Here is a 230686-nt window from a genome sequence, read left to right as displayed (position 1 = left end):
CCGCCGCCTTCTTATCAGCCTTTTTAGATGCATTAACCGTTATCGCGGTAATCATTGCCGTTGCCGTTGGTTTTTATAACATTTATCACAAGGTTGCCTCTGGCATGTCTTTTGGTGAAAGCAATGACCAGCCACAAGATAACAACCAAACCTTAGATGAACATGAAAATGAATTAGAAGCCTTTCGGGGTTATTTACGTAATTTATTAATGCATGCTGGTGTTGGTACCGCCTTAGGTGGTGTTTGCACTATGGTGGGGGAACCGCAAAACCTGATTATTGCAGCGCAAGCTAATTGGAACTTTGCTGAGTTTGCTATTCGCATGTCACCTGTGACAGTGCCTGTATTTTTCGCGGGTTTATTGACTTGCTTGGCCGTTGAAAAATTCAAAATCTTCGGTTATGGCGCCCAGTTGCCCGAAGCGGTACATAAAATTTTGTGTGAATACGCCGACCATGAAGATGCTCACCGCACTAATAGCGACAACATGAAACTGATAGTGCAAGCCATAGTGGGTGTATGGCTAGTGGTAGGTTTAGCCATGCATTTAGCCTCTGTAGGCTTAATTGGCTTAACTGTCATTATCTTGTGTACTGCGTTCAATGGCGTCACCGATGAGCATGCCTTAGGTAAAGCCTTCGAAGAAGCGCTGCCTTTCACCTCATTATTGGCCGTATTCTTTGCAGTTGTGGCCGTGATCATTGACCAGCAATTGTTTGCGCCTGTTATTCAGTGGGCTCTGAGCTTTGAAGGTAACATACAATTAGTGGTGTTCTTCATTGCTAATGCCGTGTTATCTATGGTGTCTGACAACGTGTTTGTGGGTACTGTTTATATTAACGAAGTGAAAGCTGCTTTACTAAATGGTCAAATTACCCGTGAACAATTCGACTTATTAGCGGTTGCTATTAACACTGGGACTAACTTACCTTCGGTAGCTACACCGAACGGACAAGCAGCCTTCTTGTTCTTATTAACCTCAGCCTTGGCGCCACTCATCCGCTTATCTTACGGACGCATGGTGTGGATGGCGTTGCCTTATACCATCATCTTGTCTGTCGTCGGCTTAGTGACCATTGAGACAGGTTTCTTAGTGGAGATGACTCAGTACTTTTATGACAATAACTTCTTAATCCAACATAGTGTGCAAGAAGTGATTAATAGCGGCGCTGCCTCACATTAAGTTGACCGCCCTAATAACTATCGAGTAAAGTCAAACGCCCTGATCTCAGGGCGTTTTTTATTGATAGGAGTTGTTGTGATCACCGAATACCAGCTAACCCAATTTAGCCATTCTCGTCGTTCATGGGCCATCCTTGGCCTAACGGCCCTCGCCCTTGAAATCACCGCCTTATTTTTTCAATATGGTCTTGGACTCGCGCCTTGCGTCATGTGTGTCTATATTCGCCTCGCCGTATTTGGCATAGGTGTAGCGGCGTTAATTAATATTATTTATCCAGTGCGCACAGTGAGAATAGCAGGCGGCCTACTTTGGCTGGTGAGTGCTGGCTGGGGATTACAAATTGCGACCGAGTTAGTCGCGATTCAATCAGACCCATCCCCTTTTGCCACTTGTGATTTTTTACCTAACTTCCCAAGTTTCATGCCGCTGCATGACTGGTTCCCAGCCGTTCTTATGCCAACGGGCATGTGCACAGATTCAGTGTGGAGCATGTTAGGGTTAAGCATGGCGCAGTGGATGCAAGTGTGTTTCAGTCTCTATTTAATCGCCTGGGTCATTATGGCCAAGCCGTTATACAGGGCAAATATTACTAGCCATCACTCAGACTGATGTAAAAATCCTACTGATATAAAAAGGCAAAGGCATATGATAAAAGTATTGATAGCCCTGCTATTTATCACTGGCTCTTATGTTTATAGTGCAAGAGCTTATAGTGCGGATATAGAGGTTGTGGTTGAGGCTGATGTTGGCCTTAACCAACAGCAATTAGTTGATAGCAGTCGAGAGCGCATTATCCCGATTAATATTACTAAACCTTTGCATCACTCGCAGCAGAGCGCATCACAATGCAGTGCACTCAAGCCCTGCCCTGTGGTGTTTATCAGTGCTGGTTACGGCGTATCTCATCTTAAATATACCTTTATTCGCCAGCTATTTAATCAGCAAGGCTATTTAGTGGTTGAAATAGCCCATGAATTAGCCAGCGACCCTATGCTCGCTACCCAAGGTAACTTTTTTGTCACCCGTCAGGAAAATTGGCAACGCGGCGCGCAAACCTTAACTTTTGTGCGAGATACGTTGAAAAAGCGCCTGCCTGAGTTTGATTTTGACCATTTGACGTTAGTAGGACATTCCAATGGCGGCGATATATCTGCATGGCTTGCCAACCAACCAAATGACTATATCAGTCGGTTGATCACCTTAGATCATCGCAGAATGCCATTGCCAACGACTACAGCCATTAACATATTATCGATTAGAGCCAGTGATTTTGCGGCGGATGAGGGTGTATTGCCCACAAAAACAAATAGTCAGTCCCAAGCTATATGTGTTGTTACCTTAATCGATGCAAAACACAATGACATGACAGATGATGGACCGCCATGGCTAACCCATAAAATTGGTGAATTAATTGAGCAGTTTATCGGCGCGCAGGCAGTCACTCAGCAAGAGCTACAAACCTGTCTCCATAAAAAAGCCCAGCGCATAGGCTAGGCATTTTTATGGCACTTGGCATTGGGCTAACTCGTTACGTGTTTATCTGTGTCGCGATAAATACAACGGCGGCGCTAGTCCAAAATGAGTAGTTATTCAACGTCTTGCAATGGCCAAAGCACTATATGATCTTCAATATCTATGACTTTGCTTTCACAAACCACTTTACCAGACACTGACATACCCGCATTAATCATGGCGGTTTTAGAACCAGTTAATAATGGATGCCAGCTTGGCAAATCACGTTCTTGATAAATACGGCGATACGCACAAGAATCCGGTAACCAAGTCAACTCAGCAATATTGTCAGGGGTAATGCGAGTACATTCAGGCACTTCTTGAAAGCGATCGGCATACTTTTGACAGCCGCCAGATGCGGTATTAAGAAGCTTACAAGCCGCATTGGTATAATAGAGTTGCTCAGTCTCATCATCGATAAGTTTGTTCAAACAACATTTACCACAGCCATCGCACAGAGACTCCCACTCTTCATGGGTAAACTCAGCTAGCTTTTTTTGCTTCCAAAACGACATACATGACCACTTGATACTTGATAAAAGTCGGCTAGTTTACACTATTTTAGTTGAGGAAACTTGATCCGCTCTGATAAATAGGTCACTGAAATACTGTCATAGTGATTATCAAGCCATGCATTGATGGCTCGATAGTTGTCATACACCAGATAAATGCGCCCTTTTATACCATCAGGCGCTATTACATTAGCGCGTATGCTATCGACGTTTGGTAAGTCAGTACCATCAAAACGGCGCACGCCTTGTTGTTGCCAGTAACTAAAGGCTTGTGGTGCTTGCGCTTGGCTTAAATCAAAATCCACGGGCAATTGCACTTGGCGTCCCCAAGTGGCTTCTTGCTGCCAACCCTGCTGCTTGAGTATATTGGCTATGGTCGCGAATATATCGGCATGATTTTGCAAATATCAACTTTGCCATCGTCATCGCCATCAACACCATAGGATAAGTATTGCGATGCCGTTAAAGCGACTTGTCCAAGGCGCGCGTCTCTATTGCCCACAAAATCTTGCGGGCTTAGCCCTGATTGCGCTAATGCCACCACAGCATCGATAAAGCTTGCTTGCTGCGCCTCATCGCTCTGGCTTTGACTGGCTAATATAGTTAACACCGGAAACTGCCCCGCTTGCTCACCATAATTAGACTTAATGCCCCAGAGCGCTAAGATAAACCTTGGCTGTACCCCAAAACGCTCGCCGATTTTATCTAGCAGCCCTTGGTGCTCTTGCAATAAGGCTAAGCCCCGTTCAACCTTGTGATTAGGCACTTGAGTTGCAAGATAAGTATCAAGATTAACAGTGGTTTGCTGCGCAGGCGCTACCGAGTAGCGGAAGTAAGGCTTAATCCCCACCATGATCTTATCTAACGCGCGGCTATCTAATGAATGGCGAGGATCAGCTAATACCGCCGATGTTAACTGCGCAAGATGCGATGGAAATTTTTGTTCAGCAGGCTGATTTGCCTGTGAATTAGCAGAAACTCCAGATGTGATGCCAATTAATAACACTGCTGCACGCACATATAGTTTCATTAAACATCCTTGTCATCAACATGAGTATCATCACACTATTTTAGTCGAGATAGTCACTATTATTATTCACTCGCTGGCGCTAGACCTTGCTTGTATTCTTTAAGTAAATCAACTGGTGGCGGCGGTAACTGTAAATAATATCCTTTGGTAGTTAACTGCTCTCTAACCTTATGAATATCAGCCATCCCCAAATGATCGCGTTTATCAAGTGACATGACCATGACTAATTTAGCAGTTCCAAACATTGTCATTAATTCAGCGGGAACATCGCTGAAATCATCCCTTTTTTTTACAAAGAGATAGCTATCGGCCTTACGGCTGCTTTTATATACGGTACAGAGCATATTTTCATTAAATTCCAGTTTAACAAACCTTGTCAGGCTAAGGCCCACACTATAACATGACATCATAATGATAAAGCTATAATGCAAGGCTAGAAATTTAGCCTAGCTAATGTTTTTTGGGAGCAATCGATCTTGATGCCGACACCTAGCCTGGAATTAAAAGGCTCGACTTTCACTTTTTCGGTGCTCTATATAAACAGCAGTGACTTGAATCAATTAGCCGATGAATTAACGGCTAAAGTGGCTCAAGCTCCGCAGTTTTTTGCGCAAGCGCCCATCATAGTTAATTTAAGTCACCCATTGGCTCATGCCCTCGACTTAAGCAGTTTATTTAATATTATTCGGGCGCATGATTTTATTATCGTTGGTATAAGTGCAGCTTCTAATAACCATAATCTAGAAGCTAAACATTTAGGTGTGGCGGTAGTTAAAGCTGGTAAAGATGCATTTTGCCCACCGCCACCGCCAAGAACCACCAAAATAGTCAGACAGAATGTTCGTTCTGGCCAACAAATTTATGCCAAAGACGGCGATTTAATTGTCTTTGGCGCTGTCGGTAATGGGGCTGAAGTCATTGCCGATGGTAATATCCATATTTATGGCAGCTTGCGAGGCAAGGCAATGGCAGGCGCCAATGGCGATCGTCATGCCATTATTCTCGCCCATGATCTACAAGCTGAATTAGTTTCTATTGCTGGGCAATATTGGTTATCAGAAAACCTGCAGCAGTACAGCGATATTAAAAGCGGTTGTATTCGTCTTGATGGCGAATCACTGATAGTTGAATCAATACCTGTGTAGGACGCAGGCAAATAAAGGATAAATACATGGCACAAATTATTGTTGTCACATCCGGCAAAGGTGGAGTGGGCAAAACCACTTCCAGCGCAGCGATTGGCACAGGACTAGCTCTCGCTGGGCATAAAACCGTTGTTATTGATTTTGATATCGGTTTACGAAATCTTGATCTGATCATGGGATGTGAACGTCGAGTTGTTTACGACTTTGTTAACGTTATCAATGGCGAATCTAATCTTAATCAAGCACTGATTAAAGATAAGCGTTGTGACAAGTTGTTTATTTTACCGGCATCGCAAACTCGTGATAAAGAAGCCTTAACGAAAGAAGGCGTCGGTAAGGTATTAGATGCATTATCGCAAGATTTTGATTACATCATCTGTGATTCTCCTGCAGGCATTGAAAATGGCGCCATGATGGCACTGTATTATGCCGATATCGCCATTGTCACTACTAACCCAGAAGTGAGTTCAGTACGCGATTCTGATCGCATCTTAGGCATGCTGCAAAGTAAATCACGCCGCGCTGAGCAAAACTTAGAGCCGATTAAAGAATACCTGTTATTAACCCGCTATTCGCCAAGCCGCGTGGCGTTAGGTGAAATGCTCAGTGTGTCAGATGTTGAAGAAATTCTGGCCATCGAGTTACTGGGAGTAATTCCGGAGTCGCAAGCGGTTTTAAAAGCCTCAAACTCAGGCGTGCCTGTCATCATGGATGATCAAAGTGATGCTGGTATGGCTTATGCAGACACTATTAACCGCCTCCTTGGGCAAGAAATTCCGCTTAGGTTTATCACTGAAGCCAAGAAAAGCTTCTTGAAACGTATATTTGGTAGCTAACTATGTCATTACTCGATTACTTCAAAAGCAGTAAAAAGGCCAATACCGCGGTAACCGCCAAGGAGAGACTGCAAATTATCGTGGCCCACCAACGCTCTGAGCGCGGTATGCCGGATTATTTCCCACAAATGAAGCAAGAGATTATCGATGTGATCCGTAAATACATCACTATCTCTGACGAGCAAGTCAGTTTTCAGTTAGATCAAAATGACGATAACCTCTCAGTATTAGAGTTAAACGTCACCTTGCCCGATAAAAATTAATAAAAAGGCGCCTAATGCGCCTTTATTTATGCCTGTTTACTGCAAACTTAGCAGCCAAGTATCAAGCGCTTAGCGAATAAACTGTACTTTCACTTGTTGCAAGCTCTCAGCGCATAATTGCGCGCGCCAGCCTTGCAGCAATAAAGGCTCAGCCAATTGCTTATGATGCCAAATCCAGGCTAAATATTCATGAATATGACGCTTTGAGGCCAGTAACTCCTCTGGCACTTGATGCGCCTCGCACACTTGCAGCAACTCAGTCTTAATGGCTTTAAATGCAGGTTTATAGCCAGATTGCAGTGCAAGAATATCAATCGGCTCAGGGCAATCGCTAAAATCGACCTTATTGATGATATTGACTAACCCTTGACCTAAGACACGCTTTTCATGGTCAGTAAGCTCAGACATTCTTAATAAGCTTTCCAGCGTTTTCGGCTGACGTTTAGCCAAGGCTAAGAGCACATGATCTTTCACCACAAAGCCTAAGGCTAAATCACGCTCAATGGCGCGATGTAAACGCCAAGCGGCTAAGTCACGCAATACCGCCAACTCTTCACTACTCAGCTGAAAGGCATTCTTTACTTTAAGATAGGCTAATTGCGGATCCGTTGGCGTTAATCGCCCTTGGGTTAAGCGCTGGCCTTCTTCAAATAACCAGTCAAGTCGCTGTTTACTATTCAATTCAGCCAATAATTGCGGATACAGCTGATATAAGTAATACACATCATTGGCGGCATATTGTAATTGTGCTTGGCTGAGGGGACGCTTTAACCAATCGGTACGCGACTCACCTTTATCAAGCTCAACCCCTAAGCAAGATTGCACTAACTTAGCGTAACCAAGCCCATGGCCCATACCGTTTAACGCGGCGGCTAATTGGCTATCAAATAATGGCGCCGGTTGGCACTGGCCATAATGGGCAAACACTTCTAGATCTTCACTGCATGAATGCACTAATTTCACTATGTTAGTGTCTTGCAATAACGCCCAGAAGCCCGATAAATCCGGCACGGCAATTGGGTCAATTAACGCTAACGTCTTACCATCATAGGCCTGAATGAGACCTAGCTTGGCATAATAGGTTCGGGTGCGAACAAATTCAGTGTCTAGTACCAGTAATGGGGCATGACGATATTGTGCCACTAAAGCATCGATACTGACTTGGTCACTGATATACAAATAATCTAACAAAACACACTCCTGTTAGCGGAAAAGAAAAAACCGGCTATTGCCGGTTTTGCCAATCTAGTGAGCCTTAGGCTGCACTTCATCACGAAGCTGTCGCCGTAAGATCTTACCCACATTGGTCTTAGGCAATTCATCCCTAAATTCTACCAGCTTAGGGATCTTATATCCCGTTAAAAGATGGCGACAATGCTTGATGATTTCATCATCGGTCAGCGATTTATCTTTAGCGACCACAAATATTTTCACTAATTCACCGCTGACATCATGAGGAACGCCAACTGCGGCGACTTCCAGCACTTTAGGATGCATGGCGATCACGTCTTCCACTTCATTGGGGAAAACGTTGAAACCAGACACTAAAATCATGTCCTTTTTGCGATCGACGATAAAGAAGAAACCTTTTTCATCCATGTAACCTATGTCGCCTGTGGCTAAATAACCATCGCTGCCTATGACTTCAGCCGTTTCTTCTGGGCGCTGCCAGTAACCTTGCATCACTTGCGGGCCTTTCACATACAATTCGCCGCGCTCGCCTTGTGGCAATGCTTGCCCTTCTTCACTGCGAATTTGAATATCAGTAGAAGGCGCAGGAAAACCAATGGAGCCGTTATAACCATCAAGATTATAAGGACAGCAAGTCACTAATGGTGAGGCTTCAGTTAAGCCATAACCTTCAAGTAAACGGGTTTTAGTAATGTTTTGCCATTTATCAGCGACAACGCGCTGCACAGCCATACCGCCACCTATGGATAATTTCAGTTTACTAAAATCTAATTCAGCAAACTTAGGATTATTCACTAAGGCATTAAACAAGGTATTGACCCCAGTTAAGGCAGTAAATGGGTGCGACTCAAGATCGTCAATAAAGGCTGGGATATCACGCGGATTGGTGATCAGCACATTGTTCGCGCCTTTCTTTAAAAACAGCATGGCATTTACGGTAAATGCGAAAATATGATAAAGCGGCAAGGCAGTAACCACTGTCTCTTCGCCATCTTTTAATGCTGGCGAATAGGCCCCATCGGCTTGCAACACGTTAGCCACCACGTTGCCATGGGTCAGCATAGCGCCTTTAGAGACACCGGTAGTGCCACCAGTATATTGCAGCAAGGCGAGATCGGTAAGGCCAAGTACAGGCTTAACATACTGCATCCGGCGACCTTTGGTGAGCGCTTGGCGCATTGAAATCGCGTGCGGCAGCGAATACTTAGGTACTAATTTCTTAATGTATTTGACGACAAAATTCACTAAGGTGCGTTTAGGTGGGCTTAATAAATCCCCAAGACCAGTAATGATGACGCTCTTTACTGGAGTTTCATCAACCACTTCTTCAAGAGTGCGGGCAAAGTTAGAAACCACCACTATGGCCTTAGCGCCAGAATCGATTAACTGATGCTTAAGCTCACGTGGCGTGTACAGTGGATTAACGTTGACAACCACTAGACCGGCGCGCAGCACACCAAACAAGGCTATCGGATATTGCAGCAAGTTGGGCATCATAATCGCTACGCGATCGCCCTTTTCAAGCTTTAGCTCATTTTGTAAATAGGCGGCAAAGGCGCGACTGCGCTCTTCTAACTTACGGTAGGTTAAATTGGCGCCCATATTCACATAGGCACTTTGATCGGCATAAGTGTGAACTGATTTTTCAAACATATCGACCAGAGAGCTATACACTTCAGGGTTAATATTCGCAGGCACATCGGCCGGTAAATGATGAATCCAAGGTTGGTTCACTAAATGTATCTCCTAATCAATCGTCGGTGAGAGGCGTTACTAGGCGCCTTGAGATCCACCGAATGCTATTTGTTATTATGTCGACGGTAAAATCATACAGTCGTTTTAATGTTGATCATCATCACACAAATTTAACAAGCTGCCTAGCCCTCAAACATTAGTGAGGGCGATCAAAATGTTGGCGGATGAAATCACTAATTTTTTGCGCCACAAGTTCAGCAGCAGACATATGAAAATGATGACAGCCTGGCAAACAAGATGACTCCAACAGCGGAAACCAGCGCTTAGCCGCGGCTAATTGCGCATTCAGTTGGTGATACCCTTGCTCGGCTTGCACCAAAAGCATAGGTAACTCAGTGTTGGCTAAAATCTGCTCGCGTTGCTCTATCGTCATGCGCCATGGGGAATCCCGCTTTAAGCGTGGATCGGTGCGCCAATAAAATTTTCCTGCGCATTCTACCGCATTTCTTGCCACCAACAGATGACTCCATTTACTGGACAGACCAGTAAGTTTGCTGCGCGCGGCCGCCATTGACTCAATACTTTGATAACCTATGGATTTAGTGACGCTTTGATGGGCAGATAAGCTCTGTTGTAAGCGCGCCTTGGCATGCTGACTAGATTCTGCCATCGGCAGCAAACCTTCAAGTAAAATGGCGGCATCTAAAGCGCTGGTTTGCGCCGCGCCATAGGTGCTAGCTATCATAGCGCCAAGAGAATGCCCCATGACCACAATATGGGTAAATTGATGGCGGCAATGCTCAATAACCTTAGCAAGATCATAAAGATAATCAAAAAAGTGCAAGGGATAGCCCAGGCTTCTATGCTGCGATAATCCATGCCCAGGCCAATCGATGGCAAGGATTGGATAGTCATCTAAATACTGAGCTAACGGATAAAAGCTATGAGCATTATCTAACCAGCCATGTAAGGCAATGAGCAGCACCTCGCCCTTCATATTGGTTTGAGCGCACTCTTGCCCAAGTGCGGTAACACTCAATTCTGGGCCAGATTTACCGCGCCAATAACAGCCGGCAAGTGTGATATGTGGCAGAGTTAAACTTACTTCATCTGGATGCAGGCGAGCAGATGCTCGCCAGATAGGTATCGACATAGTTATTTTTTAACGAATTTTAAGGTCATGCGGTCGCTTTCACCTATGGCAAGGTACTTATCTTTATCTTGCTCACCCAAGGCTAAGCGCGGCGGTAAGGTCCACACCCCTTTAGGATAATCTTTAGTATCTTTAGGGTTGGCGTTAATTTCACTGGCGGCCACTAACACTAAACCATGTTTTGCTGCTAAGGCGATAACCTCATCTTGCAGCATATAGCCAGTGTCAATTGACATGCCAGGGTTAGCTCTGTGCTCAACCACCCCAAAAATCCCCTGCGGTTTAAGCACTTTGGCCACAGCGGCGAATACGGCATCTAACTGCTGATCCATTTGCCAATTATGTAAATTTCTAAAAGTCAGCACTCTATCAGCACTATTATCGCTAAGCCATTGCTCAACCTTTTTACCCGCTTGCTGATAAAACTCCTCACTTTTGTTATTGGCTGTACCTTGAGTATTAAAGTTCGCCGCAATATATTGACCCTTTTGCGCTAATAGTGGCCCTAATATTTCGGCGTACCATACACTCGCCCCTGGCCAGAGCTCTATCACTGTCATCTCAGGTGAAATCTCAAAGAAACTTAAGGTCTGCGCAGGATGACGCGCGCCATCACGGGCAGCGTTAGCCTCTTGTCTAAAGTCACTACTCACAGCCACATTAATGGCATCATTGGCACTCGCGGGGAGCAAGGTTAACGCCAAGGTGGCGGCAATTAAGGTCTTAAGCAATTTCATGAGCACGTCCTGTGTAGAAAAGATGAATTAACCGCCACTAAACTAACAAGCCCGCACGAATTTGCAAACATTTTGCAAAGTCAAAGCGCGGTATTTGTTCGCCATATTTAGTGCAAAGCATGTATGTAGCTAACTACAAATGGACTTGCTGATGGGCGCTCATGAACAAGGCAATGCCTTGCAAGCGTTGCGAGAGGGGTTAGGGTTAGGTTTAGGCTGAGCCTTTCCCCCTAAATGCCCCAACTCGCCGCCAACACCAATAGACAGCGGCGATACTCACGCTAAGCCACAGACACACCCACACTATGGCTGGCACCCAAGTAAGACTTGCTAACAGTTGACCATCCCCTTGGCCATCGTATTGCAACAATACTAGCGGGCTTAAAATGGCGTTTAGCATCACCACTAACGCGATAATGCGCAGTAACATTAATAACCACGCCGCATTGGCAAAACGACTCGGTAAAATAAACAGTCCAGCTAAGAGCACTAAAATAAGCCAAGTGAGACTATCACGCGCCCATAATACTGCGCTGCCAATCACTAATAGCGACATTAAGCTATAACACCAACGAATGCCTTTAGGCCATAAAGTCAATTGATACAGTAGCAAGCCCCATAACGAGGCGCCAAGATAACCGCTGAGTCCAATGAATATCGGGGCGCCGCCGTGGCTAAAACAAAAGCCCGCGCCATTAACAAATAATTGAATATGACTCACCTGCCCGCCGGTTAGCACTGTCATTAAGGCGTGTGACAATTCATGAAAATAACTTTCTAACCAGTTAAATGGCACGCCGATAATAGGTAATCTGGCCAGCAATAATGCAACGCCTAATTCCACTAAAAAGCGGCCGCGTGACACTACAGCGTATTTAGGCACCACACTAATAGCCATTGAGGTCAAGTCCGAGTAAAGAGTTTGCTGATTCTAAGTGTGAACTAAACAGTGACAAAACAGTTGTACGGGCATCAAATACTAAGTCGCCATAGGATATTAAGCCTAAGGTGAACAAAGTGGATATAGGAAATATTAGGGATATAGGAGGTATAGGAAAATGGATATAATGAGCTAAAGCTGTGGCGGTAAATGAGCTAACGCGCCGCGCCTGACCTATGTAAAATAAGGATTGAAGCGATAACATGATAATCCTCCTTAACGCGCCACTAACTTAACAGCACTAACTTAGCGCCACTCTTATCGCCACTAACTATGCCTCACTAACTATGCCTCACTAACTATGCCTCACTAACTATGCCTCACTAACTATACGTCACTGGCAAGTATGGCTGGCTATGACTGAAATTAATTATTCGCGCCCAGGCAACTTTTTCCACGCCACAGTATCGCGTAAATACACAGGCGCTAAATCATCGACGCTGGTTGCCAACCCTTGCTCGCAAGCCTTAAGGGCTAGTGGAAACATATATTGAGCTTCAGGAAATAACACCCCAGTTTCTGCCGGTACGCCAAAACGCTCGCTTAATTGTGGATAGGCGCTAAAACCTGTACCGCACACTTGGGTATCTTCAATAGCCGCAGTTAAAGTCACCATCTCTGGCGCGCTCACTTGCTCAGTGCCCACTAATACGGCAACACCATTTTCAGCCACGAATTCAGCCCAATACACTTCATTCATTCTGGCATCAATAGCCACCAGCGCATGAGTGCCACCATTTTGTTCAATGGCTTGCTGCGCCATGGTCTGCAAGGTAGAAATACCTACTACAGGTAAGTCTGCCCCTAAAGCTAAGCCTTGGGTCATGCTGGTACAAATACGAATACCGGTAAAACTGCCAGGGCCGCGACCATAGGCAATCACGTCAACGTCCGCCAATCGAATGCCAGCTTCAACCAATAATTCATCCACCATAGGTAATAACCGCTGGCTATGTTCTCTTGGAGCATCAGCAAAACGTGCTATACGCTGACCGTTAATCAGTAATGCCGCCGAGCATCCTTCGGTACAAGTATCTAGCGCAAGAATAGTTTTTGGTGGTAAAGCAGAAAAAAGTCTAGTCATGTATCTCAACATCCGTCTTGGGCATCATCACCCGGTATGCTGCAATCATATCATCAAACGATGAGGCGCGGCAGCGCTTGCAGCCTTTTGCTAGGTTAAGCATTTGCGAAAACCTGTATTTAACGAGTTAACAATAATAAAAGCGGCAAATTTTGCCGCTTTTATTATTAGTGATTAAGCCAAGTAAATTGATGTTATTGGCGACGCACTATGATCTGCGCTTCTAGGGTAACGTCACGCTTAAGCTGGCGCTCGATCACGTCTTTAATGGCGTCAATATCGCTACTGGTTAATGTCTCAGGCGAGACCAGTTGCAGTGACAATTCCACCGGATTGCCCGCGCGCGCTTTAATATGGCGCAGCGTCACATCACCAATACTTTCCCCTTCTAAGCTAGTAACTATGCGCGCTTCTTCAGATAAACGCATAAAACTGAACACCAATGGAATACTGACCACAGCCACGGCAATCAAGGCGACGCCCAAGCCTTTCTTGGCGCGAGTAAAAGGCGCAAACCCTAAGGCGAGGAAGGTAATGGCCGCCGCAAACACAATACCCGCTAAGTTGGTTAAAAATAACAGCAACGCGCCCCAAGCAACATGCAGGTCAAGCCAACCAAGACCAATACCAGTAACCGCCAGTGGCGGTACTAAGGCCACAGCAATGGCAACCCCAGCTAAGCTTTTGGCGGCATCTATGCGCGCGTGCGCATAAGCCCCAGCTATACCTGATATTACTGCCACCCCCAAATCTAATAAATTCGGACTTAAACGGGCGGCAATTTCAGGGGTAATCACTTCCATCGGCATAATAAAACAGGCAAAGCTCGAAAAGCCCAGCGCCATCACTAAGCCTGTGCCTAAGGTTTTTAAGCTCCCGGTTAAAAGGTTGGTATCTTGGCGAGTGAGCGCCATGGCCAATGAAATAATCGGCGCCATCAAGGGCGCTAAAATCATAGCGCCAATAATCACAGGGGCAGAGCTCGCATACAAACCTATGGTGGCAAGTAAGGTTGAAAGCACCATTAAGGTTAAAAACGCTGGGGACGCCGTCGCATTTTCCCGAAGCAGTTGATACAAGTCCTTAAATTCTTCGGTGGCAGCGTGCGCGATTAATGGCAGATGTTTCGCAGCCATCGCCATGATTGCTTCACCAGCGGGCAAGCGGTCGATTTTACGTTGCTCTTTACTGCTAATTGCGCTGTCAGATACGGGCAGTGAATCGCCAACTAACAAGTTAAGGCTGCGCGAATCGGTTTCTAATACCAATTGCTCAGCTTCTTGATTACGGCCATCAATATCAAAGCTCATTACTTTGCCATTGGTGATTGTGATGGCTTTGGTTTTCACTAACCCCAGAAACTCAGGTTGTTTCATCACCCGATTAAATGGCGCTGTGATAAAAAAGCTAATCATTTCCATCACGCTTCTTGGGGCTAAAATCATGGCGTGACACATGCCATCATTAATATGGGTGTCGGGCAAAATATTACGCGACAACATAGATCCGATGGCGTGTTCAACCACAACCACCCCAATGGCTGCTGTGGTAAAACTGCTGTCATTGGCCGTGGTAAAGGTAAAGCGCTGCGGCAATAAGTTATTGACATGAATAATGTTATCCCACGCCTTAGTTAAACGCTCTTGCCAGTGGCTACTTTGCCCCCCTGGGCGTAAGTTAAAGCCGCGCCCGAGAAGCACAGAACTTAACACCACTTGACCGTTACAGCGCAGCACATCGACTTTTTTAGCTTTAGCGGCTTTTGCCCCATTGACGGCTTTTTCAAGATTGTTTTGCAAACAAAAACCGCGCCGAGCATGACTGGCGTTAGGGTGCGGTAAAATGGCTAAATGCCAGCCACCAGCCACGGCCGCCTCAATAATACTCGGTGCCAATTGATCATCAACATAGGCATACACGCGGCTCTCAGGAGGAAACTCTGCAGGCTCTTCGATAACCCATGCTTTGGGTAAAATATCTATGTCAAAGCAAGGTAATACTTTATGAGTAACATCTTGTTTGTCATCGGCATTAAACAATAAAAAACTGTCGGACATAGGTATATTCGTCATTAAGTAACTAACTAATAAGTCATTATGAATGAGTTGTGGCCATTGAGGCAACAATGGTACTAAGAGGTTGGCTAATAGTTTAAGTCTGTTGTTGGTATGTAGTTGGCGCTTAGCTGGCCTATTGTCATCAAGACTTATAAAAACAAACACCGCCTACAGGGCGGTGTTTGTGATTACGAGTCGCGCAAACTTAAAGTTACTCTTTAGTAAACTTATCGGTGGCGGCTTGCCATGGGTTCATTCCACCATTGCTATTGCTTGTGCTAGATGATGGCGTAGCCGGCTTTGCTGGGCGCGGCTTATCAGAACGGGTTCGCTCAGGACGAGCGCTTTCAGCCTGAGTGCTTGCCCATGGGTTACTGCGCCGCTCATTGCTGTTTGCATAAGGCGTGCTTGAAGCCGCAGCTACCGGTTTACCTTGGCGACCAGTGGTCTTAGTAATTCTTTTAGAGCGAGTACCGTTAGATTCAGACAGCACTGGGCGTTCTTGATTGGCACTAGGTTTGCGCGGCGCCTGATTTTTCGGCTCAAAATTCAGCACCGAGACAGGCACTACTTTACGCGGCGCAAAACCTTCTATTTCACGGCGCTCAATTAACTGCTCTAACCGGCGCTCAATACTGCACAGGTTCTTAAAATCATCCATAGAGACAAATGAAATCGCCTCACCGCTTAAGCCAGCGCGGCCGGTGCGGCCAATACGGTGAATATAATCATCGGCTTGATGCGGTAAGTCATAGTTAACAACTCGCGATAATTCGGCGATATCAATACCACGGGCGGCAATACCCGTCGCCACCAAAAATGGCACTTTACCAGCGCTAAAGTCGGCTAATACTTGCTCGCGAGAGGCTTGACTGCGGCCGCTATGAAAGGCTTCAGCATAAATGCCACGCTTTTCTAACTGGCTCACTAACTTGGCCGCGCCTTGCTTAGTTTCAATAAAGATTAACGCTTGTTGCCAATCGTTTTGTTTGATCATGTGGCTTAGTAAGGCTGACTTTTTATCTTTATCAACCGTGATCAACCACTGCTCAATGGTGTCTTTACTGGCTTGTTTACGAGTAATAGCAATCTCTTTGGGATGCGCCACTACGGTTTTAACTAATTGACGCACTTGCTTAGATAAGGTCGCAGAAAACAGCAGGTTTTGTCGGTTTTGCGGCAATCTATCTAAAATCTGATTGATGTCATCAATAAAGCCCATATCCAGCATTCTATCGGCTTCATCTAATACTAAGACTTCTAGCTCATCAAAATGCACAGCGCGTTGGGTATACATGTCCAGTAAGCGCCCAGGGGTAGCCACCAGAATATCAACGCCGTTAATCAGCGCTTTCTTTTGCGGCAGTGAATCTACGCCGCCATACATGGCTAAATTGGTGAGTGACAAATAGCGGCTGTATTGGTTGATGTTATTGGCTATCTGCAATGCTAATTCACGGGTCGGGGTTAATACCAAGGCGCGGATACGCTTAGGTCTAATCGCCGGTAAATCTTTAAACATTTGGAGTAATGGCAGAATAAACGCCGCCGTTTTACCTGTGCCAGTTTGGGCTGCCGCGATTAAATGTTCACCGGCTAACACCTCTGGAATGGCTCGAGCTTGAATTTCAGTCGGTTGACTATATTCAAGTTCGCTCAGGGCGCGAGTAATTTCTGGGCTTAATCCAAGTTGTGTAAATGACATGGTTATCTCTGAAAAGAAAGAAGAAAATTAAGTCAGTCATGCCGACCTATGTCGACCTAATGACAAAATGCTTAAAGATTATATCAGCATAGCGCCATGGCTTCCTCTGTTGATTTTCTTGTTATTGAAAAAGCGCGGATAAATTTAGATTCATTTTATTTAATAGCACTTGGTTTAACAGTTATTGCTACTATTGGATAGACGCAGTATCCACGATAAATGATGAGCCTCTTCATGACGTTACCTAACTTAGAACCTCTAATTTTACGCTATCCCGCCTGGTTTCATGCCTATAGGGTAACCTTTACCACAGCACTTGCCATGCTCATCATAACGTTTACCCAAGTGCCTCACGGCGTATGGGCATTAATTACCATTATCATGGTGATGGGCTCAGTCGCTTACTTAGGTGAAGTGTTAAGTAAAGCCAAACAGCGGATTATTGGTACCTTGTCCGGCGCTGCCTTAGGTTTATCTTTGTATTTATTGCCGGCCGACGCCATGGTGCTACATATCAGTCTGTTTTTATTGATGTTAGCCATTAGCATTTACTTTACCCGCGGTAAATACAGTTATGCCATGTTGCTATGTGCGTTAACTATTACCTTAGTGGCCACCGCAGGACCTGGAAATCTAGATGTTGCCTGGCAACGTACTATCAATGTGATTTGGGGCGCGTTGCTTGCCATGCTTGCCAGTCGCGTGCTGTTTCCTATACGGGCATTGCATCATTTTCATGTACTCAATGCCGAAATCCTGCAAAGCGCTGCCAAGGCTTATCAAGCGCACTTAGCGCATACCCAGTTACGTCAAACTCAGCTAGAACAAATCACAAATCAACAAACTAGCGCGGCAGCAAGCGTGTTGTTAGCTGAGCTTAAAACCCTACTAACCAAGCAAATCAGCATATTGCCCCACGCCATTAAAGAAAGTGGCGTAAAAAACGAGCATTTCGCCAAGATCACCGAAGCTCATAAACGTATGCTCCATAGCCTGCAAACCTTAACTGAAACTCAATGGCAGCAATTAGCGCCGGCATGCGCGGCGCAGTTACAACTTAATCAGTTGATGTTTACCTTAGCGAGCCAACTGCCGCACTCAATGCCAGCAGAAGCTCAAGCAGCAATGCCGCTTTCAAGTAGCAGCCCACAACAAGCTATGACTCTCGAGCTTATCCAGCAGGCTGATATTGAATTGCTGCATTGCAATAATGCTATGCATTTAGGGCAAGACATTGATATTAATTTGGCGGGATATTGGTGGCTTAATCAGGAACTCGCGCGGCGCTTTTATAAGTTGGCGACAGAACTCGCCTTAATGTATCAGCATCCTGTGGCGAGCTAACATAGCAATGTCAGTATTTAAGTAAGGCTCTTAATGGCAACTTGGCTGCACTCAGCATGGCTAATGGTGATTAGCTCACTTTGATTAGTGAGGTGTGATTAGTTCAGTGCTATTCGCCAAGCGCTAAACAAAAAAATGGCGACACAAGGTCGCCTAAAAAATGGTTTAACTTAACACCAATAATACCATATCAATCCATGATGCGGCTTGCAGGGAGGTGGATGAACACCTTCAGAGGACGCCATTATCATCTCCATACCAGCATGTAACAAGTGCGCGAGATCACACCAAGATGGCCACTGAGATCTAAAAAAAACGTTTCGCCACCATTAGAACTAACTGCCACGACAATTAACTATTTCAACACAAACAACTACTAGCAAGTCGTATTAAAGCGATAAATATTTCTAAAAAAATCTAAAAATAAATATCACACAACTTTTTGCATCTCAAACGCCGCCAAAGACTCGCTGCTATTAACTATCAGGTTAGATTGCTGCAAGAAAGTTAGATCTTCTGCAAAAAATCTAAGGCTTGCTGTAAATCACGAGTGCGCCGCATGGGCGGCAGCGCGGCAAGTAAGGCTCCGCCATAAGGGCGATTGACTATGCGATGGTCACATAAGATCAACGCCCCCTGATCGCGACTGTCGCGAATCAGGCGCCCCACCCCTTGCTTTAGTTTCATCGCCGCCAAAGGCACGGCCAAGTGAGTAAAGGGATCTTGCCCTTGCAACTGTAATTGCAAGGACTTCATGGCGAGCAAAGGATCATCTGGCGGCGTAAAAGGTAATTTATCAATAATCACGCAGCTTAGTTGCCGCCCTTTAACATCCACCCCTTCCCAAAAACTAAAACTCCCTAGCAATACCGCATTGCCCAACTGCCTAAATTTATCCAGCAAAGCCGATTTACGGCCCTGCCATTGAATTAATACCGGTTGACTCACAAGACTTGGCAAGCGCGCCGCCACCTGATTTAACATGGCATGCGAGGTAAAGAGCACAAAAGTGCGGCCATCGGCAGCACTAATAGCTTGCTGACAAATACTGATTAACTGCGCCGCTGATTGTTGATGGCGGACATCATAAAGCTGCCTTGGCACGCACAATAAGGCTTGGCGCTCATAATCAAATGGACTATCGAGTACCACTTGCTCAACTTGATTGGCATATTTGCCAGTAAAACCTAAGGTGGATGCAAACGTTTGGAGCGAGCCATGCATCTGCAAAGTGGCCGATGTCATGATAAGGCGGCAATCCGCCCCATATTGCTCAGTCAAGAGTTGCTGAAATTGATGGCCTAATTGCCACGGGATTTGGTGCAAGCTGATTTTGGCGGCGTTATTAGATGTTGCCAATCCAGCGGCATAAGCCGCCCCAGACAAACCATCGACCACATACGCCGAGGTGGAATCATCAGTTTCAATAAAGGTGTTAAGATCAAGACACAATTCATCAAGGCCAATGACATAAGCGTCAAGCTCGGGGAAATTCACTAACAGCGCGGTTAATAATTCAGTGAGTTGGACTAATTGCTGCTGCAATTGCCCCATCTGCGTACAAATGGCGCGACTCGCTAAATAATGGCGCCAGTTAACACTATTGCCGTTAGCATAATGCTCAATCAGTAATTGTTGCCACGCCGCTAAACTTAAGGCCGCGGCGTGCACGCAAGTGGTTAAAGCGCGGGTATCACTTAACTGCGTTTGACCTAGATACGCCAATTGGTTTAATAGCTGCTGGCACTTAACCATGGAAAACGTGCGCGCAAAGTGGCGCGCCAATAAATCGGGTAACTGATGGGCTTCATCCAGCACTATGGCATCAACATGTGGCAGCCAAGGTTCAACGTCAGAGTGCACTTGTTTATGTTCAGCGAGTAGCAAATGATGATTGACGACCACAAGCTTGGCCTCACACGCCTTAGCGCGGGCTTTGCGGGTAAAACAGGCTTGATAGTAATCGCAGCGCTGGCCTTGGCAGCCATCAGCGCGGCTGCGCACTAGGTCCCGCGCTTTACTGTGCTCAGAAACCCACTGCAAACTATCTAAATCACCGTCAAGACTGCTTGCTTGCCATTGATGAATTCGCAGTAAATCATCAAGCACTTGCGCGTCAAGTGAGCTAGATGCTTGTAATTGCTCCATTAATTGCCACTGGCACAAATAATTGCCGCGACCTTTTAATAGCGCTACATCCAGCGGCAACCCAAGCATTTGGGTTAAGGCAGGTAAATCTTTAGCGACCAGTTGCTCTTGTAGATTCTTAGTGCCAGTACTAATAATCACCCGCTGGCCACTGAGTAAAATCGGCGCTAAATAACTGTAGGTTTTACCCACACCTGTGCCTGCTTCTATCAGTAAATGCTTACCTTTAGATAAACATTTCGCCACAGCTTGCGCCATGATTTGCTGCTGCGGCCGGCACTCATAATTGCGAATATGCTGGCTAAGCGGGCCGCCATTCACAAACACCTTGGCAGTATGTTCAACAAGAGATTGGCGCAAATGGACACCTTAACGATAGTGGCACAAACGCCAAGTCTAGAGATTGGCAAGCATTATGCCTGTTATCGACCAGCATTCAAGTCAGCATCTTGATGAATAAAACTCACGCATTAAAAAAGATGCTTGCTAAAGTGTTGGATTGTCGCTAGTTTAAAAATCAAGCAATTGTTTCATCCTAACTACCGAGCGAGATAAACCTATGCTGCTGACATTAGTAAACACTCTCCATCATCACCATAAGCGGTAGCCTTCGGACGCTCACTGCCGAAGGACTCTATCCTTCTGGCGGCCAGCTCTCAGCTCATACCCCTGGAAGGAATTTCAGGGGTTTTTTGTTTTAAGTCCCTGATCAACCCTAACTAAAGTACAGGTACGATCATGAACAAAGAAACGCGATTACGAATAGCCATTCAAAAATCTGGCCGTTTAGCCAAAGATTCCCAAGCCTTGCTCAAGTCATGTGGGGTTAAATTTACCATCAATGAACAGCGCCTGATTGCCCACGCCGATAACATGCCCATAGATATTCTGCGAGTAAGAGATGATGACATCCCGGGACTTATCATGGATGGCGTGGTGGATTTAGGCATCATAGGTGAAAACGTTTTAGAAGAAGAGCAATTAGACCGGCAGTTAATAGGCAAACCCGCAGAATACCAAAAACTTAAACAACTAGATTTTGGCCGTTGCCGTTTAGCTCTAGCATTGCCTAAAGAGTTCCCCTATCAAGGAATTGAATCACTACAAGGTTTACGATTAGCCACCTCTTATCCCAATTTATTGCGCCGCTTTATGAAAGAGCAAGGCGTGAGTTACAAAGATTGTTTACTCAAAGGCTCAGTTGAAGTTGCCCCGCGCGCAGGCCTTGCCGATGCCATTTGCGATCTGGTATCAACTGGGGCGACGTTAGAAGCCAATGGCTTAGTCGAGCAGGAGGTGATTTATCGCTCCATGGCTTGCCTTATTCAGTCCAGCATTAACACTCAAGATAGTCTTGAGCAAGCCAGCAAACAAAACTTAATCAACACCTTACTATCACGCATTCATGGCGTTATCCGCGCCCGCGAAAGTAAATACATAATGCTGCACGCCCCTAAGGCCAGTATCAGTGACATAGTTGCCCTACTGCCAGGCGCAGAAAATCCCACCATATTGCCGCTCAATGATGATGGCAGCAAAGTCGCGATTCATGTGGTCAGCAGTGAAGATTTATTTTGGGACACTATGGAGCAACTCTCCGCCTTAGGCGCGAGTTCCATCTTAGTGCTACCCATTGAAAAGATGCTGGGGTAAATGATGATGCAGTCAATAAAACCACCAAGCATGAACCAAGCAATGACAATAGTGGAATGGTGCCGCCTTGATAAGGCGCAGCAACACGCCAGTTTGCAACGCGCCGAGCAGATTGGCAGCGATGAAGTTACGCGCAGCGTTAGCGAGATTTTGCAATTAGTGGCAAACGATGGCGACGCCGCCCTTCGCCAATTAACCCTTAAGTTTGATAACACAGACGCGCCGCTGAAGTTACCAGCAAATGCTTGGCAAGAGGCTGGTAACAACCTAAGCCTTGAGCTCAAAGCCGCCATAGATTATGCCATAGCCAACATAGTTAAGTTTCATTCAGCGCAGCAATTGGAACCCATTGCGCTAGCAACTCGCCCTGGGGTTAATTGTGAACTGAGAACCGAGGCCATTGAAAGCGTGGGCTTATATGTGCCAGGCGGCACAGCGCCATTAATCAGCACTGTTATGATGCTAGCCATTCCCGCGGCCATTGCCGGATGTCGCCGCCGCGTACTGGTAAGCCCAGCGCCCATTAGCGAAGCTATTATTTATGCCGCCTGTCAATGCGATATTACTGAGATTTATCAAGTAGGGGGCGCCCAGGCCATAGCGGCTCTCGCCTTTGGCACAGAAACCATAGTCCCAGTTGATAAGATATTTGGCCCGGGCAATAGCTATGTGACAGAAGCTAAACAGCGAGTCGCCCAATCAAAACGTGTGGCCATTAGTATTGATATGCCAGCGGGACCATCGGAAGTGTTAGTGATTGCTGATGGCGCGGCCAACCCTACCTTTATTGCAGCAGATTTACTGAGCCAAGCCGAGCATGGCAGTGACTCACAAGTCTTGTTAGTGAGTGATAGCCGCGAGTTACTTGAGCAAGTGCAGTGCGCCATCAAGGGGCAATTACCGCGGTTATCACGCTGCGATATAGCAAGCGCTGCCTTAAGCAATAGTCGCATGATTTTATGCGCAGACATGAATGAAGCCGTGACTATATCGAATCGCTATGGGCCTGAACATTTAATCATTCAAACTCAAGATAATGAGGCTGTGCTTACTAAGGTACGCGGCGCCGGCTCCATTTTTGTGGGGGCTTATACTCCGGAATCTGTGGGCGATTATGCCAGTGGCACTAACCATGTATTACCCACCTATGGCTATAGCCGCAGCGTTTCAAGCTTATCGCTTGCAGATTTTAGTCGCCGCTTTACCGTACAAAGGGTTAGCAGCGCGGGGCTTAAAAGCTTAGGCCCCCACGTAATTGCCCTTGCAAATGCTGAATTACTCGATGGCCATGCTAACGCAATCAAAGTCCGTCTTAAGGAGCTGACTAATGATGAGTAATGCCCAAGTGTTAGCGCAGCAATTATGCCGCCCAGAATTATTAGACTTTCAAGTGTACGAAAGCGCGCGCCGCTTAGGCGGCGCCGGGGAAATTTGGCTCAATGCCAACGAATCGCCGTTTAATAATAGTGACATAGTCGGCATCAATCGCTACCCCGAGTGCCAGCCACCGGCCTTGATTGCGGCCTATGCCAGCTATGCCAAGCTTGCGCCCGAACAAGTATTAACCTGCCGCGGCGCCGATGAAGCCATAGAGTTATTAATTCGCACGTTTTGCATTAGTGGGCAAGACAGTATTGGCATCTTTAGTCCGACCTATGGCATGTATGCTATTAGCGCCGCTAGCCATAATGTCGCGGTAGTAGATACCTCGCTTAATGAGGATTGGTCATTGCCAGTGACAGCGGCCAGCACTATGCAAGACTGCAAATTAGTGTTTATTTGTCACCCCAACAATCCTACGGGTAATCTGCACAGCCGCGCCACCATTGAGTCACTAGTAAAAGCGCTGCCCACCAGCCTAGTGGTCATTGATGAGGCTTATATCGAATTTAGTGCCAGCGAGTCTGTCATAGATTTACTGGAGCAGTATCCCAATCTGGTAATTTTGCGCACCTTGTCCAAAGCCTTTGCCTTAGCTGGGGCGCGCTGCGGTTTTTGTTTAGCCGATCCTGCGATATTAACCATGATGATGCGCATCATAGCGCCCTATCCTGTGCCACTGCCGGTGGCCTTATTAGCGCAAGCGGCGTTAACGCCTGACGGCCTAATGCAAATGCGCACTCAAGTGCAAAGCCTCAATCAACAAAGACAAAGATTAGCCACCGCGTTAACCGAGTGCCTTGCTGTCAGCGCTGTGCATCCTGGCCAAGGTAATTTTGTGCTCGCAACCCTGTCGTCACTTTCATTAGTCACAGCAATATTGCAGCAATACGGCATAGTAGCGCGCCAGTATAAGCATCCGCGCCTAACCCAAACCATACGTTTTAGTGTGAGCCATAGTGCTGATATTGAACGCGTCATCAAGGCATTAGATGCCATCAATGCCAACCTCGCCAATGCTAATGACAACCAAAACAAGAACAAGGTGAACTCATGAACCAAGCACGCGCCCTACTCTTTATCGACCGTGATGGCACCCTTATCGAAGAGCCAGTTACCGACAAGCAAGTCGATAGCGCCTCTAAATTAGCCTTTGAAAAAGATGCCATCACTGCCTTGTTGCAATTGCAAGCCGCAGGCTTTGGTCTTGTGATGGTATCTAACCAAGATGGTTTAGGCAGCCACTCCTTCCCCCAAGCGGATTTTGACTTACCCCATAATTTAATGATGCAAGTGTTCGAGTCTCAAGGGGTTAAGTTTCAACAAGTACTGATTTGTCCGCACTTGGATAGCGACAATTGCAGTTGCCGCAAACCTAAACTTGGGTTGGTCAGAGACTATTTAACCCAAGGCAAAGTTGATTTTACCCGCTCGGCCGTGATTGGCGATCGCGTGACTGATATGCAATTAGCCCAAGCCATGGGAGTGCGCGGCATTCAATACCAGCGGGAAACATGCAGCTGGCGACAAATAGTTAACGAATTATTGAATCAATCAAGACAAGCTTGCGTGCGCCGCACTACGTCTGAAACCGATATTCTAGTGGAGCTAGATTTAGATAACCCTGGCACCAAAGTCATTAGCACAGGCATAGGTTTTTTTGATCACATGCTCGATCAAATCGCAACCCACGCCAACATCAGCCTAACCGTCACAGTCAAAGGTGACTTACACATAGATGATCACCACAGCATAGAAGATACCGCGCTCGCATTAGGCGATGCCATCCGCCAAGCCTTAGGCAATAAACTCGGCATTGGCCGCTTTGGCTTTAGCTTACCTATGGATGAAGCGCGCGGTGAATGCTTATTAGACTTATCGGGCAGGCCTTACAGTCGCTGTGATGCCAGCTTTAAGGGGGAGCACGTCGGCGGACTGGCAACTGAGATGATCCCGCACTTTTTCCGCTCATTTGCCGATGGCCTGCGCGCCAACGTGCATGTAAGCGCCGAGGCGGACAATGATCATCACAGAGTCGAAGCCATGTTTAAAGCCTTAGGGCGCGCCTTACGTCAAGCCATTAAGGTTGATGGTAAGCAATTGCCATCAAGCAAAGGATGCTTATGACCATGAGTACAGATACTGACAGCAATCGCTGCGCCACTCACATAATTGCTAACACAGGCATAATTGCTAGCACTGACATGATAGATAGCTCTGAAATAATAGATACTACTGTCATTATCGATACTGGCTGCGCTAATTTAAACTCAGTGAAATTTGCCTGCGAGCGCGTACTTGCTGCAGAATTTACTAAAGAGTTTACCCCAGCATTTGCGACAGGGGCTACCAAGCAATCACGCCAGTTAATTGTAAGTTGCGATATCAACACAATTCGCGCCGCCACCAGAGTCATATTGCCAGGGGTTGGGTCAGCCACAGCCGCCATGCGCCAATTACAGGCCAAGGATTTGTGTCAACTCATCACTGAGCTTAAGCAACCCCTCTTAGGCATTTGTCTTGGCATGCAGTTATTAACTGAGTTTTCCAGTGAAGGCGACGTTGCCTGTTTAGGCATAATCCCCACCAAGATTAATCCGCTACAGGCCGATAACTTACCTGTACCTCACATGGGCTGGAATCAATTAAGCGTAAGCTCGCATCCGCTGTTTCGAGGAGTAGCCAGCGGCAGTTTTGTGTATTTTGTTCATAGCTTTGCCGCGCCGCAATCAAACTTCACCTTAGCCACTTGTCATTATGGCCAAGAGTTTAGCGCAGCCATTGGTCGCGATAATTTTATGGGCGTGCAATTTCACCCCGAAAAAAGCGCCTTGGTTGGCGAGCAAATCCTACGCAACTTTATGGAGATGAACTGATGATAATTCCTGCCATCGATTTAATTAATGGGCAAGTAGTGCGTCTCTTTCAAGGGGATTATCAGCAAGCCACGGCGTTTACTATCGACCCCTTAAGTCAACTCTTGTCTTATCAAGCCCAAGGCGCTAAGTGGTTACATCTGGTGGATTTAGATGGTGCCAAACATCCTGACAATCGTCAAAGCACGCTCCTTGCCTCACTTGTCAGTCAACTCAATTGCCAAGTACAAGTGGGCGGCGGCGTGCGCTGTGAGCAAGACTTACATACCTTACTAGAATGCGGTAGCGCTCGGGTGGTGATTGGCTCATTAGCCGTGCAGCAACCCAAACTTGTGTGTCAGTGGCTCGATACTTATGGCAGCCATGCCATTTGCCTTGCCTTAGATATCAATATTATTGATGGCAAAAAATCCTTAGCCGTAGCAGGTTGGCAGCAAGATGCGGGTATCGCCCTTGAATCCTTAATGGCTGAGTTTTTAAGCCACGGATTAAGCCATGCACTGGTCACAGATATTAGTCGCGATGGCACTATGACGGGCCCAAATGTTAGCTTGTATCAAGAATTAGCTGAGCATTATCCCAGCGTTCACTGGCAAGGCTCAGGCGGAGTTGCCGGCCTTGATGATATTGAGGCGATGCGTAACAGCGGCGCTGCCGGCATTATTGTCGGTAAAGCCTTGTTAGAAGAGCGCTTTAGTGTAAAGGAGGCAATCGCATGTTGGCCAAACGCATAGTTCCGTGTCTCGACGTTCGAGACGGTAAAGTCGTGAAAGGCGTGCAATTTCGCGATCATTTAGTTGTCGGCGACATAGTGCCCTTAGCGGCGCGCTACGCCGATGAAGGCGCGGATGAACTGGTGTTTTACGATATAACCGCCAGTACTCGCGGCGCCTTAGTTGACACCTCTTGGGTTGAGCGCATTGCTGAGCGCATCAATATTCCCTTTAGTGTGGCGGGCGGCATTAGCACCTTATGCCAAGCACGCACTATGCTCGCCCATGGCGCCGATAAAATTTCCATTAACTCCCCCGCATTAGCAGACCCAAGCCTAATATCCCGCTTATGTGATGAATTTGGGCGCCAATGCATAGTGATTGGCATTGACTCTTTTTATGACGATAACAGCGGCAGTTACCATGTAAAACAATTTACTGGTGATAGCAGCACAGTGAAGCAAACCGATTGGTTTACCCAAGACTGGGTGGAACAAGTGCAAGCTCTTGGCTGCGGCGAAATTGTCTTAAATGTGATGAATCAAGACGGCGTACGCCAAGGCTATGATATTAAGCAGTTAGCTCATATACGTTCTGTGTGTGACGTGCCCTTAATCGCCTCGGGTGGCGCAGGCTCCATGGCCCATTTTGCAGAAGTATTTATACAAGCTAAGGTCGATGCCGCGCTGGCCGCTAGCGTATTTCATCAGCAAATCATTAATATTCAGGCATTAAAGCGCTACTTAAGTGAGCAAGATATTGCCGTGAGGCTGAGCTAGCTCAAGAGTGTGGCTCAAGATTATGAATGTCATCAAAGGATCGGCCAAATTAGGACAATGTTATGAATTCAAGCTCATTAGAAACACAACTAAGCACAGTGCTCTATGCCGATAAGCTGTTAGAACAGCTGGATTTTGCCAAAGGCGATGGCCTACTACCTGCCATAGTGCAAGATGTGATCACAGGCGAAGTATTAATGCAGGCTTATGTCAATCGCGAAGCCTTAGCCTTAACCATAGACAACGCTAAGGTGACTTTTTATAGCCGCTCACGTCAGCAATTGTGGTGCAAAGGCGAAACGTCGAGCAATTTCTTACAAGCTATTAGTATCAGCGCCGATTGCGATAATGACAGCTTACTGATTATGGCCAAACCTATGGGGCCAACCTGCCACACAGGGGCCACAACTTGCTGGCATTCACACTGGAACAAGCCCTTTATCAATCAATTATCTGAGCTTATTCAAGGCCGTCACCAGCAATTTAATGATGATAAGCAGCAAGGTCTTAATGAGCCAGACAAGATAGCGGCCGCTAGCTACACAGCATCATTATTTGCCAGTGGCACTAAGCGCATGGCGCAAAAAGTCGGTGAAGAAGGCTTGGAAACCGCACTGGCGGCAGCAACTCATGATAAAGAAGAGCTTATCAATGAAGCCGCCGACCTGATGTTTCACTTAATGGTGCTGCTCGAAGATCAAAACTTATCCATTTATGATGTGCAGCAGCGCTTATATGACAGGCATCAAAGATAGTTATTAGCAGTAAATTTGCTGACCAAGGATGGCATGGCTCACAAATTTGGTATACTAGCGCACTTTTTATTTGTACCGACAATTTGAGTGCGCGAGCCATGAGCCAAGCTGAAATTTATACCCCTGAACCTAAGCCTACCCTTTCCAACCATTTGGAGCTGTTAGCGCCGGCCAAAAATGCCGATTTTGGCATTGAAGCCATTCGCCATGGGGCTGATGCTGTGTATATTGGTGGCCCAGCCTTTGGTGCCCGCGCCACTGCCGGTAATAGCGTGGCCGATATTGCCCGTCTATGTGAATTTGCCCACCGCTATAATGCCCAAGTCTTTGTGGCCTTAAATACCATTATCATGGATAACGAGTTAGCGGGTGTTGAAAAGCTAATTTGGGAACTCTATGAAGCCGGCGCTGATGCCTTGATTGTTCAAGACATGGGTATTTTACAGCTGAACTTACCGCCGCTCGCCTTACATGCCAGTACCCAGATGGATAACCGTAGCCCAGAAAAAGTGGCCTTTTTAGAGCAGGTAGGCTTTTCGCAAGTGGTATTAGCCCGCGAACTAGGGTTAAGTCAAATTCGCGATGTGGCAGCCATCAGCAATATGCGCTTAGAGTTTTTTATTCATGGTGCATTATGTGTGGCTTACAGCGGCTTATGTAATTTAAGTCACGCCTTTAGTAACCGCAGTGCTAACCGCGGTGAATGCTCGCAAATGTGCCGTTTGCCAGCTAATTTGAAAAACCGTCAAGGCGATGTGTTTGCTGAGAACGAGCACTTATTGTCATTAAAAGATAATAACCAAACCGCTAACCTTGAAGCCTTAATCGATGCAGGTATTCGCTCGTTTAAAATTGAAGGCCGCCTTAAAGATTTAAGCTATGTGAAAAACGTCACCGCCCATTATCGTCAAGCACTTGATGCCATTATCGCCAAAAGGCCTGAACTGCAAGCGGCCTCTCATGGCCGAGTCGAGCATAGCTTTACGCCAGATCCGGAAAAGACCTTTAACCGCGGCGGCACGGATTATTTTGTGCATGAACGCAGCCAAGGCGTCAGTGACTTCCGCTCTCCTAAGTACATAGGTCAAGATGTCGGTAAAGTGATTGGCTTAGGTAAAGACTTTATCAAAGTGCAATCAAGCCATGAGTTTAATAACGGCGATGGCTTATGCTATTTCCCGGCTAACTATGCCAAGGCCAAGCAATCTGACGATAAGTTGCAAGGCTTACGAGTTAACCGTGCCGATGGCCATACTTTGTATGTCATGCAAGTGCCACACGATTTAAAAGTCGGCATGACTTTATATCGCAACCATAACCAAGCCTTTGAAATGCTGCTGTCTAAAGAATCAGCCAAACGCATTATCGGAGTCGACATGGTATTGGCAGATACAGATGCAGGCATAAGCTTAACCATTACCGATAGTTATGGTTTTAGAGGTTATAGCGAATTAGTAACGGACAAAACGCCGGCGCGGGATAACACAGCGTTAGATAAGATTCGCAGTCAACTGGCAAAATTAGGCGCTACCGATTTTGAAGCCCAGCAAATCACTTTAGCCGTATCGCAGCCTTGGTTTTTACCAGCGTCCCAGTTAAATGGCCTGCGCCGAGATGCCATCAGCGCCTTAGAGCAAGCGCGAGTGACAGGTTATCAAAGACCTTTGCCTTGGACCCATAATCAAGATGCCGTCTACCCGACTAAGCATTTGAGTTACTTAGGCAACGTGGCTAACCAAGCCGCTAAAGATTTTTATCAGCGCCATGGCGTGATTGAAATTCAAGATACTTATGAGAAAAATGGTGTAACCGAAGAAGTGCCATTAATGATCACTAAGCATTGCTTACGCTTTAACTTCAATTTGTGCCCGAAAGAAGTGCCTGGCATCAAAGCTGAACCTTTGATTTTAGAAATTGGCAAAGACGTATTGAAACTGGTATTTGATTGCCCTAAATGTGAAATGATGGTGGTGGGCGCTAACCGCCAAGTGAAAAGCCCAGACGCCATTCGCTAATTAACACTCAGATAAATTAGTGCTCTGGCACATTAGCACTGACAAAAAAAGCATCGCTCAAGCGATGCTTTTTTATCTAGCCTTTAGGGTTAAGCCCTAAAACTGAGTTTGCCAACACTCGGCTTAATTAGCCGTTTTTTCGCACTCGAGCAGCAAGCCTTGGAAATGGCTCGCTAAGTCAGTGTCTGCCAGTTTCGCGCTCGCCTCTTGCATTTGCTGCAACTGCGCCATGGCTTGATCAAGGCCAAACTTGGACACTAAATCTTTCACATACTTGGCCACGTCCGCGCCTTGCTCCCACAGACCAGATAAAGACTCAAGACTCACATCGCCATCGAGTGTCTTTTCTAAATTATTAAGTAAAGTGGTAATAGCGGCAGGATCGGCCAAAGCCCCTTCGACACTGGCAAGGGCGCCCACAGGTGATTTAGTTAGCGCGTCAGCCACACAAGCGCTAACACTACCCGCGGCCGATGTTTTAGCAACGACATCTAAGCCTTGGGTGCGAATCGACTCTAACGCTTGCTGAATATCTTTATGTTGCATCAGCCACGCTTGCTCAAGCTGCGCCTTATCAGATTCACCCACGAAGCCGCAGCCCATTAATACCGATGAAACACAGACGCCAACTAACCAACTCGATTTTTTCATAACCATACTCAGAAAGATAAATTGAAGGCAGTGTAAGGCTAAAATCTAAATTTAAAATGAATATTTACCTTACAAAAATGTAATGTTACGGCAAGCTCAACGACAACTGCAGCCGTTATTATGGGGTATAAAAATGCCATGCCTTATTACAAGATAAAATAATGATGACTAAAACCCCTATGGCTATCAGCCTATTGCTGCTAAGCCTTGTCAGTCTGAGCGCAGCGGCTACAACTCGCCATTTTAATTACCATGACTTAAACTCGGCCAAAGTAAGCTTAACCCAAGCCATTATCATCGCCGAAAAGGCCACCGAGGCCATCGCCATCGATGCTGAATTTGATAAGTATTTCACCGGCAGTCGCTATGAAGTCACGTTATTAACGACCAAAGGCGAGCAGATTGATCGCTTCGTTGACCCAAACACAGGCAAAATCAGTGACCCGATATTTATTGACCATGGTATAGATAGTGAAGACATACTAATGAGTGTCGCCATTTTACAAGGCAGATTCACCCCATTAATTGATGTGATAGCTAAGGTTGAACAACACTATGGCGCGACTGTTTATAACATCGAATTTGAGCAAACGCCGACGGCACTCATCCTTGAAATCGATATGCTAAATGCTGACGATCACAAGCTCAGGCTTGAGTTATAACTCATGCTTTGGTTTTAGCGTTAGCCTCATATTACTCGCCGCTCAATACTAAAACTAAGCCTAGCAATCGCGCAGCTAAGAGGTTCTTATGAAAGCCACCCTGTTATTTACCTTAAAATCGTTAATGAGCCTAAGCATTATTTTGGCCATGTTCGTGACCGGCATAATGACTTTAGGCGCCAGTATGCTTGCAGGTCTAATGATGAGCCTGATTGAATGGCTCGCTGGCGGTCAAACCAATGATACAGACCAGCAAACGACTCCCCATTCCCCCGTGCTATGATAAGCACCTTAATTTAAGCAAGATATTGTTATGCATATAATATTGGTTGAAGATGACCCAAGCATTTGTCAATTTGTTGAGCAAGGGTTACAACAAGCTGGCCATCAAGTAGAAGTACTAGATAATGGCAGACACGCCTTAGCGATGATCTTAAGTCAGTCTTTTGATGTCGCTATTGTCGATAGAATGCTGCCAGGCCTTGACGGCTTATCACTAGTAAAATCCCTGCGCGCAGCCCAAGTTAACTTGCCAGTGTTATTTCTAACGGCACTGGGCGGCGTCGATGATAGAGTGGAAGGATTAGAAGCTGGCGCCGATGATTACTTAACAAAGCCTTTCGCTTTTTCGGAGCTATTAGCGCGCATATCAGCATTAACACGACGCTCTGGCACGCCACAAATGCGCTCAAACCTGTTGCAATACGGCGATCTTAATATGGATCTCACCGAGCATAGCGTCACCCGCCAAGGCCAAGCGCTGGACTTGCAACCCAAAGAATATCGCATTTTAGAGTTATTTATGCGCCATCCTGGCAAGGTGATCACTCGCACTATGCTGTTAGAGCATGTGTGGGATATTCATTTTGATCCTCAAACCAGTGTGGTGGAAACCCACATTAGTCGTCTGCGCAACAAACTTGAAAAACCCTTTAATGACAGCATTTTATTAACAGTAAGAGGCGCTGGTTATAAGTTGTATTTTAATCCCAAAATGCAAGAGGCTAAACCCAGTACTAATCAGGGTTCTAATCAAGGTTTAGCGCAATGAAGCCCGGATTATCGCGCTGGTTTAAAAGTCGCTTTGGCCACTACGCGCCGTTGTGGCTGCGCAGTAGCGCTATACAACAAGGGCTGATATTTATCTGCATATTCATCGCCAGCATGTTGCTAATGACAGTGCTGAGCTACTATTTCGTCGATTACAAATTAGACGACATGGAAGATGACATTACCCGCCAAAGCATACAAATGCTGGCTAGCGGTCAGCAAACCTACTTAGATGGCGATGAAATTATCGACAGTGATGATATGCTAACTGTCCTTGCCACTGGCTTTGGGATCATAGGATTTATTATTACCTTGTGTATGGTTGCGATAATCATAGTGATCAGTCGGCGCAGTCAACTACGCATCAAAACTATTGAACATGTGTTACTAACCGCCGCCGAAGGGGATTTAAGTGCCCGCACTGGGGTTAAATATCAAAGTGATGATTTGGCACGCATTAGCGCCACAGTCGATATGATGTTGTCAAGATTACAAGCCACAGTGGATGCCATGACAGATATTTCTGCCAACATAGCTCATGAACTTAAAACGCCGATTAGTCGCTTACAGTATCAATTACAAACCATTGAGCAGTTAATGCCTGAGGGCCATGGCGAACATTCACTGCCAGCGCTGCATAAAGCCATCGATGAATCGCAGCGCATCAGCGCCACTTTTGATGCGTTACTACGCATATCGCAAATTGAGTCTGGTGCGCGCCGCAGCCGTTTTAGTCCAGTATCAGTGTCCGCAATTTTAGAGACGTTAACTGATATTTATCAAGATGTTGCTGATGACGATAACATTAAGTTTCATTACCATGCGTCCAGCGATGCTTGCCAAGTATTAGGCGATAAAGAATTACTATTGCAACTCTTTGCCAACTTAGTTGAAAACGCCATTCGCTACTGTCCATCCGGCAGTGAGATTGTCATTCACTGCGCCGCGAAAACCAGCGCGCGCAGTGCCAATGGTCATCATGACAGGCATAATCAACACAGCAATGACTGCATAGTGGTGAGTGTCGCAGACAATGGCCCTGGCATTGAAGAATCCCAACGCAGCCGGGTGTTTGAGCGATTGTATCGCCTCGATAAGAGCCGCACTGATTCTGGCTTAGGGCTAGGCTTATCGTTAGTCAAAGCCATTACTCAATTGCATTCTGGTCATATTAAGCTGCAAGATAATCATCCTGGGCTCAAGGTTGAACTCCAGCTACCAGCCTTAATGAAGAGTACAAGCATAAAATCCTAGCCACTGATGTAACCTAGCTAATGTTATCTTTGGGCCAAATAATCTGCGTGAGTTCACAGTTTTACGCCTGTAAACTCACAATGATTGACAATGCTGCAACCAATCCATAGGGTGATGGCTCATTTCAAAAAAGGTAAATCCTTCATGCTTCTGAGCTTTTCTTATTATTACTATCTGTTGCCACAGTGGCGTAGATAGCGAATAACACGCTTGCCATTGTGGCCAACCTCCCTGGTTCGGCAGCGGCAGTGTAAGATAAACTCAACCTTCCGGATCATTTTTTTACTTTATGAATTCGGATACACAATGAAAACCTCCACCCAATTCGGCAGTATTTTAATTATCGCGGGCACCACTATTGGTGCGGGCATGCTTGCCTTACCTCTTGCGGCCGCAGGCCTTGGCTTTAGCTTAGCCATCAGCTTAATGATCTTTTTTTGGCTGCTCATGAGCTATACCGCCTTACTGATGATTGAAGTTCATCAAGATGCCCCAAAACAAGTCAGCTTACATGGCTTAGCACATCACTATTTAGGTAAAAAAGGTCAATGGGTAGCGACCTTTGCCATGCTGTTTTTATTCTACGCCTTATGCTCAGCTTACATAGCTGGCGGCTCAGAGCAGTTAAGTCAGCGGGTATCTAGCTTATTTGAGACTGACATAGCATCACCTTGGGTAGCATTAGTGTTTACCGCCTTAGTGGCAGGCTTAGTGACTGTCGGCACTCGCACTGTTGATTGGGTTAATCGCTGCTTGTTTGCGGTAAAAATGCTGGCATTAGTGTTAATGTTTTTTATCTTACTACCAAAGGTTGATGTCAGTCATTTAGCTGCAGCGCCAGTATCACAAGGATTATTAATTAGCGCCTTACCTATTATTTTCACCTCGTTTGGTTTTCATGGTTCTATTCCATCTGTGGTGCGTTACTTAGGTAAAGATACCTCAGCGCTAAAGCGCGTTATTTTAATTGGTTCTGCCATTCCGCTAATCATTTATTGTTTATGGTTACTGGCAAGCCAAGGTACCTTAAGTCAAGCAAGCTTACTGGCAAACCCAGGCTTAAGCGCTATGCTGCTGCAATTATCAACCTTAGTGTCACACCCGTTTATGAGTAACGCTGTGAATTTATTTGCAGAGCTCGCATTGGCCACCTCCTTCCTAGGGGTCAGTTTAGGTCTGTTTGATTTTGTGCAAGACATGCTTAAAAGCCGTCGCATTACCGCAAGTGTAGTGACCTTTGTGCCACCATTAGTCTTTGCGATTTTTTACCCGCAAGGCTTTATCTTAGCCTTAGGCTACGCCGCCGTTGCACTGGTAATTTTAGCTATCTACTTGCCTGTGGCTATGGTGCTAGTTAAACGCAAACAAGCAAGTCCACATGGTCAATACCAAGTGCAAGGTGGCAAGCTATGCTTAGCCTTGGCTATTTTAGCGGGAAGCCTCATCATAGTGGCTCAGTTCTGGCCAGCGTAATAAGACACAGTTCTTAATAATAAACCGCTAGAAATGACAAAGGGCACTTGCTAACAAATGCCCTTTTTTGTGTCTGTCACATAATTAGCTTATGGATAAATACTGTCTTGCCCTTCTGGGCGAGTTTTTAAAATCTTCAAAAACCACATGTATTGTTCTGGAAACGCTGAAATTACAGCTTCCACGGCATGATTTAAGGCGAGCGCTTCTTGCTCTTTACCCGCCATCGACTCTTCACTAATGGCAGGCATCACAGTTAATTTAAATTGATGAGCCTTATCATCATAACCAATCTTAATTGGTAACACTTTGGCATTGCCAGCACTGGCTAAACGCCCAACGACGGGTAAGGTAGCCTTAGTGGTTGCAAAAAATGGAGCAAAAACACTGTTTTTAGGGCCTAAATCTTCATCGGGTAAATAAAAGAAGCTATTGCCCTGCTTTAACTCACTTAATAAGGCGCGAATACCCGCCTCTCGCATATAGACGTTGCCGCCTAAACGACTGCGAGTGCGATTATTAAACCAGTTGAATAATGGATTGCGGTGGGCTTTAGCCATAGTCACCAAGGCTGGTAAATCCATGTTTAAGCGCAGACCCGCATAATCTATACCCCACACATGTGGCATGATAAAGATAATACTTTTGCCTTCTGCGCGCGCGGCCTGTACATGCGCAAAGCCTTCAAGAGCAACGCGGCGGCGAATATGATTTTTAGAGCGAACCAGCAATTCAGCCTGCCCCATTAAAATCATTACAAAATGGCGCACGTTTTCGCGTACTAATTCATCTACTTGCTCAGAGGTTTTATCCGGAAAACAGCAATGAATGTTGGCTTTGGCTATCGCTATGGGTTTACCGGCAAACCGATAGACACCGCGAGCAATGAAGCTGGCTAATGTATCGCGCACACAGGCTGGAATGTAAGCCAATACGCCCATTACAAAGATAGCAAGCCAAGTCGGCCACAATTTAGGATGCAATAAGGCCCAGTCAAACCGGCGGTCAAAATACTTACTCGTGGAATTTTCTGAAGTCATGGGATGAAGAGTGTCAGACAAAATGTCATACGAAAAGGAGCGTTCAATACTAAACAAAGGACAAAAAAAAAGCCACTGAAACAGTGGCTTTTCTAGATTATTTAGATTTCTGAATATCAGAAAGTTCTACACGGCTTTTTAATTTTTGGCCTGGACGGAAAGTCACCACTCTGCGAGCAGAAATTGGGATATCTTCACCAGTTTTCGGGTTCCGTCCCGGTCTTTCATTCTTTTCCCTGAGGTCAAAGTTGCCAAAGCCGGATAACTTGACCTGTTCACCATTTTCGAGAGCACCACGGATTTCCTCGAAAAACGACTCAACCATCTCTTTCGCCACTCTCTTATTCATGCCAAGAGTTTCGAAAAGATGTTCTGCCATTTCGGCTTTGGTAAGTGCCATACTTTAATCCCTCAACGATGCGTTGAACTCGGTCTTGAGCGCAGAAACAACAGAATCTACCATTTCGGCGATCTCTTTCTCTTCAAGTGTACGAGCGTTGTCTTGTAAGATAAGTGCGATAGCTAAGCTCTTTTTGCCTGGCTCAACACCCTTACCTCGGTATACGTCAAACAAGTTTATTCCAACCAACTGATTTTCGCCAACTTTTCTTATCATTTTTACTACATCGCCGGCGCAGACAGCTTCATCAACTACGAGAGCTATATCACGACGGTTAGCAGGAAACTTAGATACAGCCTGAGCTAGCGGCAAATTAGCATGTAATAAGGCGTCTAACTGCACCTCAAACACTAAGGTCTTACCATTCAGGCCAAAAGCCTTTTCATGGCTAGGATGCACGGCACCTATTACGCCGATCACTTGATCATTCCTCAGAATTTCAGCACATTGCCCTGGGTGCAGTGCGCTGTGTGACGCTTTTTTAAACGTAAATTCTGAATCAGCGGCTGTCAAGCCGATAATGGCTTCTAAGTCACCTTTAATGTCGAAGAAATCAACTGCTTTGGTAGCCATGTCCCAATGTTCATCGGCCAAAGTACCAGTGATGACAGCGCCTAACATGGCTTGCTGGCGAACACCGGATTCGGCAGTTTCATCAGGAACAAAGCGTAAACCCGTTTCAAACAAGCGCACACGTGATTGCTGGCGAGCTTGGTTATAACCGACTGCGCCTAATAATCCAGTGAACATTGACAGGCGCATGGCTGACATTTCCACTGATATTGGATTTGGCAGTGTCATGGCAGCTTCATTCGGGTGCAGAATATTCTGCTGCTTTGGATCAACGAAGCTATAAGTAATGGCTTCTTGATAACCGCGCGCCGTTAATACACCACGAACTTTACGTAAGCTAATATCGGCTTCATTGTGATCTGTCATGCGCAGCGCAGCAACAGGGGCAATGTTCGGGATATTGTTGTAACCGTAGATACGTGCAACTTCTTCGATTAAATCTTCTTCAATTGCCATATCAAAACGATAAGTCGCAGTCGTCACCGACCAATCGCTGCCCTGCTGATTCACAGTAAAGCCCAGCATGGTTAAGATAGTGGTAACATCGGCATCAGCAATCACATGACCTAACACCTTGTCTAACTTGCTGCGACGCAACAATAAGGTAACTGGCTTAGGTAAGAATTGTTCATTAACGACTTCAACCACGGGACCGGCTTCACCGCCACAAATATCAAGGATTAAGCGGCTTGCTCTGTCCATGGCCTTGTGTTGCAGTTCAGGGTCAACACCACGTTCAAAGCGATGTGAAGAATCCGTATGTAAGCCTAAACGACGCGATTTACCCATGATGGCTAGAGGCGCGAAGAAAGCGCATTCCAGCACGATATCCGTCGTCGTGTCGCTCACACCAGTGTCTTGACCGCCAAACACACCGGCAAGTGCCACTGGCTTTTGGCTATCACAAATCACTAAGGTATCGTTAGGAACCGTGATTTCACTGCCATCTAATAAGGTCAGGCGCTCTTCACCATTGCCAAGACGAACATTAATGTCACCGTCAAGCTTAGCGAAATCAAAAGCGTGCATTGGCTGGCCGAACTCAACCAGAACAAAGTTAGTGATATCAACGATAGGATCTATGCTGCGAATACCGCTGCGACGCAGTTTTTCCTGCATCCATAATGGCGTGACCGCTTTTACATTGATGTTGTTGATAACGCGAGCTAAGTAACGCGGACACGCTTGTGGCTCAGCCACATTGACGTTAACAGCAACATCTGTGCTGGCAACTACGCTATCCCACTTAGGTTCAATCGCTTCAATACGATTTAATACGGCAACTTCACGGGCTAAACCTGCCATGCCTAAGCAATCGGCGCGGTTAGCAGTTAAATCCACTTCGATAATCGCATCGTTTAAGTGCAGATAATCACGCACATCAGTGCCAAGTGGCGCATCTTGTGGCAATTCGATAATACCATCGCTTTCGATGTTAATACCTAACTCACCAAAAGAGCACAGCATGCCGTGTGACGGTTGGCCACGCAGTTTGGCTTTCTTAATTTTGAAATCGCCAGGTAATACTGCGCCAACCATAGCCACAACTACGCGAAGGCCAAGACGACAGTTAGCGGCGCCACAGACTATGTCTAATAATTCATCGCCGCCGACATTAACTTTGGTAACGCGTAATTTATCAGCATCAGGATGCTGAGCGCATTCAACCACTTCACCTATGACTACACCGCTAAAATCTGCAGCTACTGGGTCGATACCATCAACCTCAAGACCAGCCATAGTAATTTGATGGGATAATTCGTCACGACTAATCGCAGGATTCACCCATTCACGAAGCCAAGATTCGCTAAATTTCATTGAGTATTGCTCCGCTTATTTAAACTGTTTCAGGAAACGCAGGTCATTTTCAAAGAAGGCACGTAAATCGTTTACGCCATAACGCAACATGGCTAAACGCTCAACGCCCATACCAAATGCAAACCCAGAATATTTTTCAGGGTCAATGCCTACACTTCGTAAAACATTAGGGTGCACCATGCCGCAACCTAATACTTCTAACCAACCATTCTGACCTTTAACATCCACTTCTGCCGAAGGCTCAGTGAATGGGAAGTAAGATGGACGGAAACGTACTTCTAAATCTTGCTCGAAGAAGTTACGCAGAAAATCGTGAAGAATGCCTTTCAGTTCAGCAAAGTTCACATGTTCATCAACCAACAAGCCTTCAACTTGGTGGAACATTGGGGTGTGAGTCATATCGTAATCGTTACGATAAACGCGGCCAGGAGAAATGATACGCAGTGGTGGCTGCTCATTTTCCATGGTGCGAATTTGCACGCCCGATGTTTGCGTACGCAACATCAACTTAGGATTAAAGTAGAAAGTGTCGTGATCAGCGCGCGCTGGGTGATGCTCTGAAATATTCAAGGCGTCGAAGTTATGAAAATCATCTTCGATTTCTGGGCCTTGCTTAACGCTAAAGCCTAACTCACCGAAAAAGCTTTCAATGCGTTCAATCGTACGAGTCACTGGGTGTAATCCACCATTGACTAAGGTACGACCTGGCAAGGTAACATCGATGAGTTCAGCGGCTAATTTAGTTTCTAACTCAGCCGATTTTAAACTCTCTAACTTTTGGCTTAATGCCTGCTGGACTTGCTGCTTCGCCAAGTTGACTTTTTGACCGAACAGAGGCTTCTCTTCTGCGCTCAAGGTGCCCATGAGCTTCATCATGTCGGTAATTTTGCCTTTCTTACCTAGATAATCGACGCGAATTTCATCCAATGCCTTAAGGTCATTGGTGGCGTCGATCGTGGCGATAGCCTGTTCTACGATCTCGGTTAACTGCTGCATCTTCTCTTCCACTGCGTTGTTATCAGTTGCACTGTCCAAAGACGAGTACACACGGTTAAAGTGCTATCCATTATCTGCGAGCAGCTAGACATGCTCATAGCGTGTCGCCATCATGGTAAACGCAACACAATAACAGATAAAAAGAGACAAAGTTTACGACACGAGCGCCTATTTGACTAGGGTATATCAGGTCTTAAGCGTGAAAAACTCCCTTAAAAGAAGCTATTTAACTTAAGTTAACCACAATCGATAATGACTAAGCCGTGCTCGCCTTAAAAATTGACCTTAACTCACTCAAGAGACTTGAATCGTTAGAACAAAATCCTTACAAGCGCTACATTAGTGCCACAGGGATTGGCGGCCAATAACCGCCTATGGTGCAGACTAAAAACTCACAAAAATCACTAACACAAGAGGATGACTTGCTAATTGACTACAAATTATGATTCGATATGGCAAAGGAAGGAATCCCATGACCATGCCCCATCAATCTTTTAAACGTTTTTGGCAACAAAATATCGCGGTAAAACTCACGGCCATTCAAGCCTTGGTAGCCCTTTTTATTATTGCAACCACACTATGGGTGCTGCTTGGCATTGCCCAAAATAATCAGAACAACCAACTGGAACGCCAAAACCTGCAACTTGGGCACCTAGTCGTCAGTGAACTCAATTCTGTCACCTTTCAAATTTCAGCCTTAGTGCAAATGATGGCGACCACGGCTGAAATTTATCAACAGCAGCCGCAAACCTTAGCGATTTCTGTTCCCGCGTTGCTATCGATGGAAAGTCAGCAAACCTTAATCGTGGGCGGCGGTATTTGGCCTGCACAACGCAGTGAAAATAATAACAGTTTGTTTTTTGCGCGTAACAGCGCCAATAAACTCCTAATAAATAATGATTATAATCAGAAAAATGCTAAAGATTATCGCCAAGAGCCTTGGTATTTAGCCGCCAGTTTGCTGCCAAGAGGCAAGGTCTATTGGTCACAGTCTTACCTTGACCCTCATACCTTAGAGCCTATGGTGACCGCGAGCGCACCTATTTGGTCACATCATCAGTTACTTGGAGTCGCCAGCGTTGATTTAAGTTTACAAGGACTGTCTAAATACCTTAATCAGCAGCTTAAGCATCAATCTGGCTATGTGTTAATCACTGATAATTTTCAACATATACTCGCAAAACCGTTGGGATTAACTGAATTAGCTAAGCAAGCCACCAATCTGACTGAGCTCAGTCAGGCCTTGCCACAATATCAGTCATTATTAAATCGCATTAACCACGTGCATACTCGTTTAATGGCCGCCACTATCCCGCGCAATGATCAAGCATTATTCGACAAAACCTTTAAGCATTTTCCTGCTGAACAAAGGCAAATACTAAGTCATCGCTTGGCGTGGCATTTAAACGCAACGGCGCCAAGCTCTCTGCCTTTAGTGCAATTTGAGCAAGATGACCCTTTATTTAATGATAAGAGCAGTGTCAGCATTCTGTTGATGCCTAATACCTATTGGCAAGTCATCACCTTTACCCCAAATTTGCTACTTGCCGGCAGTGCGCGGCATATTGTTGATCAAGTAGGTATTTATTTAATCCTCATTCAGATTATTGCGCTGATCTCTCTGTTTGTGGCGCTCAATAAAGTCTTAGTGGTGCCACTACGATTACTGGTTAATGCGTTAACCAATAACCGCCATGAGCAATTAGAAATAAGCGGTAATCGCCCCGATGAATTAGGCACCTTGGCGCGCGCTTTAGTCGGTCAAACTCAGCAGCTGGATAAAGCCATTGCCAGTCTTGAGGCGAGCCAAGCGGCATTAGAAGAGGAATTGGCCGTCCACCAGCAACTGCAAGCCCATTATATGCGCGGCTGCACCTATCATAATGCCCTGATGGCATCAAATGAATTACTGTATTCAGTGAAAGACTTAAGCGGTAAACATATTGCTTTGAATGCGGGGATATGCCAGTTACTAGAGCAAGAATCGCAAGCATTCGTGGGATTAACCAACCAAGCAATATTCCCAGAAAAAATCGCGCAGATTGAAGATAGACAAGATTTACGGGCCAGAGACAGCCTAGCTATGGTGCGCTACCACTTGCAACTCACCATCTTAGGAGAAATCATTCATTTTCAAATGTGTAAAATCCCAGTATTGGATGACCAAGGTGAAATGACAGCCATCATCACCTTGGCAGTTAAGCTCAGTTAACGCTGCCGCTATTGAGTAAATAACTTAGGCACTGAGCCTCACTTATGGCGCTCAACATCGACCACATAATGCCCAGAGAGCCAATTGCGACCGATAAGGAGCTTTTGGCTCATCTTAGTTCGGTCTCTTAGGTTCACTCGTACTTTGTACTCAAGCCCTGGCTCCCCTAGGCTCAAGTCCACCATGTAGCGCACTTCTGTGCCTTGGGAGTTACGAATTAACGAGGTATCCACGATTTTGGTGGTCACTACAGCCTCTTGCCCCGCTTCATTACAGGTGGTGAAGCGAATTTCCTTGTCTATGTTATTTCGCATATCCTTAGTATCTTCTGCCGCTATGTGAATATTGGTCGCATGCAAAGACGTTTCTACCGCGCCAGTATCAATGCGCGCCTGATACACGAGATCTGACTCCAGTACTGAGATGTTTGCTTTAGCGCCAATGACGGGCTTCTCATCCACATCGACTAAATAGTGACCCTTAACCCAATTGCGACCAATCAAGAGCTTATAATCCATATGGCTGCGATCCCTAAGATTGACATTGACAGTGCGGATGTCACGACCAAAGCCGACAGGCAATGCCACCATGTAGCGGCTTTCTGTTCCTTGGGCATTTTTGACCGTGGCTATATCGACAATTTTAGCGGTTAACTCAACGGACTGGCCGTGATTATCCGCCGTAGTAAAACGAATAAGCTTACCTATGTCTTGCTGTTTATTGTCAGCAGCGCCGCCAACAACGTTAAGATTAACGGCATGGAGTGATGAATTCGACGCGCCAGTATCAATGCGCGCAGTAAAAGGCAACGACGAATCGCCGATGTGAAACACTTCTGATGGTCCAAGGACAGGTTTGGAATAAGCAAAAACTTGGGTAGAAAATAAAACAATAATGAGTACAAACAAACGTCTCATGATGATCCTCTCGCTAATTAGGCTACTTGGGTAAACCACCCTCTAGCCTGTTCAGATTGACTCAAGGCGAACACTTTAAAAGGACAACTGCTAATAGTCCATAAACTAATAATCCCAGCATTCATTTCTTTGGTATCCGCTAGGATTACAATTTTGGAAAAATCATCAAGATGCAGCAAGCTAAAGCAAGTCTCACTCCATAAGGCTTTAAGGCTAAAACCCGTAAAATCATGACCAAACTCAAGCCATAAACGTACGCTTGCATGATCTTGCAATAAGCGCTCAATGGCTGGGATCATAGTCTCACTCATATCCACATGAGTGAGCTGCTGATTGACTTGATAAGCAATAACATCATGATCAAACCCTGAAATTGTCGTTAGCATATGCTCTGCACCTCTTAACCTGCCTGTGAATATTTACTGACTATGTCATTAATTGTTATATCAAAGATGTTTTTCATTAAGCCAGTTAATTCATTAATAAACGTCAATTGTTCTGAGGTCACAGGTCGCTGACTCACAGCGCCTAACACTTCTTCTAAGTCAAACATCACAGCATCAACTTCTTTAATAATTTGATTACGATCGGCGGCACGCAGCTGCGGGTTTTGGCCACACACTTGAATGATTTGTACGGCTAATTGATCTTCGAAAATAGCCATCACGGTCGGAGTATCTACCGTTGCATTAGCGCTAGACTGGCTAAACAAAGCTAAGTTGTCAGAGAGATAATTAATGAGCGATGAATAAGCTTCAGTTTCTGTCACCATAGTAAACTCCTTTTACTTCAATACCCTTTCCGATACCCCGTGGGTGGTGTAATAGCAAAGCAGTCAAATGACTGGCTATAGATAACTATAGATTAACGATGAAAAAATTCTAGATGAGAAGCAAAAGCTTGCCGCCATTAACTATGATGGCGGCGCAATATTGATAAATAGATAAAATGACAAGGTGGGTTTAATTCGCATAAAATACGAGCAAGTAACGGTATTAACCTCGCTAAACCGCTTTAATTTAGCCATAGCTAACAGCAAAATATTAATGCCAAGCTTAAGGCGCTAAACGATCAATCTGCCACGGCTCTGTTACCGCGCTTCGTTGGTAAAGAAAGCGATCGTGCAGTCGATTCGCCCCGCCCTGCCAAAATTCAATGGAAGCGGCTTTAACTCTATACCCGCCCCAAAAACTCGGTAATGGCACTTCACCATTAGCAAACTTTTGCTTCATTTCTAGAAATTTAGCTTCAAGGATCCCGCGCGCACTAATGGGCGAAGATTGCTTAGAAACCCAAGCCGCAATTTGGCTGTCTTTTGGACGATTGACAAAATAACTCAGCACATCGCTAGTTGATAATGGCTCGGCAATGCCTGTGACTGCGACTTGACGCTCTAGCATGTGCCAGGGGAACAGTAAACTAATGTGGCTATTGTCAGCCAATTGCGCGGCTTTGCGGCTACCTAAATTAGTAAAAAAGATAAAGCCTTGCTCATCAAAGCGCTTTAATAACACTATACGCTGCCATGGCTGACCATTGGCATCCACAGTTGCCACCACCATAGCGGTTGGGTCGGACAAATTAGCCTCAGCGGCTTGTGTCATCCACAACTCAAATAACGCCATAGGATCATTAGGGAGATCTTTGCGCCTTAATCCAGCCTTGAGGTATTCACGCCTTACATGGGTTAAATCAGTCATTACGCCGTCCATGAAATATAAAAACACGCAGTCATCATAAAAAAAAACCTGTGTATTAGACACAGGTTTTTTTATTGAACTTAAATCAGCTTAAATGCGCTTATTTGATTAAGCCTTTACCGTCAGCCCAAACGTGCAACATTTCCAGACCTAAGGTCGCGCCAGCTAAGGCTGTGATTTCAGCACTGTCGTAAGCAGGAGCAACTTCCACTACGTCCATACCCACGATATTCATGCCGCGTAAACCACGAATGATTTTGAGCGCTTTGTCTGACGTCATGCCGCCAATCACTGGAGTACCAGTGCCTGGTGCATAACAAGGGTCGAGACAATCGATATCAAAAGTAACGTACAGTGGCATATCACCAACACGCTCGCGAATTTGACGAACTATCTCATCACTGCTGAGTTCATTGGCAGTTGCAGCGTCGATAACCTGATAACCATGACCTTCTGGGTTATATTCAGTACGAATACCTACTTGCACAGAATGCGCAGGGTCAACTAAGCCTTCTTTAGGTGCATGGAAGAACATAGTGCCGTGATCATACTTACTGCCTTGGCTGTAAGTATCGGTATGCGCATCAAAATGCAGTAATGCCATAGTGCCATAGACTTTATGATGAGCGCGCAGCAGAGGTAAAGTCACAAAGTGATCGCCACCAAAGCTTAATAAGCTCTTGCCTGATTCCAGCACTTTTGTTGCGAATGCTTCAACACGAGCAGTAAAGTCTTCAGCATCGCCGCAGTTGTAAACTAAATCACCAGCATCAACAATTTTTACGAAATCCGCTAAACGGAAGTCCCAAGGCCAACGCTTTTCTTCCCAAGCTAAGTTGGTTGATGCATTTCTGATGGCGCGAGGACCCATACGTCCGCCACTGCGACCAGTCGTTGCCATATCAAATGGCAAACCAATCACGACAACGTCAGCATCGCTTTCTAAAGGTCTAAAATCTAACGGTTGACGTAAGTAACCAAATGCATTGGAAAACAATGAATAATCTGGTTTTTCTGCAATAGTGGTCATAACACACTCCAAGGGGATGGCTTTGCCATCAAATCAAAGATATTCAGGGCTAGCGGCTTGAGTTTTTAGCATTGCAAATTGGCTAAAGTCAAGAGTATAGCTCTGTTCCAAAGGCAGTGAGCAGCTTCCTACCTTGTTATAGGCGGGAAAGTTGTGACTATGCATTTCACTATTAAGACCGAACCATTGCCAATATTGCGGCTTAAATAAGCGAATAAGGGCGCTTAATATGGCAGCATGGTATTCGGAATTATCGAGATTACTCTCGAAACTAACATATGACATCTGTGTCTGAGGCGAGATATGCAAGCTGACATAATGCTGCTGCCTCACTCCATTTAGCGAATAGCCATATGGAGAAAACACATGATCATCATATACAAAATCGGGTAGACATAAGGTCATGGCTAACACGTGTCGACTGTCACTGACCGCTACGCCTTGCCCTGCCACACTTTGCTGGCGAAAAGCTAGCGCTAGATCAGCGTCAATATGATACATACTTAGGCCAAAAAAGGCCTCATTAATCTTTGTTATGCTGGGGTTTACATAGCGGTAAACTGCCATAGTGAGCGGTGCTTGGCCAAGTTGCCACTGCTGCCCACCTAAGGTGGCAATCAGCCTGTCACTATCATCACTAAATTGACTAAGTTGTAGCTGCGTTTGATATTCATGCTTACGCACAAAGGTCACAGCAGCGATTGATTTAACATCCACAGAATCAATCAGCCATAGCAGCGCGTTACATAATGGGGTGCTACCACAGGTCAGCATCACAATTTTATGAGGCCAAATAAATAGGCTCGACTCACTGAGCACATAGCTATGACATAGGCCTTCGCCATCACTATGCACTTGCCGTGAAACTATATTGACGCCCACGCACTCACATAAACGCTCAGCAAGCGTATCTGCAATAGCGCTAAAATCTTGGCTTGCTAATAGTCCAGAGCTTGGTGGGAGTAAGGAGAGTTCAAATTTTTTTTCGACTGGCTCAAAAAACATAAACACTCCTTAACGCCAACACTAGGTAACGCTATAAGGCTATAAGGCTATCGCATGCAATCCTGACTTTATGCCTAAAGTCAGGACCCAAAGACTAGCTATTATAAGTCCTCAAGGTAGGTATAACCTTCTAGACCCGCCTGCAACTCTTCTAAAATCAGCGCGCGTTCATCTTCAGCAATATGTTGATGCACCAGTTCTTCATAGGTGCGCATAAACTCAACCGCATCTAAGTTCACATACCTAAGTACGTCAGCGACTGTGTCACCCGCCAGAACCGATTCAATATTGGCTTTACCGCCATCTTCAACCCACACGACTGCTGAGTTAGTGTCACCAAAGAGATTATGCATATCGCCTAAAATCTCTTGATAAGCGCCCACCATAAAGAAGCCTAATAAGTATGGGCTATCTGCCTTCCACTTAGGCACAGGTAAGGTAGATTCGATACCTTGACCATCGACATACTGATCAACAATACCATCTGAGTCACAAGTAATATCGAGCATCACAGCGCGGCGCTCAGGATATTTATCGAGTCCTGACAATGGCAGCACAGGGAAAACTTGATCTATGCCCCAAGCATCCGGTAATGATTGGAATAATGAGAAATTAACAAAAAACTTATCCGCTAATCTTTCATTTAATTCATCAATAATTGGCCGATGGAAACGGTTTTTAGTGCTCAGTAATTGCTGCAACTCATAACTTACGCGTAAGTTCATTTGCTCAGCCCAAGCTCGCTCGGCCAGTGATAGTTGCCCCATGGCAAATAACGACTGAGCTTCAGCTAAGTCATGTTGGCTGTCATGATGAATTTCAATCAAGGCACGCGAATCGGCGCGAGCGCTGATTTCATTCCATGATTGCCACATGTTGTGCAATAGCTGCGGCGCTTCATCGCTTGGCGCTATTACTCGCTCAGGCGTGTAGGCTTCAGTGCCAATCACATCTGAGATTAATACCGCATGATGAGCCGTTAAATGGCGACCAGATTCAGAAATGATCCGCGGCATTGGCTGATCATATTCGGTACACATATCAAATAACACATTGACTATGTTGTTAGCGTATTCGGCTAAGCCATAGTTCATTGAGTTATTAGACTGGCTACGAGTACCATCATAGTCCACAGCTAAACCACCGCCGACATCGAAACAATCAATCTCAGCACCTAACTTACGCAGCTCGCAGTAAAAACGTGCCGCTTCACTCACCCCTTGGCGAATATCACGAATGTTAGACATCTGCGATCCCAAGTGGAAATGCAGCAATTGCAAACAATCGAGCATATTGGCTTGCTTGAGCTCGTCAATCACTGACAAAATTTGCGCCGCTGATAAACCAAATTTTGATTTTTCACCGCCACTGGCCTGCCACTTGCCCTTGCCTTGGAATGCCAAACGCGCACGTAAACCTAAGCGCGGTGTCACGCCCAATTTGGCAGCTTCAGCCATCACCATGGTCAGTTCTGACATTTTCTCCAGAACGATATAAACCTTATGGCCTAATTTCTCGCCAATCAAAGCTAAACGGATGTATTCACTATCTTTATAACCGTTACAAACAATGACTGAGCTCGCTTTTTGCGCCATAGCTAATACTGCCATTAGCTCAGGCTTACTACCCGCCTCTAAGCCTAATTGCGGTACCGCATTGGTTTTCTGGCTGGCCAGAATTTCTTCAACAACCGTTTGCTGCTGGTTAACTTTAATCGGATAAACCAGCAAATAATCATTTTGATAACTGTACTTGGCGATGGCTTGGTTAAAAGCCTGACACAAGCTATGCACTCTGTGGTGCAATATTTGTGGAAAACGCACTAGTACGGGTAACGACACCCCAGCTTTAACCATATCGCGAGCAAGCTTGTTCAAACCAATACTGTTAAGGGGTTGGGCCGGATCTGGAGAAACGGTCACTTCACCGTCATCATCAATCCCATAAAAACCTTGGCTCCAATATGCAACGTTATACCCAGCACGAGCATCTTCAATCGACCATTCTTTCATTCAATGTGCCTGTCTTCTCTCATAATGAGAGTGGATGGAGGTAATATCACCTCATGTTTAACAAAGCCTACAGCAGCCTTGGCTGTAGCGCGCAACAACAATACACAGATGCCCGCAGGCAATTTACAGCTTAAATTAGCATCTTTGTTTATCAACTCGGTGAACCCGAGCCATTAACTGGTTTGTTGTGTGATCTCTGAGCGACAAACTCACGTAAATAATACCGCGCTAACGCTTAACGATTGGCTCAGTTAGCCAATGATATGAAGGGATAAAGCGGATTACCTAGGTTCACTAAACGGCGCAATTAAACATGCGTACTATTGATAATGCAAGTAAAAATAACAATAAATGTGCATTTTTTGTAACTCAGCTGGCATGATTAATACCTGAAGAAATCCGCTGAGTTTACAATTGCTTTATCTACAGGCCAGTTATTGGCTGCTAAGGCTAATTGATCTTCGCTTGCCACTACGAATTACACTATAATCTGCCGATATTTCGTTAACTGAATTTGAGGTTTCATGATTCAACTCGGTAAGACCAGCACGCTGGAAGTCGTTAAACAAGTCTCATTTGGCTATTACCTCAATGCATTAGAATTAGGTCAGGTATTATTACCAAACAAATTGGCACCCAAGAGTTGTCAAATTGGTGATCAAGTTGAGGTATTTCTTCACTTAGATTCTGAAGACCAGATCTTAGCCACCACCCGCATGCCTAAGGCACAAGTTGGCCAGTTTGCTAGTCTCAAAGTCGTATCGACTAGTCGTTTTGGTGCTTTTTTGGATTGGGGATTAGATAAAGATTTATTGCTTCCCTTTGCCGAGCAAGAAAAGCCATTAGAAGTCGGTAACTACGTCTTAGTTTATATTCATATTAACCATGCTGACGATCGTATTGTGGCTTCTGCCAAACTCAATAAGTTTGTCGACAAAACCCCTGCCTTTTATAAGGAAGGCGAGCAAGTGGATTTGTTAATTGCAGGCCGCACTGACCTAGGTTACAAAGCCATCATCAATGGCGCTCATTGGGGCGTATTGTACAAAGATGAAGTATTCCAAATCCTAAAGCCTGGTTATAAGACCAAAGGCTACATCAAGCGCATGCGCTCTGATGACAAAATTGATTTGCAACTGACTCGAGGCACTAAAGTTGAATTAGATAGCCAAAGCCTGTCAATCATGATCAAACTGCAGCAAGCCGGTGGTTTCTTACCTTTGACTGACAAGACAGATGCTGAAGTGATTTATCAGACGTTAGCCATGAGTAAAAAAGCCTTCAAAAAATGTATTGGCGGCCTGTACAAGCAACAACAAATTGATATCCAAACCACGGGTATTCGCTTAATCGAAGACTAAGCTCTACGCTCAGTTTTCGCGCCCAAGCTAGGCGCTGTGTGTAAAACCAGCATACAGTGTCTAGCTTGGTCTATTTTTCATAGGCAATAGTCATTCCCTTTGTTATAACAAAGAGACATCGTCTGTGGAGTGTTGCAATGGAACTAACTACCTTAGAAGCACGAGTAATAGGTTGTTTACTCGAAAAAGAAATCACTACCCCCGAACTTTACCCACTATCTCTTAATAGCTTAACTCAAGCCTGTAATCAGAAAACCAGTCGTGAACCCATCATGGCGTTAACTGAGGCACAAGTACAAGATGTGCTCGATGATTTAGCCAAAAAACGCCTTGTTAGCAGCGCCTCAGGCTTTGGTAGTCGCGTTAATAAATACCAACATAGATTTTGTAATACTGAATTTAGTGATTTGCAGTTTTCCAAGGCCCAAGTCGCCATTGTCTGTGTACTCTTGCTGCGCGGCCCACAAACGCCTGGCGAGCTAAGAACTCGCTGCCAACGTCTGTTTGAATTTAATGATACCCAAGCCGTTGAACAAGAATTACAAGCCTTGGCCGATTTTACTCAGCCAATTGTGCTTATGCTGCCCCGCCAAGCTGGTAAACGCGAATCTCGCTTTAGCTGCCTCTTAACCGAATCCGCTGAAGCCAACATCAGCAGTGACGACACTCAAGAATATGAGCCTAGCGCTGATAGGATTACCGCACTAGAACTGCAAGTGCAGCAATTATCAGAGCGCTTATCTCAACTTGAAAAGCTATTTGAATAAACTGGAAACACTATGACCCCCAAGGACCAAGTATCACTAATAGTGAGCAAAGAAGTCACTCGAGCCCTAATGACTCGCCGCGGATTATTAGGTTTAAGCATTTTTGTCGGCATTTGGCTATTGCTGTTCATCTATCCGATTAATCAAGCCAGTCAAATCGTCAGTATGCCGATAGTTATCGACTTACTCAGAAGCTATGGTTTGCATCAGCAAATAAATGCCTTATTAAGCTGGTCAAGCCCGGAACAAATGCTCTACTGGGGCCTGGGACTCTATTTATTTCCGCTGTACACCCTACTTCTGTGTGCTGATATGTTTGCGAGCGATAAGCATAGCGGCACTCTTAAGTTTATCTGTCTACGCACAGGAAGATTTCGACTATTTTACGGCCGCTTTATCGGCCAAATGTTGATTCAACTCGCGTTAGTACTTGCCGCCGCAGTGCTCGCCTATATCATGGCTATCATTGCTGATAAACAAGCGAGTGTTAGTGCCTTAGCGTCAAGCACAGTATTTATTACAGTAAGCTTACTCCCCTACACCGCCTTACTGGCATTATTGTCCTTATATGCCAAGAGTGCGCGCCATGCCAGCATGCTAGCTGCCGCGGTATTATTAGTGACTAGCGTATTGAGTTTAATCATCAATGCCAGCATTCCTGAGCTTAACTTTCTCAATCTGATTATGATTGGCTCGCAAACCACTGACATGTTACTCGCAACCGGCGCTTCGGCTTTTGCCTATATCCCCTTACCTATTGCCCAAACGATAGTACTACTGGTGATTGGTCACTTTTATCTAAAACGGATGTCTCTATGACCATAATTCAGATTACTGAGCTCGCTAAGAGTTACCAACAACCAGTACTGCGCGGCATTAATATTAAGATTAATAAAGGCGAGCCAATTGCCTTAGTGGGCGCCAATGGCGCGGGCAAAACCACCTTATTTAGCTGCATTGCCGGTTTCATTCCTTTTGATTCAGGTGTGATCTCTGTATTAGGGGAGCAACCAGGCTCCCCCAACTTAGTGAACCGCATTGGCGTGTTGCCCCAAGATGCTAGATTAAACCCAGATGAAACCATTGAAGCTCAATTAAGTTTTTTTGCACAACTGCAAGGGCTGAGCAAAGCCCAAGCATTAGCCGAAAGTCAAAGAGTGTTAGGGTTAGTTGATTTACAAGCCCATGGCGCGGCAAAACCAGTACAACTCAGCCACGGCATGGCCAAGCGCGTGGCGATTGCTCAAGCATTAATAGGTGCGCCCGAGCTAGTGTTACTGGATGAGCCAACAGCAGGGTTAGATCCACTCAATGCCCGTGAATTAAGACAACTGATTAAATCATTAAGTAGTCATACTACTTTTATCATTAGTTCTCACAATTTAGATGAGCTTGAAAGCTTATGCCGCGAGGTGTATTACCTCGAAAATGGGCAGATCAGTCGTCATTTAGATTTACACGACCAACAGCAATCTTGTTTAAGCCTTGAATTACTGCGTGAAACCCCTCTGGCTAAACAAGCGTTAGAGCAATTGGAAACCGTCACTCAGGTGTCTAGCACTCAAGATCGGGTATTTATCATAAATTATCACGACAATTCGGGCATGGCATTAGAGCAAGCGATTTTCAGGCTGCTAGCGCAGCAAGACTGGCCATACAAACTATTGATGCAAGGTAAAACTCTAGAAGAATCACTCTTCGGTTAGAGCAATTAAACTACATAAAAGCATACATCTATGTGATGTTTGTATGAGCACAGACATCACATTTACACTCACCCTGCCCGATTCCATCATGTCACTGAGCTGAACACAAGCACCTCTATATAGCCAATTGCAGCGAACCATAAAGAGTTTGATAAAAAAATAGAGTAATCACACCGAAATACCATCGACTAATGCTAAAAATGCAGCAACAAGTCAGCCTAGGTGCATTAAGATAAAACATGAGAAATATTAAATATTAAATGTTAAATTTGCGGTTTGCGGTTTGCGGTTTGCGGTTTGCGGTTTGCGGTTTGCGGTTTGCGGTTTGCGGTTTGCGGTTTGCGGTTTGCGGTTTGCGGTTTGCGGTTTAAAGCTTAACTAAGAACCTTGTTTAAACCTAAATTTCTGACATAAAAAAGCCATGGTAATTACCACGGCTTTTAATTGACTCTCGATAAGAGCCTTAAGCGGAATTAACCAATGATGGTTACGTTCTCAGCTTGAGGACCTTTCTGGCCTTGAGTTACAGTGAACTGCACTTTCTGACCTTCGTCTAAAGTTTTGAAACCATCTGAGTTGATAGCACGGAAGTGAACGAACACATCTGGGCCAGACTCTTGCTCGATGAATCCGAAACCTTTGTCAGAGTTGAACCACTTAACTACACCAGTTACTTGAGACATAATAGTCATCCTGTACATAAATAATAAAAAGCCTAACGGCGGTAGAGCTGAAAATGCCAGTTTTACTTATGTGAACAGGACAAGTTTGGTCGCATTGTATACATAAATATAAGCCTAACGTTCTAGCTTGAATGACTATAACCCATTACAAACAGAAGTCAATAAAATAAGTGGTTTTAGGCAGGTGAAATTATTGCAATTGATCAACATTATCCAAAAACCACCACTAACTGGCTAAATTATAGCTTACACTTCAAGTGGTTACTCTTTGTTTGTCACAACAATAAAATTACAATTTAGCCTGTCAATTCAGGTTAATCGCGCTGATATAACACTAATTGGAAATCCAATTCGCAGCAGAATCCTGATTGCTGTAACGTCGCTTTTTGCTCATCAGAGAGCTTCCAAGCGTACGGGGTCATTTGTAAAAAGTGTTTAATCATTAGCGGATCTTGTAACCTCAATTCAGAGCAAACTCGCTCCTGCATCACAAGGCTAAATCCTTCCAATTCAGGCACTGTATCTTGATGTAATCTCGGAGTCTCATAAATCATCTTTTTGATGGCAAAATGATGAGTTTCACCGGGCGATACAGTTAATAACAAGCCCCCCGACTTTAACACCCGTTGCAACTCTGATAGTTCTGATGGCGCATAAATCCGTAGCATAGCATCCATAGAGTCCGTGCCATAAGGCATGTAATAACTACTAGCGACCGCAAAACTAAGCTCAGAGTAGCGTTTAGCAGCGTAGCGTAATGCGCTGCGCGAAATATCTAAGCCATCAATGTTAATGTTAAAGCCTGACTTTTGTAGGCACTTAGCGAGACGACCAGTGTAGTAACCCTCACCGCAGCCAATATCCAGCAAGTTCTTGGCATCGGCAGGTAAATGCTCAATCAGCACCTGGTTTACCCTATCGCTTAAACATTGATAAAAACCAGCATTGAGAAACTCACGTCGGGCAAACATCATTTCCTTGTTATCACCAGGGTCTTTAGATTTTTTCTTATTAACAGGTAATAAATTGACGTAGCCTTCTTTGGCGACATCAAAACTATGGCCGCTGGCGCATAGCCATGAATTAGCGACGCCCTGCTGACTTGGCAGAGTTAATTCTTGCTTACATATGGGACAACGATAACTCATTACACACCTTATCCAACGGGAAATAATCTTAACGCGAGTGAGACTAATTACAGTCGCTGTTATCCGCATTAGTGCAGACTTAACGCTAATAACAGCTAAATTGGGTTTAAGTGTACTGTCATGATGATTGTTTTGCATCTTTGCCAAGCTAAGCGAGCGATTTTTGACTGTTTTGAGTGTTTTTAAACCGACAATGAGGGCGAATTTAGTGATGCTATGCCTCAGAGGCCTTGATGGTGGTAAGATAAGCCTCATAACTTTCTACAGGTATCACTCTCATGGCATCTATGCCCCAGCCCACATTTTTTTGGCACGATTATGAAACGTTTGGCGCTGTGCCGGCTAAAGATAGACCAGCGCAATTTGCTGGAATACGCACTGACCATGAGTTTAATATCATAGGCGAGCCAGTCACCTTTTATTGCACACTTGCCACCGACTATTTACCACAACCAGAAGCGATTCTTATCACAGGTATTACGCCGCAATTAGCCAATTTAAAGGGCATGCCTGAAACTGAATTTATGGGGCGAATTCAAGCTGAATTTAGTCAAGCCAATACCTGTGTGGTTGGTTATAATTCGCTGCGCTTTGATGATGAAGTGACCCGCTATGGTTTCTATCGCAATTTTATTGATCCTTATGCCAGAGAATGGCAACAAGGTAATTCACGCTGGGACATTATAGATTTAGTAAGAGCCTGTTATGCATTACGTCCAGAAGGGATTAACTTTCCATTAAAAGCCGATGGCAGCCCAAGCTTTAAATTAGAAGACTTAAGCGCCGCCAATGGCTTAAACCATGAAAAAGCTCATGATGCCCTTTCAGATGTCTATGCCACTATCGGTTTAGCAAAATTAATCAAACAATTACAACCTAAGTTATTTGATTATTATTTTTCAATGCGTCGTAAGCAGCAAGTGGCCACTATGGTTGATGTCCTTAATATGCAGCCTTTAGTGCATATCAGTAGCAAAATTCCAGCCAGTCAAGGCTGCCTGACATTAATTGCGCCTGTGGCTTACCACCCTGATAATAAAAATTCGGTGATTTGTGTCAATCTCGCTATGGATATTGCGCCTTTACTTGAGTTAGATGTCGAGCAACTGCGTGAGCGTTTATATACCCCCAGAGCCGACCTTGCTGATGACGAATTACCTGTGGGCTTAAAACAAATTCATTTAAATAAAAGTCCATTTATCGCCCCAGCCAAAACCCTGACCGATGATAATGCTGCGCGGTTGGGTTTTGATAAAGAATTTGCGCGTGCTCAATATAAGCAATTACGCCAACATAGCGAGCTTAGAGAAAAACTAGCCGCGGTATTTGACACCACCTATGAAAAACAAATCTCTGATCCAGATCTAATGCTCTATAGCGGCGGGTTCTTTAGCCATGCCGATAAAGCTAAGATGGAAATCATTCGCCATACCGCGCCGGATCAATTAGCGGGTTTATCACTCCAGTTTGACGATCCTAGATTACCTGAGATGCTATTTAGATATCGCGCGCGTAATTATCCCACCACGCTCACATATGATGAGAGCTTAAAATGGCGCGAGTTTTGTCAACAACGAATGTCTGATCCTGACTATGTGCTTAGAATAGAAAATCTGCTGGAAGAGACACAATCTAATCCAGACAAGCAGAAATTATTAGAAGCGCTGGTAAAATATTTGCAGTCCTTATAAGGAATATTACTCATGCCAACACCGTTCGTATCAGTATTAAATGCCATGCCAACGCAGTTAGCTGACGCATTAGCGCCCTTTTTAACCGAACGATTTGATGGTGCCTTGTCAGGTGCTCAATTGTCACATATCGCTGATAAAAGTCAGTTGTCATTGCAGCAAGTCTATTTAGCGCTGTTGCCTATTGCAGCTAAGTTAGCCAACCCGCCCATCAGTCACTTTCATGTGGGTGCGCTAGTCATTGGCGGTAGTGGCAATTTATATATGGGCGCGAACTTAGAGCTGCCTAATCAAGCGCTTAATCATTCAGTGCATGCCGAGCAAAGTGCCATTAGTCACGCCTGGATTAAGGGCGAGACTGAAATTAAGGATATTATTGTTAATGCCAGTCCTTGCGGTCATTGCCGTCAATTTATCAATGAGCTGCACTTAGGAAAAAACATTAACATTCACTTGCCTGAGCAAGACACGGCGCCGCTTAGTTATTACTTGCCTTATGCCTTTGGTCCAAGTGATTTAGGGGTGACAACGCCGCTATTACACAAACATAGTGTGGCCTTAACTTATGCGAGCGATGATAAGTTAGTACAAACAGCATTAGAGCAAGCAAGTATAAGTTACGCGCCCTATTCAGCTTGTCATGCCGCCGTGGTATTAGAGATGAAAAGTGGCGAATATGTGATTGGACGTTACGCCGAAAACGCGGCATTCAATCCAAGTTTACTGCCGATGCAAATGGCGTTATCACACATCAATCTGCGCCGCTTAGATTATCAAGATATTCAGCGAGCGGTATTGGTTGAATCAAGTGCAGGGCAAATATCATTAGCCGACATGAGTCAAAGCAGCTTAGCCTCAGTATCTAACGTTAAACTTGAGTGCCTTATAGCCAGTGCATAGACGCTAACGTCTTAAGCCTATTAGCAGCACCTTTTAACTAACGTGCCAGTCATACAATTGACTGGCATGTTTGTTTTAGCACGAATGATTACGAGTTAAACGATAAAAACGTATCTAAAAATGATCTAGTTCTTTTCTAATCTGGCCAACAGGCTTGAGGTATCCCAGCGATTACCGCCCATCGCTTGCACGTCGGCATAAAACTGATCCACTAAAGCCGTTAACGCAAGGGTTGAGCCATTGCGTCTAGATTCATCTAAAGCAATCCCTAAATCTTTACGCATCCAGTCAATGGCAAATCCAAAATCAAACTCGCCTTGCCACATCGTTTGATAACGGTTTTCCATTTGCCAACTTTGTGCCGCGCCATGTCGAATAACATCAACAACGGCTTCACCATCGAGACCCGCTTTGCGAGCAAAGTGTAAACCTTCAGCCAAGCCTTGAACCACGCCAGCGATACAGATTTGGTTAACCATTTTAGTGAGTTGTCCCGCGCCAACCTCCCCCATACGGCGACTGCAACGCGCATAAGCACTGATAACAGCGGTAACTTTATCGATAGTTTCCGCATTGCCGCCCATCATGACAGTCAGCGTACCATTGACGGCGCCAGCTTGGCCGCCTGAGACTGGAGCGTCAATAAAATCCACTTGTCGACACTTAAGAATTCGAGAGAGCTCGCGGGCAACATCCGCCGATGTGGTGGTATGATCAACTAAAATAGTTCCAGGACTCACACCTTCGGTAATACCTTGCTCACCTAACACCACTTGGCGTAAGTCATCATCATTACCCACGCAGATAAAAACAATGTCACATCCTGCTGCCGCTTCTGCAGCGGTGGCGCGCCACTTGCCGTCATATTCTGCAGCCCAAGCTCGAGCCTTAGCTTGAGTGCGGTTATAAACCTGTACTTGATGGCCCGCTTTGGCTAAATGTCCCGCCATGGGATAGCCCATAACGCCCAATCCAATAAAGGCAACGTTCGCCATAACCTCAGTCTCCTGTTTGTTTTTTGCAAGTTTAACAAACAGCGAACAATTGAACAGCATAAAAAAGGCCGTTGCCGGCCTTTAATTACAGATGGAGGTGAGCTTCCATTTCAGCGCCTATTTTTTTGCGCATTTCCATGAGACGGATAGCTGAGCTATGTAGCTCAATATCGGCAGGGGTTGCAGGGACCCATTCAGGCACAGCGGTTGGCTGACCGTCATCATCCACGGCCACCATAATGACAATACAATGAGTGGTTAATACAAATTCACGGGTTTTAGGATCGCACGCCTGCACATCTATGCCGATATGCATAGAAGTCCGGCCGGTATAAATCACTTTGGCCGTGACTTCGACCAAGCTACCCACTTTAACTGGTTTAACAAAGCGAATGCCGCCAGCATATACAGTAATGCAATATTGACCACTCCAGCCTGCTGCACAAGCATAGGCAGCTAAGTCAATCCATTTCATGACAGCGCCACCGTGAACTTTGCCACCAAAGTTCACATCTGTGGGCTCAGCCAAAAATCTTAAGGTAATCGCACGTTGTCGTTCCATAGCTTACTCAAATCATTACTTTTACTTAATTGTAAGCCAAATTGCTGAGATTACCCATAAAGTATTGAAATCAAATTAGATAATCACCTGAGTTAACTAAGATGACTTAGGGCTCATTACAATGAAGAAAGTACTAAGTACTATCATGGGTAAAGCTAATCTAAACAACCAAATTTGAGCTTGTTGTGATATGAGTTTTTTAAGCGGACTGAACGAATACACGGCAAGGCCAATAGCAAAGACAGCGAGTAACTCCATTCCGGCAAAAAAGCCTTCGCCATCGGATGAGTAAATACCACTAACCAGCAAGGCAAACCACATCACTGTATAGCTAATCACGGCTAAAGTCAGGGTTACTGAGCCTAACGACAGTTGTGGGAATCGCTGCGCAGTTTCACCACGGGCAAAGTCGGTTAGATTGGCGGTTAACGCCCCAAGAGATAGCGCGCAAGGGATCACGATTAGATTTATCATTGACTGGAATTCCGCGTAAAAACAGTATTATTGTCTTAAAGCGGCCGAGTTGACAGCCAATGAGCAAGAGTTAATCTGTGGTTTAGCTCTGGTTTAGCAAAGGCATAAAAAAAGCGCCCGTAGGCGCTTTCTTCGCTAAAACAGGTTATACCTTTTTCAGCAGCAATGAACCATTAGTGCCACCAAAGCCAAATGAATTACATAAAGCGTAATCAAATGAAGCTTGACGGGCATGATGAGCTACGAAGTCTAAATCACAACCTTCATCAGGGTTATCTAAGTTAATGGTCGGTGGTACGGCTTGATCTTTTAAGGCTAATACTGAAAAGATGGTTTCAACTGCGCCAGCAGCACCTAGCAGGTGGCCAGTCATTGACTTAGTTGAGCTCACCATCACTTTATAAGCATGATCGCCAAACACAGATTTAACCGCAGCAGCCTCAGCCTTATCGCCCGCAGGCGTTGAGGTACCATGAGCATTGATATAGCCCACTTGCTCAATACTGATACCACTGTCTTTAATCGCATTAACCATAGCTAATGCTGCGCCGCGACCATCACTTGGTGGTGATGTCATATGGAAAGCATCGCCACTCATGCCAAAACCAACTAACTCAGCATAAATCGTGGCACCACGTGCTTTAGCACGCTCATACTCTTCCAATACCATAACGCCAGCGCCATCACCGATAACAAAACCATCACGGTCTTTATCCCAAGGGCGACTTGCTTGCTCTGGTGACTCATTGCGAGTTGATAACGCTTTCGCTGCGCCGAAACCACCTACGCCTAATGGGCTAGTGACATCTTCAGCACCACCGGCCAGCATCACATCAGCATCACCATAAGCAATAGTACGCGCCGCAAAACCAATATTATGCACACCTGTGGTACAAGCTGTAGTAACCGCGAAATTCGGGCCTTGCATGCCGTACATAATAGACAGGTGACCGGCAACCATATTAATAATGGTGCTCGGAATAAAAAATGGAGAAATCTTACGCGGGCCACCGTTAACAAGTGCGCTGTGGTTCTGTTCAATCAACCACATACCACCCATGCCGGCACCAATGGCCGTACCTACGCGCTGCGGATTTTCGCTATTCATGTTTAAGCCAGAATCTTTAATGGCTTGAACACCCGCGGCAATCCCGTACTGAATGAATAAATCCATTTTGCGAGCATCTTTCTTTGAAAGGTACTGTTCACAATCAAAATCTTTCACTGAACCACTAAAACGAGTCGTAAACTCGCTAGCATCAAATTTGGTTATCGGGGCAATACCACTCTTACCATCCAGCAATGCTTTCCAAGTGCTGTCAACAGTATTGCCGACAGGGGTCACCAGACCCAGGCCAGTTACCACTACACGACGTTTTGACACGCTAATTACCTTTATCTTGTTGGTGTGACAAGGTCACCGCCAGCTTAAACAAACTCAATAAATCTATTCTATCAGCCGCTATCAAACTTGATACCGCTGAAACAAAAACAGGCGGCAATTGCCGCCTGTTTTCAGGAATTCAGTATTACTGATTCTTTGAAACGTAATCGATCGCTGACTGAACAGTAGTGATCTTTTCAGCTTCTTCATCAGGGATCTCAGTATCGAACTCTTCTTCCAGAGCCATAACCAACTCAACAGTGTCCAGAGAATCGGCACCTAAGTCGTCTACGAAAGATGCCGCTGGTTTAACGTCTTCTTCTTTAACGCCCAGTTGCTCAATGATGATTTTCTTTACACGTTCTTCGATGTTGCTCATTAGTTTTCTTTCCTATTCAAATTACGCACTTGCGTAAGATTGCGAGTAGTTTATTAGATCTGAGAAACAATGCAAGTCTAGTTTTTGTGGTCTAACCACGTAATAAGGCTCAAATTGTAGATAAATAGCTACTCAAATTGCGACAAAATCTCAGTTTTTCAACGTTACACCATATACATGCCGCCATTGACATGCAAGGTTTCACCTGTGATGTAAGCCGCAGAATCAGAAGCTAAAAACACGACTGCATTGGCGATTTCTTGTGCCTGACCCAATCGTGCCATCGGCACTTGCGACATAATTGCCTGTTGTTGTTCAAGCGTCAACTCATCGGTCATATCTGTTTGGATAAAACCAGGGGCAATTGCATTGACTGTGATATTACGAGAAGCGACTTCTCGTGCTAACGACTTAGTAAATCCAATTAATCCCGCCTTAGCGGCAGCATAGTTGACTTGCCCTGCATTGCCCATGGTACCAACCACAGAGCCAATGTTAATGATGCGGCCATGACGTTTTTTCATCATAGGGCGCATAAGCGGCTTAGATAAACGGAATAATGAAGTCAAGTTGGTGTCTATGATGTCTTCCCATTCATCTTCTTTCATTCGCATGAAAAGGTTATCACGAGTGATACCGGCATTGTTCACTAAAATATCAACATCGCCAAAATGCGCTTTAATATCAGCATACACTTGCTCAACAGAAGCGCTGTCGGTGACATTAAGCACTAAACCTAAGCCTTGCTCACCTAAATAGTCGCTAATGGCAGCCGCGCCCTTTTCACTGGTCGCAGTACCGACCACTTGGGCTCCGGCAGCCAATAAAGTTTGTGCAATCGCTTTACCAATGCCACGGCTAGCGCCTGTGACTAATGCTACTTTACCGCTTAAATCCAATGCAATACTCATGCAACATTCCTTATAAAATCAACTCATTGACTGAAGCTATGTCGTTAATGTCTGCAGCTTTTAAGCTGCGATCGATTCGCTTAGCTAGACCGGTTAATACCTTGCCAGGTCCACACTCAAATAACTGTTCAACGCCTTGAGATGCCATTAATTCAACGGTTTCAGTCCAGCGCACTGGGCAATACAATTGACGCACTAAGGCATCTTTAATAGCAGCGCTATCTTGCTCAATGGCAACATCAACGTTGTTAATTACCGCAAGGGTAGGCGCAGAAAATTGAATATCTTCCAAAGTCATAGCGAGTTGCTCAGCCGCGCCTTTCATTAAAGCGCAGTGAGATGGCACGCTGACAGGCAAAGCCACGGTCATTTTGGCGCCAGCAGCTTTACAAGCAACAGCAGCGCGATCAACGGCAGCCTTTTCACCCGCGATAACAACTTGGCCAGGGCTATTGTAGTTAACTGGGCTAACCACTTCGCCGTCAGCAGCCTCATTACAGGCATTAGCTATGCTGTCATTATCTAAACCGATAATGGCATACATGGCGCCAGTACCCGCTGGTACGGCTTGCTGCATAAATTGGCCGCGCAGTTCCACTAACTTAACCGCATCAGTAAATGCCATTACGCCAGCACACACTAAAGCAGAATATTCACCTAATGAATGACCTGCTAACAGGCTAGGCATAGGTTTGCCACTGGCCACATACACGCGCCAAATAGCAACACTGGCAGTTAATAATGCCGGCTGGGTTTTATCTGTTTGGTTTAATGCTTCTGCCGGTCCGTCTTGGACTAATTGCCATAAATCGTAACCTAAGACAGAGCTAGCTTCAGCAAATGTTTGTTCAACAATAGGGTGCTGACTTGCTAGTTCAGCTAACATGCCAACGCTTTGTGAGCCTTGACCTGGGAAAACGAAAGCAAAATTTTCCATTATTATTTTTCCTAATTGATGATAAGTTGCATAAGAGATGCAAGTTAGAAACGAACGAGCGCACTGCCCCAAGCAAATCCGGCACCAAAGGCTTCAAGTAGCAGTAATTGACCACGTTGAATGCGACCATCGCGCACCGCTTCATCCAGTGCAATCGGCACAGATGCCGCCGAAGTATTACCATGCTTACCTAAGGTCACTACAACCTTATCCATGCTCATACTTAGCTTTTTAGCTGTGGCCGAAATAATGCGAAAGTTAGCTTGATGTGGTACTAACCAATCAATCTCGCTTTTATCAATATTGTTAATACGTAAAGTCTCGGTCACTACATGCGATAATTGGGTAACAGCAACCTTAAATACATCATTACCTTTCATAGTAATGAAGTTATTAACGTCATCAGTATCTAAGCCGCGAGATGGCATTGGGCACTTAAGTAAGTCGCCATAACGGCCATCAGCATAGATATGGGTATTGATGATGCCAGGCTCAGTGCTCGCGCCCACCACTGCAGCGCCAGCGCCATCACCAAATAAAATCACAGTGCTGCGATCTTCTGGCTGACAAAAACGTGATAACACGTCGGCGCCTATCACTAATACTTTTTTAGCCGCGCCAGTTTTAACAAACTGATCAGCAATAGATAAGGCGTACACGAAACCAGAGCAAGCGGCGGCAATGTCAAATGCAGGAATAGTACGCACGCCAAGTAAGGCTTGCACTTCACAAGCCGCAGCAGGGAAAGCATTATCAGCACTGGTGGTACCAACAATGATCATATCCAGTTCGCTAGCAGCAATGCCGGCCATTTCTAAGGCTTTTAAGCCGGCTTCATAGCCCATAGTGGCAACTGATTCATCAGCGGCGGCAATACGACGCTCGGAAATACCTGTGCGGTCAACAATCCATTGATCGTTGGTATCAACCATCTTTTCCAGATCCTGATTACTACGGACCTGCGCCGGGAGATAGCTACCGGTACCAAGAATTTTTGTATACATAAGGAGAAATCAGCTGTTTATGTCTAAAAGGATCGACTCTAAACGATCGTGGATCATTTCAGGGAGTCGACGTTGAGCCTCGGTCATTGCAAGATTAATTGCATGCAAAAAGGCCGCTTGATCGGCATTACCATGACTTTTGACTACAATACCGCGCAATCCTAACAGACTGGCGCCGTTATAGTGGTCGGGGTTCATCTGATTTAGCACCTTTTGGATGCGAGGCGCTATCAGTTTGGCCAAAAATCGAACGACAATCCCTTCTGTCAGTCCTTTCCTAAGTTGGTGCACTAAAAGTTTGGCAATTCCTTCTGATGTTTTGAGGGCAATATTCCCCACAAAACCATCACAGACAATGACATCAACACATCCCGTATAAATATCATCGCCTTCAATAAATCCGCTGTAATTGATTTGAGGCGTAAATTGCAGCAATTGTGCTGCTTGCTGCACTTGATCATTGCCTTTGATTTCTTCAATTCCGACATTGAGCAAAGCCACATTTGGCCGAGTTTGTTTTTCAACTAACTCATACAGCACTGAGCCCATCACAGCAAATTGAAATAGGGTTTCTGAGTCGCAACTAATATTGGCGCCTAAATCTAATAAATAGACCGGCTTGCCGCTGGCCGACGGTAAACTCGTCACTAATGCCGGCCTATCTATGCCTGGTAGCATTTTTAATAAGACTTTGGCCATCGCCATTAATGCGCCAGTATTGCCCGCGCTTAAACACGCATCTGCATGGCCGTTTTTAACTTGCTCTAACGCCAGTCGCATGGAAGATTGTTTATTTTTGCGAAGTGCATGTGCGGGTCTTTCATTCATAGTCACAACATCTGAGGTATGAATGATCTTGATACGTGCGCGAGTATGCGCAGTGCAAGAGTAAAGCAAAGGGGATATTTGTAGCTCGTCACCGACTAACACTAAAGATAAGTGAGGGTGAGATGCCAGCGCCTGCAAGGCTGCAGGCACTGTGACTGGGGGGCCATAATCGCCCCCCATCACATCTAACGCAAGCGTCAGATTTTTCATCAGCTAAGCAACAATTACTTGTTGATTACCTTTTTACCACGGTAAAAACCATCAGCAGTTACGTTGTGACGTAAGTGCAGTTCACCGCTGGTAGCGTCTACAGACAACTGAGCTGTGCTCAGAGCGTCATGTGAACGGCGCATACCGCGCTTTGAACGAGATTTTTTATTCTGTTGTACAGCCATTGGCCCTGTCTCCTAGATTACTTGCTCTTCAGTTTTTCTAACACTGCAAACGGATTTGGACGCTCCTGTTGAGCGGATTCAATCTCGCCTACAACGATATCCTTGCTACCCAAACTACAATCAGCTTGTTCATGTAGTGGGATAATTGGGATAGCGATTATCAATTCATCTTCGATCAATTGATGCAGACGTACTTCGCCAATTTCATTGCACTCAATAGGGTCATACGCATCCGGGAGCTCATCGATTTCTGCTTCAGTCCGACAAGGACTAAAACAAAAGTCGACCGTAACCTCAGTGGTCATTAGTGTCATGCAGCGTTGACATTGCAGAGTGAGCTCCGTCACAGCCTTCCCTTTCAGGTAGACTATCCCCTGTAAATCTAAACCACATTCCAAAGACACTTTCACTTCGGAACAGTCGCCGGCACATAATTCACTCAATCGCTTCAGTTGCGAGCCAGGAATGTAGCCATGATAACTCAGACCACTGGTGGCTGCTCGTGTTGGATCAATTGAAACCGGTATCTTTACTGTTTGCATAAGGCGCGCATATTATAGTTTGGCGGTGCTGGAGTCAAAAGAAATTTATCAATATGAGAGACATGCTCCCATCAAGACATACCAACACCCACCAAGAAATTGACGGACGCGAAATTCTACCCAAGGGTTGGGCTTGGCACAAGCACTGAACTCATAAAAAGCCCATGAATATCGTAATGGTTACACTCTATGCTCAAAAGTATATCAGCTATTGCACTGTCAACACCTTAAATGGACAATGTTGTCACTTTATCAGTCACTGACTTCTTGTATGACCCAACCTTTAATTCTGGCATCCACTTCAACATATCGACGCCAATGCCTCGAAAAACTCGCCATCGACTTTGATTGTCGCGTGCCTAGTACCGATGAAACACCAAATGCGGGTGAGTCAGCACAGCAATTAGTGCAACGCTTAGCTATCGAAAAAGCCAAGGCCTGCATTAATGTAGATAAAGCAGAATTTATCATAGGCTCAGATCAGGTTGCAGTGATCAATGGCACCATCATAGGTAAACCTATGACAGTCGAAAATGCCAAAGCCCAATTAGCCTTAGCCAGCGGGCAAGCGATCACTTTTTATACCGGCTTAGCTTTGCTCGATAGCGCTAATAATTCTTATCAAGTGATTTGCGAACCTTTTACCGTTAAATTTCGCCACTTAACGCCGACGCAAATTGCTAATTACATCCATAAAGAGCAGCCTTTATATTGTGCTGGCAGTTTTAAGTGTGAAGGCTTAGGTATTAGCTTGTTTGAATCTATGACGGGCCGAGATCCGAATAGCTTGATTGGATTACCGCTAGTTGCCTTATGTGAGATGCTTGCCAATGTAGGCATAGATGTATTAGGTGATCATCTATTGAAGTAACAGATGTAGATAATGATTGCTAACTAAAGTAATTAGTCATAGCCGACAGTTTCTAACCGCCTCGTACCAGGTCCTTGAATAGGTTATAACGCTATGATGCTATAACTTGGATAATTAAATGCCGCAGCATGGCTGCTGCGGTTACCATCAAACTAACAGTGCCACTTCCAAGCTAGGATAACCTTAGTTAACAATAAACCTTGTTGGCGACTGACTTTTTTGATAGCTAGAAAGGATGCTTACTGACGAAAGTGTGCGGTGAGGGCCTCTATACTATCGACAATAGCCATAGGCTGCTCAAGGGCTAACAAGCATTTATCTTGCGCGCCATAACTCACACCTATGGTCGCAACCTCAGCACTTTTCCCCATTTGCATATCTAGCCGTGAATCGCCAATCATGATAGTTCTTTTGGCATCTATGTTTAATTGCTGCATTATCTCATGCAGCATTTGCGGGTGTGGCTTACTACTGCATTCATCACTGGTGCGACTCGCCTTAAAATAATGACCGAGTCCAGTTTGTTGCAATGCCGTATCAAGTCCAACTTTAGATTTACCCGTTGCTACCGCCAAGGTAAAACCTTGCTCCGTTAATTGCTGCAACAGCGATTCCACCCCAACAAATAAAGGCGTCGGCACAGCATCGACTTCAATGAACTGCTGCCTAAAAATGTCGATTAACAATTGCGATGATAACGGCACTTGCGGAAATAAAGTGGCTAAAGATTCAGCTAACGACAAGCCAATGATCGCGCGGGTTTCAGCTTCTGATGGCGCAGGTAATTGCAGGTGGCAAGCAAGTTTATCTACGCAAGCAATGATCTTACCGATTGAGTCCATCAGAGTGCCATCCCAATCGAACACGATAAGATCAAATTGCTGACGCATAGACTGCCTACTTCCTTTTAAGCTTAGACAACACAGTTTCGAGTAAGGGATCAAGCGGCGCATTCACTACTTGAATTTCTTCAGTCGCTGGATGAATAAATTGTAATTGTGCAGCATGCAAGAATAAGCGATTCAGGCCATGCACACGCATAGAATCATCAAACTTTTGCTCACTGTATTTATCATCACAAGCAATCGGGTGCCCAGTAAACTGGCAATGGACACGAATTTGATGTGTTCGGCCAGTAATAGGGCTGGCTTGCACTAAGGTCGCACCATCATAACGCTGCATAATTTTGAAGCGAGTTTCTGATACTTTACCTTCAGGATTCACTCGAACAATGCGCTCTCCTGATTTTAAGGTCAGCTTGAGTAACGGCGCTTTCACCGCTTTATCAGTGGCTTGCCAATCACCGCGCACTAGTGCCAAGTAATCTTTTTGCATTTTCTTAGTGCGCAGTTGATCATGCATATGCTTAAGCGCACTGCGTTTTTTAGCCACCAAGAGTACGCCTGAAGTGTCTTTATCAAGACGGTGAACGAGTTCTAAAAACTTTTGTTCTGGGTATAAGGCGCGTAATGCTTCAATCACACCATAATCAACGCCACTGCCACCATGAACAGCAATACCTGCAGGCTTGTTAAGCACTAAGATATGAGTATCTTCAAATAGAATACGTTCTGCCAGTTGAGCCACGCGCGTCAGTTTTGGCGAGGGTGCATTTAATGTGCTAGATTCAGAAACCCGCACAGGTGGAATGCGCACGCAATCCCCAATCTGTAGCTTGTATTCGGGCTTAATACGCTTTTTATTAACCCTGACCTCACCTTTACGGATGATCCGATAAATCATGCTTTTAGGTACGCCTTTTAAACGGGTCACCAAAAAGTTATCAATTCTTTGGTCAAGGTTATCTTCATTAATGTCAACCAGCTCAACCTGGTGCTGTACTGTACTATTCGTCATATCTTGTCACTTAATCAAAACGACCCGCATTGTACAACAAGCCGTAAGATATTGCGGCTTTTCGTTGCTGATTTTTTTGATTGTTGCTATATTCTTAAAGTTATTGGCTTTCGTGGCATTTCTTACACGTCAAATCACCAATATCAGGGCAGATAAGCAAGCTAAAATGGCACTTTACTTAGTCGCAAATGAATGATTTGCAAGCCGTAGTTTGAGTAGAAATTCGATAATACGCTTTTTTACGGCTAAACAAGTTAAGAGTTCAATGACATCATTGATGCCAATTAGCGCTTGCTGCAACCGAATTCGACTATACGATAACCAGTCACCAGACTACGCTCTCGAACTCGGCATTAACGGATGAAACAAACATTTATGGAGTTGGTGTATACCGGTTCCTTGTTTTTGAATTACTAAAAAATAAGCCATAAATAGGTGTGACACGCAGCGATGCGTCGAACAGTGATGCACACCCCAACGCCAATTAGCAAGCCGTGAGGCTGAGTCAGAGTAATAGGCCCGTAATGCACCGAACGCGCTGTTTGGTGACGCGAAACAAGAAGAATCACGTCATCATGAAACGTATGTTAATCAATGCAACTCAATCAGAGGAGTTGCGCGTAGCCCTAGTAGATGGGCAACAACTGTATGATCTGGATATTGAAAGCCCAGGCCATGAACAAAAAAAATCCAACATCTATAAGGGTAAAATTACCCGCGTAGAACCCTCACTGGAAGCGGCCTTCGTAGATTACGGAGCAGAACGCCATGGTTTCCTGCCGTTAAAAGAAATTGGCAGAGAATACTTTCCTAAAGGTTACACTTTCCAAGGTCGTCCGAACATTCGAGAAGTTGTTCAGGAAGGTCAAGAAGTTATCGTTCAAATTGATAAAGAAGAACGTGGTAACAAAGGTGCGGCGTTAACGACTTTCATAAGTCTAGCCGGCTCTTATTTAGTACTTATGCCTAACAACCCTCGCGCCGGTGGTATTTCACGTCGGATTGAAGGTGATGAGCGTACTGAACTTAAAGCCGCGATTGCTGATTTAGACGTGCCAAACGGCATGGGCTTAATCGTGCGTACCGCTGGTGTTGGTAAAGATGCTGCTGAATTAAAGTGGGATCTTAATGTACTGCAACACCACTGGGCAGCCATTAGTGAAGCAGCACTGAGCCGCCCTGCCCCATTCTTAATTCATCAAGAAAGTAACGTCATAGTCCGTGCTATTCGTGACTATTTACGTCGCGATGTCGGTGAAATCCTCATCGATCATTCTGCGGTATTTGAAGATGCTAAGATGCACATTGGTTTAGTGCGTCCCGATTTTGTTGAAAAGGTGAAACTTTACAAGTCTGAAGTGCCACTATTTACCCATTATCAAATCGAATCACAAATCGAGTCAGCATTCCAACGCGAAGTACGTCTGCCATCTGGCGGCTCTATCGTTATTGACCCGACTGAAGCATTAACGTCTATCGATATCAACTCTGCCCGTTCAACTAAAGGCGGTGATATTGAAGAAACGGCTCTGAATACCAACCTTGAAGCGGCTGACGAAATTGCTCGTCAATTACGTTTACGCGATTTAGGTGGGTTGGTTGTTATCGACTTTATCGATATGACTCCAGTTCGCCATCAACGTGATGTTGAAAATCGCCTGCGCGACGCCGTTGCTCATGACCGTGCTCGCGTGCAATTAGGTCGTATTTCTCGCTTTGGTTTAATGGAAATGAGCCGTCAACGCTTACGTCCATCACTTGAAGAATCAGCGGCGCATCTATGCCCACGCTGCCATGGTCAAGGCACTATTCGCGGCACTGAATCATTAGCGTTATCTATTTTACGTTTAATGGAAGAAGAAGCTATCAAGGATAACACTTCGCAAATCGAAGCAATTGTTCCTGTTGAAGTGGCAGCTTTCTTATTAAATGAAAAGCGCAAAGCGATTCGGATCACTGAAGAGCGTCATGGCGTTGAAGTGTATGTCATCCCAGATGCACATATGACCACACCTGACTATCGCGTTGTTCGTCACCGTCAAGATGATGAAAGCCAAGAAGTGAGCTACAAGCGCACCGAAAAGCCAGAGTCTGTCTTATATGAGCCAAGAAAACTTGAGCGTGCCGCAGCATCTCAGCCGGCATTAAAAGGTTTCTCGGCACCGACTCAGCCTATCGCGCCTGTAAAAGATAAAGTAGTTGCGGTTGAAGCTAAAAAAGTAGAACAGCCTGGGTTAATATCAAGACTGTTAAAAGCCTTAGGCTCACTATTTAGCAGTGATGCCGCGCCAGCTGCAGAACCTGTCGCTAAAACCGATGCACGTCCGCAAAATCGTGATAACCGCCGTCGTCGTAATGACACTCGCCGTAATAATACAGCGGGTAGCAGCGACACAGCAGCCGAAGATGCTAAAGACAACCGTCGCAACAAACGCACTGATACTGCTACTTCCACTGATGCGCCAACGCGTAACCGTGATAACAAGCGTGTTAAGCCCGAAGTGGCCAAAACCACTGAAGTTAAAATCGAAGTTAAAGCAAAAGAGCCAGTGACTGCGGTTGAAGCACCAAAGCAAGAAGCTGCGCGTGAACGTCGTCAACGTCGCAATATGCGCCGCAAAGTGCGTGTTGGTGATGAAGTCCAAGATGCGGTTGAAGTGCAAACTCTGGCGACCGAAGTTGAAGCGCCTAAGGCGACCAAGCCAACTAAGCCTCGCCGTCAAAAGCCACAGGAAAAAGTAGCGGCTGAAGACAAGCAAGAACCTAAGCAAAATGAAGCGACTGAACACTTAGCACCAGTAAACGCTGCTGAAACCATGCCTGTGGCTGACGATGTTATCGCTAACGTCAATACTGCTATCCTCGTTGCTGATAGTCATGAAGCCATTGTGGTTGACACTGCTGCTGATAGTGACAATGTTACTGATGTGACTGATGACAAAGCAAAAGAAGGCCAACGTCGTAATCGTCGTAGCCCACGTCATCTGCGCGCCGCTGGTCAACGTCGTCGTCGTGATGAGCAAGATGCTGGTTTTGATGACACTCACGAAAAAGCCGTGTTCTTAACGGTTGAAGAGCAAAATCAAGCGGCTGCCAATGCTCAACAAGCAATTGCGGCTAAAGCAGAAACGCCAGCGCCACAGCCAGTAGTTGTTGAATTGGTTGCTGAAGTGATTGAAGTTGCACCAGTAACAACGCCTGCAATAGAGACTGTGGTAAACGTTATTACTGAAGTTGTTGCTACTCAAACAGCCGTTGAAGTCACTGAACTAGCCGTTGTTAAGTCTGCGCCAGTAGCTACTAGCTCAAGAGTGTCATCATCAAGCAGCCAAGCTCAAGCGACCTCACCTGCCAAAGCGGTTGCTGAAGCGGCTACGCCAACTGTGGTTGAAGCTGTTGAAAAAGCAATTGAGACTGTTGTTGAAACAGTCGTTGCTGAAGTTAACGCGGTTGAACCAGTAGTCGCTAAGACTGCAGCTGTTGTTGCCGTTGAAGCGAGTGCACCTACTCAAACACAACCAGCGAAAACTCAGGCTACAGTAGCATCTACAGTTATTGCAGAAGCGCCAATGGCAAAACCTGCGGCAATTACGCCAACTAAACTGGATAAAGCGATTGTAGACTCTACGCCAGAAGTAGTGGTAAGCGCGCCAGTGGCAGCGACTCATAAACCTAAGGCTGCAAGTCGCTTTGGTACTATGGTAATGTCGACCACGACTAAACCACTGGTTGAAGTACGAGCACAAGTTGACGCCCCAAAAGGCCGTGAGTATCCAAGCCATCAAGTAGAAGATGAGGCTAAGTCTCCTCGTCAAGCCAATAGCGCAACATCAGAAATGGCTCGCCCATAATTAACGTCTGATACCGCATAAAAAAAGCCTTGCATTGCATAATGCCGTTCACTTAGTGTGAACGGCATTTTTTTTAGGCTTAATGGGATACTTGTTTTTACTCATTTTTAGTAAGCGTCCGGGCAAGTACATCTTCACCTTATATTGTTGAACCTCTATCTTAACGACTGACCATTTCATCAGGAGTTAATATAGCTAAACGTTCCCATGAAGACTGGGCTGTTTTGATACAACAACAACCCGCTAGCGGCTTAACGATTACCGCTTTTTGCCGTCAGTATAAGCTTAGTCTTAGCGGATTTTACGCCCGTAAAGCCGATATGACTAAAACAAGCAGTCCAAAGGTTACGCCGTTTGTTCAGGCCACCGTGACCTCGCCGACAGCGATGACGACCCAAGCTCAACCTGGCCCTCCTCAACAAAGTATCTGCTTACAACATCAAACAGGTTTATGGACTTTTCCCTGTTCATTACCCGCAACTTATTTGCTTGATATCATCAAAGGCCTGCAAGCATGTTGATGTTTCGTGAGCTTCCTCGCGTGTACCTGCATCGAGCACCAGTGGATTTTTGTCAATCAATAAATGGCTTAGCCGTTATCGTTGAGCAACAATTGTCGCTATCAGCCACCGATGGCAGCGTGTTTGTGTTTTGTAATAAAGCCCGTGACAAACTCAAGATTTTGTATTGGGATAACACCGGTTTTGCACTTTGGTACAAGCGCCTCGAACAGGCTAAATTCAAGTGGCCAACTCAAAGCGAAGATGAGTGTATGAGCTTATCTGAGCAGCAGTTTCATTGGCTACTTTCAGGATTTGACGTATTAGGCCATCAACATATTAAGGGCTTGAGTTACAGTTGATCGCCATTACGTATGCTGTTTCCCATAATTAGATCACTGTTTCACCCTTATCTAAGGAGCGTTTTGGTATAATCACACCATGAAATTAAGCCCTGAAAACCTACCCAACGACGTTGATTTACTTAAGCAATTATTGCTTGAGACGTTGGCGGCTAAAGAGGCGGAAATCGCGGCGCTCAAACAATCGGTGCAACGTTTGCTGGAGCAGTTTAGGTTAGCCCAGCAAAAGCGTTTTGGTGCCAGCAGTGAAAGCCATGATTATCAAGGTGAGTTGTTTAACGAAGCTGAAGTCACGGTTGATGAGCCCGTTGAATTAACGGCAGATGCTGATGTGTCAGTACCGCCTAAACAACGGGCCAAGCGTAAATTATTGCCTAAAGACCTGCCGCGAGAAATTATTATCCATGACATCAGCGATGAAGATAAGCAGTGTGATTGCTGTGGACATCAGCTGGCGTTAATGGGCCAAGATAGCAGCGAGAAGCTTCAGTTTATTCCGGCACAAATCAGTGTGATTGAACACGTTATATTAAAATACAGCTGCAAGCATTGCGAAACGCAAGGCACTCAGGCCAATATTAAACAAGCGCCGGTGCCCGCCAGTCCTATTCCTAAAAGCTTTGCCACTCCAAGCCTATTAAGCCAACTTATCACCAGTAAGTATCAGTACGCATTACCGCTGTACCGGCAAGAAACCTTGTTCAAGCAACATGGTATCGCCTTAAGTCGGCAAACCATGGCAGATTGGATGATGAAATCGGCCGCGCTGTTTAAACCCTTATATGATTTACTGCACCAGCATTTGTTAACACAAGAAGTCATCCATGCGGACGAAACCACGCTCAACGTGATTAACGATGAGCGGGTGAAATCCTATATGTGGGTGTATTGCTCCGGTGCGGATGGACCAAGCACTGAGCCTAGATATCAAGGTTTACGCAGCATTGTACTGTACGACTATCAAGACGGTAGCCGTGCGAGCTCGTGCGTGAGTCATTTTCTGGCCACCGAGCAAACGGTGTTTAATGGTTATTTACCGGTCGATGGTTACGCAGCTTACCAGCAGGTAAGTCATAAACTTGTGGGCTGTTCGGCTTAGTCTCCTGAGTCGCTCTACCTCCTGCATCCATGCAGTCGTGGGCACACGCGCGGCGTAAGTTCAAAGAAGCGATAGTGGCACAAGGAAAAAACAAAACAGGCAAAGTCAGTAAAGCAGATATGGCACTGAGCATGATAGCCAAGCTGTACCGGATTGAAACGCAAATACAATCACTGAGTTTACAGGAACGGCTGTATTTTAGGCGCACGCACTCAGCTGCCCAACTGGCGTTATTTAAGCAATGGCTGGATAAATCAGCGCAGCAAGTGTCAAAGCAAAGCCCTCTGGGCAAAGCCATCCATTACAGCCTCAATCAATGGTCAAAGCTGAGTCTTTATACAGAAGACAGCCGACTGAATATCGACAACAACCGTGCCGAACGCGCAGTAAAACCGTTTGTGATAGGGCGTAAAAATTGGCTATTTAACCACAACCATCGTGGTGCAGAGGCGAGTGCTATTTTATACAGCATCATAGAAACGGCCAAGGCAAATGGGCTAACGCCATTCGATTACATTGAACACTGTTTAGAGCAATTATCTCACCCTCACTGCGACCTCAATAGCCTCTTACCTTGGCAGGTTGATCTAGGCAAGGTGTAGATCACCGGACGTTTACTTTTCAACTTCCGCTGCTAACTGCCTATATTTTTTAACAAATTTAAAACCATTTTGGATTTGAAAATAAAGTGCCACATAAGCGTTTATGCCGTTGCTAGGAAGAAACTTTACTTCGCCCTCGTGATTCTTAATCATCTCTACGTCATAGTCAGATCCTTTTTGATCTCCAAGCCGTGTATTAGGCTGGTTTAATATGTGATCACTAAAGTCTAAGCTCTTTGATGTAGATATAAATCCAAGACACAAACTTTCAAGCTCGGGCCATTGCTGTGCATAACCATGCTTCACGAGGTCCTCTAGCGAAGATATCAGTTCCTTTAGGCTCTTAAAATAATACTCAATGGCTGGCGTAAAGTGGTGGTCTGACATGCGAAAAGTCGTCTTAAAAAGATCCTGCATGTCATTAAAAGAGAAGTTTTCATTCACAACTTCACTTTTCCTATTACTAATTGGCGTCGTTATTGGGATTGTGTACGAGATATAGCGGTTTATTTTGGCATCCACAAGTTGATTAAAAGCTGAAAATCGGGACTTCGCATGCTTTTCTTCTATTTCCAGCTGCTTTTTATTCTCAAACTCTTGAACTTCCTGGCCGTGTTGATGTGATAGAGAATTCAAAAAAAGACCGATAAGTGTTATTCCTAAAATAGATTCCGATGCTGTTAAAATCTGACTTACAGCACCTACCGGGGTTATGTCACCATACCCTAATGTGGTGATGGTAATAACACTAAAGTAAAGACTGCTAATAAAACCTGACTCATGGTCATTTAGTTTCAAACTTGCATCAGGTATAAGCCAAAAAATAACAGCATATAGTGGGATAAGCCCAAGATAACTAATCCCATATACAGATGGCTTTTGACTAGTTATTTTTTAAAAAAACACACCCATTGAAAATCGCACCTTAGTTTTTAGAGGCAGGTATGGCTAACAGCTTATTGATTAGCAGCAGGATAACCCTCCTGTTTTCTTGTAAGTTCCTTCGTCAGAATATCACTTGTAAGTGTTTGTTGTAAATACATTATTTAACAAAAAATATAGGTTAAATATGACAATTCAGCAGATAAAAAAGATGCATAGGTGTTTACGAGGGGTTCTGTCGCAAAGTTGACGAAATGAACTAAAGTGTAGATGATCTTCGAATATCAATTTGGAGTATCCACTGCATGACAATCAACTTCACTGGCCGACATTACCCATCTGATATCATCAGGCAGGCGCTTCGTTATTACTTGGCTTATAAACTCAGTTACCGTGAAATTGAGGAGATATTCACTGAGCGTAATATCCATTTTGACCACTCAACGCTAAACCATTGGGTGATTAAATACTCACCGCAACTCGATGCCATATTCAGGAATAAAAAACGTCGAGTCTCTGGCTCTTGGCGAATGGACGAAACCTACATCAAAGTTAAAGGTCGCTGGGTCTACTATTATCGAGCCGTCGATAAACACGGCGCCATTATTGATTGCTATCTAAGTGAAACCCGTGATGAGCCAGCGGCTCGGGCTTTTTTCAATAAGGCCATCAACCAACATGGCTTGCCTGAAAAGGTCGTCATAGATAAAAGTGGTGCCAATGCTGCGGCATTGGATACTGTCAATATCCGCCTTTGGCTGTCTGGGCATATGCTGTTTATGATTGAGGTGTTGGCCGTTAAATATCTGAATAATATTGTCGAACAAAGTCGTCGAAAAGTGAAAGGTAAAATGCATCAATGTTTGGGATGGAAGTCCTGGGAAGGTGCAGAGTCAACACTTGCAGGCGTTGAGATTTGCTCGATGATTAAGCAAGGGCAAATGAACACCACCGAAAGGATGACACCATGGGACAATTTTATTCTTTGGCGGCCTAATTGTATCTGAGAGATCTTGCGCCCTCAAATCATAGCTGCAAGATCTCAGTTTGCGACAGAACCTCAATTAATAAGCCGTCCAACCGCCATCAGTTGGGAATAAGCCCCCTGTTAAATTGGAGGCCTCATCGGACAGCAAGAAGCAAATCACCGCTGCCTGCTCCCATACCGTAGATTGACGCTTATTACTATCAGCGTAGGCAAGTAAGCTTAAGGTTTTAGTGCGTCCCATATTCGGCACAGTGGAAACTGTATTTTCCGCCGCGGCGGCTTTAACATATTTAAACGCCATATCCGTCATCGCCGTCTCGGTCGCCGCCATGTTGACCGAATTGACCCGAATACCATAGGCCGCATAGTCAATTGCGGCGCTGCGTGTCAGGCCGTTACAGGCATGCTTACTAGCAACATAAGCTGAGTTGCCAGCAAGGCCTGTTAAACCCGCAATCGAACAAATATTGACAATCGCGCCACCTTTACCTTGTTTCAGCATAGGGTTGAGTTGGGCACGCATCGACTTAAAGACCCCTGTGGCATTCACGGCCATTAAGGTATCAAAATATTCATCCCCCGCATCGGCCACGGGTGTTGGCAATAAGGGCTTTTGCTTTGGATAATCAAGCTCAGTATCCGGTGACATCGCCGCCATTATCCCTGCAGAATTCAAGGCGCCATTGATCTGGCCAAATTTTTCAAGGGTCAGATCTACCGCTTTTTGCAGATCCTCATTACTGCGCACATCCCCTTTAAAAAATTCCGCTTTACCGCCTTCCTTACGGATCTGGGCGACGGTCTCTTTACCTTCTTTGTCTAGCACGTCAAAAATCATCACGCTCGCCCCTTCTCGCGCTAACCTTATCGCCGATGCTGCGCCAATACCGCGGGCACCACCCGTGATAAAGTAGGTACGATCTTGATGGCGCCCCGCAGTAAAAAAGGCCGGATCTAAAGCTTTAATATCCACTTGTTTATATTCGGTTGCCATACTGGTCGTTGGCAATAAGGCCGCCAACACACTGCTGAGTAATAACGCACCTTTCCATGTTGTTGATTTATTCATTATGGTGACTCCGGTTAGTTGATTAAAAACGAGCGATCATGAGGGTACTGGCACTTAACCAATGTTGATAATCATCGTTTAGCGCTTGGCGTATCGCCTCACCAGGAATGGTATAAGCGGCTGAAAAAACGAAGATAAGATTAGCGCTAACGACATAGCGCGCGGTCAAATTGAGCTCTTTGCCTAAATCCTTTGAAGCAAATTGCGAAAGCGCCTGCGCGCCGCCCAAATTGTTTAAGTCATCGGCTTTAAAAAGCCAAAATTGGGGGGTCAATTCCACTTGTGGGGAAACTAATATTCGTCCCATAAAGCGATGGGCAATGACGTTGGAGGTCTGCACCACCTTGTATTGATTCAAACCTTGTACCCATTCATCCCCACCACCACCGGCAAATAAGGGATCCCAACGCTCAAAGGTCGAGGTCGCAGGATCGTCACCGCTAAATTGAGAATAGCGATAGCTGAGGGTCGGTGAAAAGCGCCAATTAACAAAGCGATAGCCCATTTCGATATAAGCTGCCCGGGCATCCATATCAAAGTCATCATGGGTCTGTTTGGCTAATTCCGCCTGCGCATAAATGCTCGACTGGCCTAATTGGCCATCGTAAGCGAGGCGTAAATCGGCGACTCGCAGCCCCTCGCGGGAAAACACGTCATCGCTGGTGTAATATGAAAATCGCGATTCTGGCACGGTTAAATACATGGCGCCAAAGCGCCAACCGCCACTAAAGTTACCCTCATAGTTGGCGCCGTGAATAACGGTCGCGGAATCAATTTCCTCTAATTCATCGGGATCGAGACGAAACAATTCCAGTTTATGGTTATCGTAGACAAATTGTCCCAAAAACAGCTGTTCTGCGGCATAGCGAGGATTGGTTTGCAGTGCAGCGCGCTCACCGCCGTTGGCAGAGCCTAAACGTAAAATCATGCCATTATCGACCTGAAAGGCCTTGCGTCCAGCTAACAGGTTCATCTGGCGAACCCCACTGTCACTGGTGGTATTGTTGGTCATCAGTCCAAGGTAGGCATCTTCAACCGCCAGATGAGTACGGGTTTGGTCGGTAAATAATTCTGGGCCCCAAGAGCCAGATCCAATAGCGCTGACTCCAGCAAACCCACTGATATGTTGAGAAAATGCACTTAAGGCGTACACACCGGCCTCGATACTGGATTCAAGCCAAGGATCAGGGCCTGACTCACCGCCGGAGGGCGCGGTGGCCAAGGGATTGCCCGCAGTTAACACCTCGGGACGGCCGAAAAAAGCCCTATCGTTGGCATAAATCAGATTTTTATTTTCCAGTTTTGCCAGCAATACCTGCTCATCATTGGCAAACAGAGTGGGGAAATCGCTAATACCCCCGCCAGCGAATACCCCCATCGCCTCCTGTTGCAAGGGTTTTGCTTGGTCGGTCAACGCCACATTCAGCACTAAGGTAACTTGACCATCACTGCTTAATTGAGGCAGATACTCGGCATCCTTGACAAATCGTAGGCGTTTTACCTTATTTAACATGATATTGCTGCGAGTTGGCTCAAAACTCGCCCCTGGATAAGCCCCAAAGGCCTTGAGCACGGCGCTGCGATAGGTCTCATTTTCTTGCTGCTCGCCATCAAATAACACTTTTACCGCCACAATGCGCCGCCCACCGAGATCGGCATAACCATCAGCATTCACACTTAAGGGGGTTAACCAGGACAACAGCAATAATGGTGCTATATAACAAAACCTCAGGTGTCGATTCATCACTTTCCATTTCCTTATCATTCGTTTTTATCGCTAACAACGGCTACTTTTAGGCTGATGAGCCACAACGTGCTGGATTTGACTGAACTCAGCCATTAAGACTGAAAACATTAACCTTGTAAGTCATGAAAAAGGCAGGCTATCAAAGTCATCGATACTGAGTATAGTGGCAGTTTACGCACTCGCGAGGGCATTCAAATGTTATGTCAGTCCATTCATTTTAAACATCATTTTTTTGACATGAACATGACGATGTCACTGGTTCTGTCGCAAACTGAGATCTTGCAGCTATGATTTGAGGGCGCAAGATCTCTCAGATACAATTAGGCCGCCAAAGAATAAAATTGTTCCCATGGTGTCATCCTTTCGGTGGTGTTCATTTGCCCTTGCTTAATCATCGGGTTCTGTCGCAAAGTAACATCCTGTTTTGGTCACATGCTCGAACTGTTCGATCCCGAAGATTACGATGAAACACTTCAAAAATGGTCAATGGATGACTTGCCGATTAAGGCAGTCTATCCGCCAAAGCTCAAACCCAAAGAAGACGCTAAACAACGCTTAGACGTCATTTTTGCACTCATTAAACAGGCAGATGAAATCGTCCACGCAGGGGACGCTGACGAAGAAGGTCAGCTTTTAGTTGACGAGATTTTGCTGTACGCCAAAAACACAAAGCCCGTTAAACGGGTATTGATTGCCGACCTGAACTTAAAACCTGTCCAAAAAGCCTTGGCAAACCTAAAACCCAATAGCGAATTTGAGCACCTAGGGCGCAGTGCGCTAGCGCGTTCTATTGGCGATCAACTGTTTGGCTACAACCTGACAAGGGGCTTTACCCTGCAAGGCCGCAAACAGGGCTTTCGGTGTTTTTCAAGGTAGTTGTCGCTTGAGCTATTAAGCTGCCTCTTTTTTCCTCTCCGGATTTAGATCCACATCGCCAACATGATTCCAGTTCCTAACCTCTTTGGACCAGCGATTTGGATTCAGTGTTCTTGCCTTTGCATACAACTCTGAACGATTAGCCAGTATTGCCTGATCCTCACCTTTATGTCGCTGCGCTGGGGTGACAAATTTTATCCTGCTGTGACGATGCTCAGTGTTGTACCATTGAACAAAGTCTCTGACCCAGGCCCTGGCATCGTCCAGTGTTTTAAAGCCTTCACTCGGCCATCGACGACTGTATTTGACTGTGCGAAACAGGGATTCTGAGTAAGGATTATCATTGCTGACACCTGGTCGGCTACGTGAGCCAACAACTCCCATTTCCATCATCTTTGCTTGCATGGTCAGACTCTTCATTGGGCTGCCATTGTCAGAGTGCAAAACAAGCTTTTCATTGACGCATTTCTCAGACCATAAGGTGCGTTCCAGAAGGTTGGCTGCATGCTCACCCGACTCGCTGTCATGCACTTCCCATCCCACCACTTTGCGGCTAAATATATCCATTATCATATACAGATAGAAAAACTGACCAATGACTGTTGAGGGGCAATACGAAATATCCCAAGTCCACACTTCACAAGGCCCTGTAGCGGTAAACCCATTTGGTTTTGCTATGCTCCCTTTAGGTTTAGCCTTGCCCCTGTGTTTCAGCTGATTATGGGCTTTGAGGATACGATAAAAGCTCGATTCCGAACCCAGATACACGGCTTCATCAGCCAATATCGGTACGATTTGGCTGGGTGACAGGCTGGCAAATCGCTCCTGGTTACTGATGTCTAATATGGCTTGTTGTTCCACTTCTGTTAACTTGTTAGCAGGCACGGGTCTGGCCGCCTCTGGCCGTTTATCTGCACTGACACAACCCGTTTCCAACCATCGTTGTAATGTGCGTAGGGATAATCCGATTTCCGCACAGGCTTTATGCTTTCTCGCACCTGCGCTGACAGCATCATCAACCAAAGATACATAGTATTGCCTATCTGAGAGCGTGGTTAATTGTCCTCGTCTTCCCCCCAGTAGGCATTTAACTTTTTTCTAAGCACCAGAAGAGCTGCGGTTTCGGCCAAGGCTGCATCTTTCCGTTTTAACTCTCTCTCCAACTCTTTAATGCGTTTTTTGTCGGCTTTACGCTCTTGTGCCTGCTGCTTGCGCTTCTGTGCCTCGGTCTGATTACCTGAAATACAGCTCAGTTTCCATTGCTGGATTTGCTCAGGAAACAGTCCTTTCTTGCGACAATACTCACTTAACTCAACTGCCGACATTGCGGCCGTTTCTATCACCGCAGAAAACTTCCGCTCCGCGGACCAATCATCTGGTTCATTACTTTTTGTCAAACTGAAATCGGTCTCTGCATACTTTTCCCGCCAACCATACAGAGTAGAAAGACTGATACCTTCTCTCTGTGAAAACTGACGCAATGATAAACCGCTTTCCATCAACTTACTAACGACTGCTTTTTTGTGCGCTTCAGGATAATGTCTCACTCAAACCTAACTTCCGCCTCCTGTCCAATAGTATTAAAAACTGAGGCGACAACTATCCTGACACAGGGGGAGATCGTCAAGCGATCTGTCTTAACTGATCGGCATTAATGCATTGCATGGCTTTTTTATTTTTATCACCTTGAGTCACTAAGCCGCAATCAGCCTCACTTAACTAGCTAGCTAGCCACTGCCACTGAGTACTCAATAGGATTAGGCTTACTCGCTTGGGCATGTATTTTTATCTAGTCTCAGCCCCACTTTCAATCAACCAAATCTACTAGCCCCATTCCTTAAAGGCGATTTTAAATGCTTAGAGGTTAACTGCTGAAACTCGCTAAAATAGCGCAATAGTTAACTAGTGCGCTTTGGCGATATTGGATACTAAGAGAGAAATCCTATTTTAATCGCTCACTAAATTGCTGTAATACTTTGGTTAATTTTGGCCGAATGACAAACTTGCAATAACCTTGCTGACCATTTTGTTCAAAGTAATTTTGATGATAGGTCTCAGCACCAAAAAAGTGAGTAAAGGGCGACACTTCAGTCACTATCTCTAGCTTGTCGCGCTGCTTAATTTCAGCAATCTTAACTTCAGCATCATTTTTTTGGTCATCATTATGGAAAAATATCACTGAGCGATATTGCGGGCCAATATCATTACCTTGCCGATTTAAGGTGGTGGGATCGTGCGCCACAAAAAACACTTCAAGTAACTCACTAAAACTGATGACATTGGGGTTAAATTCTATCTGCACCACTTCTGCATGCTGAGTCTTACCTGTGCACACTTGGCGATAATCTGCGTCACTATCCTCGCCACCACTGTAGCCAGAGGCGACTGTTTCCACGCCCTTAATCGCTAAGAAAATGGCTTCAGTACACCAAAAGCAGCCGCCCCCCAAGGTCGTTAACTCAATAGGTTCACTCATGTTCAACCTGCCCTTTAAACAGTAATGATGCAGAATTTACGCAGTGACGAACATTACGCTCAGTTAAATATTCACCGTTAAATACATGGCCAAGATGCCCATCACACTGACTGCACACGATTTCGACTCGGCGACCATCTTTATCACCGTGGCGCGTCACGGCACCTTGAATTTCATCATCAAAAGCAGGCCAACCGCAATGAGCTTGAAATTTATGTTGAGACAAATAAAGCGGTTGTTCGCAGCGACGACACACATAAACACCTGGGGCATTATGCTTGTCATATTGCCCTGAATATGGCGCTTCCGTGCCTTTTTGTTCGATCACAAAACGTTCAAACTCAGTTAATTCAGCCATGATAATTTCTCCAATTTCATAGTGTTAAACTATAAGTGTGCAATTTTTACACCTTGCATCATCCAGGGCCTGCGTTTACACTGAGGCCGACATGGAGAGCAGTATGTTAATAAATATCGATTTTCGCGCAAAGGATTGTGCCAAGTACTTTTGCCAAAGCTTACAACAACATGGAATAGTGCTATTACAGCAAACACCCATTGATTTTGAATTAGTGACTCGCCTTAATCTGCACTGGCAACATTACTTTAGTGATCCTGCTAAATACCACTATTTATTTCATCCCCAAGATCAACTTGGCTTTTACCCGTTAGAAATTTCTGAAACCGCCAAAGATCACTGTGTCAAAGACATCAAAGAATTTTTTCATTATAGGCCTGAAGCAAAAATACCAGCGTCTTTACAATCAATGACTCAAGCCTACTTTGAGCAAGCGCGCACCCTCAGCTCACAATTAATGACCATGCTAGTAGATGATGCCACCCAACACTTACACCATCCGTTATCAGCGCTAAGTTTAACTACGCCGCATAAGCAACATTTACTGCGTATAGTCCATTATCCGCCGCTTGATGATTCCGCCGAGTTTGGCGCTTATCCATGCGCCCCGCATCATGATATTAACTTACTGACAATTACACCATTAACCGCCAGTAATGCCTTAGAATATCGTATCAATCACGCTTGGCACGCAATTCCTTATGCACCCAATACTATGCTAGTGATAGTGGGCGAAATGCTGACAGAAATCAGCCAAGGCCTGTATCCCTCATTATGTCACCGTGTTGAGCAAACAGGTAACTCTCGGACCCCAAAAGCTAATTTAGAGATCCCATTTTTTTATCATGCAGCGCCAAACCAAGTGTTATCACTGCGAGCCACCGCATCTGAGATGCTAAATGCGCGATTAATCGACCTAGGCGTACTCACCAAACAGATTGATTGAGCAATTTGATCAATAACAAGGTAAAATGCTGCGATTATTTTTTGACTCAGGATATTTAGCTCTTATGGCGATCCAATGGTTCCCAGGACATATGCATAAGGCGCGCAAAGAAATTGCCGAAGCCATGCCCACCGTAGATTTAGTCATTGAAGTTCTTGATGCTAGAATTCCCTACAGCAGTGAAAACCCGTTAGTGAAACAACTAAGGGGCGATAGACCTTGTATTAAATTGCTTAATAAGAGCGATTTGGCCGACCCTGTGGTTACTGAGCAATGGATAGCCCACTTAGAGCAAGAGCAAGGCGTTAAGGCCATGGCGGTCACAACGTTACAACCGGCGCTCATCAAACGCATTATTCCAGAATTATGCCGCAAGTTAGTACCACATAGAGCCGATACTGAAAAAGACATTCGCACTATGATCATGGGGATCCCTAACGTAGGAAAATCCACCATCATCAATACCTTGGCTGGTCGTGTGATAGCCAAAACCGGTAACGAACCGGCGGTGACTAAGTCACAGCAAAGAATTAATCTGCGTAACGGTATTGTTCTTAACGATACCCCAGGTATTTTGTGGCCAAAAGTGGATAATGTGGCCTCTAGCTATCGCTTGGCGGTGACGGGTGCCATCAAAGATACCGCGATGGAATATGAAGATGTCGCTATGTTTGCGGTAGGCTTTATGCGTGATGCTTATCCACAAGAATTGCAGCAAAGATACAAGTTAACCACCATTGATTTAGAAGAGCTACCTTTGCTTGAAGCCATTGGCATTAGCCGCGGCGCTCGCAGACCCGGTGGCTATATTGATTTGCATAAGGTTTCTGAATTATTACTGCACGAATATCGCAGCGGTAAAATTGGGTTGTTAACCTTAGAAACCCCAACGATGGCAATTGCAGAACAACTTGAAGTTGAGCGCATGTTGGCCGAGAAAGAAGCGCTGCGCCAAGAGCAACTCGAAGCTGAAAAGCGTCGCCGCTCAGGTGTTAGACACAACGACTAGCATGACTTAACTACATAGTTAAGGTTCAAGCACTAAGCGTTGACTATGTCGCCGCTATTACGGTTATTAATTTTATAACCATAATAGCGGCGTTAAAACCATAGTTAAGGGTTGCTGCGTATTCGCACAAAACTGGCAAATCTTGGTTTTCCCTTAGCCGTTAATCCTTGATATCGATAAGTAACCACAGCGCCAATCACAGGTGGATGATTTCTTTCTTGTAAGCTAAACCCTGTACCTATGGCAAACTCTACGCCATTAGCGGTTCTCACTTTTAACGCCCCCATCTTGCCAATCAAGGCTTTTTTTCCGGCCACATAACCAATCACAGTCGCTTCAGCGTCCATATAAGGTTTAACTTTTATGAGTGCTTGCTTATCGCCGGGTAAATACTTAGCGCTCGCAAGGTGCAGCATTAGCCCTTCCCCGCCAGCGGCTATCACCTTGTCAAGTTGGTGCGCTAACTCAAGTTGTGATGTTAATGAGTATTGATCAATCACTTCAAGCGTGGGATTTATCCCAGTCAGATGCGTCAAAGCCCATTGATATCGCTCATTAAAAGGCAAATCTAGATGCGGTACATCAAACACCATATATTTAAGTGGCTGTGGTTTCAGTATCGACTTTTGACCTTGATGAGCCTGAAAACTGGCAAGCATTGTCTGCACTTGCTCAAATTTACCGCGCCCGGCCCAAAGCTCGCCATCTAAACTCGTACTCGGAAAGTTGGCTGTAAATTCTGGTGGTAAATGAATAACATGGCCTTGCTTTGACCACATAGTATTGCCATCCCAATAGCCCCTAACACCATCAAGTTTCTCACTCACTAGATATAAAGCAACATCGACCCCATGATAATCATTACCTGCAAGTTGCAACTTCTCCATAGGCGCTGAATTTAGGTTACTCGCCCATAAAAAATTCATCAAAAAAATAATGGTGCGCATCATTAGCCCCTCAGTATGTTTAATTAAGTATTGTATAAACTCACTTAACCCTAAAAAAACAAACTGATATAATGCAAACCTCAATAGAATCCAATGCCTTAGAGTGATCAATGAAACCGGCTAACAATAATGGAATAAAACGCGTGATCCGAGCTACCGGATTTTCGATGCAAGGATTAACAGCAGCGTGGAAGCATGAAGCGGCATTTAGACAAGAAGCCATATTGGCGGCGATTTTACTGCCAATAGCTATCTTATTGCCCGTGGCTTTGATCATAAAATTGGTGTTAATTAGTACGGTATTTATTGTACTTATCACCGAATTACTCAATTCAGCGATAGAAGCTGTAGTCGATAGGATCAGTGATGAAATTCATCCGCTCAGTGGTAGAGCAAAAGATATTGCCTCTGCCGCCGTATTTATGAGTCTAGCCTTATGCGGCATCACTTGGGCGTTAGTCCTCATTGATATTGTTATTAATTAGTAATATTAAAAGCGAACAGCACTGGCAATTCAGCTGTTAGCCATAGTGGCTTAAGCAGCTGATTTTCGATTTTTTATTGATTATCGCAATTTGCTGCACTCTTGCAGCAATTCAATGGTGGCAGTAATTTCTGCAATATTTGCCGATTGCGGCCAATAGGTAGCGTAGATATTTCTGGTTAAGTAACTCGCATTCGTCACTAAAAATAGCTGCTCATCAGCCAGTAACGATTGAATAAAATCAAGCGGTAAAAATGCCAGCCCCACTTGTGTTAACAAATAATTTAATGCCATATCGGCCGAGCTAGTATGCAACATAGGGACGGGCAGATGGTGATAATGCTGCGCATGCCAACTGTTAAAGGCCGTGCCCCAATCTACCTTAACATATGCAAGCTCATTCACTTGCTCCAAGCTTACCTGTCTTGAACTCACTAACACTAACTCTAACTGTCCTACCGCCACTTGCACTAAGTCATCGAGTTTGGGCGGATCTAAACTAATGCTGACATCCAAAGACTTATCAAGCAAACGCCTAGCAACTGTGGCATCTGGCTTTTCGTCCGTTCTTAATGCCACCCCATCAAGCCCTTGATAAAGGCGATGGATTCTTTTCTTAAGGTAAATGTCCCAAATGTTGGGTCCCGTACCTATGGCCAGCTGAATACTTTGTTGCAGACTCAAAGACACATCTTGTTTCGCTTGCTCCCAAGCGGTCAACACAGCTTCAGCATGGACTAGCATGCGTTCGCCAGCATGAGTGGGATGGATATTATTGCGTTGGCGTTCAAACAAGGCCACCCCTAAAATCCCTTCAAGCTGCTTGACCCTAAAACTCACGGCACTTCGAGTGAGGTAAAGATTATCCGCCGCTTTCCCAAAATGACGCGTTCTGGAAACTTCCAAAAAGGTCTTGAGCAAATCTGTATCCATAAAAATTCTTTACCAAAAGTGCGAAAATATTTTGATTTCAGTCACAATAATACTCGCCAAGACTCAGCTTGAAAATCGTTTATCAGTAAAAAATTACGCGGCATATGTAGAAAAACAGCATCAAGACAACGCGTTAGCCCCAAAATATCATTGCCACTATCTAAGCGAGTGCAAAGTTCACGTCACTAAACTTTTGCAGCATTCACTCTTAAACACTTTTGTAGGTAATCATTAACCAATCATTCCCATAACAACTGTGATTTTATTCACAAGTGCGTTCAAATTATCGCCACCACAAGCAATGCGATAACTAATTACGTAAGTGACAAGTTTATATGAGCGCATTTGGATGAAGTAAGGTAAAATTGCACAGGGAACACCCTTTTACGCCAAAATGTAACCTCAGTTTTAGAGGGCACATGGCAAAACACTCAGAGGCGTAAAGCTTCTGAGTTCCAGTATGACCTAGTAGCTCCCTAATTTATAGCGGGCGTAAGGATTAACAATGAAAATGAAGGTTTGCGAATAATGCGTGGGTGGATTTTATACAAAGAAACTGCAACGCTGCTGAAACCTGAATTATATGAGATCAACCGTCTACTCGAGGCGGCAAAAGCAGATAACATTCAGTTAGAAGTTTTTGCTCCAGAAGAATTCGATCTGACGGTCACCAGGGAAGACAACAAGAGTATTTTGTTGAACGGACAACCAGTTGAGTTGCCCGATTTCATTATTCCCCGGATGGGATCAGGTACAACATATTTTGCATTAGCAATCATTCGTCACTTAGAGCGTTTAGGCGTGTATTGCCTTAACTCTTCTACTGCGATTGAAACGGTGAAAGATAAATTATTCTCTCAGCAGTTATTGGCTGAGAAAAATTTGCCGACACCAAAAACTATGTTAGTTAAATTCCCAGTCGATATTGACTTGGTAGACCGTCACTTAGGTTTTCCTGTTGTGATTAAAACTTTGTCTGGTTCACAAGGCAGCGGTGTGTTTTTATCGCACAAAGCCCGTGAATTCGATGATTTAATGCAGTTAATTGAAGCGACTAACAAGAACGCCAATATTATTTTGCAAGAATTCATCGCTAACAGTCATGGTCGTGATCTGCGAGTATTTACTATCGGTGGTCGTGTTGTTGGTTGTTATGAACGCCGTGGCCAAGAAGATAGCTTTAAAGCTAACGTCAGTGCCGGTGGTTCTGCGAGTCCTTTTGCAGTCACTCCAGAAATCGAATGGTTAGCGACCCAAACTGCCAATATTTTAGATTTGGACGTAGCAGGTATTGATTTGTTGTTTGACAACGGTCATTACAAAATTTGTGAAGCGAACTCATCACCAGGATTTGAAGGCTTAGAGTCTTGCTTGGATATTGATATTGCTTCACATATTATGCATTTTATTCGTATTCGCTTAGGTATGTTTAACAAGAACGAACCTAGCAGCCCAACGAACATTGAGCCGCCGTTGAAATTGAAAAATAAACGCTCAAAATCATCAGAGTAATTTCTGATATAACATGGCTCGACTCATTCGAGCCATGTTATTACTCCCTGTCTAAGCCCTTGATTCGCGAGATCCACACGTCCCTTCGCATCCACAGTAAATATCCAAACCCAGTTATCAAAAGCAAGTTTTCTAAAGTCAATTTCCTCAAGCAAGTCCCCTAAAACCAGTTCTCCAAGATCAGTTATCCAAAGTCACTTACCTACAACGCACATATTTTCACCGCGACTTTTTATGCCAATGTTAAGCATTTGAGCCCATGGGCTAAGCGAGTCACTATTTCAATAGCCACTTGCCTTGACACTTTGGTTTTGTGCCAATAATGCCACTTTGCATATAAATGCTTACAACAAGATGCTTAGTCGCTGATTAGCCCTAGAATTTCATCCATTGCCAACTAGACTTAGGCTTAACTCTTTTGAACGCAGGGATAGCGTATGTCAGATCCGTTATTGCAAACCGCCGCCAATCATCTTCGAAAAGCCTTACCTTTGATGATGAAACATCAAATTCCAACGACGCCAACCAATTACGCCCTGTGGTATGCCTATGTGGCTGAGCAGCAACCAGCCCTAAATTCTGAACTTGATAGAGTCATTGCCGATTTTCGTACCTGCCCGACAGTGACTGGTGAGCTCCTCTATCGCCAATATGTTGCAGATCCTATTGAGCTCGACGTGCGCAGCATGCGCCAAAGCTTAGAGGCTATGACATTAGAGTTATCAGCATCCTTACAAGATACCAATAATGATGCGGTCAAATTTCAGAAGCAGATAGACAACCAATTCAATAAATTAAATCTGATTGAACAAGAAGGTATGTCACTTGAACAAGTGCTCGCCTTAGTCAAATCCCTAGTTACCGAATCTGATAATATTCGCCGCAATACCGGCTTTTTCACCCAACAACTTAGCAAAGCGCAAACTGAGATTAGTGAGCTACGGGCTAAGCTTGCCCAAAGTGAAAAAGACATGCTGCATGATGCGCTAACCGGTTGCTTAAATCGCCGCGCTTTTGATGCTGATACTAAAGCCATTATTTCCCAAGCTCCGGAAGGCCTGTGCGTCATAATGGTAGATATTGATCATTTTAAAAAATTTAATGATAACTTTGGCCACCAACTGGGCGATGCGGTACTTAAAGCCGTAGGAAAACGCTTGCAAGAGCAATGTCGTGATGGCGCTAATATCTATCGTTTCGGTGGTGAAGAATTTGTGATCTTAGTGCCGCAATCAAGCTTAGCGCTAACCCGCCATTTAGCTGAAAGTATGCGCCGCGCAGTTGAAAAATTAGTGCTTAAAGATAGACGCAAAGGCGCTAAGGTGGATTCAATCACGGCATCTTTTGGTGTTAGCCAATGGCAAGCATCCCAAGCCATAGAAACTGTAATTGAAGAGGCTGACCGTCAGTTATACCAAGCTAAAAATTTAGGCCGTAATCGCGTCATGCCTATCACTTAAGGTCGGCCTTCGCCCTAGCCTTAAGTGATATTAAAAAACCATGAGTCTCGCCTGAGTTAATGCTAGAGTGCTAACAAACCATTAACCGTTGATGCCAATGAAAAAAGATTCAAAAATTGTGAGTGCTGGTCGCGATAAGCATTTCACCCAAGGCATAGTCAATCCCCCGATTTACCGCGCATCAACGGTAGTGTTCGATAGTCTTGAACATATGCACCAAGCCAGCTTAAAAAAAGCTGATGGTGCACTGTTTTATGGCAGGCGTGGCACCCCGACCCAATTTGCATTACAACAAGCGATAGCTGAACTCGAAGGGGGGGCCGGCTGCGCCCTTTTCCCTTCTGGTACAGCGGCCATTGCTGGCGCGCTGTTATCATTTCTAAAAGCGGGCGATCATTTACTTATGGTCGATAGCGTGTATGAACCAACGCGCGACTTATGTGATCAACTTCTTTCTAGCTATGGGATCAGCACCAGTTATTATGATCCTATGATAGGTGATGAGTTAGCGAGCCTAATACAAACCAATACTAAGGCGGTGTTTTTTGAATCCCCGGGCTCAATCACAATGGAAGTACAAGATATTCCAAAACTTTGCCAAATAGCCCATCAGTTTAATTGCATTACCTTACTGGATAATACTTGGGCATCCCCTATCAATTGCCGCCCATTTACTATGGGAATCGATATCTCGATTCAGTCCATTACTAAATATGTCGCCGGTCATTCCGATATGATGATGGGGAGTGCCACCGCTAACCCTAAATATTGGCGGCAACTGCAACACCATAGTTATCTATTAGGCCAATGTGTGTCAGCCGATGACAGTTATCTTGCCTTGCGCGGCCTGCGCACGTTAAGCGTGCGCCTGCAGCAGCAAGCCAATAATGCGTTAAAAGTCGCTAACTGGTTGGCTTTGCGCCCAGAAGTGGATCATCTAAGGCATCCAAGCTTTAGTGAGTGCCCAGGGCATGATTTCTATGTGCGTGATTTTAGCGGCGGTAATGGCTTGTTTTCTGTGGTACTTAAACCTGCGCCGAGTGTTGCCATTAAAGCTCTGGTGGATGATATGCAGTTTTTCAAACTTGGGTTCTCATGGGGAGGCTTTGAAAGCTTGCTGCTGTGGATCCAAGGCATTGATAAAATACGAACCGCCACTTACTGGGACTCAAGCTTCCCTTTACTAAGGCTGCATATCGGACTTGAAGATGCCGATGATTTAATTGCCGACTTAGCACTCGGTTTTGATCGGTTTTATCAAGCCATAAGTTCAGCCAAGTGATTGGGCCATTACCAATTACTTTGGCATGTTATTGAGTCTTAGCACTGCTCGCCTCGCATACCCAGCCCCTTAAGCCAACCTAGATCACAAAAGTCACTGGCCTTGCGTGAGCTAGTTGGCAAATAGCCACATTAACTAGGTTTACGCCTAACTAATACCCCGCCTCATATTCAATTACGCTAAAATAGCACTTCATTTTTGAACATTGGAGCCGCTATGATTTGGCTTGAACTTGCCATCGTTTTATTGTCAATTTTTATTGGAGCAAGAATTGGTGGCGTAGCCATAGGTTTTGCTGGCGGAATTGGCGTACTGGCACTTGCTTGTCTTGGCGTACAACCTGGGCATATCCCTTGGGATGTCATCTTAATTATTATGGCGGTGATATCTGCCATTGCAGCTATGCAAGTGGCTGGAGGTATGGATTATTTAGTCAATCGCGCTGAGCGCTTACTTAGACGCCATCCTAAACATATCACTATCTTAGCGCCGTTAGTCACCTACTTTATGACGTTATTGGCTGGCACTGGCCATACCGCGTTTTCTACTTTACCTGTGATAGCGCAAGTGGCTAAAGAGCAAGGCGTAAGGCCATCACGTCCATTATCCATTGCCGTAATTGCCTCGCAGATTGCCATTACCGCCTCCCCAGTGTCTGCGGCTATGGTGTACTTCTCTAGTCTGCTTGAGCCTAAGGGCGTTGATTATATTACCTTAGTCTTCATCTGTTTTTGCTCGACATTAACCGCAGTGTTTCTCACCTCACTAGTGGCACAATTTTTAGGCTGTGAGTTAAAGGACGATCCTGTCTATCAAGAGCGCTTAGCCCGTGGTGAAGTGGCGCAGCGTCAACAGCAAAATGCCCCCGAGCAACCCTTCGCACTACGCTCATTACTGATATTTTGTGGCGCTATTGGCCTCATCATGTTTTATGCCACAGCGTTATCACCTGTGGTGGGTTTAATTACCGAACCGGTACTTAGCCGCGATCATGCCATCATAGCCATTATGCTATCGGCGGCGCTCCTCATTACTTGGGGCTGCAACATCGATGCGGATAAAATCAGTAGTGCCGCCACCTTTAAATCAGGCATGTGCGCCTGTATTTGTGTCATGGGTGTGGCCTGGTTAGGTGCAACCTTTGTTGAAGCCAATATTGAACATATTCAAAGCTCAGCAAGCCTACTATTAAATCAATATCCTTGGATGCTGGCCATTGCCTTATTCTTTGCCGCTATGTTGCTGTACTCACAAGCCGCCACCACTAAGGCATTAATGCCTGCGGCATTAGCCTTAGGCGTAAGCCCAGTGGCGGCGATTGCTTCATTTGCGGCGGTATCAGCCTTATTTGTGCTGCCTACTTACCCAACTTTGCTGGCTGCAGTGGAAATGGATGACACAGGTTCTACCCGTATAGGTAAAGCAGTATTTAATCATCCCTTTATGATCCCAGGCCTACTAACTACCGGCCTAGCCGTAGGATTTGGTTTTATATTGGGGCATTTAGTTCTCTAAAGATCGCCTAACTTGCTGATAGCAAATAATTGCAAAAAAAAACCACAAGCCTTGGCTTGTGGTTTTTTTTGCTGTTAACGCTCATGTTGCCTTTAGCTCAGTGATAAACACTGCTTTACTCGCCGCGGCTCATTAGATTCATTCGGATCAGAGCCACGCTCTTAAGTCGCTAGTTAGCTAGAGTATTAAGCCGCTAATCAATAAGCGATTAAAAACATTGCTGGGCATAACGAGTTAAGCCGGCAGTCACAGAACCAAAATGATCCCCCACCACGATTTCGCAATCCGGGAAACACTCACTAATACGCTCAAAAATCACTGGGCTGCGCGCAGTACCACCGGTCACATAAATCACTTCTGGCTGAGTATCTGCTTTGGTGATGGCTTCCAGCATTAAGTGCTGAATTTTATCTAAGGTGTCAGCGGTAGCGTTACTAAAGTCTTGAGATGTTACGCGAGTAGCCATATTTTTAGCTAAGTAATCAAGGGCAACACTTTGCTCTGATGATTCCGATAAGCCAATTTTGGTTTGCTCAGCGCTACGCACCAGTTGATATCCCAACTGATATTTTTGCACTTTGAGTAATAAATCAAGGGATGCTACATCCAGTGCATCCTTCTTTAAATCTTCAATCATCTTGCGGCAACTGAGCGACATAAAGTCTCGCTGCGCGCTCACATCGTTAACTGCGACCGCATTCCAAAACAAGTGTCTTGGCAGCGGCTTGCCGGTGGATAATTGACCATCACGGCCCAGCAGTGGCGTAAATGAATGCATAGCTAAAGCGATATCGACATCATTGCCACCAATACGCTGACCAGTGTGGGCTAAAAAGTCGGCCTCGCGTTCGCGCTCATGGCGGCGCTGTGGTCCCATGTTTACCAACGAGCAATCTGTGGTACCACCGCCGATATCGACCACCAGCACAGTTTTATCGCTGTTTAAGTCCGCTTCAAAATCCATTCCGGCAGCAATAGGTTCAAACAAAAAGGCAACACTATTAAAACCGGCGCGAATGGCGGCGCGCTCAAGAATGCCTTGGGCTTGCAAATTACTGTCTTCACCGCCCCGCCCTTGAAAGTTAACTGGGCGTCCAATCACAGCATCTATGTCAGTACTAGGGCTTTGACCGGTTTGTTGATAGATGCACTGCAAAATATTGCGCATCATCAAGGTCACTATGTCTTCAAACAACGCGATTTGATCGACACGTAAACCGCTCGCGCCTAAAAAGGATTTAGGCGAACGCACATAAAAACCATCTTCTGGGCAATATAAATAATGACTGATAGCCTCTTGGCCAAAAAAGACTAAGGTCTCATCGGCGCGTAAATCTAAATCAATCAAGGCTCGGCGCGCTCGCGATAATTCAGCACTGCGCGATGCGGCATACTCAGCTTGCGCACTAACCGGTAACCCTTGATACACTGCTAAAGCAATTAGGTCTTTATCCCAGGCATACAAGGTTGAGGTTAAATAGGCACTGCCTGCCGCCAAATCGATAAGGTTAACCTCATCGTTTACCATTACCCCGACAGCACAATTGGCACTGCCATAATCAAATCCGACCTTCATGACTTGCTCCGCTTCTTGGGGTGAGATAAAAAAGGCAAGAGACTAGCACAAGCCTATTAACCATCACAAGCGTAAGCGAAAAAGTCTGTCATAAACTGCTCGTGGCAATATAAAACTGACATTTAACTACTTGAGAATTATCTAATTTTTTTCAGGTCAATTTTTAATGATAATCACGCAATAGCAGGTTACTCTTAGCTCTCAGTTATCGCCTAACAACGTCAAATGGAAAGTGTGTGAATTCTCCCAAGGTAAATACTCAGTTAATTTTATTCCTCGCGGCGATTATCGCGATTAGTCCGTTAACCATTGACATGTACTTACCGGCAATGCCTGCCATCGCAGACAATCTATCCACCTCCATTGGACTAGTGCAGCTCAGTATGAGCTTATATTTAGCCGGATATGCGGCAGGCATGCTATTACTTGGGCCATTAGCCGATAAATGGGGGCGAATCCACATTTTGCGCCTTGGGCTGAGCGGCTTTTTAATCACTAGCTTATTACTGAGTATCAGTAACGATATCAGTCATTTTTTAGTGCTCCGATTTGTGCAAGCATTTTTCGGCGCGGCCGCGACAGTGGTGGTTCCAGGTTATATACGTCAGCTGTTCGGGGCTAATATGGCTAAAGGCATGTCGTATGTCAGCTTAATCATGATGATAGCGCCATTAATTGCGCCATCCATAGGTGCAGGTTTACTCAATATTTCAACCTGGCCTGCCATTTTTATCCTGCTATCTGTCTATACCGCCATATTGTTAGGCTTAACCTGGAAAATGGACTTGCCGGCCATGCCAGCTAGCAGTAAAGAACCTATTAGTTATTTAGGCCGCTATCGACGGGTATTTTCAACCCCTAAGGTGTTGCCGCTCATTGCCAACTCTATGCTGTCATCCTTTGCGTTTTTCACTTATTTAACGGCAGCGCCTTTGATTTACATGGCCATCCTTGGGATCAGTGCCGAGAAGTTTGCCTTATTATTTGCGCTTAATGTCGGCTCCTTAATGCTTGCTAACCTTATCAATACTCGCATTGTCGGTAAACTGGGGTCATTAACCATAGTTAAGTGGGCAGCAGGCAGCGCATTGATCATTGCTTTGCTATTAGTCGTCGCCAGCGTGCAAACATCTATCCTGGCTATCTTGTGCTTAGTGCCAGCAATCATGATATGTATTGGCTTAATGTCGGTAAATAGCGATGCTTTGCTGTTGATACGATTTCAGGAAGATAGTGGTACGGCAACGGCCGTGATGGGAACCTTGAAATTTGGCGTGGGCGCATTAGCCGGCCCACTACTCGCTATCGCTCCGCATTCACTGTGGTTATTTCCTGTGATGCTGAGCGTTATATTAGTCACCATAGTTATTAACTTAAGGCTTAATCAAACTAAGCAAATAACTATGCGCAAATAGCGATACTCAAATAGCGCAGCTTTAATATCAGTAATTTAATGTCAGTGCTTACATAAGCTAGCTTAAATAACGGCGCCTAAACAACCAGACTTAAATAACCAGACTTAGATAAAGTCTAGTTCAATATCGGTACAGGTCTTCTGACAACGAATCCCATAAATAGGCGCATCGCTAGTTGGATTCTTGTCCATGTGATTGCTGATATTTGTGCCCTTAGCCTTCATTTTACTATTGGCTTTGTGAGTGGTTTTAGCCGGCGCTAATAATTTCAACGGTTGCTGGCAATGCTGACACAATACTGTCTTACCTGAAAACACCGCCTTAATTAAGCGTTGTTGCTCAGCAAAACTTGCCGCGTGGCTTCGATTCTTGGCTGTAAAATCCATGGGTGGATACTCTTTGTCACTATTCTGTTTGCATTATACCTAGGCTTAGTCAGAGTCCAAAGCCCAAATAAGGCTTAAATATGCATGTCACAGATACACGCTGTGCAAATAAGCTTCACCCTGTTAATAAAATGATACTAAGCAAGCGCCACAACAAAAGAGTTACATTTAACCACCAATATAAACATGCTTTTCAACAGTCCCCTGATATTAACTACTGGCAACCAATCGCTGAATTTTGGCAACCATAAGCAGCCATATAAGCAACGACAAAATCACATCGTTGCCGTCATAGAAAATAACAAATAAGTAACCAGGTGATTATTACCATCATTTAAAACAGGTAGTTACGCATTTTAAATGTAAACAGTTATCTATCAACAATAATCAAGTTGATCATTAATTTGGGGATTTTTTATTCACGCCGGCCCAAAACACAGTAAGGCAATGATTTACAACTGATTTTAATCGCAACATCCATTCAAACTACCATCAACAGCATTAACCACCAATAACAATCAAATAATTAGACATATGCCCTAATTTTTATAGTTTTTACCAATAACGATGGTGTAATACTAAATAGAAAATTACTGCTGCTGATTTCATTAAGGAAAATAGAAATTGTTAAGTGAATGATAATAACCAGCCATTTGCTTTACAAAGGATAGCAATCGCAGAATATGTAATTCTAATAATCAATAGTCTTGAACTAATAAACGATATTTAAGAAGTCGGTTATCGACTTTCGGAGAACACTAATGGATTCAACGCAAAACACGACTGCTAAAGTCATGAGTCCTGCTCAAGCCAGTCAATGGCAAAAGTCTGACACTATGTGGATGTTAGGTTTATACGGCACGGCAGTAGGCGCAGGCGTATTATTTTTACCTATTAATGCTGGTGTAGGCGGACTTATTCCGTTAATCATCATGATGCTGTTAGCCTTTCCTATGACCTTTTTTGCTCATAGAGGATTAACTCGCTTCGTTCTTTCTGGTAAAAACCCAAACGGCGACATTACTGAAGTTGTTGAAGAACACTTTGGCGTTGGCGCGGGTAAAATCATTACCTTATTATATTTCTTCGCCATCTATCCTATTTTGCTGGTATACAGTGTGGCGATTACCAATACGGTTGAAAGCTTCATCACTAACCAGTTGCAAATGACTGCCCCACCGCGCGCATTATTGTCATTAGTGCTGATTGTTGGCTTAATGGCGATCGTTAAATTTGGTGAGCATTTGATAGTCAAGGTGATGAGCATCTTGGTTTATCCATTTGTTGGCGTATTAATGTTATTAGCACTGTATTTGATCCCTCATTGGCAGAGCGCATTCCTTGATACTATTCATGTGGCTAATAATTCTGGCCCAGGTATTTGGATGACCTTATGGTTAGCCATTCCTGTGATGGTATTCTCATTCAACCATTCACCTATTATTTCAGCGTTTGCTGTGGCTAAGCGCCAGGAATATGGTGATGAAATCGTTGATCAGAAAACTTCAAAAATCTTAGCGTATGCTCACATCATGATGGTTATTACTGTGATGTTCTTTGTATTTAGCTGTGTATTGAGTTTATCTCCTGCTGATTTAGCCGAAGCAAAAGCGCAGAATCTTTCAATTCTGTCTTATTTAGCTAACCACTTTAATACCCCAGTGATCGCTTATTTAGCGCCTGTGATTGCATTTGTGGCTATTACTAAATCTTTCTTAGGTCACTATTTAGGTGCCCGTGAAGGCTTTAACGGCATGGTAGTTAAGTCATTGCGCCAACGCGGCAAGAGTATAGCACCAGAGAAATTAAACACTCTGACCGCTGGCTTCATGCTGGTGACGACTTGGTTAGTCGCCACGTTAAACCCATCGATTCTTGGGATTATTGAAACCTTAGGCGGCCCAGTTATTGCGACCATCTTATTCTTAATGCCTATGTACGCTATCCATAAAGTGCCAGCGATGCGTAAATACAGCGGTAAGATAAGCAACGTCTTTGTTACCCTGATTGGCTTAATTGCTATCTCAGCTATCGTGTATTCTTTACTGGGTTAATCGCAAGCGCTATCACGTGATAGCAAAGCTTATAGATGCCATAAATAATCGATAGCAATTAACGGCTAGTAACGACTATAGCAACAATGAACAGGTGACCTCAGATCACCTGTTTTTTTATATCTTAGTGCCCCCTCAATCCGATAGCCCCCATCATTGCACTAACGCCTCACGATTCTTTGCCGCTTTCATATTCGCGCATAATGAAAATAACTAACGTTAACGCTTTATTTACACTTTGCGGTTGAAATATAAAAATGTCTTGGTATGCTCAAATCTTGCTCAATTTTATTGAGCTAATTTAGCCTAGTCAAAGTAGGATCCCTTCGACTAGTCAGCCTCCCTCGGCCAGGAGAGGCTGCAAATAGCGTGATTACCCTCACCTATTAAAGCTACTGCTCACCCATACGGTAACTTAGGAGTCTTACATGGAAATGCTCTCTGGCGCAGCAATGATAGTGCGCTCACTGATTGATGAAGGCGTTAAACATATCTTCGGCTATCCTGGCGGCTCAGTGCTCGATATTTACGATGCGCTCCACCAAGCCTCGTCGATTGAACATATACTGGTGCGCCATGAACAAGCGGCCGTGCATATGGCTGATGGTTACGCCCGTGCTACCGGAAAAGTTGGTGTGGTATTAGTCACCAGTGGTCCAGGGGCTACCAATGCGATTACCGGCATAGCCACAGCGTATATGGACTCCATACCATTAGTGGTGTTGTCAGGCCAAGTTCCCAGTCATTTAATTGGTAATGATGCCTTTCAAGAATGCGACATGATTGGTATTTCCCGCCCTGTGGTAAAGCACAGTTTCTTGATTAAAGACCCTAAAGACATCCCTGAGACTATTAAGAAAGCCTTTTACATTGCAGCGACGGGCAGACCTGGCCCTGTGGTGGTCGACTTACCGAAAGATTGCTTAAGTCCCGAGCACTTATTTCCTTATCACTACCCAGAATCTGTCTCTTTACGCTCATATAACCCCACAACATCGGGCCATAAAGGCCAGATAAAACGTGGGTTACAAGCGCTCATCGCCGCTAAGCAGCCAGTATTGTATGTAGGCGGCGGCGCTATTATCTCTAATTGCGGCGCCCAAATTAAGGCGTTATCAGAACTGCTTAATATTCCTGTTGTGAGCACCTTGATGGGCTTAGGTGCCTTTCCTGGCACTCATAAAAACGCCGTTGGCATGCTCGGTATGCATGGCTGTTATGAAGCCAATATGACTATGCATAATAGCGATTTGATTTTTGGCATAGGGGTGCGCTTTGATGACAGAACCACGAATAACGTTGAAAAATACTGCCCTAATGCCAAAATTTTGCATATCGATATTGACCCATCGTCCATCTCAAAAACCATAGCAGTTGATATCCCCATTGTGGGCTCAGCCGAACAAGTACTAGATCAAATGTTAGCGCTATTAGCTGCGCCATCCGATGTGAGCTTAGAAGCCAATGCCTCACCACAGCGTTTAGCTGACTGGTGGCAAATGATTAATGCTTGGCGTAGCCGCAATAGTTTGGCCTATGACACCAGCACTAATCGCATCAAGCCCCAGCAAGTGATTGAGACTTTATACAAGTTAACTAAAGGCGATGCTTATGTGACATCCGATGTTGGTCAACATCAAATGTTTGCCGCGCTCTACTACCCATTTGATAAACCAAGACGTTGGATAAATTCTGGCGGGCTTGGCACCATGGGGTTTGGTTTACCCGCGGCCATGGGGGTAAAACTTGCATTGCCTAATGAAACCGTAGTGTGTGTTACTGGTGATGGTTCGATTCAAATGAATATTCAGGAGCTATCCACCGCGCTGCAATATGACACGCCGGTGAAAATTATTAACCTTAACAACCGCTTTTTAGGCATGGTTAAACAATGGCAAGACATGATTTACTCAGGCCGACACTCACATTCCTACATGGACTCTGTGCCCAATTTTGCCAAAATTGCCGAAGCTTATGGCCATGTGGGAATCGCAGTCAGTCATCCTGATGAGTTAGAAGCAGCGTTAGCTCACGCCTTGTCGTTAACTGATAAGTTGGTATTTGTTGATATCAGTGTCGATGAAACCGAACACGTCTACCCTATGCTCATTCGTGGTGGTGCAATGAACGACATGTGGTTAACTAAAACGGAGAGAAGCTAATGCGCCGGATCATCAGTATTTTATTAGAAAACCAACCGGGTGCATTGTCGCGTGTTGTCGGCTTGTTCTCCCAGCGCGGCTATAACATTGAAACCTTATGCGTTGCCCCCACAGATGATGTCACATTATCGCGCTTAACTATTACTGTGGTTGCCGATGACTCAGTGCTGGAGCAAATTGAAAAGCAACTGCATAAACTGATTGATGTGCTTAAAGTGGCTTGTATTGATGGTGATTTTATCGAGCGCGAATTAGCCTTAATCAAGGTGAAAGCTCACGGCGAGCAACGCGAAGAAGTAAAACGCACCGCAGATATCTTTCGGGCGCAAATTGTCGATGTGAATGCGCGGCTTTATACCATTCAAATCACTGGCACCAGTGAAAAACTCGATGCCTTTATTCGCACCTTAAGTGAAGCCACCAAAGTCGTGGAAGTATCGCGCTCTGGCGTGGTTGGGCTATGCCGCGGCGATAAAGCCATGCGAGTATCATAAGTTAAAGCCGATAGTTAGCTATTACATGGATATACTATTGGCTATACCCTTTGCTATTGGCTATTTATCTATATAAAGACATAAAGTTATTAATAACACGACAAAGGGAAGCGAATGCTTCCCTTATTATTTAGCCTAAGTTCAACCCTAGGATTAAATAGTATTTTGCTCAATGACCTCTTGATTGTTAATAGCGATTTTGCGCGCCTTCATGGCTTCAGGAATTTCACGCACCAGATCAATGTTTAATAAGCCATGCTCTAAGTTAGCACTGGTAACAGTCACGTGATCAGCCAATTGAAATGTACGTTCAAAGCTGCGCTCAGCAATACCTTGATGCAAATACTGACGCTCACCATTAGGCTCTTGACGCGTACCTTTAACCAGTAGCTTATCACCTTCGCTCGTGATATCAAGATCACTCATACCAAAACCAGCGACCGCCATTGTGATGCGATAACGATTTTCGCCAAGTAATTCAATGTTATAAGGTGGGTAGCCGGCATTGCCATTATTGGCAGCCGCATGTTCAGCCATTCGGGCTAAACGATCAAAACCAATGGCAGAACGGAATAAAGGTGATAAATCATAATTACGCATAATCATATCCTCGAAAGCAATATGTGAAATAACCTCGGTCAACAGAGTTGCACCGAATATAAATAGACTCACTAGCTTTAATCATTAACTTATAGGTTAACCACTAACTTACTAGTTAAGTCGCTAATAGGACCTCTCATGAGCATCCATAACCTAGATATATAGTCAGCTATATTTATTTCAAGGGTATAATTAAAAATTTTATAAGAGACTAAACATTTAATTGATAACCTACTGTTCAGGGCAACCGCACGAGTGTTTAGTTTTTCGCCAACGAGCTCAAGCCAGCCCTTAATACACCCTCTAGCATTGATGTATTCATCATGCAGCGCTTTTGTTTTCCAATAATACTCAGCTTAGTTTGCTCTGTTCGAAGCATATTTAAGCTCATATGACGCAAGCAAGATAAATTCTCTGCACCGTGGGCTTTGTATATCTGGCAGGCATCTTCATTCATACTAACATCAAGCACCCAATGCATCGATTCTATGCCCCAGTGCTCTCTCACAGCCATGGCAGCTTGCTCTGTGCTAAGCGTCTTAGAACTGATGTAATAACGATACTCTAAGTCGATGCCTTTCTCTTTAATAAAACGGATATTTTCAACCATCACGATGCTTTTTAATGCTTTCCATCGTGAAAAATCACCTTCAAGCTTCTTGCTGTCAAAAACATAGCACTGGCGAGATTCGATACGGCCATGACCCTTTTCGAATGAGATGCTATCCGCTGCACTTGCACGCTCGGAGCTGAAAGCTTTTTCTATAGCTTGACGCAGTTTCCCTTGGTTATTTTTAACCGCAAGCAAGTAATCTCCGCCTTGTTCTACAATGGCTTTGGCTATCTTAGTTTGGCAGGCCATTGCATCAATGGTTACTAGCGCACCCTTGATATCGAGCATCTTTATTAGCTCAGGGATCGCCGTGATTTCATTGCTTTTCTGCTCGGTTTTAAGCTGACCCAGCACTAGCTTATTCGATGATGCGTAGGCACTGACCATATGAATGGTACTGGCTCTGTCTTCACGGTTGTATGAACCTCGAAGTGTTTTACCATCGATAGCAACTACTTGGCCTTCTGTAAGCGTATGTATTGATGACATCCAGCTGACGAAGCACTCATGAAATTGTTCGGGTTCGATCGTTGATATGATACGCGCAATCGTGTCATCCGCAGGGACACGATTCACGAAAAGTTTATTGCGTTTAAACCAGTCATGGTGTCCGAGGATATATTCACGAATATCAAACCAACCTTTAGCGCCGCCAATCACCGCACACAGGGAGCCAAACAGCACTTCAAAGAGGCAATAGGTGACCTTGGCACTTTGGCGTTGGTCGGTAATTATTTGAAAATGGTCTTTGAAGTGATCAACGTGCATGAGGCTATCCCGTAAAAGGGAGTATAAGATCACAACCAGTTCTGATCGTCAAATCGATCATTTAATGGCCAAAAAACGTTCGCGATCTTGCCCTGACCTACTGTTATGATTTGCAAAGATCTCATGCACTCACACAAATATAATAGAAACTGACCTAAGAAATAGCCCATAGTGCCTGACTCGCAGCCGAGGCACTAGGCGTCATCAATCAATGTATTAAATACACGCCAAAAAAGCCCTCATTTAACAGGGCATCTTTTGGTGTTTATGCCATTAACCGATTCAAAATAAACTCGCGAATGGGCATAATTTGCTGCGCGCATAAACTGTGACCGACGGGATACCAACTAAAGTCGAGCGGATAACCACCAGCAGTTAAGGCTTGACGCGCCATATCCGCCGCCATAGGGATCACTACGTCATCTTGCTCACCGTGTTGATAAACAATGGGAGTGTGTTGATTGACACTTGAGCACGCTTGTGGCAATTCATCACCACCAGGTAAATAACAAGATAAGGCTAAAATTCCAGCGAGTTTGCTGCTACAACGTAACGCTGTAAATAACGCCATCACCCCTCCTTGACTAAAACCGGCAATTAAAATCTTATCGCTAGCAATGCCTGCGGCGATTTGCTGACCAATTAACTCATCTAATAACTGCTCAGATGCCATCACCCCCGCCATATCGGCGCGATCATGTAAGTCTAGGCTCTTAATGTCATACCAAGCGCGCATGATATGACCCGCGTTAATAGTGACGGCTTGCTCGGGAGCATTGGGGAAAATAAATCGAATAGATGAGTTTTTCGGTAATTGTAAGCTCTTAACAATAGGCGCAAATCCGTCGGCTGAATCACCTAAACCATGTAACCAGATCACGCAAGCGGTAGCAGCTTGTGCTGGCTCGACCACAATTCCAGATAACGCAGGGGTTAATTGACTAACAGACATGAGCAAATACCATCAAGTGAAAAATATTGAACCGTAAGCATACCCTAATTATTAGCGTAAATGCAGCGCATACTGAGGGTTAGTTTATGAATATTAACGCTTTAATAATTGCGGGCCAATGACATCCAGCATAACATCAGCGGCCTCTTGGCTTAATGGTAAGCTCCAGCGCACAGCGCCTGCATCCGCGAGCAATAAGGGCCCAGGAAGTAACACTAAATCCTCACAATAGCTTTGCAGCACAACGCCGCTCGATGTCAGGCGTACCTGCACTTCATGCGCTGTGATGATAATTTTTCCTAAGGGGATATTCAGGACCATAACTAGATACTCACTTTTTATCTTACTCTTGCCATCTCATTGCTACTGTTTAGGTCGCACAGCTATTACCATCATTCTTAAACAATTCATTGAGACGACATAAAAAAATGCCCATATAGTTAGCTATATGGGCATCTGGCACTTAAGAGAGATTAGTGCTGATGGCCGCCATCACCATGGGCATGGCCATGAGCGATTTCTTCATCAGTGGCATCACGAGTATCAAGAATAGTGATATCAAATTGTAAGGTTTTGCCTGCTAACGGGTGATTCATATCGACATTGGCCATGAACTTACCCACTTTCAGTACTGTCACTTGTCTTGGACCTTGCTCGGTATGCACCAGTGCTGGCATGCCAGCTTTCCAAGTTTTAGCGCCTTCTAAGTGCTTGATTGGCACTCGTTGCTCAAGGCCATCAACGCGCTCACCAAAGGTTTGATCTGGAGTCAGCATGGCAGACACATGTTCACCAGCAGCCTTGCCTTCAAGCATAGCTTCAACACCTGGCATCATGTTGTCGTGACCATGTAAATAGGCCACCGGCTTTTCATCATGATTGCCTTCTAATAACTGGCCTTGCTCATCACTAATTTGATAAATAAAACGTACTACTTGATTATCTGCAACTGTCATCATACTTCTCTGAATTCTGATCTAAGTAAAAATGCCCACTTAAAGCCCTAAGGCCTTAAAACTGGTGTCATGGGGGTAACCGTCAGCAATTAAGCCCGCTTTTAGTTGAAAGGCTTGCAATGCTGCTTTCGATCTCGGGCCAAATACACCATCAGGTTTGCCGACATCATACCCTAAATCCGTCAATTTCTGCTGCATCGCCTGTAATTGAGCGCGGGTTAATTTTGCTTGCTCAGGCGGCTGCACCACTAATGGACCGCCACCATTGATGCTATCAGCGAGCTGACCGACGGCAATGGCATAAAATATTGAGCGATTCCATTTCTGAATGACTTCAAAATTAGGGTAAGCCAAAAACGCAGGGCCTTGATAACCTGCAGGTAAATATACCGCGGCCGGCATAGACTCACGGCTTAATACCTGACCATTAGCTTGAGTGACACCTAAATCTGCCCATAAGGCAACATCACGGCTGTGTTTAGCCCCAAGTAACGCGTAGTCAAAGTTGGCCGCCAGCTTAACTTCTTGTCCCCAAGGTTCGCCTCTTTGCCAGCCTAACGCTTGTAAGAAAGCGGCAGCAGAGGTTAAAGCATCATCTGTGCTTTGCCACAGATTGATTTTACCATCACCATCGCCATCTTTAGCATGATTAAGATAAGCACTTGGCATAAATTGGGTGTGTCCCATAGCGCCCGCCCAAGAACCCACCATCTCTTGCTTATCTATGCCATGAATTTGCTGAATTCGCAGCGCTTGCATTAACTCTTGGGTAAAATAGGTGCTGCGTCTGGGTTCACAGGCTAAGGTTGCCAACGAATCAATCACAGGCATTTTACCTTTGTAACCACCAAAATTGGTTTCAAGGCCCCAAAATGCCAATAAATACTGCGGCGGCACGCCATATTCTGCCGCTAACTTATTTAATAGTACTTGGTGTTCTTTATATAAGGCTCGACCTTGCTCAATACGCTTATCAGTCACTCGCTTAGTATAGTAATCAGCGAATGTCTGGCTAAATTCAGGTTGCGCTCTATCAAGCTCAATCACCTTAGTGACAAACTGCGCATCCGCTAGGCTCGCCTTAATAATGGCGGCGTTAATACCTTGTGCTTGCGCTTGTTGTTGCAGTTTCGCTATACACTCAGGAAAGTTGGCCTTAGATTGCTCAACTATTTGCGCAATCGTAGGTTCAACGCTCTGCTTAACGGTTTGCTGTTTAATGATGGGCTCATTAATCGCATTGGGGACTGGCACAGATGGTGCTAACGCCGATGATGCACAAGCACTCATGCCTGAGCCTGCCAGTAATAGGATAGAAATACGTCTTTTCAACACCCTCACTCCTTGCTGATAACGACCTTTGCCATGAGCGAATGTACTCAAATAGCAACTGCATAAAATAAAAGCTGACCGACAATGATAATAGGGTCAACCGCACAAAAATATGTACCTTAATCTCGTTATCTAAGGTTACAGAATCATTACACTTAGCACATCCTGACCCAAGTTAATGGGTCTGACAATGAGGGAATGATTAAATTCATGCTAACAAGACGAAAAATACTCAATCGCTAGAGCCTGTTGTGGCAAGCGTGGTACAATACGCTATCTTTTGTCTTTTTGAGTACTCCTTATGTCTGAATTAGATCCTTTATTAAGCAGCTTTATCGATAATGTTAAACAGCATCAATTGTTATGGGGCCTGCAAGATGAAACAGGCGAAGGCTGGGTAGTATGTGATTCTGCCGATTTTGAAGATACTGATGCCATGCCATTATGGTCAACTGAAGCCTTAGCTTCAGCCAATTGCACCGATGATTGGGCAGACTATAAAGCCGTTGCCATCCCATTATCTGAGTACTTAGAATTTTGGGTATCTGATTTAAATGATGATGGTGTGGTAATTGGTATTGATTGGCAAAACGATCAAGACTGTGTTGAAGTCGATCCTATCGTCTTAGCTAAACATCTGGTAGATGTTGAGCTGCTGCAACAGTAATTGATATCGCCGAGTGGCAACACTCGGCGTTTTATCTAGCACTTATGATTACGATTCCTTTTAATAAACGTCATTGCTGTTGGTTTTGTAATGAACCCATGAGCGATTTCCTGCTATGCCCCGCCACCGCAAAACCGCAGATGTCGCATCCGCAAGCCCTAGTTCCAGCCTGCCAAGAATGTTTATCTATCGCCAAAAAACACTACTTTGAAGATATTTGGCATTGCCGCGATCAAATAAAACGCACGCTCAGACAAAAATATGCCAAACATTTAGCCATAGGTGAAAATTGGACTCAAGAGGAACTGGCCGACAGTGGTTTTGATGACAATATTTTTGGTGGTTTTAAAAAAAGTGCATGGCAAATGTTTGAAATAGCAAGGGATAGGATCAACGCGCAAGGTTGGCCAGTGGTGATTGATGGCATTGATTATCCGCCACCATTCTCTATGGCATTTAGCTTTAATGGTGTTGAATACAGCCATATTAGCGAGGCCATCAGTGAGCAAACTCAACGACATGCTCTCGATGAATCATTCCTTATCAGCTTAGTGGACATAGTCGGAAAACCTAGATTTGCTTATGCTATTCGGCTTGCTAAATTATATCGCGGCATGAGCTTGCAACAAAAAAAACAGCTCATTGATGAGCTGCAGAGTGACTTTCAATCCTAACACTTAGACAATGCCTTAAGTTTCTCGCGCAGACGCTCCTGCACTAGGCTCACCAACATATCAGGTTGGAATTTTGAAATAAATTTATTACAGCCAACCTTTTCCGCCATAGCATTATTAAAATTGCCACTTAACGAAGTATTGAGTACTACGTACAAGTCTTTCAATTTTTCGTCACTGCGAATTTCAGCGGTTAACTTATAACCATCCATTTCTGGCATTTCAGCATCTGTAATCACCATCAACAGCTTTTGGTTCACATTCACACCATCTCGCGTCCAAGACTGCAGCAACTCTAATGCCTGCAAGCCATCTTGTACCTCAGTAATATCAATGCCGAGCGGACATAAGGTTTCTTTGACTTGACGCCGCGCCGTTCCAGAATCATCGACCACAAGAATATGCTGGCCTTTCAGATGGTTAACTAAGCCATTATCCAAAATTCCAGCAGACAAATTCGTATCATAATCAATGATTTCAGCTAGAACCTTCTCTACATCAATAATGGAGACTAGCTGACTGCGATCATTTTCTTGGAGGCGAGTAATAGCGGTGAGATAATTATTAGCACCAGCCGTTTTTGGCGGCGGTAAAATATCACTCCAAGTCATATTTACAATATGCTCAACTTTACCGACTAAGAAACCTTGAATGGTACGGTTATATTCAGTGATGATGAGATTGCTTTTAGCCGTGGTTTCTATGGGTTTAAAACCTATCGCCGCCCGTAAATCAATAACTGGAATAGAAACGCCACGGATATTGGCAACGCCAGCCACATGCGCATGACTACCTGGTAAGGTATTTAAGGGGGGTAACTTAACGACTTCTCGAACTTTAAATACGTTAATTGCAAAAAGTTGCATCGAGTTGATGCGAAACAGCAGTAATTCTAGTCGATTCTCACCCACCAACTGTGTCCGTTGATCGACGCTTTCCAATACTTTTGCCATAGATGACTTTCCTGCTGTCTCATGGTTCAAACGTGTTTGAACCGAATTGTCCTTATTGCTTGTTGCAAGTATAGCCATTAACCATAAAAATAATAAAAGTTGTCAAAAAAATTATCAGGCAAGCTCAAATAGTTAGTTAAAAAGCATTATGTATGTAGCGCTAAACTCAGCGTGTTTTACGCTTAAACCGACAATAACAATGGAATTAACTTGGCTAAACAATCTTCACCCACTAGCCAATTGAGCTTTTTAGCGCCATTTCAACCTCAATAGTTAACATCTTGAAAGATATTGTTGACATATCTCAATATCTTGCTATCATCAGCGGCAGTTCAACCTCTAGTTCCTCTATTCTTTCCTCTTAAGCTGTCCGCCTTAGAAAGAAATTAATTCAGCGTCATCTATTGGTCATAAAACAAACCTAAAATAGACATGCTTCTCAGTTAATCACTGAGGGACTTTTGATAACTAAAAAACTTACTTTAACTAGCAAACCCGTAAATTTCACAGTACGAGGAAGGCTTATTGTACAAATATCGACACCACTGGGTGTTCATGGAGCTTTAAACTATGTCATATAAAATTGATGGTCTTGAAATAAACGTATGTTTTCCTGTGGATTCTATTTCACTAAACAAATCTTCTATCGCTTTCAACGATAGACAGGGTAAAAATAAACAAACGTTTACCCAACGCACCGATGCGTTAAAATTTATGAAATGGTTGCTTAGCGGTAACTGTTAATTCAACGCCCTGCCCTTACGCAGGAGTCGTCAGTGTGATGCGAGGTTAGGCCTTGTTGCTGCCAACCAATGCATCACATTCCATTATTTCCTCTAGATATTCCTCATCCTTAAACTTCAAACTTGCGCCTATACCTAGGCAGCATAGATTCATTACCTATTAATCCTCCTTGATGTAAATACAATATTTGTCGTGACTGCGCTTGTATTAGTCTTTGTTTTAACGCTAAAAATCCAATTGGGTCATATAACAATTCAAACTCTATCCCAGAGCTTTGCTGTACCGCTTGCCATAGTTGATAGCCTTCAAGATACGGTTTACCAAAATGATATTTTTTCGCTAATGTGACTATTTCAGGCATACCGTAAGTAGCAGCGCCTAATTCATTAAACTGAGTTTGCAGATAATCACTACCGCCGACAGCAGCGCAGGTGATGACATTAATATCCACGGCACATTCTTTAAAACGGCGATGCAAAAAGAAAGCAGTTGTGCCTGTGCCAGATGGGAGAAATACATCTAAAGGTTCTGAATTGCCTTGATATTCAGCAATAATTTCATCGGCCAACTTAGCAACGCCCTCATAGGCTAATTGACAGCGCCCGCCTTCAGGTACAAATAAACATTGTGCAGCATCAGATTGCTGCAATCTCACCCTCTCAATGTATTGCTGACATGTCATTCCGGTCGCAGCAACAATTGAATTTATCGGTATTATGTTGGCGCCTAAAGCTAATGACCGCTGGTAATTGGCCGTCGGGTTTTCAAGCAAGAATCCAGCAATATGATCAACATAGAACTCAAGTTTCCAGCCCTTTAACTGCGCCAAGGCTGCCATAGAGAGCAGTGAATTAGCTTGCGGCGACCCATAACCAATCAAAGTATTGATAGCACCCGATTCTAAGGCTAATAAGCCATAGAACTTACGCGCTTTATTGCCGGAAAATAACGGGTGCAATAAGTCGTCGCGCTTAATCAAGAGTTGATAATGTAAAAACTGGAATGCTTGAATGGGCGTGTGCGCTAGTTTCATAAACACTTAGAAAGACAAAAAAGCTATTTTAACGATTTTCGTTGCTAAACTTAACCACATATTGGTTAAACTCACCAACCAATCTCAACAGACATTAATTTTATTTACTGTAGTCAATGAATTATGATGATGGCATCAAATTTGCTAAACCTTAGTTTTAGTTAGTGGAGCTTTTCATGTCACTCTTGCGTTTATTATTAAATATCCTCTGGATAGTGTGCGGCGGTTTTATCATGGGATTAGGATGGTGGTTAGCCGGAGTCTTGTGCTTTATTAGTATTATCGGCATACCGTTCGGCCGCGCCTGTTTTGTTATTGGTGAAATGGCATTCTGGCCTTTTGGTCAGCAAAGCGTTAATCGGCAGCTAGTTTCTGGCCAAGAAGATTTAGGTACTAGCTCTTTCGGTATGCTAGGTAATATTATTTGGTTTGTGATTTTTGGCTTCTGGCTGGGATTAGGTCATCTAGTGTTTGCCCTTGGCTATTTCATTACTATCATAGGTATTCCGTTTGGATTGCAACACCTTAAGCTCGCTATGTTAAGCCTAACCCCGATTGGTCAGACCATAGTCGCTAAACCATAATCAAACGCCAATCTGACTTATCTAATAGCACTTAACTAGTAAGATTTAGTTAGGTAACTATTCATCACAGCTTGAGGGTCTATTTTACTTAGGCCCTCATTCACTCGTAGACGCCACATCGCCCCTTGTTCATTCGCACTAAATGCAATCAACAAATCTTGGCTAATCAAAACTTTAGGCTGCATTTGCAATTGCTTAGCCACTGAGGTTAATGGCTCTTGGTTTAACCAGTATTTCATCACCCAAGGGTCAATTACCGCGCCATCAATGCGATTACTCGCAAGCAACTGCAAATTATGCGCATCTGATCCGGCAACAATAAGTGGTTGATCGGCAGCAAATAGCGCCGTCATTGGCTGGTTGGGGCTAGTTAAGGGTTCAATCACCCCTAAGGTATATAGAGTTAAGTCGCTTAACTGCAACCACACTAAGGGAGCCACTTGCTTAGTGGCTAAACCGATATAGCTCACGCCAATAGGATTTGAGAAAATAAATTCATTACTATCAAAGGCATAAGTCGGAAAATAACCTTGATATTGACCGGCATTAATACTGGCTAATTTTTTGGTTCGATCCCAAGGATAAAAATCTACTTCAAGATCATGCCCTACAGCTTGCAAGGCCGCTTTAACCACGGCCACGCTCGCGCCTTGTTGCTTTAACGTTTGCCCAGAATACGGTGGCCATAGCCCAGAGGTGAGTTTTAAAGTGTCGCTAAAGCATTGAAGTGGGCTCAAGCCTGCCACTAGCATTAAGGATAGAAAATGACATCTGGCGGCTATCGCAAATTTAGTAAAATTGGCTGACATAGTCGAGTCTGAATCCTTATCGCAGGCAACGGCTTGTAAGTATAGTGTATACCTATCAAGCTATTTCGAACAATTCCATGTCATTGATCACAAATATTTAATCAACACTGCCGATAGACTCAATCTAATTTTATTAATATTCAATAACTTATTTTATGTATACCATTCTCTTACACATACTATTTATAAGGGAATTACCTGTGAAATTTAATTGGGTCATGTTAGCTTTGCTCTGTTCGCCGCTGGCAAGCGCCGAACCGATTGATATCATCCAGCCAGCAAAAATTACCGCGCCTGAAAAAGTAGAGCTAGGCAAAATGCTGTATTTTGAACCTAGATTATCCATGTCAGGTTTTATCTCTTGTAACTCATGCCACAACTTGTCATTAGGCGGCGTTGACGCCATTCCAACCTCGATTGGTGATAAATGGCAGCAAGGCCCGATTAACTCTCCTACCGTACTGAATGCTGACTTGATGCTGGCGCAATTTTGGGACGGCCGAGCAAAAGACTTAAAAGAGCAAGCTGGCGGCCCGATCGCTAACCCGAAAGAAATGGCATTCACCCATGAACTGGCCATTGATACCTTAGCGTCTTTGCCTGGCTATCGCGCTAAGTTCAAGCAAGTCTATGGCAGCGATAAAATCGATATTGACATGATCACCGATGCTATTGCTGAATTTGAAAAAACCTTAGTGACGCCTAATAGCCCATTTGATCTATATCTGGCAGGAAATAAGGCAGCAATTAGCGATGATGCGTTAGCCGGTTATCAGTTATTTAAAGATAAGGGCTGTGTTGCTTGTCACAATGGCCCTGCGGTTGGCGGCACCATGTATATGAAGATGGGCTTAATTAAGCCGTTCCATACCAATAACCCTGCCGAAGGGCGTAAAGGTGTGACAGGTAAAGATGCCGATCTGCATGTATTTAAAGTGCCAACCCTGCGCAATATTGAACTCACCTACCCCTACTTCCACGATGGTAGCGTGTGGGACTTAGAGCAAGCCGTTAATGTCATGGCTGATATTCAATTAGGTCAGAAGCTTAATGAGCAGCAAACTGTACAGATGGTTGCTTTCTTAAAGTCGTTAACCGGCGAGCAGCCACAAATTGTATTGCCAATTTTGCCGCCATCGAACGCCAATACTCCAAGACCTCAGCCATTTGCTGAATAATCCTAAGTATTAGCCTTGATATATCATGCCCCGCGTGGGGCATGATTCTTCTACCCGATCAAGCTGCTGGCGCTATAAATTAATTCTAAAGCTAACCGTCCTGTTATTTCTGCGCACTCAGTGTCTCAAATTTCCTGAGTTTGACCTCAGTACTTAAGCTCAGTACTTAAGCTCAGCACTTAAGCTCACTTCATAAGCTAAGTGCATAATACCTGTCCTTAATTTCTGCCTGACGGTTATGAGTATCCCTGCCCTTTAGCGTATGATAGCCAGTATCGCTTTTCTTAAGAGACATTCATTTATGCAGTATTGGTTGCTGAAATCAGAGCCGGACGAATTTAGTATTAACGATCTTGCCAAGTTGGCGCCTAAGGTTGAACCTTGGTCTGGCATACGCAATTATCAAGCCCGTAATTTTATTCGCGATCACATGCAAATTGGCGATGGCATTTTATTTTACCATTCAAGCTGTAAACAACCCGGCATAGTCGGGCTGGCTAAGGTTGCGAGTACGCCCTACCCAGACCCAAGTCAGTTTGATAGCGCCTCGCCATATTTCGATGCTAAATCCAGCATAGATAATCCAAGGTGGGTATTAGTTGATATTGAATTTGTTGAAAAATTTAAGCGCGTCATTAGCTTTACACAAATCAAATCCATGCCACCGTTTTCTGAACTGGCACTCATAAAATCACCGCGTCTCAGTGTGCAACCCGTTAGTAGCAGCCATTGGCAGCAATTGTTAGCGCTTGGCCGCTAACGTAAGTTCTCCTGAGTTTGCTTACTTTAGTTTGATTGCTTTAGTGTTTAGTGATGCGCTTGACCACATTCTTCCAACAGTAGTTGGGTGAATAGTTGGCCGGCGCGGCCTAATGGCCGCTGCTGGCTCCACACTAATTGCGGCGTGAAGCTATAGCGCGAACCTGCAACAAAATCGACTTCAACGAGTACGCCGCTCGCTAACTCATCATTGACTAAATAATCTGGCATCCAACCAAAGCCTAAGCCTTTGAGTAAAGCATTTTTCTTCATCATAAAACCTGATAAATAAAACACTTTATCGCCACCAAACTGCATATCATCCCGATAGCCCTTATCCCCCGATGAATCCTCAATAGTAAGCTCTACAAATTGCTGTAATTGATGCAATTCGACTTGGCGTTTCACCGCTAACACGTGACTAGAAGCTACCACTAAAATACTGGTCACACTGGGTAGCGGCGTGGCGTGGTATTGAGATCCTGAGCGAAAATCCTTCACTAACATCAAGTCAGCGCTATCGCGTAAAAATCTGTGCTGTACGCCCCCTAAAAATTCGACATTTAGCTGTATTTTAGTGGGCACTTGATGAGCCGCCATACGTTTAAGGGCTGTCATTACTGGCTCCATCGGCAAGGCGCCATCAATAATCAGTTCAAGCTTTGGCTCCCAGCCCTCACCAAAGCGGCTAGCCAGTTGGGTGATGTGATCCCATTGCTGCAATAAGCGTTGACCTTCTTTTAAAATGGCTAAGCCTTGAGGGGTAAGCTGCGCGCGATACTGGCTTCTATCCAATAAAGTAATGCCTAATTCTTGCTCTAACTTTTTGATTTGATAACTCACAGCCGACTGCGCTTTGTGCAAACGCTCAGCTGCCGCGGCAAAGCTGCCAGTTTCGACCAACATATCCAACACCCGAAAAGCATCAATATCAATCCGCATAGCAACTCCATCTAAAAAATAGAACGTGTTGAACAATTTATTATTCTTTTTTTTGTTGATTCAAGCAACTAGATTGTTATCAAAGTCACATTTACCCTACATTTAGGTGCTGAGGAAATTTTATGCCCATCTATATAAAACAAGGTGATATTCCTCATAAACGTCATATCACCTTTGAAAAACCGAACGGCGAGTTATATCGAGAAGAACTGTTCTCCACCCATGGGTTTTCCAACATTTATTCCAATAAATATCATCACAATATGCCGACCAAGATTTTAGAAAACCGCGTATTTGATATTGACCATGGCGATAACTGGCAAGATGCATTAATTCAAAACTACAAACTGGATTCTCGTGTCGTTGATAAAAGCGGTAATTTCTTTTCGGCGCGTAACAAGCTGTTTTATAACAACGATCTTGCCATGTACACAGCAAAAGTGAGTGAAGGCACAGATAACTTCTACCGCAATGCCTACGCCGATGAAGTGATTTTTGTCCACCAAGGTCAAGGCCAATTACTCAGTGAATACGGCGTGTTAGCTGTGCGCCAATGGGACTATCTAGTCATACCTCGCGGCACCACCTACCAGCTAATGTTCGATGATTATCAAGACGTTAGATTATTTATTATTGAGTCTATGTCCATGGTGGAAGTGCCGCGCCATTTTCGTAATGAGTATGGGCAAATGCTGGAGTCAGCCCCATATTGTGAGCGCGATATTCGAACGCCACAGTTGACTGAGGCGATTGTTGAACAAGGGCAATTTAGCTTGATCAGTAAGTTTGGCGACAAGTATCAGCAAACCCTGCTGCAGTGGCATCCGTTTGATCTAGTGGGCTGGGATGGCTGTGTGTACCCTTGGGCATTGAATATTAAGGATTACGCTCCTAAGGTAGGTAAAATTCATTTACCGCCCTCAGAGCATTTGTTGTTTAGCGCCCATAACTTTGTGATTTGCAATTTTGTGCCGCGCCTTTATGACTTCCATCCCCAAGCCATTCCGGCGCCTTACTTTCATAACAATATCGATAGCGATGAAGTCTTGTATTACGTCGATGGCGACTTTATGAGTCGCAAAGGCATACAGGCAGGCTTTTTAACTTTGCATCAAAAAGGCGTTGCTCATGGGCCGCAGCCTGGTAAGACAGAAGCCAGTATCGGCAAAAAAGAAACTCACGAATATGCGGTGATGGTCGATACTTTTGCCCCGTTGCAGCTTACAGCCCATGTTAAACACAGTATGGCCGCTGATTACGTTAATTCTTGGCTTGAATAATGGTCAGCCTTAATCACCCACAAAATTTGCGATCAAGGACATAAAAATGGCAACAACAACCAATCCTTTAGGTTTGATGGGCATAGAATTTACCGAATTTGCCAGTCCAAACCTCAACTTTATGCACCAAGTTTTTATCGATTTTGGCTTTTCTATGCTGAAAAAACATCATGAGCACGACATCATTTATTACCGCCAAAATGACATCAACTTTTTACTTAATCGCTCTAAACAAGGCTTTAGCGCTGCATTTACTAAAAGTCATGGACCTGCCATTAGCTCTATGGGCTGGCGCGTGCTAGATGCTAACTTTGCCTTTGAGCAAGCCGTCGCTCGTGGCGCTAAGCCTGCCCCGCGGGAGGTTACAGACCTACCTTATCCCGCCATTTATGGCATAGGTGACAGCTTAATTTATTTTATTGATACCTTTGGCGCTAACGGCAGCATTTATGAGCGCGATTTTGTGGATTTAGCCGAGCCCATCGTAGTGAAAGATAAGGGTTTTATTGAAGTCGATCACCTCACTAATAATGTCTTTAAAGGCACAATGCAGTACTGGGCAAACTTCTATAAGGACATTTTTGGGTTTACTGAGGTGCGCTACTTTGACATTAGCGGCGTACAAACCGCCCTCATCTCTTATGCGTTGCGCTCGCCCGATGGCAGTTTTTGCATTCCGATTAATGAGGGCAAAGGCAACGACAATAATCAAATTGATGAATATCTGCGTGAATATAATGGCCCAGGCGTACAGCATTTGGCCTTTAGAAGCAGGGATATAGTGGCATCCCTTGATGCTATGGCTGGTACTCATATCAGCACGTTAGATATTATCCCAGAATACTACGACACCATTTTTGATAGATTGCCACAAGTCACAGAGGACAGAGAGAAAATCAAGAATCATCAAATTCTGGTGGATGGCGATGAATCCGGCTATTTATTGCAAATTTTCACTAAAAATTTGTTTGGGCCAATTTTCATCGAAATCATTCAACGCAAAAACAATTTAGGCTTTGGTGAAGGTAACTTTAAAGCCTTGTTTGAATCCATTGAACGCGATCAAGCGCGCCGCGGCGTGTTATAACTCAACGCTATACTTGCTGGAATCAGAGTTTTATTGCCAAGCACCAACTGATTTCATGCGATATCTCACAGACTGCCAATGAGTCACTGATTGGCAGTTTTTTTAACGTCATTTCACAGGTAATATTCTTTACCTTTGTTTGCTTAAGACCTGTATGCCTGATTTCACCTTACTTGCGGTATTTATCCCAACCTTCTTCTTTGTTTCTATTACTCCGGGGTTGTGTATGACCTTAGCCATGACATTAGGCATGAGCATAGGGGTGCGTAAAACCTTATGGATGATGTTAGGTGAACTGTTAGGGGTTGCCATAGTTGCTATCGCCGCCGTCATGGGCGTTGCCAGCTTAATGTTGAATTACCCGCAAGTGTTCTCGCTGCTTAAATGGGTGGGCGGCGTGTATCTTATTTATGTCGGCATCAATATGTGGCGCAGTCGCGGCAGTATGGCCATAGTCGCCGATAGCCAAAAAAGTATTAGCCGCATTACTTTGTTCTCTCAAGGGTTCGGCACAGCGATTGCCAATCCTAAGGGCTGGGCATTTATGGTGTCTTTATTGCCTCCCTTTATTAATCCGCAAGAATCTATGCCTGTACAGTTAATGGCGTTAATTGTCATTATTTTAGTGTCTGAGTTTGTGTGCATGATGCTTTATGCATCCGGTGGCAAAACCCTAAAACTGTTTTTAAGCCAAGGGGATAACATTAAGCTAATGAACCGCATTGCTGGCAGCTTAATGATTTTGGTCGGTGGTTGGCTGGCCTTAGGGTAAATGATTTAAGAGGCTATTTTCCCTAAATAACAATAAGTGACATACCCTTGAGCGAGCGCCATTAAGCTCGCTCAATTATCATTTTGGCACTATCACCGCGCTCACGCTTATTGCTCTCACGCTAGAGCGTTGCAATTTCAGTTAATTAACGGCACATTACTAAACATTAAAACAACATTAGTGTCAGATAAGCATGACTATAACTAAGCCGTTCCAGCAGCCAAGCCTGCCTAAATTGCCAGCCTCATTAACGTGCGCTAAATCATCAATGCCATGGGCGAAACCCTCTTTTCTAATGCCAGCATCTATATCTAAGTCTACGTTAATCATAATGTTATGCTTACCATTAAGCCTAACATCTAGCGCAGCTCAGCCCCCCAATCCACCCGCGGTGATTTATGAACATTTAGCCACAGCGCAGCCAGAGTGGGCTGAGCATGGCATGGTTGCCAGCCAAGAGGCGCTCGCTACTCAAATTGGGGTCGATATTTTAAAGCAAGGCGGCAACGCCATAGATGCCGCAGTAGCCACAGGCTTTGCCTTAGCGGTTACTTTACCCAGAGCCGGTAATATTGGCGGCGGCGGTTTTATGTTGGTGTATCTTGCCGAAAAAAAACAAACCATAGCGATAGATTACCGTGAAATGGCGCCAGCATTAGCCCACCAAGATTTGTTTTTAGATACACAAGGTAAAGTCAATCCATTACTGTCTAAAGAGCATGGCTTAGCTGTCGGTGTGCCTGGCACTGTGATGGGGCTTCTGAGCGCGTTGGACAAATATGGCACTATGTCACCCGCGCAAGTCATAGCGCCCGCCATTGCCCTTGCCGAGCAAGGGATAACCGTAAGTTATGATTTAGCGCAATCACTTGCTGCGTTAAAGCCTAAACTCAGCCGCTGGCCAAGTACGGCAGCCATTTTTTATCAGCCAAATGGTGACAATTTCGCGCCTAATACAGTGTTAAAGCAGCCACAACTGGCCAATAGCCTGCGCTTAATTGCACAACAAGGCGCGGCGGGGTTTTATCAGGGTGAAACCGCGCAAAAAATCGTGGCAGCCGTAGCTGAAGCTGGCGGAATTTTATCGCTAGCAGATATGCGTGATTATCAAGTGGTCGAGCGCACTCCTGTGGCGGGAGAGTATCGCGGCCATCAAGTAATCTCTATGCCGCCGCCCTCATCTGGCGGCATACATATTATCCAAATGCTGAATACCTTAGAAAATTTCCCTTTAGGAGAGCTTGGCCACAACAGCGCCGCGAGCTTACATTTGCTGACTGAAACCATGAAATTGGCCTATGCCGATAGAAGTGAATATTTAGGCGACCCTGATTTTTACCCTGTGCCAACCCAAGCATTAATCGCTAAGGCGTATGCTAAACAGTTAGCCGCTAGCATCAAGGACGAGGCAACCCCAGCAAGCGAAATCAAACCTGGTGCCATGCTCAAGAACGAAAGCCCACAAACCACTCACTATTCAGTGGTCGACCAATGGGGCAATGCCGTTTCTAATACCTATACCCTTAACTTTAGTTATGGATCTGGCCTAGTTGCTGCTGGTACTGGCATATTGCTCAATAATGAAATGGATGACTTTTCAGCAAAACCAGGGGTTGCTAACGGTTTTGGATTGATTGGCGGCGCCGCCAATGCCGTGCAAGCACGTAAGCGGCCATTAAGTTCAATGAGTCCAACCTTGATCTTAAAAGATGGCAACATTTTGTTAGTGACTGGCAGCCCTGGCGGTTCACGCATTATCAGTACAACCTTACAAATCATAACCAATGTGATTGATTATCAGATGAATATTGCCGAAGCCACCCAAGCTGGCAGAATTCATCATCAATGGTTGCCCGATGAATTACTGCATGAGCGCTCGATTAATAGCGATACCATTAGCCTCTTACAAGCTAAAGGCCATGTCACTAAAATACAAGGTGCCATGGGCAGCACTCAATCCATTATGCGGGCGCCTGTCGGTTGGTTCGGTAGCTCAGATCCTCGCCGCGGCGCATCACTAACGGCGGGCCACTAACTCGGAATAAGAATCAACATCAAGGCGCCAGCATAACCACAGTCATAAGCGCCTTAGATGAGATAGCAATCAGTCTGTTATAAGCAAGCCACATGCAAATACTCTAATCCCTCACAACAGATACACCACAAGCCACTTAATGTGGCTTGTGTGCCTTTATGGTTAATTAGCCAGCACCCACCAACTGTGATAGCTTTGTTATCGCAAAGTAATTAATCATCAGCAGCATCATAAAACCAATAACAAACTTATGGTCTGATGTATAAACCCATTGATGCCCTACAAGGACTTAACCATGAAAATCACCTATCTTGCCGCTAGCATAGGCTTAGTGCTACTCACCAGTGCTTGCAGCCAAGAGTTAGCGACTACAGGTATGGCTAAAACTCAAGCACCAACAGCGCAGTCAAGCCAAACGGTTACTGAACAAAATCCATTTTTCACGCCTTACAACACTTATTTAGAAATTCCAGACTTTAGCAAAATTAAGCCAGAGCATTATCTCCCAGCTTTTGAGCGCGCCATTGGCGAGCAGCAGGCTGAAATTAACGCCATTATTAACAATAAAGAAGCGGCCAGTTTTGCTAACACCATAGAAGCAATGGAGTTTTCAGGGAACTTACTGGCGAAGGTGCAAGGGGTGTTTTTCAATTTAACCAGTGCTGATACCAATGACGAGCTGCGCGCCATCTCTAAACAGGTGTCGCCACTATTATCTGCCGCCAATGATGACATTATGCTCAATGATGCGTTATTCCAGCGGGTGAAAGCTGTTTATCAAGCGCCAGACTCAAGCTTAACCCCTGCCCAACAAAAGCTACTGACTGATACTTATCAAAGCTTTGTGCGCGGCGGCGCCAATTTAAATGAGCAAGACAAAATTAAGCTTCGCGATTTTAACCAACGTTTAGATAGCTTAAGCTTGGAGTTTGGTGACAACTTACTGGCCGAAACCAATGCTTATGAACTTATCATCAGCAAAAAAGAAGATTTGGCCGGTCTTCCTGCCAACGTGATTGCAGCGGCAGCCGAAAGTGCCAAGCAAAAAGGGTTAACCGACCAGTGGATATTCACCACGCAAAAACCGTCTATCACCCCCTTTTTATCTTATGCCGATAATCGCGAATTACGTAAGCAAATTTTTGAAGCCTATGTTGCCCGTGGCAATAACAACAATGCCAATGATAACAAACAAATATTAGCGACTATGGCCGCCCTTAGGGCTGAGCGCGCGGCGTTACTTGGCTACCCAACACACGCGCACTTGGTATTAGAAGAACGAACGGCTAAGACCCCTGAAAATGTTTACAGCTTACTAAACAAGGTGTGGCCCGCCGCCCTTGCACAGGCTCAGGCTGAAGTTGCAACCATGCAGGCGCTAATTAATGAGCAAGGCCAACATTTCACCTTAGCCGCTTGGGATTGGGATTATTACGCCGATAAAATTCGAGTGGCCAAGTATGCCTTCAATGAGCAAGATACCCGCCCTTACTTTTCATTAGAAAACACACTGCAAGGCGTATTTTATACAGCCAATAAGCTATTTGGCATTACGGTTAAAGAACGTCACGACTTGCCTAAATATCATCAAGATGTACGCACCTTTGAAGTATTTGATAACGATGGCAAATTATTAGCCATTTTTATGGGTGACTATTTCATCCGTGACAGTAAGCGCGCTGGCGCGTGGATGAATGCCTATCGCCCTCAATATCAAATGAATGGCGACACCTCAGTGCCCATCATAGTCAATGTGCTCAATTACCCTAAAGGCGCACCTGGTGAGCCAAGCCTACTGACCTTTGATGAAGCCAGTACCCTATTCCACGAATTTGGCCATGCGCTTCATGGCATGTTATCAAACGTGCAATATCGCTCACAGGCGGGTACCGCAGTCCCTCGTGACTATGTGGAATTTCCATCGCAAGTCATGGAAAACTGGATGACTGAGCCCGAAGTATTAGCGCAATTTGCTAAGCATTATCAAACGGGTGAAGTTATCCCTACTGAGTTAGTCGCAAAAATTCAAGCGGCCAGTAAGTTTAATCAAGGCTTTGCCACCGTTGAATATATGGCCGCCACTAAGCTTGATTTAGACTGGCATACGCTGACCAACCCTAAGCCGCAAGATGCCGCTAAATTTGAAGCCGAGTCGCTCGCTAATATGGGGCTCATTAAGGAAATAGTCCCTAGATATCGCAGTACCTATTTCTCCCATATCTTTGCCGGCGGCTATTCAGCAGGTTATTACAGTTACCTCTGGTCTGACATCTTAGGCGCCGATGCCTATGAAGCCTTTAAAGAAAACGGTATTTTCGATGAGAAGACAGCAAAAGCATTCCGCCACTATATTTTATCCCAAGGTGGCAGCGCCGATCCTATGATGCTCTACCAGCAATTTAGAGGTAAAGAGGCCGGTATTGAGTCACTGCTACGTAGTCGCGGTTTATTAGCGCACTAGGTACACAGCCGAGCTAATTCTGACGGACGAATCCAGCCGAGCCTAAGCTCGGCTTTTTTGTGGGAGAAATCAGCCAAGTTAACTCTGTCAGCCAAAAACCATTGGCTGCGGATAATAAGATACAATGAGCGAAGTGATAATCCGCTGGCTCCTAATGCTCACAGTAAGTGTGGCAAGGTGTTGGTTTTAGTCTGTGTACTGAGTTTTTAAATGCGTCTTGATAAATTTATATGTAAAAGCACTGAGTTGACCCGCGCGCAGGCCACCAGCCTCATTGCCGCCGGTAAGATTGCCGTTAATGGTGAATATCCTACTTTGGCATCGATGCAAGTGCATGAGAATAATTGCATTACTCTTAATGGCGAGCGCCTTATTGCGCGGTCATCGCGCTATATCATGCTGCATAAGCCTGCAGGCACTTTATGCTCCAATGTGGATGGCGATTATCCGAGTGTATTTAATTATTTAAACTTACCGAACAGCAGTGACATGCATATTGCTGGGCGACTTGATGCCGATACCACAGGCTTAGTGCTCATCACTGATGATGGCCGCTGGTCATTTCAAGTATTTAACCCGCAGTTTGTGTGCGAAAAGATTTACCGCGTTGATCTGCGAGACCCACTTGATACTGATGAATTTCTGCGTATTCAAGCGCGCTTTGCTGAGGGACTATTACTCCCAGGGGAAACAACCTATACCTTAGCTGCCAGTATCCATATGCTCGCGCCTCGGCAGGTATTACTTAGCATTAGCGAGGGGCGCTATCATCAGGTTAAACGCATGTTTGCCTTCATGGGCAATAAGGTGGTTGGCCTGCATCGACAGCAAGTAGGCGTCATCAGCTTAGATTTAGCGCCCGGAGAATGGCGCCACTTAACCCCAACAGAAGTGGCGTCAGTATTTAGCGATACTGACTAATAGCCTCTAAAAATCATAGAATCAAAAAAGCGCCACTAACGGCGCTTTTTTGATGAGAATAATCATGATAACCGACTGATTTAGCTTAGATTTATGACTTAGCTTTTGACTTGGCTGTGGGTTTAGTCATAGCTGGCACTATGGTGGCAGGATCTAACCGAGTATTAAACCAATTAAGGCGCCAATCTAAATGTGGCCCAGTGGAGCGCCCGGTGGAACCTACCAGCGCTATAACCTCACCTTGTTTGATGCTTTGCCCGACGTTAACAAGAAGCTTATCTAAGTGTAAAAAGGTGGAATTAACGCCATTGCCGTGATCTACGATCAAAGTGCCGCCAGAGTAAAACATATCTGGAACCGCTAACGTCACTACGCCATCGGCTGGAGCCATGGCTTGAGTGCCGCGCGGCGCCGCAATATCAACACCAAAATGAGGACGCCCGGGCTCACCGTTATAGACGCGCTGCGAGCCATACACGCCAGAAATGCGCCCTTGCAGTGGCCACATAAACTCGCTCACAAAGGCCATGCCATCGCTATCTATCGCGCGCGCGCGGTTAACTTGCTGACTATCTAATGCCGCCCGCGCTACATCTTTAGGATCTGGCTGCATGATTTTTTTAGCAATCCCAGTCACTTGTTGTATTTTGTATTGCCGCGGCGTTAATTGCAGCGCTTGTTGCTGCCGGCTATCGGTATCTACTTGCGGTGGCAATTGCCAACTAAGGCTATGTTCAAGCTTGGCATCACGGTCAAAACCAAAGGCAAAGTAGCCTTGCCCATTCACTTTTATCGCTTGCTCATCTAACCAGAGTTTGGAACCTGCGGGCAGTTGGCCTCGAACTAAGGCGCCAGGTGTTAATTGCCCCCATAAACACAAACCTTGCGCTTGTAATTGCGGATAAATTGCCTGATGAGTGGGACAATGGGGCGTGGGCGCCGCCGCAGTTGCGTTCACAGATATTGCGCCAAGCGGCAGTAAGGCAATTGAAAGCAGCAAACAACGCACTTTAGTTATCATGGTTCACAATCCTTTGGTAATAACTCGATTCGCCTGTTTATCAATATGAGTCAGGCTATGGCAAGCAAGACTTAACCAGGCTGAATCAAGCCTAATCCTACATGTTATTTAGTCACAAAAATCGCGCCCTTGCCCACGCCTTCATAGGCAATCACACGCACTGTTTTTTGTAATTCTGCCGCTAATTGGCTGGCAATAAATTGAGCTAATAATTCAACCGTAGTGTCATGGGGGATAATCTCACACACATCTTTTGGCATAGCCAATTGGAAATCACCTTGGGGCGCTTGGTAATGAAAACCTACATGGCTGCTATCGCTAATGGTGTCAGCCAAGCTTGATAACGCAAGCTGCGCTACTGGGTATACATCTTCAATTGAGCCTAAGTAAATATCTTGCCAACGCTTAGCCCACTTAGCCTCTAATGCTGCGTCTGCTTTGCCATCCACAAAAATTTGCACCGGGCTGCGGTGACCATGGGCAATACGCTGACAATTGCCGTCATGCTTTTTCAAGCCATGACTGTAATGATAAAAAGGACGGTCTAACACTTCAGCCCTAAGGGTTAAACTTATGCCTTCCACATTGTCTGGTAATGCTTGAGTTAAAGCGGCGATTAAAAATTCATTTACGCTTTCATAATCAATGATGTCGGTTGGGATCATTGCAAAGGCTTCGGCCGGACAAGCCAAGTGAATCGTGCCTTGCTCAGCGGTGAAATCTAACCACACACGCTCGCCTTGTGCTGTCACCTCACAAGCACTATTGGCCATAGGCACCAATAAACGGTGATCGGCTATCGCATCAATAGTGTGTTTAATGGTGCGTTTTACCTTAGCAAAATCGAGCACCATGTTTTGTTCATCTAGGCCACCGTTAAGGATGACATCCACAATCCAGCTTTCACCCACCATGCCGCGCTTGGGGCACAAATACGAAAAGTCGATAACCGTCAGATCGTTTACGAATAATTGCATAACATCTCCAGCAGAAATACAGTCTGCGTTAGTAATAACACTTTAGTGTCTAGGCACCACAGGTCAGGACACCTGCGTGCAAAAATAGCGCTATGATAAGCGTAAAGTCTGTAACCGCTAACTAAGGTTTATTTTTTGTGATTACGCATGTGGCGTATGGCTAAAATGAGCAAGCCTAAGCCAGCGCAAAATAACAGTAAATCGATAATATAATTCATGGGTGGCTCTATGCGTAAAAAAGCCATTATAACTAAGCTTGGTTTAAGCCTCTATGCAATTATTTAAGCAAGGCATTAAGCCCATTTACGCCTGCTGCAATACCCATAAAATCACGCCCGCAGAAATAAGGCAGCATACACTGATAAGTTTAACTATGCCGCCATTGACTCTTGCTGAGTTACTGTTGGAGTGAGAGTGACCAATGCCTACACTTTGACCAACGCGATGACCAACACTATGGCCGAGATAATAGCCTTCATGGCCAAAGCGCCACTGATGCCATAACAACCAAATACCCGCAAGGCCTTGATTAAGACTGATAAAAATCAGTAAGCTAAAGCTTTGAGAAAAGGATAACGCATCAAGGCCTAAGGCCAGCAAGATAACGCTGGCCGAGGCTTGAAAACAGACACTGATAATGACACTACTAGGAAAGGCTGATGCAATTAACGCTTGGCTTAGTCGAGTTTGGTTTAGTTGAGCTTGGCGACTTAAATAAATCCCCGCACTCATACTCAATAAGGTTAAAAGCGCGCAAATCAATAACAGTGGTTGCATAAGCGTCCTAAAAATTGGCCATCTGCCAATATTCTAGTCGCTGCTTGGGAGCAGCTAACACTTGCTTGCAACTATCTTTGTATTTCGCCATTAAGCCGCCAAGATTAGCACTATCTTTTAGCTCAAGTATTTGCGCTTGTTTCGCCGCAGCTAACTCAGTTGCTAATTGCTCAGGCGCTAAATATTTCGCCGCTAATTGCTTAGCTTGCTGAGATGAGCTCACTAAGCGCTCGGCAACCGCTTGCATTTGCGGTGCATCCATAGCCGCTATCGCTTCACTGCTAATATCGTAATAACTGGCGCAGTTAAGTAATTCAGCCGTATAAGCTTTTTCGGCAGCATTCATTGGCGCCTCTGCAAATGCACTATTTAGCATAGTCATATAAACCAGAACACTGGATGCCACTATAAGTGACCTTTGCTTACGCTTCATAAAATTTCCTTTTATATCAATAACTAGTTCTAGTTGATTTATATGTCCAATTGGTAATGATAATAGTGATTATCACGCCTAAACCCTAAGGTCTCATATAAGGACTGCGCCTTATAATTAGTGCTCGCTGTTTCCAAGGTAAGACGCTTGCAACCTTGGTTAATGCCAATTTCAATAGCAGTCGCCATCAGCTTGCGCGCTACGCCTTGGCCTCGCGCCGACTGAGTGACGAATAAATCATTGATGATTAAAAACTCGCTCATATCTAATGACGATAGCTGCCAATACATCTGTAAAAAGCCTAGCCCTTCACCTTTGTTATTTTTGGCGATTAGTATGATGGAGTCTTGACGGCTTAAGCGCTGCTCAATAAATGCTGTCACCGCCGCCATATCATCGCCTTGCTCATAATATTGGCGGTATTCATTAAATAACTGCGCCACGGCAACTAACTCATGACTATCAGCACAGATTATTTGGCTGTTCATATCGCTACCCATATTGCTTGCCATGAGTGTGCCCGAACCTGTCCCTTATGAATGGCTTCGACGCGCTTGCATCTGCCGCCATTCAGAATCTAACACTGAGTAAATGACCTGATCGTGAACTGTGCCATCAGCAAGAATTCTATGATTGCGTAAGACCCCATCTTGCTGCGCCCCAAGACTCACGGCTAACGCTCTGAGGGCTTGATGGTGCCAAAAGGTTGCAAATTCTACGACTATGGCGCGTTTATCACTAAAGGCATAATCCATTAATAATAAAGCGACTTGTTTACTGAGCTCAGTGTCTCCTAGCTTTGGTTCACTTGGAATGGGATCATCAACATCAGGCAAAGTCTCAAGGGGCAAGTCTTCTAGTTGTAATCTTGCTCTAAGGTTGGCTTGGCTCCAACGATTGATAGCCACCCAAGCAATAATCTGGTCTGGATTGGTAGAGGCATGTCTAAGGCGCACCGCAAAATGCTGACTGGTGTTGGCATTATCACTGAGCAAAGCCTGCTCAAACCAAGCATCAAACTCACTAACGCTAGGTAAACCTGTATGCCACAGCGGATGTTTACGCTCGCGAGCATTAAGGAGCAAAGCAGGCTTATGCGCAGCCGTTAATGGCTCTAGCGCGACATAGTCACCCATTACATGATTAGTTTGCATCTATCACCTCGCATTGCACAGTTAACTGACATAACGGCGTTATTAATTTATGACGCTATTAATTACTGGCGCTATCAAATTAGTATCGCCATAAGTTAGTAGCGCCATGGGGGCGGCCAATACTTATGCCAATACTTAAATTACAAATAACGGGTAAATTCAGCGCCAGAGCGCGTGACCTTAATGGGGCTTACCACCCTAGGTGTGCCTACATATAAAAAACCGACAATTTGATCTTGCGGCGCTAAACCTAAGGCATGATTAATCTCTGGATTAAAAGCTAAATCACCACTGCGCCAAATAGCGCCAAGGCCTTGAGCAAAGGCGGCTTGCTGCATCGCCATACACGCACAACCTGCGGCTAATTGCTGCTCTAATTGTGGCACTTTAGGGTGCAATTGATATTTACTCACGACCACTATCACCATAGGTGCGCGCTGCGTTAAGCCTGCGGTGCGCTCTAATGTGGCGTCATCTGCGCCTTCGCTGCGTTTAGCTGCCACAAAAATATCGCTAAGGCGCTGCAAACCCGCGCTACTTGCCACAATAAATTCCCACGGACTGAGACCGCCATGATCAGGCACTCTCACCGCAGCATCGAGCATTAAGTCTAATTGCGCGGCAGTGGGAGCTGGATGAGTTAATCGCGGACACGATTGGCGGGTTAATAACAGTTCAGTAGCGAGCATAACAGCGTCTCATGTGGGACAAGATGCGGGTATTGTATCAAGTAAAACGTGATTAATGTCAATGTTTTATATAAATGGTGAATTGAATCATCCCGCATTGTTATAGCTAAGTTGTAACGCGCTAGTCATTAGCTCAGACAATATACATAGGCAATCAACACAACCAAGCAGTCCGATGAAAAAGGCGGTGATGTTAGACCTCTCATCACCGCCAGCAGACTTACTTAAAACATTTAATTAGCGCGAACATAATAGAAACCACCATTAATTCCCATAGGCGATGTCGATGGATACAAGGCACCCACCACTCCTGACCATGGGTTTTCATCCGGTGAATTATCAAACAGATTATTAGCGCCAACCGATGTGCTGAAGGCTTCATTCCAGAAATAGCTCATCTCAAGGTCAACTGTTACTTCGCTGCCAGCGTAAATAGGTAAATCGCCACCAGCATCTAAGTGATCTTCATAGTAATCACCATAAGAGTTAACCCGCATCAGTGTATTAACATCACCATATTCATAAATGGTGGTGAAGTTTGCACGCTGCGCCGGTAAGTTATCTTCCAGCATTTGCACTTTAGCGGCGTTAATGTTGACAGGGTTATAGCTATCGACTTGAGTATCAGTCCAGTGATAGGCGAGTTGGAACTTAGGATCGCCGCCTAAAATCTCCATGTTGTAGTTCATCACGACATCTACGCCTTGGGTAGTCGTATCAAAGTCATTGGTGAAATACTTAACGCTAGAAAAACTGGTGGCATCATTCACGCCTAAAGCGAGCAAGTCATCAATGTCATCTAAGGTTAATTCCAGTGGTGATGTCTGACTAATGCGGTCTTTAAGCTTGATTATTAAAATAATCCACTGTCATATATAGGCCGTTTTCAAATTCTGCCACGGCGCCAAGACTTAAGTTAACCGACGTTTCTGGCTCGAGCGGCTCCCTCCCCTTTTTGAATCGAGATAGGGTGAGTCGGTGGCAAAGTAGCTTGATCTTCTAAGCCATTAGCAGTGAATGCGGTCGTGACGTTACGCACGTTACTTTGACCAACTGTGGGTGCTCTAAAGCCAGTGCTGGCCGCTGAGCGAATCGTCCAAACCTCAGAAATCGAGTAATGGGTGGAAACCTTACCATTGACCGTGACCCAAAGTCACTGAAGTCTTCATAACGCACCGCGCCTGTCAGCAACCAGTCAGGGGTCGCATAAAACTCCATATCCACATAGGCTGCAATGTTTGAGCCAGACCATGAACCGGAATCTTGTGGCTTAAATCCAGAGAAGCCGTTTGAGCCGATGCCAAACCCTTGGTTAGCTAATGGTCCGACTTCGAAAGAAGCCGGATCGCCATTTTGAATTTCAAAGGTTTCATAGCGATATTCAAGGCCAGAGGCGAAGTTTATCGGCTCTTCCCAACCGTCCACCAGCAACTGCTTAGTGACATCAAAATTATAGGTTTGCTCTAACTGGGTATAAGCGCCGGGCTTAAAGCTTGTGGGTGAAGCAGGGCCTAACGATGGATTGATAGTGTTATAGATACTGTATTCAACATCTGAAGAACCATAACTGGCACTCAGATCGTAATTCCAATCGCCCTGCCACTGCCCTTCAGTGCCAAGAGCAAAAGCTAAGTCATTAATCTTGCCGCCAAATCTTGGGGTAAAGCCACCAGGGAATATTTCATTAAAAGCAAAACAGTTAGGGTCGGCCGCCACTTGCTTATACGCGTCGCTGTTTAACACGTTGCTGCCAGTAAATACCACTGGGCATGCGATACCGTCATTTGGGGTTAAATCCCCCACCAATAAGGTAGGCGCTAAGATAGGTTTACCATCACTTCCTATTTGCCCGGTTGGCTTTATGCCACCATCATTAACGCCGCCGCGATTATGGGGATTACGATAATAAAAGCCGCCATCGATATCGCGCTTCGCATAATTTATCCACATGTAGGCTTTGTCTGTGTCATTTAAATCCAGACCAAAGTTGCCTAGTACCTTTACATCAGATTTTACTTCTGGGGTGCCCCAAACCTGTGCGAGATCTATGATAAACGGGTTACCTGCCGCGGCTAATCCAGCCGCATCGTCACGCTGTACACTGCGAGAGGTTGAGTCTTGAGTGCGATATTCCATGGAAAAGTTAGCAAAACCGATTTCAGATAAGGCAAAACCATTATTGCCAGAAAACTACCAACCAGCGCCGTCGCCTTCATAGAACTGGCCATAACGAGTTTCGACATTGCCGCCTTGCGGGGCATCGTTGAGTACAAAGTTAAGTACACCGGCAATGGCATCTGAGCCGTATTGCGCAGCCGCGCCATCGCGCAATACTTCCACTGGCTTTAATGCCGACACTGGAATGTTTGAAATATCTGGGCCTTGGGAGTCATCAGACAGTCCGCCACCTAAAAAGGTGATCATAGCGCTGCGATGACGCCGCTTACCGTTAACTAATACCAAGGTATGATCGGCAGCTAAGCCGCGTAAGTTGGCTGGACGAACGAGGGATGAACCATCATTAATTGGTTGGTCGTTCACGTTAAACGATGGCGTAACACTGCTCAGCAGAGATTTAAGATCGGTATTGCCTTGTCGCACAAATTATTCTGCACCAATAATATCAAGCGGCACAGGTGAATCCGTGACTGAGCGCGGCGCCGCGCGGGTGCCGACCACGGCAATTTTTTCAATATTGGCATCACTTGCACTATCACCACTCGTTGCTGACATAGCCACAGTCGGCAGCGTTCCCCCTAACATAGCCCCTACCACAAACATTGCTTGATGCAACTTACTGTATTGGTATTTCATAGATATTTTCCCAATTATTAATATTAAAATAGCCTGGGTATCTTTAGTGAAAGCTAAAGATACCCACTAGTAACCACCGGAAAGACAACAATCATGCAACATGAGTTTCTATTTTGTTAAAGCTAACTGTCCTATACCTGCTGCCGCCCCTTGGCGAGATAATAATCCACACTAAAGCCTTTACCGCCACCACAACTAAACAGCACAAGTAACATCAGAAAATAGGTAGCCGCAAACTCGATACCATTATTGAGCACCACAAAATTGCCTGAACTGGTTAACCACTCAAAATCGCCATGTTGCTGCAATAGCTCTTTAGCCTTAGCCAGCTTTTCAGTAGAGGCTAGGACTTGCTCATTGGCAAGCCAAGAGGACGGGTCGCTAATCGCCAGCCAGCCATTCTGCCAATGCACAGTCACTGCGGCCACCGCCATAGTGATCATCATAGGCAGAGCGACGAGGCGCGTTGCCAAGCCAAGCAATAACAAAATGCCACCAAAAAACTCAGTACCCGCCGCTAAGCCCGCCATCACCTCTGGCATTGGCAGCCCAAGCCCCCACTCAGCATTACCAAACCAAGCGGCGGTATCACTAAAATGACTTAACTTGTTATACCCAGCTTGAATTAACACAGGGGCTAAATACACGCGTAGCCCCAGTAACGCTAAACCTTGAGTGCTGCTGGCCGCTTGATTAAACAGGTGAATTAATCGATTAAATCCCATGATGTAGCCTCTAGTAATTAACTGTTGAACTAGACCTTGAAATGTACCGCCTTATTTCAAGGCTATGGGTGAGATGCAATATTGTTCAATCCATCAGCGCTTAACTCGTCAATATCGGCGGCAAGTTGCGTCATAGTGACCATGATTTTTTGTTGCTGCTTCGCGCTTAAACTCGTTTGCAGCGCTGCCACTAATCTTGCGAGCGCTTGGCTATTGGCTGTGATGAGCTCTTGGTATTGCGCGCTTTTAAGGGTGTCAGTCGCTGTTAATAACACAGCTAATTCTTGGCGCAGATACTCTTTATCTTGGCGCAATTGCAGCGCATGCATAAAACGCTTAAACCACACAGCTTGATAGCTATACCAGAGCTTAGTCGTTCTTGGGCGACTGCGGTTGTATTGCAAAATCATAATTCGCTGTTCGGCAGATAGTGCTCCCAAGTACTCTTTGGCTTTATCGAGCATGGATTTATCGTTGCGATGAATCCATTCGTCATCACTATTGTTGAGATAGCGCTCTTTATCCTCATCAATTTCGGCTTGAATATTTATCTTAATTTGTTGGACTTGCTCATCGGTTAACGAGCCAATTAAGCTGGTGATAGTGTCAAGATTATGATGAATAAGGCGCAGCCAATGCTGCTTGCCTTGCTCACTGTGATAATGCCAGCGCTCGGCGGTTAATTGTCTCTGTCCAATATCCGCCTTCAAGGCATTAAGCTGCTGATTATATTTGGGAAGTTCATGGGCTTGATGCCAGAGGATAAATTCGGCAATGGCGGCGTCTAATGCTTGTTGCTGCTTGTCATTAAGTTCAACATAATCATCGAGTTGCCATTTTATGGCCCAATCAATAAAGTAATAACTCATTTTCGTCGAGCAAGCACTAACGCAGGTGACGAGCACTAAGATAATCAATAGGTGGCCACGCAAACGAGAGGATAGCATCTGATAGCCTTAGGCATTCGCCGCTGTGTAGAGTCATAGTGCCCGTCTTACTCTACACACCAAGTTTGACGTCAACTATTTACTAACAAGTTGCCAGAAACACTTAGACCAGTCCAGAAATTCTGAGTCACCGCTATCACAAGCCCGATTGATCGCCCAAATGCTGGCGGTAAACCAATAGCAATCAAGCATGGCTGGTATCAATACCATTTCATTACCACTAAAGCGCGGGTGACGCGCTAAATAGGCCTGACAGAAGCTAAATGCCTCGGTGTCAGTAAACTCACAGGTCGCAATAATTGAGGTGAGATCCCACAAGGGATGAAAATCGCAGCTAAATTCAAAATCAATCACATAGACACTAACACTTTGCAGCAAGAGATTATCGGGATGCAAATCTCTATGACTAAATTGCTGCCAATTAAAACCTTGATCTAACTCTCGCCATTGGACGCTTTGATCAGAGTCATAATCCTTAAACGCCTGAGCTAACCCCGCAAAGCTTTGCTGCTGAGCGCTTGTCCACGTTGAGCAAGGCGCTAACGCCGTTAACGCACTTAAATACTGCTCAATTTGGTGCGATAAATTATTGCCTCTGGCCGCTGCGCAGTTTGTAGGAACAGATTGCGCTAACGACTGTGACGGTGAAGATGATTGTGACAATTGAGACAAATGAGATAACTGCAGCAAACTATCCAGTAATTTCACTTGATGGCTTGCTAAGCCTGAGCATAAATCTTGGCTTACGCGCGAGTCATCCTTAACCTTGCTGCTCTTACCATTGTTAGTCTTACTTTTGTTAGCCTTGCCCTGCCCCAATGCTTTAATCGTGGGAGTATTAAGCTGCGAGCGCCACTTGGTGCTTGACGTTAATCCATCCACATCAGCAAAGCCTGCGCCAAAGGCCGCCGCATTTACTGCGGGGCAATACTCACTCAAGTAACACTGAAAATCTGCACTCACCCAATGAAGCGGCGGCGCTAGATTAACCGCTGCCGCTTGACGCCAAGCCTTCACTTCATTTTGCCTGGCATCTAATGGTTTGATTAAGTTGCAGCGCAGCACCCAACGCAGGCCTAACTGACAATCTATGTCTTGATGACTGATGTGCTCACGGCTGAAATCAAGCTCTGACAGACTCATAGTCAATGCTGGAGGCTTAGGCTTGGTCTTAGATCTAGACTTAGCCTCGCCCAAAAACAGCAGCACATTGATATTGTTAAGGCCACTCGTCAATAACTGCGGTGTTGCCGTCAACGCTAACTGATAATGACTCAAGACTTTGCCTAAGGCATTAACGACATCAAGCGGCGCCTCATGGCGCGCTAAGAGTTTAAGCAATGATTGCCATAGCAAACCCTCTTGAGGCATAAGTTAGGCACCAACCATTTGCGGCTCAGAATCCAAGGCTAACTGCTTGCGCCACAGCCAATAGCCGCTCATAGCCAAGCCAACGTACAGCACAAATAGGCCAGAAGTTAAGATCATGCCTTTACTCAGGTATAAATAAATCGACACGAGATCTATCACCACCCAATACAACCAGTTCTCCACCACTTTTTTCGCGACTAACACAGTGGTCATGACCGCAAAGCACGTGGTTGCCGCATCAAGATACGCCATCGAAGCATGGGTGTAATTGGCCATCAAGTACCCCACCAACACAGAAACCATACCTGTGACAGCAATAATCCCTAAGTGGCGCTTAACACTCCAAGAGACTAATTGCTGGCCCTGACCGCCCTCACCGCCGTTCTTCCACAACCAAAACCCATACACGGCCATGGCCATGTAATAGACATTGAGCACAGATTCCATCAGCAAGGACACTTTCCAAAACAACAAGGTATAAATTGCAGTACTCGCAAGAGCCGCCGGCCAGCACCAGATACTTTGGCGCATAGCCAAAATGAGATAAGCCATAGCGAGCAGCACAGCTAACGCTTCCCAGCCATTCATCATCAACCAATCAGACTGTAAGCTTTGGAGCCAAGTCGTCAATTGCGACCACATATTACTGCTTATGAGCCAAATTAAGCTCACCTCCCAAGAATTTACACACAAACGCCGCCTTACCAAATTTACTATGGGCAGCTTCCATTTCAACGGCAAGCATAGCCATCACTTCGCTATATTCACCAACCACTTGCGTGGCCATAGCATTAGTTACACGCTCAATATTAGGGTAAGAGTCAACTCGTTGAATAAACCATTCAATGGCTTCTAAGTAATTGTCTTGCAGCGGATACATACTAATTTCGGCAGTTAATTTCATCATAATGTCCAAAGTTTGCGGCAATGCCACATTGAAAACGGCCACGGCTGTGGCCAAGAATGACTCACTGAATGCATTCAGAGAGTTAAATTACATAAAATCATATTTAACGGTAATTCCTACTTGGCGTGGATCGCCATAACGCACATATTGCTGATCGGCCCAGTCTTTATTGGGTTCATTACCAAATAAGAAACCGCGCACGCCATACTGCTCATCAGTGAGGTTACGCCCCCACAGATACACAGACCAAGCATTCGCCTCGTAACCTAAACGCATATTAAGCAAATGGTAATCATCGGATTGAAATTCATTACTGTCAGAATAATAAAAACTGTCCATGCCGGATAAGGTCAGGTTGGCAAAATAGCCAGCATTACGCCAAGTAGCGCCCACTTGATAGTTATAGCTAGGCGAATGCGCTAACTCACGGTCAGATAAGTCTATGGTTTCAGAAGATTTAACGAATTGATAGTCATCGTATTGCGCATGCAGTAACCCAAGGGTGGCAAACAGGTCGAGATGATTGCCAAGATACCAGTGGCCTTCGGCTTCTAAGCCATAATTGGTAGAACTGCTGGCATTGGCTGTGTAAAGCTGAAAATCCCCAGAGCCTGGCACTTGAATAGAAGCATCCACTTGCTGATCTTGTCTATCCATATAAAACAACGACACGCGACTGGTGACATCCCCTTGCCAATAACTGCCACTGTGGCCCACTTCATAGTTATATAAGGTTTCAGAATCAAAGGTACGATACTGACTTAGCTCTGCAGGCAAGCTCATATTAAAGCCTCCTGGCTTATAACCGCGAGCAATTTTGGCATAAAGCCTATGGTTGTCATTGAGCTCATAGCCCACTGACAGATGCCCGCCCCACATGGTTTCGCTAGGATCAAAGTGCTCAGGGCTTGAATCTGTGTAGTCACTTTGCCAGTGCTCAATTCTGAGTCCCACAGAGTAATGGAACTTATCAATATAAGTATCTAACTGGGCAAATGCTGATAACTTTTGCGCTAAATAATCACTGTAAAGGTGGGATTGGCTTAACGGCCCTAGTTCATACCTATCTTCGGTCAGCAGATGATTACTTTCATTTAAGCGATTGTAATACATGCCAAACAACCAATCTGTGGTGCCAGCAAATATCCGCCCAGCACCATCGCTCAAAATACGCACATCTTGGCTAAAATTTTGGCGTTTAGCGGTTTTATCCCACCAGTAGTCATACACACAAGGCGCGCCATAGCATTCAAACTGCTGCCAATACTCTGAGTTTGACCAATCGCCATCATAGGCATGGCGCTGTTTAGTATCAGTAAAGCTGCTGATGGATTCAATGCTAAAGCGCGGATCAGCTTGCCAAGATAATTTAAGTGCCGCGCCATTGGTGGTTTGAGTATCGACTCCGGGTTGGTCGGTATTCGTATAAGTACCGTTACTGTCTAGCGACCAAACATCATAACCATTATCAAAATTACCGTGAAGTAAGGTTAAATCCGCTTGTAAATCATCATTGATATACCAGCGTAATTTAGCTTTAACTGAGGTTTCATCGCGCTTATTGGTATCATCACGGCCAAGATAGCTATTTTCCATAAAGCCATCTTGCTGATGGGTTTGCACTGAAATGCGCCCAAGCAGGCTATCGTCTCGATTAAGTGCGCCGCCAGCATAGGCGCCTAAGGTCCACAAATCATCGGTACCTAAGGTGAGCTCAGTGCCAGCCTCAGGTATGGCACTCGGCTCAGCACTGGTTAAATAAATCGCGCCCGCTAAGGCATTACCACCAAACAAGGTACTTTGTGGACCGCGCAGCACTTCAACTTGGTCGATATCAAATAAGCCTGATGCCATGCCTAGCCCAGACAAATCGATATCATCGACAAAAAAACCTACTGAGCTGTTAGGCGCGCCTTGATATTCTTCTTGATCGCCCACACCGCGAATTTGAAAATATCGCGCCCGCGAACTGCCGCCAGACCAGTTAAGGTTAGGGACACCATTTAAAATATCTTGAAAGTTTTCGCCGCCATCATCTTGTAATTGGGATTTATCAATGACGCTGACACTAGATTGCACTTGATTGACATTAATGGCGCGAAAATCGGCCGATACCACTAAGACTTCCATCAGCTTATTATCGGGCGCGGTTAAATCTGTGGTGGCAGAGAAGACATTGCTGCAAAAGCTTGTCGATATAGCTAACGACAACAAAGAGATAGGATATTTCATGGGACCTCAATCTATACTAGGTTGAGATCCGGCAAGACGCGCGAAGGCAATAAACACACCATTCCTACGCCGGTATAAGCCGGATCAGGTTCTAAGGGTTCGTCTATCGACATCTCAGTCAGCGCTGCTGACACCCCTTGGCGGCCGCAAGTATAGCTTAAGTAGTCAGATTGTTAATAGAGCATAATCAGTAAATTACGCCTATTTATTGAAAATAAACTTATTGAGAGAATACTTCCCGCACATAAATTTCAAAACTAACAGCACCATTGGCTGGCGCCATGGCTTGCACTTGGACTTGTTGTTTACCGTATAAGGTTAACGGGGTCCAAGATGAAGAGTCTCCTTCAATCACAAAACCACTGCCATCAAACCAAGTAAATTGATATTGCAGGCTTAAGTCGGTGGAATCTAAGCTAGTGATAGTCGCAGTGCCTTGCATCATGCCGCCGATAAGGCGAGTTTTAAGCTCACTAATGGTGACATCACTGCCCACGCTGCTGTTATCAACGCGGGTAATACCAGCGGTGGATGCCATTATCCCGCCAGTTCTATGACTGCAAGCACTCATGCCAACAACAACTAACAACATAGCAAACGCATAACCTAAGCGAATATGGGGTTTCATCAGCATCTCCTGTTCAAGCTAAGCCAGATTAAATAACTCACTTTTACCTACCAATAATACTTACCGCAACTCACTCATGTTAAGCCTTAATCGTAAAACACTAACCTAACAGAAAATGAGCCCGCGCTGTGGCAATTAATTGCTTTCGATTCGACTGCCAACAATCAATACTCACATTGGCCACACGTCGACCTTGGCGAGTAATACGGCACTCGGCAAAGGTATCTTTATCATAGCCTGCACGTAAGTAATCAATGGAGAAATCCACGACCTTAGGGACGCCAGAGGCTTGCATCAGCACCATAAGTTGCACTATCGCCGCCATTTCCATAAAGCCCGCGATCACGCCGCCATGCAGCGCGGGTAACACGGGATTACCAAGATTTTCAGCCTTAGCCGGCAATTTAAACACTAATTCATCACCAAAGCGTTCAACCCCCATGCCAATGTAATTAGCATAAGGCACTAAGGCTAATATCCGATTAACATCTTGGCTGCGCGCCGCTTGCCTAAGTAATGAGTGGCTATGTTCCATGTTAGTTTCCATCATTGTTACCAAGCTTGTCGGCGTCGGCATCATCGCCCATTAATGCTGCGCGAAAGGCATCCCCTACCATTTCTGGGCTAATGCGCATAAACGAGCCTACCGCATGGGCTATGGGGTTATCTATGGAATCTTGAAAAGCTATCGCCCGAGTAAAGGCCACGCTTGTGGCTAATTTATAACATTCAGCCATGGCATACACAGGCAAATGCGGCGCCGCTGGGCGCATATAATCCACCCGTAAATCTAAGGTAGGGGATATTTCTAACGCATTGTATTTATTCTTAATGGCGCAAATAGTGGCAGTGCCACAACTGGTGTCCATTAAGGTGGTGATCACCCCGCCATGAATAACCCCAGAATCAGGGTCGCCCACTATGTCAGTGCTGTAAGGTAATTCCAGCAAGACATGATGCTCGCTGGCCTCTAACACCTTAATGTTTAACTGCCGACAATGAGCGAGCTGCGCAACAAAGCGCTGCGCTAAGCCTGTGAGTGGGAAATCTTGGGGGGACACCTTCATGCTTTAAGGCTCAACATCCGGCCTAACTGCTGACCACCGACTAAGTGCAGGTGAATATGGTATACCTCTTGGCCACCATGACGATTGCAATTCATGATCACTCGGTAGCCATCTTCGCTAATGCCCGCTTCTTGCGCTAGACGCGCAGCCACTGTCATCATCCGCCCTAACGCCAGTTCATCAGACGCTTTAGCATCATTCAGGGTTGGGATCTGGTGATTGGGAACAATTAACACATGGGTCGGCGCCTGCGGAGAAATATCGCGAAACGCGGTCACTAGTTCATCTTGATATAAAATATCGGCTGGAATTTCACGCCGGATAATCTTACTAAAAATGGTTTCTTCGGCCATGAGTGTTTGTCCTTTTGATGATGTCATTGAAAATCCCCTCGGCGGTATACCTGATAATTAGCGAGCGCGCCTCGTTATGCAAGTTACTCAAATCACCCTAAGCATGTAAATAGCAGCAAGCTTGGCTTTAATTAGCGTCGTTTACATTGAGCCGTATGAGTAAAAGCAGCAGAAAATAGCGCGTTAGCCTTAAATAACGTGGCGCCAGTATAACTTAAAATCAAATACTTGGGATAGGCTCTAGCGAATGGCAAGTCCTGCTGTAAACCAAGAGCAACTAACGGCAATAACACTAAGCGTTAAGCCAGTCATTAGCCTAAACCGTAGCATAAGCCGTTAACCTAAGTCGTTAACCGAAGGGGAAAGCTCAGCTTGTGATTCGCCTTTAACCTAGCCTTAGTTCGGCCATTGCCAAACATCTCGTATTGAGAAGTTCTGGAATTAATAAGCGCAGGAAATTGCCACTAGGCTCAGCAAAATCCCTGAGTAATCAAGTAAATTTTGCTAGCATAGGAGCAACATCTATCAGGATTCAGATTGGGATTAACCTATGCCACATTACCAGATTAATGCGCACCACTATTTGGCTCATTTATTTGATGTCACTATTGATGTGAGCTCAGCCAAGCCGCAACAGATTTTCTATCTTCCCGCCTGGATCCCTGGCAGTTATATGATCCGTGATTTTGCCCGTCATCTTATTGATATCAAGGCCCATGATGTCAACGGCGAGCCATTGGCGCTGGTGCAATTAGATAAGCAGCGCTGGCAGCTTGTGAATAATTGCACTGAATTTTCCTTAAGCTATCAAGTGTATGCCGCCGATTTATCGGTGCGCAGCGCCTTTCTTAATAACGAGCGCGGCTTTTTTAATGGCAGTAGCGTATTTGTAGGCTTTGAAGGCTTAGAAGATAGCCCTCATAAAGTCACAGTCGCAGGGCCTGAGCACTGGCTACTTGCCACAGGTCTTAAGCGCGTTACTGGCGCTAAATGGCACTATGGCGACTTTATGGCCAAGAGTTACGATGAACTCATAGATCATCCCTTTGAATTGGGCCTGTTTGCCCACCATAGCTTTGATGTTGATGGCGTGCCCCATGACATTGTTTTAGCTGGCCGCTTACCCGATGCGTTAGCGCAAGACAGCAGCCCATGTTTGCAGCGTTTAGCCAGTGATTTAACTAAGATTTGTCGCGGTCAAATCGCCTTATTTGGTACGTCAGCCCCTTTTACTGACTACCTATTTATGACAGCTGTGCTCGACAATGGTTTTGGCGGCCTAGAGCATAGAAATTCAACAGCGCTTATGTGTAGTCGCTCAGATTTACCGCTTACTTTCCAGCAGCCAATTAATGATGGCTATCTTGGCTATTTATCCTTATGCAGCCATGAGTATTTTCATAGCTGGAACGTCAAGCGAATTAAACCGCAGCCATTTATTCCTTATCAACTGAGTCAAGAAACCTATACCCGCCAATTATGGGCCTATGAAGGTATTACCTCTTATTACGATGACTTGATGACCTATAGATCTGGGGTGATTTCCCCATCCCAGTATTTAGCGCAACTGGCGCAAACTTTAACGCGGGTGTACCGCAGCCAAGGTCGAAGTAAACAAAGCCTTGGTGATTCAAGCTTTAACGCTTGGACTAAGTTTTATCAGCAAGATGAAAATGCACAAAACGCCATAGTGTCTTACTACACTAAAGGCGCTTTATTTGCGCTATTTGTGGATTTAACCATTCGCCTTGAAAGCGCCAATGCCAGCCTTGATGATGTGATGCGCCTGTTATGGCAGCAACATGGTCTCACAGGTATAGGCACGGATAACTCCAGCCATCAAGCATTAGTCACGCAAGTGTTAGGCCGCGATGCGACCGACATGTTTAGCTATATCGACAACACCTTAGATATTCCGCTCGTTGAGTTATTCAAGCAAGTTGGGGTGACTATGCATGTGCGCGCCAAAGCCAATCCGCAAGATAACGGCGGCCAAGCATTAACGCCCGCACGCTGGGATGTTGGCGCGCAGTTTAGCGCTGAAAGTCATGGGCTCGTGATTAAAAATGTGCGCCAAGACAGCCCAGCTATGTTAGCAGGACTCAGCGCTGGCGATGTCTTAATTGCAGCCAACGGCTTAAAAGTCACCGCTAAATTTATGGAAAATCTGCAAGATTACCCAAAGGCAAGCCAGATTGAATTGCACTATTTTCGCCGCGACCAGTTACTCAGCGGAATCTTACCGCTAATGGCGCCGCCCTTAGATACAGTGCACTTTACTATTACCGATGAAGCAAAGCTAAAGCGCTGGCTGTAATTGGAATAAATATTGTGAGCTCTGGCGTTGTCTTACGTGCTTGGTGTCTTATGTGTTTGGTATGTTGCTACTATGCAGCTTGGCATTTAACGCGGCATTCTTGGCCTGAACTAAGTGAGTACTCCCGTTAGTTTCTACGGGAGTATTCACTCATCTTTATCGGTTGCTTTATAAATCAGTCATCAGTGATAACCAGATTTGCGAACGCGGAGCTCATCCCTCACGCCGATGTAATGGCTTACACCCTCACCTCGTGCATATTTTGCTGCGCCCAAGCAATGGCTTGACCGCGACTCGTTACCCCGATTTTACGAAACGCGCGATAAAGATGGGTCTTAATAGTACTTTCACTGACATACAGTTTTTTAGCGATATCTTGATTGGTAGAACCGCACAATAAGGCTTGCAACACTTCGCGTTCACGCAAAGTGAGCATTTCACTATCTAGGCTCTCCATATTTACGATTTTTTCAGCAATCGCAGCTGGAATAACATGCTGGCCGCGCAATATGCCATTAAGCCCTGCTGAAATCTCAGCCAAACTATTATTGCAATAAAAAATTCCGGCGGTTTTTAACGGATTTAATATAAAGGCGGCATCGGCTTTTCGCGGGTAATGTAAATACACTAATTTAATGGGAGCAATTAGCTTTTCCGCTAAACGCGTGAGTTGATAGGCGGTTTGCAAATCTACAGAGGATAAATCTATCAGCATTAATGAATGCTGACTTAATTCCACATTAGTGACTTGGTCTGGGGTGCGGGCATTTAATTTAATTAAGAATTCTTGCGGCCAATAGTGGTGTAGCAAGTCGCTCAGTAGCGACGAACGTGATACTAAAATCCATTTTTTGACCTTAAACATTATCTACTCCCTGATAATTGTATTGGCAAATTCCGCTTGATACAGACAGCATCAAGCAAGTATCCCTAATCTATTCATGGGATTGTATTGCAGCTGCGATTTTTTAACAAGAAAGTAACGTCAATGTGCTGTAACAATCAGTATCTTAGTTATTACCAAATAAGCTAACCAGCCACCAATCCCTTGTCACACCTACAGATACCAAGATTTGTAGTCATTCATAATAATTAAGTAATCTATTTGTAAGCATTTTTTTAAATGAAATGGCGTACACTTAATTCAATCTTAAAAAACTTAGGCAATACTATGGAAATCCAAGAGTATAAAGTGTGGCATTTATCGGTAAGACTATTTCATTGGATCAATGTCTTACTCATTTTCACCCTCAGCTTATTAGGCTTGGTCATGATGTTTAAGGCTGAGCTTGGGATTGAAGGACTTGCCGCTAAAATAGGCTTAAAACAAATACATGTATTATTTGGCTATGTGTTTGTGATTAATTTGGTCGTGCGATTACTGGCAGGTTTTATGCTTTCAGGGAAAAATAGCTGGCGCGCATTATTTAGCGCTCGTAAGTCAAACGAAATTAAGCCTTATTTACAAGCCATCAAATCAGACTCGCCACCGCAATATTTGGGGCATAACCCGTTAGGGCGATTAGCAGTAATGGCGCTGTATCTGTTACTCATTACCATGGCAACTAGCGGTTTATTTCGCGCTGGAACTGATATTTATTACCCCCCCTTTGGCCATATGATACAAAGTTATTTAGCGGATGATGGCGTATCCCCTGCAAGCATCAAACCTTATGATAAAACAGGGGTGAATACTGAGCAGGAACAAAAGTTATCGCCGGTAAAAGGCCTAGTAGGTAAGATTCATTTGTACGGCGCCTATCTATTATGGATATTACTCGTACTGCATATTATTGGCGCTATTCGCCAAGAAGTCACCAGCCAACCTGGCACTATCTCTGCGATGTTTTCAGGTAAAAAATACCTAGCGCGGCCACCCATAGATAGATGAATAACAATCAATAACCATGAATAAATAGCGCCCAATAAAAAGGCCGGCTAAAAGCCGGCCTTTTTATTAATTCAATATTATTGTGCTTTACGACCATCGTCATGACAAGCATCACATGTTGGCTTTTGGCCAACATTCATGTCATGCGGAGCATGACAATCAGCACAAGTCAGCACGCCATCATGGGCTTTGTGGTTTGCACTCATTTCAGCTAAAGAACCGTGGCAAGATTGGCATTGTTGAAATTCAAATGCGCCATCAGCAGAAGGCTCGCCATTGGCGTGACAGCTTTCACAGCCACCCATTTCAGCGTGGAAGTCAGCCAGATTTTCATCTGCAGCAAAAGCGGCTGGTGATAAGGCGATAGCAGCGCCGAATAATATGCTCAGTAATTTATTGCTCACGATATATCCTCCGAAGATGGTGCCTACAATAAGCTTCACTTGCGTTCTGAGCTTGTGGCAACCTGTAATTATGTATGTCTACTCATACTAATTTAGCGCAACCTAATCAAGAGTGCAGTAAAAAAGTAGTCCCCCTATTTTAGCAGCCATAGCATTTATGAACTGTGCGCTATCTCATGTACTTAATATGAGAAGTCACTATTGCAGAAAATAAAAAAGGAGACAGGGTCTCCTTTTTTATAATTGAAATTAACTATTATGATTGGCGTAAAGCTTGAATACGCTTATCTAACGGTGGGTGGCTCATTAATAATTCGGTTAAGCTGCGCTTACCGTTAATACCAAAGGCCGCCATTGATGCTGGCATAGCGCCGGCTTCTGGGCCATTACGTAAACGCTCTAACGCGGCAATCATTTTATCTTTACCGGCTAAACGAGCGCCGCCTTCATCGGCACTGTATTCACGAATACGTGAAACGTAAGCCACTATGATTGACGCCAAAATACCAAACAGCATGTCGAGTACAAACACCACTGCCATATAGGCAAACATGCCTAAGCCTTGGCCTTCTTCATCGTTACTTGCTACGAAGTTATTAATAATACCGGCAACTACGCGGGCAGCAAAAATAACGAAGGTATTCACTACGCCTTGAATTAAGGTCAAGGTCACCATATCACCATTAGCTACGTGGCTAACTTCATGAGCTAACACAGCCTCAACTTCACCTTGAGACATGTTATATAACAAGCCAGTGCTAACAGCCACTAACGAGTTATTTTTACTTGGGCCAGTCGCAAAGGCGTTTAATTCTGGTGAATCATAAATAGCCACTTCTGGCATCTTGATCCCAACTTGCTGCGCTTGACGAGCCACAGTGTCTAACAACCACTGCTCAGAGCTATCACGCGCACGAGTAATAACTTGTAACCCCATGGTTTTCTTTGCCATCCACTTGGAAATGGCCAAGCTGACGAACGCGCCACCAAAACCAAAAATCGCAGCAAATACCAATAATCCACTCATGGTAGAGGTATTGACACCTAAGAGTGACATGACGATTGATGCAACCAGCAATATAGCTAAGTTAGTTACAATCAATAAGAATATACGTTTCATTAACGCTCCTAATAGGGCACTTTGTGCCAAGATGACCTGTCTAATGACATAATATGTCTGAATTACCAAAATTCAAGGGGCACAACCTACTTTGTTTGGCAGTAAATAGTCTAAGAACAGTTAATTAAGCCAAACTTAATCATGACTTAGATAGGCTAACATGCTGCATTAATTATCAATAAATTGATATCCTCTTACCCAAGTTAACCAGTTTCAAGCCCAAAAAGAAAAATGAGATCCGAATCATGACCACTCAAGCGTTATTGTTAAGCAGTTCAAAATACCAAGCGACACCTTACTTAAGCCATGCCATTGAATTTATGCGGCCTTTTAGCTTAACCACTAAGAAATGGTTATTTATTCCTTTTGCCGATGCTAGCCTTGAATATGATGATTATTTGGCGCAAGTCGCCATAGGTTTAGCGCCTTTAGCCATTGAATTGACGAGCATTCATCAATATTCCGACTACCAGCAAGCCATCGCCGATTGCGATGTGATTGTTGTTGGTGGTGGCAATACTTTTCACTTACTTCATGAACTGTATCGCTTTGATTTATTGGCGACTATCCAATCGGCCGTGGCCGCAGGCAAGCCCTATATAGGTTGGAGCGCAGGGGCTAACATTGCTGGTCTTAGCATTCGCACCACCAATGATATGCCCATCATTTATCCGCCAAGTTTTGAGGCCTTGGCATTGGTGCCCTATCAATTAAACCCGCATTACAGTGACTATGTGCAAGCTGGTCACAATGGTGAAACTCGCGCGCAGCGGATTGAAGAGTTTACTCGAGTTGATAGCAATGCGGCGGTGATTGGCCTGCAAGAAGGTTCAGCCTTACATTTGCAAGGGCAAAGCTTAAGTCTACTGGGTTGCAACCCTGCCTATTACTTTTGCGGCGCCATCCAGCATCAAGAAATTGCACCTGGAAGTACGCTTTCTCTCAGCCACTAAGGCTCTGAACTCACCACTGAGTTAGCGCTTAGCAGTTAACTGTTAACTTTGCCAACACGTCGGCAGCTGTAAATAGGCTGCCGCTTGCTTGGCATTAGCACTTTCTAAATATGGAACCACCCCTAAGCATGGCGCTGGCATCATTTGCTGCAGGCTCGCAAGATTCTCATCAAAGCAGCTCATGTCAGGATCCACGAGATTCGCAACCCAGCCTACTAAACTCAAACCGTCCGCCAAAATGGTTTCAGCGCTTAAGATGGCGTGATTTAAACAGCCAAGTTTCATGCCGACCACCAGCACCACTTGCCATTGCTGCGCTTGAACTACATCAGATAAATACTCACCCGTCACTAAAGGCAGACGCCAACCGCCCGCCCCTTCCACCAGCTGCGCAGCAAAGCTAGCGCTCCCAATGGCGAGCAGCGCATCAGAGACTTGAGCCATGGAGATATCTTGTCCATCTTTGGCCGCGGCTATATGCGGCGCAATCGCGGGCTCAAATGCAAACGGATTGACCTCTTGATAATCAAGCCCCAGCGATGATTCGGCCATTAGCGCCAGTGCATCGGGATTACGCAGGCCGTGTTCAGTATTAACGCAACCAGAAGCCAGCGGCTTATAGCCTTGGGTCTCTAATCCTTGTGAGCGAGCTAAATGCAACAAGCCACTGGCAATCAGCGTTTTACCACTGTCAGTATCTGTGCCGGTAATAAATAGGGTCGGCTTCATCATAAGCGCCTCATATGGATAAAAGTGATATGGTAAGTCAATGGAATACCCTCCATTTGGCGCAATGCTTCTGCTCGAGCAACTAGCTCTAACCAATAGCGGCGCGACATTAATCCTTTACGCCCCGCGCCTTGATTGGCTAAGGTCGTGTTGGCCCCTACCCCTTTGATGGAATACAGCAATTCACGGACATCCTTAAAATGCACTGTGATAGCTTGGGTGCTGGCATTTAAGGCTTGCCAATCCTTAAGACTAAAGGCGTCAATAATATCGCAACCGGCATCAAAGGCATTGACCTGTAAGTTCAGCGCGTTGAGTTCAGGCAAACTGCCCGCGGTCACTATGCTTAAGGATATTTGGCCATCAGGGCGACATACGCGGCTAAGTTCACGCGCCACCTGATTAATATCAGGGCACCACTGCAAGGCTAAGTTGGAATAAATAACATCCATGCTGTTATCTGCCAACGGGAGCTGCTGGGCGTCCCCTTGCAGCACCTGATAGGCGGGATAATGGCGCTTTAATTGTTGCAGCATGCCGCCGGCAATATCTAAGGCATAAACTTGGGTATGAGCCTGTGTATGCTGACTAAAATCTGTGCCTGGCCCAGCGCCAATATCCAGTAATGTTTGACCTTGGCCTAAACCAGATAACAATTGCTGCTGACAAATACGCTGCACTCGATTGTGCTCAAGATAGCCAGTGGCAGCTCTTGAAAAGTGACTGGCGATAAGGTTTTCAGTGGCCATCTCGCCTCCTGCTATTTTGTATCGATAAGCTAATTTTTATCGATAACCATTTGTATCGGTAAGCCAATGTCTATCCGTCTATACATAGCCTTCGCCATCGCTATCGACAATTATTTCTCTCGAAAACTATAGCTATCAACAACCCAAGCCATGATCGATGTAATCATTAAGCGACTGCTCCACGGTAAATGCTTAAGGGCATGATTCAAAAAAGATTGTGACTATTGTTTGGCTCTTAATTTGACTGTTAATTTAGCCAATTAGCTAACGGCGTTTAAGTGATTGGCCTCTTGCGCTAACAGATGGCTTAAGCTCGTTAATAATCTGTCTATGTCAGTGTGCTGATGGGCGGCGCTTAAGGTAATACGTAAGCGGCACTGGCCTTTAGGCACGGTCGGTGGGCGAATGGCACCCACTTTGAGTCCTTGTGTACGCAGCGCTGCGGCTAAGGCCATAGTCGCCTGAATATCATAGGTCAACACCCCTTGAATTGGGCTGTTTGATGCCATGATAGCTATGCCTAGCTCCTTGGCTTTTTCTTGAAAATAAGCAATGTTAGCCCTCAGCTTAGCCACTAATGACGACTCTTTGGCTTTAGTTACCGCGGCACTCACTGCCATGCAACTTGCCGGAGATAACGCGGTTGAATAGATATAAGCGCGGCTATGGCTCACTAAATAATCAATCACAATATTCTGACTTAAAATCGCGGCGCCTTGACCGCCAAGCGCCTTACCAAAGGTGATTAAGTGAATATCTGGCACTACGGCTAAAGGCCGCCAGCCAAAACCATGGGCATCATCCACAATCAAGCCGCAACCATATTGAGTAGCAAGCTGTTTTAGCTCTGCCAATGGCGCTTCATCGCCATCCATACTAAATACCGATTCAGTGACTAATGCCGTCGCAGGCGTGCCTTTTTCAGCTAAGCGTTGCAACTGCGCCTTGGCAGACGCGACATCGTTATGGGTAAAGCGCACTAATTTAGCGCCGCTATCTGCAATACCATCTAAGGCTGACGCGTGCATCAGTTTGTCGGCGACAATCACGTCTCTGCCCGTAAATAAGGTTTTAAATAAACTGACATTGGCACTAAAGCCTGAGCAAAAAAGTAACGCGGCATCGTGCCCCGCCGCCATACATAAGTGCTGCTCTAACTCAAGATGGGCTTGGCTATAACCACTAATTAATGGCGATGCCGTGCTGCCATGACCAAATACAGCAACGCCCTTCGCAAGCGCCGCCGCGATATCGTTATCCCGCGCTAACCCTAAATAATCATTGCTACTAAAATCGACCTCAGCTAACGGCGGCTCAGCATGAGTTGAGTCAATATGGGCAAGCTTACGCTGTCGCAACAAGCCAAGGCTGGCTTGGCTAGTTAAGGTTGCCGCCAATCCTTGTTGCCAGTGAGCAAATGGCGTCACTTACAAGGCTCCAGCATCAAAAAATAATGCATTATTGGTTTTATCTTGTTTGGCTTTAACGCTTGCCATCACATCTTGCTCACGGGCGATAGTCGCGCTGGCCACTGCGCCTTGCTCTGGCGTTAACCCTAACTTTTTAAACAACTGCATATCTTGATTTTCTTCAGGATTATTAGTGGTTAGCAGTTTGCAACCGTAAAAAATCGAGTTGGCGCCAGCAAAGAAACACATGGCTTGCAGTTCTTCTGACATCTTTTCGCGCCCCGCCGATAAGCGCACCCTTGATTGCGGCATCACAATTCTAGCCACAGCAATGGTGCGTACAAACTCGAGGGGATCTAAATCTTCCACCTTGTCTAACGGCGTTCCCGCAACTTTAACCAGCATATTGATAGGCACAGATTCAGGGTGTCTTGGCAGATTAGCTAATTGCTGCAATAAACTGGCTCTGTCGGTGGTGGTTTCCCCCATGCCGACAATACCGCCAGAGCAGACCTTCATGCCGGCAGAACGCACATGTTCAAGGGTATCTAAACGATCAGCGTAGGTGCGAGTGGTAATAATATCGCCGTAAAACTCTGGCGAGGTATCTAGATTATGGTTGTAATAATCAAGCCCAGCGTCAGCCAATTGCTGCGCCTGCTGCTGATTTAACATCCCCAAGGTCATACAGGTTTCAAGCCCTAAGGATTTGACTTCACGCACCATGTCAGCAAGATACGGAATGTCCTTATCCCGCGGATTACGCCAAGCGGCGCCCATACAAAAACGACTGGCACCAGCAGCCTTGGCGCTTCGAGCTTCAGTGATCACTTTATCAATTTCCAGCAAACGCTCTTTTTCAAGGCCAGTATCATAGCGAGCGCTTTGCGGACAATATTTACAATCCTCAGGGCATGCTCCCGTTTTAATCGACAATAAGCGACTAATCTGCACTTGGTTAGCATCAAATGACTGCCGATGAATGCTGTGCGCCTGAAACAGTAAATCGTTCATAGGTAATGCAAACAAGGCTTCAATTTCATGCTTTTGCCAATCGTGGCGACACTGAGTAGACATAGGGTTCCCTGAGTAATTTTAACTTGGCTAGCATAACCTCAGGTCGTAAACTGTCAATCAATCTGCCAACTTAACATTTACTAACGATTAAAATATGAGCAACAGCATCGACTACTCCTTCGACCGTCAGCATCTTTGGCACCCTTATAGCAATCTCGAGCAACCCGCCCAAGTGTTTGGGGTGGTTTCTGGTGATGCTTGCCTACTGACGTTAGCGGATGGTCGGCAACTCATTGATGGCACTAGCTCTTGGTGGTCGTGTGTTCATGGTTACAGTCATCCGCAGATTGTTGCAGCCATGCAGTCGCAATTACAGCAACTTAGCCATGTGATGTTTGGCGGTTTGACCCATGAACCCGCCATCCGCTTAGGCAAACAGTTACTGGCGATGACTAGCCCGCAGTTAACTAAGATTTTTTACAGTGATTCAGGCTCAGTCGCCGTTGAAGTGGCTATGAAAATGGCAATGCAATATTGGCATGGGCGCGGTCACAGCCTAAAGCAGCAAATGTTAACGCTTAAACATGGTTACCATGGGGACACCTTTGCTGCCATGAGCGTGTGTGACCCAGATAACGGCATGCACAATCTGTTTAATCATGCCTTAAGCCCGCAGTGCTTTGGACCTGCGCCGCGCACGCCGTTTACGCAAGCACTAACTCCCGAGGAGATTAGCGCCTTAGAAACCTTATTTGCGAAGAATCACCAAGAGTTAGCAGCTTGTATCATTGAACCTATAATGCAAGGCGCAGGCGCTATGTTCTTTTATAGCCCTGAGTACCTTAAGCTATTACGCCGTCTTTGCATTCAATATGATGTGCTTTTGATTTTGGATGAAATCGCCACCGGCTTTGGCCGCACAGGTAAGCTCTTTGCCTATCAACACGCTGATATTGAAGCGGATATTCTGTGCTTAGGTAAAGCGCTAACTGGCGGTCACATCAGCTTGGCGGCAACCTTATGCACGGATGAAATAGCGCGCGGCATCAGCCAATCTTCGACCTCAGTATTTATGCATGGCCCTACCTTTATGGCTAATCCGCTGGCATGCGCTGCCGCCAGCGCCAGTTTAGCCATTCTTGAAACTGGTGATTGGCAACAACAAGTGGCCAATATTGAACAGCAGTTACAACAACAACTGGCACAAGCGGCACACTTTAGCGCAGTAAAAGAGGTGCGCGTGTTAGGCGCCGTGGGCGTCATTGAAATGCACTCAGCGGTCAATACCAGTTTGCTGCAGCCAAGGTTTGTAGAACTTGGGGTATGGGTTCGCCCATTTGGCCATTTTATTTATATTATGCCGCCCTACACTATTAGCTCTGCGCAATTAACTCAGCTAACCCAAGCCATGACCACAGTGGCGCAAGAACTGAGCCTACAAGCTTTGCCTGCCGATACGCCCTGTAATGGCTAAATTTGGGCGCTTGGTGATGTTGTCGTGCATAGCAAAGCGCTGCGATTAGCGCGGATTAGCCGAAGGTGTTAGCGAGGAATTAGCGAAATTAGCAAGGAGTTACTCGCGGGATTAATTCTGATTTATGTGGATACCACTCACTATGTTAACTACGTATAGTAAGTTCATAAATTAACGTATCGTAAACCGCCTTGATTGATAAGCTAACGCTAACATTACCAATGAGTAATGAATTAATAATGCGATTATCATCAATATTTGCAGGAGTGACCCATGACAGTGTTAAGTAACTTGGCCCAACCCGGTGTGCTATCAAATCCTACCACTCATGCTGAGTATATGACCTTTGTACTTGAACAAGGGCTTGATACTAATCATTTAAGTGCACAAATTACCCATTGCTTGGCCAAACTGGATGTCATCACTAAATCCATTAACCAAAAAGATTTAGACGCAAGCCTCACGATTAGCATAGGTTTTTCGGCTAATGCTTGGCCGCAGTTATTCCCAAGCATGCCAATGCCAGCGCAGCTGCAACCCTTTACAGAAATGCGTGAAGGCACGCGGGTTTTTCCTGCCACCGCTGGCGATATTTTTGTGATGATTAAATCAAATCGCATCGATCTCAACTTCCAAGCAGCCAAGCTAGTCATGCGTGACTTACAAGCCATCGCTGAGCTTACCGAAGATATTCAAGGCTATAAGTATTTAGATAACCGCGACATGATTGATTTTGTCGATGGCACTGAAAATCCAACCGGAGACGAGCGCGTTGAGGCCGTATTAGTGCAACAAGATATTGAACTGCACCAAGGGGGTAGTTATCTCACGACTCAACGTTATGTGGATAATCTCGATCAATGGGAAGCGCAGCATACCGAATATCAAGAGCAAGTGATTGGTCGCACTAAAATGGATAACGTTGAGCTCGATGACGATGTCAAACCAGCGTGGGCGCACAATGCCAAGAGTAAAGTTGAAATTGATGATGTTGAAATTAAGATGCTAAGACAAAACCGCCCTTGGGGTAATGCCAAAGAACATGGCACCTTTTTCGTGGGTTTTGCATCGACCCCAGAGATTATCAACACCTCATTAAAACAAATGATTTTTGCCGATGACAATGGCGATTACGATCGCTTATTAGATTTTGTGGATGCGAAAACTGGCGCCATTTATTTTATGCCATCAGCGACTTTCTTAGGGCAATTTGACGATTAACTAACGCCTTACAGAAACAAACTCCCCAAGCATTGCCGCGATAGCAAGTCGCGGCAAGCTCGTCATAAAAGGTCTGTCGCAAAAAGTAAATTGCGGGAAACTAGTCGCCGCCAGTTAGCATATAAATTAGTCATTAATTAGCCATTAATTAGCAAAGCCCAGCAGCAAGCCAACTCGTTAAAACACCCACCCTACTAACGCTCCGATCCTGACAATTCTATCGCTACAATCTAATGACTACACACTCATTCCTACACTCCTATTGCTACACGCTATGGCGAGTCGAATTAAGCCATGATCTCTATGGCGCGAACAGGTAGAATAGCGGCCGCCTTAGTTTACTCGCCGAATGTAACTTATTTTATGTCAATGACCGACGCTTGCTTCACCTTACTGCCAGATATTGCTCAAGAAATTGAATTGCCAGCACGCTTCACCTTCCCCTTTTACTATCAGCCGCATCCGCTTTGTGTATTAGCGGCGCAGTCGCTGCAGGCTTATCTTAGCGCCCCACACGAGTGGCAACATAATTTCGGCTTAGACGATAGCGATTCATTTGCCATAGGCAAAATGTTTGGCGTACTGGTGGTGCGCAATCAAGCCGGCGAATTAGGCTACCTCAGCTCATTTTCAGGAAAATTGGCTAACAGTAATCACATTACAGGCTTTGTACCGCCCGTGTATGACATGCTGCAAGCCGATAATTTCTTTGTTGAGCAAAAGCGTTATATCGATGATTTAAACCGCCAAGTCACACATAAACAAGCCGCACATGAGTTAAGTGACTGTCAGCGGCACCTTAAGCAGATTGAACAACAGGCAGACCTTGCTATTGCCGCGCTAAGGCAAGCCATGATAGTGGCACGAGCGCAGCGCAAATTAGCGCGCGAGCAGTGGCAAGCAAAGCGTGATAGTGCCAAGGGCGAGGACTTATTAGCGCTTGAACAGCAAGGACAAACATTAGCCCTTGAGCTTAGTCAGCAAAGCGTGCGAGAAAAACTGCATTTACGTGATACTAAGCTTGCTTGGCAGCAACAAATCGATTCGGCGCAGCACGCCTTATCACGATTAACTTGCGATATTGAGCGATTGCAAACCGAGCGAAAACAACTGTCCAATGAGTTGCAACAACGCTTGTTTGAGCAATACCGTTTTTTAAATATCAAAGGCGAGAGTAAAAGCCTGCATAGCATCTTTACATCGACCGTAGAATTAACCCCGCCAGCAGGCTCTGGTGAATGCGCCGCGCCAAAATTGCTGCATTATGCCTTTAGTCATAATTACCAACCTATTGCTATGGCTGAGTTTTGGTGGGGCGCTTCACCTAAATCCCAAGTGCGTCAACATAAATACTACTACCCCGCTTGTCAGCGTAAATGCCATCCGATTTTAAGCCACATGCTGCACGGATTAACTGTGGATGCTAATCCATTGCTGCAAAATACCGCGGCAGGCAAATCTATCGAGATTATTTATCAAGATGAGGCCTTGGCTATCATCAATAAACCGGCCGAATTTTTATCTGTGCCAGGTAAGCAAGTCACGGATTCGGTATTTAGCCGCGCGCAACTGATGTTTCCTGCTGCGACCGGGCCTTTAATTGTCCATCGCCTTGATATGTCGACCTCGGGCTTAATGGTGATTGCCTTAACTAAAGATGCGCATAAAGCGTTGCAACGGCAGTTTATTCAGCGCACGGCCAGTAAGCGCTATGTCGCCTTAATAGATGGCAAGCTAAGCATAGCTAGCGGCACTATTAGCCTGCCCTTGCGCGGTGATTTAGATGACAGACCAAGGCAACTTGTGTGTCATGAACACGGCAAAGAAGCCATCACCGAGTGGCAAGTGATTGAGCATATTGGCCAAAAAACTAAACTGTATTTATATCCAACAACTGGCCGCACTCATCAACTGCGTGTGCACTGCGCCCATGCTCGCGGCTTAAATATGCCTATGGTGGGTGATGATCTCTATGGACAAGTTGCTAACCGCCTGCATCTTCATGCTGAATCCCTAACCTTGAGCCATCCTATCAGTGGCAAGTTAATGACCTTCCAAGTGGATGCCGACTTTTAACCACTTAACATTTTTAAGATTTTTAAGATTTTTAAGATTTTTAAGATTTTTAAGATTTTTAAGATTTTTAAGATTTTTAAGATTTTTAAACTATAGGCGTTGCCACCGGCATCAGGAGCAATCTTGAGCGCAGCGCCTATTTATATCGACAGCTGCGATTTGATAGCTCAACTAACTAATAGCCATTCAACTAGGCTCACACCTTGAGATACACCTAGACATACACCTGAATATACACTTAGTTTGCTAAATTTTGCCCTTCACTCACCTATAACGCCAACATTTACACTTGTACTACCAAGAAACTCGTATCAAGCAAATTCAGCTTTATGTTCGTGCTATTTATTGGTGACTCAAACCTACTGGGTGACTGGCATTATTAGTTCAAAGCAGTTAATCACGCACGGCTAATACTGATTGGCGCAGCATTATCCTCAAGTAACTGATGCAAGTTGACACAGAAACAAGTAACATACGCACAAGACGCAACATATTTGCAACACAGCATTTTCTCGCGACTATTAAAGGCTTATACGTGCAACAACCCAGTAAATACCAAACAAATTTGATGTTAAGTGTTATTTTTGGCGTCATAGGCCTAATACTCAACCTCTTTCCTATTCCATTATTTGCTAACGTGCAGCTAATTTTTGGTAATACGGCTTTAGTTATTATTGCTGTGTTGGCGGGGCCATGGTTTGCATTACTCACAGCTATGCTCTGTGCCCTAGGTTTGTTTCTATCTTGGGGGAATTGGTTTATCTTCGTATTTTTGGCCATTGAGGCCATAGTATTGGGGTTTGCGCGTAGAAAAAACATTTATATTTTATATGCCAGCATGCTGTTTTGGTTATTGCTTGCGCCAGTGATTTTTTATTTTTACACGCTAGTATTCACCCAATTACCCATCAATCATTTACCCTTCATTTTGCTTAAACAAGCGATTAATGGCTTACTTTATACGGCAATAGCCGCATTAATCTTATTGGTTTGGCCCTACTTATATCAATTTGACCGTTTTCCATATCATCCGCGGAGATCGTTTAACTCACACCTAACCTATATATTTTGCCTTATTATCACAGCCGCATTATTAATTTCGACCTTATTCCTTAACTATTCGCATCTGCATCAACAACAGCAATTGCTGTTAAATAAGCTCAATGACTCTTTGAATTATCAATATCAAACACTCGAACATTCATTTGAGGATCACCATAAATCCTTATCGACTATGGCGCTGTGGTTAGGTTTATCGGCAGATACAACCGATGCGATAAATATTGATATCAATCAATTAGTCGAGCATAACGCGGACTATTTAACCTTAAAATATCAAGCGATTACACCGCTGATAATGGACACTGAGCCTGCCAGCCTTTTCCAAAGCAAGTCAAACAGCCGTATCCCTAGGGTCGAGGCAGAAAAGCCGCCAAGCTTTACACAAGAAACGACTCGCCTTGATAAGTTAACCTTAACCATAGACGTAATATCACAGCAAGATAAGCAGCTTTTAGGTCATCTATTGGCGACTTTTAATTTACCACAGATGTTTACTACTAATATAGAGAGCGCTAATCAGTCTCAGCCGCTGGTCATTATTACAGATGCCAAGGGCTATATTATTTATTCATCACCGTCATTAACACTGCCTTTGCTAAGCGCGCTTAAATATCGACACTCAGGAGAGGGCTATAGCACTCCATTTAACATGATAAATTTACATGATTTATCGACTAATGCGCCGGAATATATCTATCTTACTCGCTCATTTGATAATGGATTACGTTTAATGGTATTACAACCTTTTGAGCCATTATTAATGTCGGCTCAACAACTGTATTTTTATACCTTTGGATTTTTATGGCTAGCGATTGCATTAGCTATGAGTCTAGCTGGCATTATTAGCCGCATTCAGACTCGACCGTTAGAGCTTATTAGTCGGTGCGTAACCAATAAAGATACTCAAAACATAAAGGTGGAATTTACCCAGCATACGCCGATTGAAGTGATTAGCTTGTATGAGCAAATATCACTAAATCAGCAACAGTTATTAGCCCATCAATTAGCGCTGGAAGAGAAAGTCACTATTCGCACCCTTGAGCTGAAACAGGTCAATGACAAGCTCCAACAATTAGCGACTCAAGATGGCTTAACTCAGCTATCTAATCGACGCCATGGCGAACAGTTATTTATTATCGCGCAGGAATACTGCCAACGCAACCAAGAAAATCTGGCCGTCATTCTATTGGATCTTGACCATTTTAAAACCGTTAACGATACCTATGGGCATTTAGCAGGCGATCAATGTTTACGGCAGGTAAGCGTATTATTAAAGCAGCATTTTAGGCGTGAAACCGATATTTTAGCGCGCTATGGCGGCGAAGAGTTTTTAATTATTCTATCTGGCTATGAACAAGCCACATTAATTGCCCACTTAGAGCACTTTAGGGAGCAGATTGAACAACTTTCAATTCATTATGGAGCAGAAACACCATTTAAGGTGACGGCGAGTATCGGTGGTTTTAATTGCGCGGCTAAATTTGGCTCAGCCCTAGATAAATGGCTGAGTATTGCCGATGAAAACTTATACCAAGCGAAAAAACAAGGAAGAAACCAAGTCATATGCACAGGTTGCCATCAATTCTCCTTGTGCGAATCATCTATCGCTTAAATAGCATAGTGTTAGACTAATAGATTTAGCGCCACGGGCAATGCCATGGCGCGATGGCGAACGAGTTAATCAGTTAGTCATATAGCGTCGGGATAGGCTGGCGCTTATGCTGAGTGCGCTTATAAATGCCGATAAGTTTTTTATCGACTGTTTCACCGACATCTTTACCTTCTAAAAAATCATCAATTTGATCGTAAGTTAACCCTAATGCCACTTCATCTGGCAATAATGGTTTGTTTTCTTCAAGATCTGCTGTCGGCGCCTTATAAACTAATTGGTCTGGCGCGCCTAAATATTTGGCGAGCTGGCGAATTTGACGTTTATTCAAACCAAATAAGGGAGCTAAATCGCAGGCGCCATCACCCCATTTAGTATAAAAACCAGTTAAATTTTCGGCGCTATGATCTGTGCCAACCACAAGTCCTGAACATAATCCCGCTATTTCATATTGAGCTATCATGCGCATCCGCGCTTTAACATTGCCCTTAACAAAATCGACATTGATATTACTATCAAGCACACTTGCCGCCGCGTTAAGGGTTGCATTATGTATACCTTCAACGCCATCACCAATATTAACGGTTAAGAGTGACGATGGTTGAATAAACTGACAAGCTAACTGAGCTTCCGCTTCATCTTGCTGAATTTCATATGGTAGGCGCACAGCAATAAATTGATATAGTTTATCCGTTACAGGCTTATTAAGTTCATTAATGGCCAATTGACATAAACGTCCAGTAACGGATGAATCAACACCACCACTGATCCCAAGCACTAAATATCGGCTATTAGCTTCTAACAACTTAGCTTTGATAAAGGCAACTCTACGTTGAACTTCATACTCAGGTTCAATCGCCTTGAGTACTTTCATTTCTCTTAAGATTTGTCCTTTCACAGGTTACTCCGTGCTAATGGTTTATCAATTGGATGTAGTGATTGTCGCCACCCACCAGAATTAGCTAAATTTATCATTATTTGCTGCAGCGCTATAGTAAAAACTGCCTAGGGATTTGGACAAGACGCCTAAGTGCTAATGATTCATCCATTGCAATCAATAGCAAGGTACTTCTCATAAGATTGATGATTGAAATAATTTACTTATTAATCACTTATTCTACATTAGCGAACTTTGATAATGGTGTTCCCACGCGGGATCAGTGATAATGCGGCCCCACATAAATAATGACCGACTCTTTCATGGATTATTCACTGTTACTCACGCTCAGCGTACTCCACTTTATCGCTCTAGTGAGCCCAGGGCCTGATTTTGCCATCATAGTTAAACTTGCCAGCCAACAAAATCGTACCGTTGCCCTAGCCTGTGCATTCGGTATAGCCACTGCCATTCTTATTCACTGTGCGTTAAGTTTGACTGGTATGGGAATATTAATTGCAAATTCAGTGTTGGCTTACACCATCATTCAGCTCATGGGCGCGGCCTATTTAGCCTGGATAGGTATAGGCGCATTAACCAGTGCATTTAAGCAATGGCAAGCAACAGCATTTACACAAAAACAAACACTTGATGACAAAGAACAAACCATAGCCGCTAAACCTATGGCGACTCAGTGTGGCTTTTTAATCGGGTTTTATACTAACCTGCTAAACCCCAAAGCTATGTTATTTTTCATTACCTTGCTTTCAGCGTTGGTCCCGCCAGATCTTGACTTAGCAACTAAGATAACAGCTAGTGGCTTATTTTTTGCTCTGACCGCATTGTGGTTTGGCGGTTTAGCGATCGTGATTTCTAAAGGCGATATTAAATCTATGCTAGAGCGCAACAGCCGCTATGTGGATTTAATCACGGGCATACTATTTGTTGCGGTAAGTGTCATGATAATCAGGCAATTATTACTAACATTGTAATGCTGGAAATGAGTAAATTAGCAATCAACAGCGACAGGCTAAGCCCTAATCGGCTAGCCTTTAACCACTATTACACCTCAACATAAAAACATACCTATAAATTAATCTGCCAAATTCACAATCATAAAGTCCAAGCCTGTGAGTCTTTAGATATGCGCTATTTCACACCTCAAATAGGTGCATGTATAATATAGCTTTACTGCTTGGTATAATGCGGTTTTTTAGATGCAGGCATACTTATGTGGTGGCGTATAATTTTAATGACCTTAGCCTATATTTTACTGGGCGCACACTTCCTCAGATATAACCAAGTCATTCTGGCTGGCACTTACAGCCTACTGCCATTATTGATTTTTATTCGTCATCCGTTAGTAATGCGTGCATTACAATTATGTTTAGTAATAAGCACTTGCTTAGTTTGGGGCGGCAGCACTTATGAGTACGTACAAACGCGTATACTAATGCATGCCCCTTGGCTACGTCTTATGGTGATTATGCTTACCGTCACTGCCTTTAGTTTATTTGCCGCCTATTGCGGTAATGGCATTATTAAGCGTCGCCAGTTAAACAATCAGCGAAAATAATGCTTGTTTTCGCCTTAGTCGAAGGTAGCAAGCTGCCCTCGACTAAGATTTTTCGTAAAACCTTGCCATCACAGAAATCAGCCTAATGCCAAAACATTGCATCCTAAATTACAATGCCATTTAGCCAACTTATAACAAATTACATCCAACTAACATTTCGATATAGTGAAGCAGTCTTGATGAGTTAACAAAGTTAAGATAGTGTTAACTGGCTTTAAGGCAGTTACTATCCAGCATAATTCTCTATGCAAGAAGTACAATAACCAGAGGGGTGGTTTATGACCAACTTACCCGACTTCGATACCCTAAAGCGGATGGCAGAAAATGAGCCAGACGAATTAGCGAAGCTACAGGAAACCCTCATGGATGAAATTATCGAATCTTCAGGAAGAAATAGGGAACAATTATTAAGCTTAAAACATCATTATCAACACAAGATGTCTTTGTGCAATAACCCGTATCAGAGATGTGTAGTGGCTATGACTTTGATGCGCAATAAATTAGTGACTTTGTCGAATGTATTGAATCAGCCCGCTGAATTCAAAGCGCATAAAGCAAAAATACTAGAATTTCCCACTCAACATGACAGGGTCCAAAATTCATAACCAACGCTTTAACTTAAAAAACCAATAGGTTGCCGTGGCACTAGCTAACATTAAACCCAGTGCCAACGGATAACCATAATGCCAATGCAGTTCAGGCATATCTTCAAAGTTCATCCCATAACTACTGGCGATTAAGGTTGGTGGTAAAAAAAGCACCGCTGCAATAGAGAAAATCTTACTGATTTTATTTTGTTGAAGTCCAGTAAAACCCATGGCAGCATCCAGCAAGAAATTGAGTTTATCGAAAATAAATTGGCTATGAGGCATTAAGGACTCGATGTCAGAGAGCATTTCTCGCAATTCTTTCATATCTTCATCGGAGAGTTTTTTGCGATAATAACGCTGAATGTAACGAAGCGATCTTTGAGTATCAAGCAAACTTAAGCGAATTTTACCATTGGAATCTTCCTGTAGAGTGATGAGTTTAAAAACATCATCTAACTCTTCATTATCAAACACCTCATGACCTACATTATCTAAAACCGTATACACATCTTCTATTAAGTCAGAAAGATAATCGACTTTAAGCGTAAACAGCTCGATGAATAGCTGCTGCGGCGTCACTATATCAAGACGCCCTAAACGCAGGTAATTACGCAATAAACGGATAAGGCCAACATCCTCCTCACGCATGGTTATCAAAAAGCGCTCACGCAGATTAAAAGAAATGTTAACCGCTCTCACTTCCTGCCCTACACGCTGAGGAAATAATGAATTAATGTGTAAGCCATCTTTGTTTTGATAAAAACGTGCAGAGGCCTCAATTTCATTCATATCTTCTTCGTCAGGAACCTCTTCAGCTGAAAACGCTGATAACCATTCCCTTTCGTTATCTTCAGGTTTATATAAATCTAACCACAGGGTATCTACGGGTAAAGAGTCGTGAATACTCAGCTCTTTTAAAATGAGTTGGCGATTATCATAGATGTATGCAGTGATCATGCAGCCCCCTACTTTCCACTAAGAATAACGTTTATCAGTGTATGCTATTTTTGATCAATCACAGCAAGCTGTAACGATTTCAGAAAAAAATTAATATGTTAGCGGCTAAAGCGATGAAATAATAACGCGATCTTCTGTTGAAAAACGCACCTGTAAGCCATCAATAGTGACCATACGATTTCCCTGAATATCACCTTTTCTAACACGATATTCTTTAACTGTTGTTTCTGTCGGTGATTGAATACTGACAAGCAAGACTCGTTGCTGCTCTAACCAATGCCAAGCACCAGCACACATACCTGCCACGAGCACCACGCCAAATGATGCCGTTAACATGTATTTACGCAGTAATGCTTGACTGGTAAGAATAGGGGCTTCGGATGTAGTAACTACGACATTTCGGCGCCGAGTTAGCATGAACCACACACAGGCAATGACAACGGCAGTAAAAAATAACTTTAACAGCATAACAAACGCCCCTTAAAAAAAGCTATTGTAACGCGCCTTATCACTAAACTATGTCACTTTTAGCATTTAATCCTACAAGCTGAGATCTAGTTCAAATTACAACCTAATCAGATAATTAGCCATTGACTCAGCGGTAATCAGCGCGCTTGTTATTGGATGATTGCCAGCCGTTAACTGCCAGCTTAAATAAGTTTCATCAATGCTGATTACCACCAAAATATCCAGCCAAATATTTTATACTCAAGTGGTTTTATATTTCATATCCATGGAGTCAAGATGGCAAAAATATCAGTAATAGCACTTATTATAATAAGTTCTGTCGGCTTAACGGCTTGCACTTCAAATCCTTATGGTGATGCTTATTCAGTCGCAGACGCCCAGCAAATTCAAACAGTAACCGCTGGTACCATAGTTAAATTAGTTCCTATTACCTTGTCTGGTGAAAACTCCAGTACGATTGGCACCATAGCAGGAGGAGCAATAGGCGCCATATTAGGCTCACATATAGGTGGAGGCTCTGGATCAGAAATTGCGGCAATTGGTGGCGGTTTATTAGGGGGTATTGTTGGTAACGATGCAGGACAAGCAGCAGGCACCCATAATGGGGTCAACATAGTCATACAACTTAGCGATGGGCAAACGGTCGCCATCGTCCAACAAGTAAATCCAAGAATACTGTTTCAAGTTGGTGAACAAGTAGATATTTATCAACTAAATGGCACAGCGAGAGTCGTCCCTGCCAACGGTCTTATCCAATAATAGTCCAATAATTGCGGGCGTTCACCATAGGGGTTATGGTTAAAGCCATGAATATATGTAGTAATGCCGACTTCAATCATAAGTCGGTACTTTCAATGTCCAAGTGTTAAACAACGAAAAAAGCCTCAGCATTTCTGCTGAGGCTTTCATCTTTATGTTGGCGGAGCGGACGGGACTCGAACCCGCGACCCCCGGCGTGACAGGCCGGTATTCTAACCAACTGAACTACCGCTCCTTTAGTGATGGCTTGCGCTTCTCACTAAATTCTTTTAGCGTCGCTAACGTGTCAGCGTTAGGAGACGTACTTTTGCAAGCAAATTAGGCGCCTGGAGATGACCTACTCTCGCATGGGGAAACCCCACACTACCATCGGCGCGACTGCGTTTCACTTCTGAGTTCGGAATGGGATCAGGTGGTGCCACAGTGCTATGGTCTCCAGACAAATTTGGAATTCGGAAAGCTGTCAAAAAATGGTGGTCGCTACTGGGCTCGAACCAGTGACCCCCTCCTTGTAAGGGAGGTGCTCTCCCAGCTGAGCTAAGCGACCTGGGATTTTTTGCTATTGAGTACTCAATCTTCAATCAAGTATTTTTCGATTCTTTCAGGCTTGTTCAGTAAAACCCATCTGGGTTGTATGGTTAAGCCTCTCGGGTCATTAGTACAAGTTAGCTCAACGCCTCACAACGCTTACACACCTTGCCTATCAACGTCCTAGTCTCGGACGGCCCTTCAGAGGACTTATAGTCCTAGGGATGACTCATCTTGGGGCTCGCTTCCCGCTTAGATGCTTTCAGCGGTTATCGATTCCGAACGTAGCTACCGGGCAATGCCATTGGCATGACAACCCGAACACCAGCGGTTCGTCCACTCCGGTCCTCTCGTACTAGGAGCAGCTCCCCTCAATCATCCAACGCCCACGGCAGATAGGGACCGAACTGTCTCACGACGTTCTGAACCCAGCTCGCGTACCACTTTAAATGGCGAACAGCCATACCCTTGGGACCGACTTCAGCCCCAGGATGTGATGAGCCGACATCGAGGTGCCAAACACCGCCGTCGATATGAACTCTTGGGCGGTATCAGCCTGTTATCCCCGGAGTACCTTTTATCCGTTGAGCGATGGCCCTTCCATTCAGAACCACCGGATCACTATGACCTACTTTCGTACCTGCTCGACGTGTCTGTCTCGCAGTTAAGCTGGCTTATGCCATTGCACTAACCGTACGATGTCCGACCGTACTTAGCCAACCTTCGTGCTCCTCCGTTACTCTTTGGGAGGAGACCGCCCCAGTCAAACTACCCACCAGGCACTGTCCCTAATCCCGATAAGGGACCTAGGTTAGAACATCAAAACTACAAGGGTGGTATTTCAAGGACGACTCCACACAAACTAGCGTTCATGCTTCAAAGTCTCCCACCTATCCTACACATGTAGGTTCAATGTTCAGTGCCAAGCTATAGTAAAGGTTCACGGGGTCTTTCCGTCTAGCCGCGGGTATACGGCATCTTCACCGCAATTTCAACTTCACTGAGTCTCGGCTGGAGACAGCGTGGCCATCATTACGCCATTCGTGCAGGTCGGAACTTACCCGACAAGGAATTTCGCTACCTTAGGACCGTTATAGTTACGGCCGCCGTTTACCGGGGCTTCGATCATGAGCTTCTCCGAAGATAACCCAATCAATTAACCTTCCGGCACCGGGCAGGCGTCACACCGTATACTTCATCTTGCGATTTTGCACAGTGCTGTGTTTTTGATAAACAGTTGCAGCCACCTGGTATCTGCGACTCCCGCTAGCTTAGAGAGCAAGTCTCATCACCGGCAGGAGCGTACCTTCTCCCGAAGTTACGGTACCATTTTGCCTAGTTCCTTCAGCCGAGTTCTCTCAAGCGCCTTGGTATTCTCTACCCGACCACCTGTGTCGGTTTGGGGTACGATTCCTGCTAACCTGAAGCTTAGAAGATTTTCCTGGAAGCATGGCATCAACTACTTCAGTCCCGTAGGACCTCGTCATCAGCTCTCAGCGTATGTATTCCCGGATTTGCCTAAGAATACCGCCTACCACCTTAAACGCGGACTACCAACGCCGCGCTAGCCTAGCCTTCTCCGTCTCTCCATCGCAGTTAGCACAAGTACGGGAATATTAACCCGTTTCCCATCGACTACGCCTTTCGGCCTCGCCTTAGGGGTCGACTCACCCTGCCCCGATTAACGTTGGACAGGAACCCTTGGTCTTCCGGCGAGGGGGTTTTTCACCCCCTTTATCGTTACTCATGTCAGCATTCGCACTTCTGATACCTCCAGCGTGGGTTACCCCTTCACCTTCAACGGCTTACAGAACGCTCCTCTACCGCGCATCTCTAATGAAATGCACCCGTAGCTTCGGTGACTAGCTTAGCCCCGTTACATCTTCCGCGCAGGCCGACTCGACTAGTGAGCTATTACGCTTTCTTTAAATGATGGCTGCTTCTAAGCCAACATCCTAGCTGTCTAAGCCTTCCCACATCGTTTCCCACTTAGCTAGTACTTTGGGACCTTAGCTGACGGTCTGGGTTGTTTCCCTTTTGACAACGGACGTTAGCACCCGCTGTCTGTCTCCCGCATAGTACTCATTGGTATTCGGAGTTTGCAAAGGGTTGGTAAGTCGGGATGACCCCCTAGCCTTAACAGTGCTCTACCCCCAATGGTATTCGTGCGAGGCGCTACCTAAATAGCTTTCGAGGAGAACCAGATATCTCCCGGTTTGATTGGCCTTTCACCCCCAGCCACAAGTCATCCGCTAATTTTTCAACATTAGTCGGTTCGGTCCTCCAGTTGATGTTACTCAACCTTCAACCTGCCCATGGCTAGATCACCGGGTTTCGGGTCTACACCTAGCAACTAAACGCGCAGTTAACACTCGGTTTCCCTACGGCTCCGCTATTCGCTTAACCTCGCTACTAAATGTAAGTCGCTGACCCATTATACAAAAGGTACGCAGTCACGGTCTCAAGAACCGCTCCCACTGCTTGTACGTATACGGTTTCAGGTTCTATTTCACTCCCCTCACAGGGGTTCTTTTCGCCTTTCCCTCACGGTACTGGTTCACTATCGGTCAGTCAGGAGTATTTAGCCTTGGAGGATGGTCCCCCCATGTTCAGACAACATATCACGTGTGCCGCCTTACTCGTTTTCATCTAAGGTTAGTTTTCATGTACGGGACTATCACCCTGTACCGTTGGACTTTCCAGACCATTCCACTAACCCCCCCTAGACTTAAGGGCTAATCCCCGTTCGCTCGCCGCTACTTAGGGAATCTCGGTTGATTTCTTTTCCTCTGGGTACTTAGATGTTTCAGTTCCCCAGGTTCGCCTCATACAGCTATGTATTCACTGTATGATGACCACTTATGTGGCCGGGTTTCCCCATTCGGACATCGTTAGCTCAAATGCTTGTTACTAGCTCGCCAACGCTTTTCGCAAGTTACTACGTCCTTCATCGCCTCTGACTGCCAAGGCATCCACCGTATACGCTTAGTCACTTAACCATACAACCCAAATGAGTTTCACTTGAGCGTATTGCAACTAGCTGGTTTTTACTGTCTCTTGCTTTCGCAAAAGAACGCCTTGATTTACTTCATGTCTGAAGTTAAAGAATATCCAAAACACTTGATTAAAGTATTTTGAGAACTCAATTTTGTATCACCTAATGCTCGCGCATTAAGTTCTACTATCAGCTTTCCAAATTTTTAAAGAACATATTTCAACGACTTGGTTGAAATTAGGCTTAAAAAAGCCAAAGATAAATTTTACATTATCTTTGGCATTTCTATTCCAAAATCTGCAATGGTGTCCATTTCTAATCAGAGAAATGGTGGAGCTATGCGGGATCGAACCGCAGACCTCCTGCGTGCAAGGCAGGCGCTCTCCCAGCTGAGCTATAGCCCCATTGCAGCAGTCGAAAACATATTGAAACCTAAAACATCCGCCAAATCGGTTTGATAACAAAACAATTTGGTGGGTCAGAGTGGACTTGAACCACCGACCTCACCCTTATCAGGGGTGCGCTCTAACCAGCTGAGCTACAGACCCATGTTTTGGTCTCGCAATATTCTCTATCTTCTATCAGACAATCTATGTGAACACTCAACAGTAATGCTAAATCGCATAGGTAAGGAGGTGATCCAGCCCCAGGTTCCCCTAGGGCTACCTTGTTACGACTTCACCCCAGTCATGAACCACACCGTGGTAAACGCCCTCCCCGAAGGGTTAAGCTATCTACTTCTGGTGCAGCCCACTCCCATGGTGTGACGGGCGGTGTGTACAAGGCCCGGGAACGTATTCACCGTGGCATTCTGATCCACGATTACTAGCGATTCCGACTTCATGGAGTCGAGTTGCAGACTCCAATCCGGACTACGATCGGCTTTGTGAGATTAGCTCCACCTCGCGGCTTTGCAACCCTCTGTACCGACCATTGTAGCACGTGTGTAGCCCTACTCGTAAGGGCCATGATGACTTGACGTCGTCCCCACCTTCCTCCGGTTTATCACCGGCAGTCTCCCTAGAGTCCCCACCATTACGTGCTGGCAAATAAGGATAAGGGTTGCGCTCGTTGCGGGACTTAACCCAACATTTCACAACACGAGCTGACGACAGCCATGCAGCACCTGTCTCAGAGTTCCCGAAGGCACTAAGCTATCTCTAGCGAATTCTCTGGATGTCAAGAGTAGGTAAGGTTCTTCGCGTTGCATCGAATTAAACCACATGCTCCACCGCTTGTGCGGGCCCCCGTCAATTCATTTGAGTTTTAACCTTGCGGCCGTACTCCCCAGGCGGTCTACTTAATGCGTTAGCTTGAGAGCCCAGTGTTCAAGACACCAAACTCCGAGTAGACATCGTTTACGGCGTGGACTACCAGGGTATCTAATCCTGTTTGCTCCCCACGCTTTCGTGCATGAGCGTCAGTCTTTGTCCAGGGGGCCGCCTTCGCCACCGGTATTCCTTCAGATCTCTACGCATTTCACCGCTACACCTGAAATTCTACCCCCCTCTACAAGACTCTAGTTTGCCAGTTCAAAATGCAATTCCCAGGTTGAGCCCGGGGCTTTCACATCTCGCTTAACAAACCGCCTGCGCACGCTTTACGCCCAGTAATTCCGATTAACGCTCGGACCCTCCGTATTACCGCGGCTGCTGGCACGGAGTTAGCCGGTCCTTCTTCTGTAGGTAACGTCACAGCTAACGGGTATTAACCGTCAACCTTTCCTCCCTACTGAAAGTGCTTTACAACCCGAAGGCCTTCTTCACACACGCGGCATGGCTGCATCAGGGTTTCCCCCATTGTGCAATATTCCCCACTGCTGCCTCCCGTAGGAGTCTGGGCCGTGTCTCAGTCCCAGTGTGGCTGATCATCCTCTCAGAACAGCTAGGGATCGTCGCCTAGGTGAGCCTTTACCTCACCTACTAGCTAATCCCACCTGGGCTTATCCATCAGCGCAAGGACCCGAAGGCTCCCCTGCTTTCCCCCGTAGGGCGTATGCGGTATTAGCAGTCGTTTCCAACTGTTATCCCCAACAAATGGGCAAATTCCCAGGCATTACTCACCCGTCCGCCGCTCGCCGGCAAAGTAACAAGTTACTTCCCGCTGCCGCTCGACTTGCATGTGTTAGGCCTGCCGCCAGCGTTCAATCTGAGCCATGATCAAACTCTTCAATTAAAGTTTTGTTCGGACCCAAAGGTCCTGCTCAATGAATTCTGTCGATTCGATGATAAATCACCGAATTTGCATGTTATGCGGACATCTTCGTTGAAGTCTCTTGCGAGACGTTTTAAATCGTTGTCGATTTAGCAACTACTGTGAATGCCCACATAGATTGTCTGATAAATTGTTAAAGAACATGTCACTAGGTGACTGAGCATCAGCTCGCTGACTTGCGACTTACTCATCGTGTCAGTGGTTGCGAATTATAGGGAAGATAGAAATTAGCGCAAGCCCTTTTTAGGTAAAAAACACAAAAAACCATTCGTTCGAACAACTTTTAGCCCGAGCGATGTTTTTTACATCAAAACCAAAGCTTTTTCATTTAATTTGCGGTTAATGAACGCAAATAATTAGGTACATCGGCAATACTATCTAGCACTATCGTTGCTTCTGAATGCTCCGGCACTTGTTTACCAGTGCGCACTAATATTCTAATCGTTACCCCAGCAGCCTTTGCGGCTAGCATATCATCTGCTTTATCACCCACCATGACAGATTGAGTAACATCAAGTTTTAGAAACTTAGCAGCATCATTGATCATACCAGGCTTAGGTTTACGGCAATCACAATCGACCTTATAAGCACCTATGCCATGTTCATTATGATGCGGACAATAGTAGATACCGTCTAACTCCACACCTTTATCAGCAAAATTCCAGTCCATCCACTCGGTGAGATTGTGAAATTCATCTTCTGAATACATGCCGCGAGCAATTCCAGACTGATTAGTCACGACGACTAACTTATATCCCATTTGCTTTAAGGCTGCACATGCTTCAAACACACCATCAATGTATTCAAAATCGTCAACTTGGTGTACATAACCGTGATCTTTATTTATCACGCCATCACGGTCTAAAAAAATGGCTCGACTCACAGTACAAGCTCCAATCGCTATTATTAACCCTTGTATTATTCCACTGTTACTGTGAAATTGCATCGCCTTCATTCGATACTGGCGGCAGGAACTTGCAAAGTGCTCGCTAAACCTGAGAATAAACTCACAAAACGGCTGATTCACTCAAAATTAGGACGTTACCACTGCCAGTCGTGATCGAATGTAACTTCTACTGGTATGCCTTCTATATCTATGGCTAACTCAATGAGAGGCGTTAACGTTACTTTCAAGACGGGTTTTTCACCATCAAATGGCCCCATCAATTGTTTAGGCAAACGGCCAACTAACTTAGTTGGTTCACGTATTTCAGCATCAAAAATATCGCCATTAGGTAACTTAACCGATGCCTTTTGTCCTATGCCAACAAAGTCTAAATATTTAGGGTCTAAGTATGCCTGAATAACCGGCTGGTCATTACTTGATAACCACAGCAGAGGTAGGTCACTATTAACATACTCGCCAGCCTGCACTTGAATATCACTAATTCGCCCAGAAAAAGGCGCCATAATCGCCAGTTGTTGACGTTTACTGTTCAACTCACTCAGTTCTCGCGCTAACGCAAGTTTGAGCTGCGCTATAGTTCCGGATTCTTGTTCTATTTTTTGTTGATATATAACATTGAGGTAGTCGGCTTTGGCTTGCTCAAACGCCATACTGGCGGCAGTGTGAGCCTGGATGATAACAGCCATATCAGCCAAAGGCACCAATCCCCGAGTTTGGTACTGTTTAAAATCCACTAATAATGACAGTTGTTTTGAAAGCCCAAGTTCAGCCACTTTGATCCTCTGCTGGGATTGATTAATAATTGCTTGCTGCTCAGCCGTTAATGGCACATTCAATTGCCGCTGCTGGCCAATAATTTCATCAATCCGAGCATCCAAGGTTGGGTTATCTAATTGAATGAGTACCTGACCTTTAGTTATGGTTTGGCCAATGGTTCCCAATACCTGGCCAACCATTGCAAATTCAGGCGCACGCATAGCTAAGGGTTCGGTTGTTAACACCCCTGGGGCTAGGATAAATAGGTAAGGGCGAGCTAAAAACCAAGACACCACCAACACAGGTGAAATGACAACTAGAATCAATAAATACCAACGGCCTTGATAGCCACCACGTTTAGATTGGGCATAATTGATTTTTATGCCTTGTTCAAGCGTAGGTTGATCCATTTTAGATGTAGCTGGATAGATAACTTTCATTAAAATTTTCGACCTCGTTTTAATACCCACCAAGGAGCCATGGAGCTTTCTTCATGCGAGCGCCTCAACCATTCATTTAGCAAGGCAAATAAACATACAAAACGCATGAATAGTGCATAAATTGGATAAAATACTAGCCAAGGAATAAGCTTGATATCTTCTTTAGGGCGCTCGGAAATTGCCAGCAGCACTATGATGAAGATATATAATAATATCGCTAAATAAACGAAGTAGATGCCAACCGCTACAGCTGAAGAAAACACAAAAGGAAAAGCGACGAAAATGGCAACTGAGTAAATGGCAATAATAATTGGCATTAACACATTCTGCAGGTAGCCATAAAGTAAGGTGTATATGAAGGTACCAACACCTAATAACTTAGGTGTAAACGCTGGCCAATGCTTTCTAAAATAGAGAAAAAACAAATCGCCATCCCAACGCATTCGCTGCAAAATTAAATCTTTTAATGTGTGAGGTGCATCAGTGTGTCCCACAGCAAAGGTCGCAAACGGAATACGCCACTGCGGATGCCTACTGAAATATTGCTTGATACGTACCGTTAAGTCTAAGTCTTCAGCCGTATGAGTATCCCAACCGCCGATTTGTATTAATAGATCGCGCCTAAATGCCCCAAAGGCACCTGAGATATTATTGAGTAAATTCCATTGAGCCAAGCCAGTTTTACCGCCTTGCATAGAAATTAGGTATTCAATGGACTGCATGCGCGTTAAAAATGACGCGTTGACGTTACGGACTCTTAATGCTCCCCCCACTGCAGGCACGTTAGGGTCAATAAAATAACTGACTATTTGCGCCACACTATCATTATCAAATGACGTATCGGCATCGGCATTAAAGATTATCTCGCCAGTTGCCATACTCAACCCAGCATTTAATGCCGATACTCGCCCGCCGCGTTGCCATTTAGGTAACACGACTATATGGCGATTATTGGTCGAATATTTAACTGCTGCGCTTTTAGCAAATTCGTAAGTTTCAGCATTACTGACAGCGCCATCAACAACGGCGATAATTTCCATTTCACCGTCATAAACTTGCTCGGCAAATGATGCGATAGTTGTGACAACTGCTGCTTTTTCGCCATAGCAGGTAATAATGCAGGACACCTTAGGTGTGTATAAACTGGTTACTTGAGTGGTGCTATGCTGCTGATAATAAAAACGCAAAATCCCAGTTACGACTAAAATTAATAGGGGCAATTCGTACATGATCATCAGTGGCATGAACCAAAAGATCACTGTCACACTTTGACCTAAGCTATGAGCTAGATCGAGCACTAAATAGATAAGTGTAGTAATTTCGCTCATAGATTAACGTTCCAATGAGGCTAAATTATCCACCAGCCAACTTTTGACATCTGAGCCTATCTCCGCCGGCAAATGGATTTCACAAAAACTAAATTTGAATTCTTCCGGCAAAATAGCTATCAAATCGGTGAGTTTTTGAAATACATGTTGTATCTCATCTGGACTGATAAAAGGTAAAAATAGCAATAAACCTTCTTCGGTAAATTGGCTGCACGCATCGGTACCACGCACCACAGATGACAAGCGTTGCTGAAACTCCTGCAATTGATCAAAGCTCACTTTAGAGCTCACTATTTCTTGAAGATTGAGCAATTTCATTGAAATAATGGCGTGCTCGAGGTTATGACGCTTAGCAAGATCGTTCTGCCATTTCACCAACCAATAAAATTGATTGGTATCCATAATGTTTGAACTATTATCTGCAAACAATTGATCTAAGGCGCCTTGGATCACTAATAGCCGACCTGTTTGCGTTAAATGGTAGTGACGAAGGTTGCGAACTATGAGATCAGACAATTCACTGGTAGTGCCACACTCCAAGCATTGAGCCTGAACTTTGGCATCCACAAATAAATGCTGACAATGATGACAAGAATGAGTTTCAATCGGCCGGTCATAATCCACACCTATATGCCGTAGTTGCGTTAAGCAATTAGGACAAGCAAGCATGCCTGATTCTCGAAATGAACTCTGCTCGCCAATGTGACCACAATTAAAACAATGCAAACTCGCACGAAGATTAATTTCAATGCCAAAGCAGCGCGGGCAAACATCAATGTAATTCAATCGAGCCGATTGGCAACTTGGACAGCAGCGAATGCGACTCTCTAATCGTGTCGACTCTAGCCACCCTTTACTCTGCAACTGTGCCAGCAAAGCAAAGCTATCGATAACATTAATGCCCCAAGCATCAAACAAGGGGTAGTAATAAACACTGGCATTTTTAGGATCTTTTATGGGAGATAAATCATTAGCTGAGTGCAGCCACAAATAGGCTAGCAATGTAAACTCATGATTATTTTCATAATATAAGTTAACTAGACTCTTTTTATGGAAATACTCCTCCACCTTAGTGAGGGTATCCATATCAAATGTACCATTGGCTAGATAAGGTGATAACGGACTTGGCGCAATGACTAGAATCAAACTTAGCGCCGTATTTTGTTTTTTTCTCAGCGCAGTCAGAATGTCGTCTTGCTCATGAGCATCACAAGCGACGACAAAAAACGCATCGGTCAAATCGATATCAACTAAGCCGCTAAGGCAATCAATAAAAATAAATGTATGTTGCAACTCTATCGGGGGAGGTAAACCGAGCCATACGCCACTATGATGCCAATTAGCCTTTGGGAGAGGAATGCTTTCACGTAAATTTTGCATGTTCACCACTTTATTATTGTCATTAAACACATTACAGATAAACTATCCAGGGCGAACGCATGAGTTGAATTAATGTTAACTTTCACAAGCCGTTAACCGTGGGATAGTTGTTTTAAGGTGCTTTTCTTTTATCCCTGTTTGTTTCTTGACCGCATAAATCTGGACTTAAGCAGCTTAGTTCTTAGTGAGTTAACAAAGGTAGTGGTTTCAGTTTACAAATAATCTACTCATGCGGTTGCCCTGATAAACTATCTAGCCACTTAGATATTACCTTACACATCAAGCCCGCGAAAAACTAACAAACCGAATATTTAACAAAAGAACTCAAGTCCATACCTAATTTGTATTTCTTTATTTAGTGACAAGATTACTATTCATCGATCGGCGGCAAAACCTTGTGATTAATAGCCCTTAGTTAACATAAACCTTAGTACATTTTCGCCCACCCTGCTATGAGAACGAAAATTAGCCTACCAACAATAGCCATCTCACCCAGTAGATTGTAGCTGACGCAATAGAGTAACCTTTACAACCGACTTAAATTCAATTTGATTCTTTCATTAGCGCTAGCATAAACGAGATTAATTGAAGCTGAATGACTTGCCAAAGCTAGCTCAAACATTCAAGATGACGGCTAATTTATGCGGAGAAAGTGCTGGATATACTTACCGCCGCGTTTAACTGTGAAGCTAGTTTTGCGATATAGGGTAAGTTACTCTTGCAAATTGACTGGTGAATCTCAAGCTGCCAACCGCCCTCACACCTTAGATGTTGTTCATGGATAGAATACCCATGGTGAACGCGAGATATCAGATTCAGCGTGTTAGCTGGCGGTGCTTAGCAAGCTGAACATGAACATTGCGACTCGCTCGCATTATGTAGAAACCAACACCAATAAAGCAGATGCGTGGTTAAAGCATCATTATTGATACCTAGCTTTGAACAGGTGTCACTTAGGCTATTTTATTACCCACTGTCTAGCCTGAATGATGAGTTTACACACTAGCTAATCGCTGAGTATTCAACACCATCCAAGGTCGAATCCTAACTTTATTGGTCAGGGCTTAGGGCCCACGACAAGAGAGTAAACCATGCAGTACGCAACTATCACCGGCTGGGGCAAATGCTTGCCTCCTGCAGTATTAACTAATGATGACCTCGCAACTTTTATCGAAACCTCTGATGAATGGATTCGCTCACGAACAGGGATTTCTCAGCGTCATATTAGCCATGTCAACACCTCTGAGCTCGCATCGGTGGCCGCGGCGCGCGCATTAGCGGCCGCAGGTCTTGAAGCTAGCCAAATCGATATGATCATTCTCGCAACCGCGAGCCCAGATACGCTCATCCCTAACATTGCCTCAACGGTACAAGCTAATCTGGGTGCCAGCTGCGCTGCGTTCGACATCAATGCCGCCTGTAGTGGCTTTTTATACGGCATGGGTCTAGCCAATGCTCAAATTCAAAGTGGTCAATGCCAACGCGTAATGGTAATCGGTGCTGAGCGCTTAAGTTATTATCTTGATTGGTCACGCCGTGATACTGCGGTGTTATTTGGTGATGGTGCCGGCGCTGTCGTACTTGAAGCCACGGATAATAAAGAAGGCGTGTTAGCTTACGAGCTAAATAACGACCCAAGTTGCCGCGAAATCTTAAGCGCTGGTTTTGGTACGGCTATGGATAGATTCGATCCTAGTTCACTGGATTTTTATATTCAGTTTAATGGCCAAGAAATCTTTAAACGTGCCATTAGTGGCATGGGCAATCTCAGCAAAAAAGTGCTTGAGAAAACCGGCATAGATAAAGATGACATAGATTTAGTCATACCTCACCAAGCTAACGAGCGCATTATTGATACTTTAGTGAGCCGCATGAAGATTGATAAGAGCAAAGCTTTTGTCAATATCGCAAATTATGGCAATACCTCCGCTGCCACCATCCCCATTGCTATTTGTGATGCACTGGAACAAGGCCGCATTAAGGCTGGCGATACTATTTTATCTTGCGCCTTTGGTGCGGGCTTAACCTCAGCGGCATTATTGCTAAAATGGGGCGAGCGCGTTGAGCCTATTGCGTTATCAGATGCTGAGCTGCCGTCATGTGAATCGACCGGCATTGAATTGGTTAAACGTGCTGCAGATTATTTCTTATCAAAAGCGCATGCTAATCAAGAAGCTTAAGCAATAAAAAGTAGCAATGACTTCATTGCAGCATGGCGTCCACTTAACATCATTTAGGTGGACGTTTTATTTTCAAAGTACCATTCACTATTGAGTGATGATAAGTCACTTACTGCGAACATATATCTAGCCAACAAGAGACTGCTATGCACGAACTGAACGATATTATTACTCACACAGATAACTGGGTTAAGCGAGTTATCATGAAATACAATATTTGTCCGTTCGCCCGTAAAGAAGTGGAACGTAATGCCATGCGTTATCGCGTGGTTGAAGACACTAAGTTTAAGGCCGTATTAAAACAGTTAATCGATGAATGCCAATACTTAGATGAACATCAAGCGCTTGAAACCTCATTATTTATCCTACCGCGTGGATTTGAAGATTTTCATCACTACTTAGATTTGGTGGATGTAGCTAACGATGCCTTAATGGACAACGGCTATGAAGGTGTTTATCAACTGGCCAGTTTTCATCCCGACTATTGCTTTGATGGTGACGATGCTAATTCGGCCGCTAATTATACCAATCGAGCGCCCTACCCAACTCTACACATTATTCGTGAAGCCAGTTTAGAAAAGGCATTAGCCAGTTATCTTGAGCCTGAATCGATTCCTGAGCGTAATATTGCCTTTTGCGAGCGCAAAGGTGCCGCATTCTTCCAGCAATTACTGAGTGATTGTCAGCGCCATGACACTAATGACAACTTAGGTGACGAAAAGTAAACAGCGAACGCTGACAGTTATTCAGCATTCGCATGATGGCCTTGGATTATAACTTACGGGCTAAAGCGTTAAACCTCAGGGTTTGCTAATGGCTTAGCGGCGTAAAACTGTTTAATCGTCGCTAACCAAGGGCTTAATTGCGAGAACTTATGCGACTGTTGCTCATCAAAGTGAACTTGATAATAAGCATTCAAACAGTCATCGATAGCGTTTACGTCTAACAATTGATCTTGCCTCGACAGAATGACCAAGGCATTGCCTTGGTTTTTCTCTCTAAATTGCGTGACGCACTTAGTGGCTATGTCTTGATACTCTTCCGCTCTATCAATTTTGCCTTGCATTGTGGTTTCAGGCCATAAATTGGGATTGATGAGTACGCTATACCCCCCCGTTAGAAACGCAATCCGTTCAGCCCAATAGCCACCTAAACCTACACCAATAAATAACGGCTTTTGTGCCTCAGCAGGAGTAGATTGGCGAGCAACTTGATTGAGTATTTGCTGCATATCATGCTTTGGGTGCATGGTGGAATAACTCAGTAAGCGCACATCGCTATCAATAAATTGTAACTGGCGCATCTTCTCGTGATTACCAGGACTTGTCGCATCAAAACCATGGAGATAAAAAATCATCACGCCTCCTATGCATAATGTTAAATACGATTCAAATTAACAACATTGAAAATTGAGCTTTCAGTAAATTATTAACTATGAAAGTTGAGCACTAATGCGTTTGGCTAACGCAGCCGCTTCTAGCCACCGTGTTTCTTGTTGCAGCGCAATGGCAACTTGCGGCTTGTTCGCCAGTAATTGAGTGACTTTCGAAGCAATAGGCTGTGGTGGCCACACAAAATCATCAGCAAGCACGCTGGCAACGCCTTCAGGGTCATTACACAATAACGCCATATCACAACCCGCCAGTAATGCCGCCTTCACCCGCGCACGATAATCTCCCGCGACACTGGCGCCCTTCATGCCTAAATCATCAGAAAAAATAACGCCGTTAAACTGTAGACGCTGCTTTAAAATATCTTGCAGCCATACCGTTGAGAAACCTGCTGGATGTTCATCCACCAGCGGATAAATTACATGGGCAGGCATTAAGCCTTGCAATTGACCGGCGTCTATCAGCTTAACAAATGGGATAAGATCAAGGGCTTCAATTTGTTGCAAACTACGATCATCCACCGGCATAGCGATATGAGAATCCGGCGCTACGCTGCCATGCCCAGGGAAATGCTTACCTACTGCGGCCATACCCGCACTATTCATGCCCTCAATAAAGGCCTGCGCTAAACTGGCGACTTCCAGCGGCTCTGAGCTAAAACTGCGTTTACCAATCACGGCACTAATGCCATTTAAATCCAGTATCGGCGCAAAACTTAAATCAATATCTAGCGACAATAATTCTATGGCCATCAAGAAGCCCAGCTCACGCGCCCAGTCACACGCTTCTGCCATATCTTTTGCCAAAGGTAACAAATCACCCATGGCCGGAATTGAGGTAAAGCCCTCACGAAAACGTTGTACGCGGCCACCTTCATGATCAACGGCAATCAAGAGATCGGGTCGGCATTGCCTAACACTGGCGATGAGTTGTGCTAGTTGGCTACGATTTTGATAATTACGACTAAAAAGAATTAACCCGCCAACGGCTGGGTGTTGCAATTGACTTGCTTCTTGCGGGTCTAAGGTTAACCCCGCCAGATCCATCATTAAATAGCTCATCGTATGTCCATCATCAAAGAGTAATGCCTTAGTCTGCCACAAAATCGAATGTTCTGGGGAGCGAGTATGCTGCCATTAACCAATAAAATTTGTTATGCCGTCACATTTGGATAAGAAAATATCATGAAATAATAGCGTCTTGACTATGGGATACTTGAGACATTAACCGCTTGGCGACATTCCAGCTATAATCCTTCAAATTTGGATACATCAAGGTATGAGTATGATCAGTGTTTTTGATATGTTTAAAATCGGCATAGGCCCATCAAGTTCTCACACTGTTGGCCCAATGAAAGCTGCCAAACTATTTATTGATGGTTTACAAGCCCAAGGTATCCTGACTCCAGTCGATGAATTGCGCTGTGAACTCTTTGGCTCTTTAGGTCAAACGGGTAAAGGTCATGGGACAGGTAAAGCCGTTATTTTAGGTTTACTGGGAGAGGAGCCAGATAAAGTCGATACAGACAATATCGATACGACACTCGCTTTAGTCGAGCAAGAACAACAGTTAACGTTAAGCGGTGGCCATATTGTGCGCTTTACCCGCGAAGATGGTATCACTTACCACAGACGCAAAAGCTTACCGGCTCACGCCAATGCCATGACACTTTACGCTTATCAGCAAGGCCAATGTATTGCCGAGCGCACCTATTATTCCGTGGGTGGCGGCTTTATTTTAGATCAAGACGAAATTTTGGCCGTAAATGCCTCTCCAGCAACGCCGCTGGGCTCTGCGCCATTTGATTTTAACAGCGCCAATGAGCTCATTAAAATGTGTAATGACAATGGCTTAAGCATTTCATCCTTAATGATGAAAAACGAGTTGAGTATCCGCACGGAAGAAGCCATTAGCCAAAAAATATGGGGAATTTGGCAGACCATGAAAGAATGCGTCAATAAAGGATATTCTAAGGAAGGCTTATTACCAGGAGGTCTTAAACTGCGCCGCCGCGCTCCTTCGTTATACCGTCGTCTTAAAGCCGAAGGTCGCAATAATGTTGACCCATTAACCGCAATGGATTGGGTGGATTTATTTGCATTATCAGTCAATGAGCAAAATGCCGCAGGCGATAGAGTGGTCACGGCCCCAACCAATGGTGCTGCCGGCATTATCCCTGCCGTACTGTGTTATTACGACATGTTTGTGCAAGAGGTCGACCAAGATCTTTGTAATCGCTTCCTGTTAACGGCAGCTGCCATCGGCATTTTATATAAAAAGAATGCCTCCATTTCAGGCGCTGAAGTGGGTTGTCAGGGTGAAGTTGGGGTTGCTTGCTCTATGGCCGCAGGTGCATTGACAGCCATTATGGGCGGCACGGTTGAACACGTTGAAAATGCCGCTGAAATTGGTATGGAGCATAACCTTGGCCTCACCTGCGACCCTGTTGGTGGTTTAGTGCAAGTTCCTTGTATTGAGCGCAATGCCATGGGCGCTGTAAAAGCAATTAACGCCTCGAGAATGGCACTTCGCGGTGATGGTAATCATAAGGTCAGCTTAGATAAAGTTATCAAAACCATGATGGATACAGGCCGAGACATGGGCAGTAAATACAAAGAAACCGCCAAAGGGGGTCTGGCGGTCAATATTGTTGAATGCTAAGCAAGCAGATAACGGCTTAGCGCACAGGTAACTCAATAGTCACCAGCATGCTCTCAATCAAGTCTTGATCTTTGAGCATGATGGCTTCTTCAACTACATCGCGACTAAGGTGCGGCGCAAACTGTTCAATAAATTCATACATATAACTGCGTAAAAAACTGCCACGCCTAAAACCAATTTTAGTCGTACTGGCCGCAAATAAATGACTAGCATCGCGCACGATAAGATCGCTATCAAGCTTACTATCAAGCGCCATAGTGGCAATCACCCCGACCCCTAAACCTAAGCGTACATAAGTTTTTAGTACATCGGCGCTAGTTGCAGTAAAGGCGACCCTAGGTTCAAGATTGGCATTATTGAACGCGGCATCGATTGGGGATGCGGGATCAAATCCAAACACATAAGTAATTAATGGGTAATCCGCTAAATCTTCAAGACTAATCTGCTCAACCTTTGCTAACGGATGATCTGGCAAGACAACTATGCTGCGATTCCAGTGGTAACAAGGCAGCATAATTAAATCGCTGTAAAAATGCATAGCTTCGGTGGCGATAGCAAAATCCACTTCACCGCGAGCTACCTTATCGCTAATTTGTGCCGGAGTGCCCTGATGCATATGCAAATTAACCTTAGGATACTTTGCCATAAAAGGTTTTATCACAGGAGGGAGCGCGTATCGAGCCTGGGTTTCAGTGGTAGCAATCCGCAATTCACCACGGTCAGGATAAGTAAACTCATTAGCCACACGCTTGATGCTATCGACTCGGCTTAAAATTTCAGTGGCAATAGCGATGACTTGGCTACCGACTTCAGTCACGTGGGTAAGGTGTTTACCACTGCGCTCAAAGATTTGTACACCGAGTTCATCTTCAAGCATTCTGACTTGTTTACTAACACCTGGCTGAGAGGTATACAGAGATTCTGCCGTCGCAGAGACATTAAGATTATGATTAACAACTTCAACTATATATCTAAGCTGTTGTAATTTCATGCTAATTTCCTAAGCACTAAATACTCCGCATAAAGCCTGCGGAAGTCCTTCCTGACTGTATACGTATAATTATTAGTTTTAATGGTGCAGATTACCAAACCAAAGTGGAATAAAAAACCTGATTTAATGACCAATAACGACACAGACTCAAAGCTAGTCTAAGATAACTATGCTAGCTATTTGATTTCATGTAGCATTGTTCCCATGTCTAACTTAATGGATTATCTATGATAATTACTGTGGTCTTAGTCCTCATCGGTGCCCTAGTATTAGTAGTCATTGGGATTAACATAATACAGCAACAAAAAGCGCGCGTTGAGGGTGACCGTAGAAATGAGTTTAATCGCCAAAAAGCGATCCTTGATGAAACGGAAGAAGTTCTCTCCAATTCCGCGATATTGCCATGCTCCAACCAAATTATTATCATTTTGCATGAACGCATTAAAGATGCACTGCAAAGTGCGTTAACTTCAGCAATTCCCCCGATATCAAGCCAGCTAGAAAAGCGTTTAGTTGATGTAAACAACATGCTTGAGCAATTAAGAAAGAACGCCGACAACACGCCTTCGATTGAAAGTTTTCGCTTGCCAGACAATGACAAACAAATTTTGTTATTGGTCCAATCCTTAAAAAAATTAAAAGCGATACTGCGCAATGAAAATACCAAAGGCAAAGTCATCCCTGAAATTTTTAGCCAAGAAGAGAAGCGGATTGACAGTTTGCAGCTGCGAATTAACGTTGATGCTATGCTCAATCGCGCTAAAAGCGCTTGTGCTATTAAACAGTATGGTTCAGCTAAACAGTTAGTCACTAAAGCCATTGCCACCTTAAATGCTCTTAAACAACATAACCCTACCGATCCTTTTGTCTTAAAAAAATCTGATGAGGCAAAAGATCTTTTAGAAGAAATGACCGGGGCGCAGCAAACCGAACAACCCAATGCCAATCAAGCACAAAAACCAGGGGATGAATTAGACATGCTGTTTCAACCGAAAAAGAAATGGTAAGCCTAGTCAACCGCTAAAACACCGCTGTATTGGCGGTTTTTTTATGCCCATATCCTATGTTTTACGCCATGTTCAACAACTTGAAGGATAATAGTAAACACAAGCTTCATTCCAGCAGTGTTTGCATGCCATTATCCACTCAAAGCGATGACACACCTTAAGACTAATGTATGAAAAGACTGATGCATGAAAGAAGTTAAACATCAGCATAAGTCTCTGAGACTGAAAAAATCTGCATAAAAAAATCCAGTGCTCAGCACTGGATTTAATGAAATAAGCTTATGTTGGCAAAGTTAATTAATTTTCTTTGGCTTTCTTCTTACGAGTATTTTCAATCACCCATTTGCCATCTAAGTATTTAGCGGTCCAACCTGTGGCTTTTCCTTCCACTTCTGTGGCGACATATTGCTCTTTGGTCTTACGGCTAAACTTAACTTGTGCTTTATTACCTTCGTCATCGGTTACTGGTGCATCGGCTAAATACAAGTATTTTGGCCACAACAATTCGCGATATTTCACTAACTCTTCCACTAACGGCGCGCGAGTTTCACGTGACTTAGGAAAAGTGCTAGCGGCTAAGAAGATACCTGCAGCGCCATCACGCAGTACAAAGTGTGCGTCTGACTTAGTGCACTTAAGCTCTGGAAGATAAATAGGATCTTCTTTTGGCGGCGCAGCCTCACCACTTTTCAGCAGTTTACGAGTATTTTTACATTCGCTATTAGTACAGCCGAAATACTTACCAAAACGACCATTTTTAAGTTCCATATCGCTACCACAGCGATCGCACTCAATCAGAGGTCCTTCATAACCTTTGATCTTAAACTGACCCATTTCCACTTCATAACCAAGACATGTAGGGTTGTTACCACACACATGCAGCTTACGAGTTTCATCAATCAAATAAGAGTCCATGGCCGTGCCACATAAATGACATCTATGCTTGGCACGCAGAGCGTCAGTCTCGGCATCTTCGCTGATAGAGGTAATCGCCTCATCACCCGATGTCAGATTCATAGTGGTTTTGCATCTTTCCTTTGGCGGTAATGCATAGCCACTACAGCCGAGGAATACACCGGTTGTGCCAGTACGTATGCCCATAGGACGATCGCACGTTGGACAAGGAATATCGGTCAGCACCATGTCATTGGCTAACATGCCGCCTTCTTCAGGCTCGTTTTCTGCCGTGGTTAACTGCCCAACGAAATCATGATAGAAACCATCGAGTACTTGGGTCCAATCACGCTCACCTTTAGCGACGTTATCTAAGGTCTGTTCCATTCCGGCAGTAAAATCGTAACTCATCAGTTCTTTAAAGCTATGAACTAATCTGTCACTGACGATTTCACCCATTTTTTCAGCATAGAAACGACGGTTATCAACTTTGACATAACCTCGGTCTTGAATGGTAGAAATAATGGTCGCATAAGTCGATGGTCTACCAATGCCACGCTTTTCTAATTCTTTAACCAAAGAAGCTTCACTAAAACGGGCTGGCGGCTTGGTAAAATGTTGTTTTGGCAGCAGCGACGTTAAGCCCAGCGCTTCACCAACCCCAATTTCAGGCAGTAGTTTTTCTTCTTCGTTTTTCTTCTTCAGCGCTGGTTGTACATGTGTCCAACCGTCAAATTTTAAAATTCGACCTGACGCTTTGAGCTCAAACTCACCGGCTTTAACGGTTAAGCGAGTAGAGTCATATTTAGCAGGTGTCATCTGACACGCCACAAACTGACGCCAAATTAACTCGTACAAACGTTGCGCATCGCGTTCCATGTCTTTTAAGAACGCGGCTTCAACGGCAACATCCGATGGACGGATAGCTTCGTGAGCTTCCTGGGCGCCCTCTTTGCTACCGTAGCGCAGTGGAGCTTCTGGCAGGTACTTAGCACCAAATTCTTTAGAGATCAGTCCTCTGACAGCGTCTAAGGCTTCCTGACTGATGTTTGTCGAGTCAGTTCTCATATAAGTAATATATCCAGCTTCATACAAACGCTGAGCCATCATCATGGTCTTTTTAACCCCAAAGCCCAAACGCGTGCTTGCCGCTTGTTGCAATGTTGAAGTTATAAAAGGCGCCGTTGGCTTACTTTGAGTCGCTTTATTTTCGCGATCTATAAGAGTAAATGTCTGATTTGATAAAGCATCAACAGCAGCTTGCGCTTCAGCTTGTGTCACCGGATTAAAGGCTTCGCCTTTAAAACGCAGTACTTGCATGGTGATATCTTGCTGTGATGGCGTCATTAAATCCGCATGCACGTCCCAAAATTCTTCAGGCACAAAGGCTTTAATTTCGCTTTCTCGTTCAACCACTAAACGTACAGCCACAGATTGCACTCGGCCAGCCGATAAGCCGCGCGCGACTTTCTTCCACAATAACGGCGATACCATAAAGCCCACAACGCGATCGAGAAAACGGCGCGCCTGCTGAGCATTGACCATGTTAGTGTCGAGTTGACCTGGTTTGCTAAAAGCTTCTTGAATAGCTGTTTGAGTAATTTCGTTAAAGACTACACGCTGATACCGCTCAGGATTACCGCCGATGATTTCTTGTAAATGCCAGGCAATAGCTTCCCCTTCGCGGTCCAAATCCGTTGCGAGATAGATTTTATCTGCGGAATCGGCCAAGGCTTGTAACTCTTTAACGACTTTTTCTTTGCCGGGTAAGATCTGATAGTTGGCTTTCCAGCCATGTTCAGGATCAACCCCCATGCGTGCTACTAGATTATATTTGTCCTTTGCACGCTTATACTCCGCCTTTTCATCAGGAGACATTTTACGAACTTCAGCAGCGGTTTTAGTAACGCCATTGCCATCAGACACCGAGGAAGATGTAGGTAGATCTCTAATATGACCTACGCTCGATTTAACAATAAATTCTTTACCAAGATACTTATTAATGGTCTTGGCTTTAGCCGGTGATTCGACAATAACTAGCGATTTACCCATAGTATGATTCGCGCCAATGGTCTCTGGAAGGTGGAAATGGCTCCATATATAGAGGGTTGTCCTACGAGTTTCAAGTGAATCCCTCGAATATGTGCGCCAGCGAGTCAATTTTTATACAATATATGACTTTTTGTAAAAAATAATCTTGCGATATTAAAAACTATTCTTTCAGTTTTTACCATCTAATGAAAATACTTATGCACTTTAGGCCATGGATCCCAATATAAGCAAATCTGCCGCCCCTTGTGTGCGCTAACCGCTCACGTATACTTCATGACTTTACAGATAAGTAACACTAACCTCTCAAGCTAAATACAAGTGTTATCCAATTCTTATAGGTTATTTCCTTAAACGTAAGTCGATGTGTACGAGGATGATTCATGAGTTATCTGGAAGCTAATTTTGATGGACTAGTAGGACCGACCCACAACTATGCCGGCTTGTCGTTTGGAAATGTGGCATCACAACATAATGCAGCAACGCCATCGAATCCCAAAGCAGCGGCATTACAAGGATTAACTAAGGCAAAAGCATTAGCTGACATGGGATTAACTCAAGGAATATTACCGCCACAAGTTCGTCCAGACTTAGCCAGTTTGCGCCGAGTAGGTTTCACGGGTAGTGATGCTAACCTATTAACCCAAGCCGCTAAGTTAGCGCCGCATCTACTCAATAGCTTCAGTAGCGCATCATGTATGTGGACCGCCAATGCTGCCACTGTGTCTCCAAGCGCAGATTGCGCCGATGGCAAAGTGCATTTTACCGCAGCAAACTTAGTTGATAAGCTGCATCGCAGCATTGAGCCTACGCAAACAACTAAGACACTCAAGGCGATATTTGTCAACGACAACCACTTCGCCCATCACCCCCATTTACCTGAACATCCATTTTTTGGGGATGAAGGCGCGGCTAATCATACCCGTTTGTGCAGTGACTATGGCAGACAAGGCGTTGAGTTATTTGTCTATGGCCGTGAGGCCAGTAATCCAAGTGCCCCAGCGCCCAAGCGTTATCCTGCAAGACAAACCCTTGAAGCCAGTCAAACCATTGCCAGATTGCATCAGCTTGAGCACAACAGTGTTCATTTTATACAGCAAAATCCAGCGGTTATTGACCAAGGCGTGTTTCATAATGATGTGATTGCCGTTGGTAATAAAAATGTACTTTTTTATCACCAACAAGCTTTTGTCGATAGTCAAAAGCAGTTAGCGCAATTGCAGCAAAAAATGCATGGGGATTTGCATCTGGTAGAAGTCAGCACGGATGATGTGAGCATAGATGCTGCGGTGAAAAGCTACTTATTTAACACTCAATTAGTCAGTGTAAATGATAACAGCATGATATTAATCGCCCCCAGTGATTGCCAAGAACACCCACAGGTTTATCAATACTTACAAAGCCTTCCCGAGCGCGGCAGCCCAATCACCCAAGTTAAATATTTTGATGTTAAACAAAGCATGCAAAATGGCGGAGGACCCGCCTGTTTACGCCTGCGTGTAGCCCTTAGCCAAGCCGAGCTCGCCGCGGTTAATCCGCATGCTATTTTAAATGATGCTTTGTATCAACAACTCACGCAGTGGGTGAATAAACACTATCGTGACAGGATAAGCGCCGCCGATCTTGCTGACATCAGCCTTTATCAAGAGTCATGTACCGCCCTTGATGAGCTCACACAAATCATGAATTTAGGCAGTATTTACTCATTTCAAGGTTAAGATAATCTAAATAAAAATGGCGCATTAGCGCCATTTTTCATCACCAACAAGTCATTAATAAATATTAATAGGAATATTAGCCACAGGCGTTACTAATCCAGAGGGCGATGTTACTTCTATGATTAATGTGCCGGAATTTGGTTTATCTTCACCTTTAATCACCACCCCATAGGCACTACCACCATTATGATTTGATGATGGCCAAGTATAACTACTAGTACTCACTACAGACCCAGCAGTGGGTGTAAAACTTACCACTGAGTCAGAAGGCATCTGCTGATTATGTAAGTCACTAATCACTATACTGACAGTGCCGCTGCTTTTACCATTAATATCAAGCACGCCATCACCATCATCAACCGCGCCGCCATCATTAATTATTGGGGTTGAGCCATATGCCGTGCTACCCGACATGACTAATACTAAGCTAGCTCGAACGTTTATTGATTTAGGATTAGATACCCCATCAGCACAACCAGGATGCGTAGGTTCAGAACAAAGCACGCCGTTATAAAGCTTATCGGCGAGATCAAATACCCCATCACTATCAAAATCAATCAACTCTTCATTCTTACCCCCTAAAGAATCACCGCCTATTTGTTGGGGATTAAAAACACCATCTTCATTGTGATCAACAAAAGCCTCATTTAGATCGTAGCTATTACCACTAACATCAACTCCAGTTAAAAACATAGGCACTTCAGCGGCATCAAACCGACCGTTACCATTGGTATCAGGGAAAGACTCTTCACCAATAGCTGTAGCTATTATGGTTGCTCGGCCGCCATAGGCTTGCCCCATAAAGTTATCAGTGCGAGGGTTAACGCCTAAAACAGGTAGTTTATTACCATCAGGGCGCGCCTGCTGACTGCGCCAAGTAACAAAACATTTGCCATTACGCGTGGTGCATGATGGGTCGATTGCCCCGCCCTCTGTTGTAAATGTTACTGCAGTACCATCTTTAACTGGGTTATTAAATGCATCAGCAAGACGGGCTGTTACTGTGACTTCAGTACCATCTATATCCCAACCTTCAGGATTTAAGGTTGATGCTGAGAGTGAAAAACTGTCTTGATCTGGAATACCAGTTGATACTACAAGTTCACCGGACTGACTTGAAATTAATGGACTCGAACCAACAACATTAGCAGTTACTCGCACACTAGTGGCCACAGTGCCTGAGTTTATAACGGTTTGCACTAAGCCTTGTCCATTAGTGGTTGCAGTGACAGGACTGGCTTTTATCCCCCCAACGTCAGTATTGAGGCTGAAATTCACGCTCTGGTTACTGACTACACTTCCAGTAGTATCAAGAACTTTAAATACAACAACAGAAGATTCATCACCACCTGTGCCTAAAATACCAATATTTTTAGGGGTGGCAGAGACGAATACTATGCTGCCAACATCTGCCTTTTGCACATTTATCGCGCCAGTGGCCGATAAGTTAAGCCCACCCGCATTGGCCGTCACATTAATAGTGTCACTACCTTCACAGCCTTTCGCTAAATAAGTACTAGTAGCAATGCCATTCACCGCTTGCACTGGTGAACTTAAGATTGCAGATGGAGTTGCTGCTCGACTACAGGTTGACGTAAAAATAACATCTATGGGTTGATTATATCGGACGCCATTTTTATCTTGAATAACAACCTCAACCGAAGCCGTTCCCCCCGCTGAAAGGATAGGACTACTAACGGCAGCTTTGCCATCAACAAATGGACTTCCACTGCCCATATCTAAATCACTTTCACCAATCACCACGATAACATCGTCTTTTTCGCCACTTGATAATGTGCCAAACACCTCCGCTGCGCCGAGGCTAGTTCCCGCATAAATATCAACAATGGCTTCACCTGCGGCATTAGTCACAGCGGTATCAATCGGCAATTCACCTTTAGTCGTTGTAAAGGTCACTATCACAGGTTTGTTAACCCCAGATACTTTAGCCTTAATCCTCCCCGGGATTAAATTATTAATAGTGCTTATAGGCTCGCCTTGTTGATTGGTCAGAGATAATACGACTTGAGCGCCGCCAGTGACATCACCGCCATCACCAACCATAGTAAAGGCTACGTCCGCACTTTCACTACTGCTAAGACTCGCAGTGATTTTACCAGCGCCTGCTGTACTACCGGTATACAAGGAAACTGTCGCGATACCATCAGCTCCGGTTACCGCTGTACCAATGGCAGGGACTAAGGTACCAAGCTTAGGGTCATTAAGCACAAAGGTGACCAATTGATTGACTTGCGGTTTATTTGAACTATCCGTGACTTTGGCTGAAACCTGAGCTGGATTTTCGGCGGAGATAGTCGTGGTATTAATCGAAACATTAATTAGCATGCTCGGCGTCGGATCAGGATTGGTGCCAGTATCACTGAGACCACCGCCGCCACTACATGCTGCCAAAAACACCGCCAAAATGAGGGCGGTAAACATCCTTAACGCTGACATCATTGTCAGACTCCCCGTATTATCCGTCAATTCCATGGGTTATTACGCAGCATCAACACGTATTCGAGTTAACAATGCGCAACACATCATTCATAATAATATAAAAATATCCAGAAATCACAACAATATAACCCACTTTAGTTATTCTCTTAGTGGCATATTCTTGTTAGTCTCTCTCTCGTTTAAAACAATAATCACAATATTTAAACGGAATCACCCATGAATAAAACAAAGAGCAAACCGCTAGGATTAACCGCAAAAATATTACTGGGCATGGCCATAGGCATCATTTTTGGCCTACTGCTACGTAATATGTTCCCTGCTAATGAGATTGTTAAAGAATATATCACTGATGGTTTTTTACATGTCATAGGCACCATTTTCATCTCTAGCTTAAAAATGCTAGTCGTTCCTTTAGTATTTATCTCACTGGTGTGTGGTACTTGCTCGCTAAGCGAACCCTCTAAGCTTGGGCGCTTAGGTAGTAAAACCATAGGTTTTTATTTATTTACTACCGTTCTTGCCTTGAGTTTTGCCATCATGGCTGCTGTCGTCATTCAGCCAGGCAATGCATCATTAACTAGTACTGAAAATTTACAGTACGTCGCGAAAGAAGCGCCGAGTTTATCTGAAGTCATCATTAATATAATCCCGACCAACCCAATAGAGGCCATGACCCAAGGTAATATGCTGCAAATCATCATATTTGCAGTGATCTTTGGTTTTGCGATTGCCCACATAGGCGAGCGTGGTAAACGTGTCGCTCAATTATTTGATGACTTAAATGAAGTGATCATGCGCGTCGTTGCCTTAGTGATGCAATTAGCGCCTTATGGTGTTGCGGCCTTAATGGCGAAACTTGCATTAACCTTAGGCTTGGATACCTTTGGCAGCGTTATCAAATACTTTTTCGTGGTATTAGTCATGCTGTTATTCCACGGCTTAGTAGTTTATCCCGTACTGCTTAAATTGTTTTCAGGACTAAACCCGCTACTTTTCATTCGTAAAATGCGTGATGTGCAGTTATTTGCATTTAGTACCGCAAGTTCAAACGCCACCTTGCCTATCACGATGGAAGCCACCGAGCACAGGCTCGGAGTTGATAACAAAATTTCGTCCTTCGTCTTGCCCTTAGGCGCCACTATTAACATGGATGGTACAGCGATAATGCAAGGGGTTGCGACCGTATTTATTGCTCAAGTGTTTGGTGTTGAACTGACCATTACCGATTACTTTATGGTGGTAATTACTGCAACCTTAGCCTCCATTGGTACTGCTGGGGTTCCTGGGGTAGGTTTGATTATGCTAGCTATGGTCCTTAATCAAGTGGGTTTACCTGTTGAAGGTATTGCCTTGATTATCGGTGTTGACCGATTGCTGGATATGGTACGCACCGCGGTCAATGTGACTGGTGACTCAGTTGCAGCTGTGATTGTTGCTAAGTCTGAAGGCGAGCTAAATCTTGATATTTACAATGACTCACAAGCAGGAAAAGCGGCATTAAGTTTTGACGAGCAAGTTCATCGCCCGTTATAATTATCTTTAAGTAGTTAATTGCTAAACAACTATTTTTTAGTAATCACCCATTTCTCAGTAGTAATCTAGTTATAAAAAAAGCGCCTAAAGGCGCTTTTTTTATTGGCGAAGATAAATAAATTATCTGCCCCAGTATGATTCTTCTAAGCTGTCTTCACGCTCAGGTAAGCCGCGAGATAAACGTGGGCTATGCTGGGCCAACACTTCATAAGCAACGCGGTTAGCGTACTTACAAATTTGCGAGAAGGATGAATAACATAAGCCTTCACGCTTGTGCTTGCTCGAACCTGGCACATTGGTTTTATGAAAATCATTCGCTGATAAGTCATGCAGCAAGGCAGATAACGCGCCATCACCCGCACCGTTAGTGTTGCGAATACGCTCAGGGCCACCCATGTATGGCGAAATATGGGCATACACCTTAAGCGGCGTTACACAATCTTCTTTCATCATAGGACGTGAGAATTCATAGCGATTGAATTCAGGAATCGCGCCTGGCAATAAGGTGTGCTGAGTCTCGCGCTTTTGGCTTTCTTCAGTGTAACCTGCGGTATATAAACCTATTGGGCCAGCAGTGAGCAAAATCATGTCACACCAATCCAAGGCACTTTCACACGCAAGCAAAGGATCGCTAAAACCAGTCAGCGCTTCACCTTCGTCTTCATTCATAGCAAGCACAGTCACATGCTCAGCAATAAACTCTTGCCACCACTTAGGATCTTCAGCAATTAAGAAGCGCGTACCTAAAGTTAATACCACAGGAACATCGGCAGCTTTGGCATATTCAATGGCTTTCATCGCCGCATCAGTAATGCCATCGCCATCGCTAGCACGCATTAAATAGGCAGTTAACACTAAAGCGCTCGCGCCTTGAATAACATCGCAATCAATAAACTCTGGCGTTAACTTATCCATCGAGCCTTTGCTGATAGCAAAAGTGCGCTCGCCGCAATCAGAGATTAACGTGAAACAACGACCAATAGGGCCATCAACTGGCTGCAAGTAATTTAAGTCAACTTTGGATGAGGTATGGCATAAATAACGGTAAGCATAGCTGCCCACTTCAATGTTCTGGCTCATTACACCAAACAGCACTGAGCGATCATCGGCCAAAATAGAATAGTTATGAACTGTATTACCAATAGTGCCACCCGCAAATTCATCACTGATCAATTGCAGTGATTTAAGCTCATGATACAGTTGGTGCGCTTGCTCATCATTAATTAAGGTCGAATTTCCCTTAGGCAGCTGATAGCGTTCAAGCAATTCATCTTCTACTTTGGCTTCAATATCCACTAAGGTCTGATCTATACCTGTGATATAAGCGGAAAAAGGTTCTGGCTGTTGCGTCAGTTGCGCGAGTAAAAGGTCTCGGGTTTTAACGGGAAAATAATGCTTAGATTTACGCTGACCGGGAAACTTCATTCTGAGTTCTCTAATTACTGGCTTCCGTGCACGCCTTATAGACAGACTAACCTGTCCCCATACAACCAACGGGTTGCTAATGGCGGCAGATTTTAGCATAAATTAGTCGATGCACCAGTGCTGAGCTTAATTCAAATACAAAAAAGCCTGCACTTAGGCAGGCTTTTTATTCTAGCGCCGATATTTACTTCAGCGCAGCAACCATTTGCTCGCTCACTGCGGCAACTGTTTGGGTACCATCAAATTTACGGTATTGAGTCTCACCGGCAGCAGCCATAGCACCATAGAAATCAACCAAAGGCTTAGTTTGCTCATGGTAAATATCTAAACGCTTGCGTACTGTGGTTTCTTCATCATCTGGACGAATAACTAATTCTTCACCCGTCACGTCATCTTTACCCGTTTCTTTTGGTGGATTAAATACCACATGGTAAGTACGACCAGAACCTGGGTGTACACGACGACCAGACATACGCTTAACGATTTCTTCGTCTGGCACATCAATTTCAATGACGTGATCAACCACAATACCATTATCAACCATAGCATTGGCTTGTGGAATAGTGCGTGGGAAACCATCTAACAGGAAGCCTTTAACACAATCATCAGCAGTAATGCGCTCTTTCACCAGACCGATAATTAGATCATCAGAAACCAGTTGACCTGCGTCCATTACTTTTTTAGCTTCCAGACCAAGCGGAGTACCCGCTTTAACCGCGGCACGCAGCATATCACCGGTGGAGATTTGTGGAATACCAAAATGCTCCATAATAAATTGAGCCTGAGTACCTTTACCGGCACCTGGGGCGCCCAATAGGATAATGCGCATTCAAGAGTCCTCTTTTGCACTAATTGTTAAAGTCCGTGATCTTCGCATATATGAGCACAGGATAGAAGGAATTTTCATTAGACCTTAGGATGAGTCAGCACTAATACAACAAGCTATAAAGCTTTCGGCGATATTGATTGGCAATCGAACTGCCTTGCCCTAAAGCGGTAATGATTTCCATGAAGGTTTTTTTCAAGCTGCCATCACCAACATTGAGGTCACGGCGCAGCTGTTCAAATAACAGCGCTAACGCTTCTTCATCACGATGCACTTGATGATAGGCCTTAGCTAACGCTTGGCGCACGATGATATCATCAGGCGTCTGCTCAAATGCCGCTTCTAATGAACGAATTTCTGGGCTGTCGGCTGACTCTTTAGCCAAATTAAGCTTGGCCATTAAATTGGCATAATAGCCATCTTGCCCGGCTAGACCGACAGTCGCTAATAACGTTTGCGCCGCGCTCGCGTCTTGCAACTGTAAGTACACATCAGCCAAGGCCAAACTAATTTCATCGCAAGGATGGGCTGCTTGCGCGCTTTTTAGTAACATTTGCGCTTGTGGCAATAAGCTGGCGTCATCGGCTTGCAACATAGCCATGGCTTGCGCCAATTGATGTTGCCATAACGGCTTAACGTGTTTGTCGAGTACAGCGCTTATCATTTCGCCCGACATAGGTGCCATTAGCGCATCTATCGGCTGACCTTGTTGCAATAACATCAAGGTAGGTAAGGCTTGTATACGAAAATAGCCCGCGATCTCCATTTCAGTGTCGCAGTTTACTTTGGCCAGTAAAAAACCGCGCGCTTGTTCTTGTGCCAGTTGTTCTAACACAGCCAAACTTGCAGGCTCAGACGGTGACCAAAAAGCTAACACTACTAACTGTTGCATTGAGGCATCAACGACTTGCTGAATGTTCTCTTTAGTTAAATCAATTATGCCATTCATATACATTCCTCAGACAAACAGGGCCACCTATGGTGGCCCTACTGGTATTAATCTTGACGCAGTAACATTTGATTCATCAGCTTGATAAAGCTGGATGGATCGGCCAGCGAACCTTTTTCAGATAACAGAGCTTGTTGCAGTAACAACTCACTCCAATCGCTAAAGGCTTGTTCATCTTGCATAGTGATTAAACGCGCCACCAATGGATGGTTAGGATTAATCTCAAACGTTGGCTTAGATTCTGGCACGGCTTGACCGGCAGCTTGCATCAACTTAATCATTTGTGATGACATTTCACCTTCACCAGCCACAACGCACGCCGGTGTATCGGTCAAACGCGTGGTGACTTTAACGTCTTTAACTTGCTGACCTAAGGCGGCTTTTACGCGCTCAATCAAGTCTTTGCTGTTTTCAGCTAATTGCTCTTGGGCTTGCTTTTCTTCAGCATCTTCAAGTTCGCCTAAATCTAAGTCACCTTGGCTAACACTGTGGAGTGATTTTTCTTTGTAATCATGCAGATGATTAACCAACCACTCGTCGATACGCTCAGACATTAATAATACTTCAATGCCTTTTTTACGCAGCAATTCTAAGTGCGGGCTATTAGCCGCAGCTGCGTAGCTATCAGCCACTATGTAATAAATGTGCTTTTGGCCATCTTTCATACGGGCAATATAGTCATCTAAAGACACAGTTTGCGCGGCACTATCGCTATGGGTCGATGCAAAACGTAATAAGCCAGCGACTTTTTCGCGGTTAGCAAAATCTTCCGCCGGGCCTTCTTTTAGCACCTGACCAAATTCGCTCCAGAACTGCTGATACTTATCGCTATCATCTTTAGCTAACTTTTCAAGCAGACTCAGAACGCGCTTAGTTAACGCATTACGTAAATTACGGGTAACCTTACTGTCTTGCAGAATTTCACGGGAAACGTTAAGCGGTAAATCGTTAGAATCCAGCAAGCCTTGCACAAAGCGCAGGTAAGATGGCATAAATTGCTCAGCGTCATCCATGATGAACACGCGCTGCACAAACAATTTTAAGCCGTGCTTACGATCGCGGTTCCACATATCCCAAGGCGCTTTGGCTGGAATGTATAACAAGCTAGTGTATTCTTGATTACCCTCAACCTTGTTATGCGCCCAAGTTAACGCATCGCTAAAGTCATGGGATAAGTACTTGTAGAACTCTTGGTATTCTTCATCCGTCACTTCTGACTTGCTACGCAGCCACAGTGCTGATGCCTTGTTCATAACTTTCCAAGCACCGGCAACGGCTGGAATGGTTTCACCGTCTTCTTCACGTTCAGCAGTGCCTTCTTCCCACATTTCAACAGGGATAGAGATATGATCAGAATACTTAGTGATGATAGAACGCAGACGATAGTCATCAGCAAATTCTTTATCATCATCACGTAAATGCAATACGATTTTAGTGCCACGTTCCGCTTTTTCGATATCTTCAACGGTGAAATCACCTTCACCACAAGACTGCCACTGCACGCCTTTATCTTTGCTGTCACCGGCCGCGCGACTAGTGACTGTCACTTTATCGGCAACGATAAAGGCTGAATAAAAGCCCACACCAAATTGACCAATCAGTTGCGAATCTTTGGCGGCATCACCTGATAAGTGGCTAAAGAACTCAGAAGTCCCTGATTTAGCAATAGTACCTAAGTGCTCAATCACGCTGTCGCGGTTCATGCCGATGCCATTGTCTTCAATGGTCACAGTGCCCAGCTCTTTATTTGTGCTGACACGCACTCGCAGTTCACCATTGCCTTCATAAAGAGTGTCATTGGTCAGCGCCAAATAACGTAATTTATCGGCTGCATCTGCAGCGTTTGAGATCAATTCACGCAGAAAAATTTCTTTATTGGAATACAAAGAGTGGATCATCAATTTCAAAAGTTGCTTAACTTCTGTTTGAAAACCTAGTGTTTCTTGTTTAGACATGAAAATTTCCCTTGTTTTACACAAATACAAATTCGATACCAACTAAATGGGGTTAGCTGACATTAATTCAAGGGTAAAAAACAAAAAAGACCCATCATTGGGTCTTTTTTCATTCAGTTACGTCCATTGCAAGCTTACAAAGGTAAGCGGCCGGTGAAAGACAAGGCTAATGTTGTGCTATCAACATACTCAAGCTCACCACCAACGGGGACACCATGGGCAATACGGGAAATCATCACGTTATAGCGTCTGGCAATATCGGCAATGTAATGGGCGGTCGCATCCCCTTCCACGGTCGGATTGGTCGCCAAAATTAATTCGCTCACCCCACCCGCAGCTAATTGCTCTTCAAGCAGGGCCAAACCTAGCTCTTGCGGACCAATGCCATCAAGGGGGGATAAATGCCCCAGCAATACAAAATAGCGGCCAGAGAAATGACCACCCGCTTCAATGGCAAGCACATCGGCAGGAGTTTCCACCACGCACACTAATTCGGCGTGGCCGCGCTTTAGACTCGCGCAAATCGGGCACGTTGGTTGCTCGGTAAAATTGCGGCATTGACGACAATGGCCAACATCACGCATTGCCGCAGCCAATGTATCAGCCAAGGCAATACCTACATTGCGATTACGCTCAAGCAAAGAAAAGGCCATACGTTGAGCCGATTTTGGCCCAACGCCAGGCAAACATTTCAAGGCTTGCACTAATTCATCAACCAGAGGACTGAATTTCATTAGCAGCTTAGAATGGCAGTTTCATGCCTGGTGGTAATTGCATACCTCCAGTGACATCAGCCATTTTAGACTTTTGATTCTCTTCGATACGGCGAGCGGCATCATTACAAGCTGCTGCAATTAAATCTTCTAACATTTCTTTGTCGTCTTCAAGCAGGCTTGGATCTATGTCCACTTTACGAACATTGTGCGAGCCCGTCATAGTGACTTTAACTAAACCAGCACCGGCTTCACCAGTAATTTCCATACGGGCGATTTCTTCTTGCATCTTCGCCATTTTGTCTTGCATCATTTGGGCCTGTTTCATCAGGTTACCCATGCCGCCTTTTCCAAACATAATTCTTATCTCTTGTTATCAAAAAAATGGGATTATCCCACCTAGGGGTTAATCTTACTGAAAACGTTCTATTTGGCAAACTGAGTTAGTGACTTTTGTCATGCTTTTGCCACTGGAGCGCTTAAAGATGGAATTTGCTGCGCGACCGCTGTCAATAATTCGCCAGGATAACTCAGAGAATCTTCATCTAAGGTTGCCGCTAGCATGGTCTGCATCCATTGCACTTGTTCATCACTTAATAGCGCATCTCGAGCTTGGCCTAATAACTGCCGATGAAAGCGGTGCCTTAATTCTCTGGGAGTTTCATGCCCAATATCAAGACCCACATCTATCACCAATTCAAGGCCAACAGACAGTATAGATGTTAACGCTTCTCTAAGTTGCTCGATGGCATTCGCCGCTGCTAAATGCTTTTGATCCGGTTTTAGGAGCAAAATTACTTTATCTTCAGACCACATCTGGCAAATTGAATTGACCGCCAATTGGCGCACACGCCCGCCCACCTGAATATTCGACATCTGCTTATACCAATGCAAATCTAAAGCATCGCCGGTCGGCGCAAATGTAGAGCTTAACTGAGTGGTATTCGGTGCCATCTTAGGCGCAAGAGTTGTTGCCACGGTTGCTGAAGATGCGGCAACAGTATTAGAACTGGCTAAGTGAACCTGAGATGGAGCACTCGCGGCAGTTTCATTAGCAGTTACTGGCGCGTCTTCCCATGGCGGACGGTTAGCCTCAACTTCTTGGGGCGTTGGTACTCGATCCGTGGTTGCCGCAATGTTGGTAATGGTATTGGTAACAGTGTTCGCCATTGGGCTTGCAATAGCTGGCGCATTGGTATTTGCAGCTCGAACCGCCTCGTCATCACTAATACTGCCAGCTTCAGGGATTTGCAAAGCCGCTTTGTTGCGACCAGCTAACAGCCCCGATGTTAACGCCGACTTACCTTCAGACTTTTTTATATCACCTACCCTAGCCAAAGCACTAGTGTGCATCTCAGAGTCCGTGGTCTGCGGGGCAATCGTTGATAACAATTCAGCTTGCGATTTAAGCACTTGATCCAAAATGTCATCTAATGGGTCAAAGCCTGCGCTCGGCTCAGTTAATTGTGCTGTTGGCTGCGATACTACTAGCTCAACACTTTGGCCATAACTTTCGAGCGCGTTATCAGCAGCAGGTTCAGTGAAACTCGCTTGATAATCATCAAACTGACTGGCGTCATTGCCATAGCCATTGAAAGATGAGTTATCAAAGGCATAACCATCGAGTCCATCATTGCCCATTTCTGGCATTGATGGTTCATCTTGTGAAGGCGCAGCATCACAATACGCTGGCTGCGGCGCACCCGTTTGATGACCACCAGCGTCAATTTGATAACCATGGGATTGGGCTTGGCTGATGAGTAACGCTTGTTCCGCCAATAATGCCGAATCACCATTTAATTCATCATGCAGTTCATGGTTCTGGTCATGATTTTGGTCATAACTACTAGCCTGATGACTCACATCTAATGGCGCCGGTGCGTTTGCTTGTACAGGTACTTGTGTATTTACTTGCGCAGAAACTTGTACCAGCGTCTCAGCAGGAGTTGAAGGCACAACTGAGGCTACAACTGGCTCAACAGCTACCAAGCTTACACTCGGCGTTGCTATTGCTATTGCTGCTGTGGCTTGAGTAGCGACTGATACAGTTGCCGACGCGCTAGTTGAATTAGCGGTTGCTGCGGGCTTTGCCAGTGCTTGATGCAATTGCTGCGATAATTGACTAAACGCTCGCTTACCAGCGCCTGGTGTTTTATTTGCAGGCGCCGCGGATGAGCTTGCAATTCCCTGTCCACCACTTGGGTCGGGCTCAGGCTCAAACATCATGGCGCGCAGTAATGCCATTTCTAGCCCTGAGCGCGGGTCCGGCGCGAAAGGTAAATCTTTACGGCCTTGCAGCAACATTTGATAGTAGAGTTGCACTTGCTCTGGGCTAAGTAACTCAGTAAATGGCAATAAATCTTCACCCGTTAAACTTAACTGCGCGCATGCGGGTGCAAATTGGCACAAAGCAATTTGATGCAGTTGCTCTAACAGGCTGCGCAGTATTTCACCGGCGTCACCGCCATAACTTAATGCTTCGGCGGCTAAGGTTAATAAAGTGACTGAATCACCTGCAATCAGCGCGGCCAGCATAGCTTGAATATGCTGCGCATCTAATGTGCCAAGCATAGCTTGCACTTGCGCTTGTTCAACATGGCCAGCGCCATAAGCTATGGCCTGATCGGTAAGACTTAAGGCATCACGCATACTGCCGTTGGCAGCTTTGGCGATAAGGCGCAGCGCGCCGTCATCAAACGGAATATTTTCAGCAGTTAACACATGCTGTAATTGCCCGAGAATATCATCTAACCCCAGACTTTTAAGGTTAAATTGCAGGCAGCGCGATAATACTGTCACAGGTAATTTCTGTGGATCTGTCGTCGCTAATAAAAATTTAACGTGCTCAGGCGGTTCTTCGAGAGTTTTTAATAAGGCATTGAAACTGCTGCGCGACAGCATATGCACTTCATCGATTAAGTAGACCTTAAAGCGGCCGCGACTTGGGCGATATTGCACGTTTTCGAGGAGTTCGCGAGTGTCATCGACTTTAGTGCGTGACGCAGCATCAACTTCAATTAAGTCAACAAAGCGCCCTTGGGCGATTTCGATACAACTGCTGCATTGACCACAAGGAGTGGCTGTGATCCCGGTTTCGCAATTTAACCCTTTAGCAAACAGACGCGCTAAACTGGTTTTGCCAACACCGCGGGTGCCAGTAAATAGGTAAGCATGATGAAGACGTTGTTGCTGCAAAGCATTTGTCAGAGCTTGTAATGCGTGCGACTGACCAACCATTTGCTCGAAGGTGGCAGGGCGCCATTTTCTGGCTAACACCTGATAGGACATGAGACTCCCCAAATAATATGAGTTGGGAGCAAGCTCCGCTTTATTGCGAACGATATTGGCACCATATTATCTAAAGCTCAAGCTTATATATGGTGCCAGATCGGATGAAAAAGTTTGCTTGGTTATTCGCCGTCAAATTCACACAGTTTGAGAATATTCAAACCCAGCGCGGCTAAACGCACTTCACCACCGAGTTCAGGTAATGAGATCACAAAAGCAGCTTCAGTCACTTCACCACCTAAACGACGGATCAGTTTAACTGTGGCTTCTATGGTACCGCCGGTTGCTAATAAATCATCAACCACTAACACTTTATCCCCTGCAACAATCGCATCTTGATGAATTTCTAAAGTGTCATGACCGTATTCTAATTCGTAACTTTCGGCGATAGTTGCGCGAGGTAACTTGCCTGGTTTACGCACTGGCACAAAGCCAACATTAAGTTCAAGCGCTAACGGAGCACCAAACAAAAACCCGCGGGCTTCAGTACCTACTATCTTGGTAAAACCCATGTCTTTATAAGCTTCAACCATAATAGCTATAGTCGCCTTATAGGCCTTTGGGTCTTCCAATAAACTGGTGACGTCACGGAACATGATCCCAGCTTTTGGATAATCTGGAATTGTTTTAATGCTTTGCTTTATCATCGCCAGGCTTTCTGAATTCATTGCCATATTCACTTACTTAGTCTGCCGGTTACACCGGTCTATACAACAAAAAAGTCCACACTATGGTGGACTGCTTTACTATCCGGCACAAGCTTATGCCGCTTTGCCACTCGTTGCAACTATGAGTGTACTGATGTGTTCGAGTAATAGTCGCTTAGCGTCACAATTTAACGGTTTGCGTAAAAACAACGACAGTAAGCTCATATCCATGGCCGCGGCGACATCGCTTTTACTGCGCGTACTAAGCATAATGACGGGGATCTGCGCTAAATCATGGCGGGTTTTCAACAAACCGGTCAAATGAGGGCCATCAATGACTGGCATAAAAAATCCAGTAATGACTAGATCGTATGAGACATGGCCGACTTTCGATAAGGCCTGAATAGCATTGTCCACACAATCCACTTGCCAACCTGAGTCCATTAATAACGTTTGTAGAGTTTCGCGACTGATCCTATTGTCATCGACGACAAGTATTCTAAATGTCATAGTTACACCTTGTATTCTCGATGACGCGGATTTTAAGCTAGTTGTCGTCAAATTTCATGACGAGCGTCACGGAACGTGCGGTAGCGCACGTGATTAGGTGTAAATAAATTTATACATTTATAGATTCATTCAAGGTCGGGACACGCCAAATGAATAACATTAACAAACAAAAGCAACACACTAGAACAACTTTAACCCATAGCAAAGGGACAAAGTAAATACTGACCATAAAACTTAAAGCACTCATCACTATCGCCTTACGCTTTAAGTTTGGACGCATGGCTTTATGTTGCTCCCAATTTTGCAGACCATCAGCAAACCATGGGTGACGGTGCAACCAAGTGTACAATCTTTGATTCGAGCGAGCAAAGCAATAGGCTGATAACAGAATAAAGGGAACTGTGGGCAATACAGGTAAAAATACGCCAGCAAAACCAAGAACTAAGCTTAGCAAGCCGATAAAAAGCAATAATCCACGCTTAAAAATCATGAGTCGTCCAGCACAGGCCAGAGCGGTATCTGGCCAACCTAATATAGTTAGGATTAATAATAAGGAATAATGCCGGCCACTTTAAGCCAAGACAAGGTCGCAGGCAAGGTAGGCAGTAATAGCAATAATACAAACACCAGCAGATAAAGCGCGTTAAATGGATCTTTGAATTCCGATTGCATTGTTAACATCCTCTGTTGTAGACCCCATTATTATGCGTACAAATAAAGCGTGACCACAATCACATTGTTGCAGATATTTAGTTAACTGCATGAGTTTTACGCAAAATCCCCATAGCAGCGATAGGGGTTAATAACGCCGTTAACCCTGAATAGATGATATCACTCGCTATATTGGGATAAAGTGCTGTGATTGCTGCGGACAACTCGCGCAAATCATAGCTATGTTGTTTTAATAAAAATAAGGCCTGCGCCGCTAACGGCGTCAGTTGCAAAAACTGCACTTCATCATCAATATCGCGATAAATGCAAAAATTATGGGCAGGCGTTGACACCGCTTGCGGTAAAAAGTCTGAGCTAATTTTGTGCACTGGATATTGATAACTCACCACCGCCGTAAAGCCTGCAAGCATCATGGGATACTGAGTTAATTCATCAGCTTGCAATACATTTTGACTATCTTCATTGCTAGCGACTGCGACCACTAATTCTTGCCACTCATAATGGGCAAGTTCTAATTCAAACGGCCAACGTAAATATTTGGCATCTTGCTGTTGCAAAAACTGCATAAATTCACCGGCGATATCTACAAATATGGGGCTTTGGCAGTCATGGGTTTGAAAGAACCTATCCACTACCCTGCCCCAATCATTCGGGCCATATAAGCTTTTTAATACCGGAAAAGCATTGGAAACAAAGCCATAAATATTGTTATAAAACAAATCGCGGTATACCTGCATGTGGCGCGCATCAGTGCCCACAGGCAAAGGCTCCAGCGGATTTTTTATATAATCAATAAAGGTTTGCTGAATGTGTTTAAATGCCATTATGCTGACCTTCTGTGACTCAAGGCTTGTTGCTGTAAAAATTTGATATGTTCAATTTCCGCCACTAATTCGCATGTGGCAGGTAAATTAAAATCGCGCTCTAACAAGGTCGGAAATACGCCATGTATGGCATAACACTGCGCCAATAATTGCCATACGGGCGCATTGATATCGGCGCCATGGGTATCAATAATGAGATCTGCATCTTGCCGATAATGGCCTGCCACATGTAAGTAGCGAATGCGTGAAGTGGGCATAGCCGCCAAAAATGCTTGCGCGTTATAGCCATGATTAGTGGCATTCACATAGATATTATTAACATCCAACAGTAAGCCGCAGTCGGCCTCTTCTAACACCTGGCACACAAACTCTTGCTCGGTCATTTGCGCGCCTGGCGCTGCGTAAAAAGACACATTTTCCAAGATCAAGGGCCGCTCTAACACATCTTGAATGAGCTTCACCCGCTGCGCGACATGAGTTACCGCTTCACTGGTGAATGGAATGGGCATTAAGTCATAAAGGTGACCCGCACCGCTACAGTAACTTAAGTGCTCGGAATAGCACTCAATGTGATGCTGGTCTAAAAACGCCTTCACCCCTTTAACAAATTCGATATCAACAGGGCTAGGTCCGCCGACGGATAAAGATAAACCGTGGCAAAAAAAACGATGACATTCAGTGAGCGCTCGAAACTGCTTGCCAAATTTGCCCCCGAGCGTCATCCAGTTTTCTGGTGCTACCTCAAGGAAATCGATAGCGCTGGGTAATGACAGGCAAAACTCAGTTAGCATCTCCCGTCTTAAGCCTAATCCTGCGCATGCTGATGTCATCAATTATCCTTTTCACTTATTAATCGGACCAAGACAGTTTGTCGGGATCGTTTAACTGGCTACATTGCTTTTTTTGAGCCTCTTTAACGCAATAAAAGAGGCTCAGTTTTGTGGATTAACGATTGCTGCCGCAGCTGCCTTCTTTCGCTTTTTTGTCACCGCCGCACTTACCTTCACCACATTTACCTTCTTTGGCTTTTTTATCGCCGGCACTAGTGGCTTCACCCGCCTTTATTGCGGCCGCTTTAGTTTCGCCACATTTGCCCTCACCGCACTTACCTTCGCCAGATTTCATGCCAGCTGCTTTACCTTCTCCGCATTTGCCTTCGCCACATTTGCCTTCTTTGGCTTTTTTACCTTCGCCGCATTTGCCTTCACCGCATTTACCTTCTTCACCCACTAACTGATAACCCGCTTCCATTTGCTCGAAACCAAACAAGGCTTGAGCTTCTACAGTATGGCTCACTGCGCCAGACATAATCACTGCACCTAAGGCCACAGCGACGGCTGTCTTGTTAACTGAATTCATAAAATTTCCCTCGTAATTGATGAAAGGCATTCATTAGCACTGTTTGCTATGAACTTAGCTAGTAGACCCACAACGGCTAAAAAAAATTTCGACCGTTAATCAATTGTCGTGGATTTCGCCGAGTTACCGCCACAATTGTTATCGCATAGTTACAAAATAAAGCAAGGCTATGCCAATGATTTCCCTTGAGGTAAAATGCGCGCCCATCGCTATCATTCGCAGACATTTATGAAAACACGAGTTATTCTGGCACCTATGGAAGGTGTAGTAGACGCACTCATGCGCGACATACTTTCCAGCATTAATCCCTTTGATTTAATGGTGACAGAGTTTATTCGTGTCACAGACCAAATTTTACCGGATAAGGTTTTTTATCGGCTCTGCCCTGAGCTTAAAAATGATGGTTTCACCCCATCAGGCACCCCAGTTCGAGTGCAGTTATTAGGGCAGTATCCTGAGTATGTTGCTGAAAATGCAGTAAAAGCGGTAGAGCTTGGCTCCCATGGCGTCGACATCAACTTTGGCTGCCCGGCGAAAATGGTCAATAAAAGTAATGGCGGCGCGGTATTACTGCAATATCCTGAGCAGCTCTATGCCATTGTTAAAGCCATGCGCGATGCTGTGCCTCCAGAGCATATGGTGACAGCAAAAATCCGCTTGGGGTTTAACGATCGCAGTTTATACATGGAAAATGCATTAGCCATTGCGGAAGCTGGCGCCAATGAGCTTGCGGTACATGCCCGCAGTAAAGTGGATGGTTATAAGCCGCCCGCTTACTGGGAATACATTACTGATTTGCGCCAAGCCTTAGCAATTCCTGTGATAGCCAATGGCGAAATTTGGTCTGCCGATGATGCCAAGCGCTGCCAAGCCGTGACTGGGTGTGAAAGCGTGATGATTGGACGCGGCGCCATATCCCTCCCCAATTTAGCCGCCTGTATTAAAAATGGTGATACCCCATTTACCTGGGAGCAAACCTTAGATTTGATGCTGGCGTATTCAGAACGTGAGCTTAATGGTCGTAAGAGTTGTTATTATCCATCACGAATTAAGCAGTGGTTTTCGTATTTGAATCGCCAATATCCACAAGCCGATACGTTATTTAGGCAGTTACGATCTCATAAAGAAACCGCCCCGATTGTCGCCAGTCTACAGGCGGCAAAAGCCGAGCTCAGCTTGCAGCAATAATCGAATGCTTCACTGTATTCACTTAATGCGTATGTTTGATGAATTAGCTTAGCCATAAAAAAAGCGCCCGTAGGCGCTTTTTTAGTGAATGTTTACGCTAGTCATTTCTAGCATTCAACATTCGATGCTCACCCATTAAAACTTAAGGGTTACGCCTGCATAAATGGTGCGACCAATAGTGTCATACACTTCTGGGACTGTACCGCCATCACTACCATTAGACACGACTAATGGGATTTCATCGGTGAAGTTTTTAACACCCACAATCAAGGACGTCATATCATTCATGTGGTAAGTACCCGACACGTTGTGATACAGAATATCGCCTACCTTATTACCACCAGCTAAGTCATCCATATCGCCAATGTAGCGATTGAAATACATGACGTTCCATGAATCTTGCCCGGCGACAATACTGAAGTTATTGCGCACTCGGGCATAAGCACCAAAGTTACCGTCAATCGTGCCAGTATAATCTTCACCATCTTGCTCAAAATTAATCAAATAAGTGGTGTCGTTGCTAATTCTCCAATCCAGCCCTAATCCTTCAAAGTTGTAAGCTAAATTGAAATCAATACCGCTAGTATCTTGGGTGCCAACGTTGGTTAATGCGTTAGTTAAATTGTCTAAATCACCATTAGGGCCAATGTTAAACATAGTACAAGCGTTAGGATTGCCAGCAAAACAAGCGTCTAAACCAGCTTGGGTGTCCATGCGCGCAATCGCATTACTTACCTTAAAGCTCCAGTAATCCAGAGTAATCGACAGATTCTCAACATAGCTTGGTGAGTATACTAAACCGGCGGTATATGACTCAGACTCTTCAGGCTTTAAGTCTGGATCTGATGTACGGTTTACTAAAATCTGTGGGTCAAGCGCGTTACCCCATGGATCAACTAAGTAATCGTATGAACCTGAATTACCACCATACAGCTCACTCACACTCGGCGCACGGAAACCAGTAGCCGCTACCGTTCTCAGTTTCAAGTCATCAGTGGCTTCATAGGTTAAACCGATTTTCCAAGTACTCGCGCGGCCAAAGGTAGAGTAATCATCAAAACGCAGCGCAAATTCACCGTTTAACTTTTCAGTGAAAGGCACGCTCACTTCTTGATAGAAAGAAATTACATCATAGTTACCTGCGGTAGGATCTTGCTGCGCCGCCGTACTTTGGCCAGCAACTACAATCGCATCTGGATTGTAAAATCCGCTTTCACGGCGATATTCAGCGCCGATAGCAAAACCAACAGAACCAGCACTCAGCTCAAATAAATCGCCGCTTAAGCCTGCTGATAAGGTTTGTTGCTCGTTACCACCGTCAGCTTCTTCGGTATAACTAATCGCATCTGTCATCGCTGGTGTCATGGTGGCACCACTAAACCATGCATTTGGGTTAGCATAAATAGCGTTTGTCATGTCAGTGGCATTGATAGAGTTCTTAACCGCTGTTTTAGCTTGGTTTTTACCATAGACATAGGTTACATCCCAGTTCATACCGGTATGAACATCTAGGGTGCCTTCTAAGCCAGTTGACACACGCCAAGTATCAGTGTCTTGGGTATAAATACGTGGACCAACATCATTAGTACGGCGGCGATAATTCACTAAGCCTTTATCATCTGCCTTAATTCCACCCGCAATCATTTGGCTATCTAACGTAATACAAGGTGCACCAGCAGTAACGCCCGCAGCGCCACACACATTGAGCATTAAATTAGCTGGCTGTGGCGCCATTTGTTGATTAGAACGTCGATTCGTATAAATGGCATCAGCCGTTAAAATCACTTCACTGCCAAGCTCTTGGGTCATGTTAGCAAACAAGCTACGACGCTCACTTGGGGTTTGATAGAAGCTATCTTGGGTGAAATCGTAACCTGTCGTGCGTTTAACCCAATTACCATTTGAATCTTGAACTTTACCGCCTAAAGTTCCTGTCGGAATAAATGAACTGTTACCAGGTTCAGTCCAATCGCGATCGCCTTGAATCACGCCGCGTCTATCAGAATACGCCGCGCCAAAGGTGTAGTTACCAGTGCCAGTGTTAAAGCCGTATAAGGCGCTCACATCACCCGCTTCACCATCACCTTTATCTGTGCCGCTGCCATTAACATCAAACTGAAAACCTTCAAAATCTGTCTTAGTAATAATGTTAACCACACCCGCGATAGCATCGGAGCCATACACGGCTGATGCGCCATCTTTTAAAATTTCAACGCGTGAAATCATAGCCACAGGAATTGAGTTCAAATCCACAGAGCTGTCAGCGCCAGAACCTGAGTTCACCATACGGCGACCGTTCAATAGCACCAATGTCCGCTGTGAACCCATACCACGCAAATCCACTTGGGCCACGCCGTCAGCGCCGTTGTTAGTGGTTGAACCGATAGCCGCACCTGCCATAGAGGTTTGTACTTGCAGCATTTGATCGACAGAGGTAAAACCTTCCGCTTTAATGGTCGCAGCGTCAATCACAGTGACTGGACTTGCAGTTTCCATATCGGCACGTTGAATGCGCGAGCCAGTCACTTCAATGCGTTCTACTTTTTCAGCGTCTGTTGCAGTTGCAGCATAACTCACGCCAGTAAACACTGTGCTCGTTGACGCTAACACTAATAATGAGCGGCGTACTGCTTTAGCCGTTAAATTCATTGCTATCATATATCCCTCCAATATTTGACCAAAATAAGTCAAATGCTACCTTTTTTTATATTTATGTGTCTGGCAATTAAATTGCTGAGTGAATAATGTTAAACAAATTGAGACTAGTCAACCATGTTTTGTGATATTTATCATGTTTTTTTACCTGGCGAATTTTAATTAACAAAAAAGCAAGGCGAAAAAACATAAATCATTGAAAATCAAGTGGTTATATATTTTTACTGACTTAACATATTTTACATAATTAACACTTACGCAACATGAATCGCAGTTAACTCGCTACGCACTTAAGTAGTATTCCTTATTAATCGGCATTAATTTGCCGCATTAACGCATAAAAAAAGACCAGCTATTGACTGATCTTTTTTTATACGTTTACTTTACATGATATGAATATTAAAACTTCTGGTTGTAACGCAGATAATATTCACGCCCTATGGGGTCATATAAGCTAGTGCTGTAATAAGGGAAGCCAACTTCATAATTAAATGGCGGCTCTTCATCAAGTAAATTACGAATACCAAGATTGACTTTAGCATTCCATGGTAAATAGTAACCTACTTGGGTATCGACTATCCATTGACCGTCCGTCTTGTCATATTCAGCATCTTCTTGCTCTGCGGTATAACGGGCAAACAAAGATGCTTCCCACTCATTATGTGACCAGGTAGAGCTAAGATTTATCCTAAATTGCGGTTGTTCTGTTTCACCCACGATATCTTCCATCGGCGAATTTGGGCCATCCTTAGCTTCCCAGCTCAATACATAATTGGTCTCAGCGCCAAAGTTAAAGTCACCCACTTGGGTTGGCAATAAGTAACGGACGTTGAAATCAATGCCGCGGGTTTTTAACTCACCCAAATTCAGTTTTTGCAATAAGAGATGGTTAACGTCGCCATTATTCTCGCGGAACAGCATTCCTGAAACATCATAGCCATCGCGTTCTAAGTTAAATACATCTTGTGATGACAAGGTGCTGATAACATTATCTATTTGGATATCATAATAAGAGAGTTCAACATCTAACACATCAGTGATATTCCACACCATTCCCATAGACAAAGAGGTTGACTCTTCAGGCTCTAAGTCTTCGTTGCCCTGATAAAATGCCTTGTATTGCTTCTTATCACAGGTTGGAGAGCCTGCGCATGATGCCCAATCCGAAGCCCATAGGAAGGTTTCCGACTGACCTGTGTACAAATCATCAAAGGTTGGCGCTCTAAAGCCTGTGCCATAAGAGGCGCGCAGTAATAACGAGTCAAATGGTCGATAGCTAATACCAGCTTTTGGATTGAAAGTACTACCAAAATCGCTGTAGTCATCAAAACGAGCCGACAATTCCACGTCTAAATTATCCAATACCGGAATAATGGTTTCTGCCGATAATGACCATACTTCACGACTCTTGCCTGTGATAATGTCGCCACCTGAACTGCCGACAATATTGCCTTGGTTAGATGCTAAGTCATAAATTTTTTCATATTCGGTACGGTTCCACTCAAAGCCTAAGGCTAATGGAATGGTGCCATTGGGAATATCAAACAGATCTATGCTAAAGCCGCCATCGACACCATAGGTTTGCACCCGGCCGTTAAATAACGCGGTATGGCCTGCGGCCTGAATTGCCTCTTCATTATGACCTTCAACATAACCGCTACCCGCGGCAAAGTAATCAAGCTTACCGCTATCTAATAACTCTTGAATAACAGTGGCGTTAGCCGCGCCTGATTGCACAGAACTTACATCGGATCGGATCCACTGTGCGCCCAAACTCCAAGTCATGCCGCCTAACACATCTGAATAACCATCGAGTGCGGTTAAGAAGTTAATATCTGAGTCTTGAACCTTAGTGATCCTTGGCCCAAGCGGCGTGGTTCGCATTTTAAGCGCAATATCAACATAGCGACCAGCAGCCACTTCATCCTTCAACCATCGGCTGCCATATTTATCAACCGTTGCCAGATAAATGTCTGAGTTATCACTCGTATGTTTAAGCACTGGGTTATTACTGTTTGGCGCACCGGCATACTGACCTTCAGTCCACACCCGAGTCATCATCAGACGGTTAGTCCAGTTGATGTCAGCGGTGAGCTCATGATCCACTTTAAAGAAAGTCGAGAAACGTTCTTGCGCAGCCATAGTGGCTGAGTCTTGCGCGGCGTTGTATACGCAAATTTTATTGCCTTTACTATCTGTGATTAAGCTTGAATTTTCTGAGCCATCACAACGCGCATCAGCAAAGGAAACCGTTTCATACACAGGCTTACCATTAGCGTCAAGTACTGGTTTACCTTGCTTATCAACTTTCGGCTTACTACCATCAGTGTAAGAACCTGTGCCAGGCCAGCCCCAAGAACTATCTAAGTGACTACTAAAATCTCTGTCTCTGTCATACAAGGGAGAGCGATTAAAGTATTCAACTGAAGCGACCATATTGGTTTTGTCACCTGACACACCGAAGGTCATACGTAGGTTACTGTTTTCCGCACCGCCGTGCTCAGTAATGCCTTGCTCAGCATCCACTTCCACGCCTTGGTATTCTTTTTTGGTGATAATGTTAATCACAGCCGCCACAGCATCAGAGCCATAAACCGCAGAAGCACCATCACGCAGTACTTCAATGCGTTCCACCGCGGCCATAGGCACAACGTTAAGATTTTGAGTGCCACCGCCAAATGCCACCGATGACCCCATGCGGCGACCATCAATCAAAAGCAAGGTACGCTGCGGGCCAAGACCACGCATACTCACTGTTGATTGCGATGATTGACCGGCACCAAATCCTGACGCATCACGAAATGAACCAAAACTGTTCTGTGATAAATTACGCACAAAATCAGACACAGTCGCCACACCTGAAGCATCAATTTCAGCCTTGCTGATCACAGTAACAGGTGATGAGGTTTCCATATCAGTACGTTGAATGCGTGAACCAGTGACTTCAATGCGTTCAAGATTATTTTCATTTTGCTCAGTTTCAGCCTGGGCGATATTGGCCACAGATGATGAAACTAAAGCAAACAAACTAAGACGTACTGCCTTAGATACAGCTGTTTGCGTTGACATATTTTCATTCCCTCAACATTCGGCAGCAGGAGGATTTACCGAAACTTATTATTTTAATAACCACGCCTTCCGATAAAAATACTTATCAATAACAAGCAACAGGTCAACATTAAATATTGTTAACTAAAATGGTCACTTTTTTAAGCTTGGTTAAATTTAATTAGATAAATGAATTGACTAATTATTATTAGCATAAGGAATAACCAGTAGTAGCAAGCTTGATTAGCAAACAGCAATTAACACAAGCGCATAACAATTAACATTTAAAAACAAAAAATCGAACGGCACGAAATTGTAAAATCTGCGATAAACATCACGCTAGAGATATCATTAAACTCGCAACTATAAGGGATTAATGACTGAGTAAACTGTCAATAAATTAAGCTTTATGGCCATTCACATGTTAACGAGTCATTTATCAACATCTAGCATTGGCGCATCCTGGTCGAGAACCAAAAAAGTGCTATAAACCAGAGCCAATAGAGACTTGCAAACGTAAAATATTCAATAACATCTAGCTAACGCTAATTTTTATGCAAAAAAAAGCCCTCAGTTGAGGTAATGCCGATCAGTTAAGACAGATTGCTTGACGATCTCACTGAAAGGATCAAAATCCGATGACCCCATGTCATCGGATTTTTTTATGCAACTTTCAGACGCTTTGGCGCGTACCCATATCAATCGCCATACCGAATTCACCTGTCTGGCCGATGTGCTTGAGCCTGATTTAATTCAGTCGTACCTTGATTCTCATGGTGTTGCCAGTTTACGGCGACGTAAGTTACCTATGGATGCCATGATTTGGGCGGTGATTGGTATGGCTCTGTTCAGAGGCGAGTCCGTCCGCTCTCTCATCAATAAGCTTGATATCGTCTTACCTCAAGAGGTGGATTACGTGGCTCGCAGTGCTGTCACGCAAGCGCGCAAGCGGCTGGGCTCTGACGTTGTTCAGGATGTGTTTAAGCGAAGTGCCAAGACCTGGCATGAGAGAGCAGAGCATCCTCATTGGTGTGGACTCAACCTCTACGGTGTCGTGTGGCGAACACCTGATAGTGAGCAAAACAACCAGGCCTTTGCCAAAACCGCCAACGCTGCTGGTGATGCTGACTATCCTCAAATTCGTATGGTTTGCATGATGGAATTAAGCAGCCACTTGGTATTGAACAGTGCCTTTGATTCTGTTTGACAGAGGCTTCTATTCCTTGGGGCTTTTGCACGCCTGGCAACAGGCTCAACCTAACAGCCACTGGCTGCTGCTGTTGAAGAAAGGCACACAATATGAAGTGGTACGCTCTTTAGGAAAACACGACCAACTGGTGCAGTTAACCACCACAGCTCAAGCCAGAAAGAAGTGGCCTATTGCCTGACAATATTGAAGCTCGCTTACTGACGAAGACGGTAAAAGGTAAGTTGGTTTCCATTTTGACCTGATTAACTGACCCATTGCGTTATCCGTGGGCCGAAATAGCGGATTTATATGCCCATCGATGGGAGATAGCAGTGGGCTATCGGGAGATGAAGCAACATCTGCTGGAGAGTCGCTTTACGTTACGCAGTCAATTGCCAGAGCTGGTTATCCAAGAATTGTGGGGGGTACTGTTGGCCTATAACCTCATCAGATACAAGATGGTGTTGATGGCTAAAAGCTTACCGTCGTTACATCCGAACCAATTAAGCTTTAGAGATGCGTCGAGTTATATCATTTTCAAACTGACTCAGCTGTCATCTCAAACGCCAGGGAATGTCCCGAGAGATGTCTTGGACATAGTGCGTAATGCGAGGCAGTTCAAGCTTGATGGGAAACGGGATAGAGCCTATCCACGTGCGTTAAAAATGAGTAAAAACAAGTATCCCATTAAGCCTAAGAAAAATGCCGTTCACACTAAGTGAACGGCATTACTCAGTTGAGCCCTTTTTATCGTTTAAACATTAGATGGCGTAATCTAGCGTTAAATAATAGAACCTACCTATATTATCGTAGCCGCCTTGGCCATTGCCATTGCCAGTCGCCATAATTGGCAATTCTCTATCGAATAAATTATCAACACCTAAGCCAAGGGATAAACCGTTACTCAACTCATAAGAACCAAAAATGTCTGTGGTTGCGTAGGAACCATATTCCATAATATTGGAATATGGCTTATCGTAATTAGCGCTAAATTGGTCGGTATATAAACTTACCCTATCGATATAAGTCGTTTTCCAATTTAAGGTTAACGCATCTATGTTGTAGGCAAACCTAAGTTGCCCTTGCCATTTAGCATCGCCAATTACGCCTGCATATTCTTCATATTCGCTGACATTATCTTGGAATGGATAACTCTTACTCTCGATTAAATAAGTCGCCAGTAAGTTGGTTTTAAAGTCACCGTCTGCCAATGGGAAATCATATCCTAACTGAAAATCGACCCCAGAGGTTTCTGACTTGGCTATATTTTGCACTACCTGTAAAATGTTTGTGATTTGATGATTATTCTTATCGCGGGTGATCAAGCTGCAATATTGATTATCGACTCCCGTCGCTGAATCCACGCACTTATCTATAATATCTTGCGCGCTAATTGAGCTAATAGCATCGGTAATTTCAATCTGCCAATAATCCACCATAAAGACTAAGTTTTCGACATAGCTTGGCTCAAACACAAAGCCTGCGGTAAATGACTTAGACTCTTCAGGCTTTAAGTTTTCATTACCGCCAGATAACCCTTCGAGGGTCTTATCATCATAGGGATCATCAAAGCCTGTGGGTACGCCAAGGGCTGCACAATTAGCACTGCGAATAGCGCGCTGCTCTGGGGTCAAACTGGTCATTTCACTGGCTTTACAGCTATCGTTGACCCTAAAGAAGTTCTGCGACTGCGCGGAATAAAGCTCACCAATATTAGGTGCCCGCATCGCGGTAGCAATGGTCGAGCGCACTCGCAAATCACTATATAGCGCCCAATCAAGCCCAAGCTTCCAACTGGTAGCATCACCCACAGATGAATAATCAGCATAACGCACCGCCGCATCCATATTCAGCTGTTCGATTAACGGCAAATCGGCGAGCAGTGGAATAGAGACTTCAGCAAATATTTCTTTAACGTTAAATTTACCACCTTCACTTTGTAAAGCATTGAAGAAGGTATTACCTGCCGCGGCAAACGGATCTTCATCGGAAGTACTTTCTTCGCGGCGATATTCAACCCCTGTCGCAACCCCAACATAACCCGCTGGTAACTCAAATAAACTCGAGTTAGCGATGGATGCACCAGTCACAAACTGCTTGATAGTAGAGCTACCGCGAGTAGTAGTACTGATATAATCACGCGCTTCATCACTTAAATTACCATGACCAAAGATGTTTGCGGGCACGCAGCCATTGGCTCTAGCTTCTAAGTCACGGCACACAATTTGACCAGTAGTGGGGTCTTTAATGGCATCGATGGCATAGTTAAAGTTATCGTAGATCAGGTTGTTAAGGTTAGTTCTGTCATGCTTGGTTTGGCCATAAACCACATAAGAGTCCATGTCCCAACCGCTAAATACTTCACCTTGAATACCCATCACATAACGCTGGGTGGTGCGTTCATCTTCTTCGGTACGCGCCCCCAAATCACTCATGAACCGGTTAACCATGATGCTGTCAAGGCCTGCGGTATCCATCAAAGCACCAAGTTCATTGCTGATGAAAGCATTATCTCTTTCAATGGTGGTTTTAGGGTTAAAGAAAAAGAAGGCTGGCTGACCTGCCGTGGTCGCATTAATTTGCGAATACTTAGCTTCCAAGTAACCGTTGAGCGAATCGGTAAGATCGTAGTTCACTTTGAAGTTCACTGTGGTGCGATCAAATTCCGGTTGTAGTTCTTCCCACTGGCGTAAATTGATGTAGTCACAATCACCAGCGCAATAGGCGCCATCAAATTTATCGCCACGGTCAACTTCACGCACTCTGCCATCCGGGTCAAAGGTGTAATATTTGCCACCTATGTTGGTAGTGCCGCCATTACTGATCCGATAATGACCAGCATTAGGTAAAAACTCATTGACAGTATTGCCAGATTTATCGGCAAACCTTGCCCAAGAGACTGCGGTCTGATCGCGTTCCATCATATCAAGGCGCGCTTGCTGCGCGTATTCCACCGAAATAGCGGCATTACCACGGTCATTATCAAAGTTACTACCGTAACTAAGTGATGCGCGCTGATTGTTATAACCGCTGTCTTCAGCCCAACCACTGCTGACATTAGCGTTAAAGCCTTCAATACTCTTTTTGAGCTTAAAGTTAACCACGCCAGTCACGGCATCGGCACCATAAATCGCCGATGCACCGCCGGTAATAATCTCAACACTTTCAACCCAAGCGGTAGGAATAGTATTAATATCCATAGCCGCAGAGCCAGGAACAGCCGCCACATGGCGCTTACCATCTACGAGTACCAAGGTTCGATTAGAACCCATACCGCGTAAATCTAAACGATTCAGACCCGCAGTACCAATGGAAGTACCTGAATTACCGAGTGAATAAGTGTCAGCCAGTTGCGGTAATTCATTCAGTGCATCGGCAATGTTAACTGCACCCGTATTGAGCAGCTCTTTACCAGTAATCACAGTCACAGGTGTTGGAGCTATCGCGCCTTCCCTAACAATTCGCGAGCCTGTGACTTCAATCCGTTCAACTTCGTTGGTTTCTGTCGCAAATACGGGAATAGAGCTAACCCCCATAGCAAACAGGCTGATACCAACAGCGTTAGCCACTGCAGTTTGCATTGTCATATGCCTCATCCTTTCATTCATTGTTGTTATCATGGTTACAGAACAAGAGTAACCACCCCAAAAACAAACTAACTCGCAACAAAAACAACATCAACACACCCACTTGTTGCTAAAATGTTGATTTTTAAGCGATTTTGAATATCTGGAGATTTAGAAAATAATGAAGCTGGAAATGAAGTGGTTAAAAATCAGGCGGTTAACTTGAAGGGCAAATAACACGCAACCAGTGAGACCGAAACAATCTGATAACAATAAAGTTTCAGTCACTGCTCGTTTTTTTCAATAAACTTGACAGTGATCACGTTACAGCCACAAAAAAGGAGCCTAAGCTCCTTTATCATTAACGACTAAAATAATCACTTTGCAATCAAGTATTAACGAGTGCGAGGGCACAACTCATCAACGCTGAAGAAGTAAGCTATTTCGCGCTCAGCAGAACCTAATGCATCAGAACCATGAACAGCGTTTTCATCAATGCTGCTAGCAAAATCGCTACGGATAGTGCCGCGGGCGGCATCAGCAGGATTGGTTGCGCCCATGATTTCACGGTTAGCTAACACGGCATTTTCGCCTTCTAAGGCTTGCACCATGATTGGGCCTGAGGTCATAAAGGCCACTAAGGCGCCAAAGAATGGACGTGCGCTATGTTCAGCGTAAAAACCTTCAGCTTGCTCCTTGGTTAAGTGCACCATTTTTGAAGCAACAATTTTAAGACCCGCAGACTCAAAACGGCTATAGATAGCACCAATATGGTTGTTGGCTACGGCATCAGGCTTGATAATTGAAAAAGTGCGTTCGATCGCCATTATTATGTATTCCTTTCAGTAGGGATTATCAATTTGCGCGGATTATACGAGATTAACGTATTGAATCCTATCTTTATAACAACTAATTCGTGACAAAGCTCACCAAGAGCGATCGACTAGTACGCACAACCGCTCAAACTTGAGATAAAAGTGAATTAGCCTTGACTGATAATCTTATTGATGAGTACTAACAACTCAGAACTTACGGGTAAAAAAAATCCCCGCCGCAACGAGGATTATAGAGTGAAGGCAGATTAACCTTCGCTAACCATGTTAATGGTATATTTAGGGATATCAATAATCATATCGCAATCAACCACTTTAGCCTGACACGAAAGACGGCTTTCAGGCTCTAAGCCCCAAGCTTTATCTAACATATCATCTTCCAGTTCATCGCTTGGCTCTAATTCATCAAAGCCTTCGCGCACTATCACATGACAAGTGGTGCATGCACAGGATTTCTCGCAGGCATGCTCAATCAAAATGCCATTGCGCAGGGCAACATCCAGAATCGACTCACCGACTTCTGCTTCAACTACCGCACCTTGCGGACACAATTCTTCATGAGGAAGAAAAACTAACTGTGGCATAGCTTGTACCTATATATTATCAACAGATTGGCCAGTTAAAGCCGTCTTAATCGAGTTATCCATACGACGCGCAGCAAACTCTTGGGTCTGGGCATCTACCGCTTCGATGGCAGCAGTAATGGCTTTAACATCACTACCGTCAGCGGCTATCAATAGCGCCTGCATGGCAGATTCAATCATGGCATGCTCGCTGACATCCAGTAAATCTGCATCTTTTCTTAACGCCGAGGTTAAGGATTCAATCACGCGCGCCGCTTCAACTTTCTGCTCAGTTAACATCCGCAGTTCAATGTCAGCTTTGGCATGATTTAACGAATCTTTTAGCATAGTGCTAATTTCATTTTCGCTTAAACCAAACGATGGCTTAACCTGAATGCTAGACTGCACGCCAGAGGATTTCTCCATAGCGGTAACACTGAGCAAACCATCGGCATCCACTTGGAAAGTCACGCGAATGTGCGCCGCACCTGCCGCTAACGCCGGAATACCTTGCAAGGTAAAACGCGCTAATGAACGGCAATCTTGCACTAATTCACGCTCGCCTTGGACAACATGAAAGGCCATGGCCGATTGACCATCTTTAAAGGTGGTAAATTCTTGTGCGCGCGCCACCGGAATAGTGGTATTGCGAGTAATCACCTTTTCCACTAAGCCGCCCATGGTTTCAATGCCAAGCGACAGCGGTAACACATCTAATAGCAGCAGTTCAGACTCAGGCTTATTACCTACCAAAATATCGGCTTGAATACCGGCGCCTAAGGCCACGACTCTGTCTGGATCTATGCTAGTTAATGGCAATTTACCAAAAAATTCAGCCACGCGCTCACGCACTAAAGGTACGCGGGTAGAGCCACCCACCATAATGGTTTGCAGCACTTCATCTTGACTAATTTCAGCATCGCGCAGCGCGCGGCGACAAGCAGCAATAGTCTTTTTAACTAAAGGCTCAATCAGCTGATTAAATAGTTCGCACGTGATAGTAAGCTCGTATGATTGACCATCAATATCAAGCTTGGCAGCAACAGCGGGGGCATCACTCAAGGCTTCTTTAATACGGCGCGCTTCAATCAGCAATTGGCGATTCACTTGATGATTAGTTTGCGCTAATTGCCATTCGGTCACTAAGTGTTGCACCAGTAACTCGTCAAAATCATCGCCACCTAAGGCAGAATCGCCACCTGTAGCCATGACTTCAAATACGCCTTTATGTAAGCGCAACACCGAAATATCAAAGGTGCCACCGCCTAAATCATAAACCGCGATCACGCCTTCTTGGCCGGAATCTAAGCCATAAGCAATAGCGGCAGCCGTAGGTTCATTTAACAGACGTAAGACTTTAAGCCCTAATAAATTAGCGGCATCTTTAGTGCCTTGGCGCTGAGCATCATCAAAATAAGCCGGCACAGTGATCACTACGCCTTCAAGCTTACCGCCCAAGGTTTCTTCGGCTCTAGCCACTAACGGCTTTAAGATTTCGGCGGCGACTTGAATGGGATTGACCGGCCCTTGCACTGTATTGAATAAAGGCAGGCCATTATCGCTGGCAGTAAACTGATAGGCGTGATGATTGTCTTTACTCAACACATCCGCAAGACTGCGTCCCATAAAGCGTTTAACTGAGACTATGGTGTTTTGTGGATCTTTAGCAGAAGCATTAGCAGCGCGATAACCCGTTTCAACATAGTGCTCACAATAACGCACTATCGAAGGTAACGCATGGCGCCCTTGGCTATCAGCGAGAGTATTAACCTGGCCACTTCTAACAGCAGCAACCAGTGAGTTGGTGGTGCCTAAATCGATACCGGCGGCGAGACGATGTTGATGCGGAGCCGCGCTTTGTCCGGGCTCAGCAATTTGCAGTAAGGCCATAGTGATAACTCTTGTAATAAAGGCTCAACTGGGTTGAGCCTCGATGGCAACTCTTTATACAGGATTAGTCGAGCAAAGCATCCTCTGCCTGGCTAAGTTCATCCTGCAGCTTATTCATGAATTTGAGCTTACGCACCAAATCGACTGCAACGTTAAGATCATCAGGATCGTCACTGGCTAATTTGAGCGCCAGTTGCTGCAAGATAGTCGATTGATATTGAGTAAACTCTGTGGCTAATTGTGCAATATCGTTTTCGGGCTCACGGGCAGACGGTATATCTGCCAGTGCTTCTCGCCAACTCATTTGTTGCATCAAAAATGCCATATCTTTGACTGTGGTGGTTTCGTGCTGAATATCTTTGCCGTTAAGCCACAAGATATGTTCAGCGCGAGTCACTGGGCGTTTCAAGGTTTGATAAGCATCATTCACTTGCGAGGTACGCTGCAAAGCAATGCGTTTATCTTGTTCACTACCGCCAGAGAATGTATCGGGGTGCACAGTGCGCTGCAGTTGACGATAACGTTCACTGAGCGCGGCATTATCCAGCTCAAAACTAATAGGTAGTGCAAATAACTCAAAATAATTCATAACGTCAGCTTATACAGTAAAGCTTTCACCACAACCACATTCGCCTTTAGCGTTAGGGTTGTTAAATTTAAAGCCTTCGTTCAGGCCTTCTTTGACAAAATCAAGCTCGATGCCTTGCAAGTAAATAGCACTCTTAGCGTCAACAATAATATTGACGCCGTCAACGTTATGAACTTCATCATCGTCATTGAGTTCATCAACAAACTCAATGACATACGCCATGCCGCTACAGCCTGAGGTACGTAACCCCAGACGTAAGCCAATACCTTTACCGCGGTTTTCGAGAAATGCGTTCACCCGAGCGACGGCTGCAGGTGTCATCGAAATCGCCATGATTACTCCGCTGAATGCTTAGACTTGTACTCGTCCAATGCGGCTTTAATCGCATCTTCTGCCAAAATCGAACAGTGAATCTTCACTGGCGGCAATGCCAATTCTTCAGCAATATCAGTGTTCTTAATCGCTAAAGCTTCAGCAACAGTTTTGCCTTTCACCCACTCAGTCACTAATGAACTAGAAGCAATCGCGCTACCGCAACCGTAGGTTTTAAATTTTGCATCTTGAATAATGCCATTGTCATCAATCTTCAATTGCAATTTCATCACGTCGCCACACGCAGGTGCTCCCACCATGCCTGTTACTACTGATGGATCATCCTTATCGAAGGCGCCAACATTACGAGGGTTTTCATAATGGTCTATTACTTTTTCACTATAAGCCATGATCCTGCTCCAATTCTTTACTATTGCTATGTTAATGGGGGATCACTTAGTGATGGGCCCATTGCACCTTGCTTAAATCAACACCGTCTTTAAACATTTCCCACAAAGGTGACATTTCACGTAATTTGCCAATCGATGCACGAATGGTCTTAATTGCGTAGTCAATTTCTTCTTCTGTGGTAAAACGGCCGATAGAGAAACGAATTGAGCTATGCGCCATTTCATCACTCAGGCCTAAAGCACGTAATACGTAGCTTGGCTCTAAGCTGGCAGAGGTACAGGCAGAGCCTGATGACACAGCTAAATCTTTTAAGGCCATCATCAAAGACTCACCTTCAACAAAGTTGAAGCTGACGTTGAAAATGCCGGCATAACGTTGCTGCATGTCACCATTGATATAGGTTTCTTCGATATCATTGATGCCATTCCACAATCTGTCACGCAGCGCTGTAATGCGCTGACCATCAGCTTGCATATCTTGCTTAGCAATGGCGGCGGCCTCACCTAAACCTACGATTTGGTGAGTTGCTAAGGTGCCACTACGCATACCGCGCTCATGACCACCACCGTGCATTTGTGCTTCTAGACGAATGCGTGGCTTACGGCGCACATATAATGCACCTATGCCTTTAGGACCATACATCTTATGCCCAGAAATTGACATCAAGTCGACTTTGGCTGTCTGTAAGTCAATCGGTAATTTACCGGCACTTTGGGCAGCATCAACGTGATAAATCACTTTCTTAGCGCGACATAATTCGCCAATGGCTTCGATATCGTGGATAACACCGATTTCGTTATTAACATGCATTAACGTTAACAAGATAGTGTCGTCACGCATGGCTTCTTCTAAACGCGCCAGCGAAATAATACCATTGCTGCCAGGCTCTAAATAAGTCACTTCAAAACCTTCACGCTCAAGCTGACGACAAGTATCTAACGTCGCCTTATGCTCAGTCTTGCTGGTAATGATGTGCTTGCCTTTCTTATGGTAAAAGTGAGCAACACCTTTAATAGCCAAGTTGCTAGACTCAGTCGCACCTGAAGTAAATACGATTTCACGATGATCGGCATTAATCAGCTCAGCCACTTGACTACGAGCATTGTCGACAGCTTCTTCAGCTTGCCAACCGTAGCGATGAGAACGTGACGCAGGATTACCGAATACACCATCCATAGTCATATGCTGAACCATTTTCTCAGCGACACGAGTGTCAACAGGGGTGGTTGCGGCATAATCGAGATATATAGGAAGCTTCATTTCACACTCCGTACTTTACAATCTGCAATGTTGCGATTGTCTACTACGTACAAAAAAATGTTGATTGGGTTGCGAATATCACGCACTGACACGTTGTTTTAGGTGTTTCTCGTCTTGTTTGACAGAGATAACCTGTACGTCTCGTTTCTTCATCAGTCCCGCCAGCGTTATGCTATCGAGAAAATCTGATATCTGTTTACTTAAATCGCCCCACAACGAGTGAGTTAAACAGCGGCTGCCACCCTGGCAATTGGCCTTACCTTGACATCGCATGGCATCGACGGACTCATCGACTGCACTCACTACCATAGCCACAGTAATCGTATCGGCATCAAGCCCTAAACGATAACCTCCACCAGGTCCACGGACACTCGCGACTAACCCTTGTTTACGCAATTTGGCAAACAGCTGTTCAAGATAAGACAATGAGATATCTTGACGTTCGGAAATATCGGCTAAAGGTACCGGGCCATTGGCAGAATGAATAGCTACATCCAGCATGGCAGTGACGGCGTAGCGTCCTTTCGAGGTTAATTTCATAACTACTACTGCTCCCAACGGTTCTTGGTAAGCATTGCAACATACCCAAGCATTTTAGTCAAGTATTTACCCGAGTGAAATACTAGGACATTATAAGATTAATACCCCGTCTTAACGCTGGGGTATTTAACCCTTTTCTAGTCAAACTTTCAATCTTGTCAGGCCATTTTATGGCAAATAGCCTTAGATAATGGGATCAAACTCATCAATCGATTTTTGGCGCTTTTGAGCTGCCGCAATTTCAGCATCATTAAAATCGCCAACATCTAACTGAGGTAAGCGGTCAGTGCAGACATCGCCGCCAAGTTTTTCCACCACTTGACACAATTCTTGCACCTTAGAATCCATTAAATGCATGTGATCAAGCATCTGACCAATGGCATTGGCGACCGGATCTGGGTTATCCGGTGATACCGCATAAGCATCAAAGCCGTATTTTTTAGCCATGGCGCTGCGTCTATCGCTTTGCTCTTGGTCGTGACTGGTGGGTTTAGCCACAGCGCGCCCTGGAATACCAACCACTGTGGTATCAAGCTCAACATCCTTAACGACTACTGAGTTAGAGCCGACACGCGCGCCATCATGCATAGTAATAGGGCCTAAAATCTTAGCGCCAGCGCCCACTACTACGTTATTTTTTAAGGTCGGATGACGTTTACCGGCTTGCCAGCTGGTGCCACCTAACGTCACCCCATGATACAAGGTGCAATCATCGCCAATTTCAGCCGTTTCACCAATCACTACGCCCATGCCATGATCGATAAAGAAGCGTCGACCTATGGTAGCGCCCGGATGAATTTCAACCCCCGTTAGAAAACGGGAAAAAGTTGATAATAACCGAGCACTCAAGCGCCAATCGGCCTTCCACAATCTATAACTTATGCGATGCAACCAAATAGCATGCATCCCTGGGTAATTGAATAAAATCTCTATGGTGCTGCGCGCGGCAGGGTCCCTGTCATAGATAGACGCTATATCTTCTTTTAATCTCGCCTTGATACCCATGGATTTCCTTTAACCGTTAGTTTTTGCCAACCTTTTTATCAATAGAGGTCAAAATACCGCGTAAAATATTCATTTCATGAGCTTCGATGCGCGCGCGTGTAAAGAGGCGGCGTAATTTAGTCATCACTTGACCTGGGTGGTTTTTAACAATAAACCCCGTCGACAGTAAAGTGTTTTCTAAATGGACGAAAAAGCGTTCTTGATCGTCCGCTAATGGGTATTCAGCCGGCGCTTCAGGCGCGCTTTCACTGGCTAAATGCGCCAAATGAGCAACCCGAGTCTCATAACAAATCAACTGCACTGCTTGGGCTAAATTAAGCGAGCTATATTCAGGATTGGCAGGTATGCACACGTGATAATTACACATTTGCAGTTCTTCATTGCTCAAACCATGGTTTTCACGGCCAAAAACAATAGCAACCGGGCCAGTGCGCGCCTCAGTGGCTAACTTATCACCGGCTTGACGGGGATCGAGCATAGGCCAATCTAAAGTGCGGTTGCGCGCTGAAGTCGCAATCACTAATGAGCAATCTTTAATGGCATCGCTTAGTGAATCAACTTTCACCAAATGCTTAAGAATATCAGAAGCACCAGCGGCTAACGCCACAGATTGACCATCAGGTTCAACCCGAGGTTCAGCCAAATACAAGCTTGATAATCCCATGGTTTTCATGGCTCTGGCCACTGAACCTATATTACCTGGGTGAGATGTTCCCACCAGTACAACACGAATATTACTGAGCATAAGATAGAATAATTTTCTTAGACAAAGAGTTATAAGGCTAAAAGCTTACCACAAGCCAGTTTGATTCTTTAGTGCAAAATCAGCATTTGATATAACTTGAGATTTGAGTATAATCTCGCGGTTATTTTTTCGTTCTTTTACATCCAGGGGAATGCAATGCATCCGATGCTAACCATCGCCGTCCGCGCCGCTCGCGCCGCCGGTCAAACCGTTATGCGTGCTTATCACGACTCAGATAAAATTGAAGTCAGTGTAAAAGGTATTAATGACTTCGTAACTAACGTCGACAAAGAAGCCGAATCAGCGATCGTGTACCAAATTCGTAAATCTTACCCTGATCATACTATCGTGGGTGAAGAAGGCGGTGAAAACCGTGGTACCAACACTGATTACATTTGGATTGTAGACCCACTGGATGGTACCAATAACTTCGTTAAAGGTATTCCTCACTTCGCAGTGTCTATTGCTTTACAAATCCGTGGTAAGACTGAAGTTGCCGTAGTTTATGATCCAATGCGTGACGAGCTGTTCTCAGCCGTTCGTGGTCAAGGCGCTAAGTTCAATGACCGTCGTATCCGCGTAGGTCAACCAAATGATTTGAACAACGCCATTATTGCTACTGGTTTCCCATTCAAGGCTCGTCAACATACCGAAAGCTATTTCGCTATGTTAGCTGACGTATTTAACCAGTGTGCCGATATTCGCCGCGCCGGTTCTGCCGCACTTGATTTAGCCTATGTTGCTGCTGGCCGCGTTGAAGGTTTCTTCGAGTTAGGCTTAAAGCCTTGGGACATAGCTGCTGGCGACTTAATCTGTCGTGAAGCGGGCGCAACCGTGACTGATTTCACCGGTGGCCACAACTATATGATGTCAGGCAACATAGTTGCTGGCTCTCCTAAAGTGACTAGCCACTTAGTGAAGGCATTCCGCCCTCATTTAAACGAAGCGTTAAAGCGCTAAGTTAAACGACTGTTCTGATTAAAAACCGCCATTTGGCGGTTTTTTATTGCTAAAAATTTAAAATCCCGATCTTGATCACACGCCTTAATGTCACATTTCCCTGTGATGCTGCTACCATGCCGTCCATTACATTATGCACTGAGAGCACTATGGGAAAAATCCGCAGAAACGGGATTAAAAGCATCAAGTTGGTTGAACATCTAGTCTTAGCACTTATCGCTATTGCCACTATGGTGGCTATTGGTCAAGAAATTGTGCATATCATTCATGTTCGCATGGTGGCCTTGGCCGATTTGCTGCTGCTATTTATCTATCTTGAAGTATTAGCCATGGTGTCTAATTACATTGAGTCAGGTAAGTTACCAGTACGTATGCCTGTATATATCGCCATTGTTGCTTTAGCTCGCTACCTTATTCTTGATATGAAAAGCATGGATGATTGGCGCATTGCCGCCATTTCGTTATCAACCATAGTGTTAGCCGGAACGGTTATTGTTATTCGTTGGGGCCAATTAAAACTGCCCTACCCTAAAACGCCAGACAACGATGACTAATACTAAAAACGGCCATAGGCCGTTTTTTTTGATTTACTGCCGGCAGCAACTACTATTATCTTGGATTCTTTACCAATAAAAGGAATTAGTTGTGACTATTCAAGGATTCAAAGAACTGCGTCAGTCGGTACGCATTGATATGGAGGCGAGCGATATTGGTGTCTTTTGGCTTGAGCAAGGACAAGAGCACAGCCTGATTGCCAAACACGCTGATATTTCACGTTTCGGTACGAGTTTTATTTCAAGTACAAACTTCCCTCTGGGTTGCAACGTGTTAATAGCACTGCAACCCAGTAACGATAGTGTCGAAAAAATTCCCGCTAAGGTTTGCCGAGTGGAACCACAACAGCAACTATTTTTAATTGCTGTTGAGTTTGAGCAAAAAAGTAACGCTTAAGTCGTGGTTTAACCAACGACTTAAGCAACTCTTTAATTTGCTCGGGACATTAATGATCGCATTTTTGGCCAGCCGCTAGTTGCCACTGTTCACCCTCAATGGCAACTAACTTACCCTTAGTTTTTAAAAAATCTAATAAAGCTTTGGCATCAAGGTCGGTGGCGCTACAGGTATGAAAGCGCTGGCTTGCGCCAAACTGATGCTGAATTGCTGCGATTAAGTCGAGCTCAACCTTTGGGCCGAGTTCTACCATAAAATCCATTACTTTATGGCCATGAATTGATTGTGTCATTGTTATGCCTTTAAACATGTAAATTTTTTATAGCTTAAGGTGTTTGAGATAATTAATCTCTGATCTACCGCAAAAGTCTGGCAAAATAACGCCAAATATTCCCAAGCGATGATCCATGTCTTTAATACTGCTTCTCATGCAACAAATGTGTGTTTATTTGGTCATAGTCTATCTCGTCAGTAAAACACCTCTATTTAAAATAGTGACTGAAACGTCGCCAAGATTCCCCCATAAGATTTTCATTTATCTTATCTTTTCGGGTTTTTGCATCATGGGGACTTACTTTGGTGAGCAAACGGCAGATGCTATCGCTAACACTCGCGCCATGGGCGCTGTATTAGGTGGTTTACTGGGTGGCCCAGTCACTGGGTTATTGGTAGGTATTACCGGCGGCTTGCACAGATACAGTGTGGGCGGTTTCACCGATTTAGCCTGCGCTATATCAACCACCTTAGAAGGCTTGTCGGCAGGGTTAGTCAGTTACTATTTTCGCAGTAAAGGTCAGATAGAAAAGCTGTTTATGCCAAGTTTGGCATTTGCCGTGACCTTATTTGCGGTGGCGCTGCAGATGCTACTGATTGTATTGGTTGCAGAGCCTTTAGCGCTTGCCTTAGATTTAGTGCAGCAAATTGCTTTACCTATGCTGATTGTCAATGCGCTAGGCGCCGCCTTATTCATGAGTATGGTGCGCGACCAAAAAACCATGTTTGATAAGCTGTCATCAAGCTTTTCAACTAAGGCGCTTAAAATAGCTGAGCGTAGTGTTGGCGTCTTATCCAAAGGCTTTAACCAACAGACCTCTGCGCAAATGGCGCAAATCATTATTGAAGAAACTAAAGTGGGCGCGGTGGCTATTACCGATAAAGATAAATTACTGGCATTTATCGGCATAGGCGCTGAGCATCATATTCCAGGCGCCGCGATTTCATCGCAATTGACCTTAGATGCCTTAACCCAAAACAAGGTTATGTTTGCCGATGGGGTCGATACCCGTTACGCCTGCTCACTGTCTTCTCATTGCAAATTAGGCTCTTGCTTAGTGATCCCGCTACACAGTGACACTGAAGTCATAGGCACAATCAAGTTATACGAGCCCAAAAAAAAGCTGTTTTTAAATATCAACCGCACCTTAGGCGAAGGCATAGCTAAGCTGTTATCCAATCAAATTTTGTATGGCCAACTTGAGGCTCAACAAAACCTGCTGGTTCAAGCTGAACTTAAGCTATTGCAAGCCCAGGTTAATCCTCACTTTTTGTTTAATGCGCTCAATACCATCAGCGCGATTATGCGTAAAGACCCCACTAAGGCGCGCACCTTGCTTCTGCAATTGGCGCAATTTTTACGGATTAATTTAAAGCGCACCACCGGCCTGATAAGCCTAAGTGATGAACTGGATCACATAGATAATTATCTCACCATAGAAAAAGCCCGCTTTAGTGATAAATTAACAGTAAGCATTGATATTCCGACTGAATTTCATCATTGGCAATTACCCGCATTTACCTTGCAACCCATAATCGAAAACGCCGTCAAACATGGTACATCGCAATTACTATCCCAAGGCATCATACATATCCGAGCTTGGCAGACTAAGCACAGTCATTATCTCAGTGTTGAAGATAATGCCGGCCTATATCAGCCCCAAGATGATCATCAAGGCCTTGGCATGACCTTAGTGGATAAGCGTTTAAAAAATCAATTTGGCCAAGAATATGGGCTCACTGCTGTATGTAACGCGCAGCATTCCACCTTAATCACCATTAAACTGCCAGCCGACAGGGACACAGTATGATTAGCTGCATTATTGTTGATGACGAACCGCTCGCCCGTGATGAATTAGCCGAGCTCTTAGCCTCGACCGATGATATTGAGGTGATAGCCCAATGCGCCAATGCCATTGAAGCCTTAAGCGCCATCAATCGTTTAAAGCCGCAACTGGTATTTCTTGATATTCAAATGCCGCAAATTAGTGGCATAGAATTGCTCGCTATGCTGGATCCTGAGACTATGCCGCGAGTAGTGTTTGCCACAGCATATGATGATTACGCACTAAAAGCCTTTGAATATCATGCTTATGATTATTTGTTAAAGCCGCTGGATGAATCACGCTTAGCCCAAACCTTAGATAAAGTAAGGCGTGATTTACGCCCCAAATTAATGCCTGCTCTGGTGCCCGATGAGTTCACTCATTTGCCTTGTTACTGTGGTAATCGCTTGCGAGTCGTCAAAGCGGCAGCGGTAGAATATGTGTTTAGCGATCTTAGCGGTATTCATGTGGTGACAAACGATCACAATGTTCATACCCAATTGACCTTAAAGATATTGGAAGAAAAAACCGCTATGGTACGCTGTCATCGCCAATATTTAATCATGCCGGCAGCCATTGCTGAAATTGAACCACTCGAATCTGGTGGCCAAGCCATTACTCACAGTGGCGCCAAAGTACCAATTTCGCGCCGTTATTTAAAAAGCCTAAAACAGCATTTTGGTTATTTATAACCCAAAGTTGCGCGGGAACAATAAATGAGCCCGCCGCTTACCCGCCTATATGACCGCTAAGACAAAAAATCAGACCACTCAATCAGCTTAGCCCCAAAAATAATTCATTTTCCATTAATATATTTCCCATATTTATTAATGGAATAAGAATAAAATTATGAGTTGGTTTCTATTGTGTGTAGGCTTGCTAATTGGCGGCTACTTCATTTACGGCGCCTTCGTCGAAAAAATCTTCGGCATCAAACCTGAGCGTCAAACACCTGCTTTTACCAAGACTGACGGGGTCGATTTCGTGCCTATGTCTAAAGGCAAGGTTTACCTCATTCAATTGCTGAACATTGCTGGCGTAGGCCCTATCTTTGGTCCAATTTTAGGCGCTTTGTATGGCCCTGCCGCCATGTTATGGATTGTGTTTGGTTGTATTTTCGCAGGCGCAGTGCACGATTACTTCTCGGGCATGCTATCAGTGCGCAACCAAGGTCAATCAGTGCCCAATCTTGCCGGTAAATACTTAGGTCAAGGCGCTAAGCACTTTATGAATATCTTTGCCATCATCTTATTGCTGCTGGTTGGCGTAGTGTTCATTTCAGCGCCAGCAGGTTTACTGACTAAGCTGACCGGCCTTGATATGAGCATTTTCTTAGGCTGTATTTTCATTTACTACCTCATTGCTACCGTAGTCCCTGTTGATAAGATCATTGGCCGCTTATACCCATTCTTTGGCGCGCTGCTGTTATTCATGTCTGTCGGCTTAACCTTAGCGTTAATCGTTTCAAGCGAGCATGATTTACTGCCAGGTTATGAAATCGCGCATTTCTTTAGCAACATGAACCCGAACGACATGCCATTATGGCCTGCGCTGTTCATCACTATTGCTTGTGGCGCTGTTTCTGGTTTCCATGCAACTCAGTCACCGCTCATGGCGCGCTGCGTTGAAAATGAATCTAATGGTCGCTTCGTGTTTTATGGCGCCATGATAGGTGAAGGTATTATCGCCCTGATTTGGTGTGCGATTGCCCTGTCATTCTTTGGCGGTGTTGAAGGCTTAAATGCTGGCATGGCTGGCAATCCTGCCAACGTAGTTTATGAAGCATCCACTGGCTTACTGGGTGTGGTCGGTGGCTTTATGGCCGTGCTGGGTGTAATTATCCTGCCTATTACTTCTGGTGATACCGCATTCCGCTCTGCTCGCTTGATTTTGGCTGAATTCTTTCAGATGTCACAACTTGAAGTTGGCAAGCGTTTAATGCTGGCTCTGCCATTGTTCGCCTTAGGCGGCATCTTAACTCAAGTGGATTTTGGTGTGATTTGGCGCTACTTCGGCGTGGCTAACCAAGCAACTGCAGTCATGATGTTATGGACAGCATCAGCTTATTTGCTGCGTCACAACAAGCTGCACTGGATTTGTACTATCCCAGCCATGTTTATGACCACAGTCGTGATCACCTTTATGCTGAACTCTGCCACATTAGGTGCAGGCTTACCTATGACGATTTCAACGGTGGCTGGCATCGTGACTACTTTAGTGATTACCGCGTTAATCGTAGTAAAGACCCGCGGCAAAATTGCAGCGGATGAGCAAGCCGAAGGGTAAGCTCAATCGCTATCCAAAAGCACACAGGGCTATGTCCTGTGTGCTTTTTTGTTATACTAGCGGCTCACTTTCTGATGAGCTCAACATGAATCAAGCGAATAACCCGTTACACGGCCTCACCCTTGAAGCCATTTTAACTGATATACAGTCTCACTATGGCTGGGAAGGTCTTTATCAGAAAATCCGCATCAATTGTTTTAACGATAATCCCAGCATCAAATCTAGCCTCAAATTCCTGCGTAAAACGACTTGGGCCAGAGAGAAAGTTGAAATCTTATATCTCAACAAACATAAATTAGCGTTACCGCCACACTTAGTGGCCGTGTATACCCAGAGTCCTAAAGATCCAAGCGCTAAGACTCAAGGCGCCAAAGCTCATATCGCTAGAAGCCATAGCCCTAAGAGCCATAGCAGCCAACCGACTAACGCTCGCCAAAGCGATGCTAGTGCCAGCGATGACAGCGCTAACGTTAATGCCCATATTTGGGGAAAAAATTAAGCGGCGGGGATTAGAACGGAAAATCAAAGATAAGACGCCACACGCGCAAATCTTGCGAGTAACGATAACTGATCCCAACTCGACTCAGTGTAACCCCGAGCCATTGCGGCACGGGGTCAAGCGCTAGACTTAATCCTAGCTCGA

Annotated in this window: 202 protein-coding genes, 4 tRNA genes, 3 rRNA genes, 7 pseudogenes and 1 riboswitch (2 of these 217 cut by a window edge); of the genes and pseudogenes, 83 read left to right on the top strand and 133 right to left on the bottom strand. The window is 44.8% G+C overall.

The annotated features are described in order from the left end of the window. From nhaB to AC1HDP_RS03060, 3 genes are all read left to right on the top strand, one after another. Window positions 1-1184, top strand: partial view of a sodium/proton antiporter NhaB gene (gene nhaB, locus AC1HDP_RS03070; protein ID WP_479637628.1) — the 3' portion only. The gene continues 409 nt to the left of window position 1, outside the view; 1184 of the gene's 1593 nt are visible here — the last part of the coding sequence; its start codon lies off the left edge, out of view; its stop codon occupies window positions 1182-1184. A gap of 75 nt (window positions 1185-1259) precedes the next feature. After that, a complete protein-coding gene (gene dsbB, locus AC1HDP_RS03065) occupies window positions 1260-1793 on the top strand; it encodes a disulfide bond formation protein DsbB (protein WP_479637627.1) in 534 nt (177 codons plus the stop codon). Between the two features lie 36 nt (window positions 1794-1829). Beyond that, the gene (locus AC1HDP_RS03060; RefSeq protein WP_479637626.1) at window positions 1830-2678 is read left to right on the top strand and encodes an alpha/beta hydrolase; all 849 of its coding nucleotides are present in this window, start codon (window positions 1830-1832) and stop codon (window positions 2676-2678) included. 92 nt (window positions 2679-2770) lie between these two features. On the opposite strand, the gene AC1HDP_RS03055 is transcribed toward AC1HDP_RS03060, so the two are convergent. The 3 genes and pseudogenes from AC1HDP_RS03055 to AC1HDP_RS03045 all read right to left on the bottom strand — a co-directional run bounded on the left by AC1HDP_RS03055 (window position 2771) and on the right by AC1HDP_RS03045 (window position 4582). Next, the gene (locus tag AC1HDP_RS03055) at window positions 2771-3211 is read right to left on the bottom strand and encodes a YcgN family cysteine cluster protein (protein ID WP_479637625.1); all 441 of its coding nucleotides are present in this window, start codon (window positions 3209-3211) and stop codon (window positions 2771-2773) included. A gap of 41 nt (window positions 3212-3252) precedes the next feature. After that, a pseudogene (locus AC1HDP_RS03050) lies at window positions 3253-4061 on the bottom strand (lytic murein transglycosylase). A 239-nt stretch (window positions 4062-4300) separates the two neighbouring features. Then, complete coding sequence (locus tag AC1HDP_RS03045) at window positions 4301-4582, bottom strand: YcgL domain-containing protein (protein WP_479639811.1); 282 nt, start codon at window positions 4580-4582, stop codon at window positions 4301-4303. A 135-nt stretch (window positions 4583-4717) separates the two neighbouring features. Between AC1HDP_RS03045 and minC the strand changes: the two genes are divergently transcribed. The 3 genes from minC to minE are packed head-to-tail and all read left to right on the top strand — an operon-like array spanning window position 4718 to window position 6482. Next, complete coding sequence (gene minC / locus AC1HDP_RS03040) at window positions 4718-5383, top strand: septum site-determining protein MinC (RefSeq protein ID WP_479637624.1); 666 nt, start codon at window positions 4718-4720, stop codon at window positions 5381-5383. Between the two features lie 26 nt (window positions 5384-5409). Further along, entirely contained in the window at window positions 5410-6219 is an 810-nt protein-coding gene (gene minD, locus AC1HDP_RS03035; RefSeq protein ID WP_479637623.1) for a septum site-determining protein MinD, read from the top strand. 2 nt (window positions 6220-6221) lie between these two features. Continuing rightward, on the top strand, window positions 6222-6482 hold the full coding sequence (gene minE / locus AC1HDP_RS03030; RefSeq protein ID WP_479637622.1) for a cell division topological specificity factor MinE: 261 nt from the start codon (window positions 6222-6224) through the stop codon (window positions 6480-6482). Between the two features lie 69 nt (window positions 6483-6551). Here the strand turns inward: minE and rnd are convergent, their stop codons facing one another. The 8 genes from rnd to AC1HDP_RS02990 form a co-directional block, all read right to left on the bottom strand. Then, window positions 6552-7673: a ribonuclease D gene (rnd, locus tag AC1HDP_RS03025; RefSeq protein WP_140932410.1), complete on the bottom strand. Its 1122-nt coding sequence runs from the start codon at window positions 7671-7673 to the stop codon at window positions 6552-6554. 54 nt (window positions 7674-7727) lie between these two features. Continuing rightward, window positions 7728-9407: a long-chain-fatty-acid--CoA ligase FadD gene (gene fadD, locus AC1HDP_RS03020; RefSeq protein WP_479637621.1), complete on the bottom strand. Its 1680-nt coding sequence runs from the start codon at window positions 9405-9407 to the stop codon at window positions 7728-7730. A gap of 157 nt (window positions 9408-9564) precedes the next feature. Continuing rightward, window positions 9565-10521 carry an alpha/beta fold hydrolase gene (locus tag AC1HDP_RS03015; protein WP_479637620.1) on the bottom strand — a complete coding sequence of 319 codons (957 nt, stop codon included), beginning with the start codon at window positions 10519-10521 and terminating at the stop codon, window positions 9565-9567. A 2-nt stretch (window positions 10522-10523) separates the two neighbouring features. Further along, window positions 10524-11258, bottom strand: a complete 735-nt coding sequence (locus AC1HDP_RS03010) for a class I SAM-dependent methyltransferase (RefSeq protein ID WP_479637619.1) — start codon at window positions 11256-11258, stop codon at window positions 10524-10526. A 211-nt stretch (window positions 11259-11469) separates the two neighbouring features. After that, window positions 11470-12156, bottom strand: a complete 687-nt coding sequence (locus AC1HDP_RS03005; RefSeq protein WP_479637618.1) for a M50 family metallopeptidase — start codon at window positions 12154-12156, stop codon at window positions 11470-11472. A 412-nt stretch (window positions 12157-12568) separates the two neighbouring features. Further along, window positions 12569-13282, bottom strand: a complete 714-nt coding sequence (gene tsaB, locus AC1HDP_RS03000; protein ID WP_479637617.1) for a tRNA (adenosine(37)-N6)-threonylcarbamoyltransferase complex dimerization subunit type 1 TsaB — start codon at window positions 13280-13282, stop codon at window positions 12569-12571. 194 nt (window positions 13283-13476) lie between these two features. Further along, window positions 13477-15339 (bottom strand): TIGR00341 family protein, encoded by a 1863-nt coding sequence (locus tag AC1HDP_RS02995; RefSeq protein ID WP_479637616.1) that lies wholly within the window; start codon window positions 15337-15339, stop codon window positions 13477-13479. Between the two features lie 211 nt (window positions 15340-15550). Further along, window positions 15551-17044 (bottom strand): DEAD/DEAH box helicase, encoded by a 1494-nt coding sequence (locus AC1HDP_RS02990; protein WP_479637615.1) that lies wholly within the window; start codon window positions 17042-17044, stop codon window positions 15551-15553. A 234-nt stretch (window positions 17045-17278) separates the two neighbouring features. Between AC1HDP_RS02990 and AC1HDP_RS02985 the strand changes: the two genes are divergently transcribed. Further along, the gene (locus AC1HDP_RS02985) at window positions 17279-18388 is read left to right on the top strand and encodes an FUSC family protein (protein ID WP_479637614.1); all 1110 of its coding nucleotides are present in this window, start codon (window positions 17279-17281) and stop codon (window positions 18386-18388) included. A gap of 507 nt (window positions 18389-18895) precedes the next feature. On the opposite strand, the gene AC1HDP_RS02980 is transcribed toward AC1HDP_RS02985, so the two are convergent. Beyond that, complete coding sequence (locus AC1HDP_RS02980) at window positions 18896-20896, bottom strand: ATP-dependent DNA helicase (protein ID WP_479637613.1); 2001 nt, start codon at window positions 20894-20896, stop codon at window positions 18896-18898. Window positions 20897-21274: 378 nt separating this feature from the next. On the opposite strand from AC1HDP_RS02980, the gene hisG reads away from it, so the two are divergent. From hisG to AC1HDP_RS02935, 9 genes are all read left to right on the top strand, one after another. Beyond that, entirely contained in the window at window positions 21275-22189 is a 915-nt protein-coding gene (gene hisG / locus AC1HDP_RS02975) for an ATP phosphoribosyltransferase (RefSeq protein ID WP_479637612.1), read from the top strand. A 42-nt stretch (window positions 22190-22231) separates the two neighbouring features. Further along, complete coding sequence (gene hisD, locus AC1HDP_RS02970; RefSeq protein WP_479637611.1) at window positions 22232-23527, top strand: histidinol dehydrogenase; 1296 nt, start codon at window positions 22232-22234, stop codon at window positions 23525-23527. Further along, window positions 23517-24626: a histidinol-phosphate transaminase gene (gene hisC / locus AC1HDP_RS02965; RefSeq protein ID WP_479637610.1), complete on the top strand. Its 1110-nt coding sequence runs from the start codon at window positions 23517-23519 to the stop codon at window positions 24624-24626. Before hisD ends, hisC begins: the two co-directional genes overlap by 11 nt. After that, window positions 24623-25696 (top strand): bifunctional histidinol-phosphatase/imidazoleglycerol-phosphate dehydratase HisB, encoded by a 1074-nt coding sequence (gene hisB / locus AC1HDP_RS02960; protein WP_479637609.1) that lies wholly within the window; start codon window positions 24623-24625, stop codon window positions 25694-25696. The genes hisC and hisB overlap by 4 nt, the downstream gene beginning before the upstream one ends. 77 nt (window positions 25697-25773) lie before the next feature. Beyond that, on the top strand, window positions 25774-26445 hold the full coding sequence (hisH, locus tag AC1HDP_RS02955) for an imidazole glycerol phosphate synthase subunit HisH (protein WP_479639810.1): 672 nt from the start codon (window positions 25774-25776) through the stop codon (window positions 26443-26445). After that, the gene (gene hisA / locus AC1HDP_RS02950; protein ID WP_479637608.1) at window positions 26445-27179 is read left to right on the top strand and encodes a 1-(5-phosphoribosyl)-5-[(5-phosphoribosylamino)methylideneamino]imidazole-4-carboxamide isomerase; all 735 of its coding nucleotides are present in this window, start codon (window positions 26445-26447) and stop codon (window positions 27177-27179) included. Before hisH ends, hisA begins: the two co-directional genes overlap by 1 nt. Then, window positions 27161-27937: an imidazole glycerol phosphate synthase subunit HisF gene (hisF, locus tag AC1HDP_RS02945; RefSeq protein ID WP_479637607.1), complete on the top strand. Its 777-nt coding sequence runs from the start codon at window positions 27161-27163 to the stop codon at window positions 27935-27937. Before hisA ends, hisF begins: the two co-directional genes overlap by 19 nt. A 62-nt stretch (window positions 27938-27999) precedes the next feature. Beyond that, window positions 28000-28692 (top strand): bifunctional phosphoribosyl-AMP cyclohydrolase/phosphoribosyl-ATP diphosphatase HisIE, encoded by a 693-nt coding sequence (gene hisIE / locus AC1HDP_RS02940; RefSeq protein WP_479637606.1) that lies wholly within the window; start codon window positions 28000-28002, stop codon window positions 28690-28692. A gap of 98 nt (window positions 28693-28790) precedes the next feature. After that, the gene (locus AC1HDP_RS02935; protein ID WP_479637605.1) at window positions 28791-30707 is read left to right on the top strand and encodes a peptidase U32 family protein; all 1917 of its coding nucleotides are present in this window, start codon (window positions 28791-28793) and stop codon (window positions 30705-30707) included. A 123-nt stretch (window positions 30708-30830) separates the two neighbouring features. Here AC1HDP_RS02935 and AC1HDP_RS02930 read toward each other — a convergent pair whose 3' ends face one another. Further along, window positions 30831-31358 carry a hypothetical protein gene (locus AC1HDP_RS02930; RefSeq protein WP_479637604.1) on the bottom strand — a complete coding sequence of 176 codons (528 nt, stop codon included), beginning with the start codon at window positions 31356-31358 and terminating at the stop codon, window positions 30831-30833. 161 nt (window positions 31359-31519) lie between these two features. Between AC1HDP_RS02930 and AC1HDP_RS02925 the strand changes: the two genes are divergently transcribed. The 5 genes from AC1HDP_RS02925 (at window position 31520) to AC1HDP_RS02905 (ending at window position 35797) form a co-directional block, all read left to right on the top strand. After that, entirely contained in the window at window positions 31520-32020 is a 501-nt protein-coding gene (locus tag AC1HDP_RS02925) for a PepSY domain-containing protein (RefSeq protein WP_479637603.1), read from the top strand. An 88-nt stretch (window positions 32021-32108) separates the two neighbouring features. Next, window positions 32109-32303, top strand: a complete 195-nt coding sequence (locus tag AC1HDP_RS02920) for a hypothetical protein (protein WP_479637602.1) — start codon at window positions 32109-32111, stop codon at window positions 32301-32303. Window positions 32304-32333: 30 nt separating this feature from the next. Continuing rightward, on the top strand, window positions 32334-33071 hold the full coding sequence (locus AC1HDP_RS02915; RefSeq protein ID WP_479637601.1) for a response regulator transcription factor: 738 nt from the start codon (window positions 32334-32336) through the stop codon (window positions 33069-33071). Then, complete coding sequence (locus AC1HDP_RS02910; RefSeq protein ID WP_479637600.1) at window positions 33068-34324, top strand: sensor histidine kinase; 1257 nt, start codon at window positions 33068-33070, stop codon at window positions 34322-34324. Before AC1HDP_RS02915 ends, AC1HDP_RS02910 begins: the two co-directional genes overlap by 4 nt. A 306-nt stretch (window positions 34325-34630) precedes the next feature. After that, window positions 34631-35797, top strand: coding sequence for an aromatic amino acid transport family protein (locus AC1HDP_RS02905; protein ID WP_479637599.1), 1167 nt, complete (start codon window positions 34631-34633; stop codon window positions 35795-35797). A gap of 89 nt (window positions 35798-35886) precedes the next feature. On the opposite strand, the gene lpxM is transcribed toward AC1HDP_RS02905, so the two are convergent. The 4 genes from lpxM to pheS all read right to left on the bottom strand — a co-directional run bounded on the left by lpxM (window position 35887) and on the right by pheS (window position 40624). Next, a complete protein-coding gene (gene lpxM, locus AC1HDP_RS02900) occupies window positions 35887-36837 on the bottom strand; it encodes a lauroyl-Kdo(2)-lipid IV(A) myristoyltransferase (RefSeq protein WP_479639809.1) in 951 nt (316 codons plus the stop codon). 97 nt (window positions 36838-36934) lie between these two features. Beyond that, the gene (locus AC1HDP_RS02895) at window positions 36935-37237 is read right to left on the bottom strand and encodes an integration host factor subunit alpha (RefSeq protein WP_140932386.1); all 303 of its coding nucleotides are present in this window, start codon (window positions 37235-37237) and stop codon (window positions 36935-36937) included. Between the two features lie 3 nt (window positions 37238-37240). Next, entirely contained in the window at window positions 37241-39628 is a 2388-nt protein-coding gene (pheT, locus tag AC1HDP_RS02890) for a phenylalanine--tRNA ligase subunit beta (protein ID WP_479637598.1), read from the bottom strand. A gap of 15 nt (window positions 39629-39643) precedes the next feature. Continuing rightward, window positions 39644-40624, bottom strand: coding sequence for a phenylalanine--tRNA ligase subunit alpha (gene pheS, locus AC1HDP_RS02885; RefSeq protein ID WP_140932384.1), 981 nt, complete (start codon window positions 40622-40624; stop codon window positions 39644-39646). 472 nt (window positions 40625-41096) lie between these two features. On the opposite strand from pheS, the gene AC1HDP_RS02880 reads away from it, so the two are divergent. Next, window positions 41097-42836 carry a PDC sensor domain-containing protein gene (locus tag AC1HDP_RS02880; RefSeq protein ID WP_479637597.1) on the top strand — a complete coding sequence of 580 codons (1740 nt, stop codon included), beginning with the start codon at window positions 41097-41099 and terminating at the stop codon, window positions 42834-42836. Window positions 42837-42874: 38 nt separating this feature from the next. On the opposite strand, the gene AC1HDP_RS02875 is transcribed toward AC1HDP_RS02880, so the two are convergent. The 7 genes from AC1HDP_RS02875 to speA form a co-directional block, all read right to left on the bottom strand. Next, window positions 42875-43753 carry a putative ATP-dependent zinc protease gene (locus AC1HDP_RS02875; RefSeq protein ID WP_479637596.1) on the bottom strand — a complete coding sequence of 293 codons (879 nt, stop codon included), beginning with the start codon at window positions 43751-43753 and terminating at the stop codon, window positions 42875-42877. Between the two features lie 17 nt (window positions 43754-43770). Beyond that, entirely contained in the window at window positions 43771-44139 is a 369-nt protein-coding gene (locus AC1HDP_RS02870; RefSeq protein WP_479637595.1) for a SpoIIAA family protein, read from the bottom strand. 14 nt (window positions 44140-44153) lie between these two features. After that, window positions 44154-44525, bottom strand: coding sequence for a DUF3802 family protein (locus AC1HDP_RS02865; RefSeq protein ID WP_479637594.1), 372 nt, complete (start codon window positions 44523-44525; stop codon window positions 44154-44156). A 283-nt stretch (window positions 44526-44808) separates the two neighbouring features. Beyond that, window positions 44809-45453 (bottom strand): pyridoxamine 5'-phosphate oxidase, encoded by a 645-nt coding sequence (pdxH, locus tag AC1HDP_RS02860; protein WP_479637593.1) that lies wholly within the window; start codon window positions 45451-45453, stop codon window positions 44809-44811. Window positions 45454-45553: 100 nt separating this feature from the next. Continuing rightward, complete coding sequence (speB, locus tag AC1HDP_RS02855; protein ID WP_479637592.1) at window positions 45554-46483, bottom strand: agmatinase; 930 nt, start codon at window positions 46481-46483, stop codon at window positions 45554-45556. A gap of 33 nt (window positions 46484-46516) precedes the next feature. Beyond that, a complete protein-coding gene (locus tag AC1HDP_RS02850) occupies window positions 46517-47488 on the bottom strand; it encodes a hypothetical protein (protein ID WP_479637591.1) in 972 nt (323 codons plus the stop codon). 101 nt (window positions 47489-47589) lie between these two features. Further along, the gene (speA, locus tag AC1HDP_RS02845) at window positions 47590-49500 is read right to left on the bottom strand and encodes a biosynthetic arginine decarboxylase (RefSeq protein ID WP_479637590.1); all 1911 of its coding nucleotides are present in this window, start codon (window positions 49498-49500) and stop codon (window positions 47590-47592) included. Window positions 49501-50024: 524 nt separating this feature from the next. On the opposite strand from speA, the gene AC1HDP_RS02840 reads away from it, so the two are divergent. From AC1HDP_RS02840 to AC1HDP_RS02825, 4 genes are all read left to right on the top strand, one after another. Next, entirely contained in the window at window positions 50025-50861 is an 837-nt protein-coding gene (locus tag AC1HDP_RS02840) for a CvfB family protein (RefSeq protein WP_479637589.1), read from the top strand. 137 nt (window positions 50862-50998) lie between these two features. Continuing rightward, the gene (locus AC1HDP_RS02835) at window positions 50999-51628 is read left to right on the top strand and encodes a YceH family protein (RefSeq protein ID WP_479637588.1); all 630 of its coding nucleotides are present in this window, start codon (window positions 50999-51001) and stop codon (window positions 51626-51628) included. Window positions 51629-51640: 12 nt separating this feature from the next. After that, window positions 51641-52447 (top strand): ABC transporter permease subunit, encoded by an 807-nt coding sequence (locus tag AC1HDP_RS02830; protein WP_479637587.1) that lies wholly within the window; start codon window positions 51641-51643, stop codon window positions 52445-52447. Then, the gene (locus tag AC1HDP_RS02825; RefSeq protein ID WP_479637586.1) at window positions 52444-53334 is read left to right on the top strand and encodes an ABC transporter ATP-binding protein; all 891 of its coding nucleotides are present in this window, start codon (window positions 52444-52446) and stop codon (window positions 53332-53334) included. The genes AC1HDP_RS02830 and AC1HDP_RS02825 overlap by 4 nt, the downstream gene beginning before the upstream one ends. A 473-nt stretch (window positions 53335-53807) precedes the next feature. Here AC1HDP_RS02825 and AC1HDP_RS02820 read toward each other — a convergent pair whose 3' ends face one another. Both AC1HDP_RS02820 and rlmA read right to left on the bottom strand, forming a co-directional pair. Then, complete coding sequence (locus tag AC1HDP_RS02820; RefSeq protein ID WP_479637585.1) at window positions 53808-54017, bottom strand: cold-shock protein; 210 nt, start codon at window positions 54015-54017, stop codon at window positions 53808-53810. 314 nt (window positions 54018-54331) lie between these two features. Next, window positions 54332-55165 carry a 23S rRNA (guanine(745)-N(1))-methyltransferase gene (gene rlmA / locus AC1HDP_RS02815; RefSeq protein WP_479637584.1) on the bottom strand — a complete coding sequence of 278 codons (834 nt, stop codon included), beginning with the start codon at window positions 55163-55165 and terminating at the stop codon, window positions 54332-54334. A 278-nt stretch (window positions 55166-55443) separates the two neighbouring features. On the opposite strand from rlmA, the gene sbcB reads away from it, so the two are divergent. Next, window positions 55444-56856: an exodeoxyribonuclease I gene (sbcB, locus tag AC1HDP_RS02810; RefSeq protein ID WP_479637583.1), complete on the top strand. Its 1413-nt coding sequence runs from the start codon at window positions 55444-55446 to the stop codon at window positions 56854-56856. A gap of 12 nt (window positions 56857-56868) precedes the next feature. After that, window positions 56869-57756, top strand: a complete 888-nt coding sequence (gene cdd, locus AC1HDP_RS02805) for a cytidine deaminase (RefSeq protein WP_479637582.1) — start codon at window positions 56869-56871, stop codon at window positions 57754-57756. Between the two features lie 125 nt (window positions 57757-57881). On the opposite strand, the gene AC1HDP_RS02800 is transcribed toward cdd, so the two are convergent. The 11 genes from AC1HDP_RS02800 to yceD all read right to left on the bottom strand — a co-directional run bounded on the left by AC1HDP_RS02800 (window position 57882) and on the right by yceD (window position 66167). Continuing rightward, window positions 57882-58751 (bottom strand): NAD(P)-dependent oxidoreductase, encoded by an 870-nt coding sequence (locus AC1HDP_RS02800; RefSeq protein ID WP_479637581.1) that lies wholly within the window; start codon window positions 58749-58751, stop codon window positions 57882-57884. 85 nt (window positions 58752-58836) lie between these two features. Further along, window positions 58837-59313, bottom strand: a complete 477-nt coding sequence (locus AC1HDP_RS02795; RefSeq protein WP_479637580.1) for an acyl-CoA thioesterase — start codon at window positions 59311-59313, stop codon at window positions 58837-58839. A 96-nt stretch (window positions 59314-59409) separates the two neighbouring features. Continuing rightward, window positions 59410-59787: a hypothetical protein gene (locus AC1HDP_RS02790; protein ID WP_479637579.1), complete on the bottom strand. Its 378-nt coding sequence runs from the start codon at window positions 59785-59787 to the stop codon at window positions 59410-59412. A gap of 145 nt (window positions 59788-59932) precedes the next feature. Continuing rightward, window positions 59933-61171 (bottom strand): beta-ketoacyl-ACP synthase II, encoded by a 1239-nt coding sequence (gene fabF, locus AC1HDP_RS02785; RefSeq protein WP_479637578.1) that lies wholly within the window; start codon window positions 61169-61171, stop codon window positions 59933-59935. Between the two features lie 145 nt (window positions 61172-61316). Continuing rightward, a complete protein-coding gene (acpP, locus tag AC1HDP_RS02780; RefSeq protein WP_140932363.1) occupies window positions 61317-61550 on the bottom strand; it encodes an acyl carrier protein in 234 nt (77 codons plus the stop codon). Between the two features lie 164 nt (window positions 61551-61714). After that, on the bottom strand, window positions 61715-62461 hold the full coding sequence (fabG, locus tag AC1HDP_RS02775; protein ID WP_479637577.1) for a 3-oxoacyl-ACP reductase FabG: 747 nt from the start codon (window positions 62459-62461) through the stop codon (window positions 61715-61717). A 10-nt stretch (window positions 62462-62471) separates the two neighbouring features. Then, window positions 62472-63398: an ACP S-malonyltransferase gene (fabD, locus tag AC1HDP_RS02770; RefSeq protein ID WP_479637576.1), complete on the bottom strand. Its 927-nt coding sequence runs from the start codon at window positions 63396-63398 to the stop codon at window positions 62472-62474. Between the two features lie 44 nt (window positions 63399-63442). After that, complete coding sequence (locus AC1HDP_RS02765; RefSeq protein ID WP_479637575.1) at window positions 63443-64402, bottom strand: beta-ketoacyl-ACP synthase III; 960 nt, start codon at window positions 64400-64402, stop codon at window positions 63443-63445. 9 nt (window positions 64403-64411) lie between these two features. Further along, a complete protein-coding gene (gene plsX / locus AC1HDP_RS02760; RefSeq protein WP_140932359.1) occupies window positions 64412-65440 on the bottom strand; it encodes a phosphate acyltransferase PlsX in 1029 nt (342 codons plus the stop codon). Between the two features lie 14 nt (window positions 65441-65454). Beyond that, the gene (gene rpmF, locus AC1HDP_RS02755; RefSeq protein ID WP_011496728.1) at window positions 65455-65625 is read right to left on the bottom strand and encodes a 50S ribosomal protein L32; all 171 of its coding nucleotides are present in this window, start codon (window positions 65623-65625) and stop codon (window positions 65455-65457) included. A 17-nt stretch (window positions 65626-65642) separates the two neighbouring features. After that, window positions 65643-66167 (bottom strand): 23S rRNA accumulation protein YceD, encoded by a 525-nt coding sequence (gene yceD, locus AC1HDP_RS02750; RefSeq protein WP_479637574.1) that lies wholly within the window; start codon window positions 66165-66167, stop codon window positions 65643-65645. Window positions 66168-66438: 271 nt separating this feature from the next. On the opposite strand from yceD, the gene AC1HDP_RS02745 reads away from it, so the two are divergent. Further along, window positions 66439-67038 (top strand): Maf family protein, encoded by a 600-nt coding sequence (locus tag AC1HDP_RS02745; protein ID WP_479637573.1) that lies wholly within the window; start codon window positions 66439-66441, stop codon window positions 67036-67038. 239 nt (window positions 67039-67277) lie between these two features. Here the strand turns inward: AC1HDP_RS02745 and AC1HDP_RS02740 are convergent, their stop codons facing one another. Both AC1HDP_RS02740 and rluC read right to left on the bottom strand, forming a co-directional pair. Next, on the bottom strand, window positions 67278-67928 hold the full coding sequence (locus tag AC1HDP_RS02740; protein WP_479637572.1) for an HAD-IIIA family hydrolase: 651 nt from the start codon (window positions 67926-67928) through the stop codon (window positions 67278-67280). Between the two features lie 7 nt (window positions 67929-67935). Next, a complete protein-coding gene (gene rluC / locus AC1HDP_RS02735; protein WP_479637571.1) occupies window positions 67936-68895 on the bottom strand; it encodes a 23S rRNA pseudouridine(955/2504/2580) synthase RluC in 960 nt (319 codons plus the stop codon). Window positions 68896-69470: 575 nt separating this feature from the next. On the opposite strand from rluC, the gene rne reads away from it, so the two are divergent. From rne to tnpC, 4 genes and pseudogenes are all read left to right on the top strand, one after another. After that, entirely contained in the window at window positions 69471-72746 is a 3276-nt protein-coding gene (gene rne / locus AC1HDP_RS02730) for a ribonuclease E (protein WP_479637570.1), read from the top strand. 167 nt (window positions 72747-72913) lie between these two features. Further along, window positions 72914-73267, top strand: coding sequence for an IS66 family insertion sequence element accessory protein TnpA (tnpA, locus tag AC1HDP_RS02725; RefSeq protein WP_479639808.1), 354 nt, complete (start codon window positions 72914-72916; stop codon window positions 73265-73267). After that, window positions 73261-73608, top strand: a complete 348-nt coding sequence (gene tnpB, locus AC1HDP_RS02720) for an IS66 family insertion sequence element accessory protein TnpB (RefSeq protein WP_479637569.1) — start codon at window positions 73261-73263, stop codon at window positions 73606-73608. Before tnpA ends, tnpB begins: the two co-directional genes overlap by 7 nt. A 79-nt stretch (window positions 73609-73687) precedes the next feature. Then, window positions 73688-75309 (top strand): annotated as a pseudogene (gene tnpC, locus AC1HDP_RS02715) (IS66 family transposase). A 12-nt stretch (window positions 75310-75321) separates the two neighbouring features. Here tnpC and AC1HDP_RS02710 read toward each other — a convergent pair. Beyond that, the gene (locus AC1HDP_RS02710; RefSeq protein ID WP_479639807.1) at window positions 75322-76134 is read right to left on the bottom strand and encodes a potassium channel family protein; all 813 of its coding nucleotides are present in this window, start codon (window positions 76132-76134) and stop codon (window positions 75322-75324) included. Between the two features lie 362 nt (window positions 76135-76496). On the opposite strand from AC1HDP_RS02710, the pseudogene AC1HDP_RS02705 reads away from it, so the two are divergent. Beyond that, window positions 76497-77188, top strand: a pseudogene (locus AC1HDP_RS02705) (IS6 family transposase). A gap of 67 nt (window positions 77189-77255) precedes the next feature. On the opposite strand, the gene AC1HDP_RS02700 reads toward AC1HDP_RS02705, so the two are convergent. The 3 genes and pseudogenes from AC1HDP_RS02700 to AC1HDP_RS02690 all read right to left on the bottom strand — a co-directional run. After that, complete coding sequence (locus AC1HDP_RS02700; protein ID WP_479637568.1) at window positions 77256-78248, bottom strand: SDR family NAD(P)-dependent oxidoreductase; 993 nt, start codon at window positions 78246-78248, stop codon at window positions 77256-77258. Between the two features lie 22 nt (window positions 78249-78270). Next, complete coding sequence (locus AC1HDP_RS02695) at window positions 78271-79992, bottom strand: alginate export family protein (protein ID WP_479637567.1); 1722 nt, start codon at window positions 79990-79992, stop codon at window positions 78271-78273. Window positions 79993-80315: 323 nt separating this feature from the next. Beyond that, window positions 80316-80390: pseudogene (locus AC1HDP_RS02690) on the bottom strand (IS6 family transposase); the annotation flags it as partial. Between AC1HDP_RS02690 and AC1HDP_RS02685 the strand changes: the two are divergent. Continuing rightward, on the top strand, window positions 80362-80871 hold the full coding sequence (locus AC1HDP_RS02685; RefSeq protein ID WP_479637566.1) for a toprim domain-containing protein: 510 nt from the start codon (window positions 80362-80364) through the stop codon (window positions 80869-80871). The pseudogene AC1HDP_RS02690 and the gene AC1HDP_RS02685 overlap by 29 nt on opposite strands. Before the next feature lie 15 nt (window positions 80872-80886). Here AC1HDP_RS02685 and AC1HDP_RS02680 read toward each other — a convergent pair. Together AC1HDP_RS02680 and AC1HDP_RS02675 are read right to left on the bottom strand one after the other, a co-directional pair. Continuing rightward, window positions 80887-82418 (bottom strand): IS3 family transposase gene (locus AC1HDP_RS02680; RefSeq protein WP_479637565.1). Its coding sequence is split into 2 segments (ribosomal slippage): window positions 80887-81956 and window positions 81956-82418, totalling 1533 coding nucleotides; the frame shifts between segments, so codons are not numbered across the junction. A 395-nt stretch (window positions 82419-82813) separates the two neighbouring features. Then, window positions 82814-83705: pseudogene (locus AC1HDP_RS02675) on the bottom strand (bifunctional methionine sulfoxide reductase B/A protein). A gap of 103 nt (window positions 83706-83808) precedes the next feature. On the opposite strand from AC1HDP_RS02675, the gene AC1HDP_RS02670 reads away from it, so the two are divergent. Together AC1HDP_RS02670 and ylqF are read left to right on the top strand one after the other, a co-directional pair. Next, window positions 83809-84651, top strand: a complete 843-nt coding sequence (locus AC1HDP_RS02670) for a 2OG-Fe(II) oxygenase family protein (RefSeq protein WP_479637564.1) — start codon at window positions 83809-83811, stop codon at window positions 84649-84651. A gap of 64 nt (window positions 84652-84715) precedes the next feature. Next, a complete protein-coding gene (gene ylqF, locus AC1HDP_RS02665) occupies window positions 84716-85660 on the top strand; it encodes a ribosome biogenesis GTPase YlqF (RefSeq protein WP_140932351.1) in 945 nt (314 codons plus the stop codon). Between the two features lie 104 nt (window positions 85661-85764). Here ylqF and AC1HDP_RS02660 read toward each other — a convergent pair whose 3' ends face one another. Then, complete coding sequence (locus AC1HDP_RS02660; protein WP_479637563.1) at window positions 85765-86610, bottom strand: DNA ligase; 846 nt, start codon at window positions 86608-86610, stop codon at window positions 85765-85767. Between the two features lie 107 nt (window positions 86611-86717). On the opposite strand from AC1HDP_RS02660, the gene AC1HDP_RS02655 reads away from it, so the two are divergent. Then, a complete protein-coding gene (locus AC1HDP_RS02655) occupies window positions 86718-87092 on the top strand; it encodes a diacylglycerol kinase (RefSeq protein ID WP_479637562.1) in 375 nt (124 codons plus the stop codon). Between the two features lie 80 nt (window positions 87093-87172). Here AC1HDP_RS02655 and AC1HDP_RS02650 read toward each other — a convergent pair whose 3' ends face one another. After that, window positions 87173-88024, bottom strand: coding sequence for a LysR family transcriptional regulator (locus tag AC1HDP_RS02650; RefSeq protein ID WP_479637561.1), 852 nt, complete (start codon window positions 88022-88024; stop codon window positions 87173-87175). Window positions 88025-88552: 528 nt separating this feature from the next. On the opposite strand from AC1HDP_RS02650, the gene AC1HDP_RS02645 reads away from it, so the two are divergent. From AC1HDP_RS02645 to AC1HDP_RS02630, 4 genes are all read left to right on the top strand, one after another. Then, the gene (locus AC1HDP_RS02645; RefSeq protein WP_140932347.1) at window positions 88553-89536 is read left to right on the top strand and encodes an ATP-grasp domain-containing protein; all 984 of its coding nucleotides are present in this window, start codon (window positions 88553-88555) and stop codon (window positions 89534-89536) included. A gap of 437 nt (window positions 89537-89973) precedes the next feature. Further along, on the top strand, window positions 89974-90996 hold the full coding sequence (locus tag AC1HDP_RS02640) for a GGDEF domain-containing protein (RefSeq protein ID WP_479637560.1): 1023 nt from the start codon (window positions 89974-89976) through the stop codon (window positions 90994-90996). A 97-nt stretch (window positions 90997-91093) separates the two neighbouring features. Next, the gene (locus AC1HDP_RS02635; protein ID WP_479637559.1) at window positions 91094-92278 is read left to right on the top strand and encodes a cystathionine beta-lyase; all 1185 of its coding nucleotides are present in this window, start codon (window positions 91094-91096) and stop codon (window positions 92276-92278) included. Between the two features lie 216 nt (window positions 92279-92494). Further along, window positions 92495-93793, top strand: coding sequence for an anaerobic C4-dicarboxylate transporter (locus AC1HDP_RS02630; protein ID WP_479637558.1), 1299 nt, complete (start codon window positions 92495-92497; stop codon window positions 93791-93793). 208 nt (window positions 93794-94001) lie between these two features. Here the strand turns inward: AC1HDP_RS02630 and yegD are convergent, their stop codons facing one another. Further along, window positions 94002-95369 (bottom strand): molecular chaperone, encoded by a 1368-nt coding sequence (yegD, locus tag AC1HDP_RS02625; protein ID WP_479637557.1) that lies wholly within the window; start codon window positions 95367-95369, stop codon window positions 94002-94004. A gap of 236 nt (window positions 95370-95605) precedes the next feature. Between yegD and AC1HDP_RS02620 the strand changes: the two genes are divergently transcribed. Continuing rightward, window positions 95606-96784 carry a multidrug effflux MFS transporter gene (locus tag AC1HDP_RS02620; protein WP_479637556.1) on the top strand — a complete coding sequence of 393 codons (1179 nt, stop codon included), beginning with the start codon at window positions 95606-95608 and terminating at the stop codon, window positions 96782-96784. A gap of 104 nt (window positions 96785-96888) precedes the next feature. Here the strand turns inward: AC1HDP_RS02620 and AC1HDP_RS02615 are convergent, their stop codons facing one another. Next, the gene (locus AC1HDP_RS02615) at window positions 96889-97170 is read right to left on the bottom strand and encodes a hypothetical protein (RefSeq protein ID WP_479637555.1); all 282 of its coding nucleotides are present in this window, start codon (window positions 97168-97170) and stop codon (window positions 96889-96891) included. 761 nt (window positions 97171-97931) lie between these two features. Here AC1HDP_RS02615 and AC1HDP_RS02610 point away from each other — a divergent pair. The 3 genes from AC1HDP_RS02610 (at window position 97932) to ilvN (ending at window position 101880) form a co-directional block, all read left to right on the top strand. Beyond that, entirely contained in the window at window positions 97932-99224 is a 1293-nt protein-coding gene (locus tag AC1HDP_RS02610; RefSeq protein WP_479637554.1) for an HAAAP family serine/threonine permease, read from the top strand. A 428-nt stretch (window positions 99225-99652) separates the two neighbouring features. Next, window positions 99653-101386, top strand: a complete 1734-nt coding sequence (locus tag AC1HDP_RS02605) for an acetolactate synthase 3 large subunit (RefSeq protein ID WP_479637553.1) — start codon at window positions 99653-99655, stop codon at window positions 101384-101386. Then, the gene (gene ilvN / locus AC1HDP_RS02600) at window positions 101386-101880 is read left to right on the top strand and encodes an acetolactate synthase small subunit (protein WP_140932338.1); all 495 of its coding nucleotides are present in this window, start codon (window positions 101386-101388) and stop codon (window positions 101878-101880) included. The genes AC1HDP_RS02605 and ilvN overlap by 1 nt, the downstream gene beginning before the upstream one ends. Window positions 101881-102033: 153 nt before the next feature. Here ilvN and AC1HDP_RS02595 read toward each other — a convergent pair whose 3' ends face one another. The 6 genes from AC1HDP_RS02595 to AC1HDP_RS02570 all read right to left on the bottom strand — a co-directional run bounded on the left by AC1HDP_RS02595 (window position 102034) and on the right by AC1HDP_RS02570 (window position 107059). Next, complete coding sequence (locus AC1HDP_RS02595) at window positions 102034-102480, bottom strand: Hsp20 family protein (protein ID WP_479637552.1); 447 nt, start codon at window positions 102478-102480, stop codon at window positions 102034-102036. Window positions 102481-102739: 259 nt separating this feature from the next. Continuing rightward, complete coding sequence (locus tag AC1HDP_RS02590) at window positions 102740-103861, bottom strand: ISAs1 family transposase (protein ID WP_479637551.1); 1122 nt, start codon at window positions 103859-103861, stop codon at window positions 102740-102742. A 265-nt stretch (window positions 103862-104126) separates the two neighbouring features. Next, complete coding sequence (locus AC1HDP_RS02585; RefSeq protein ID WP_479637550.1) at window positions 104127-104813, bottom strand: alpha/beta hydrolase; 687 nt, start codon at window positions 104811-104813, stop codon at window positions 104127-104129. Between the two features lie 93 nt (window positions 104814-104906). Continuing rightward, entirely contained in the window at window positions 104907-105134 is a 228-nt protein-coding gene (locus AC1HDP_RS02580) for a DUF3389 family protein (RefSeq protein ID WP_479637549.1), read from the bottom strand. Window positions 105135-105286: 152 nt separating this feature from the next. Beyond that, window positions 105287-105769 carry an FKBP-type peptidyl-prolyl cis-trans isomerase gene (locus AC1HDP_RS02575; protein WP_140934054.1) on the bottom strand — a complete coding sequence of 161 codons (483 nt, stop codon included), beginning with the start codon at window positions 105767-105769 and terminating at the stop codon, window positions 105287-105289. 39 nt (window positions 105770-105808) lie between these two features. Next, on the bottom strand, window positions 105809-107059 hold the full coding sequence (locus tag AC1HDP_RS02570) for a lytic murein transglycosylase (protein ID WP_479639806.1): 1251 nt from the start codon (window positions 107057-107059) through the stop codon (window positions 105809-105811). 343 nt (window positions 107060-107402) lie between these two features. Between AC1HDP_RS02570 and AC1HDP_RS02565 the strand changes: the two genes are divergently transcribed. Then, the gene (locus AC1HDP_RS02565; RefSeq protein ID WP_140932334.1) at window positions 107403-107768 is read left to right on the top strand and encodes a DUF2750 domain-containing protein; all 366 of its coding nucleotides are present in this window, start codon (window positions 107403-107405) and stop codon (window positions 107766-107768) included. 98 nt (window positions 107769-107866) lie between these two features. Beyond that, window positions 107867-108442, top strand: a complete 576-nt coding sequence (locus AC1HDP_RS02560; RefSeq protein ID WP_479637548.1) for a hypothetical protein — start codon at window positions 107867-107869, stop codon at window positions 108440-108442. Here the strand turns inward: AC1HDP_RS02560 and AC1HDP_RS02555 are convergent. Together AC1HDP_RS02555 and AC1HDP_RS02550 are read right to left on the bottom strand one after the other, a co-directional pair. Further along, window positions 108439-109395 (bottom strand): chemotaxis protein CheV, encoded by a 957-nt coding sequence (locus tag AC1HDP_RS02555; RefSeq protein ID WP_479637547.1) that lies wholly within the window; start codon window positions 109393-109395, stop codon window positions 108439-108441. The genes AC1HDP_RS02560 and AC1HDP_RS02555 overlap by 4 nt on opposite strands. 853 nt (window positions 109396-110248) lie before the next feature. Further along, the gene (locus tag AC1HDP_RS02550) at window positions 110249-111172 is read right to left on the bottom strand and encodes a pyridoxal-phosphate dependent enzyme (protein WP_479637546.1); all 924 of its coding nucleotides are present in this window, start codon (window positions 111170-111172) and stop codon (window positions 110249-110251) included. A gap of 176 nt (window positions 111173-111348) precedes the next feature. Between AC1HDP_RS02550 and AC1HDP_RS02545 the strand changes: the two genes are divergently transcribed. Further along, window positions 111349-111756: a YccF domain-containing protein gene (locus tag AC1HDP_RS02545; protein ID WP_479637545.1), complete on the top strand. Its 408-nt coding sequence runs from the start codon at window positions 111349-111351 to the stop codon at window positions 111754-111756. A gap of 35 nt (window positions 111757-111791) precedes the next feature. Here AC1HDP_RS02545 and AC1HDP_RS02540 read toward each other — a convergent pair whose 3' ends face one another. Next, a complete protein-coding gene (locus AC1HDP_RS02540; protein WP_479637544.1) occupies window positions 111792-112565 on the bottom strand; it encodes a substrate-binding periplasmic protein in 774 nt (257 codons plus the stop codon). A 218-nt stretch (window positions 112566-112783) separates the two neighbouring features. Here AC1HDP_RS02540 and AC1HDP_RS02535 point away from each other — a divergent pair, with 218 nt between their 5' ends. Both AC1HDP_RS02535 and AC1HDP_RS02530 read left to right on the top strand, forming a co-directional pair. Then, a complete protein-coding gene (locus AC1HDP_RS02535) occupies window positions 112784-113743 on the top strand; it encodes a cytochrome-c peroxidase (RefSeq protein ID WP_479639805.1) in 960 nt (319 codons plus the stop codon). A gap of 301 nt (window positions 113744-114044) precedes the next feature. Then, on the top strand, window positions 114045-114503 hold the full coding sequence (locus tag AC1HDP_RS02530) for an EVE domain-containing protein (protein WP_479637543.1): 459 nt from the start codon (window positions 114045-114047) through the stop codon (window positions 114501-114503). Window positions 114504-114550: 47 nt separating this feature from the next. Here the strand turns inward: AC1HDP_RS02530 and AC1HDP_RS02525 are convergent, their stop codons facing one another. After that, window positions 114551-115444: a LysR family transcriptional regulator gene (locus tag AC1HDP_RS02525; RefSeq protein WP_479637542.1), complete on the bottom strand. Its 894-nt coding sequence runs from the start codon at window positions 115442-115444 to the stop codon at window positions 114551-114553. A gap of 122 nt (window positions 115445-115566) precedes the next feature. Between AC1HDP_RS02525 and AC1HDP_RS02520 the strand changes: the two genes are divergently transcribed. The 3 genes from AC1HDP_RS02520 to AC1HDP_RS02510 all read left to right on the top strand — a co-directional run bounded on the left by AC1HDP_RS02520 (window position 115567) and on the right by AC1HDP_RS02510 (window position 118583). Continuing rightward, window positions 115567-116724, top strand: coding sequence for a homogentisate 1,2-dioxygenase (locus tag AC1HDP_RS02520; protein WP_479637541.1), 1158 nt, complete (start codon window positions 115567-115569; stop codon window positions 116722-116724). A gap of 46 nt (window positions 116725-116770) precedes the next feature. Next, entirely contained in the window at window positions 116771-117811 is a 1041-nt protein-coding gene (hppD, locus tag AC1HDP_RS02515; RefSeq protein ID WP_479637540.1) for a 4-hydroxyphenylpyruvate dioxygenase, read from the top strand. Between the two features lie 154 nt (window positions 117812-117965). After that, on the top strand, window positions 117966-118583 hold the full coding sequence (locus tag AC1HDP_RS02510; protein WP_479637539.1) for a LysE family translocator: 618 nt from the start codon (window positions 117966-117968) through the stop codon (window positions 118581-118583). A gap of 183 nt (window positions 118584-118766) precedes the next feature. Here the strand turns inward: AC1HDP_RS02510 and AC1HDP_RS02505 are convergent, their stop codons facing one another. Then, window positions 118767-118913 carry a hypothetical protein gene (locus tag AC1HDP_RS02505; RefSeq protein WP_479639919.1) on the bottom strand — a complete coding sequence of 49 codons (147 nt, stop codon included), beginning with the start codon at window positions 118911-118913 and terminating at the stop codon, window positions 118767-118769. Between AC1HDP_RS02505 and ggt the strand changes: the two genes are divergently transcribed. From ggt to AC1HDP_RS02490, 3 genes are all read left to right on the top strand, one after another. Further along, window positions 118879-120618, top strand: a complete 1740-nt coding sequence (gene ggt / locus AC1HDP_RS02500; protein WP_479639804.1) for a gamma-glutamyltransferase — start codon at window positions 118879-118881, stop codon at window positions 120616-120618. The genes AC1HDP_RS02505 and ggt overlap by 35 nt on opposite strands. 295 nt (window positions 120619-120913) lie before the next feature. Continuing rightward, window positions 120914-123079: a M3 family metallopeptidase gene (locus AC1HDP_RS02495; RefSeq protein WP_479637538.1), complete on the top strand. Its 2166-nt coding sequence runs from the start codon at window positions 120914-120916 to the stop codon at window positions 123077-123079. Between the two features lie 210 nt (window positions 123080-123289). After that, a complete protein-coding gene (locus AC1HDP_RS02490; RefSeq protein ID WP_479637537.1) occupies window positions 123290-124000 on the top strand; it encodes a pseudouridine synthase in 711 nt (236 codons plus the stop codon). Window positions 124001-124091: 91 nt separating this feature from the next. On the opposite strand, the gene AC1HDP_RS02485 is transcribed toward AC1HDP_RS02490, so the two are convergent. From AC1HDP_RS02485 to hinT, 18 genes and pseudogenes are all read right to left on the bottom strand, one after another. After that, window positions 124092-125021 (bottom strand): M23 family metallopeptidase, encoded by a 930-nt coding sequence (locus tag AC1HDP_RS02485; protein WP_479637536.1) that lies wholly within the window; start codon window positions 125019-125021, stop codon window positions 124092-124094. A gap of 104 nt (window positions 125022-125125) precedes the next feature. Then, window positions 125126-125998 carry a 6-carboxytetrahydropterin synthase gene (locus AC1HDP_RS02480; RefSeq protein ID WP_479637535.1) on the bottom strand — a complete coding sequence of 291 codons (873 nt, stop codon included), beginning with the start codon at window positions 125996-125998 and terminating at the stop codon, window positions 125126-125128. Between the two features lie 303 nt (window positions 125999-126301). Beyond that, entirely contained in the window at window positions 126302-126775 is a 474-nt protein-coding gene (locus AC1HDP_RS02475; RefSeq protein WP_479637534.1) for a hypothetical protein, read from the bottom strand. A 7-nt stretch (window positions 126776-126782) separates the two neighbouring features. Then, entirely contained in the window at window positions 126783-127208 is a 426-nt protein-coding gene (locus AC1HDP_RS02470; RefSeq protein WP_479637533.1) for a hypothetical protein, read from the bottom strand. 38 nt (window positions 127209-127246) lie between these two features. After that, window positions 127247-127696, bottom strand: a complete 450-nt coding sequence (locus tag AC1HDP_RS02465; RefSeq protein ID WP_479637532.1) for a GNAT family N-acetyltransferase — start codon at window positions 127694-127696, stop codon at window positions 127247-127249. A 45-nt stretch (window positions 127697-127741) separates the two neighbouring features. Next, the gene (locus AC1HDP_RS02460) at window positions 127742-128362 is read right to left on the bottom strand and encodes a GNAT family N-acetyltransferase (protein ID WP_479637531.1); all 621 of its coding nucleotides are present in this window, start codon (window positions 128360-128362) and stop codon (window positions 127742-127744) included. A 140-nt stretch (window positions 128363-128502) separates the two neighbouring features. Further along, entirely contained in the window at window positions 128503-129051 is a 549-nt protein-coding gene (locus AC1HDP_RS02455) for an NAD(P)H nitroreductase (RefSeq protein ID WP_479637530.1), read from the bottom strand. Window positions 129052-129284: 233 nt separating this feature from the next. Next, window positions 129285-131865 (bottom strand): annotated as a pseudogene (locus AC1HDP_RS02450) (TonB-dependent receptor plug domain-containing protein). 131 nt (window positions 131866-131996) lie between these two features. Beyond that, complete coding sequence (locus AC1HDP_RS02445; RefSeq protein WP_479637529.1) at window positions 131997-132590, bottom strand: HvfX family Cu-binding RiPP maturation protein; 594 nt, start codon at window positions 132588-132590, stop codon at window positions 131997-131999. 62 nt (window positions 132591-132652) lie between these two features. Then, window positions 132653-133537, bottom strand: coding sequence for a DUF6279 family lipoprotein (locus AC1HDP_RS02440; protein WP_479637528.1), 885 nt, complete (start codon window positions 133535-133537; stop codon window positions 132653-132655). 75 nt (window positions 133538-133612) lie between these two features. Then, the gene (locus AC1HDP_RS02435; protein WP_479637527.1) at window positions 133613-134908 is read right to left on the bottom strand and encodes a phosphotransferase family protein; all 1296 of its coding nucleotides are present in this window, start codon (window positions 134906-134908) and stop codon (window positions 133613-133615) included. 3 nt (window positions 134909-134911) lie between these two features. After that, a complete protein-coding gene (pnuC, locus tag AC1HDP_RS02430) occupies window positions 134912-135550 on the bottom strand; it encodes a nicotinamide riboside transporter PnuC (RefSeq protein ID WP_140932310.1) in 639 nt (212 codons plus the stop codon). A gap of 1 nt (window position 135551) precedes the next feature. Further along, entirely contained in the window at window positions 135552-135812 is a 261-nt protein-coding gene (locus AC1HDP_RS02425) for a hypothetical protein (RefSeq protein ID WP_140934048.1), read from the bottom strand. Between the two features lie 90 nt (window positions 135813-135902). Next, complete coding sequence (locus AC1HDP_RS02420) at window positions 135903-138047, bottom strand: TonB-dependent receptor (RefSeq protein ID WP_479637526.1); 2145 nt, start codon at window positions 138045-138047, stop codon at window positions 135903-135905. 44 nt (window positions 138048-138091) lie between these two features. Beyond that, window positions 138092-138195, bottom strand: a riboswitch (TPP riboswitch). Between the two features lie 72 nt (window positions 138196-138267). After that, complete coding sequence (locus tag AC1HDP_RS02415; protein ID WP_479637525.1) at window positions 138268-138675, bottom strand: YcfL family putative periplasmic lipoprotein; 408 nt, start codon at window positions 138673-138675, stop codon at window positions 138268-138270. Window positions 138676-138775: 100 nt separating this feature from the next. Continuing rightward, the gene (locus AC1HDP_RS02410) at window positions 138776-139210 is read right to left on the bottom strand and encodes a PaaI family thioesterase (protein WP_479637524.1); all 435 of its coding nucleotides are present in this window, start codon (window positions 139208-139210) and stop codon (window positions 138776-138778) included. A 1-nt stretch (window position 139211) separates the two neighbouring features. After that, window positions 139212-139742 (bottom strand): PaaI family thioesterase, encoded by a 531-nt coding sequence (locus tag AC1HDP_RS02405; RefSeq protein WP_140932306.1) that lies wholly within the window; start codon window positions 139740-139742, stop codon window positions 139212-139214. Next, the gene (hinT, locus tag AC1HDP_RS02400) at window positions 139739-140095 is read right to left on the bottom strand and encodes a purine nucleoside phosphoramidase (RefSeq protein WP_479639803.1); all 357 of its coding nucleotides are present in this window, start codon (window positions 140093-140095) and stop codon (window positions 139739-139741) included. Before hinT ends, AC1HDP_RS02405 begins: the two co-directional genes overlap by 4 nt. 550 nt (window positions 140096-140645) lie before the next feature. On the opposite strand from hinT, the gene AC1HDP_RS02395 reads away from it, so the two are divergent. Then, a complete protein-coding gene (locus tag AC1HDP_RS02395) occupies window positions 140646-142412 on the top strand; it encodes a M61 family metallopeptidase (RefSeq protein WP_479637523.1) in 1767 nt (588 codons plus the stop codon). Window positions 142413-142650: 238 nt separating this feature from the next. On the opposite strand, the gene AC1HDP_RS02390 is transcribed toward AC1HDP_RS02395, so the two are convergent. Beyond that, complete coding sequence (locus AC1HDP_RS02390) at window positions 142651-143277, bottom strand: LuxR C-terminal-related transcriptional regulator (protein WP_479637522.1); 627 nt, start codon at window positions 143275-143277, stop codon at window positions 142651-142653. 258 nt (window positions 143278-143535) lie between these two features. On the opposite strand from AC1HDP_RS02390, the gene AC1HDP_RS02385 reads away from it, so the two are divergent. Further along, window positions 143536-144303, top strand: a complete 768-nt coding sequence (locus tag AC1HDP_RS02385; protein WP_479637521.1) for a cytochrome b/b6 domain-containing protein — start codon at window positions 143536-143538, stop codon at window positions 144301-144303. A 77-nt stretch (window positions 144304-144380) separates the two neighbouring features. Here AC1HDP_RS02385 and AC1HDP_RS02380 read toward each other — a convergent pair whose 3' ends face one another. Continuing rightward, on the bottom strand, window positions 144381-144707 hold the full coding sequence (locus AC1HDP_RS02380) for a cytochrome c3 family protein (RefSeq protein ID WP_140932302.1): 327 nt from the start codon (window positions 144705-144707) through the stop codon (window positions 144381-144383). 256 nt (window positions 144708-144963) lie between these two features. Beyond that, the gene (htpX, locus tag AC1HDP_RS02375) at window positions 144964-145827 is read right to left on the bottom strand and encodes a protease HtpX (protein WP_479637520.1); all 864 of its coding nucleotides are present in this window, start codon (window positions 145825-145827) and stop codon (window positions 144964-144966) included. Window positions 145828-146072: 245 nt separating this feature from the next. Between htpX and pepE the strand changes: the two genes are divergently transcribed. After that, window positions 146073-146780: a dipeptidase PepE gene (gene pepE, locus AC1HDP_RS02370; RefSeq protein WP_479637519.1), complete on the top strand. Its 708-nt coding sequence runs from the start codon at window positions 146073-146075 to the stop codon at window positions 146778-146780. A 42-nt stretch (window positions 146781-146822) separates the two neighbouring features. On the opposite strand, the gene bioD is transcribed toward pepE, so the two are convergent. From bioD to bioB, 4 genes are all read right to left on the bottom strand, one after another. Further along, the gene (gene bioD / locus AC1HDP_RS02365; protein WP_479637518.1) at window positions 146823-147512 is read right to left on the bottom strand and encodes a dethiobiotin synthase; all 690 of its coding nucleotides are present in this window, start codon (window positions 147510-147512) and stop codon (window positions 146823-146825) included. Then, a complete protein-coding gene (gene bioC / locus AC1HDP_RS02360) occupies window positions 147509-148258 on the bottom strand; it encodes a malonyl-ACP O-methyltransferase BioC (protein WP_479637517.1) in 750 nt (249 codons plus the stop codon). The genes bioD and bioC overlap by 4 nt, the downstream gene beginning before the upstream one ends. A gap of 260 nt (window positions 148259-148518) precedes the next feature. After that, the gene (locus AC1HDP_RS02355; protein ID WP_479637516.1) at window positions 148519-149685 is read right to left on the bottom strand and encodes an aminotransferase class I/II-fold pyridoxal phosphate-dependent enzyme; all 1167 of its coding nucleotides are present in this window, start codon (window positions 149683-149685) and stop codon (window positions 148519-148521) included. Then, entirely contained in the window at window positions 149686-150744 is a 1059-nt protein-coding gene (bioB, locus tag AC1HDP_RS02350; RefSeq protein WP_140932297.1) for a biotin synthase BioB, read from the bottom strand. It lies immediately after the preceding gene. A 94-nt stretch (window positions 150745-150838) separates the two neighbouring features. Between bioB and bioA the strand changes: the two genes are divergently transcribed. The 4 genes from bioA to AC1HDP_RS02330 all read left to right on the top strand — a co-directional run bounded on the left by bioA (window position 150839) and on the right by AC1HDP_RS02330 (window position 158129). Then, the gene (gene bioA, locus AC1HDP_RS02345; protein ID WP_479637515.1) at window positions 150839-152158 is read left to right on the top strand and encodes an adenosylmethionine--8-amino-7-oxononanoate transaminase; all 1320 of its coding nucleotides are present in this window, start codon (window positions 150839-150841) and stop codon (window positions 152156-152158) included. A 273-nt stretch (window positions 152159-152431) separates the two neighbouring features. Next, window positions 152432-153379 carry a Dyp-type peroxidase gene (locus AC1HDP_RS02340; RefSeq protein ID WP_479637514.1) on the top strand — a complete coding sequence of 316 codons (948 nt, stop codon included), beginning with the start codon at window positions 152432-152434 and terminating at the stop codon, window positions 153377-153379. A 363-nt stretch (window positions 153380-153742) separates the two neighbouring features. After that, a complete protein-coding gene (locus tag AC1HDP_RS02335) occupies window positions 153743-155455 on the top strand; it encodes a pseudouridine synthase (RefSeq protein WP_479637513.1) in 1713 nt (570 codons plus the stop codon). A gap of 535 nt (window positions 155456-155990) precedes the next feature. Further along, window positions 155991-158129, top strand: coding sequence for a diguanylate cyclase (locus AC1HDP_RS02330; RefSeq protein ID WP_479637512.1), 2139 nt, complete (start codon window positions 155991-155993; stop codon window positions 158127-158129). 73 nt (window positions 158130-158202) lie between these two features. Here the strand turns inward: AC1HDP_RS02330 and nadE are convergent, their stop codons facing one another. After that, on the bottom strand, window positions 158203-159024 hold the full coding sequence (gene nadE / locus AC1HDP_RS02325; protein ID WP_479637511.1) for an ammonia-dependent NAD(+) synthetase: 822 nt from the start codon (window positions 159022-159024) through the stop codon (window positions 158203-158205). Window positions 159025-159326: 302 nt separating this feature from the next. Here nadE and AC1HDP_RS02320 point away from each other — a divergent pair, with 302 nt between their 5' ends. The 3 genes from AC1HDP_RS02320 to AC1HDP_RS02310 all read left to right on the top strand — a co-directional run bounded on the left by AC1HDP_RS02320 (window position 159327) and on the right by AC1HDP_RS02310 (window position 161184). Then, window positions 159327-159995 carry a LysE family translocator gene (locus tag AC1HDP_RS02320; protein ID WP_479637510.1) on the top strand — a complete coding sequence of 223 codons (669 nt, stop codon included), beginning with the start codon at window positions 159327-159329 and terminating at the stop codon, window positions 159993-159995. 239 nt (window positions 159996-160234) lie between these two features. Next, a complete protein-coding gene (locus AC1HDP_RS02315) occupies window positions 160235-160579 on the top strand; it encodes a hypothetical protein (protein ID WP_479637509.1) in 345 nt (114 codons plus the stop codon). 278 nt (window positions 160580-160857) lie between these two features. After that, complete coding sequence (locus AC1HDP_RS02310) at window positions 160858-161184, top strand: DUF3135 domain-containing protein (RefSeq protein ID WP_140932289.1); 327 nt, start codon at window positions 160858-160860, stop codon at window positions 161182-161184. Here the strand turns inward: AC1HDP_RS02310 and corA are convergent. Together corA and AC1HDP_RS02300 are read right to left on the bottom strand one after the other, a co-directional pair. Continuing rightward, window positions 161179-162126: a magnesium/cobalt transporter CorA gene (gene corA / locus AC1HDP_RS02305; RefSeq protein ID WP_140932288.1), complete on the bottom strand. Its 948-nt coding sequence runs from the start codon at window positions 162124-162126 to the stop codon at window positions 161179-161181. The two genes, AC1HDP_RS02310 and corA, sit on opposite strands and share 6 nt — an antisense overlap. 105 nt (window positions 162127-162231) lie before the next feature. After that, the gene (locus tag AC1HDP_RS02300) at window positions 162232-162594 is read right to left on the bottom strand and encodes a hypothetical protein (protein ID WP_479637508.1); all 363 of its coding nucleotides are present in this window, start codon (window positions 162592-162594) and stop codon (window positions 162232-162234) included. A 276-nt stretch (window positions 162595-162870) separates the two neighbouring features. Here AC1HDP_RS02300 and AC1HDP_RS02295 point away from each other — a divergent pair, with 276 nt between their 5' ends. Next, entirely contained in the window at window positions 162871-163353 is a 483-nt protein-coding gene (locus tag AC1HDP_RS02295) for an outer membrane lipoprotein (protein ID WP_479637507.1), read from the top strand. 158 nt (window positions 163354-163511) lie between these two features. Here the strand turns inward: AC1HDP_RS02295 and AC1HDP_RS02290 are convergent. The 11 genes from AC1HDP_RS02290 to AC1HDP_RS02240 form a co-directional block, all read right to left on the bottom strand. Beyond that, window positions 163512-163588, bottom strand: a tRNA-Asp gene (locus AC1HDP_RS02290). An 89-nt stretch (window positions 163589-163677) separates the two neighbouring features. Next, a 5S ribosomal RNA gene (gene rrf, locus AC1HDP_RS02285) occupies window positions 163678-163793 on the bottom strand. 31 nt (window positions 163794-163824) lie between these two features. After that, window positions 163825-163900: transfer RNA gene (locus AC1HDP_RS02280), tRNA-Val, on the bottom strand. A gap of 87 nt (window positions 163901-163987) precedes the next feature. Next, window positions 163988-166880: ribosomal RNA gene (locus AC1HDP_RS02275) — 23S ribosomal RNA — on the bottom strand. A 324-nt stretch (window positions 166881-167204) separates the two neighbouring features. After that, window positions 167205-167280: transfer RNA gene (locus AC1HDP_RS02270), tRNA-Ala, on the bottom strand. Window positions 167281-167347: 67 nt separating this feature from the next. Then, window positions 167348-167424: transfer RNA gene (locus AC1HDP_RS02265), tRNA-Ile, on the bottom strand. A gap of 80 nt (window positions 167425-167504) precedes the next feature. After that, window positions 167505-169051: ribosomal RNA gene (locus tag AC1HDP_RS02260) — 16S ribosomal RNA — on the bottom strand. The 16S, 23S and 5S rRNA genes sit together here with 4 tRNA genes alongside, the layout of an rRNA operon. Before the next feature lie 367 nt (window positions 169052-169418). Then, complete coding sequence (gene gmhB / locus AC1HDP_RS02255) at window positions 169419-169973, bottom strand: D-glycero-beta-D-manno-heptose 1,7-bisphosphate 7-phosphatase (protein WP_479637506.1); 555 nt, start codon at window positions 169971-169973, stop codon at window positions 169419-169421. A gap of 158 nt (window positions 169974-170131) precedes the next feature. After that, window positions 170132-171193 (bottom strand): HlyD family secretion protein, encoded by a 1062-nt coding sequence (locus tag AC1HDP_RS02250; RefSeq protein WP_479637505.1) that lies wholly within the window; start codon window positions 171191-171193, stop codon window positions 170132-170134. After that, window positions 171193-172521 carry a glycosyltransferase family 2 protein gene (locus tag AC1HDP_RS02245; RefSeq protein WP_479637504.1) on the bottom strand — a complete coding sequence of 443 codons (1329 nt, stop codon included), beginning with the start codon at window positions 172519-172521 and terminating at the stop codon, window positions 171193-171195. Before AC1HDP_RS02245 ends, AC1HDP_RS02250 begins: the two co-directional genes overlap by 1 nt. Before the next feature lie 3 nt (window positions 172522-172524). After that, window positions 172525-173901: a TackOD1 domain-containing metal-binding protein gene (locus tag AC1HDP_RS02240; RefSeq protein WP_479637503.1), complete on the bottom strand. Its 1377-nt coding sequence runs from the start codon at window positions 173899-173901 to the stop codon at window positions 172525-172527. A 1091-nt stretch (window positions 173902-174992) separates the two neighbouring features. On the opposite strand from AC1HDP_RS02240, the gene AC1HDP_RS02235 reads away from it, so the two are divergent. Further along, window positions 174993-176081 (top strand): beta-ketoacyl-ACP synthase 3, encoded by a 1089-nt coding sequence (locus AC1HDP_RS02235; protein ID WP_479637502.1) that lies wholly within the window; start codon window positions 174993-174995, stop codon window positions 176079-176081. 146 nt (window positions 176082-176227) lie between these two features. Further along, window positions 176228-176806, top strand: coding sequence for a DUF1415 domain-containing protein (locus AC1HDP_RS02230; RefSeq protein WP_479637501.1), 579 nt, complete (start codon window positions 176228-176230; stop codon window positions 176804-176806). A 68-nt stretch (window positions 176807-176874) separates the two neighbouring features. Here AC1HDP_RS02230 and ycfP read toward each other — a convergent pair whose 3' ends face one another. Together ycfP and nagZ are read right to left on the bottom strand one after the other, a co-directional pair. Further along, window positions 176875-177438, bottom strand: a complete 564-nt coding sequence (gene ycfP, locus AC1HDP_RS02225) for an alpha/beta hydrolase YcfP (protein ID WP_479637500.1) — start codon at window positions 177436-177438, stop codon at window positions 176875-176877. A 75-nt stretch (window positions 177439-177513) separates the two neighbouring features. Beyond that, window positions 177514-178533 (bottom strand): beta-N-acetylhexosaminidase, encoded by a 1020-nt coding sequence (gene nagZ, locus AC1HDP_RS02220; protein WP_479637499.1) that lies wholly within the window; start codon window positions 178531-178533, stop codon window positions 177514-177516. Between the two features lie 223 nt (window positions 178534-178756). On the opposite strand from nagZ, the gene AC1HDP_RS02215 reads away from it, so the two are divergent. Next, window positions 178757-180133, top strand: coding sequence for an L-serine ammonia-lyase (locus AC1HDP_RS02215; RefSeq protein ID WP_479637498.1), 1377 nt, complete (start codon window positions 178757-178759; stop codon window positions 180131-180133). 16 nt (window positions 180134-180149) lie between these two features. Here the strand turns inward: AC1HDP_RS02215 and cysB are convergent, their stop codons facing one another. Further along, on the bottom strand, window positions 180150-181124 hold the full coding sequence (gene cysB, locus AC1HDP_RS02210) for an HTH-type transcriptional regulator CysB (protein WP_479637497.1): 975 nt from the start codon (window positions 181122-181124) through the stop codon (window positions 180150-180152). 227 nt (window positions 181125-181351) lie between these two features. Here cysB and AC1HDP_RS02205 point away from each other — a divergent pair, with 227 nt between their 5' ends. Next, window positions 181352-182131, top strand: a complete 780-nt coding sequence (locus AC1HDP_RS02205) for a hypothetical protein (RefSeq protein ID WP_479637496.1) — start codon at window positions 181352-181354, stop codon at window positions 182129-182131. A 297-nt stretch (window positions 182132-182428) separates the two neighbouring features. On the opposite strand, the gene topA is transcribed toward AC1HDP_RS02205, so the two are convergent. After that, entirely contained in the window at window positions 182429-185077 is a 2649-nt protein-coding gene (gene topA, locus AC1HDP_RS02200; protein WP_479637495.1) for a type I DNA topoisomerase, read from the bottom strand. Window positions 185078-185457: 380 nt separating this feature from the next. On the opposite strand from topA, the gene astB reads away from it, so the two are divergent. Further along, entirely contained in the window at window positions 185458-186792 is a 1335-nt protein-coding gene (gene astB, locus AC1HDP_RS02195) for an N-succinylarginine dihydrolase (protein WP_479637494.1), read from the top strand. Between the two features lie 54 nt (window positions 186793-186846). Here astB and AC1HDP_RS02190 read toward each other — a convergent pair whose 3' ends face one another. Next, entirely contained in the window at window positions 186847-189252 is a 2406-nt protein-coding gene (locus AC1HDP_RS02190; RefSeq protein WP_479637493.1) for an Ig-like domain-containing protein, read from the bottom strand. Window positions 189253-189468: 216 nt separating this feature from the next. Between AC1HDP_RS02190 and AC1HDP_RS02185 the strand changes: the two genes are divergently transcribed. After that, window positions 189469-190785, top strand: a complete 1317-nt coding sequence (locus AC1HDP_RS02185; protein ID WP_479637492.1) for a dicarboxylate/amino acid:cation symporter — start codon at window positions 189469-189471, stop codon at window positions 190783-190785. Between the two features lie 120 nt (window positions 190786-190905). On the opposite strand, the gene AC1HDP_RS02180 is transcribed toward AC1HDP_RS02185, so the two are convergent. From AC1HDP_RS02180 to AC1HDP_RS02115, 14 genes are all read right to left on the bottom strand, one after another. After that, entirely contained in the window at window positions 190906-192210 is a 1305-nt protein-coding gene (locus tag AC1HDP_RS02180; RefSeq protein ID WP_140932271.1) for an inosine/guanosine kinase, read from the bottom strand. 184 nt (window positions 192211-192394) lie between these two features. After that, complete coding sequence (gene adk, locus AC1HDP_RS02175; RefSeq protein ID WP_479637491.1) at window positions 192395-193039, bottom strand: adenylate kinase; 645 nt, start codon at window positions 193037-193039, stop codon at window positions 192395-192397. Window positions 193040-193139: 100 nt separating this feature from the next. Beyond that, complete coding sequence (locus AC1HDP_RS02170; protein WP_140932269.1) at window positions 193140-193985, bottom strand: tetratricopeptide repeat protein; 846 nt, start codon at window positions 193983-193985, stop codon at window positions 193140-193142. 47 nt (window positions 193986-194032) lie between these two features. Further along, window positions 194033-195940: a molecular chaperone HtpG gene (gene htpG / locus AC1HDP_RS02165; RefSeq protein WP_479637490.1), complete on the bottom strand. Its 1908-nt coding sequence runs from the start codon at window positions 195938-195940 to the stop codon at window positions 194033-194035. Window positions 195941-196074: 134 nt separating this feature from the next. Then, entirely contained in the window at window positions 196075-196674 is a 600-nt protein-coding gene (gene recR / locus AC1HDP_RS02160) for a recombination mediator RecR (RefSeq protein ID WP_140932267.1), read from the bottom strand. 7 nt (window positions 196675-196681) lie between these two features. Next, complete coding sequence (locus tag AC1HDP_RS02155; RefSeq protein ID WP_140932266.1) at window positions 196682-197011, bottom strand: YbaB/EbfC family nucleoid-associated protein; 330 nt, start codon at window positions 197009-197011, stop codon at window positions 196682-196684. 98 nt (window positions 197012-197109) lie between these two features. Continuing rightward, complete coding sequence (dnaX, locus tag AC1HDP_RS02150; protein ID WP_479637489.1) at window positions 197110-199941, bottom strand: DNA polymerase III subunit gamma/tau; 2832 nt, start codon at window positions 199939-199941, stop codon at window positions 197110-197112. Between the two features lie 122 nt (window positions 199942-200063). Continuing rightward, window positions 200064-200615: an adenine phosphoribosyltransferase gene (gene apt, locus AC1HDP_RS02145; RefSeq protein ID WP_479637488.1), complete on the bottom strand. Its 552-nt coding sequence runs from the start codon at window positions 200613-200615 to the stop codon at window positions 200064-200066. Window positions 200616-200702: 87 nt separating this feature from the next. After that, window positions 200703-201098, bottom strand: a complete 396-nt coding sequence (locus tag AC1HDP_RS02140) for a response regulator (RefSeq protein ID WP_479637487.1) — start codon at window positions 201096-201098, stop codon at window positions 200703-200705. Window positions 201099-201207: 109 nt separating this feature from the next. After that, on the bottom strand, window positions 201208-201588 hold the full coding sequence (locus tag AC1HDP_RS02135) for a YbaN family protein (RefSeq protein WP_479637486.1): 381 nt from the start codon (window positions 201586-201588) through the stop codon (window positions 201208-201210). Between the two features lie 53 nt (window positions 201589-201641). After that, window positions 201642-201770 (bottom strand): hypothetical protein, encoded by a 129-nt coding sequence (locus AC1HDP_RS02130; RefSeq protein ID WP_256260894.1) that lies wholly within the window; start codon window positions 201768-201770, stop codon window positions 201642-201644. A gap of 77 nt (window positions 201771-201847) precedes the next feature. Next, on the bottom strand, window positions 201848-202594 hold the full coding sequence (locus AC1HDP_RS02125; RefSeq protein WP_479637485.1) for an HvfC family RiPP maturation protein: 747 nt from the start codon (window positions 202592-202594) through the stop codon (window positions 201848-201850). Beyond that, window positions 202594-203424, bottom strand: a complete 831-nt coding sequence (locus tag AC1HDP_RS02120; protein ID WP_479637484.1) for an HvfB family MNIO-type RiPP peptide maturase — start codon at window positions 203422-203424, stop codon at window positions 202594-202596. Before AC1HDP_RS02120 ends, AC1HDP_RS02125 begins: the two co-directional genes overlap by 1 nt. Before the next feature lie 115 nt (window positions 203425-203539). Beyond that, a complete protein-coding gene (locus AC1HDP_RS02115; RefSeq protein ID WP_479637483.1) occupies window positions 203540-203953 on the bottom strand; it encodes an HvfA family oxazolone/thioamide-modified RiPP metallophore in 414 nt (137 codons plus the stop codon). 228 nt (window positions 203954-204181) lie between these two features. Between AC1HDP_RS02115 and AC1HDP_RS02110 the strand changes: the two genes are divergently transcribed. After that, entirely contained in the window at window positions 204182-205141 is a 960-nt protein-coding gene (locus tag AC1HDP_RS02110) for a tRNA-dihydrouridine synthase (protein WP_479637482.1), read from the top strand. A gap of 135 nt (window positions 205142-205276) precedes the next feature. On the opposite strand, the gene AC1HDP_RS02105 is transcribed toward AC1HDP_RS02110, so the two are convergent. Both AC1HDP_RS02105 and AC1HDP_RS02100 read right to left on the bottom strand, forming a co-directional pair. Beyond that, on the bottom strand, window positions 205277-207799 hold the full coding sequence (locus tag AC1HDP_RS02105) for a TonB-dependent receptor plug domain-containing protein (protein WP_479637481.1): 2523 nt from the start codon (window positions 207797-207799) through the stop codon (window positions 205277-205279). 396 nt (window positions 207800-208195) lie between these two features. Next, window positions 208196-210865 (bottom strand): TonB-dependent receptor plug domain-containing protein, encoded by a 2670-nt coding sequence (locus AC1HDP_RS02100; RefSeq protein ID WP_479637480.1) that lies wholly within the window; start codon window positions 210863-210865, stop codon window positions 208196-208198. Window positions 210866-211508: 643 nt separating this feature from the next. Here AC1HDP_RS02100 and AC1HDP_RS02095 point away from each other — a divergent pair. Then, window positions 211509-212755: pseudogene (locus tag AC1HDP_RS02095) on the top strand (IS4 family transposase). A gap of 39 nt (window positions 212756-212794) precedes the next feature. Here the strand turns inward: AC1HDP_RS02095 and AC1HDP_RS02090 are convergent. From AC1HDP_RS02090 to trmJ, 11 genes are all read right to left on the bottom strand, one after another. Continuing rightward, window positions 212795-215629 (bottom strand): TonB-dependent receptor, encoded by a 2835-nt coding sequence (locus AC1HDP_RS02090; protein ID WP_479637479.1) that lies wholly within the window; start codon window positions 215627-215629, stop codon window positions 212795-212797. A gap of 365 nt (window positions 215630-215994) precedes the next feature. Further along, window positions 215995-216426 (bottom strand): nucleoside-diphosphate kinase, encoded by a 432-nt coding sequence (gene ndk / locus AC1HDP_RS02085; RefSeq protein WP_140932256.1) that lies wholly within the window; start codon window positions 216424-216426, stop codon window positions 215995-215997. Between the two features lie 254 nt (window positions 216427-216680). Beyond that, on the bottom strand, window positions 216681-217016 hold the full coding sequence (gene fdx / locus AC1HDP_RS02080; protein ID WP_140932255.1) for an ISC system 2Fe-2S type ferredoxin: 336 nt from the start codon (window positions 217014-217016) through the stop codon (window positions 216681-216683). 9 nt (window positions 217017-217025) lie between these two features. Beyond that, window positions 217026-218885, bottom strand: coding sequence for a Fe-S protein assembly chaperone HscA (gene hscA / locus AC1HDP_RS02075; protein ID WP_479637478.1), 1860 nt, complete (start codon window positions 218883-218885; stop codon window positions 217026-217028). A 64-nt stretch (window positions 218886-218949) separates the two neighbouring features. After that, window positions 218950-219474 carry a co-chaperone HscB gene (gene hscB / locus AC1HDP_RS02070; protein ID WP_479637477.1) on the bottom strand — a complete coding sequence of 175 codons (525 nt, stop codon included), beginning with the start codon at window positions 219472-219474 and terminating at the stop codon, window positions 218950-218952. Window positions 219475-219483: 9 nt separating this feature from the next. Continuing rightward, window positions 219484-219807, bottom strand: coding sequence for an iron-sulfur cluster assembly protein IscA (gene iscA / locus AC1HDP_RS02065; RefSeq protein WP_140932252.1), 324 nt, complete (start codon window positions 219805-219807; stop codon window positions 219484-219486). 2 nt (window positions 219808-219809) lie between these two features. Next, window positions 219810-220196, bottom strand: a complete 387-nt coding sequence (gene iscU / locus AC1HDP_RS02060; protein ID WP_140932251.1) for a Fe-S cluster assembly scaffold IscU — start codon at window positions 220194-220196, stop codon at window positions 219810-219812. 46 nt (window positions 220197-220242) lie between these two features. Continuing rightward, window positions 220243-221457 (bottom strand): IscS subfamily cysteine desulfurase, encoded by a 1215-nt coding sequence (locus tag AC1HDP_RS02055; protein ID WP_140932250.1) that lies wholly within the window; start codon window positions 221455-221457, stop codon window positions 220243-220245. A 78-nt stretch (window positions 221458-221535) separates the two neighbouring features. Beyond that, window positions 221536-221997, bottom strand: coding sequence for a Fe-S cluster assembly transcriptional regulator IscR (iscR, locus tag AC1HDP_RS02050; RefSeq protein ID WP_140932249.1), 462 nt, complete (start codon window positions 221995-221997; stop codon window positions 221536-221538). 183 nt (window positions 221998-222180) lie between these two features. Further along, window positions 222181-223002, bottom strand: a complete 822-nt coding sequence (gene cysE / locus AC1HDP_RS02045; protein ID WP_479637476.1) for a serine O-acetyltransferase — start codon at window positions 223000-223002, stop codon at window positions 222181-222183. A 16-nt stretch (window positions 223003-223018) separates the two neighbouring features. Then, the gene (trmJ, locus tag AC1HDP_RS02040) at window positions 223019-223747 is read right to left on the bottom strand and encodes a tRNA (cytosine(32)/uridine(32)-2'-O)-methyltransferase TrmJ (protein ID WP_479637475.1); all 729 of its coding nucleotides are present in this window, start codon (window positions 223745-223747) and stop codon (window positions 223019-223021) included. 156 nt (window positions 223748-223903) lie between these two features. Between trmJ and suhB the strand changes: the two genes are divergently transcribed. From suhB to AC1HDP_RS02025, 3 genes are all read left to right on the top strand, one after another. After that, complete coding sequence (suhB, locus tag AC1HDP_RS02035) at window positions 223904-224707, top strand: inositol-1-monophosphatase (protein ID WP_140932246.1); 804 nt, start codon at window positions 223904-223906, stop codon at window positions 224705-224707. A gap of 149 nt (window positions 224708-224856) precedes the next feature. Beyond that, a complete protein-coding gene (locus AC1HDP_RS02030) occupies window positions 224857-225261 on the top strand; it encodes a phosphate-starvation-inducible protein PsiE (protein ID WP_479639802.1) in 405 nt (134 codons plus the stop codon). Between the two features lie 91 nt (window positions 225262-225352). After that, entirely contained in the window at window positions 225353-225658 is a 306-nt protein-coding gene (locus AC1HDP_RS02025; protein WP_479637474.1) for a PilZ domain-containing protein, read from the top strand. Between the two features lie 49 nt (window positions 225659-225707). Here the strand turns inward: AC1HDP_RS02025 and AC1HDP_RS02020 are convergent, their stop codons facing one another. Then, window positions 225708-225950 carry a YecH family metal-binding protein gene (locus AC1HDP_RS02020; protein WP_479637473.1) on the bottom strand — a complete coding sequence of 81 codons (243 nt, stop codon included), beginning with the start codon at window positions 225948-225950 and terminating at the stop codon, window positions 225708-225710. A 115-nt stretch (window positions 225951-226065) separates the two neighbouring features. Here AC1HDP_RS02020 and AC1HDP_RS02015 point away from each other — a divergent pair, with 115 nt between their 5' ends. The 4 genes from AC1HDP_RS02015 (at window position 226066) to AC1HDP_RS02000 (ending at window position 230542) form a co-directional block, all read left to right on the top strand. Continuing rightward, entirely contained in the window at window positions 226066-227742 is a 1677-nt protein-coding gene (locus AC1HDP_RS02015; RefSeq protein ID WP_479637472.1) for a LytS/YhcK type 5TM receptor domain-containing protein, read from the top strand. Further along, entirely contained in the window at window positions 227739-228449 is a 711-nt protein-coding gene (gene btsR, locus AC1HDP_RS02010; protein ID WP_479637471.1) for a two-component system response regulator BtsR, read from the top strand. Before AC1HDP_RS02015 ends, btsR begins: the two co-directional genes overlap by 4 nt. Before the next feature lie 157 nt (window positions 228450-228606). Then, the gene (locus AC1HDP_RS02005) at window positions 228607-230043 is read left to right on the top strand and encodes a carbon starvation CstA family protein (protein ID WP_479637470.1); all 1437 of its coding nucleotides are present in this window, start codon (window positions 228607-228609) and stop codon (window positions 230041-230043) included. An 85-nt stretch (window positions 230044-230128) separates the two neighbouring features. Continuing rightward, window positions 230129-230542 carry a VF530 family protein gene (locus AC1HDP_RS02000; protein ID WP_479637469.1) on the top strand — a complete coding sequence of 138 codons (414 nt, stop codon included), beginning with the start codon at window positions 230129-230131 and terminating at the stop codon, window positions 230540-230542. 10 nt (window positions 230543-230552) lie between these two features. Here AC1HDP_RS02000 and AC1HDP_RS01995 read toward each other — a convergent pair whose 3' ends face one another. Continuing rightward, window positions 230553-230686: the 3' end of a hypothetical protein gene (locus AC1HDP_RS01995; protein ID WP_479637468.1), read on the bottom strand. 694 nt of this gene lie beyond the right edge of the window; the window shows 134 of its 828 coding nt (coding positions 695-828); the start codon falls outside the window, past its right edge; the stop codon is at window positions 230553-230555.

This window comes from Shewanella sp. ISS20 (assembly GCF_056522965.1).
This window is presented reverse-complemented; position numbering and strand designations above follow the sequence as displayed.

Bases quoted from the DNA above. Each gene is read 5' to 3' on its own strand.
- AC1HDP_RS03060 (WP_479637626.1), top strand. From the start codon at position 1,830: ATGATAAAAGTATTGATAGCCCTGCTATTTATCACTGGCTCTTATGTT.
- AC1HDP_RS03055 (WP_479637625.1), bottom strand. From the start codon at position 3,211: ATGTCGTTTTGGAAGCAAAAAAAGCTAGCTGAGTTTACCCATGAAGAG.
- AC1HDP_RS03045 (WP_479639811.1), bottom strand. From the start codon at position 4,582: ATGCTCTGTACCGTATATAAAAGCAGCCGTAAGGCCGATAGCTATCTC.
- minC (WP_479637624.1), top strand. From the start codon at position 4,718: ATGCCGACACCTAGCCTGGAATTAAAAGGCTCGACTTTCACTTTTTCG.
- minD (WP_479637623.1), top strand. From the start codon at position 5,410: ATGGCACAAATTATTGTTGTCACATCCGGCAAAGGTGGAGTGGGCAAA.
- minE (WP_479637622.1), top strand. From the start codon at position 6,222: ATGTCATTACTCGATTACTTCAAAAGCAGTAAAAAGGCCAATACCGCG.
- AC1HDP_RS03015 (WP_479637620.1), bottom strand. From the start codon at position 10,521: ATGTCGATACCTATCTGGCGAGCATCTGCTCGCCTGCATCCAGATGAA.
- AC1HDP_RS03010 (WP_479637619.1), bottom strand. From the start codon at position 11,258: ATGAAATTGCTTAAGACCTTAATTGCCGCCACCTTGGCGTTAACCTTG.
- AC1HDP_RS03005 (WP_479637618.1), bottom strand. From the start codon at position 12,156: ATGGCTATTAGTGTGGTGCCTAAATACGCTGTAGTGTCACGCGGCCGC.
- tsaB (WP_479637617.1), bottom strand. From the start codon at position 13,282: ATGACTAGACTTTTTTCTGCTTTACCACCAAAAACTATTCTTGCGCTA.
- AC1HDP_RS02995 (WP_479637616.1), bottom strand. From the start codon at position 15,339: ATGTCCGACAGTTTTTTATTGTTTAATGCCGATGACAAACAAGATGTT.
- AC1HDP_RS02990 (WP_479637615.1), bottom strand. From the start codon at position 17,044: ATGTCATTTACACAACTTGGATTAAGCCCAGAAATTACTCGCGCCCTG.
- AC1HDP_RS02985 (WP_479637614.1), top strand. From the start codon at position 17,279: ATGACGTTACCTAACTTAGAACCTCTAATTTTACGCTATCCCGCCTGG.
- hisG (WP_479637612.1), top strand. From the start codon at position 21,275: ATGAACAAAGAAACGCGATTACGAATAGCCATTCAAAAATCTGGCCGT.
- hisD (WP_479637611.1), top strand. From the start codon at position 22,232: ATGACAATAGTGGAATGGTGCCGCCTTGATAAGGCGCAGCAACACGCC.
- hisC (WP_479637610.1), top strand. From the start codon at position 23,517: ATGATGAGTAATGCCCAAGTGTTAGCGCAGCAATTATGCCGCCCAGAA.
- hisB (WP_479637609.1), top strand. From the start codon at position 24,623: ATGAACCAAGCACGCGCCCTACTCTTTATCGACCGTGATGGCACCCTT.
- hisH (WP_479639810.1), top strand. From the start codon at position 25,774: ATGATAGATAGCTCTGAAATAATAGATACTACTGTCATTATCGATACT.
- hisA (WP_479637608.1), top strand. From the start codon at position 26,445: ATGATAATTCCTGCCATCGATTTAATTAATGGGCAAGTAGTGCGTCTC.
- hisF (WP_479637607.1), top strand. From the start codon at position 27,161: ATGTTGGCCAAACGCATAGTTCCGTGTCTCGACGTTCGAGACGGTAAA.
- hisIE (WP_479637606.1), top strand. From the start codon at position 28,000: ATGAATTCAAGCTCATTAGAAACACAACTAAGCACAGTGCTCTATGCC.
- AC1HDP_RS02935 (WP_479637605.1), top strand. From the start codon at position 28,791: ATGAGCCAAGCTGAAATTTATACCCCTGAACCTAAGCCTACCCTTTCC.
- AC1HDP_RS02930 (WP_479637604.1), bottom strand. From the start codon at position 31,358: ATGAAAAAATCGAGTTGGTTAGTTGGCGTCTGTGTTTCATCGGTATTA.
- AC1HDP_RS02925 (WP_479637603.1), top strand. From the start codon at position 31,520: ATGATGACTAAAACCCCTATGGCTATCAGCCTATTGCTGCTAAGCCTT.
- AC1HDP_RS02920 (WP_479637602.1), top strand. From the start codon at position 32,109: ATGAAAGCCACCCTGTTATTTACCTTAAAATCGTTAATGAGCCTAAGC.
- AC1HDP_RS02915 (WP_479637601.1), top strand. From the start codon at position 32,334: ATGCATATAATATTGGTTGAAGATGACCCAAGCATTTGTCAATTTGTT.
- AC1HDP_RS02910 (WP_479637600.1), top strand. From the start codon at position 33,068: ATGAAGCCCGGATTATCGCGCTGGTTTAAAAGTCGCTTTGGCCACTAC.
- AC1HDP_RS02905 (WP_479637599.1), top strand. From the start codon at position 34,631: ATGAAAACCTCCACCCAATTCGGCAGTATTTTAATTATCGCGGGCACC.
- lpxM (WP_479639809.1), bottom strand. From the start codon at position 36,837: ATGACTTCAGAAAATTCCACGAGTAAGTATTTTGACCGCCGGTTTGAC.
- AC1HDP_RS02895 (WP_140932386.1), bottom strand. From the start codon at position 37,237: ATGGCACTTACCAAAGCCGAAATGGCAGAACATCTTTTCGAAACTCTT.
- pheT (WP_479637598.1), bottom strand. From the start codon at position 39,628: ATGAAATTTAGCGAATCTTGGCTTCGTGAATGGGTGAATCCTGCGATT.
- pheS (WP_140932384.1), bottom strand. From the start codon at position 40,624: ATGCAGCAGTTAACCGAGATCGTAGAACAGGCTATCGCCACGATCGAC.
- AC1HDP_RS02880 (WP_479637597.1), top strand. From the start codon at position 41,097: ATGACCATGCCCCATCAATCTTTTAAACGTTTTTGGCAACAAAATATC.
- AC1HDP_RS02875 (WP_479637596.1), bottom strand. From the start codon at position 43,753: ATGAGACGTTTGTTTGTACTCATTATTGTTTTATTTTCTACCCAAGTT.
- AC1HDP_RS02870 (WP_479637595.1), bottom strand. From the start codon at position 44,139: ATGCTAACGACAATTTCAGGGTTTGATCATGATGTTATTGCTTATCAA.
- AC1HDP_RS02865 (WP_479637594.1), bottom strand. From the start codon at position 44,525: ATGGTGACAGAAACTGAAGCTTATTCATCGCTCATTAATTATCTCTCT.
- pdxH (WP_479637593.1), bottom strand. From the start codon at position 45,453: ATGACTGATTTAACCCATGTAAGGCGTGAATACCTCAAGGCTGGATTA.
- speB (WP_479637592.1), bottom strand. From the start codon at position 46,483: ATGACCACTATTGCAGAAAAACCAGATTATTCATTGTTTTCCAATGCA.
- AC1HDP_RS02850 (WP_479637591.1), bottom strand. From the start codon at position 47,488: ATGTTTTTTGAGCCAGTCGAAAAAAAATTTGAACTCTCCTTACTCCCA.
- speA (WP_479637590.1), bottom strand. From the start codon at position 49,500: ATGAAAGAATGGTCGATTGAAGATGCTCGTGCTGGGTATAACGTTGCA.
- AC1HDP_RS02840 (WP_479637589.1), top strand. From the start codon at position 50,025: ATGATTCAACTCGGTAAGACCAGCACGCTGGAAGTCGTTAAACAAGTC.
- AC1HDP_RS02835 (WP_479637588.1), top strand. From the start codon at position 50,999: ATGGAACTAACTACCTTAGAAGCACGAGTAATAGGTTGTTTACTCGAA.
- AC1HDP_RS02830 (WP_479637587.1), top strand. From the start codon at position 51,641: ATGACCCCCAAGGACCAAGTATCACTAATAGTGAGCAAAGAAGTCACT.
- AC1HDP_RS02825 (WP_479637586.1), top strand. From the start codon at position 52,444: ATGACCATAATTCAGATTACTGAGCTCGCTAAGAGTTACCAACAACCA.
- AC1HDP_RS02820 (WP_479637585.1), bottom strand. From the start codon at position 54,017: ATGTCTCAAGTAACTGGTGTAGTTAAGTGGTTCAACTCTGACAAAGGT.
- rlmA (WP_479637584.1), bottom strand. From the start codon at position 55,165: ATGAGTTATCGTTGTCCCATATGTAAGCAAGAATTAACTCTGCCAAGT.
- sbcB (WP_479637583.1), top strand. From the start codon at position 55,444: ATGGCATCTATGCCCCAGCCCACATTTTTTTGGCACGATTATGAAACG.
- cdd (WP_479637582.1), top strand. From the start codon at position 56,869: ATGCCAACACCGTTCGTATCAGTATTAAATGCCATGCCAACGCAGTTA.
- AC1HDP_RS02800 (WP_479637581.1), bottom strand. From the start codon at position 58,751: ATGGCGAACGTTGCCTTTATTGGATTGGGCGTTATGGGCTATCCCATG.
- AC1HDP_RS02795 (WP_479637580.1), bottom strand. From the start codon at position 59,313: ATGGAACGACAACGTGCGATTACCTTAAGATTTTTGGCTGAGCCCACA.
- AC1HDP_RS02790 (WP_479637579.1), bottom strand. From the start codon at position 59,787: ATGATAAATCTAATCGTGATCCCTTGCGCGCTATCTCTTGGGGCGTTA.
- acpP (WP_140932363.1), bottom strand. From the start codon at position 61,550: ATGAGCAACATCGAAGAACGTGTAAAGAAAATCATCATTGAGCAACTG.
- fabG (WP_479637577.1), bottom strand. From the start codon at position 62,461: ATGAGTATTGCATTGGATTTAAGCGGTAAAGTAGCATTAGTCACAGGC.
- fabD (WP_479637576.1), bottom strand. From the start codon at position 63,398: ATGGAAAATTTTGCTTTCGTTTTCCCAGGTCAAGGCTCACAAAGCGTT.
- AC1HDP_RS02765 (WP_479637575.1), bottom strand. From the start codon at position 64,402: ATGTATACAAAAATTCTTGGTACCGGTAGCTATCTCCCGGCGCAGGTC.
- plsX (WP_140932359.1), bottom strand. From the start codon at position 65,440: ATGAAAAATCTGACGCTTGCGTTAGATGTGATGGGGGGCGATTATGGC.
- rpmF (WP_011496728.1), bottom strand. From the start codon at position 65,625: ATGGCTGTACAACAGAATAAAAAATCTCGTTCAAAGCGCGGTATGCGC.
- yceD (WP_479637574.1), bottom strand. From the start codon at position 66,167: ATGCAAACAGTAAAGATACCGGTTTCAATTGATCCAACACGAGCAGCC.
- AC1HDP_RS02745 (WP_479637573.1), top strand. From the start codon at position 66,439: ATGACCCAACCTTTAATTCTGGCATCCACTTCAACATATCGACGCCAA.
- AC1HDP_RS02740 (WP_479637572.1), bottom strand. From the start codon at position 67,928: ATGCGTCAGCAATTTGATCTTATCGTGTTCGATTGGGATGGCACTCTG.
- rluC (WP_479637571.1), bottom strand. From the start codon at position 68,895: ATGACGAATAGTACAGTACAGCACCAGGTTGAGCTGGTTGACATTAAT.
- rne (WP_479637570.1), top strand. From the start codon at position 69,471: ATGAAACGTATGTTAATCAATGCAACTCAATCAGAGGAGTTGCGCGTA.
- tnpB (WP_479637569.1), top strand. From the start codon at position 73,261: ATGTTGATGTTTCGTGAGCTTCCTCGCGTGTACCTGCATCGAGCACCA.
- AC1HDP_RS02700 (WP_479637568.1), bottom strand. From the start codon at position 78,248: ATGAATAAATCAACAACATGGAAAGGTGCGTTATTACTCAGCAGTGTG.
- AC1HDP_RS02695 (WP_479637567.1), bottom strand. From the start codon at position 79,992: ATGAATCGACACCTGAGGTTTTGTTATATAGCACCATTATTGCTGTTG.
- AC1HDP_RS02670 (WP_479637564.1), top strand. From the start codon at position 83,809: ATGTTAATAAATATCGATTTTCGCGCAAAGGATTGTGCCAAGTACTTT.
- ylqF (WP_140932351.1), top strand. From the start codon at position 84,716: ATGGCGATCCAATGGTTCCCAGGACATATGCATAAGGCGCGCAAAGAA.
- AC1HDP_RS02660 (WP_479637563.1), bottom strand. From the start codon at position 86,610: ATGATGCGCACCATTATTTTTTTGATGAATTTTTTATGGGCGAGTAAC.
- AC1HDP_RS02655 (WP_479637562.1), top strand. From the start codon at position 86,718: ATGAAACCGGCTAACAATAATGGAATAAAACGCGTGATCCGAGCTACC.
- AC1HDP_RS02650 (WP_479637561.1), bottom strand. From the start codon at position 88,024: ATGGATACAGATTTGCTCAAGACCTTTTTGGAAGTTTCCAGAACGCGT.
- AC1HDP_RS02645 (WP_140932347.1), top strand. From the start codon at position 88,553: ATGCGTGGGTGGATTTTATACAAAGAAACTGCAACGCTGCTGAAACCT.
- AC1HDP_RS02640 (WP_479637560.1), top strand. From the start codon at position 89,974: ATGTCAGATCCGTTATTGCAAACCGCCGCCAATCATCTTCGAAAAGCC.
- AC1HDP_RS02635 (WP_479637559.1), top strand. From the start codon at position 91,094: ATGAAAAAAGATTCAAAAATTGTGAGTGCTGGTCGCGATAAGCATTTC.
- AC1HDP_RS02630 (WP_479637558.1), top strand. From the start codon at position 92,495: ATGATTTGGCTTGAACTTGCCATCGTTTTATTGTCAATTTTTATTGGA.
- yegD (WP_479637557.1), bottom strand. From the start codon at position 95,369: ATGAAGGTCGGATTTGATTATGGCAGTGCCAATTGTGCTGTCGGGGTA.
- AC1HDP_RS02615 (WP_479637555.1), bottom strand. From the start codon at position 97,170: ATGGATTTTACAGCCAAGAATCGAAGCCACGCGGCAAGTTTTGCTGAG.
- AC1HDP_RS02610 (WP_479637554.1), top strand. From the start codon at position 97,932: ATGGATTCAACGCAAAACACGACTGCTAAAGTCATGAGTCCTGCTCAA.
- AC1HDP_RS02605 (WP_479637553.1), top strand. From the start codon at position 99,653: ATGGAAATGCTCTCTGGCGCAGCAATGATAGTGCGCTCACTGATTGAT.
- ilvN (WP_140932338.1), top strand. From the start codon at position 101,386: ATGCGCCGGATCATCAGTATTTTATTAGAAAACCAACCGGGTGCATTG.
- AC1HDP_RS02595 (WP_479637552.1), bottom strand. From the start codon at position 102,480: ATGCGTAATTATGATTTATCACCTTTATTCCGTTCTGCCATTGGTTTT.
- AC1HDP_RS02590 (WP_479637551.1), bottom strand. From the start codon at position 103,861: ATGCACGTTGATCACTTCAAAGACCATTTTCAAATAATTACCGACCAA.
- AC1HDP_RS02585 (WP_479637550.1), bottom strand. From the start codon at position 104,813: ATGTCTGTTAGTCAATTAACCCCTGCGTTATCTGGAATTGTGGTCGAG.
- AC1HDP_RS02580 (WP_479637549.1), bottom strand. From the start codon at position 105,134: ATGGTCCTGAATATCCCCTTAGGAAAAATTATCATCACAGCGCATGAA.
- AC1HDP_RS02575 (WP_140934054.1), bottom strand. From the start codon at position 105,769: ATGACAGTTGCAGATAATCAAGTAGTACGTTTTATTTATCAAATTAGT.
- AC1HDP_RS02570 (WP_479639806.1), bottom strand. From the start codon at position 107,059: ATGAGTGCTTGTGCATCATCGGCGTTAGCACCATCTGTGCCAGTCCCC.
- AC1HDP_RS02565 (WP_140932334.1), top strand. From the start codon at position 107,403: ATGTCTGAATTAGATCCTTTATTAAGCAGCTTTATCGATAATGTTAAA.
- AC1HDP_RS02560 (WP_479637548.1), top strand. From the start codon at position 107,867: ATGAGCGATTTCCTGCTATGCCCCGCCACCGCAAAACCGCAGATGTCG.
- AC1HDP_RS02555 (WP_479637547.1), bottom strand. From the start codon at position 109,395: ATGGCAAAAGTATTGGAAAGCGTCGATCAACGGACACAGTTGGTGGGT.
- AC1HDP_RS02550 (WP_479637546.1), bottom strand. From the start codon at position 111,172: ATGAAACTAGCGCACACGCCCATTCAAGCATTCCAGTTTTTACATTAT.
- AC1HDP_RS02545 (WP_479637545.1), top strand. From the start codon at position 111,349: ATGTCACTCTTGCGTTTATTATTAAATATCCTCTGGATAGTGTGCGGC.
- AC1HDP_RS02540 (WP_479637544.1), bottom strand. From the start codon at position 112,565: ATGTCAGCCAATTTTACTAAATTTGCGATAGCCGCCAGATGTCATTTT.
- AC1HDP_RS02535 (WP_479639805.1), top strand. From the start codon at position 112,784: ATGTTAGCTTTGCTCTGTTCGCCGCTGGCAAGCGCCGAACCGATTGAT.
- AC1HDP_RS02530 (WP_479637543.1), top strand. From the start codon at position 114,045: ATGCAGTATTGGTTGCTGAAATCAGAGCCGGACGAATTTAGTATTAAC.
- AC1HDP_RS02525 (WP_479637542.1), bottom strand. From the start codon at position 115,444: ATGCGGATTGATATTGATGCTTTTCGGGTGTTGGATATGTTGGTCGAA.
- AC1HDP_RS02520 (WP_479637541.1), top strand. From the start codon at position 115,567: ATGCCCATCTATATAAAACAAGGTGATATTCCTCATAAACGTCATATC.
- hppD (WP_479637540.1), top strand. From the start codon at position 116,771: ATGGCAACAACAACCAATCCTTTAGGTTTGATGGGCATAGAATTTACC.
- AC1HDP_RS02510 (WP_479637539.1), top strand. From the start codon at position 117,966: ATGCCTGATTTCACCTTACTTGCGGTATTTATCCCAACCTTCTTCTTT.
- ggt (WP_479639804.1), top strand. From the start codon at position 118,879: ATGCCAGCATCTATATCTAAGTCTACGTTAATCATAATGTTATGCTTA.
- AC1HDP_RS02505 (WP_479639919.1), bottom strand. From the start codon at position 118,913: ATGATTAACGTAGACTTAGATATAGATGCTGGCATTAGAAAAGAGGGT.
- AC1HDP_RS02495 (WP_479637538.1), top strand. From the start codon at position 120,914: ATGAAAATCACCTATCTTGCCGCTAGCATAGGCTTAGTGCTACTCACC.
- AC1HDP_RS02490 (WP_479637537.1), top strand. From the start codon at position 123,290: ATGCGTCTTGATAAATTTATATGTAAAAGCACTGAGTTGACCCGCGCG.
- AC1HDP_RS02485 (WP_479637536.1), bottom strand. From the start codon at position 125,021: ATGATAACTAAAGTGCGTTGTTTGCTGCTTTCAATTGCCTTACTGCCG.
- AC1HDP_RS02480 (WP_479637535.1), bottom strand. From the start codon at position 125,998: ATGCAATTATTCGTAAACGATCTGACGGTTATCGACTTTTCGTATTTG.
- AC1HDP_RS02475 (WP_479637534.1), bottom strand. From the start codon at position 126,775: ATGCAACCACTGTTATTGATTTGCGCGCTTTTAACCTTATTGAGTATG.
- AC1HDP_RS02470 (WP_479637533.1), bottom strand. From the start codon at position 127,208: ATGAAGCGTAAGCAAAGGTCACTTATAGTGGCATCCAGTGTTCTGGTT.
- AC1HDP_RS02465 (WP_479637532.1), bottom strand. From the start codon at position 127,696: ATGAACAGCCAAATAATCTGTGCTGATAGTCATGAGTTAGTTGCCGTG.
- AC1HDP_RS02460 (WP_479637531.1), bottom strand. From the start codon at position 128,362: ATGCAAACTAATCATGTAATGGGTGACTATGTCGCGCTAGAGCCATTA.
- AC1HDP_RS02455 (WP_479637530.1), bottom strand. From the start codon at position 129,051: ATGCTCGCTACTGAACTGTTATTAACCCGCCAATCGTGTCCGCGATTA.
- AC1HDP_RS02445 (WP_479637529.1), bottom strand. From the start codon at position 132,590: ATGGGATTTAATCGATTAATTCACCTGTTTAATCAAGCGGCCAGCAGC.
- AC1HDP_RS02440 (WP_479637528.1), bottom strand. From the start codon at position 133,537: ATGCTATCCTCTCGTTTGCGTGGCCACCTATTGATTATCTTAGTGCTC.
- AC1HDP_RS02435 (WP_479637527.1), bottom strand. From the start codon at position 134,908: ATGCCTCAAGAGGGTTTGCTATGGCAATCATTGCTTAAACTCTTAGCG.
- pnuC (WP_140932310.1), bottom strand. From the start codon at position 135,550: ATGTGGTCGCAATTGACGACTTGGCTCCAAAGCTTACAGTCTGATTGG.
- AC1HDP_RS02425 (WP_140934048.1), bottom strand. From the start codon at position 135,812: ATGAAATTAACTGCCGAAATTAGTATGTATCCGCTGCAAGACAATTAC.
- AC1HDP_RS02420 (WP_479637526.1), bottom strand. From the start codon at position 138,047: ATGAAATATCCTATCTCTTTGTTGTCGTTAGCTATATCGACAAGCTTT.
- AC1HDP_RS02415 (WP_479637525.1), bottom strand. From the start codon at position 138,675: ATGAAACCCCATATTCGCTTAGGTTATGCGTTTGCTATGTTGTTAGTT.
- AC1HDP_RS02410 (WP_479637524.1), bottom strand. From the start codon at position 139,210: ATGGAACATAGCCACTCATTACTTAGGCAAGCGGCGCGCAGCCAAGAT.
- AC1HDP_RS02405 (WP_140932306.1), bottom strand. From the start codon at position 139,742: ATGAAGGTGTCCCCCCAAGATTTCCCACTCACAGGCTTAGCGCAGCGC.
- hinT (WP_479639803.1), bottom strand. From the start codon at position 140,095: ATGGCCGAAGAAACCATTTTTAGTAAGATTATCCGGCGTGAAATTCCA.
- AC1HDP_RS02395 (WP_479637523.1), top strand. From the start codon at position 140,646: ATGCCACATTACCAGATTAATGCGCACCACTATTTGGCTCATTTATTT.
- AC1HDP_RS02390 (WP_479637522.1), bottom strand. From the start codon at position 143,277: ATGTTTAAGGTCAAAAAATGGATTTTAGTATCACGTTCGTCGCTACTG.
- AC1HDP_RS02385 (WP_479637521.1), top strand. From the start codon at position 143,536: ATGAAATGGCGTACACTTAATTCAATCTTAAAAAACTTAGGCAATACT.
- htpX (WP_479637520.1), bottom strand. From the start codon at position 145,827: ATGAAACGTATATTCTTATTGATTGTAACTAACTTAGCTATATTGCTG.
- pepE (WP_479637519.1), top strand. From the start codon at position 146,073: ATGACCACTCAAGCGTTATTGTTAAGCAGTTCAAAATACCAAGCGACA.
- bioD (WP_479637518.1), bottom strand. From the start codon at position 147,512: ATGATGAAGCCGACCCTATTTATTACCGGCACAGATACTGACAGTGGT.
- bioC (WP_479637517.1), bottom strand. From the start codon at position 148,258: ATGGCCACTGAAAACCTTATCGCCAGTCACTTTTCAAGAGCTGCCACT.
- bioB (WP_140932297.1), bottom strand. From the start codon at position 150,744: ATGTCTACTCAGTGTCGCCACGATTGGCAAAAGCATGAAATTGAAGCC.
- bioA (WP_479637515.1), top strand. From the start codon at position 150,839: ATGAGCAACAGCATCGACTACTCCTTCGACCGTCAGCATCTTTGGCAC.
- AC1HDP_RS02340 (WP_479637514.1), top strand. From the start codon at position 152,432: ATGACAGTGTTAAGTAACTTGGCCCAACCCGGTGTGCTATCAAATCCT.
- AC1HDP_RS02335 (WP_479637513.1), top strand. From the start codon at position 153,743: ATGTCAATGACCGACGCTTGCTTCACCTTACTGCCAGATATTGCTCAA.
- AC1HDP_RS02320 (WP_479637510.1), top strand. From the start codon at position 159,327: ATGGATTATTCACTGTTACTCACGCTCAGCGTACTCCACTTTATCGCT.
- AC1HDP_RS02315 (WP_479637509.1), top strand. From the start codon at position 160,235: ATGTGGTGGCGTATAATTTTAATGACCTTAGCCTATATTTTACTGGGC.
- AC1HDP_RS02310 (WP_140932289.1), top strand. From the start codon at position 160,858: ATGACCAACTTACCCGACTTCGATACCCTAAAGCGGATGGCAGAAAAT.
- corA (WP_140932288.1), bottom strand. From the start codon at position 162,126: ATGATCACTGCATACATCTATGATAATCGCCAACTCATTTTAAAAGAG.
- AC1HDP_RS02300 (WP_479637508.1), bottom strand. From the start codon at position 162,594: ATGCTGTTAAAGTTATTTTTTACTGCCGTTGTCATTGCCTGTGTGTGG.
- AC1HDP_RS02295 (WP_479637507.1), top strand. From the start codon at position 162,871: ATGGCAAAAATATCAGTAATAGCACTTATTATAATAAGTTCTGTCGGC.
- AC1HDP_RS02250 (WP_479637505.1), bottom strand. From the start codon at position 171,193: ATGAAAGTTATCTATCCAGCTACATCTAAAATGGATCAACCTACGCTT.
- AC1HDP_RS02245 (WP_479637504.1), bottom strand. From the start codon at position 172,521: ATGAGCGAAATTACTACACTTATCTATTTAGTGCTCGATCTAGCTCAT.
- AC1HDP_RS02240 (WP_479637503.1), bottom strand. From the start codon at position 173,901: ATGCAAAATTTACGTGAAAGCATTCCTCTCCCAAAGGCTAATTGGCAT.
- AC1HDP_RS02235 (WP_479637502.1), top strand. From the start codon at position 174,993: ATGCAGTACGCAACTATCACCGGCTGGGGCAAATGCTTGCCTCCTGCA.
- AC1HDP_RS02230 (WP_479637501.1), top strand. From the start codon at position 176,228: ATGCACGAACTGAACGATATTATTACTCACACAGATAACTGGGTTAAG.
- ycfP (WP_479637500.1), bottom strand. From the start codon at position 177,438: ATGATTTTTTATCTCCATGGTTTTGATGCGACAAGTCCTGGTAATCAC.
- nagZ (WP_479637499.1), bottom strand. From the start codon at position 178,533: ATGAGCTATTTAATGATGGATCTGGCGGGGTTAACCTTAGACCCGCAA.
- AC1HDP_RS02215 (WP_479637498.1), top strand. From the start codon at position 178,757: ATGATCAGTGTTTTTGATATGTTTAAAATCGGCATAGGCCCATCAAGT.
- cysB (WP_479637497.1), bottom strand. From the start codon at position 181,124: ATGAAATTACAACAGCTTAGATATATAGTTGAAGTTGTTAATCATAAT.
- AC1HDP_RS02205 (WP_479637496.1), top strand. From the start codon at position 181,352: ATGATAATTACTGTGGTCTTAGTCCTCATCGGTGCCCTAGTATTAGTA.
- topA (WP_479637495.1), bottom strand. From the start codon at position 185,077: ATGGGTAAATCGCTAGTTATTGTCGAATCACCGGCTAAAGCCAAGACC.
- astB (WP_479637494.1), top strand. From the start codon at position 185,458: ATGAGTTATCTGGAAGCTAATTTTGATGGACTAGTAGGACCGACCCAC.
- AC1HDP_RS02190 (WP_479637493.1), bottom strand. From the start codon at position 189,252: ATGATGTCAGCGTTAAGGATGTTTACCGCCCTCATTTTGGCGGTGTTT.
- AC1HDP_RS02185 (WP_479637492.1), top strand. From the start codon at position 189,469: ATGAATAAAACAAAGAGCAAACCGCTAGGATTAACCGCAAAAATATTA.
- AC1HDP_RS02180 (WP_140932271.1), bottom strand. From the start codon at position 192,210: ATGAAGTTTCCCGGTCAGCGTAAATCTAAGCATTATTTTCCCGTTAAA.
- adk (WP_479637491.1), bottom strand. From the start codon at position 193,039: ATGCGCATTATCCTATTGGGCGCCCCAGGTGCCGGTAAAGGTACTCAG.
- AC1HDP_RS02170 (WP_140932269.1), bottom strand. From the start codon at position 193,985: ATGAATGGCATAATTGATTTAACTAAAGAGAACATTCAGCAAGTCGTT.
- htpG (WP_479637490.1), bottom strand. From the start codon at position 195,940: ATGTCTAAACAAGAAACACTAGGTTTTCAAACAGAAGTTAAGCAACTT.
- recR (WP_140932267.1), bottom strand. From the start codon at position 196,674: ATGAAATTCAGTCCTCTGGTTGATGAATTAGTGCAAGCCTTGAAATGT.
- AC1HDP_RS02155 (WP_140932266.1), bottom strand. From the start codon at position 197,011: ATGTTTGGAAAAGGCGGCATGGGTAACCTGATGAAACAGGCCCAAATG.
- dnaX (WP_479637489.1), bottom strand. From the start codon at position 199,941: ATGTCCTATCAGGTGTTAGCCAGAAAATGGCGCCCTGCCACCTTCGAG.
- apt (WP_479637488.1), bottom strand. From the start codon at position 200,615: ATGGCAATGAATTCAGAAAGCCTGGCGATGATAAAGCAAAGCATTAAA.
- AC1HDP_RS02140 (WP_479637487.1), bottom strand. From the start codon at position 201,098: ATGACATTTAGAATACTTGTCGTCGATGACAATAGGATCAGTCGCGAA.
- AC1HDP_RS02135 (WP_479637486.1), bottom strand. From the start codon at position 201,588: ATGATTTTTAAGCGTGGATTATTGCTTTTTATCGGCTTGCTAAGCTTA.
- AC1HDP_RS02130 (WP_256260894.1), bottom strand. From the start codon at position 201,770: ATGCAATCGGAATTCAAAGATCCATTTAACGCGCTTTATCTGCTGGTG.
- AC1HDP_RS02125 (WP_479637485.1), bottom strand. From the start codon at position 202,594: ATGGCATTTAAACACATTCAGCAAACCTTTATTGATTATATAAAAAAT.
- AC1HDP_RS02120 (WP_479637484.1), bottom strand. From the start codon at position 203,424: ATGACATCAGCATGCGCAGGATTAGGCTTAAGACGGGAGATGCTAACT.
- AC1HDP_RS02115 (WP_479637483.1), bottom strand. From the start codon at position 203,953: ATGAATTCAGTTAACAAGACAGCCGTCGCTGTGGCCTTAGGTGCAGTG.
- AC1HDP_RS02110 (WP_479637482.1), top strand. From the start codon at position 204,182: ATGAAAACACGAGTTATTCTGGCACCTATGGAAGGTGTAGTAGACGCA.
- AC1HDP_RS02105 (WP_479637481.1), bottom strand. From the start codon at position 207,799: ATGATAGCAATGAATTTAACGGCTAAAGCAGTACGCCGCTCATTATTA.
- AC1HDP_RS02100 (WP_479637480.1), bottom strand. From the start codon at position 210,865: ATGTCAACGCAAACAGCTGTATCTAAGGCAGTACGTCTTAGTTTGTTT.
- AC1HDP_RS02090 (WP_479637479.1), bottom strand. From the start codon at position 215,629: ATGAGGCATATGACAATGCAAACTGCAGTGGCTAACGCTGTTGGTATC.
- ndk (WP_140932256.1), bottom strand. From the start codon at position 216,426: ATGGCGATCGAACGCACTTTTTCAATTATCAAGCCTGATGCCGTAGCC.
- fdx (WP_140932255.1), bottom strand. From the start codon at position 217,016: ATGCCACAGTTAGTTTTTCTTCCTCATGAAGAATTGTGTCCGCAAGGT.
- hscA (WP_479637478.1), bottom strand. From the start codon at position 218,885: ATGGCCTTACTGCAAATTGCTGAGCCCGGACAAAGCGCGGCTCCGCAT.
- hscB (WP_479637477.1), bottom strand. From the start codon at position 219,474: ATGAATTATTTTGAGTTATTTGCACTACCTATTAGTTTTGAGCTGGAT.
- iscA (WP_140932252.1), bottom strand. From the start codon at position 219,807: ATGGCGATTTCGATGACACCTGCAGCCGTCGCTCGGGTGAACGCATTT.
- iscU (WP_140932251.1), bottom strand. From the start codon at position 220,196: ATGGCTTATAGTGAAAAAGTAATAGACCATTATGAAAACCCTCGTAAT.
- AC1HDP_RS02055 (WP_140932250.1), bottom strand. From the start codon at position 221,457: ATGAAGCTTCCTATATATCTCGATTATGCCGCAACCACCCCTGTTGAC.
- iscR (WP_140932249.1), bottom strand. From the start codon at position 221,997: ATGAAATTAACCTCGAAAGGACGCTACGCCGTCACTGCCATGCTGGAT.
- cysE (WP_479637476.1), bottom strand. From the start codon at position 223,002: ATGGGTATCAAGGCGAGATTAAAAGAAGATATAGCGTCTATCTATGAC.
- trmJ (WP_479637475.1), bottom strand. From the start codon at position 223,747: ATGCTCAGTAATATTCGTGTTGTACTGGTGGGAACATCTCACCCAGGT.
- suhB (WP_140932246.1), top strand. From the start codon at position 223,904: ATGCATCCGATGCTAACCATCGCCGTCCGCGCCGCTCGCGCCGCCGGT.
- AC1HDP_RS02030 (WP_479639802.1), top strand. From the start codon at position 224,857: ATGGGAAAAATCCGCAGAAACGGGATTAAAAGCATCAAGTTGGTTGAA.
- AC1HDP_RS02020 (WP_479637473.1), bottom strand. From the start codon at position 225,950: ATGACACAATCAATTCATGGCCATAAAGTAATGGATTTTATGGTAGAA.
- AC1HDP_RS02015 (WP_479637472.1), top strand. From the start codon at position 226,066: ATGTCTTTAATACTGCTTCTCATGCAACAAATGTGTGTTTATTTGGTC.
- btsR (WP_479637471.1), top strand. From the start codon at position 227,739: ATGATTAGCTGCATTATTGTTGATGACGAACCGCTCGCCCGTGATGAA.
- AC1HDP_RS02005 (WP_479637470.1), top strand. From the start codon at position 228,607: ATGAGTTGGTTTCTATTGTGTGTAGGCTTGCTAATTGGCGGCTACTTC.
- AC1HDP_RS02000 (WP_479637469.1), top strand. From the start codon at position 230,129: ATGAATCAAGCGAATAACCCGTTACACGGCCTCACCCTTGAAGCCATT.